The following is a 230,686-nucleotide window of genomic DNA, read 5'->3' on the forward strand; positions in this document are numbered from 1 at the left end:
TTTTGTAAAAATCTATTTTTTTTATATTGAATTATTATAAAATGCGTGTATGTATTCAAGGCTGAATACGTTATGAAGCAGATTGAAAATGGAGATACGAATATGTTCGCAAAGGAAGGATTTGCAATAGTTGCGCGTTCTACTATTGCTTATGCTATGCCAATGTCAGCTTATGCTCAGATGAGTGGTTCTGTAGTTGGAATAGACAGAGAAAATATACGAAGTTGTAGGTAAGTAGTCTAGTTATTAAGTGGTGAGATATGCAAGAATCATATACGTGCTCAGATGTGCAACTTGTTAATGTGAATTTTTCGTATGGGAAAAAACAAATTTTGCATAATCTTTCTATAGATTTATCTTTTGGCATATGTGGTCTTTTGGGGCCAAATGGTGCTGGGAAAACTACTCTGCTTAACGTTATAGCGACGATTTATGCTCCCTCTAGTGGGAAACTTTTTGTTCATGGCTTTGACGTAACTGATCGTGCGGAAAGGGCTAAAGCTCGGTCAAATATTGGTTATTTGCCACAATCATTTGAACTTATGAATGCATCGAGTGTGTTAAAAAATGTTCAATATGCCGCATGGGCGCGAGGTTTATCGTGGAACGCTGCGTATCAGGCTGCTTGGAATGCTCTCAAACAGGTTGGCTTGGAAAAACAAGCACATCGCATAGTTGCTAAAATATCAGGAGGTCAGCGTCAGCGTGCTGGTATTGCTTGTGTGATTGCTAGTCAGCCTGCAGTACTAATACTTGATGAGCCTACTGTTGGTTTAGATCCTGAGCAGCGTATTGATATTCGTAATTTTCTTAAGTCTTATTCGCAAAAGCATACTATTATTGTCAGTACACATTTAGTAGAAGATTTAGCAGTAATTGCGGATCGGGTTATAGTTCTTAATGAAGGAATTATATTGCTTGATGGGAAAATGGATAATCTTCTTCAATATGCTAATCGTGAAGATCTTATGGTAACTCCATGGGAATCAGGGTATAGGCATTTGCTATCTAAATTTCATAAAAATTAGTAGTAGCAGTAACTAGATATGTATAGTTTCTTATTTCGTTAATGTGGTAGCAAGTAGGGATGTGATTAAATATGCGTCAATATTCTAACTTTTTAACTGAATTCAGATTTTTTACGAAAAGTCATAAGAAGTGCACAATTATTTCACGTATTATGTACCCATTATCTCTAATAAGCAGTTGTATTTTTAGCTTATTTTTGATTGCATATCCTATTTTTTTGGGTGTGGCAAATTTTTTAGCGCATAATAATAATTATGCGCTTTGGTTAAGAATTGATGTCACGTGGATGCATTGTTTGTCTGATATTGTTGCTTGCATTTTTGGCGCATGGTGTTCATGTAAAGCTTGCTCGCCTAGATGTTTGGTTAATTCTGCGTGGTGTGCAGGAAAATCAGCCAGTCGTTACGCTATTCCTATACTAAAAGGCGCTATACTGTGCAGTTTGTTATATTGCGTAAGTATATTGCCAACAGTAATTCAGAGTGATGTAAATATTACAAATTTTCCGTATTTTCCACTATTATGTGGAGGCGTGACGCCAAGTGCATTTTTTGCAATTGGTTTTGCTTTAGGAGTAATTATTGGCAATCGTTGGGCAATTGTATTCTCAGCTTTATTATCTTTTGCAATAATTTGGTGCTGTATTTATGGTGTCATTATAATGCATAATGGCACCATACCTCAGGGAGATATTTTTCCTAGATATTGGGGTAGTAGTTTATATGCAATACTTCCAGTGTCGGATGCTGGTATTGGTGCTGAGCCTGGTTTGCGTATGAACCCATGGTTGGTGACTTTGCGCATATTCTTTGTGTGTGTTGTTATCGTTTCATGCATTCTTTGTTGCGCGCATATTAGATATTTTTGGCAAAAGGGATCTTATTGGTGCATAAAAGCAATAAGTATTTCTTTAATTATGCCAATAGTATGTGCTTGTTGTATAGCTATGTGGGGTCCAAAACCTTGGATTCGCTCTGGACCTTTTGTGCCTCAGTGTACGACGTTTAAAGATACTGCTTTTTCTGTTTGTGTACATCCTGAAGAAGCTTATATTCGTAAACTTCGTGCTGTTAAACATCTGAAAACTGTTGCTTCTTGGTTTCCTAAGAATCAGAGAGATTCGCAAGGCAAAGGAATTGTGCTTGTGCTTGGAAATGCGTTTACTCCAACAAATACTGAAAAATCTTGGAATCTTACTAATAGTGGTTTAATAAAGTTACGTAATCTTAAAGCTACTGTTATTCAACAACAAACAGATACATTTGTTAGGCGTTCTGAGAAATATGGTGATATGACTGGTATCGCTCAAGAAGTGTTACAAAAATTTGTGCCTGCAAAATGTGCATCAAGTGCTATGAAAGAAGTATATGTAAAAAAGAATCTTGATTCAAACGCTTCTGTTACAGCATTTTTGCTTGCTCAGCTTCCTTCTCGTATAAGTAATGATGTGTATGGGTCATATGGATTTATTCCAGGTGAAGCAAACGATAAAGTGGCTATGAGTATTAATAATGCTGATGATGCTAAGCTGAAGCAATTTGTAAAAAATCATGTTAAAGAACTTAATCAATGCCGCATAACTCCACAACAAGTCTTATCGGAACTTGGTGATAAGCATGAAAAATAATTTTCGCGCTTGGCTTGAAGGTAGGCATTATATTTTTGCAATTATTGCAATTTTATTGTCCGTAGTCCTTCCTTCTTTAATGCTTATTATATTCAGATCATTTGTAACGCAGTTGCCAGTTTATGTTGGTAATATTTGTTTGCCGGATTCTGCTAATGTGCATAATGCGGTAGAAGGTATAACGTTTCAATGTCAATCTGGTAGTAGTGTTGTTAATTTTGTTGTTCCTCTGTATGAAGTTATTGTAGTTGGGTTTATTGCCGCGGCATTCGTTTGTCTTGCTCCGATTATGGTATCGTGGGAACGTTTCGTGATGAAAAGGTTGCGAATATATGCATTGAGTGCTGCTTTATTGTGTTTGTTTGTTTCATTTGGCGCTTCAGTGTTAATTGTTCGTATAATTGACTTGCAGTTATTTAGTACATTGCAGATGATTTTAGGTAATGCGTGGATTGATATTGTGCTCATAATGATTGGATTAGCCTGTTTTGGAAGGTTTTACGGTCTTGCATTTGGTGTCTTTTTAGTGGTGATGAATATTGCTACACAAGGTTTGCAAAGTAAAATTGGATTGATTTTGCGATGGTATCCTTCTGGAACTTTGCCTGTAATCCCTGGACAATCCATATTGTTATATGTCGTTGTTGTGCTTACTGTAATTGCAGTTTGCCTATGGAGTGGCACATGTGGACGTGGATTGCTTTATTTTGAACGTGCTTAAAAGACGTGTTTAATTATATTTCAAAAGTCAACTCAATAGTGTTTAATAGAACGTATGTTCGATAATATTGTGATGTTTGTTTTAATGGTGGTTGCTGTTGTAATAACCGCCATTGTTGTGCTGGCTATTGTTAAGCACAACTCTGGAACGCAAGGCGCTAATGGCGTAAACCAGCGCGAATTTAACGAATTGCGCTCGCAGTATGAACAAGCGCGCGCTCAAGCTCAAGAAAATGGCAATCAGGCTATACGCTATCGCACGCAAGCAGAGCAGCTTGCTGAGCGATTAAAGTTTGTTGAAGCAGAACTTGCTAAAGCGCAGCAGGCAGAGCAATTGCGAGTGAATCGCGAAGAACAATTGCGCGCAGAGCGAGAAGAACGCGAACGGTTAAATCGTGAAAAAACTTTGAAAGAGCAAGGTAAAGTTTTGGAAGCGCTTGCTCCAGTAAAAGACAATCTCGAAGCATTGAAGAATAAAGTTTCGCAGATTGAAGAAGGGCGTAAGCAAGAAATGGGCGTGCTAAGCACTCAGCTTAAAGGGTTAAGTGAGCAGCAAACAAGGCTTGACCGCGAAACAAGTTCGCTTTCTGCAGCATTGCGAAATAATAAGGTTCGCGGAGCTTGGGGTGAGGCTCAACTAAAGAATATTGTTGAATCTGCAGGCTTGCTTGAGCATGTTGATTTTGATACGCAGGTTGTTGTAACTGGAGTAAATGGCGAACAGCAGAGGCCAGATATGGTTGTGCATCTGCCAGGAGGCAAAACAATTCCAGTTGATGCAAAAGTTCCGTATGCGGATTATCAGCGCGCTTGCGAAATACCAGATAATGCAAGTGACGAAGAATTAGCTAGAAGAAGCGAGCTTCTAAAAGCGCACGCTAAGGCTTTGCGAGAGCACGTTAGAGCATTAGGAGCTAAAGCATATTGGCAGGCTTTTGAAACAGCACCAGACTTTGTAGTTGCATTTATTCCAAACGAAGCATTGCTTCAGGCAGCTCTTGAGGCAGATCCAACGCTTATGGATGATGCTTTTGCGCAAAAAGTAGCACTCACTTCCCCAGTTACTTTGTGGGCCGTGCTTAAGTCTGTTGCGTACGCATGGCAGCAGCAAAGTCTTACAGATGATGCGAAAGAACTTTTCGATTTATCTCGAGAATTGTATGATCGCTTTGCAGTTCTTGGAGAAAATGCTTCAAAACTTGGCGTATCTTTGGCAAGAACAGTTGCAGCTTACAATAAGTTTGCTTCTTCGCTTGAGTCGCGAGTGTTGGTAACAGCGCGTAAACTTCAGAAGTTAGATCAAAGTAAAGTTATTGCTTCAATAGATCTTATTGACTCTGACAAAGCTGATGTTAAAGAGTTGAGCGCTCCGGAAGTATCAGTAGAAGATCGTTAAGCAAAAAACATCAAAGCGTCAAAAATTGAACAACTCTAAACGCTAAGGAGTGCAAAATGACAGAATTACAAAAGGAACGAGCTGAACTTAAGCGCATGCTTTATGCGGATATGCGTGCGAAACCATTTAGTGAACTGTTTTCTGTTACATTTGCTCAGCGCGGCTCCAAGTTGGTTGGTGATGTTCTTTTTGATGCAATTGAGAAAGCTGGGTATTCGTTAGAACGCGATGTTGACGCTATTGGTGCGTTAACTGCTGCTGCAGTGCCGATGGTTTTTGCACTTATTCATGCTGCAGAACGTAAAGGAATTACACTCGACGGCTTTGTTATGGATTTTGTTTTCCCTGCAACAAAAGGTTCGTTTGTTAAAGGCAAGCGAGTATTGTTGCTTGATTCTTGGCTTTCTGAAAAATCGTATGTTCAAACTTCTTCACTAGTAACTTTGCGACACGGCAATGAATTAAGTCTCGATTTTGGCATAGTACAGAAGCAAGGCGCGCAAATTCTTGCTATAGTTGCATTAATTGGTGGCGTTGATGCTGACTTACAAGGCAAGAGATACCTCCAAGTAATAAATCCAATAAATGAGGAGAGTACTAAAATGGCATTTGTACAAGCTTTTGACGAAGGAGAATTGCGTGCAAATGAATCGCACAAAGACTGCTGTGAAGACAACTGCTGTGGCGGTGATTGCAAAGTTGAATGCACCGGTGATTGCAAGCATGATGGTTGCACTGAGTCTTGCTGCGAGGATAACTGCTGTGGCGGTCATTGCAAGTCAGGTTGCACAGGAGATTGCGCAACAGACGGCTGCCAAGACTAGTTGCAAATACTAGCTGCCAATACTAAGCAAAAGTATTAAACGGAGCAAAACTCACACATGCACGAACCGAATCCAATTACTTTGGCTGCAAAAGCTTCCGATGAGCCAGAATTTCGACCTATAGGAGTTGGCCCGTGGGAAGAAGAGCATCCAGGTGAGCCTCGTCCAGATAATCCAGAATCGCCAAATTATGATGCGCGGTTTAGCACTGAATTACTAGACGAAGGTGACCAGCGTAACGTTCTAGACCGCTACCGATACTGGAAAGTAGAAGCCATAAAAGCGGATCTCGATTCTAAAGGTCGTCATGAGTTTGAAGTAGCTGTAGAAAATTGGACTCACGATTTTAATATAGGCTCTATGGTTCGCACTGCAAACGCGTTTACAGCGAAAAAAGTGTATATTGTAGGGCCTCATAAATGGAATCGTAAAGGCTCGTTAATGACTGAGCTTTACCAATACGTTGAGTGCTGCCCAACTATTGAAACTCTAGTAACTAATTGGCGCGAAAATATAGCACGAGAAGCAGAAGAAGCGCATCAACTTTTGCTTAAAGCGCAGGCAGAAGGCAATAAAGAAGCCGAAAAAATCGCAAATATCAAGGAACAAGATGCTAAAAACGCTCGCGTTATAGCGCTCGATATTATTCCAGGTGCTGTTGCTATGGAAACCTACAAGTTCCCTAAACGTTGCCTTATGCTTTTTGGTGCAGAAGGTCCGGGTCTTTCTAAAAAAGCGTTACAAATGGCGGATGACGTTGTTTATATTTCGCAATTCGGCTCTGTTCGCTCACTAAACGCGGGAGCAGCTGCAGCTGTTTCCATGCACGCGTGGATTGCGCAACATGCAGTGCCAAATTGCTGAATCTTAATAAAATATTAATTAGAATTTCGGTAGCAGAATTTCGGTAGCAGAATTTTGTCAGCAGAATCTCATCAGCAGTATTAGTTAAAACGCAGTAGCTTGTACTCATAAACGCTTACATTTAATGTGTATTTTTTTTTATTTGTGATATTGTTAATTTATGTTAGAATTTCAACATATTACAAAGCGTTTCGGCGCAAAAACAGTGCTTAACGACGTTTCTTTCGTCGCCGAAGACGGTAAAGTCACGGGCTTTTTAGGTCCTAATGGCGCTGGTAAATCTACCACCATGCGTTGCGCGTTAAATCTTATTCATGCCAATAGTGGCACTTCTCTTATTGACGGAAAACCTTACGCAAAAATCACATCCCCAATGACGGAAGTGGGAGCAGTTCTTGATGCAAAGTCTGCCCACAGAGGTCGAACGGCTTACAATCACCTGTATTCACTGGCTTTAACTCACGGAATATCAAAGAAACGTGTCGATGAAGTCATTGATATTACTGGTTTGACTAGTGTAAAAAATCGCAAGGCAGGTTCCTTCTCGCTTGGTATGGGTCAGCGTCTTTCCATTGCTGCAGCTCTTTTAGCAGATCCGCACAATCTCATACTTGACGAACCGGTTAACGGCTTGGATCCAGAAGGCGTTAAGTGGGTTCGAGAATTATGCAAGTATTACGCAAGTCAAGGTCGTGCAATACTACTTAGTTCTCACTTAATGAGCGAAGTCGCGCTTACTGCAGATAATCTTGTGATTATTGCGCATGGCGAAATTTTGGAGCGCACAACAGTACAAGATTTTGTTAATGCACATTCTCAGCATGCTATACGTTTAGTGACTCCTGAAGGCGAAAAACTAAAGTCGGTGCTCGCTCAAAATCGTCCGGAATGCAAGATTTTGCCTGATAAGCGCACGTCTCAAGACGCTCAAGAAGGCGAACTTTTTAAGGTAACAGGTTGCGAGCTTAATCAACTTGCTCGCGAAATTGCAGATAATCAAATTATGGTTTACCAGCTAAATCAAGAGCACGCATCGCTTGAGGAAGCATATTTGGCTCTTACGCACGGTCAAGAGCAGTACGTAACAAAAGCATTGCCAAATGCTACTGCTGCGACTGGAACGCAATATGCAGATGGAGGAAGCGCAAAATGAGTGAGCAAATTAATCAATCTGTTAATCAATCTGTTGATCAAGCAACAAGCAACTCTTACAAAACCGGCAGAAGCATGAACGCTCAGCACCTACGTCTTACATTTATGCACTCTCTTAAATCTGAGATGGTTAAGTTGCGTGGGCTTGCATCCACTTGGTGGTGCATGGCATTGGCCATTGTTTTGCCTGTAGTTTTCAGCTTTATTATCGCGATTGTGCAAAAAGCAATATCTAAAGTTGACTTTACTAAACAGGGTGCGTCTGCTAGCAAATCAAGCGGTGCAGTCACCATGGGGCCGAGCGATAAAAGCAGCCTTATTTCTTCTCAAGAAGGTATTTTCAACTTAGTTATTAGTTTTGCCTCTATATCTTTGATTGTTATTGCGATTTTTGCAGTGCTTGCTATAACAGCTGAGCATTCCACAACTTCAATTCAAGCTTCGCTTACTTCTGTACCTCGAAGGGGTATGTTCTTTACCGCTAAGTTTGTTGCAATCGCAATCTACGTTTTTGTGGTACAACTTATTGCAATGGCAGTTTCATTAGTTGCTGCAGAATTAGCATTTATGGGTGAGAATATCTCAGGCTTGTCTGGAAGTAGAACATGGCAATTACCTCTTATGCTGTTCCTTGGATCTCCTGTAATTATGGTTGTTGTGGCAGCAATGGCGTACGGCTTCGGCATGATTTGCAAGTCAACTGCTGGCGGAATTATGTGCGTTATTGGAGCTGTGATGATTTTGCCTACTGTTCTTAGCATTATTGTGATTTCAAGTGGTTTTGCAAAATGGACTTTAGTGCTTACTCAGCTTTTGCCAGCCACAGCTGTAAGTCAGTTCTTGGGTGATTCTTCTAGCTCTAACGGAAAATTCGCATCAAATGTAAATGTTGCTTTCGAATGGTGGCAGTCCGGTTTGGTAGTTCTCGCTTGGGCTGTAGTCATGTACGCAATTGGCTACGTTATTGAAAAGCATCGCGATATTTAAACATAGTAAGTATAAATAAAATAAGCCCTGTTCAATTGCAATCATTACTGAGCAAGTGAGCGGGGCTTATTTGTTGCAACTATTTGCCGATACTAATTTCTAATTCTTCTTCTTGCTAGAAATAGAGCACCCAGCTGCAAATAACGCGATAGCCCAAGCAGCCATAGTAATAATAGATGGCACTAATTCTGGCACTAAGCTCATTGTGTATTTTCTTGAGAATCCTAATCATCTTGTTTCTTTTTAGCAAATTGAGGATGAGCCAATATATGAAGTATCAGGCAATGGTAGCTCGGTAGTAGGCTTAGCATGTTGTGGTTGCGCATGCCGGTTGATATTTCTTTAATTTTCATATTTTGTATAGAGCTGATTCCGGCAATATCCATAATCTCCGATACGCGCGTTTTTGGAATTTTGCAATACTTCGCGACGAATGTGAGCTTTTTTATAGCACTAGTATTTCTATAATTAGCTTTTAAATCTAATACTGTGCCGACTGTTTCTATTGGGGAATTAAATTTTTTGTATGGGACGCCGTCGAATAATGCTTCACCTCCATTGGCTTTTATGAGTCCCAATGCGCAATATAGTGCAGTTGATTTTCCGGAACCGTTAGGTCCAACAAAACCTGTAACTTTACCATCTTCTGCTACAAAAGAAATATTATTTAGTACTTGCTGTTTTTTATAGTACTTAGATATATTTTGTATCTCTAACATAACTAAATCCTACTGCTAAAAATGTAATAAAAAAATCCTATTTGTGTAAAAAATTAAGGACTTCATCTCATAACTGGCTATAAGATAAAGTCCTTAATTTTTCAGTTTTATTTATTTATGCTCAATTGCAATATGAGTTCAGTCATTCTTTACAGTTTCAGCAACGCGAGGCCACAAGGTTGTGCCCCAGTTCTTGATTGTGCGCTGGCGAACCAACGGCAAATCAGTACGGTTGTACACTGTACGCCATGGTTCCCATACTAAGCCGGTCTTTTCTTCCAACTTAATGCGAAGATTGCGCACATTGCCCTTGAACTGAATCGTTGTGCTGAAGTGAGCGGTACGATACTTGCCGTTTCCTTCCCAAGCGCGAGAACGTACGTATGGAGTTCCGTCGATATCAGTGCCGTACTCATCCCAGTAGACGTAGTAGCGAGCTACATAAGCTCCACGGTGATCCAAGGTCAAATAACCGTCACGGTAAGCAGAAACCTTAGTCTCAACATAATCGCTGTTGCTCTGGAGAGTTGCTACTTCGTTATCTTTTACGAAGGAAGTAGTGTAAGCGATTGGAACAGCTGGGCTAGAGGTGCTCAAATTTGCACCTTCCTGAATCAAAGCCTTTAGCGTATCGATATTGCCGGTAATAACCTTTGCTGCACCGTTAGCGCTGCCGCCGAGAATCACTGCAGTAACAGAAGTATTCTGGAGAATGCGATGGAATTCGGTGTTTGGCTTGATTTCTACGCCCTTAATTGCTGCTTCTACTGCAGCCTGGAAATCAGTGCTCTTGCTGGTGGTATCGAACTTTACGTACATTGAGCGACCATAAGCTACGTTTGACACGTAAACTGGTGGGCGTTTGCTGTCAACGCCACGGTTCTTCAAGCTTTCTGGCGTGGTGCATGGAGCAAAGAAATCTGCTGGGCTATCTGGAGCGTCGACGCTTACTGTGTAGTAAGTTTGCTTGAAGTTCACAATTTGAGTCTGCTTCTCACCCTTGTGTACCGCATCGAAATCAATCTTCAGCGGTACGCCAATCTTTGCAAAATCAGCACCAAACTTAGCCTTGAGCTGGTTCATGCTTTGTGCGCTTGCGGAATCATACTGCATACGAGCTGCTACATGATGGCTTGCTGCATATTGTGCATTCCATTTAGAAACTAAACCGTTAACTGCTGAAGTAACGGAGCTCTTGGTTGGATGTTGCACAGTTACAGCACTCTCGCCGCCGTGGAAGCCTGGCAAATCAATGCTCAAAGTTAATGGTGCGCGATTTGCTGAAATCAAGCTTGGCATGTTATCCATCAAATTCTGGTCAGCGCGGAATAATGCACCAGGATACACGCGATCATTGTTGGCCGAAGTTACCGACAAGTTTGACGTTGTATTGGTGATGTTCTTCTTCTGATGCTCAACAACAACGAATTCGCCGTTCTTGTTGAAGCTGTCGCTGGAGAATTTATTGTTAATTGTTTCGCCGTGACGTGCGAGAATATTTGTTTTATCGTAATGCAAATCCCACAAGTAGTTGTTCAGCGAGTCCTTGCTAGCTGCGCAAGATGCAGCTGGTGCAGAAGGCTTTGTGGAAGAATCTGCCATTGCTGGAACTGCTAAGCATTGTGGAATAATAGTCGCGCCCGCGAGCAACAACATTGCTGCATTACGGTAGAACTTTGTGCTCTTCATATGTATCCTTCGATTTTTATTAGATTTTATTTCAAATTATTTTTCAGTGAGATGCCGCAAAATACGTGCTTCAGTGCATATATATGCTTCAGTGCATCAGCTTCAGCTTCTCACATCACATGATTATTACACACTTTTTATTTATGCGATAATTGTTTAAAATAATTTTTTTAAGTTTCAAACAAAAGTTTAAATAATGCTGAAATACCAACACTTTTTGGTTACGTCAGTTTTGTTGTTTCGGCGTGTTGACAGATAAAACGAGCGGATTTTACGTATTTTGATTCGTGATAATTTTGTGAAAATATATGCAAAATATTTGTGCAAGTATTATTTAGTGTTACGCATGCGCAATTTTTAATTGCTTCAGTCTTAAAAAATTAATTTGTAGTACTTTCTCAATAAAACAAAAATAATCAACAAATAACTCTCGTAAAGCTTTTATCCACATTGCTTTTTTCTACTAACGAAGGTCACGTATCACACATATAGTTGAGGTTATGCCTACATTCACACGCGAAGAAATTGAGCATTTGGGCGTTTTGTCCCAGATTGCTTTAAGCGACGAAGAAATCAGTCGCTTGCAAGGCGAATTAAACGTCATTGCAGAATCTATTAATAAAGTGCAGGAAGTTGCTGGCGAAGATGTGCCACCTACTGCAAATCCAGTGCCTTTGGAAGCTTATTTGCGTCCAGATGAGCCTGCTACACCTTTGACTCAAGAAGAAGCTCTTTCGGATGCTCCTAGAAGTGAGTCTGGCATGTTTGTAGCGCCTCGAATTTTGGGGGAGGAATAAAACATGACTAATACTCAAGATTTGGTAAAACTTTCTGCTGCCGATATGGCAAAGGCTGTAAAAGCTAAAGAAGTTTCTAGCCGTGAACTTGTTGAAGCTCACTTGGCAGTCATTGAATCTGCAGAGCCAGAAATTAAGGCATTCTTGCATGTTTCTGCAGATATTGCTCTCGAGCAGGCAGATGCTTTTGATGCTAAGAACGCTAAGGGTGAGACTGAAGGATTGCCTGAGTTGGCTGGTGTGCCAATTGCCATTAAAGACATGATTGTCACTAAGGGCATTCCTACTACTGCAGCATCGAAGATCCTCGAAGGCTGGGTTCCACCTTACGATGCTACTGTTATTGAAAAGCTCAAAGCAGCTGGCATGCCAATTCTCGGCAAGACTAATTTGGATGAGTTTGCTCAAGGTTCTTCTACAGAACATTCTGCTTATCAAACTACTTGCAATCCTTGGGATACTGAGCGTGTTCCTGGTGGTTCCGGCGGCGGTTCAGCTGCAGCTGTTGCTGCATTCGAAGCTCCTATTGCTTTGGGTACAGATACTGGTGGTTCTATTCGCCAGCCAGGTGCTTTAACTGGTACAGTCGGCGCAAAGCCAACTTACGGTGGTGTTAGCCGTTTTGGTGCAATCGCTATGGCAAGCTCTCTCGACCAGATTGGACCTGTTTCTCGTACCGTTCTTGATTCTGCGCTTTTGCAGGAAATTATCGGCGGTAACGATAGGCGCGATTCTACTTCTATTCCAGCTCCTGTTCCTCCAATGGCTCAAGCTGCTCGTGAGGGCGCTCGCCGTGATTTGAAGGGCTTGAAGGTTGGTTTAGTTAAGGAGCTTAGCGGTGAAGGCTTCCAGCCAGGCGTTGAAGCACGCTTTAATGAAGCTGTGCAATTGCTTAAGGATATGGGCGCAGAGGTTACGGAAGTTTCTTGCCCTCACTTCCCTTACTCTTTGGCTGCTTATTACATTATTATGCCTTCAGAAGTTAGCTCTAATTTGGCTCGCTACGACGGTATGCGCTACGGTTTGCGCGTCATGCCACCAGCAGACAAGCCTCAGACTGCTGCAAATATGATGGCTGCAACTCGTGAAGCTGGCTTTGGCGACGAAGTAAAGCGTCGTATTATTCTCGGCACTTACGCACTTTCCGCTGGCTACTACGATGCTTGGTATGGCTCTGCACAAAAAGTTCGTACGCTTATTATTCGCGATTTTGAAGAAGCGTTTAAGAAAGTAGATGTTCTTGTTTCTCCAACAAGCCCTACAACGGCATTTAAGTTTGGCGAGAAGATGGATGATCCACTTTCTATGTACATGAACGATATTGCTACAATTCCTGCAAACATGGCTGGAGTTCCTGCTTTGAGCCTCCCAGCTGGCTTAAGCGACGACGGTTTGCCTGTTGGCATTCAGATTATTGCTCCGCAATGCCACGATGAAAAGATGTACAAGCCTGCAGCAGCGTTGGAAGCAGCGCTCGAAGAGCAGTGGGGCGGTCCAATTTGGAAGTCGCTTAAAGCTGGTTGGCTCGATTCATTGGCTAAGTAAAGTGAAGTAAAGCTTAAGTAAGAAGGATATCTAATGGCTGAAAAACTTATGAAATATGCCGATGCTGTTGAGCAATTCGATCCAGTATTCGGTTTGGAAACTCACGTTGAGCTTTGCACTCGTACGAAGCTGTTCTGCCCAGCAGAAGTATCTTTTGGCGGTGAGCCAAATACTCAGCTAACTCCTGTAAGCCTTGGTTTGCCAGGCTCTTTGCCAGTTGTAAACAAGACTGCAGTTGATTATGCAATTAAGCTTGGTTTGGCTTTACATTGCGAAATTGCTGAGTGGAGCCAGTTCGCTCGTAAGAACTACTTCTACCCAGATATGCCTCGCGATTATCAGATCTCCCAGTACGATAAGCCTACTAATGGCAACGGTTACTTGGATGTTGAGCTGGAAGACGGCACCGTGTTCCGTGTGCCGATTGAACGTGCTCACATTGAGGATGATGCTGGTAAGAATACTCACGTTGGCGGCGCTGACGGCCGTATTGAAGGCGCAAATCACTCTTTGGTTGATTACAATCGTGCAGGTGTGCCTTTAATCGAGATTGTAACTAAGCCAATCGAAGGTGCAGGTAGCCGCGCTCCAGAAATTGCTGGTGCTTATATGCGTGCTATTCGCGATATTGTTCGCGCTCTCAACATCTCTCACGCTCGTATGGAGCAGGGCAATATGCGTGCTGACGTGAACGTTTCGCTCCGTCGCAAGCCAACCGATCCATTTGGTACGCGTTCAGAAACTAAGAATGTGAACACATTCCGCGGAATCGAAAAGACGCTCCAATATGAGATTCGTCGTCAGGCTGCTATTTTGAGCGAAGGCGGCGAGATTTTGCAGGAAACTCGTCACTGGGATGAGGCAACTCAGACCACTGCTGGTGGTCGTGTGAAGTCGGATGCTGACGATTATCGCTACTTCCCAGATCCTGATTTGGTTATGCTTCACATTACTAAAGAGCATATTGAGCGCATGAAGGCGCAAATGCCTGAAATGCCTCGCGAGCGCCGTAACCGTTTGCAAAGCGAATGGGGTATTAGTGATCTTGAAATGCGCGATATTTTGAACGCAGATGCTCTTGATTTGGTTGAAGAAACCGTTAAGGCTGGCGCAAGTGCGGCAGGTGCTAAGAAGTGGTGGCTTGGTGAGCTTGCTCGTGAAGCAAACACTCGTGGCGTGACTTTGGAAGAATTGCCTATTACTCCGCAAGATGTGGCTGAAGTTGAAAAGCTAATTGCAGACGGCAATCTTAACGATAAGCTCGCTAAGCAAACTGTTGCATGCGTTTTGGCTGGCGAGGGTAAGCCTGATGAAGTTGTTAAGAAGCACGGATTTAAGGTTATGAACGACGACGGTGCTTTGGAAGCTGCTGTTGACGCTGCTCTTGCTGCTGATCCTGAAGTTGCAGAAAAGCTTAAGGCTGGAAATATGAAGCCGATGGGTGCAATTATTGGCGCTGTTATGCGTGCAACTAAAGGTCAGGCTGATGCTAAGGCTGTTACTAAGATTGTGATGGCAAAAATCAAAGGCTGAAAAGTGCCGTAAAGGCTGAAAAATTTAATATTTGATAACGCTAATGTATAAACGTAAAAGCGTAATCAATATTCAAAAGTAAGTGCTGCGTACTTGCTGCATACTCAAATCAGATTTGTTTGTGTAGCAGGTGCGCAGAATTTACTATTTATCAACATTGCGAGGCATTTTTCGTCTTCTGGATTATCATATATTATGCGACGTGAGAATTATGCGAAGGGCTTAATTTTCAAAGGCACAATACAAGTAGGTGACTATGCAACAAACCAATGATGGTGTTATTAACTCTCGCGAGTTACCAAAATCTATAGTAATTCCTCAAATTCGTGGAGAGATGGCGCACCTTCGTCCAGCTACGTGCGATGATTTTCAAAGAATGGATGATTTGTGCGCATTTGATGGTGCTGCAGTTATTACTGGAAAGGATGCTAATTCAGAGCGTTCTATGGTTCATTCGTGGGTTGAAAGCTCTATGCAATGGACTAAAGATAGTCTTATTGGCGAAAATCCTTCTGAATCTTGTCGTTTTGCTGGCGATGTTCAATTGCGTCACACTATTGCGTGGGCGATTGTTCCTGATGTTTTGGATGATTCAAATAACGCTTCCGGCGACATTATTGGCATGATTTTCCTTATAGATATTGACGGATGGTCTCGCAGTGCTCGAATTCAAGTTGTTTTAGGCAAAAATTATCGAGGAAGAGGCTATTCGCGCGATGCGATGCCTAGAGTTATGACTTATGCTTTTGCATCAGAGCCGACTGGTCTAGGGTTGCATAGAATTTGGGTGGGAGTTCCGGCAACTAATACTCGTTCGCTTTCGGTGTATCAATCGCTTGGCTTTGTAAAAACAGGCACTGCGCGCGATGCATTATGGGATGCCCAGAATCAAAAATATCAAGATTTTGTTGTAATGGACACTCTTGTAGATGAATATGATGCTATTCGCTCGCTGGATGCTTTTGGGTTACACGTTATTGAAGAAAATCCTGGTGTAGTTGAAGCTTTGAGTGCGCATGAGCATTCTGTGGCTATACCTGTGCATCGTGATAATCTTGATGAAGCATGGCCGTACAATGTAAACGTCTCTGAAGGAAGTTCATCAAAAAAAGCTTGGTGGCGCATTATAGGTCGTGGACGCAAACGTAATACGGAAGGTAAGTAATGAGCGCCGAAGATCTCGACAACTATGAAACCGATGCAGAACTTGCGTTATACAAAGAATACCGTGATGTTATTAAGCTTTTTACTTATGTTGTAGAAACAGAGCGACGATTTTATTTAGCCAATAAAGTCGATTTTAATGTGCGTTCAGCAGGTCAGGATGTTTATTTTGATGTTCAACTTACGGACGCTTGGGTATGGGATGTTTACCGCCCTTCGCGTTTTGTTAAAAATGTACGAATAGTAACTTTTAAAGATGTAAATGTTGAAGAAGTACAAAAAACAGACATTGACATTCCTGAATCTATCGCGTGATGCGCGTATGCTCAATAAGGATGTATAGGAATTGCTTACCTAGCACGCAAAGTGTTTTCGTAAAAATTTGATGTATTAAGATGGAGGACAAGTGACGGATACACAATCCCCAAAGGAATCTGTGGTAATTATTGGTGGTGGTCCGGCAGGGTTGACGGCAGCCTGGGAACTCGTTAAGGATGGCGGATCTAGCCGCTACGACGTAACAGTGCTCGAAGCCACGCGTGAGTTTGGTGGCATTTCGCGTACTGTGAAGTATAACGGCAATCGTATGGATATTGGCGGTCATCGTTTCTTCTCAAAAGATGACCGTATTATGCAGTGGTGGCGTGAAATGCTGCCTCTCCAGGGTGCGCCTTCATATGATGATAAAAAGCTTGGTCGTCATCATGATTTGGAAGCAGGTGGACCTGATCCTGAAGTTGAAGATGAAGTGATGTTGAAGCGTCATCGCGTTTCTCGTATTTTCTGGAATCATCATTTCTTTGATTATCCAATTTCTCTTTCTGCAGCAACCTTGCGTTCTATGGGCTTTATCTTGACTATGAAGGTTGGCTTCAGCTATTTGTGGTCTATGATTCACAAGTTGCCAGAAACTAATCTTGAGAATTTCTACATTAATCGTTTCGGCAAGAAACTTTATTCCATGTTCTTTGAGGGCTATACAGAGAAGCTTTGGGGTAGGCATCCAAGCCAGATTTCTGCCGATTGGGGTGCTCAGCGCGTTAAGGGCTTGAGCATTGTGGAAGTGTTGAAGAACGCTTTTTCCAAGCTTTTCCCTAAGAAAAAAGGCAAGGAAAAGGAAGTAGAAACCTCATTAATTGAGGAATTCTGGTATCCAAAGCTTGGTCCTGGTCAGTTGTGGGAAACGGTTGAGCGTCGTTGCCGCGAAAACGGTGCTACTGTGCGCACAGACGCAAAGGTAGTTGCTATTAAGCAAGCAGACGGAAAGATTTCCAGTGTTGTAGTTGAAGATGCAAATGGAGAGCGTTCAGAATTGCACGCCGACCAGTTTATATCTTCTATGCCAATTAAGGATTTGGTAGCTGCTCTTGAGCAGGGTGCAAATGGTGACGAGAAGGCTGAAGTTCCAGCAGAAATGCAACGCGTTGCCAAAGGTTTGCCTTATCGCGATTTTGTGACTGTAGGCTTGCTTGTTAAGCGCGTGCGTCTGCGTAATACTACCACTATTCCAACGCTTGGTAATCCTCCTATTGTTCCTGATTGCTGGATTTACGTGCAGGATCCTGGATATAAAGTCGGACGTTTGCAAATCTTCAACAACTGGAGCCCATATCTCGTTAAGGATGTTGATAACACTGTTTGGATTGGTCTTGAGTACTTCTGCGACGAAGGTGACGACTTCTGGAATATGAGTGATGATGATGCTCGCAAGATGGCTATTGACGAGTTGACTCGTATGCAGGTTATCAATGGTGAGGAAGACGTTCTTGATTCTCACCGTGAGCAAGTTCCAAAGGCATATCCTGCTTACTTTGACACATACGCTCAGATGCCTGAATTGATTGATTATCTTGATGGCTTTGGTAATTTGTATTGCGTTGGTCGTAATGGACAGCATCGTTATAATAACCAAGATCATTCAATGGCAACTGCTATTGAGGCTGTAGAAGATATCCGAACTGGAGAAACTTCTAAGAAGAACGTGTGGTCTGTTAATACTGAAAAGTCGTATCACGAAAAGAAGTAGTAATTAATTCTCGTATAAATTTGAGCGTTTGATTTTAAAGCGCAAATAATTTAGCGATATAGCGTCAATAATACTGGGTGTTACCCAGGTTATTGGCGCTTTTTGTTTATGTGCGTAGCTCTTTAAAAGCTTTATAGAAATTGCAATAAAATACTAAATACTATGGCGCGTCGCATTGTACAGCGTCGTATAGCTGTAGTAGCATACATAATGTTCGTTGTTATGTACATATGAATTGTTATGAAATAGCAGCGAGTTCGTGACGGATTTTTCCGTAATCTTCCATGTAAAGACTTGCCGGGTCTCTATTCCGTGCGAGTTAAGGAAAGGTAAAATTGTGGCAACAGGCCAGAATCTTGAAAAAATGAAGCTTTCAGAATTGAAAGATCTTGCGAAACAAATGGGTTTGCGTGGTACATCTACAATGCGTAAGCCTGAGTTGGTGGCTACACTGACGGCTGCTCGTAATGGGGGAGAAGCGCCTGCAGGTGTAAGTGTTCGTGTTCCTCGTGATGTTGTGAATGCTAATAAAACTGCAGATACTAGTACGGATATAGAAGATGTTAGGTCATCGAAAGACAATAGTGATTTAGAAGCGTTAGAAGTTTTGGTTCCCAATGCTGCTTCAGATCGTCGATATAGAGACGAAGAAGATTTTGGGAATAAAAATTATCGACGCGATGCGAATCGTAATAATACATTCCAGCGTCGTCGTTCCTCAGAAGATCGTAATGATAATCGCGATCGTAGAGAAGATGGGATGGATTCGCATGAGTTGGATCAAATTTTGGCAACATTACCTGGTGAAGATTCTCACGCAGAGGGTGAGCAGCGTCGTCAGCGTGTAGCTTCTCGTGACTTTGATAGAGAAGAACAGCAAAATCGTGCTGATCGTTTCCAGCGTCGTATGCGCGGTCGTGCGCGTGATTACGATGAGTCTCGTTCAGATTATTCAGATCGGCAGAATCGTTCAGAACGCATGGATCGAATAGAACGTGAAGATCGTGATGAACGTCGTGCTGAGCGTGGAGAACGTCAAGATCGTAACGATCGCAATGTTCGTCTTGATCGCGATGCACGTGATGCGCGCGATGCTCGCGAAGAGCATGATTTACGCGAGCCTCGTCGTGAAGAGCCTCAGGAAGAGCTCGTGCCAGTAGCTGGAATTGTTGATGTCTTAGAATCTTACGCATTCGTGCGCACTTCTGGTTATTTGCCTGGTCCTAACGATGTTTATGTTTCAATGAGCCAAATTAAAAAATATGGCTTACGTAAGGGTGATGCAGTTCAAGGCTCCATTCGTGCTCCTCGCGAAGGCGATCGTCGAAATCAGCGTCAAAAGTTTGTTCCTTTGCAAACAATCGATAGCATTAATGGAATGAGCGTTGAAGAAGCTCAGTCCCGCCCGCAATTTGCTAAGTTGACGCCGTTATATCCGCAGGAGCGTTTGAAGCAAGAAACTACTCCGAATCGCATGTTGGGACGTGTTATTGATTTAGTTGCCCCAATTGGTAAAGGCCAGCGCGGTTTGATTGTGTCGCCACCAAAGGCTGGTAAAACCATTACTCTTCAGAATATTGCAAATGCAATTACTACAAATAATCCTGAAGTGCATCTTATGGTTGTGCTTGTAGATGAGCGTCCAGAAGAAGTTACCGACATGGAACGTACTGTGCAAGGCGAAGTGATTTCTTCTACATTCGATCGTCCTGCAACAGATCACACTACTGTTGCTGAGCTTGCTATTGAGCGCGCTAAGCGTTTGGTTGAGCTTGGCCAGGATGTTGTGGTTTTGCTTGATTCTATGACTCGTTTGGCTAGAGCCTACAATATTGCAGCTCCTGCTTCTGGTCGTATTCTTTCCGGTGGTGTTGATGCTCAAGCGTTGTACCCACCAAAGAAGTTCTTCGGTGCTGCTCGAAATATTGAAGACGGCGGCTCTTTGACGATTATTTCTTCTGCATTGGTTGAAACCGGCTCTAAGATGGATGAAGTAATCTTCGAAGAGTTTAAGGGCACTGGAAATATGGAATTGCGCTTGAGTAGAGATTTGGCTGATAAGCGTCTCTTCCCAGCGGTAGATATTAATGCTTCTGGAACTCGTCGCGAGGAGTTAATTACTCCAGCTGCAGATTTGCCAGTTATTTATCGTTTGCGCCGTCTCTTTGGTGGTCTTGAGGCAGAGCAAGCGTATCAGACTTTGATTCCTCGATTGAAGAAAACTGCTTCAAACCGTGATTTCTTAGCTGCTATAACTCAACAAACTGGCACTGCTACGAATAATTCTTCTTCTACGACTATTGCGTAGTTCTTATTTCGTAAGGAATTAAAATTATTGCCCTTTGGATTATCTACCAAGGGGCAATAATTTTATTTATATTTATATTTATTAATAACTAATATTTTATGCAGCATGTAAAGCTTGTTGCGCAAGTGCAAATTTGCTTATGCGCGCTACGCCTTCTTTAAGTTCTTCTGCTTTCCCAGCGTAAGAGAGTCGCACGAATCCGCTTCCTTCTGCGCCAAAGGCTTCTCCTGGTACAACAGCAACTTTTTCTTCATCTAAAAGTTTTTTGCTAAATTCTTCTGAACTTAAACCAGTTGGTTGAACGTCAACAAAAACGTAGAATGCACCTTGAGGCTCTATAAGACGCAATGCATTGCAATTTGCCAATCCGTCTATAACAAGCTGACGTTTTGCGCGATATTCTTCTCTCATTTCACGCACGTGATCTTGCGGACCTGTTAATGCAGCTACGCCGCCATATTGTGCGGTAGAATTTACAGAAGAATGCATCATTTCTGCAATTTTGCTGGTTTGCTCAATAACTTGACTTGGTGCAAGAATATATCCAATTCTCCAGCCTGTCATTGCGTAAGTTTTTGATAAACTTTCTACAATAATGGTTCGTTCGTGCATTCCTTCAGCTGCTGCAATAGATGGTGCTACAGCATTTCCGCAAGGTTCAGTTTCTGGATTGCTTGCGAATACGAATGGATGGTAGACTTCGTCAGAAATTACCCAAAGATCAAATTCTTGGCATAATTTTGCAATTTTTTCGAGTTCTTCTGCGGTTGTTACTGCACCGGTTGGGTTGCATGGAGAATTGATAATGATGGCTTTAGTGCGTGGCGATATAGCTTTGCGTATTTCTGCTGCATTAATATGCATTCCATGTTCTGGCTTAAGGGCTACAGTTACTGGAATTCCTTCGCACATTAGCACTTCTGCATCGTATGATGTGAAGTATGGAGATGGAATAATAACCTCATCTCCCGGATCTATTACTGATTTAATAGCTAAATATAATCCAATAGTAGCGCCGTCAACGGCTTGAATTTCTGTGTCTGCGTTGTAGTTTAAACCTTTTACTCTATTCGTATAATTTGCAGCTGCCTCGCGGAATTCTGGTATGCCTAAAACGTCTGTGTATTTTGTTTTTCCCTCTCGTAATGAGTTGCACGCGGCTTCAACAATGTGTGAGGAAGCAGTTTCGCCTGGTTCTCCTAGGCATAGTGAAATAGCGTCTGGTATTTGTTCTACACGGTCAAATACATCTCTAATACCTGAACGAGGTATTGAAATTGCATGTTTCGCTACTTTTGCCATGCTGTGCTCCTTTTTGATTGTTGGTTTTGATTTTATAAGAATAATCTTTAAAGGTTATAGGCTTCGTTTATACGCTTATTATGCGAATTGTACAACACTATTACGGCTGATGTTAAAAGAAAAAATTATTTTTAACGTAATAATTTGTATTTTTTATTATTTTTTGAATAAATTTGTTCTTTTTCTGTAAAAAATACTGTACCATGAAAGAGACTGCAATGTGGCGCTACATAGATTCGTTTTAGATTCTCAATTCAGCGTCGACTGGAGAATGGAGGACGTATGGCTGGAAATCCTCATAAAGCTGAAACTAGTATAGCTATGGATTCAACTGATGCAATCATTGTTGATATTCTCGAACATGATGGTCGAGCGACGTTAACTCGTTTGGCGAAGGCTTCGGGTTTGTCTGTTTCTGCAGTTCAATCTCGAGTGCAAAAGCTTGAGCGTAAAGGTGTTATTACTGGTTATCGCGCGTTAATTGATTATGAGCGTCGTGGTTTACCTGTAAGCGCATTTGTGTCTGTTACGCCACTTGATTTTGGGCAGGAAGCTACAATACCTAACAAATTGCGTGATATTTCTGGTATTGAAGCTTGCTATTCGATTACTGGTAGTCCAAGTTTTATGCTGGTAGTGCGTGTTGCTACGCCAAGCAAATTGGAAGAACTTATTAATACCATTCATCGCATAGTCCCTGTCAGTACAGAAACAACTATGGTTCTGCAAACATATTTCGATTAAATAATATGTGTGATTTTTCTGAAACAACGGTTGACGCGCGCGATACATCTCTTACGACATGTTGCAAAGTTGCTGCCGAAGAGATTATTGTGTTGCGTCAATCTGTTGATAATTTTGATAATGCAATAATTGCGCTGCTTGCTGAGCGGTTTAAAACTACGAAACGAATTGGTGAGTTGAAGGCTGAAGCTGGATTTGCTCCTGAGGATTCTAAAAGAGAGCAGCAGCAAATAGAAAGTTTGCTAAATATTGCGGAAAATGCCGGATTAGATTCTTCGATTGCGTTGAAATATCACGAGTTTGTTGTTACTGAGGCTAAGAAACGTCATCAGCAAATGCAGTCTTGAGATTAGATATTTCTGTTATTTTAATTGCGTTGAACTATGAATCACAATCAGTTTGTAGATTTTGAAAATAGATTTTCGCATATCGGTATGTAATGTTTTTGTGCATATGCGTGGCTATCTGAGTAATAAAGGCGGATAATACAAGTATGACTATTGCAACTGTTGAACGTTATGCGCATATGCTTGATGCTGCAAGTCGAGGTGGCTACGCATACCCTGCTATCAATGTTACTAGTACGCAAACTCTTAATGCAGCTTTGCAGGGATTTGCTCAAGCTGAATCTGATGGCATTATCCAAGTTTCTGTCGGTGGCTCTGCTTATTTTTCGGGTCAATCTCTCAATAATCGTGTTGTTGGTTCAATAGCATTTGCAAAATTTGCGCACGAAGTAGCAGCTCAATATCCTAATATCACTATTGCGCTTCATACAGATCATTGTGCTGAGCAATATTTAGATGATTGGATTCAACCACTAATTTCTTATGAAACAGAACAAGTCAAAAAAGGCGAAGAACCATTATTTCAGTCGCATATGTGGGATGGCTCAACGGTGCCTTTGCAACATAATCTAGACGTTGCAGAACAGTTGCTGGATGCTTCGCAAAAATCTCGCACAATTCTTGAAATTGAGATTGGTGCTGTTGGTGGAGAAGAAGACGGGCATCGTGCTGATATTGACGAGAGATTGTATTCTACGCCTGAAGATGCTTTGCGTGTTGTAGATAAACTTGGCTTGGGTGAACGTGGCAGGTATATGGCAGCGTTTACTTTTGGCAACGTTCATGGAGCCTATAAGCCTGGCGTTGTAAAACTGCATCCTAAATTATTGCAAGAAATCCAAAAAACTGTATATCAGAACTATCAAAATATTTGTGATACTCGCACCTTTGGCGCTTCTAAAAAGCCGTTCCTGCTGGTATTTCATGGCGGATCTGGCTCTACTGCTCAAGAGATTGCTGAAGCTGTGCGTTACGGCGTAATTAAAATGAATATAGATACCGACACTCAATACGCTTTTACTCGTGCAATCGCTGGTCACATGTTCAGCAATTATGACTCTGTTCTTAAAATAGACGGAGAAGTTGGCGAAAAGAAGTTGTATGATCCTCGATCTTGGGGTCGTGAAGCCGAAAAAGCCATGGCTCAGCGTGTAGCAGAAGCTTGTGTGCAGTTAGGTTCTGCTGGTAAAGCACTGAAATAGTAAATTTTAATTTTATATATTTCATTTTCTTATTCGGTAGGGGCATAGAGATAGTCTTAACAGGTAAGGATTGTGCTTATTTGAGCAGCGTTAGCTCAAAAATGGAGGTGCGGCATGCCTGGTATTGTGCTTATTGGAGCTCAATGGGGTGACGAAGGTAAAGGCAAAGCAACAGATTTAATTGGTTCAAAGGTTGATATTGTCGCACGTTTTAATGGCGGTAATAATGCTGGGCACACTGTCGTTGTTGGCGATAAATCTTATGCATTACATTTACTTCCAAGCGGAATTATCAGCCCTAATGTTACGCCTGTAATTGGTAATGGTGTTGTTGTTGATCCAGAGGTATTGCTTGAAGAAATTGACGCTTTGGAATCTCGCGGTGTAGATTGTTCGCGCTTGCTTGTGAGCGAAGCTGCGCATGTTATTACTCCGTATCATCGAGTTATTGATAAAGTAACTGAGCGTTTTCTTGGCAAACACAAGATCGGCACGACTGGTCGTGGTATTGGACCTACTTACGCAGATAAAATTAATCGTGTTGGTATTCGAGTGCATGATTTATTTAATGCTGATCATTTGCGCGACAAAGTTGAAGCAAGTTTGCATCAAAAGAATCAAATGCTTGTAAAACTTTATAATCAACATCCTATTGATATTGATGCAGTTACTGCTCAACTTGTGGAGCTTGGCAAACGCTTGAAGAAATATGTTGCTGATACTTCATTAGTATTGAATGAAGCAATGGATGAAGGCAAAACTGTGCTGTTTGAAGGTGGACAAGCCACAATGCTTGACGTCGATCATGGCACTTATCCGTTTGTAACTTCTTCAAACCCTACTGCTGGTGGCGCTTGCACGGGTACTGGTGTTGGTCCTACTCGTATTACGCGCGTAATTGGAGTAGCGAAAGCGTATATTACTCGTGTTGGTGAAGGTCCATTCCCAACTGAACTTTTGGATGAGCAGGGTGACTGGTTGCGTGAGCAAGGCCATGAATATGGTGTTACAACTGGTCGTCCTCGTCGTTGTGGATGGTTTGATTCTGTAGTAAGCCGTTATGCAACTCGCGTAAATGGTTTGACGGATATTGTTCTTACTAAGCTTGACGTTTTGACTGGTTTGAAGGAAATCCCAGTTTGCGTAGCTTATGATGTGACTTTGTCTGATGGAACAGTTCAGCGTATGGAAGAAATGCCTGTAGATCAATCACTGTTTGCTTCTGCGAAACCAGTATACGAGATGCTTCCAGGCTGGAATGAGGATATTTCTCAAATTCATAAGTTTGAAGATTTGCCTCAAAATACGCAAAGTTATGTAAAGCGTTTGGAAGAGCTTTCTCATTGCCGTATTTCTGCTATTGGAACTGGTCCGCAGCGTGATCATATCATTAGTGTTCACTCACTAACTGACTGAAATTGTTTATTATTTTATGATCAACTTAGCAAAACGGCACTTCTCGATTGGGAGTGTCGTTTTGGTTTATGACGATAATTTCAAAAAGAGTGAAAATGAGTAAAATAAGCGGAAAAAATAAAAAAAATAATTGTCGATTATATTTTTTAGTTTTTATTGGTGGTACATGTGGAGCTTTCGTGCGTGCAGTAATTTCTTCTTATGCGCACACGATTCACCAAGTAGACGGACAATCATTTATATTTGGTCAGCTTACTTTAGGGACTTTTTTGTCGAATATGATTGCATGCTTTATTTTTGCTCTTGTTACTGCAATATCTGTTAAAGCTTTAACGCAAGAAAAGCAAACTTTGTATAAATATGCGCTAGGAACAGGCTTTTGTGGCGGATTGTCGACTATGTCTACTTTCGCGTTTGAAAGTGCAATGTCTTTTATGTCTCCACGCATGACGCTTGTTGTTTTGGGCATGCTTTTTTCGCTGCTTTTTGGCGTTTTTATGGCTTTTGTTGGTAATTGGGTTGGAACAGGAATTGCGAATTGCATGAACAAAAAGCAAAGTCAATCTGTTGCAGAAGCTAATACTAAGGTGATGAAGTGATGAATTCTTTATACGTTTTTATTATGTTTATTTTGCCTTGCTTTTTTGGCGGTTTAGGTGCTGTTTTAAGATGCGCAATGACTAAAAAAATTTCAGCTGCTCATAAAAGCGAAGTTCCAGTTGCAACGCTATTTATCAATTGCGTTGCTTCATTTGCTATAGGTGTTATGTCTAATGTTTTCATGGTTGCAGCTGCAATATGTGGAGTACGTTTTGCTTATTTGATGATTTTGGGATTTTTGGGTGGATTTTCCACGTTTTCTACTGCAATTTTTGAAGGTGTGGATCTTATTCAAAGAAAGCGCATAAAAGATGGAGTGTTCTTGCTTTTTGCAGAACTTATTGTTCCATTCTTTGCTGCTTCTGTTGGGTATATTGTTTCGCAAATATTGTTACTGTACGTAATTTAGTATTTAGAAGTTAAGTGTTGTGCGCAGAATCGAGTTGTAGTGAAGTTTAAGAATGCATTGAGCTTTTTGAGTAATAACTTAAAGCAAATATCAAAAACTTTTTGCCAGCTTCGTTGGAAAGTAATATTAGCTGGGATATTTGTCGGCGTTGTTTCTGGTTCATTAGTAGCTTCTTACAGGCTTGGTATTGAATACGGTACGGATTTTGCGCGTTGGATGTATTTACAAATCCGGCATAACGCATGGTGGATTTTGCCATGCTTAATTTTTGCTGTAATTGCAGGTTTAATTATTGGCTGGATGAGTCGTAAAGAAAGTATGGCTTCTGGAAGTGGTATTCCTCAAGTCGTGGGATATGTTAATCGCGGTTTGAATATGCGATGGCACACGATTCTGCCAGTGCGTTTTGTTGGCGGTTTACTTGGTTCTTTATTTGGATTGTCTCTTGGGCGTGAAGGTCCATCTATTCAAATAGGTGCATGTGGTGCTCAAATGTTGTCTCGAATTTTCCGTAAAGGTAGGCGTGACGATATTAAAGAGCATTATGTAGTAACTGCTGGAGCTGCAGCCGGTTTATCTGCTGCGTTTTCTGCGCCACTTTCTGGAGTTATGTTTGCTATGGAGGAGATTCAGCACGGCTTAACTTCAATTGTTCTTATAGGAGCTGCTGCAGCTGCTTTATGTGCTGATTTTGTTTCGCAAACTTGTTTCGGGTTGCGTCCAGTTCTTGATTTTGGTCAGATTCCAGATTTGCCAATGAACTTGCATATTTGGATTATTCCTCTTGGTATTTTTGCAGGTTTTGTAGGCTCGATAATGAATCGTTCGTTACTTGGTTTGCAAACATTATACGGATATTTGCCAAAGTGGATGCCTGTTGCTATTGCTTGCTTAATTGCAATACCAGTTGGCTTGTTCCTGCCTGAAGTTCTTGGTGGCGGATCTAATTTAGTGCGACTTTCTGAATATGGAAAAGCAAGTCTTGCAATGCTTTGTTTGCTATTTGTGGCAAAAATGTTGTTTACTTCTACGAGTTTTGGTTGTGGCGCTCCCGGTGGTATTTTTATGCCTATTCTTGCAGTAGGTGCGCTCGCAGGTGGTGTTGCTGCGCGCTGGATTACTAGCGTTTCAGCATTTGGCATTGATACAAAATTTGTATCTGTGTTTGCAGTTTGCGTTATGGCTGGTACGTTGTCTGCATCTGTAAAAGCTCCACTCACTTCGATTTTGCTTACTGTTGAAATGTCTGGAACTATGATTCATACGCTTCCAGTTGCAGCTTCTGCATTTATCGCATTGCTTATTTCGGATATTCTAAAAACTAAGCCAATTTATGGTGAGTTACTTGAACGCTATATGAAAGTTAATAAAGATTTAGTATTGCCATCTGTAAATTCTGTAAAATAGATGTTTTTATAGATAATTTTTGTGCAATATTTGCTTATTCTTAATATTTCCTGAGCTTTTAACCACATTGCATGAATATTGTTGAAAACTCATTGCTGTATGCGTTTCAATAGGCGCATGAGTATGAATATGAGTGTAAGCAACAAATCAATTGGCGTTAAGCAGATTGATAAAAATTATAACAATGGCGAAGCTGTAGGCGCATTTAGAGATGTTAAACGTTATGTTTATCCTCCTCAAGTTGCAGATAAATCTATATACGAATCTGCGTCTAATGGTGTAAAAAGCACGCCTTGTATAGCTGACGATCATACTGTTATGACTTTTTTGCCTAAGAGTTCTCAAGATGTGGAGAGTTTTCAACACACTGAACGCTCACAAGATATTTCTATTAAGCATAAGTCTTGCATGTTTAATAATTCTGAAGAAGATAATCTTATTGCGCGTGATTCTTTAGATCCGTTGCCTAAAAATATTTTAGTTGGAATGTCTGCTGCAGATGGCATTGGGCTAAGCACTTCGCTATCTATTCTTTCGCGCTATATAAGTGAACAAGGTCATAGTGTTGCTCTTGTAGATGCTGATTTGACTCATGGTGGTTTAGACGTTCTGCTTGGTTTGGAATCAGATGAAGGCCGCAGGTTGCAAGAAGTTGATGCTTCTTTAGGTAAATGCGATGGCTATGTGTTACGCAATGAGCTATTGCATTGGGACAATGTGGATGTTTTAGCATTTTCTCCATGGCATGGTAAGTATCCTGAACCTTGGGTTTTAGAGGCTGCTATTAGAGGTTTAGCTGATGCTGTTGATGTAGTTATTGTAGATATAGGTTCTGGCGAGACTGCTATGAAGTCTTACCATAATATTCCGCAATTTATTGACAGTGCGACTCTTGCTGCTGTTGAGCTATCTGTGCTTGATTTAGCAAGGTTTAGAGCGTTGCTACAAAAATTAGATACTTTGTGTGATTCTGAAGTAAAGTTTAATAAATTTGCTGTTGTTGGATTGTCTCCTCGTGGTTTAACGCAAAAATCTTATGTTTTAAGTATCGATGAAGCTTCTGAATATCTATCAACTACATTTCTTGGTTCTTTGCAACACGATGCTCGCATGTACACCGACATTATAGGGGGATATGGTATTCGAAATGTGCCATCTTCAATGAAGGAAACCATGAAACGCATAAATAATTGGCTTATCGGAGATGTTATATCAAATACAAAAAATGCTGTAACTAAATATCGTCGTTCGCAATATCGTCGTTCGAAATACTCAAGAGGTAAATATGATCGTAAATAATATTCGTGATATCGATTTTGGAATTCTGCAGGAATTTGCCAATGATGTAAGAGTTACAGACATGGTTGTAAGTGAGTCCGGTCGTGTGTGGGTAGATTGTGGGCAAGGTCTCAAGGAACGCGCAACTCGAGTTCCGCTTAACAACCCTGCTTTGTTAAGAGAATATGCTGTATGGCTTTGTGCACAATTAGGCAAAAGACTGGATGATGCGTGTCCTATTGCTGATGCTTCAAGTACTTCTGGCATTCGCATACATGCTGTTTTAGCACCACTTGTATCTCAAGGAGCAGCATTGTCAATTCGTTTTCCTTCAGTTAATCGTTATGATCTTGTTTCTTTAAGCGATCAAGGCATGTTTCCAAAAGAATTGTCTTGTATTCTAAGCGTTTTAGTTAAAAAGCGAGCAAATATAATGATCACTGGAAGTACTGGATCTGGGAAAACCACACTTATGAAGGCTTTGTTGGCTGCTGCTGATTGCGAAGATCGTATTGTATCTGTTGAAGAAATTAGAGAGCTCGGCGAGTTGACACAAAATCATGTTTCGTTAAGTGCGCGAGAAGCTAATGTAGAAGGTGTAGGAGAAATTGGCTTATCTCAATTAGTAAAAGCAACATTAAGAATGCGCCCGGATCGCATTATTCTTGGTGAATGTCGTGGGGAAGAAATTGCTGATTTGTTGAGAGTGTTTACTTCCGGGCATAAGGGTGGAATGACAACTCTTCATGCAGATGAAATAGAAAAAGTTCCCGCTCGTCTTATGGCATTAGGGTTATTGGCTGGGTTGGAGCCTGCAGCTTTATGTGCTTTAGCTGCTGGAGCATTCGATGTTGTTATTCATGTAGAGAGATCCTCTAACGGGCGTCGAATGATCAAAGAACTCGGTATTTTGCAATACGCTTCTAGCGCTTCGTTGCTGTGTGGCATTCCAGTTTTGCAATTATCTTGTGGAATTGACGGCAGTATTGTCATGAAATTTTTGCCTGCATGGGTTAAGTTTTCAAATTATTGGAATCTTCCCGAAAATATGGCCAACATATGTGTTGACAGTTCAAATAATTAGTAGTCGATTGTGTTGCTTGGAGCGTAAAAATGGATATTGAAGAAGTTCTTGCTGGAATGATTGCTGCATTACGTTCTGGTTCTACTTTTGCAATGATTGTTCACAGTGACTCTAAGTCTCAACAATGTATTTGCAGTAGTGCAGTTAATACAAAAATTATTTATAAATGGCTTTATGAACGTTGTTTTCCAAAGAATCGCAATATGAATAAGAATCAACGTCGTCAGCTTGAAAAACATATGCATACTGTTTCTGAAAGTCTTATGGCTTCATATGAATTGAGTAATACTCTTGGTTGTGCTATGGCAGAATGTGTGGAAGCTACGGCAGCGTCATATCATGCTCAGAAGCGTGCAGAAGATTTACGTGCTGACGTAGCTGCAATGCCAAAAGCAACAATAAAACTACTTACTGCTCTACCTATTTTGGCTCTTTTTGCTGGTGAATTATTAGGTGGGCACCCTATTTTGATGTTAATTACAACAGTAAATGGATGGATTTTATTAACAATAGGTGGAATATGTTATGGATTGGGTTTGGCATGGGTTAGTTCTATGTTGCAAATATCTCAGCATGCAATGGATGCTGCCTCGCTGGAAGGCTGATTTATGGAATCCACAAAGCAGCTTTTGTTTATCATCCCATTGTTTGTTGTAATTGTTTGGCAATGGGTGAGTTTGAAATTAGAGTGCGATTCATTAGATAATCGTATGCGTTTTAACAGTAAAATTATGCTAGTTAAGTACGAATGGCGTAACTCCAAAGTTTCATATGTAGATCCTCTTCTTGGTTTACATATGATTATTGTTTCACTTCGTAGTGGTGTTGCTATTACTAGGGCTCTTAGTGCTGTTGGAGAAGTGTTTCCTTGTGGTCAAGGCATGTGGCTTTGCTCTGTTTCCAATGCTTTACTTGCAGGAGATACGTGGCATGAAGCATGGTCTTCTACTTATACTAAACAAGATAATTTTGAATTAGAAAATAAATCAAAATTTACTAATCGTAAAAACTTAGATTCTTCAGAAATATTAGCTAGATGGTTAATGACATCTTTAAAAGAATCATGGTGTTATGGTTCATCTCCAGTTCCTGTATTGTCTGCACTTGCTCAACATTATGAGATAAATATGGCCAATATTGCTAGACAAGAAAGTTCTAAGTTGTCTGTGCGATTGCTGCTTCCTGTTGGATTATGTTTTTTGCCGTCTTTTATATGCATAGGAATTTTGCCAACAGTTATGTCGCTTATGCGCTAGCTTTTTAAAAATAAATTTTTAGAAAAATAAATTAGCTTTTATCCACAATGCAATTTTTTTATTTTCATTCGCAAAACAAGTTGTAATAATATTTCTATCCGAAAATTTCGGATAGTTTGAAGTGAAAGGTACAAGATGATGGTTGGGATAATGCAAAAACTTGTTGCACGATACGCTGTGTCTATGCTTCAAGTAAATGAACAATTAGTGAATATTGAGTCACGTTTGTGTCAAAAAAGAAAACTGTACGCTGAAGGTCTTAAAAATAAGGATTCTGGAGCTGTAACAGCTGAGTATGCAGTAGTTATTATTGCTGCTACTGGTTTTGCTGCACTGCTAGTTGCTATTTTGAAATCAGATACGGTTCGCACAACGTTGACAGATTTAGTGAAAAAAGCATTGAAAATCGGCTAACGGCATGTTTTAGCAGATGAAATGAGCTTATGATGCGGAAAGTTATTGTGTGCAAAAGATTGTTGCGCAGAATTAGTGATTATGACAGAGGGACGGTAACTGCTGAATTTTCTATTGTTTTGCCTTGTGCATTAATACTGTTATTTGTATTAATTGGCATAGGTAGAGCAGTTGTATGTACTATGAATTGTCATGATGCTGCTGCGCAAGTTGCGTATTATCTTGTGACTCATAAGGACGATAAAGCTGCCGCAAGTATTGTGCAGTCGGTCGCAGGTCAAGGAGCGTCGGTGAAAATAAGTCGTAGCAATAATATGGCGAATATTGTTGTTAAATGTCCTCTTATTCCCGATCCTCTTCATATTTTGCCGCCTCTAGTGGAAAGTCATGTAAGCCAGGTTTTAGTATGAGTAGGCGCAAGAATTTTGTGAAGCATTCAATAAATTTCATTCATAAGCGATGTAAGGGCATTGACTGCGGTTCTGGCACTATGCTTGGCATTATGCTAGTGATCGCAGTCTGCTCAATAGTAGTGCTTTCTGCTATTTTATGTAATGTTCTCGGAGCTAAACATCAAGCTTATGCTGTTGCAACTTCTGCTGCTTTATCTGGTGCTTCTGCGTTGCAAAGGATGGAGGATAATGCGTGTGAGGTTGTTGCGCGTACTGTTGCTTCAAGCAATGCTTTTTTGAAATCTTGCAACTCTACTAGTAATGATGTAACTGTTCGTGTTTCTGTTGGGCTAAATATTCCATTTGCTTCTAACGTGGAAGTTTCTGCTAGAGCAGGACTAGAAGATTGCAATAAGTAGTAAGTAGCAAAAACGAATATAAATATCAGCAGTCGGGTGGCGGCTGCTGATAGTCTTAACTAAGATATATCGGGGAAATAGTTAGGTCGCAGTAGGTTAGGAAACATGGCACTTGCACTGTATCGTAGATATCGTCCTGACACGTTTGATGGTGTTATTGGGCAGGATCAGGTTACCATACCTTTGTCTAGAGCATTAGACCAAGGAAAAATAACGCATGCATATTTATTTTCTGGGCCGCGTGGATGCGGTAAAACAAGTTCTGCGCGAATTTTAGCTCGCTGCATTAATTGCGAAAAAGGACCAACTTCGCACCCATGTGGAGAGTGCCAAAGCTGTAAAGATTTAGCTACTGGCGGTGCCGGTTCTATCGACGTTGTAGAGATTGATGCTGCAAGCCATAACGGTGTCGATGATGCTAGAGAGTTGCGTGAGCGTGCTGGCTTCGCTCCTGCTCGTGACCGTTATAAGATTTTCATTCTCGATGAAGCTCATATGGTTACGCAGCAAGGTTTTAATGCTTTGCTTAAGATTGTAGAAGAGCCGCCTGAACATGTAATGTTTATTTTTGCTACCACTGAGCCGGATAAAGTTATTGGCACTATTCGCTCGCGTACACACCATTATCCTTTCAGACTTGTGCCTCCAGAGGTAATGTCTCCATATCTTGAAGATATTTGCAAAAAGGAAGGTATTCTGCCACAGCCGGGAGTTCTTCGTCTTGTTATGCGCGCTGGTGCAGGATCAATGCGAGATACGTTATCTGTGCTCGATCAGCTTATGGTGGGTGCTGTTGATGGTTCAATTTCTTTGGATTCTGCGGTTGCTTTATTAGGTTTTACGCCTAATTCATTGATTAGCGAATTCATTGACAATCTTATTAATCATGATGGTGCTTCGATATACGATGTAGTTCGTCGCGTTATTGTTGGAGGCTACGATACTCGTAAGTTTGTAGAAGATTTATTAGGTAGAGTTCGTGATTTGTTGCTTATGGTATCTGCAGGTCCTAAAGCGGCTTCAAGCTTACTTAATGATGTTTCTCCAGAAGATTTGGAAATATTGAATAAGCAATCTGCAAGCATGACATTGCATGATTTAGCACGTATGGCTCAAACAATTAATGATGCTTTAAGTGCAATGGCTAGTGCAATTTCTCCTCGAATGAATTTGGAAATTTTAGTTGCTCGTTTGCTTGCAGACAGTGAAACTTCAAATACTGTTGCAACTAATTTGCGCATCAATAACGTGCAGCAACAAAATATTTCCACTTCTAAGCAGAATATCCAAAATAAAGTATCTTCTGGTGCTCATTTCGTAGGTTCTACACGCAATAAGAAATATGTTTCTGCAGATAGTGAGAATAATAGTACTTCAAATTCTTCACTACCTTCTGAAACTACAGCATCTCCTATTGCTAAAGCAGAAACGCAATCTGCTACAAACACAAAAGAAACGGAATCTAAAAAAGCGTTTTTGAACGATGCGCATAATGCTAATTCAAAGAATGATTCCATGGATACTGATGCAATGTGGGATAAAGTAGTTTCAAAATTGCCTGATGACGTACGTGAGTATGTAACTCGTGAGTATGTTCCTACAGTGCAACTTACTTCAGCACAATCAGGTCGACAGCGTCTTATTTTGACTTTTAATGAGCCTATGAGTCAACATGCGTTTGCGCTCGCAGTATGCACCACTTCTCCATATGATGGACAAAAAGTGCCAAAAGTAGTAATGAATGAAGTGCATGAGATATTTGGCACGCAAGTAATGATTGCTCCTGCACCAGTTGCTGCTAATGGTGAACAAGTAGAATCTGTTGCTCGAATGGATCCGCAGAAGCTTGCAAAAGTTAAGCGCGATATTTTATTACGCAAAACTGGCCTATCTGCTGGTTTTAGTAATAAAACTGATTCTGATAGCAGCGGAATAAATAAAAATCCTACTAAAAAAGAATCTTCGGGTTTTAGTGGCGCTGATGGCTCCGCAGCATCAGTAGCTTCTGAAAATACTGCGGATGAGTTAAGTGATGTTGCGAATGCGGATGATGATGTTTGGGCAGACATGTCGTCTATGCCTATGTCGGATGTGATTGCAATGCCAGAAAACTCTTCTTCTGAAGAGTCTTCTTCCAAAGGCTCTTCTATTGAAGATGAGCATATGAATCATGATGACGAGATTACAATACAGAAGAGTTCGCATTCTCATAACCAAGATGAAGCTATTTCTGGTGTCTTGGATCAAGCTAAACTACAGTCTCAAGTTCAGAATGCAACTAATACTTCAGAATTGTCTGCTGAATCAATTCAGACTACTGTTTCTCCTACGAATGGAGCTACTGCTGACGAATGTTCAATGGATGATGCTTCATTAGAATCAGCAACATCTGTAAGCACTGATGAGCTTAAACAAATTTTTGAAGTTAAATCTGTTGAAGAATTTGCTTCCACTGATCCTAAAAATCCTAAAAATGCGATTATGAGCGTTAAGAAAAAGCAAGAGGAGTAGTTTACAGTGCATAATTCATCGTCATATGATGGAGCAATTGGTCGCTTAATTGAAGCATTTTCAAAGCTTCCAGGGATTGGACCTAAAGGCGCTCAGCGTATTGCGTTTTACTTACTTTCTTCCTCGGATAAAGATGTTCAAGAGCTAATAGACGCAATTAATAACATGAAAGAAAGTGTGCGTTTTTGTGATGTATGCGGAAACGTATGTGAGCAGAGTCCTTGCATAGTATGCGCAGATCCTCGGCGTGATCATAGCAAAATTTGCGTAGTTGAAGAACCTAAAGACATTATGAGTATTGAGCGAACTCATGAGTATTCAGGTGTTTATCATGTTCTTGGTGGTGCAATTAACCCAATGGCAAATGTTGGGCCGGGGGACTTAGCAATTACGCAATTACTTGAACGTCTTAAAGATGCAAAAGTTCAAGAAATTATTCTCGCGCTTGATCCTGATATAGAAGGTGAAGCGACTGTTACGTATTTGGCTCGGTTGCTCAATCCTCTAGGAATTAAAGTTACTCGTTTGGCAAGTGGATTGCCTGTTGGTGGAGATTTAGAGTATGCGGATGAGATCACTTTAGGTCGTGCATTTTCTGGTCGTCAATCTGTGTAATTTTGAATATTGTTTTTATGAGCACAAATCATTATTAGTAAATAGGGCATAGTTGGTAGTCTGATATTGAAGCCATTATTTGGCATATCCTGTGCGTTTATCAATATTGACATGAGCAAGGGGTAAAAATTGTCGCTTATCGTACAGAAATACGGTGGTTCTTCTGTAGCGGATACGGATTCCATACAACGTGTTGCCAAACGCATTCTTTCTACAAAAGCAGCAGGCAATGATGTTGCTGTTGTAGTTTCAGCGATGGGAGATACGACTGACGATTTAATTGATCAAGCAATGAGTGTAAACACTCATCCTCCTGCTCGCGAAATGGATATGCTTATGACAGCAGGCGAACGAATTTCTATGAGTTTGCTTGCAATGGCTATTCATGCTCAAGGATCTCATGCTTATTCTTTTACTGGTTCTCAAGCTGGATTTATGACAGATACTCAGTTTGGAGCTGCGCATATTCGTGCGGTTAAGCCTGATCGTGTCAGAAGAGCTCTTAGCAAAGGCAGTGTTGCAATTGTTGCCGGGTTCCAAGGAATTAACGAAGTTGGAGATGACACGACTCTCGGTAGAGGCGGTTCGGATACTTCCGCTGTAGCGCTTGCGGTTGCTTTAGGTGCTGATGTATGTGAGATTTACACGGATGTAGATGGAGTATTTACTGCGGACCCACGTATTGTGCCAACTGCAAAACGTATTCCTGTAATTGATTATGATTCAATGCTTGAAATGTCATCTTGCGGCTCGCGCGTGCTTGCGTTGCGTTGTGTTGAGTACGCTCAGCGTTTTGGTATGCCTCTTCATGTTAGAAGTTCATTCTCACATAGGAACGGAACGCTTATAGTTCCAAATAATATTAATCCGAACGATTTGCCTAATCTGAGTTAGGAAATACAAAACTAAATATTAATAGATAATGTCAAATAATCTTCGAGCTTAAAGGCGGTAACAATGGTAAACCACGATATTCTTTCGACTATGGGCGATTTATTTCCTGATTTAGGTCCGGAAACTCCTGTTATCTCTGGCGTTGCTCATGATCGCAGTGAGGCAATGATTACGGTTCGCGGTATTCCAGATATTCCTGGTATGGCTGCGAAAGTATTTACAACTCTTGCAAAAGCAAATGTAAATATTGACATGATTGCGCAAGCAAGTGCTTCTACTGGTACAGCAGATATTTCTATTACTGCTCCAGGAGCATCAATGGAAGCAGTCCGTAAAGTTCTAGAAGAAGCGCATGATGAATTGAAATTTACTTCTATGGATGTCGTTCCAGTAGTAGGAAAAGTAGCTGTTGTTGGCGTTGGTATGAAAACACATTCAGGCCTAGCTGCTACCTTCTTCACTGCGCTAAGTGAACATGGTATAAATACTTTGATGATTTCTACTTCGGAAATTCGTATTGCTGCCATGGTTCCTGTTGAACAAATTGATGAAGCTGTTCGCGCTTTGCATACTGCTTACGGTTTGGACGCAAGTCAGGTTGAAGCAGTAGTGTACGGCGGAAGCGGGCGTTGAAGCAATTTAAATTATTGAATTAATAAATTAACTAAATTATTTAAATTGTAGAATTGTAAAAACTGTAGAAATTATACGTGCTTACTTTTAAGGGAGTCTCGATGACAATTATCAACGAAAAAGGCGTGAACGTGGCAGTACTTGGCGCAACTGGCCAAGTTGGTATGGTAATGCGTCGAGTGCTTGACGAGCGCGATTTTCCAATAAAAGATTTACGTTTTATGGCTTCCGCTCATTCTGCTGGTACAGTTTTGCAATATCGTGGCAAAGACGTAGTCGTAGAAGATGTAGAAAAAGCAGATTTGCACGGGATTGACATAGCTATTTTTTCTGCAGGCGGCGGAACTTCAAAAATTTGGGCTCCGAAATTCGCTGAAGCTGGCGCAATTGTAGTAGATAATTCTTCGCAATGGCGTATGCATAACGATGTGCCTTTGGTAGTTGCGGAAGTAAACCCTGAAGATTTAGATACTATTCCAAGAGGAATAGTAGCAAATCCAAATTGCACAACTATGGCTTGCATGCCTGTATTAAAGCCGCTTGCTGATGCTTTTGGATTAAAACGTTTAATAGTTTCGTCTTATCAAGCTGTTTCTGGCGCTGGTCGAGCCGGTGCTTTGCAACTCATGAATGAGGCTCAAGCTGCATTAAACCAAGGAGCAGATAAACTCGTTTTCGACGGTAGTGCAATAGATTTCCCTGAACCTACAAAAGTTGCTCGTACTATTGCTTTTAATGTAGTGCCTTTTATCGGTTCAATAGTTGATGACGGATCTGAAGAAACTGACGAAGAACAAAAATTGCGCAATGAAAGCCGTAAGATTTTGCATTTGCCAAATCTTGCAGCCTCATGCACTTGTGTGCGCGTAGGTGTTTTCACTGGTCACGGCATGAGCGTAAACGCTGAGTTTGAGCACGATGTAACTCCAGACATGGCTCGCGAAGTATTGAGCAAGGCTGCGGGAGTCGAGCTTAACGATATTCCTACTCCTCAGCTAGCAGCCGGAAAATCTGCAAGTTATGTTGGTAGAATTAGGCAAGACCAAGCGGTCGATGGAAATAAGGGATTGGCACTTTTTATCACTAACGATAATTTGCGAAAAGGTGCTGCATTAAATGCTGTGCAATTGGCGGAAATTATTGCTAAAAAGCGTAATTTCCTAAACTAATTATGGTTATATTGCGCTCGCGATTATGTAAGATTTTGCGTAAACTGGAATTATGTCAATAGCATCTGAAGAAATACAGCAGCAACTCGATCGTATAGTGGCACTTGGGTATCCAGATGTGGCTGATATGAGTGCCAATGCTTTTCGTAAGTTGGCAAATCCTATATTATGTGCGCTTGAAAATAGTAGTTTAGGTGCGAATATTTTATTGATTCCTACGCGTGAATTAGTTTCGCCTGAATCGTTGATTTCTCGTACGAGTATTAATCGCATGGCTGGATTCACTACTATGCCTCCGCGAGATATCATAAGTTTTCTTCCTAAAGACGGGTATGAGTTTCCTGAAGGTCCGTTCTATATAGTTGTCGATCCGCATACTGGCTCATCGTATTTGAATCGAGAGCCTGATGTTGCTCGTAAACTTATTGATTCTGATGAGCGTTTGCCTCTTACGCTGGAAGAAGGGCTTGCTATTGCAACACAGCATCCAGATTGGCTTGAAAGCAAGAATGGATTTAATTTGCTTGGTTCGCAAAGCGCAGATGGGCGTGTGCCAAGTATATGGATGAGTCAATGTGCTCCGCGTTTAGGTGCTGTCTGGCCAAATTCTCGTCATACTTGGCTTGGTAATGCGTATTGCATGGAAAGATGTGGAGTGTCATCGCTGAAGTAAGTTAGCGAATTTTGTGCTCATTTAGTAAAATGGTACAAAATATAACGGTAGATAATACAAATAAATAGAAGTTGAATTTTTATAGTTTCTCATATTGTGAAGGTGCGTTGTGGCATATATAACTTTTGATCATGTAGTGAAAGAATACCCATCAGGTTCTGGTGCTGTGCGAGCTTTAGATGATGCCAGTTTTACTGCACAGAGCGGTGAGCTTACAGTAATTTTAGGTGCATCTGGCGCGGGAAAAACTACAGCATTAAATATTTTGGGCGGTATGGATACTGCAACAAGCGGTCGTGTTGTTGTTGGCGATTGCGATGTTACTAAGCTAAAAGGTCGTAATTTGGTTCGCTACCGCAGAGAAGACATTGGTTTTGTTTTTCAATTTTATAATTTAGTTCCAAATTTAACTGCTCTTGAAAATGTAGAGTTAGCTTCGCAAATTTGTGCAGATCATTTTGACCCTGCTCAAACGCTTATTGATGTTGGCTTGAAAGAAAGGCTACATAATTTCCCAGCGCAACTTTCTGGTGGTGAGCAGCAACGCGTATCTATTGCGCGCGCTCTTGCTAAAAAACCTAAATTATTGTTATGTGACGAGCCTACTGGTGCCTTGGATTATGAAACAGGTAAGGCAGTATTGCAATTATTGCAAGATATTTGCCGAACTGAAGGCATGACAGTGCTGATTATTACTCATAATGCTGCCATTGCTCCGATGGCTCACAAAGTTGTTCGTTTCCGTTCTGGAAAAGTTGTAGACGAAACTGTGCAAGAACATCCTATGGCTATAGCCGATATTGAGTGGTGATTAGGTGGTTGTTATGCGGAAAGTAGCAGCAGTTTCAAAGCAATCTGATAATAAAAACGCCGATAATGGCAGTGAAGGTAAGCGCACGCACTCATTGCTGCCAATAGTATTTATTAGCGCAATTAGAATGTGGGTTCGCGAATGGCGTCGCTTCTGTGTTCTTGCGGTTATTGCAATGCTTGGTGTTGCTGTTATGACTGGTATTTATGCAGGCTGCAACGACATGTTTCTCGCTACTAACGATATGTATGCGAAATTGCATGCTTATGATTTGCAAATCGTATCTACTCTTGGTTTAACTAAAGACGATGTTGCAGCGTTACGCGCGTTGCCAAGTGTGAGTGAAGTTGAAGCAGAGCGTTCTTGGAAAGCAACAGCGCACGCAACAGATGATGCAAAGTCTTCATACGCAATGAATTTCGTGCATTATGTAGAATCGCAAAAAAATCTTAATCGTTTGCATTTGCTTAAGGGCAATATGCCTAAAAATAATAGTGAAGCTGTTGTAACTCAGCGATTTTTACACGATAGTGGCTTGAGCATTGGCAATGTGATAATAGTCAACATGCAGCAAAATGTGGGCGTTGGAAGTCTTGATTCTTCTAATTCAAAGTCTAAAACTTATCGTTTGCGCATAACTGGTAGCGTGCTAGATAGCAACGATTTAAACAATCCTGATGGCTATCAATCTAAAGCATTTCGTAACTCTGTGACGTCTAGATACCCAATATTTACTTCTGCTGCTCCTGATAACGTGACTAGCTTGCCGTATACAGCAATATCGGTGCGTTTGAATGATGCTCAACGTGTCAATGTTTTTTCTAAAGATTATCGTGGCATCGTCGACGATGCGTCTGAACAGATTCAAGAACGCGTGCAATCTAAACGCGAAACAGCTCGACGTAATCAAATTATCGACAAACAAGTTAATTTAAAATTAAAAAATATTATTGCAAACGATCCCAGACTTCAGCGTGCTCCAAATTTTGTTAAAGAGCAAGCAAAAAAGCAAATTCGTAAACAAATTAAGTCAGAGATTCAAAAACGTGTTCCTCAAGCTCAATGGCATATATCTACTCGCATAGCTAACGATAGTTATGCGAGTTTGCGTTCTGACGTTGCTTCAATACAGTCACTTGGATACGCTTTCCCAGCAGTATTTCTTGTTGTAGCAATGATGATGAGTTTAACTGCTATGGCTCGTATGGTTGAAGAAGAGCGAGGGCTTATTGGCACATACTTAAGTTTGGGATACGGTCGTTCTACTGCAGTAACAAGACATGCTTTCTTCGCAATATTTGCGTGCTTTGTTGGCGGCGGAATTGGCGATATTATGGGTTTTCTTGCAATTCCTTCACTTTTACTAAAAATCTTGCGTGGTTTATACGCCGTTCCAGACGTTAGGTTGAAGTATGACTGGCTATATGGTTCTTTGTGTGTGCTAGCATTTGTGATTCCTGTTGCAATATGCACAATCGTTGTTAGTTGGCGAGAAACAAAGCAAGTTCCTGCAGCTTTGTTAAGACCAAAAGCTCCAAAAGCTGGTTCTCACGTTCTTCTTGAAAGGTTGCCTTGGATTTGGAAGCGAATGAGTTTCTTGAATAAGGTTACTGTCCGCAATTTGGCGCGATTTAAAGGCAGATTGTGCATGACTATTGGTGGAGTTGCCGGTTGTACTGCGCTTATTGTTTGCGGTCTTGCTTTGAACGATACTGTTGCGACCTTGGGTATTCGCCAATACGAGGGAATTTATCGATACGATATGATTTCTATCTCGGCTCCAGGATCTTTCCAAAATATGAAGAAAAGCGTTGAGCAAGACAAGTCAAATAATAAAGTAGAAACTATACTTCCGGCTTATGTGGGCTCTGGAGAAATAGCTAAAAATCAATCAAATAAGTCGAATAGTCGTCATGTTGAGGATGCAGAAAGTGTGCAGTTGGTTGTTGTAAAAGACACAAAAGCTTTGTCTTATCTTGTAAATTTGCAGGATGTGAACAATAATTTGCAAACTATTAAACTTACGGATGAAGGTCCGTTGCTTTCTCAAAGTGCTGCTGCATCTCTGGACATTACTCGTGGTAGCGAAATTAATGTGACGAATACTAGTTTTAAACGTGCGAAGGTTAAAGTTAAAGCTGTTGTTCGTAATCTTATCGGTTCTAATATTTACATGACTGAACATTGCTACGAACGCTTATTTAATGGAGAAAACAGTAAGCTTTTGAAACATAATGCGTTAATTTTGCGTTTGCGAGGTAGCGATAATAATAAAATTAAATATGCCGACAAGGTTTCTGAACGTGACGGTGTGCTTGCTGTTATGAATATTACGCGTATGAAGCATGCTTTTAGTTTTGATCTTATGAATGCTGTTGTTGCTTTAATCGTAACTTTGGCTGCTGGCTTAGCTTTAGCTGTGCTTTTTACTCTTGCAAGTACTAATATTTCGGAGCGTACTCGCGAAATGGCTACGCTGAAAGTTCTTGGTTTTTATCGTAGAGAAGTTCATTCCTATGTGCATAAAGAAATGCTTACCTTAACGGTTATCGGCATTGCAGTTGGATTGCCATTAGGAAGGCTTATTGCAGGATTGTTGACTAGCGCGCTTCGTATGCCGTCTTTGTATTTTGAAGTTGAAGTAGCTCCTTTAAGCTATTGCATTGCTGGCGTTGCAACACTAATTTTTGCGTTAATTGTGCAATGGGCTACCAACCCAGCTTTGGATCGCATAGATCCAGTAAGCTCACTTAAAAGTGTGGAATAGTTGCGCGAATTGTGGAATGCGTAATGAATAGTTAAGGGTTCCTATAAAATTAGAAATTCGTGGCTATTAAGGAACGGAGTTGTAATAATGAGTGAGACTGTGAATAGTGACATTAATGTAGGTTCTAAACAAACAGAATCTACAGAGACGCACAATAGCACATCTTCTCATAATCAATCTTCAAACCAATCTTCTCGCGTATCTGCGCAAGAAAATGCAAGTAGCAATACAAATCAAATGGAGCGTAGTCTTACCAAGCGTCACGTGCAATTTATTGCTATTGGTGGCACTATTGGCACAGGCTTATTCCTTGGTTCCGGAAAATCTATTAGCTTAACAGGTCCGAGTATTGTATTCGTTTACATTATTGTGGGCTTGATTATGTTCCTGCTGATGCGTGGCATTGGCGAACTTATGTATAAGGATCCGAACCAGCATACTTTTATTAGTTTTATTACGCGTTATCTTGGCAGAGGTTGGGGTAATTTTGCTGGATGGTCGTATTGGTTTGTGCTTGTACTTATTGGTATGAGCGAAATTACGGCAGTTAGTACGTATTGTGTCACATTCTTCCAAACTTTCGATATTGACGTAAGTCATTGGAAATGGCTGATAGAAGTAGTATTTTTAGCGGCTTTAGTGTGCATAAATTTGGTAGCTGTAAAGCTATTTGGGGAAACTGAGTTTTGGTTCTCAATGATTAAAATTACGCTAATTGTTGCTCTTATTGTCACAGCCGTAGTTATGGCTTTAATTGGTTACCATTACTCTGCAACTCCTTTGCATGGTGGTGTAATGAGTCCTGCTGGTCACGCTGGATTAGATAATATTTTCAACAATTTCTCGCTTATGCCAAATGGCTGGCTTTCCTTCTTAATGAGCTTCCAAATGGTGTTTTACGCGTACCAGCTTATTGAGTTTGTTGGTGTGACTGTTTCGGAAACTAAGAATCCTCGCCAGGTTTTGCCAAAGGCTGTTAACGAGATTATTGTACGCGTTCTGGTTTTCTATGTTGGTGCTCTCATAGCGATTATGCTTATTGTGCCGTGGCAACAGTTTAGGGCTACGAATGCGGAAGGCGTATTTATGTCACCATTCATTATGGTGTTCCAATACGCGGGATTGCATTGGGCTTCTGCGCTTGTGTTCTTTGTGGTTATTACAGCTGCTTCTTCTGCGCTTAATTCTTTGCTGTATTCTGCTGGTCGCCACATGTATCAAATCGCGCTTGAGTCACCTTCGCCTCTTTTGGGTAAGTTGCGTAAGGTTTCACGCACGAAGGTTCCTGCTCGCGCGATTTTGTTCTCGTCTGCTTTGATTCTTCTTTCACCAATTATTAATTCGATCCCTGGTATTCATGGTGCGTTTATTTTGTTTGCTTCGGCTTCTTCGGCAGTGATAATCATGATTTATATTTTGATTATGGTTACGCATCGTAAATACCGTGAATCTGCTGATTTTATGCCAGACGGCTTCGTTATGCCGCATTATAAGCTTTTGAATTCTCTTACTATAGCGTTCTTTGCTTTTGTGTATGTGACTTTGTTTATTAGCGACGATACGCGAGCTTCTGCAATTGGCGGACTAGTGTGGCTCGTATTGTTCGGCGGATACTGCGCCTTACATCAACATTGGCAGAATCGCGATTTAGCTGAAGCTTTGGGGAAGTAAGGTACTTCTTTACTTGATTTCTGTTATGCTTGCTGTGTGCGAATTATTGTTGCAGATTGCAGTGCAGAGTATACAGGTAGGTTAAATGCCACGCTTCCTTTAGCTAAGCGAGTGTTGCTTATTAAAGCAGATGGCAGCGTACTTATTTTTTCTGAGCTTGGTGCATATAAACCTCTTAATTGGATGGTAGCTCCTTGTAGTATGCGTGTTTTACGTAAAGAAGATAGCGGCGAATCCGATGCTGGCGTTGTTGTAGATGGCTGTATTTTGCGTGTTGCTGCCGCTAAAAGCGATGATTTGCTTATGGTTTCGCTCGAGCATGTTTATAGCGATAATACTTACGATTTGGGTGAGGATCCTGGCTTAATTAAAGATGGTGTTGAGGATCATTTGCAACGTTACTTGGCTGAGCAGATTGAACGAATCGGCGATGGTGCAACGTTGGTGCGCCGTGAGTATCCTACGGCTATCGGCCCAGTGGATATTATGGCTCAGGACGCGGATGGTGTACATGTCGCTATTGAGATTAAGCGGCATGGCGGTATCGACGGCGTTGAGCAACTTACGCGTTATTGTGAGTTGCTGAATAGAGATCCGTTACTTAAGCCGGTTAGAGGTATTTTTGCTGCGCAAACTATTAGTCCGCAAGCTCGCGTTTTGGCTGAGGATCGTGGATTTACTTGCTTAATATTGGATTACGATGAAATGCGTGGAGTCGAGTCCAACGATCTTCGTCTGTTCTAAATATGTGTTCTAAATATGTAAAAACCCCTCGGGAAGGAGGGGTTTATTATTTATGAATCGCTAGTTAATTTTGCAACAGTTTGCAAAATTACAAATCTCACGAAGCATAGAGAATATCGACTACAAAGTACAGCGTGGCATTTGCAGGAATAGTTACGTTTCCGCGCGCGTCCTTCTTTTCTTCTTTACCATAGCCATCTTCTGGTGGGATTACCAAAAGAACTTGGGAGCCAACTTTCTTTCCAGTTAAGCCTTTAGTCCAACCAGGGATTACTCCTCCAGCAAGTTGGAAGTCTGCAGGTATGCCACGAAGCCAAGAAGAATCAAATTGATGCAATTTGCCGTCTTTATCAGTAGTCCAGCCAGTGTAATGAGCAGAAACTGTGTCTTTTGCAGTTACTTTTTTGCCGGTTCCTTCAATCAAAGTCTGAGAAACAAGCTTTCCGTCTGGAACGTAGTTATTTTTATCTAAGGTTGGTGCTCCAGATTTATCAAGAGTTACCTTCGGCAAATTTGCGGGAATATTCGTAACAGCCTTGCCCGTTGCTCTAGTTATAGCCTTTGATCGCGAAACCATTGTAAGAACCATAACATATGAAGGATTTTTATATCCTTCACTTACGCCAAAAGCAATAGTTGTATTAATTTTCTTGCCTTTAATCAAAGCGTAATATGGGCGGCTTGTAGAATTTTTATTAATGTAAATCGAGCAATCAACTTTGCCTTTTTCCCAAGTATTCATAAGCTCTTTGCCGGTTTTGGAGTCGAACACAATGCCCTGAGAGCATACGCGATCGCCTTCTTTAATTGTTTCTCCGTTGCCTCGTTGCAAAACAGCATAAGTATTTTGCTTTACTTTTACAGGCGTTTTCAGTGTTATTTTAGGCTTTTTCCCAAGTGCTCCAGATGCGCTTACGCCTTCCAGCAACTGCATTCCAGCTTTTTGAGCGTTCTCATCAGTTAAATTGTTTTTGTTGTTGGAACTTTCTCCGCATGAAGCGAGTACTACACACATTGCCACTGCACTAATAGTTGCAAAAGTGCGAAGCAAAAAGGATTTTTGTTCTAATGTTTTGATTTTTTTCATAGCCTCACATTACCGCTTGACACTGATTTTTACATCAAAACATGCAAGTAATATTAAAAGACTGTAGAATGGTATCGTTATGACAAATATAGAAGATGCTTCTGATATAGAAGGACGACCAATGCGACGACCAATGCGACGGCTCACTTTGCGCAGTAAAATCATGCGCGGCGTTGTAGCTCCATTTTTTGCTTTGCTTGCAGTATTAAGCGTTGTTCTTGGAGTTGCTAACGCAACATTTTGGAAGCCTAGCAACGTTGTTATTGCGTACGCTAACGTATCTGGAACTCGTTATATTGTCACTGATCCTGGTGTTTTGAATCTTGTAGATAACAGGGTTCGTATTAGTGTTGCTGCTTTGCATACGCGTAAGCCTATTTGTGTTGCTGTAGGTTTAACGAAAGACGTAAGAGGCTGGGTGGCAGGTTCTCCAGTACAAAGAATTACTGGTTTGCGTGATTGGAATAATCTTTCAGTTTCTGAAGTGTCTGGTAAAACCTCTGTGCAAGCGGGTGACTCTGTGGACATTAAGGATCCTGACGTAAAATTCCAAGAATCTAATTTATGGCCTATAGTTACATGCCAGCTTGGTTTAGCGAAATTGGCAATAAATACTGCAGATTATGTTCAATCTTCTGGTTCTGCGTCGTATGATCATGCTGTTGCAAGCGGCACAATGCCTAAATCGGGCACTCGCGCTAGTAAGTCAAATAGTCATGATGCGTCTTCTTCTTCACTGCGCTCGCAGGCTGCTAGACGTGTTTTGCTAATTGATTTGGGGGATAATGTGCCGGAAGCTTCCGTAGAATTGCGGTGGCGTCGTAATCAAATTCCAGATTTTGCAACGCCTTTATATTTTGTAGGAGTGCTTTTTGCGGTATTAGCTATACTTTCTGCAACTATTTTTGCAATGGCTCCGCATCGTCGTCGTAATAAGCAATTAATAGCTAGCCGTTCAGGAGTGTTGGCAGTAAAGTCTGCACAGCGTGACGAAGTCACCTTTGCTGAGGCGATTTCTGGAACCATGTCTGGTATTTTTGGTCACAAACGACACAAGAAGGATTCTGGAAGCCACGCAAGGCATGGAGATCATGCGCGTCGTCGCAAAGATTCAATGCAAAGCGGCGACTCAAATGGTATGCAAACTCGAATTGCGTCTGCTTCTACAGCGGTTGCATCTACTGATTCTTTGGCTGAAACTACTGTTATTGCGCAAGATGAAATGCTTGCGTTTGCCACGCGCTTTATGCAGCAACATGACGATAATTCTTATTTAGATGATTTAGACAATGCTGATGATGAATTTAATGATTTGCACAATCAGGATGCTGCGGCAAACGGAGAAGATTTAGCAAATGCGGAAGATATAGGAAATGCGAAATATTCTGGAAATTCAGCAGAATCAGCAAATTCAGAAAATAAGCAATATAAGCGGAATTCTCAGAATATTAAGACTCCGCGAAATAAGAAAAAATCTTACGCAAGCGCGTCGGATGGCAATAGTCTGAACGATTATAAGAATAAGCGTCAGCAGCAAAATAAGTATGCACAGCAGAATAACAAGAGGCGTAATCGTCAGAACGATAGAAATAATGCTAATAATTCTGAAAAGTTTGCAAAGAAACGTTTAGAAACGGTCAAGCCTTCAGATAGTAATAGCAAGATTTCACATGAATCTAGTAAGAAAAAGCTTAATGAGCACGAAAACTATCGCAACTCAGAATCAAACAAACGTCAAAATTCGTCTAAAAATAGCAACGATAAGCAATCTCGCATAAAACGAAATGGGTTTAGAGGAGACGGCGGTAACGGTCGCTACAGAAAAAATGGGAAAGGCTACCGCGGTAATTCTTCAAGTGAGCGAGGAAATGAGTAAAATGCGTAATAGTAATGTCGATATTCACCGAGTAAAAAGTAAAAATAGAGGCGTATTGCGCAACAACGTAGTCACATTAATAGCATGTGTTGTATCAACGGTTATGGTAACCGGATTATCTGCTTGCGATGGGCAGGTGCCGAAACCTGCTGAAGCGCGTAGTAATCAAGAGTTACCTAATGTGACTATGCTGCAAGAAAAAGATATCCGCTTGGGGTTGCTTCGCACTCTAGAAAAGGCAAACGACGAAAAAGATGTGGATTCATTATCTCAAGCAGTTTCTGGACCTGCTCTCGATATTCGTACGAGCGAGCTTACGATTGCAAACAAAACTGGAAACTTAGATTCTAAGGCCACTATTCCGCGTGAAGCCGCGCAAACTATTGTGCCAACTAATTCTGGTTGGCCAAGAGATTTAATGACTATTACAACTACTACTAAAGATCAGCAGTCAAAACGTTTGCTGGTTTTACGTCAACAGAGAGCGCGTTCGAATTATAAACTTTGGGCTGTTGCGCGCTTATTCCCTGGAGTGCATCTTCCTAAATTTGCTGTGCCAAGTATTGGTTCTTCAATGGGTAAATCTAACGATACTGGTTTGGTGATGACTCCAGATGAAGCGGTAGCTGCGTACGCTGACGTTTTACAAAATGGTGAAAACAGCAAGTACGCAAAGCATTTTGCTGACGATTATTTGCGTAAAAAGTTAGTTGAACTTTCTAAAGCAGTGCAAGCTGGAATGGAGCGAAATAAAGGCTCTCAAGAACAAGTCTTTACACCAAATCTCAAACAAATAAGCATTATGCGTTCAAGCGATGGAAGTGATTTGGTTGTTGCGCGCATAGATTCTGTGTGGACTCGTAAAGCTGGTGAAGGGCGTGAATCTCGTCCTGCTTCTGATGAAGAAAAAGCATTATTTGGCGACGGTAAAGCAAAAGGTACTATGCGAGTAACTTACGTAAATGTTATTGCTCTAGTAGTTCCTCCAGCTAGTTCTCATATGAAGATTATTCCTGTTGGTGCTGAGCGTCAGCCTATTAAGGTAGAAGCTTTATAAATTTTGTAAGTGCAATGTAGTGTGCTTGGAAAAGAGGAAAAATGGTGAGTAGCAAAGCGCAAGGCATGAATCCTGGCGGATTTTCGCTTGCTGGGGCTGTAGATTTAGAAGGCGTAAAGCGTCGTGTAGAAGCTCAAGCTAAGCAAGCTGCTAAAGCTGCGTCGGGTTCTACTGGTTCTTCTGCTCCAAAAGCTGGCGGCTATGTAATCGATGTTAATGAGCAGTCTTTTCAGGCGATGGTGCAAACGTCTGTAAGTTTCCCAATTGTTATTTTGCTTTGGCAAGCTAATGACGAGGCCTATTATGATGTGGCGCAGAAATTAGCGGATGCTGTTAACGCGCTTGACGGTCGTATGCAGTTAGCTCGTATCGACTCTGATGAAAGCCCAAGTATTGCTCAAGCATTGCAAGCGCAGCAGCTTCCTGCAATTTACGGTTTAATTGGCGGACGCCCTATGCCTATTGCGCAAGGTTTACCTAGCGATGAGGAATTACAGCAGATTTGTGGCACTATTTTGCCGCAATTGGTTCAGGTTGCTGAACGCTCTGGTGTTGCTGGAACTGCTCCTTTTGTGGAATCCTCGGTTGAGAAAAAGTCTGAAACGTCTAAAGATGCAGATCAAGATAGTTCCGAGAATAATTCTGTTGAGAGTGTTCCACCTGCTCATGAGCAAGCTCATTCGCTTGCTATGAAGGGTGATTATGAAGGTGCTGCACGTGAGTATGCAAAAGTAATGGAAGCGGATCCTCATGATGTGCTCGCATCGCGTGAACATGCAAAAGCTTTGTTGCTTTCGCGTAATACTAATACTGATGTTGCTGCGGTTAGAAAGGCTGCTGGCGATAATAAGGATGATTTAGATTCGCAGCTTGCAGTAGCAGATGTAGATATGATTGACGGTCATATTGATGACGCTTTTGGGCGACTGCTTGACTTCCTTGCATCTGGTCATAAGAGTGATGCGGATGCTATTCGTTCTCGTATGCTTGAGTATTTTGCCATACTTCCTGCAGATGATGCTCGATTAGCGCGCGCTCGCCGTCGCCTTGCAATACTTCTTTATTGATTCTTATGAAGATGACTTGTATTTTGGCGATTGCAGATTGACTGACTTATGCGTTATTAAATAAAAAAGCCAAGAACCACAACAATCGTGAGAAATTCGTGTGATTCTTGGCTTCAGTAGCGGGGCATGGATTTGAACCATGGACCTCTGGGTTTCCTAACTAATCTCTTACAAAGCCACAAATTTTAATATCTTTCCTTTCCTAAAAATTAAGATAGCTCAGAGCAATACCTCTGAGCTATCGAATAAGCCTTTTCATCAAGAAACAATGCGGAGTCTTTTGATGAAAGTACTTAATATTTTAACCAACCCAGATGATAACGTCAACGATCTTGTAACGTTTAATGCTCCTTCCGCAGCTCTCCAGTTTGACGAGGAAAAACGGGAAGAGATTCGCTCTCTTAATCCTGATGCTCAAATGAATTGGGCACATACTACTACGCAACAGTTGCGCGAAAAACTTGTCACAACGATTGATAGCGTAGAGCTTGCTAACAATAATGTTGCAGACTTCTGCATTGCATTAAATACGGCGCTTTCTGGTGAAGCATGGGCTATTCTTGGAATAAGGCGGGCTCTAGTTGGGAGACATAGTCTTTATCGAGTGTCCAGTTGTGGATGAAGCGTAGGTCGCACGAGTTTTCGTATGTGTTTTCAAGCTCGCTTATGGGGTGGATGGTGTATCCGGTTTTTTTGCGCGTCTTGCTCATCTTGTGTGTTTTCGCAGATGTAGATTTTGTGGCATCCGTCGTATGCGAAGCTTGTGCCGGTGACTGGCTTGCTGTTAATTTTCATTCTTGTTTTCCTTTCTACTTGTATATGATTTTTCTTATGGTTTGGTTTTATATAAAAACCCTGGTGTGATTATTTTTCGTTCGTGTTGTTGAACACTGGAAGGGACAAAAACGGAATGCGCTGGAGCCAACCCCTTGCGGGCCCTAGCTTCGCGCGTGTCCGTAACGCGAGTGGAGGACGCGGGGAAGTTGGCGGAAGTGACCCGTTTTTTAGAGTGGGAAGTGTCAAGAACACGTCATAAAAAGCAAAAAATGAGAGTACACCGCAGGTGTTCCATGCGATGATAATGGGTCTGCCGCCATGATAGTGGTGGCAGATTCTTTGTTCTGCTGGTGGCGGCTGGTTCACACATCTTTGTGTGAACTTATGGAAGCATAGTAGCCACCCTTCTCGCGTGGTAATAGCGCGGCTTGCTCCTGGGGGTAATGCCCTAAAATTTATGGAATTTTGTTCAGGGCATGCCCTAGGGGTAAGACGCGCCCCGCGCGGGAGGGTGGCTGCGATAAGCCACCAGGGGCTGGCAGAAAAAGTTGCGCTTCTTTTTCTGCCAGCAAACCCTCTGCTTACTTCTGGCACCAGTGGGGTGTGATGTGGTGAAGGAGCGCTGTAGTAGTGATGCGTGCAAGCCAGTACTTCTCGTCTATCGTGAGTGCTTTCTGGGCTGTGATACGAGCGTTTGTCGTGTCATTTTTCAGCCAATACAAGTATGACAGTGTGCCATAGACTGTGACAGTTTCCCTCTGACTTAATCCTTTAAGTTCCAGCATGGTGGTCAGCAGTGCTATTGCACGATGGATGCGCCGTGTGTCGAGGGTGAAATTGTCATCTCTAAAAACCAGGTCGAGGCTTGAACGCACATAGTGGACAGTTTTCTCAGCGAATGGGTGCTCAACGTTATCGAGGAAGTCTTGCATGGTGCAGCCATGGAAACTATCAATAAGGAACATGTCACGCACGATGAGGAGACTGCTTAATGCTTGGATACCGTAGCGTAGTGTGTTCTCGTCCAATCCTTTCGTGGTAAAGCCTGCTAGGTAGTTGTGGAATGCTACGAGAGCTTCTACCTCTCCTATTAGGAGTGTGACCGTGTGGTCGCTGTTGATGGTAACCATTTTTTTTATCCTTTCCTTGTGTGTTGGTAGTTCCAGGGCAGGCACACCCGTAAACCCACAAGAACACTCCCAGTCCTTGTGCGACGCTCCAGGCTCGACTCCGGTCAGCCCGTGGAACATGTTGTGGAATGGGCTGGCAGGGGTGAGCTTGTTGGGTGGCGTGACAAGGCTGGCGTGTGGTCTTTGGACTGGGTGTGCTAGCCTCTGGGCTACCAACACGAGAAAGTGGGGGCGGCGACCGGTGGCAGCATTCTTGCTGCGCCACAACAGTACAGTCTCCACGAGTGAAACTCGTGGAGACAATAGCCGCCCAGACTTTTTAGTGGATCCGGGTATGGTGCTGATATTTCTTTTAATTCTCATGATGTTAGTCAAAAGAATTTACAGACGGGACATCAGTTATAAATATCCTAGATATAGATGTTGGTGCTATTTGCTCACGGCACAAATGAACACTCTATGACAGATAAAGTATGGTTCACTCGGTTAACTTAGATGTCTGAATTGAAAGCGTTCTAATTTAAAAATAAGCTGCGCTGTGAAACTTCTGTAGTGAACTTTCACAGCGCAGCTTGTAGTTGTGCTCGTATTTACAATATTTATTGCATCTTATTCTGCTTTAATTGAACGCAATCGCTTATCGAATATGCAGATAAGCACCAGTATAAAGTGGATAAGAGCAGCTATGACAATTATTCCTGACTCTGCATGTAGAGATGGAATGGTCATGTGGGAATAAGCGTAATCCCATAGCGGATAGCTTACTGCTCCTATAGCGGCAACAACTGAGATGAATACAGACATTACCTGTCCAACGAGATTATCATCTACTGCATGAATAAATACTGTTTGGAATGGTGGATTTACTACTCCTTGGAAGAAAGCAAAAAGGAAACCAAACACGGCTGCTGCTATAGCGTTAGGCGCTAATGCCAGTCCTATTATAGAAAGAGTCACTAGTATATGTGAAAGAGTGAGTAGCATAGAGAAGGACATTTTGCTGGACACTTTTGGCGCGATGAGATAGCTGAGGGCATACCCAAGTGACATTGCGCTTAAATACCAGCCATATCCTTCTGCACTATGTAGAACCATTGAGAATAAGAGGACTCCAGCAAAGCTTATGCCAGTAGATGCGATAGCTTCGAGTATTGCAAATGGAGCTAAAGTCCTGTACGTTTGGTTTTTTACAAATGTTGCCATTCCCCTAGCCCAAGTTGCCAAAAAGCCTTGAGAATATTCTGGATTTTCATCTGCGACGTCTGAAGTATAAATTCCGGTTCTAACTGCATGCTTGTAAATAAAATAAATAAAAATTATTATTCCTGCTAATGCGATAGTTTCTGTAAATAGAATTGGAATGTATAAATATTTACTACTCGCAAAACCTGCAACTGCTGGTCCTACTAATGTACCCATGAGGCTTGTAAAGCGAAGAAGTGAAAGAACATTAATAAGATCATCATTTTTTGTTACACGATTAACAAAGGAAGTAATAGCAGGAAAATAGAAAGTATCACATGCTGTCGTAACCATTACAAGTATACAAACACACCAAAATAGGAGCAACTTGTTAGCAGATGGGGTTGAGAAGGATACCGATACAATTGCGATAATACATAATCCCGCAATCATTCTTGCTAAGCATGCAGCAACTGTTGTCCTGAAAATTCCTACATGCTCAGCTAGTGCTCCTGAGAAAAGGCCTGCTACTAATTCACTTATTGCAGTGAGGGTGAGGTAAAGCGATAAATAATGGCTTGACTGCTGAAAACCGATAAAAAGTGAGTTCAATAGCCATAATTGAATAGTAGTTGAGGCTAGTGTAGTTGCATAGTTAGAAAGAAAATCACTAGCTGCTAAACGCAGATATCCGCGGTAAGGTTTAAATAGATTCGTCAAGGTTTGCTCGTTTCGCGAAATTACATTGCCAAATTATTGCTTGAGAGATGCTATCGGCACTAGTAGTGAAGTATGTTGTAAAGTCGTCGTTATCCCAAATCTGTTGCTGTAGGTTCTTGTCATCACGCACTGTGCTAAAGAGTTGAATAATCTGCTCGACGCAAGATAATGTTTTCTTTATATAGAAGTATTGTTGTGCGAAATCGACTTCTACTTGCTCTCCAGGGATAGTCGTATGTATTTCTTGGAATGTCCGTAGCAAATCAATTGTTTTAATAAGCGATATTTTACATGTCTCGAAATATTCTTGTATTGAATGGATGGTGGATGTTTTCGCTGTGTTTGTACTGACGATAGTGGCTTCAAGTGCAGCATTTGCTTTGAAAAAATATTCTGTTGCTTCAAATAGAGAAGCGCAATATGCTGCACTTGATTTCACATACTCATCAAACATTTCTTCGTACGAAGTCATGTTCATTATTAACCTTTGGTGTGAATATGTGCGGATAAATTATGCCTAAATCATATGAGGATATGGTCGAGGTCGTGGGTTGATTCCGCCGCGCTTGCTATTCTTGTTCATCTTTGTCTCCTTTCATAAGAACAATGCTGTATCTTATTTGCATCTTCATCTATGAAGATGCAAATAATCCTAATACAGGATTCGCATTCTTTCCAAGTGTGTCTCTTATTGTGGAATAATTTTATATAAAAATTAGTAGTACATTATTAGACCTTAACTATTTACCAGTCTCAGCTCGTAGTACGTGTTTTCTGATATCCCTACTGTTTGGCAGAGTCCGGCTATTCGTATGTCAGGATTCTTTCTGTGGAATTGGTGGATAAGGTGTAACGCTTGGCTTCAATCAAAACCCTCAACTCTGCTCGCCATCTGGTCGAGGAATATGCTGACTTGCTTGTGTACTTGTTCTGGCATGCCGGACTGTGTGTAGTCGGTGTTTTCCCGCCTGTTGATGCAGCGTTCAATCCTTTTGCGCCCGATGAGGGTGGACGGCATTCCAGCCTGTGCAAAAATAACAGACGGTCTGACACCGTTATCGTATTGCTGGACAGCGTCTTTGTGGAATTGGCTTGTGTAGTAGATTCGTGTGGCTGTCGCGTGTTTGATAGCTGGAAGACTGTTGAGATAAGCACGTTGACTAGGGGTAAAGGCTGTGTCTTTTCTACTCATGAGTATGAACCGTTACGTGTGAAAGATTAATAAGAAATCAATAGAGGAAGAAGAAAATATAGAGTGAGGGGCCACACCATTGCACGGAGATAGTCCCGTGTGCATGTGCGACCCCTCGCCAGTTAATACTAAGCGTGTTTACGGGTTAATGCTTACGAGCATTTTCCTTGTTACGCTTAGTGATCATGATGCTTGCTCCTGCGCCCAGGGCTGCAAGAGCAGCGATAGCGATAGACACGACCGCGCTACCAGTCTGAGCCAATGGTGCAGCAGTAACACCGTTCCAATCATCAGAATCTTCGACTGGAGTGTCATAGCACACACCCGTATTACCACCATTACCATTATCTCCACCGTTTGGGTCGAATGGGTGATCGTTATGGGATGCGCATGGCACGATAGGTGTACCAGTCGTGTGACCACGGTCGGTATGATTCATCGTGTTCATACCAGTCAACGTGCCCTTGACTTCTACGTATTCGCCAGGCTTTAATACCAGGTTAGACCAGTTTGCTGGATACTCCAGATTAGTTACCGTACCGGAGCCTGCGATAGTCTTATCATCTAACGTGATCTTGGTCAGGTTGACTTTACCGGTGTTGATGATACGGAACACAATCTTGGTGCCGTTCTTGGTAGACTTCAAGGCTTCGCTTGGTGTGTTACGGTCTCCCGCTTCAAGACCAGATGCTGCGTCGTACTTGATGAGTTTAATAGCAGGGGTCTGGTCTGGGGTCTTGGTCCACACCATATTGGATTCGCGTTCAACATCATTCATGGTTTCCACGAACGTGTTTTCTACGCGATCGCTTACGCCCAAACGGGTCATTTGCACGTACGCTGTCCAGGACAAGTCACTATCCATAGCAGATGCAATATCAAGGAACTGTTGTGTTGCCTCTACAGTAAACGCACCATTAGCCTCGGTGAAAGTGAAATATCCGGCATCAACACCGCTACCGTCGATACGGCTACCCTTGGAGATCACAGTGCCGTCAGCGAGCTTAATGTCGTTGTTGACATAGACTGCCCACTGGCCGGTTAGCTTGTCAAACTTTTCATCATAATCATCCACGATGCGCCAATTCTTGATCTGCTTGTAGGCACGGTTACCAGCGATCTTGGAGCTATCGAGACGATACAAGAACTGATGATCCTTATAAATACTCTTACCATTCGCACTTTCGCCATTAACCTTAACAGTCACATCCTTCTTCGGGTTAATAACCTTTAACGGGTTAGTTACCGTGTTCGTTACATCCTTGCGATCGTTTGTAATCTGGGTGGCAGTGTTCTTCACTACATACCCGTCCTTGACCTGCTTGACTGTCATAGGAAGCACGATGGTGTAATCCTGACCAAGGAGAGACTGGTCGATTGCAGGATCCTTTGTCACATCCAATACCTTGCCAGCGTAGGCCTTTAAATCTGTTGGTTGTGGATCCCCTGGAAGAATATCTCCGAGATACTCCGTGTCTACGGTCTTAGCGAACACGTAGACGACACCATCCTTAACCTGGATATTGAACTTGTTGGTGACGTCCTTACCGGCTGCGTCTAGGATTTCGATATTCTTGTCATTGAGCTGCAAGTACTCATCATCATAGTCATCGATCATGCCGAGACGGTGAACCTTATACGCAGTGTCCTTCAACGTGGCTGCGCTTAAAGTGAGACGGTAGTAAATATCGTCTCCTACGTATGCGGTCTTGCCATCAATATTGATACCAGTCTTGGTTTCATCCTTCTTTTCAGGCTTTGGCTCTACCGGCTTATTCGATACCACGTTAGACGAGGTCAAACTATTGTTGAGTTTCAAACCCCACTGATTATCCACACTATGGTCTGTTGGAGCGTTCTTGGATACCGTGCCTTCGAAACGAACCTGGAAACGATGCTTAGATCCCGCGGTCATATTCGCTGTCACGTAATCCTTGTTGAGTTCGATAGTAAACTCATGCTTCTCGGTATCTGCAGTAAGCGTGTAGTTCTTCTTACTGATGGTGTGACCGGTTTCAAGGTCACGCAGCTCGATAGTCTGCTTGTCAAGCTCAAGATACTGGTCATACGTGTCAGTGAATGCAACAGACTCGATAGCATAACTCAGGTTGTTTGGAATGGTTGGTTCGCTAGTGAGTTCGTATTCCAGCTTCTGTCCTGGCATGACACTCTTACCATTAATATCGTCCTGGTCACCACCCTGAGAGGCCTCAGATATGACTGCCTTTGCTACTGGTGGAACGTAACCACACACGTATGGTTCGTTCGTAGTCTTTGTCTTGCCCGCGGCAGACTCTGAGCCTTTATTCTTCAAACCATGAGAATTGAGGGCTGCGCCTGTGGTTGGATCAGCACAAAACTCGACTTCATCCGTAGCTTTTTTGCCTGCGTCAGCGCGTACCTGGGCTGCACCCTTACCATTTGCATAATTCGCCTTGCCTCCGATAAGCAGCGTGTATTGCATAGGGGTAGCAAGACTACGTGCAGCAGCAAGAGCTTGACTGGTCATGGTAGCAGTAATGGTCGTGCCAGCCTGTTGGATAGTGAACTGGCTTGTCACGTCAGTACCCTTAGTGATGATGTCATCGACTGAGGAGACGGTAGTTGATGCCTCAGGGATTGGAGCAGCATACACATGCACATCACTCATATCTGGATCCCACAAATAGTCAGCAGCCGTGTAATCATCAGACAGGGTGAATGTGTCGAGGCTATCTCCCAGGTTCTCGCCCAAGCTACCGTTAACCACAGAGCCGAGCTTGTCACCATCAAGGATGGTTTGGGTGTCTGCACCGGTGGTGTTGGTATGCTTCGCATCAATAACGGTTGCCCATTTGCCGTTAGAGTATTTTACCCAGGACTTATCAGGGGTAAAGTCCCACAGTTTAGGCTGGTCTTTTGCAAGAACGATAACAATCAAATCAGTATTTGGCGTACTCATACCCTGAGCAGCGAATGAAGCGAGTGTATTAGCTGAATCAATATCATCAAACACTGTGTATTCGCTACCGCCGTGATTATATTTTCTGGTACCGTTCTGTGTTTCGTTGTTCCATGCTGATAACCATTGAGCGCCAGTTGCTTGCGCGCTAGAAGTATTGTTATATTCCGGTTTTGTGATTCCTGGTCCTGCTGTTGTTGCGGTGAAGCCTACACCCCAGATGCGGCAGTCTGCCGAACCAGTGCCACCTCGCGCAGTATACTCTGTTTCACAATCACCGCGAGCCTTGGATAATGCAGCGTTAATTTGCGCTCTAGCTGCTGCTTCGCGGGTAGCAGAGCTACCGATGGCTACACCTTCTGATTGGATAGCGCGCACCACTGCTTCATTATCTGATGCGGAACCTAGGTTATCATCGGTAACCCAGAATGTATTCGATTTATATGTGCCAGATCCGCCAGTGTTTCCACCTGTCCATCCGGCACCGCCAGCGGCAAATGCGGATCCTGTCAACATTGTTGATGCGACAACGATACCAGCAAGAGCGCGATGTGAACCTTGTCGGATCTTGTCTCTCATACTTTTATGCTTAGCGAAAAGCGACATAAAAGTCTCCCTTTTTCAAATTGCTTATTATGAAATGCGAAACCAAAAAGTTTCACATTCAGTAATGAGAAAATGAAAAAATTTTATTTTATATCAATAAAAATTTGGTATTGATAAAAATGGTTGGTTTTAGAAGTCGTCTAAAACCAACCACTATGTAAAGGGAAAATGAGTAAAGATGGAAACTATTTGCTATTAGTTACATCACCGTCACCATCTGGTGTTCCATCGGTATTCCATCCAGTGCCACAGCGATAGATATATCGACATTGATTAGGTGTTCTATGTAATTCATTATATGCTTTCCCGTCAGCAAGGTATTTATCCCAGTCGACCGCACCCGAATTCTTATTCTGTGCTGGCGCACTATAAGAAGACCCACCACGAGTACTTGAACGAGGAGCTCCCGAGCTAGTACGAGCCGCAGACTGGGAACGAGCCTGCGGAGCTGCTTGCGCCGCAGCCGCTGCGGCAGCGTCTGCCTGCTGCTTCGCTTGTATACTTGCGTTTACACTGTCGATTGCGCCTTGGACTGGCTCAAGAGCCTTAGTCAAAGACTCGACGGTTGCTTTCTTATCATTCAACGCTGCGGTAAGCGTGTTTATCTGGTTTTGCAGGTTATCACGAGTAGCATTATCAGCCACTTGACCGTCTGATGAGGAGAGCAGATTATTCATCTCATCAAGCTTCGCCTTCACCATATTCTTAGCATTTTCAAGATCCTTCACATTCTTCGACTTTGTGACCTGAACGACTGAGTTTTTCAGAGCCTTAGTGGTCTTATTAAGCTGTGCTGTAGTCTTATCAAGACTAGACATGGTCGCGTTGAAAGCCTGAGTGTAGGAGATAGCACAATTCAAAGACTGCGCCTTACTTACCTTTTTACTCTTAGCATGCTGGGCTGTGAATGTGGTGTAGGTTTTAGCGTTTGCAACCTGCTCCACACTAGTCACAGTCTTAGCAGTTTCATCAGCATCCTGGCGTGTCTTCTCGTACTGTGCCCACGCTTTGGCGTACGCACTGTTTGCCTGGATGCACGCTTGAGTCTTGGAATCTCTTAAAGACTTCACACCCAGCATACTCGCAACCAGCAAAGCTATAACTACAACAACCGCAGTAGCAATGATGATAAGCTTACGCTTCTTCTTGCTCCCTGGCTTCTGGTCACCGCGACCAGAAATAGCATCTAGTCTCGTAATCTCGGTTTCTTGTTTAATAATCTGATTTTTATCCATATTAGCCATAATTATCCTTCGTCTTTCTATCTATGTTTTTACTATACGTAAATATTCAGGTGAAAGATATATACATACTTAGTGTCGTTCTAATTTTTCTTTCCTAATCTCGATAACTTTTGCTTTATACATAGTAGTGAGAATACGATTGGCAACTTTTTGATATAAAGTCAATATGCTCGTGTGCTCCCCTCATATTGTCTTGTTTTAGAGGCGAACAGCTTCTGTAATGGCACTGCTATCAGGGAATGTGAGACTGATATATATTTGAGTGGTTTCTACACTAGCGTGGCCAAGGAGTTTAGATACTAAGAGAAGGTCGTGTGTACTTTCATATGCCTTAGTGGCATATCGATGTCTGAGACTATGTGTGGAGTATCCGTTACCAAGAAGCTGAGAGATGTGATGCGCAATATAGGATGCTTCGACGTGACCGGTCCATCTGCTAGGAAACATGTATCCATGCTTGTTGGCGATGATTTGTGCGAGATCTGGCGCGATGGGGACAGTGCGTTCTTTGCGTCCTTTACCGTGTACAAGAAGCTGGGGATGAGTATTAAGCATCATAATATCGGATGAAGATACTTGTGCTATCTCACTACGTCGTAATCCACATTCTGCCCCGAGCCTGAGCATGGCTTCATACTCCTTGTTACCTCTAACTCGGGCTAAAGCACCACGAATGATGTAATCAGGACATGGATGAGGTATTGCGTATTCTTTACGAATTTTAGGTAACTTTACTGTTGGATTGACATCAATAATTTCTTCTTCAATCATGTATGAGTAAAACGAGCGTATTGTTGAAGAATAACCTTTGCGCGTTTCTCGTTTCCAGTCTTGGTGTGCAAAAAGCTCAACAAGTTGTTGTCCTGTAATATCTTCTGGTGGCTGATTAAGTAGGCGTGCAAGCCGACTGATTTTGTAGTAGCGGCATCTAATCGTATCTTCTGTATATCCACTTGCTTCAAGATATTCCAGCCAATGTGTAACATATGTTTCCCAACTATTAGGGAGTAGTTTTCTTTTGATTTTTAACATAAAAACATAGACTAGAATACGTAGAGAAAAGATTTTACGTATTGTTTCGTTACACGGTTTCAAGTCCGTTTTTTTTTACAAATACATAATATGTGATATACTATATATGTAACTAACCGATAGGATGAAAAGGCTAGTTGGTTTTAGGAAAGAAAGATGAATGATAATGGATTTGACATTGAATCAGATTGTGACAATGAATATTCGTATGCTTTTGGCGGGTCAAAGACGTACGCAAAATGAATTGGCGGAAGTATTAGATATGACACGACCGTCGGTCAATATGAGATTAAATGAAGCCACTCCATGGCGTGTTCCGGAAATAGAAAAGGCCGCAGAATTCTTAAAAGTAGAACCTACGACCTTATTCGTAGCGGGGCATGGATTTGAACCATGGACCTCTGGGTTATGAGCCCAGCGAGCTACCGAGCTGCTCCACCCCGCGTCGGCTACTTTTAGCAGCTCTATCTACGATAGGTGCAAATTTAAATTTGTCAACTTTCGGGCGTGTCTCGCTGTATTTGGTTAGAATTTTACGATTCGTGCACATGAGTGACATAGGCACAATAAACATAAACAAGTGTGGAGTATAATAAACACATGCCTATTAAGATTCCTGAAGGATTGCCAGCGCGAAGCATATTAGATGCTGAGCGAATTTTTGCATTGGAACGCCCAGAAGCAGAACAGCAGGATGTTCGACCACTTCGTTTGTTGATTTTGAATCTTATGCCCAAAAAAATCGAGACAGAAACTCAGCTTTTGAGACTCATCTCTAAATCTCCTTTGCAAGTCGACGTCGATTTTATGAAAACTTCTACGCATGTATCAACGCATGTTAGCGCTGATCATTTAGTAAAATTCTATGAAAATCTTGACGCACTTCGTAACAACTATTACGACGGATTTGTTGTGACGGGCGCTCCTGTTGAGCATATGGAATTTGAAGATGTCGACTACTGGCACGAATTTACGCAAATTCTTGACTGGGCATCAACACACGTTTTCTCAACAATGTATTTGTGCTGGGGTGCAATGGGTGCGCTTTACTATCGATATGGCGTAAAAAAGCATGTTCTCAGCAAAAAAGTTTTTGGTGTGTTCCCGCAATATTTGCAGGATGAGTACTGTTTTCTTACAAATGGTTTTGATGAAATCGCTTTACAACCGCATTCTAGAATAGCGAGTGTTGATGTTGACAGCATTTCTGCAGATCAGCGTTTACAAATTCTTACGTATGGTCCCGAATCTGGTCCGGGCTTAGTTGCTACGCGTGATTTTTCTGAAGTTTTTGCGCTAGGACACTGGGAATATGGCAAAATGACTCTTGCGCAGGAATATGAGCGTGACATGTTAAAAGGTTTGAGCAACGTTCCATTTCCTTACAACTATTTCCCTCATGACGATCCAAAATTAGAGCCATTATTTTCTTGGCGCGCGCACGCGAATTTGCTTTGGCGCAACTGGCTTAATTGGGTGTACGAAACTACGCCTTACAATCTTTCTGATATTCCTCATTTAAGAACTGCTGGAAGGCTTGGAACTGAACGTTCTATAAGACATGAGCCAGCTTCTCCGCGCTCCGATAATTTTTATCCATTTGACGGAGTTAAGTACGGTATGAATAAATAAATTTTGACGTTGCGTAATTTTATGTACAAGCAAAGAGTACAATCAGCAATTAGATATATTTTTCGTTTCGTGCCCCGCGCCTTACGAAATATGAAACATATGATCTAGTTGATATATATGCCGCAAGAATGAATGAATTGAGTATGTGAGTGAGCGGCACTGAATTGAGGCGTGTGAACGAATTGCTATAAGGAGGCACTTATGGATGTAATGGTTGATGTTTTACAGAAGACCACAACTGTAGCTTCTACTGTAGCTTCGAATAAACCAGAGCTACCTAATATTAGTGAGTTTTTGCCTCCAGAAATTTTGTTCCAAGGCACTCCATTTGCCATGAATCGCATTATTTTAGTGCGCTTACTTATGGCAGTAGTAGTAATGATTATTTTTGGAATTGGTGCTATGCGAGCAAAGGTTGTTCCTGGCAGATTCCAAAGCGTGCTTGAAATTTTGATGGATTTTGTGCGCTACAACATTGTTTACGAAATGATTGGCGAGGAACGCGGCAAGCGCTATGTGCCAATGATGTCCACATTATTCCTCACTATTTTCTTCTTTAATCTTTGTTCTGTGATTCCAGGATTAAATATGGCTGCAACCGCAACCATTGCTTGTCCGTTGGTATTTGCTTTGTGGGTTGTTTGCCAATATCTTATTGCTGGCATTCGCGAAAAAGGTTTTTTGCGATTCTTCCGCGAAGCATTGTTCCCAGCGGGTGTGCCATGGCCGATTTACTTTATTCTTTCGCCATTGCAGCTCATAGAATTAATAATTGTGCGACCACTTTCGCTTACAATTCGTTTGTTTGCGAATATGATTGCTGGCCATTTGCTGGTGGCCACTTGTTTAGTATTCACCAATTTCTTCGTGGTGGATTCCAGCAATAAACTCCTTGCCTTAGGCGGTGCTTTGTGGCTGCTTGGTGGCATTCTGTTTACCCTATTCGAAATTATGGTAGCTGGCTTGCAGGCATTTATTTTTACAGTGCTTGCTTCAGTCTACATTTCGGAAAGTTATCCGGAAGAGGAAGAAAAGTCTGCTGTTGTAGCTGCTTAATAAAAGTAGTTTAGATTTTCAGATTTTACATATCTTACGGGTTTATACTGGTTACTGTTTCAACAGAAAGGAAACCAATGAATAGTATCATCGCTCTTGCAGGTTTGACCGGCAACCTGAGCATTCTTGGCTTTGCTGTAGCAACTATTTCCCCTGCACTCGGCATGGCAATAGTAGTGTCTAAGGCTATGGAATCTACTGCACGTCAACCAGAGGTTGGCAACCGCATTCAGCTGTTTATGTTCGTCGGCTTGGCATTTATTGAGGTTTTGGGCTTGCTTGGCTTCGTTTCCTACATTATGGGAGCCTGAACAAAACTTACAATGCACAACACGAATAGTGTTGAAAGAATAGAAAGGACAAGCCATGGCATATGCAGCCGGAAGTAATAAGTTGGCGTTGTTCTTGCCTGAGCCTTATGACGTACTGTGGTCATTAGTAGTTTTGGTAGTTCTTGCAGCGTTTTTCTACAAGTTTGTTATGCCTAAATTCCAGGCAATTCTCGACGAGCGTGCAGAAAAAATTGAAGGCGGAATGGCTAAGGCTGCTAATGTGCAGCGTGAAGCAGACGAGTTGAAGAGCCAGATTGAAAACGAACTTTCTCAAGCTCAAACTGATGCTGCAAAGACTCGTGAAGAGGCTCGATCGGAAGCTTCAAAAATTATTGGCGAAGCTAGACAACGCGCTGAAAAGGATGCTGCGAAGATTATCAGTGAAGCGCAGCATTCCATTGAGGCTCAGCATAAGCATGCCATGTCCAGCCTCCAAGGAGAGGTGTCGGTTCTTGCAGCAGCTTTAGCTGGCAAGATTCTTGCATCCAAATTGGATGACGATACCGTCAGCTCCAAGATTATTGATCATGTGATCGATGAAGTTGGAGACACTAAAAATTCGGATCAAAGCAAGTAAAGTAATGTACAAAACTGAATAATCGCAAAATAAAATTACGGTTATTTCATTTTGTATTATTTGCATTACTTCGTTTTTTACAGAAACGAGGAGGTAAGAATGCCAGAAAAGGCATCGCGAGTAAACGATAGTTTGTCGCGTTCTTCGCTTGCTCAGGCCATCTCAGATGCGCACGATGAAGCGCAGCGCATTTCAGACGAGCTTTCGTCAATGATGGACATGATTGATAAGTATCCTGAGCTTTCTGATGCGATTACTGATCCGAATAGGTCTTCGGAAGATAAGTCTCGCCTGATTGACGAGCTTATTGGAGGTAAGGCGCACCCTGTTGTATTGCGCATTATGCATTATCTAGTAGGAACTTGGCACGGAGGTGCCGAAAGCGGTAAAACCGGTAGCTTCGGTGGTGCTTGGTCAGGATTTGAGCGTGAAGCTGGCGAAACATTGGTTACAGTCACTACTGCTCAGCCGCTTACAGATAAGCAAATTAAGCGTTTGATTGAAATCTACAGCAATAAGTTGGGTCATCGTGCATACATTAACCCAATTGTGGATCCAAACGTACTTGGTGGTATGCGTATACAAATCGGTGATCAAATAACCGATCGCACCATGTTGATGCAGCTTAAGCAGTTGCAGCGTTCTGCGCGAAATGGTGCTTGGACACAGGCAGTGAAGTAGTAAATTAAGGAGAATTATGGCGGAACTATCTATTGATCCCGCCCTGATACGCAAGGCGCTCGACGGGTTTGTTGACTCGTATAAGCCTACCGACATGCCAACGCAAGAAGTTGGCTATGTTGTTACGGCTGGTGACGGCATTGCGCACGTAGCTGGATTGTCCGGCTGCATGGCAAACGAGCTGCTCACATTCGAGAACGATACCTTGGGTCTTGCGTTCAACCTTGATGCACACGAAATCGGCGTCGTTATTCTCGGCGATTTTACAGGCATTGAGGAAGGGCAGGAAGTATACCGCACAGGCGAGGTGTTGTCTGTGCCGGTTGGTGACGCTTATCTTGGTCGTACTGTGGATCCGTTGGGTAATCCAATCGATGGTTTGGGTGCGATTGAGTGCAGTGAGCGTCGTATTCTTGAAGCCCAGGCTCCAGACGTTATTCACCGTCATCCAGTCGATGAACCATTGTCTACTGGTTTGAAGGCTATTGACGCAATGACGCCAATAGGTCGTGGTCAGCGCCAGTTGATTATTGGTGACCGTCAAACAGGTAAGACTGCAATCGCAATAGATACGATTATTAACCAGCGTGCTAACTGGGAAACTGGAGATCCAAAGAAACAGGTTCGCTGCATTTATGTAGCAATCGGTCAAAAGGGTTCTACTATTGCTTCAGTGCGTCAAAGCCTTGAAGAAGCAGGAGCTATGAAGTACACCACAATCGTGGCAAGCCCAGCTTCTGATTCTGCAGGTTTTAAATACATTGCACCTTACACTGGTTCTGCAATCGGTCAGCACTGGATGTATAACGGCAAGCACGTTTTGATTGTTTTCGATGATCTGTCGAAACAAGCAGAAGCATACCGTTCAATTTCCTTGCTTTTGCGTCGTCCACCTGGGCGTGAAGCTTACCCAGGCGACGTGTTCTACTTGCACTCTCGTCTGCTTGAACGTTGTGCTAAGCTTTCTGACGATTTGGGTGGCGGTTCTATGACCGGTCTTCCAATTATCGAAACCAAGGCAAACGATGTTTCTGCATACATTCCAACCAACGTGATTTCTATCACCGATGGTCAGATCTTCTTGCAGTCTGATTTGTTCAACGCCGGTCAGCGTCCAGCAGTAGACGTTGGTATTTCCGTGTCTCGTGTTGGTGGTGCAGCTCAGGCTAAGGCTTTGAAGAAAGTCTCCGGCATGTTGAAGATTTCCTTGGCTCGTTACAAGTCTTTGGAATCCTTCGCAATGTTCGCTTCTGATTTGGATGCAGCCTCAAAGGCGCAGCTTACTCGCGGTGCTCGTTTGACTGAGCTACTTAAGCAGAAGCAGTTCTCTCCTCGAGCAATGGAGCAAGAAGTTGTTTCTGTGTGGGCTGGTACTCATGGCAAGCTTGACGATATTCCTGTGAAGGATGTGTTGCGTTTCGAAAGCGAATTGTTGGATTACTTGGATAAGGGAACCGACATTTTGCAAGTAATTCGCGATACTGAAGACTTCACTAAGGAAACTGAAGCTAAGCTTGATGCAGCCATTGATGATTTCCGTAGGACGTTTAAGACATCTGCTGGCAAGCCTTTGATTGTAAAGGATTCTTTGCCGCCGGCTGAAAACCCTGCTCCTGTTGAGAAGGAACAGCTCGTAGCTAAGCCGAAAGCAGACAGTCGCGAGCCTGAGGGGAAGTAGCGTATGTCCTCCCAACTTGCATTGAAATCGAGAATTATTTCCACACAGTCTTTGGGTAAAATCTTTAAGGCTCAGGAAATGATTGCGTCTTCTCATATCGCTAAAGCGCGAGATATTGCGCTTAATGCTAAGCCTTATAGTGACGCAATTTTCGATGCCGTGCAGGCGTTGGTAGCTCATCACGAAGCAAATATTAAGCATCCTATTTTTGGTAAAGAGCATGCTGGCAATCGTGTAGCAGTTTTAGCTCTTACTTCTGATCGTGGTATGGCAGGTGCGTTTACGTCTTCGATTATTCGTGAGACTGAAGCACTTCTTGCAAAACTCGATGCAGAAGGTAAGCATGCAGAACTGTACGTGTACGGTCGACGCGGTGCAACTTACTACAAGTATCGCAATCGCGATGTGGCAGGTACTTGGGAAGGTTCTACTGACCACCCAGACGTTACTATTGCTGAAAAGATTTCCGATACTTTAATGGACGCTTATATGACGCCGGAAGCAGAAGGCGGAGTTTCGGAACTGTATATTGTGTTCACTGAATTTATAAATATGGTGAGGCAAAAAGTTCGTACGTTGCGCATGCTGCCAGTTGAGCTGGTTCCTTTGAAGGACGGTGAAGAGTTTTCTATGCATCGTCCTGACTATGAAGCAGCTTCTGGTCCTTCAGCAGCATTGTCGTCTACGAGCGCAGTTTCGGCTCGTGAAGAAGCAGTGAGCCGCAGCAATCCAGAAGCTGTGGAGTATTGCTTCGAACCAAGCCCGGATGAAGTATTGGATGCTGTTTTGCCGAAGTATATTCAGTCTCGTATTCACGAGTGCTTACTTACTTCTGCTGCTTCCGAAACGGCAAGCAGACAGAACGCTATGCATACGGCTACAGATAACGCCCGCAATTTGGTGGATGATTTGACAAGAAAGCTTAATGCTTCTCGTCAGGCATCCATTACTCAAGAACTTACCGAAATTATCGGCAGCGCTGATGCGCTGAATAATGAGGAGGATTAGGAGCATATGGCTGAAAATCAGACCACAGCGCCTCCAGAAGCTGAGCAGGAGGTCGATCCAACAGCTGGTCGCGTAACCCGCGTTCAGGGTTCCGTGATTGACGTTGAATTCCCGGTCGGCTATCTGCCGGATATTTACAATGCTCTCAAAGTCGATATCAACACCGTTGGAAACACCGAGGGAGATACCGTCCACGAGATTACGCTGGAAGTTGAGCAGCACCTTGGTGATTCGACTGTGCGTGCAGTTGCTTTAAAGCCTACTGACGGTTTGGTTCGTGGTGCTTTAGTGCGAGATACTGGCGGCCCAATCTCTGTACCTGTTGGTGATGTTACTAAGGGTCACGTGTTCGATGTTACAGGCAACATTTTGAATGCTAAGCCTGGCGAGCACATTGAAATAACTGAGCGTTGGCCAATTCACCGTAACCCACCTGCTTTTGATCAGCTTGAGTCTAAGACTCAGATGTTCGAAACTGGTATTAAGGTTATCGATTTGCTTACCCCTTACGTTCAGGGCGGTAAAATTGGTCTGTTCGGTGGTGCAGGCGTTGGTAAAACTGTGTTGATTCAGGAAATGATTCAGCGCGTTGCACAGAATCACGGTGGTGTGTCTGTGTTTGCTGGCGTTGGCGAACGTACCCGTGAAGGTAACGATTTGATTGGCGAAATGGCTGATGCTGGCGTTTTGGAGAAAACAGCGCTTGTCTTTGGTCAGATGGATGAGCCTCCTGGGACTCGTCTTCGCGTGCCTCTTACCGCTTTGACTATGGCTGAGTACTTCCGCGATGTGCAGAATCAGGATGTGTTGCTGTTCATCGATAACATATTCCGCTTTACTCAGGCTGGTTCTGAGGTTTCCACGCTGCTTGGTCGTATGCCTTCCGCAGTTGGTTACCAGCCAAACTTGGCAGATGAAATGGGTGCATTACAGGAGCGTATTACTTCTACGCGCGGCCATTCCATTACGTCACTTCAGGCTATTTACGTTCCTGCAGATGATTACACTGATCCTGCACCTGCAACAACCTTTACGCACTTGGATGCAACTACTGAGCTTTCGCGTGATATTGCAGCTAAGGGTATTTACCCAGCTGTGGATCCTTTGACTTCTACTTCTAGAATTTTGGATCCGCGTTACGTTGGTCAGGCTCATTATGATTGCGCGAACCGCGTTAAGGCTATTTTGCAGCGTAACAAGGAGCTTCAGGACATCATCGCTTTGATTGGTATCGATGAGCTTGGTGAGGAAGATAAGACTACTGTCAGCCGCGCTCGTAAGATTGAGCAGTTCCTTGGTCAGAACTTCTATGTGGCTGAAAAGTTCACTGGTCGTCCAGGTTCTTATGTGCCAGCAGACGAAACCATTGAGGCATTCACTCGCATTTGCGATGGTGTTTACGATGAGATTCCTGAGCAGGCATTCTCTGGTATCGGTGGCATTGATGATCTTGAGCGTCGTTGGCACGATATGCAGCAAGAGTTTGGTGCGTGATTATGTCGGAGAAGCAAGTAAAATCGCTGCACGTTAGTGTGGTGGCAGCCAGGCATCCTGTTTGGGAAGGTGACGCCAAGTTTGTGGTTATTCCTTCTGTGAATGGCGCAATGGGCGTGCTTCCTGGACATGAGGCTGTGCTTGCGTTGATTGATCACGGTTTTGTGAAGGTTGACGATTTGAAAGGCGTGCGTCACGTTTTTAAGGTGACGGATGGCTTCTACTCGGTTGACTCTGACAATATTACGATTGCTGTTGAGCATAGTTGTAACGTTGATAAAGACGGCAACGTGCTGCCTAACGCTAAGGTGATTTAAGGTTGCTTTTGTTGCTTATGTAAGTTTGTTGCTTTTGTAAGTTTATGAACTTGTGTAAGCAAGGTAATCTCTTCTAAGGCAGGAGTTTGGGATATTCTCAAGCTCCTGCCTTTTTGTTTTTATAGCGCGTTTGTAAAGAAAATAGATCTCAGAGGCGAAGCACTGTTACTAACTCAGCTAACGAACTGAGAAAGTAACGGTGATTGGCAAAACACTGTTAAAAACTCAGTTAGCCGACTGAGAAAGTAACGCTCACAAACGAAACGACGTGTTTGTTTCGAGCAGCCATTGCGCTATGTCTATTACGCGGATTCCTTCAATGTCGTAAGAATCGTGGCGAGTGTTTGCAAGCAGATTCGCACTTTCACTTTCAAAACTGTAAAATTTTTTCACTTTTGAAAGTGAGTGCCTATTTGCGTTCGTGTGCGAAGGCTCTTTCTTTTTGCTTAAGTTTTGCGAATCTTTACTTTTGAATATGCAAAATCGCAAAATATGCTGTAATCAAAATGCATTGCGAATAGTAAAATAGTACGTAGTTATTTTTGATTTTTGAGCGGGTTCTGGCAGGGAGAAGAAATGATTGATAAAGAAACGCAACGTAGGCGTCAAGAAAATTTGGGTCTTGCAATAGCTTCAGGCAAACTTGAAGGCAATTCGCCTTCAAAAGAGTTTCTTTATGACGCAAATCAATATGCTAATGGTCTTATAAGTAGCAATGAATTTGTTGCTAGAATGCGTTCTAGATATGGCGTGATGGATTAAGTTATTGGGTTGTGTGTCGTGGAAACAGTTTTTGATCCTTATCTTATTCCTCACATAAGGGTATTGAAGAACAAATCTAATATAAATAATCAGATTGAATTAGATAAATATGAGAACGATGCTGTTCTCACAAGATGTTCTATTTTGTACGAAAACTTGCCACATGCTGAAGGAACTGTTAAGCAATTGCAGTGGATTCATCATTATCTTTTTCAGGATGTTTATGATTGGGCTGGTCAGATTCGTACTATAGACATGACTAAAGGCGGCGGCGAGCCGTTTCATCCGCTTGAATACATGGGCGTTGGGATTTGTTACTGCGAGCAAACGCTTAAAAATGATAATTTATTGCAGGGTTTATCTATTGATGCGTTTATTAGTAAACTAAGCGTAAATTATAATAATTTTAATGTTTTACATCCATTTCGTGAGGGCAATGGTAGAACACAGCGCGTTTTTTGGGATATAGTTGCGCGAGATGCTGGGTACCATTTTGATTGGGGATTAATAACTCAGCGCGTTAACGACGAAGCTTCAATCCAGGCTAAAGATGCTAACGATACGAAGCTTCTTGAGGATATGTTCCACATTATTACAAAGCCTTTGAATGTTGAGCTTTTAGCTCAGCAGCAGTTTGCACATCTTGTTGAAGAAGAATACGAATACGCTCCGAATGTGGCTAGTGTTTTGCAAGATAAGGATTACGCTGCGTATAAAACGCGTTACGGCATAGATTGAATTTAGCGTTTGAGTATTGCGAACGCCGAAACGAGTGACGTGATGTTGCTGATGTTGCCAATGCTTCCGATGTTTCTATAGCGCGTTTTTGCCAAAATGTCGGTATAGACGAATGTTTTTTGCTCTCTATGCCTTCATTTTGCCAAAATGTAGGTATAGAATAGACTTTTATATTAGTTATGCAATCATTTTGTGATAAATGCATTATTTGCGTATAGGCAAAGATATCGCAAGCAAGATATAGCAAGCAAAATATTGCAAGACATTACTACAAAATCTTCAATAACGTAAACGCAATAATGTAAATGCAATAACATAAATGGAGTCGCATTATGGATTACAAAACAATACGCAAAATAGTTGCAATGTCTAAAAGTAATGCAAAACCTTGTGATATTGCGGAAGAAGAGTATCGTTTGCGCATCGATAATCCAGTGACGTATCGTTCTGGAATCGTATTTGATGCGCATGAGATTTTTGCAATGTGTGTAACGGATCTTGTAACGTGCATGAATTATATTGCGAATACTGAAAAAGCGGTTGAAAAAGCGTGGAGCAGGTTACCGCGGTTTGCTCAGCGCGAGTATTTAATGCAACTTATTGCAAAAGAAGTGCAAAATACCAACATTATTGAAGGTGTTCACAGCACTAGAAAAGAGCTTTCCAAAGCACTTGATGCTGCAAACGAGCAGAATAAGCATACTCGTTTTAGTGAATTTACTAAACTTTTTCTTGAGCTTGTAGATTCAAATGAATGTGACACTTCAATTCCACAAACCTTGCAAGATATACGAAAAATCTACGACAGTATTATGCAGGGCGAATTAGAATCAGGCGATATTCCAGATGGTGAGATTTTTAGGAAGAAAAAAGTAAGCATTCGTGATGGTGCAAATAATGTAGTGTACGATGGCGATGCAACGGAAGCGGAAATTCAAGATCATTTAACGCAGATGTTGAGTTTGATGAATAGCAACGAAGTTCCAACGCTTATTAAGGCGTGCATGTGCCACTATGCTTTTGAGAGCGTGCATCCGTTTTACGATGGAAACGGCAGAACTGGGCGGTTTTTGCTTGCTTTGCAATTGCATGAGCAGCTTTCGATGCCAACAATTTTGAGCTTAAGCTCTATAATTTATGCAGAAAAATCTGGATACTATGCTGCTTTTTCTAAAGCTCAGGAGCTGTTTAATTGCAATGATTTAACTATGTTTTGTTGCACAATGTTGGAATATATTGTAAAAGCACAGGGTGAAGTGTTTGAGAATATTAATTTGCAATTAAAACACATTATTTACTGTATGGGTAAGCTGCGTGAGCTTTTCCCAGAGGAAGAAATTTCTAAAGTGCAGCGTGAAGTTCTGTCTATTTTGTTGCAAAATAAGCTTTTTTCGTATAATCCAACTCCGATGACTCGCAAGCAACTAAGCGAATACGTTGGCAATGCAATTGATGAGAAGATTGGTGAGAGAAAGATTGTGAGCGCGCTTAACAGTTTGATTGAGCTTGAGCTGGTTGATTCTATTGGCGAACGCCCTCTTCGGTATGAGCTTTCTAAAAAAGCGAATGAAATGTTTGCGTGAGGCAAGCGATGTTTTTGTGTGAGGAAAGTGATGTTTGGGAATGTAATGGCGATTGAGCGCGCGCTTGGCACGGGGATTATTATCTCTAGCAGCGTGCCGATTCCGCAGTGTGTGCAGAAGAAGATTCGTGCTTTTATTGAAGAGTATGAGCGTACACTTTCTAGGTTTCGTGCGGATTCGCTTGTTTCGCACATGGCTCGTGCGGAGCATGGCGGCGAGTTTGAGTTTCCAGCATGGGCTCAGCCTCTTTTTGCTCTTTATAGCGAGTTTTACGCTGCTACGCACGGTGCTTTCGACGCGTGCATTGGCGCAGATTTGCTTGCGCTTGGCTACAGCAATTCTGTTCACTTTATTCCGCAATCGGCAGCTGGCTCAGGTAAGAATGAGAATAGTAGCAGTGACAGTTGGTCTAACTATCGCCGCGCTTTGCAAGTTACGTGGTCAGATATTTCGCAAGGTGGCGGCGGCACAACGCTTTGCACAAATCAACCAGTGCAGCTTGATTTTGGTGCAGCTGGAAAAGGCTATTTTGTAGATCTTGTAACACAGATTATTAAAGAGGAGTTTAGCGGCGATTCGCTTTCGAATAGCGATTCGCATACGGATTTTGATTTTTTGGTTAACGCTGGCGGAGATATGCGCGCTTGTTTTAGCGAAGAGAATGATCAAATAAAAGTGGCTCTGGAAAATCCGTTTGACACAACTCAAGCAGTTGCAGTTGCATCAATCGCAAGCGGAGCATTGTGTGCGTCGTCTAGTGCAAGAAGGCGTTGGAAAGTAAAAGAAGCAAGTTGCTTAGGTAAAGATGCAAGTGGCTTTGAGTCTAATTTAATTGCGACTCACTTGATTAATGCGCTTGATGGCATTCCTGCTTGCGATTTATGCGCAAGCTGGGCGTATGTGCCTAGCAAAACTTGCGATTTTCCAACAGCTTACGCCGATGCGCTCGCAACTGCGTTGTTTGTATCGCAAGAAAGCGATTTGCAAAAAATCGTGCAAACTACCAGTGCTGAGTTTGCTGTAATCTCGCCAAATCATGCGCTTCGCAAAACGCGCGCATTCCCAGCGCACTTTTTTGCCGAATGATGCTGAATAATGCTGAATAATGCCAACTAATGCCCAATAATGACTATGCGAGCTAATTTGCCTGCAAGAATCGAAGCTAGGCTAAGCGATGCGAGTGGCGTTGCTGCTGATTGTGCGCGTTTACAGTAGAATATTAAAGAACGCTTATTTAATTATTGCGTAATATTGCGCTTGTTTAATTAGCTTATATATTGCGCATACGCTTGCACGAATTGCACGAATAGGGAGCAGCAAAATGGACACTCGCAAAGAAGAAGAACGCGCGGAATTACATCGCACGATTTGGAAGATTGCCGACGATTTGCGAGGTTCCGTTGATGGTTGGGACTTCAAAGCATACGTATTGTGCACAATGTTTTATCGCTATATTTCCGAGAATTTATGCGAGTTTATTAATAAGAACGAGCATGAATCTGAAGGCGGAGATCCAAACTTTGATTATGCAAAAATAAGCGATGAAGATGCAGAGCCTCTTCGCAGTGAGATGATTTCGGCTAAAGGCTTCTTTATACTTCCTAGCGAACTGTTTTGCAATGTGCTTAAGAACGCTCCTCAAGATAGCAATCTAAACGAAACATTAAGTCGTGTGTTCCGCAATATTGAAGCTTCTTCTCAAGGAACTGATTCGTCTGACGATTTTAAGGGATTATTCTCCGATTACGATGTGAATAACATTAAGCTTGCAGATACTGTTGAAGGCAGAAATAAGCGTTTTGTTAGGTTATTGCAAGTGATTAGTGAGATGAAGCTTGGCAGTGTAAACAACAACGTGATTGAGGCTTTTGGTGATGCTTACGAGTATTTGATGGGCTTGTATGCGTCGAACGCTGGCAAGTCTGGTGGCGAATACTTTACGCCTGCAGAAGTCTCAATGCTGCTCACGCGCCTTGGAACTGTTGGAAAATCAAGCATTTCAGACGTATACGATCCCGCGTGCGGCTCTGGGTCGCTTCTGCTAAAGGCCAAAAAAGTGCTTGGTATTGAAAATATTAATGGCGGTTTTTACGGTCAAGAAAAGAACGTTACTAGCTACAATTTGTGCCGCATGAACATGTTTTTGCACGATGTGAATTTTGATAAGTTTACTATTACGTGCGGCGATACCCTTATAAAACCGCTAATCGAGGATAATAAAAAGTTTGAGCTGGTTGTTTCTAATCCTCCTTATTCCACGAGTTGGGAGGGTGATTCTAATCCGTGTATGATTAACGATCCTCGTTTTGCTCCAGCTGGTGTGCTTGCTCCAAAAAGCAAGGCAGACATGGCGTTTGTGTTGCACTGTTTAGCGCATCTGGCGGAAGATGGTGCTGCTGCTATTGTTTGCTTCCCTGGAATCATGTACCGCGGCGGAGCTGAGCAAAAGATTCGCCAATATTTAGTTGAGCATAATGCTGTTGATTGCGTGATTCAACTTCCGAGCAACTTGTTCTTTGGTACTTCTATTGCTACGTGCATTATGGTTTTGCGCAAAAATAAGCGGAATGATACTTCTATATTGTTTGTTGATGCTAGTCGAGAGTTTGTAAAGTCAACGAATAGCAACAAGCTTTCGGACGAGAACATTGAGCAGATTGTTAAGTGGTACACTTCTAGGAAAGATGTGGAGCACATTGCACACGTTGCGTCTTTGGAAGAAGTGGAATCCAATAAATACAATCTTTCAGTTTCCACATATGTTGAAGCAGAAGATACTCGCGAGAAGATTAATATTACGGAGCTTAACGCGCAGATTGCGTCGGTTTGCGCTCGCGAGCAAGAGTTACGCGAACAGATTGAGAAGATTGTAAGCGAGATTGAAGCTGGCAGCGTTAACTTTGATAATAGCGAGGTGGCTCAATGACTAGTAGGCTTGAGGATTTAATCGCTGAGCTTTGCCCGAATGGTGTGGAGTATAAGAAAATTGGCGATATTAAAAAAGATAAAGCAATTAGGCTTATATCTCCGAGTCTGAAAATTAAATCGAACGATTACAAAAATGAGGGTTCTGTTCCAATAATCTCGCAGGAATTAGAGTTTATTTCTGGATATTCAGATGTGTCTGATCCAAATATTCCTAATTCAGAATATGTATGTTTCGGCGACCATAGTGAGCATATAAAATACGTTAATTTTGCTTTTGTGCAAGGCGCAGATGGACTTAAAATTATTTCCGTTAATAATGAAGTTATGCTAGCTAAGTATTTTTATTATGCTATATCAAATTATTATGTTAAGCATAATAATTATGAACGTCACTTCAAATATTTGATAGATACTGAAATCCCAGTGCCGCCGCTTGAGGTTCAATCGGAGATTGTGCGGATTTTAGACACATTTACAGAGCTTACAGCAGAGCTTACAGCAGAGCTTACAGCTCGTAAAAAGCAGTACGAGTACTATCGAGATACCTTGCTTACATTTGACGATAATAATCCTCTACACTCGCTTATCTCACGCTACTGCCCAAACGGCGTGGAGTATAAAGCTTTAGAGTATGTTGCATCATATTCTAAAAATCGCATTGATTCGCAGATTCTTGATGAACGTAATTATGTTGGTGTTGAAAATCTATTACAAAACAAGCAGGGAAAAACGCTAGCTAATTCTATACCTAAAGAAAGTAAAGCTATTTGTTTTTCTATAGGTGATGTACTTATTGGTAATATAAGACCATATCTTAAGAAAATATGGTTTGCTGATTGTGTTGGTGGAACTAACGGTGATGTTTTAGTTATTCATATTCACGATAAAAACGTTATTAGTCCTAGATTTTTATATCATATTTTAAGCTCTGAGCGGTTTTTCTTATATGATGTTCGCAATTCGAAAGGCGCGAAGATGCCTAGAGGCGATAAGAAAGCTGTAATGCAATTTGAAATCCCTGTTCCACCTCTTGAAGTACAGCATCAAATCGTACAAATTCTGGATCGTTTTGACGCACTTTGCAATGATTTAACTCAAGGATTGCCTGCAGAAATCGAAGCTCGTCGCAAGCAATACGAGTACTATCGCGATCAACTCCTAACCTTCAAACGTGCATAATAGAAAAATGTGAGTAAGAGTAAGAAAGAAGGAAGCAAAATGAAAATTGTGTTAGAGAATCAAGATAGCACTGTAATGTCTACGTTCACGCCGAGTGAGCGAAACGACGGAAGCTATCAAAGCGAAGCACAACTCGAAGAAGAGTTCATTAACATTTTGCAATCCCAAGGCTACGAGTACGCTCACATTCACAACGAGAAAGATCTTATAGCAAATCTTCGAGTGCAAATCGAAAAGCTCAACGACTACCATTTTTCAGATGGCGAGTGGGAAAGATTTTTCAAAGAAAATATTGCAAACAGCACTGACGATATAGTTAAGAAAACAGATACTATTCAGCGAGATAACGTTAAAATACTCAAAAAAGATGACGGCGTAGATAAGAACATTACTATTATTGACAAAGAAAATATTCACAAGAATATTGTGCAAGTAATCAACCAATATGCTGTTAACGCAAACGATAATGCAAACAATAATGATGCAAATGGCCCTGCGCGTAGCAATCGTTACGATGTGACTGTTCTAGTAAACGGCTTGCCGATGGTTCATATTGAGCTAAAGCGCAGAGGTGTGCCTATTAGAGAAGCGTTCAATCAGATTAACCGTTATGCTCGCGACTCATTTTGGGCTGGAAGCGGACTATTTGGATACGTGCAAATTTTCGTAATCTCAAACGGCACTGAAACAAAGTATTACTCCAACTCAACTCGCAATAATGCGTACAACGAGCAGAAAAGTAAAGGATCTAGCAAAAGCACAACAAGTAACAGTTTTGAATTTACAAACTATTGGTCCGATGCTCAAAACACTATAATCTCCGACTTATGCGATTTTGCTAAAACCTTCTTTGCAAAGCACGTAATTCTTAACATTCTCACAAAATATTGCGTTTTTAATGCAGAAGATTGCTTGATGGTTATGCGTCCATACCAGATTACTGCAGCAGAAAACATAGTGAATCGCGTAAAATACATGTTTGCTAATGCGAGCAAAATGCCGGCAGCAGAGCGTCAAAAGGGCGGATATATTTGGCATACTACTGGATCTGGTAAAACGCTAACTAGCTTCAAAACATCGCAGCTAGTAAAAGCTTTGAAAGACGCAGAAGGCAATAATCTTGTTGACAAAGTTTTGTTTGTTGTAGACCGTAAAGATCTTGACTATCAAACAATGAGAGAATACGACAGGTTTGAAAAAGGAGCCGCAAATAGTAACACTTCAACAGCTGTGCTTACAAAACAGCTAGAAGACAATACGGAAGAATGCAGGCTTATTATAACCACTATTCAAAAGCTTAGTAAATTTATAAGCAACAACCCAAGTCATGAAATTTACAAAAAGCGCATAGTGTTTATTTTTGACGAATGCCACAGAAGCCAGTTTGGAGGCATGCATGCAGATATTGTAAAACACTTTAAAAATGCTCTGCTTTTTGGGTTTACTGGCACGCCAATTTTTGAAGCGAACGCTGCTGGCTCCGACGCTGCGCATCTTTCCACAACCGAGCAAACCTTTGGACCGTGCTTGCATACGTACACAATCATTAACGCGATTAACGATAAAAACGTGTTGCCATTCCGCGTGGAATACGTTGCTACTGTAAAAACGTCGAGCGAGCTGGAAAAAGCAACCGACGAATTGGTTAAAGATATTAATCGACCAGATGTAATTAGGCATAAAGATCGCGTGCATAATGTTGTTCAATACATTATTGAGCATTTTACTCAAAAAACGTATCGCAACGAGAAGACTTACAAATACAAGCGCATTATTAACGTTAAAGAACTTGCTGCAGATAAGCATAATACTTTAGAGACTAAAAAATCTTCTGAAGAAGTTGACATAAACGGCTTTAATTCAATCTTTGCTGTTGCAGACATTCCTCTTGCAAAAGCGTATTACAACGAGTTCAAAAAGCAGCAGCAAAATCTGCCTCCAAGCGAACGCTTAAAAGTAGCAACTATTTTCAGCTATGCAGTAAACGAGGGTGAGTCAGATTCTTCGGCGTACGCCAACGGCATGGGTTCTCTTGGAGAAGAAAATTCCGAAAGTACTGCAAAGTTAGACGCAAATTCGCAAGAATTCTTGGAAAGCGCAATAAAAGACTATAACGAAATGTTTAATACTACTTACGATGCGTCAAATAACAAATTCCAAAACTATTACAAAGATGTTTCAATTCGCATGAAAAATAAGGAAATTGACGTTTTGATTGTAGTCAACATGTTTCTAACTGGTTTTGATGCAACAACTTTGAACACGCTTTGGGTAGATAAAAATCTTCGCATGCACGGGCTTATTCAAGCGTTTTCGCGCACAAATCGAATCTTAAACTCCGTTAAAACATTCGGAAACATTGTGTGCTTTAGGGATTTGAGTTATAGAGTTGACGAAGCGGTAGCTCTTTTTGGAGATAAAGATGCGCAAGGTATTGTGCTTTGCCCTACGTTTGAGCAGATTTACAACGGTTATATTGACGCTAAAGGAATTGAGCGCTGTGGATACAGTGATCTAGTAAATGAGCTTATGGAAAAGTATCCGCTACAAGGATTCAACATTGTTGGAGAAGAGAATCAGAAAAAGTTTATATCGCTTTTTAGCAATATTTTGCGCTTGCGTAACATGCTGAAAGCTTTTGATCAATTCAAAGGCAAAGAGATAATCAAAGAGCGCGATATGCAAGATTACTTGGGGCATTACCAGGATTTGCATGAAGAGTGGAAGCGCAAAGAGCAAAAAGGCGAGATTGCAGACATTACAGATGACGTTGTGTTTGAGATGGAGCTTGTGCGCCAAGTAGAAGTAAATATTGACTACATTTTGATGCTAGTAGAACATTATCATAGCAAGCATTGTAAAGATAAAAATGTTCTTGCCTCTATTAGGGTTGCGGTTGACTCTAGCCCGCAGTTGCGTAGTAAAAAGAAGCTTATTGAAGGGTTTATTGCGCAGCTTAACGAGAATGAGCTTGATAAGCTTGTGGATTCTGAAGGTAACATTACCGTTTACGATTCTAACGGCAACAAGTTGAGCATTGTAGATTGCTGGAGCGAGTATGTTGAGAAAAAGTATAATCATGATTTGGAGCAACTCGTGCAAAGCGAAGGATTAAACGATGCTTTGACTCGCAAGTTTATGGAGAAATCTTTTAGTGCTGGCGAAGTAAGTGAGCTTGGTACAGACATTAATGATTTAATGCCTAGAATGAGCAGATTTGGCGCTGCGGCTAAGGCGCGCGCTGAGAAGAAAAGTCGCATTGTAGAAAGTATGAGAAACATGTTTAATGAGTTTGTTGGGCTTATTGGCTTTTCTCAATACGATTCGCAAAAAGATTGATAATTATCGTTATCAATATCATTTTTGTAATATTTGCGAGTTTTTTGCGCCGAACTATATCAATCTACATGATATGTCGATATTATGTACCTGTGGGGCCTTTGTAATGGCAAGTTTTAGTTGGGTGCGCTCAATTTGGGGTAGAGCGCGTAGATATGCAGGAAATGCGTTAACGCAAAAGGCGTAAAACGCGTGAGAAGTGCGGAATCGCAAGAAGACGCGGAAGAACGCGAGGAGATGTTATGCGCGCGTATGTAAAAGTGCGCCGAATTATTCGTGACTCGGCTGCACTGATTCTGGCTGTGTGCATGTTGGTGGGTTGCATAGTGAGCTCGTTTGCTACAACTATTCCAGCTTTTGCAACAGATGCAGATCGTTCGTATACTAGCTGGACAGAAGTTTCTAAAGCAATCGACAAAGAATTGCTACAAGGTCAATCAGAATACAATAGTGGCAACAATTCTGGAGCTGCAACTCGATTTGAAGCAGCATACAATTCCGTTTATGTTGCTTCTAACATGATTACGGTTGTGCGAGATGCAATTGGGCAGAATAAAGTTCAGGCACAAACTGATCAATTCCAGCAGCTGCAAACGCTTGTATACCAGCAAAATCAAGGTTCACAAATAAGTGCTGTTTCAACGGCTCTTTCAGTGGATGTTGCACAAACTGCATCTAGTCTCGATGCCAACTTAAAAGTGGATAAGCCAAATGTTTATGCACAAAAGTTGCGTGCGCAAATTAAAGCAGAGCGCAAAAAGCTAGATGCTGCAAAAAAGAAAAACCTTGGACGTAATGGTCGTACGTGGGGTCAAGTTGCTCGAGAAATGAACGTTATTCTCGACAAATCTGTTGCAAAATACAAGTCTGCAAAAGGTAATAAAACTCAAGTAGCAACAGCAGTTGATTTAATTAACGAAGCCTATTACCAGTATTACGAAAAGCTCGGTTTTGAAAAGAACGTAATGAACGCAATAAGTGGTAGTCGCGTTTCGACTGTCGAATATCAATTCAAAGAGTGCCGCCAAACAATGAACAACGGTGCAACTGTTGAGCAAGCTAAAAAGTTCGTAACGGATCTTAAAGCGATGCTTATTGAAGACGCAGCAAAATTAGACAAAGGTGCATCTTCAAGCGCAAATCCATTTATGCAATTCATAACTAGCTCATTTGGTCAAGCTTTCGTGATTTTGCTTCGTGAAGGTTTGGAAGCGCTGCTAGTTGTTGCAGCAATTATTGCATACCTTGTTAAATCCGGTCACAAGAATATGGTGAAGTATATTTACCTAGGTATTGCGGCTGGAATTGTGGCATCTCTTGCTGTAGCTGCACTATTCGGCTTGCTATTTAATGGCTCTGGTCCGCAGCAGGAGATTACAGAAGGCGTTGTTGCATTGTTCGCAATGCTTATGCTGCTTTACACGAGTAACTGGATGATTTCTAGATCTTCAGTGCAAGCATGGAATAAGTATATTAGTGAGCAAACAACGGCAGCAGTTTCTAAGGGAAGCTTGGTTTCTTTAGCGTTATTGAGTTTCCTTGCGGTGTTCCGCGAAGGTGCTGAAACTGTAATCTTCTATCAAGCAATCTTTGCAGTTTCAAACGGAGCTGACTCTATGATTTGGGGAGGCTTCATTTCCGCTGCTGCAGTTCTTGTAGTGATATTCTTGCTGATTCGTTTCGCATCTGTGCACATACCAATTCGCCCATTCTTTACTGGAACAAGTGCTCTTATGTCTGTTCTCGTAGTGATTTTTGCAGGCGGTGGTGTGCACGCGTTAATCGAGGGCGATGCTCTCGAAGGAATGTATATTCAAGGCTTGCCAACTAACGATTGGCTTGGGTTCTATCCGTATGTTGAGACGATTGTTGCTCAAATTGTGGCAGCAATTGTTGTGATTTCATTGCTTTGCGTATCTATTGCGCGAAGTCGTGAGAAACGCGCGATAGAAAATAAATAAGCAAAACAACAAATAACCAACTAATAAATAATTAATAAACAACCAATAACAACAATTAAATAAAAATAACTAACAACAAACACAGAAGGTTAGATATGAAGAATAATAAAATGACAGCAATTGCAGCTTTAGCTCTTGCTGGACTGCTTGCGCTCGCTGGATGCGGTTCCAATGGCAATTCAGCTAAAACTGATGCTAAGTCACAAGCAACCGAGCAGAAGGCTGATAACAAGTCTGATGACAAGGGCGGCGATAAGGGCTTTGAGGAGGTTCCAGTTGGTCCTCACCAAGATCAGAACATTGGACCTCTTACTATTGGTGCCGTGTACTTCCAGCCAGTGGACATGGTTCCAGCTGGTATGGGCTTGAAGGCAAGCGAAGCAAGCTTCCACCTTGAAGCCGATATCCACGCTAACCAAAAAGGTACAAAGCTTGGCTACGGTAAGGGCGAGTTCATTCCAGATTTGACTGTGAATTATGAGATTGTCGATAAGGCAAGCGGCGAATCCGTTGGTAAGGGCACGTTTATGCAGATGAACGCTTCCGATGGTCCTCACTACGGTGCAAACGTTAAGCTTGACAAAGCTGGAAATTACAAGCTCGTGCTTTCTATTGAATCCCCAGAAAAGAAGGGTTGGATGCTTCACGTCGATCCTGCTACCGGCGTAACCGGTCGCTTCTGGACTGAGCCAATTAAGGCAACCTTCGACGATTGGAAGTACACTCCTCGTCAATGGTAGTGATAGCTAGTTAATAATTAGCGATTAATTAATAATTTTAGTAAATAATAAGTAATAGCAAAGGAGGGAGTTATGCTCAGACTGTTTGTGGCAGTTATGCCTGGGCTGCTCCCTCTTGCGCTACTCACAATGGGATTAAGCACATCGCTTACTGTTGGCGAGGGGCGAGATAAGCCTCTGAGTGCACGTTGGAGATTGTATGGGCTGTCTGCAGGCACAGTCGCAGCTCTTATTTTTGCTATACTCCGCGCATCTGTGGTAATTAATCAGCGAAACTTTATTAATATGCCGGCGTTGTGCATTGCAGTTCCGCTTGATATTGCTGCAATTATTGTGGTTATTTTTTCACACAAAATAATAAAAAATTGGCGTAATTGCCCGCTTTTAATGCACGTAAGTAACGCGATTGGTGCATGTTGCTTAGCGTTTACTGTGTTTTATGCTTTACCAGATGTTATTTTGCAGCTTACTATTTTCGTAGATTCAAGCACTCCGCCTTTTACATCAGACATGTTACTTCGCGCGCTTGGTTTTGTGCTTGGTGTTATTGCTGCTATCTGCTTAAGTCTTATGGTGCGTTCTTTGCGCACTGCATCTAACGCGATTTGCTTCAAAATTGCTGTAGTTTTAAGCATGATTATTCTGCTAGTGCAACACATAACTTCACTTTTGCAGATTATGCAAGGAAGCATTCTGCTTTATATGGATGACTTTTCTTTCAGCGTGCTTGTTTGGCTAATTAATAATGCTCCGTTAATGATTATGGCGCAAATTAGCGTGTTCATGATTCCTGCTGCTGCGTCCGTAATAATCGGCTTTAAAACGGCTGTAGTTGGTGAAAATGCAGCAGAAATTCGCACGAAGCGAGCGTTTAAAAGGAAATCTCGGAAGTCTGCGCTCGCAGCTCTTTTGGCTGCTATCACAGTAATACTTACGCTTACTGTAGGCGTATCTATTATGAATATTAAACCAACTCTTACTCCTCCAGAACCGTATGAATTGCACGATGGTGTTGCAACTATTAATTACGTTCAAGTTTCAGATGGTCATTTGCATCGTTTCCAATACAAAGCAAAAGACGGCACTGTTATGCGTTTTATAATCATTAAAAAGAATGGTGGAGCGTATGGCGTTGGATTGGATGCTTGCGAAAACTGCGGCGATGCAGGCTACTATGAAAAAGACGGTAAGATTATTTGCCGTAAGTGCGATGTGGCAATTAATTTGGCAACTATCGGTTTTAAAGGTGGTTGCAATCCGATTCCGTTCCCGTATAAGGCTGGGCATGGCAAAATCACAATTCATACTGCTGATTTAGACGTGCTCAGTTCGCATTTTAAGTAAGGGAGAGTTGCTATGTTTATGATGCGCATGGTTGCTCGATCTCTTGTGCGGCAATTGAAAAAGCGTGTGTTGATTGCGCTCGTAGTGTGCTTAAGTGCGTGCGTTAGCGTGTCAATGCTTAGCGTTGTGTATGACGTTGGAGACAAAATTAACGCAGAGCTGAGTTCATATGGTTCAAATATTGTGGTTCAGCCAAAATCTAGCGCTGTTGTAAATGATTTGTATGCTTCTCGAGAGCAGATTGATACTAATGGTTCTGAGAGTTTAAAGGCTGCGGAAAGCCACGAGTCTACTGCTTCGCTAAAAGAATCTGATGCTGCAAAAATAAAAATGATTTTCTGGGCGTTTAATATCACTAATTTTGCGCCGAAAATAACTGTTCATGCAAATCTTGAAGCGAAATCTTCTGGCGATTTGGTAGTGCCTATTGTTGGAACTTGGTTTAATCGCAAGCTTGCGCTGGCTTCTGGTGAAACAACGGTTGTTGGTGTTAGAGGTTTGCGCTCTTGGTGGAAGATTAATGCAGGTCGTTGGGCAAAAGATAATAAATCTGAAGCAATGGTAGGTGTGCAGCTAGCTGATCGTTTGCACTTAAAACTTGGCCAGCGTTTGCGTTTGATTCGTGACGGACGCGAGGTTTCGTTGCGCTTGGTTGGCGTATACGATTCTGGCGACGACGACAATAACGCAATTTACGCAAGTTCTAGTGACGCTCAAAACCTTGCAAATAAGCCGAATAAGGTTGATTCGATTGAAGTAAAGGCGCTTACTACTCCTGAAAATGATTTAGCGCGAAAGGCTGCTAAAAATCCGGCAGCACTCAGCCAGGAAGAGTGGGAAACTTGGTATTGCACTGCTTACCCGAGTTCGATTACTTACCAAATTGAGGAGGTAATTCCTGGAGCTGTTGCAAAGCAGGTTCGTCAAGTTGCGGCGTTGCAGGGTAACGTATTAAATAAGACGCGTGCTGTTATGGTTTTGATGACTGCGTTGAGTTTAATTGCTGCGGCTGTTGCTGTGGCGAATCTTATGGCTGCTTCAATTTCTGAGCGTTCTGGCGAGCTTGCATTGCTTAAGGCTTTGGGTGCGCGTGATGGTGCTGTTGCTCGTCTTATGCTTATGGAAACTGCGGTTATTGCGTTTGGTGGAGCGTTACTTGGCATGGCTTTAGGATTTGCTGTTGCGCAGATTATTGGTTTCACAGTGTTTGGCTCTTCGATTTTGTTCCGACCAATGGTATTTGTTCTGGTGTTCGTGCTGCTTGCGTTGACTGTGCTTGCGGCTGCAGGCTCGTCGATTCGTTCGATTTTGAGTGTGCGTCCTGCGGAGGTGCTTCATGGCAGGTAAATCTTATATGACTTCCAACAATTCTATGTTTATTACCATGCTATTTAGCGCGGTATTTCGTAGAAAATCGCGTGCTTTGATGGCTGTTATTGCAACGCTTGTTGGTGCTGCTACGCTGTTTTGTTTAGCTGCAATCTGCCTGGTTGTGCCTCAGCAAATGAGCGATGAAATGCGTGCTTATGGAGCGAATATTATCGTAACTCCAATTGAGGGCGAGTGGAAAAACGGTATTGATCGCGCGATGGTTTTGCACACAAACGATATGGTTCTTGCAAAAGGTGCTATGCGATCTGCTACATATCGTTACGAAAACGTGCGTATTAACGCAGCTCCGTATGTTTTAGCAGGAATAGACGTTCGTTCAGTAAAGTCGCTTAATAAGCATTGGAATGTAGACGGCTCTTGGCCTAGCAGTGGAAATGTTATGGTTGGGCGGGATGTAGCTCTTGCGATGGGTTTAAAAATAGGCTCTCGTATTGCGATTGCGTATAGATCTTCGGATAATACTGCCGGCTCGCATAAGCCAGCAGAGAAGTCTGCAAATAAGTCTGCAAGTGAATCTGCAAATAAGTCTACAAATCAGTCTGTAGAGAAGCCAGCAGAGAATCAAGCGCAAAATTCTGCTGCAAATTCTTCAGATCAGTCTGCGCAAAATTCATCTCAACAAAAGCTCGTTGAAGGCAGAGTCTCAACGGATATTATGGATACTCACGGCACAACTTTCCGCGTTTGTGGCATTTTGGATACAGGCGGTGCAGAGGATTCTATGCTATATGCGCTAAACGCAGATGTAAATTCTCTTACGGGAGTTAAGCGTGGAGCAGATGTAATTGCTTACTCGTCTTCTTCACCTAGCGTTGATGCGGTTGTGAGAAGTATTAACGACATGACTTCTATGCGCGTGCGCGCTCAGCAAGTTACTAAAGTTACTGCTGCTGACACTGGTATTATCACTATGCTTCGCAGCCTGTTCTGCATTGTATCGCTAGTTGTTCTAGTATTGATGATGGTTGGCGTGAGCACTACGATTTCTTCGATTGTGCAGCAGCGTCGAAATGAAATTGGTTTGCGCAAAGCTTTGGGTGCGAGCGCACGGAGTATTGGCGTGGAGTTTACTGCTGAAGCTGGATTATATGGCTTCGTTGGCGGTATTGCTGGTACGGCAGTAGGGTATGTGTTTGCGCGTTTACTTGCGGCAATGGTGTTCTCGAGAGATTTGGGCGTGAATTGGTGGCTAGTCGTGTTCTCTATTGTATTTAGCGTTGCTGCGTCTTGCGTTGCTGCGTTGCCGCCTGTTTTGCGTGCTTCAAAAATTGACCCTGCGATTGTACTTCGGGAAGAATAGTTTTAAGCGTAAATTTAGAGATTGTTTAAGATTTGAGTTAAGGATTTAATATGACAGAGAATATAGAAAATAAGTTAGATAGCGCGGAGTCTAAGTCAAAAATGCTGTTGACTTTGGATCATATTTCCAAGATTTACGGCTCTCTTCGTGCGGTTGACGATTTGTCGCTTACTGTGCCAGAAGGTGAGTGGCTTTCTATTGTTGGCTCCAGTGGCTCTGGCAAAACAACACTCATGAACATTATTGGCTGCATGGATTCGCCGTCCAAGGGTTCCGTGTCTTTGCAAGGCCGCAAACTTGAGGATTTGAACGCAGGTCAGCTTGCAGACGTTCGTAAAAACGTAATCGGCTTAGTTTTTCAAAAGTTTTATCTTGTGCCGCATTTAACGGCAGTTGAAAACGTGATGGTTGCGCAATACTATCATTCGGTTGTTGACGAAGCTCAAGCAATGGATGCTTTGGATCGCGTGGGTTTAAAGGATCGCGCTCACCATTTGCCAAGCCAGCTTTCTGGTGGCGAGCAGCAGCGTGTTTGCGTTGCTCGTGCGCTTATTAACTGCCCTAAGTTGCTTCTTGCGGATGAGCCGACTGGCAATTTGGATGAAAAAAATGAGCAGATTGTGCTCGACTTGTTTAAGCAGCTACACAAGCAAGGCACGACGATTATTGTTGTAACTCACGATTCTTTGGTAGCTCAATGCGCGGATCGCGAAATTATGCTTAATCACGGTGTGCTTGTTGGTGAGCGCTGGAATAATGAGGATGCGCGTAAAGTATACGAGGCGATTGGCGGCAAGCCTGCGTTTACGAGTGCTCACGTTGATGAAAGCGTTGCGGAAGCTTTGCAAGACCATGAGCCTACTAAGTCGCCTAAATTAGCGAATTTAGATGATTAGTTGCGCAAGGTTTTAAAATATACAAGATTTAAAGGCGATGATTTTATGGTTTCAGATAATATGTTTCACGATGTTTCACGCGACGATTTGAAATCCAAAAAAGTTACGAAAACCGTTGCTGCGCTTGCGATTGTAGCTGCATCGTCCGCTATGTTTTCTGCTTGCGGCGAGCCGAGCGCTGTGCCGATGAACGATGAGTTTGCTGGCAATTCTGGTCAAAGCGCGGATGATGGTGGTAATCCTTCTGGAAAGTACGATGCTGGTGCTCAGCAATCTAAATCTTCTGCGCAAAGTGAGGATTCTCAGAACCAGCAGAATCAGCCTAAAACAGACACTGGCAATTACAAAGATGGCGACTATAAAGTCAAAGCTACGTATGGTCCGGTTGCAGAAGACAGTTTTGATGTGCGCTTAAGTGTTGCAAATGGAAATGTTAGCGATGTGCAAATGACGCTTCATCCGTTTACGCCGATTTCAAGAGGCCATATGGATGCATTCTCAAAGGCTATTCCAGGAAAAATCGTTGGAAAACCGTTGAAAGATTTGCATATTTCGGTTGTTGCTGGAGCAAGTTGGACTAGCGATGCCTTCAACAAAGCACTTGACGTTGCTCGCCAAGAGGCTTCAATTCAATCCGCAAAATAATCTACAACCACCTTAATCTTTGACTTCAAGAATAGTGCCTTCGTCGCGAATCATTGTTGCTGCCATGGCTCCGGTTGCTGCCATAAATGGAATAATAGCATCACTGTATTCGTCCATGAACTGTGCAAAATCATGATTCCAAGAAATAATTGCAACATACAAAAGAAGGAACTCAACTGCTGTAAATAATGCCCACTTAAGAATCCAAATAAGCGTTTTTTTAATAACTTTTATAGAGTCCTTGCTCATGAGTTGCCTTCTTTCCAATTTGCTGTTTTGTTCGTGAGCATTGTAGTTAATTCATGTACATTGCTTCTCGTTCGTATGTATTTTGTATTTCTAGTATAAATATTGCAATTCTTTGCAGCAATATGATGTACTCAAAACTTAATACTCAACGTAATGGTAGATTGCCAATAAGTCTTAAATCTTTACAAATCGCTTTCATCAATAGGGTGACCTTGTGGACGCTTTATTACTCGCCACAAAATCACCAATGTTAAGACGCCATTTGCAATTCCGTAGTAATAAATCCAAGGAACGTGAATAAGCCCACAAATAAAGCATGAAATAATATTTGTTAAATTATTTAGATAATTACTAAGTATTTGCTTATTTTGTGATTCGACTTTTTTGCGTTTTTGCTCAAGAGTTGTTATGTAATCTTTGTTGTTTTCTATATTCTCAACATCACTACTTATGCTGTTAGCGCCTGCGCCGTTAAGATTAGATATATTATTTCCTATATACGCATTTTTTGCTTTAATAACGCTTTTGCGCAAGAAAAAATATGCATAAGAATACAATGCAACAGAAAGAAGTCCTAAAACAAGCCACAAAACGAAAAAGCCAAAGCTACGCATAAAAGCAGCTGTTGAGGCAAGTGCCATCGCAGCTACTTCTGCGGAGTGCAATACTACTAATCGTTTTGTCATATAATCCTGCTGCAATCAATATTGAAAATGAATTTTCAACGCAACTAAAAGCTGCATATTGTTACTTATTATAATCACATTTGACTTACATGCATTACTTGTAATCATTTATTACTACACGATTTGCCCTACTTTGCGCATGCTTATAAAGTAGAATATAAGAAAAGTAGCATAAGATTGCAAGAAAGCCATTATGCAAAAAACGTATGCAATAGTAGATAACGACCCACTAGTTTTAGCGGTTATGCGAAACGTGCTCAGCAAGCTTTTGCCAAGCGAGTACGTGTGCAAATGGTGCGTAAAATCAGGCGTGCAAGCTTTGAAATATTGCCAAGTAACAAAAACGACTCCGGATTATATTTTGATTGATATGTCAATGAAAGACATGTCTGGAGTAGAGGTAATACGCGCAATTCGCGAGAAAAACAATAACATTATTTTAATTGGTATGACTTCGTATGACTGTAGATCCTACGCTTCGTCAGTAGCGCAAGTTGGTGGGCAGGCAATGGTTGCTAAAGACAATTTCAAAGGACTAGCAGAAGCTTTGCAATATTGCGATAATCAGAAGGTGTATGGCTGCCGATGTGTTAGAGATGTTGCTTACGATTTTGCTACTCCGCAAGAATCTTTTATTAGGCTTTCTAAATCAAGGTCGCGTAGCGTTTTGCCGCCTCAAGAACTAAAAATCATGGATCTGCTCTCTAAAGGTTGCACAACAAATCAGATTGCGGCTCAACTTGGTCTTATGCCAAACACTATTAACACGCATATTCATAGGATTTACAAAAAATTGCATGTTTCTAACCGAGTGCAAGCAATATCCGCGTTTGCTGCAATGCAAAATCGTGAGCAAACTAGCAATCTGCAATATTTTAATAATTCGCTTCAGAATCATCCGAATCCTTCTCAAGAAACGGATAACGCATGTTAATGAAAACATTTTCGCGCGTTATTGAGTTGGTTAAAAGCTGGAAAATTCAGCGAACTTTATTCATAATATTGGCGATTCTTGTAGTGTCAATGGATGTGCAATCGTGCAATACAGCTGGGCTGTGGCATAACCCGCAGCAATCTGCGTGTCAATACGTTTGGATGTTTGCAATATTTCTTTTGATTGCTTTTCCGCGTCAAGTATCACTCGTAACTCCGATTTTGTATTGCGTAACGTTAGCAGTACCAGGTGTAAATGCAACTTGCGTGCTTTTTGCGCTGATTGCTAGCATGTTTGTTGCAGGCTTTTATGATTCGTGGAAGTATTTGCTTTGTGCGTACATAGTTTCGCTGAATATTATCTACTTTGCAAAAATTGCGTACATTTCGCTTACTTTTCCTTGTTTTATTCTTATTTCCATGATTTGTGGTTACGTTTTGCGCAAATATTTGAACATGTTGGAAGAAAATAATCGCGCAAAAATGGATATTGTACGAAGTAAGTTCCAGTCTTATATTGCGTCGGTTGCGTTGCAATTGCATGACGATGTGAACAATGAGATTACGGATATTACACTGCTTGCAACGGATGCTTTATATGCTAAGAACAATGAACATACAAAAGAATCGTTAGAGCAGATTATTGAACATTCGCGTAATGCACTTTCCAAAGCGAGACTTGTTATCAGCCTGCTTGAGCAAACTGAACAAAAGTATGATGATTCTTTAGATTCAAATATTGCTAGTACGCAGTTTGTTTATAGTTCTAATAGCAATGATTGCATGAATTTGGCTGATTTCTTATGCAATATTCGTGCGCGTTTACAGGCTGAACGGCAAATTTGTGAGCAGCTTGGGTACTATGGTTCTCTAACAGTGGTTGATAAAAGTTCGGGGAGTGGTGATTTTGCTGCATCTGCAACTGTTAGTACTGAAAAAGCTCAATGTGCTATTCGCATGTGCAGTGAGTTGCTTACTAATATTCGTAAGCATTGCAGTACTAGCGTTGACTTTTCTATGAACGTTACTGTTGATGAGCGAGAATGCAAAATAATGTGTATGAATTCGTTGTCGAATAAGTTTGGTGGAAGACTTGTTTTTGGCAAAGGACTACTATTCCACAAAAAATCCGTGGAACGTTTAGGTGGATCTTTAAACGCGCAAAAAGATGATGATGCATGGTTGGTCAATGTTGTTATTCCGCTAAACTAGTATCAATCAGACTCTCGCTTTATCGTGGTTAATTTACGCTACCTGTCCTCTTCAAGACCAGCAGTGAATTTTTCTGCTAAGATGTGAAAGCCTTCTAAATATTCTTCATAACCATCGGCAATAATCGCATCGTCATGAACTACAAACTTATTATTTTCTAACACTACATACTTGGTAAAGAATTGCTCAAGCTCTGCAGCCAATTTATCAAAATCTTCTTCAGAAAGATTATCGTCATCGTTACTAATATTTGCTGCAGCAGATGGATTCCAATTTTTTACTCCAAAATCTTGACTCATGACATTCCTTCTTCTTAATGTAATCTATGAATATTGCATATTAGCATCTTAGACAGCAACCGAAAAGTTACTGATAAATAAAAACAACCAAATAGGATTAAAATCTACCGTAATATAACTTAGAAAATATGAAATAGAAGATTAGCGAAGTGCTGTGTGCATTTCGCTAATCTTCATGAAATAAATTGTTCAATAACGATCATCAGGTATAAAGGCACGTGCAAAAGCAACAATAAGTGTAAAAACAAATGTTTCAATCCACCTATTTGGAGATGAAAGGTAAGCAATTGTATTGCCACTAAATATTGCAAAAATTCCAAGCAAGCCAATAAATGTTAACGGCATATAAGTAGCTTCTCGTTTGATAAGTCGCTTAAAATAAGCCAAGATTTGCTTTTTCATAATGATTTACCTACCACTGGTTGCGACACATTGTCACTGTTGTAACTACTGCAGCTACTGTCTTTGCTAAGCACTTCACCGCATAACTCCTTTACTTAAAACGCTATTTTGCTGCACAAATAAATTGTGCAATGGGTCTCAGTGTAATAAAAAAATACTGTCATGTAATCAGCTGTAACTATTTTTAGCGACACAGTAAAATTGGCAATACTTGTAATTGTTATTTTTGGCTCAGTAGAAATTTTATGCTGCAAAAATCAACCCAAACACATACGTTATAGTGGCAGAAATTGCAAAATTAGCAAAAACTGTCACGATAACTGATATGATTGTTTACTTATATTGCAAAACTGTATCCTACAGGATAAAATACTTTTATGGAGATACTTAAAACAGATGAGTATCGCAATTGGATGAAAAACTTCGCGATACTCAATCTAAAGCTCGAATTAACGCGAGACTGAGATTATGTGAAATTGCAGGTAAGCCAGTAGGTGATTTACATCCAGTTTGCAATGGTATTAGTGAACTGCGTTTCACTTTTGGACCAGGGTATCGTGTGTATTTTGCACAAAAAGGCTTAAAACTAATGCTATTACTTGCTGGTGGAGATAAAAGTAGTCAAAGTAAAGATATTAAGCAAGCGAAGATACTTCTCGCACAATTAATTGAGGAGAAAAAATGGTAAATATAAGTAAATGGGATGCGAGTGAGTATCTTGAGGACGATGATGATGTTATTGCGTATCTCAATGCTGCAGCAGAACTTAACGATCCTCGCTTGTTGCAAGCTGCTATAGGCGATATTGCAAAAGCTCGAGGCATGAAAGAGATTGCTCAAAAAGCTGAGGTCGGAAGGGAAAGCCTTTACAAAAGCCTAAGACGAGATGGCAATCCTAGCTTTCAAACTATTGCGAAAGTTGTTCAAGCGTTAGGTGGACGCATTGCAATAGAACCAGCAAATGCGTGACATACCAAGTTATCGTGACAGTTTTTGCTAATTTTGCAATTTTTGCCACGATAACTCGTATACCATAGCGACTATGCAATTAAAGTTGCGCGATATAATCGCGTAATTAGTTAAAAAATATTGCCTGTTCATCAACCTCGTCGATACACAGGCAATATTTTCAAGACAACAAAATTTGGAAACTAATCTAAGTTATATTGCTAAATCGTTTACTATTTTGCTACATCAAGAACTACTAAACGTTGTCCGCCATAAGTTCTGGCATCGAGACAAGTTTGAATAAAGTAAGCAGATTTAGGGAATTGCTCAACGTACTCTTTGAATACTTTTAGCAACTTATCCGAGCTTCCGCCACCCTCAAAGTCTTTATAATCCGCCACTTTGTAATCTTTGCCGTTTAATTTAACTGGCATGCCTTTTTGGAGTTTCTTTAATAAGATGCCTGAACTGTTCAAACGGTCTACAACCATATAATGGCCAGTGTTAACCTGGAACCAGTCGTCTTGAAGAGTCCAGTGATAGAAAGCATCTTTAACGTAAGCCAACTGATCAGGATAAGCGTCCCAAATAACGCGTTTAGTTTCACCTAGGGCTTCCAAAGTCCCTTCTTGTCCCTTTACAAAAGCTTCGGCGATTTTCTTTTTTGAGGCTTTTTTGATTGGTTTTGAATGTTTTTTGGTAGAATGACGGCTTATTTTTGTTGGTACTGGTTTGTTGGCTTCGGAGTTACCGCAGGCTGCTAGCCCCACTAGCGAGCTGAAGAGCACTACAACACAAAGTAATTTTTTATAAGTCATTTTCCCCATAAATGGATTTCTTTCTTTCTTCTTGTAGATGCGTCTAACGGATGTTAGTCATCTTTATAAATTTGAACTCCAACTTTAGTGCCTGCTCAGTTCAGTTCAAAAATCTTGGTTTGAGCATGAGTAGGAAGTGATAATCGCTGCCGATTTTTGCATAAACGAATCAACAAGACCAGTTCCTTTTCACATAGTGTACCATAGAGGCTGAGTGACCTGTGTTGCTTTCTGACTTTTTAGCTTTTTATATAGACTCTATTTAGCTGCAATAATTAACCTAACTAAATTAAAATTGGTTAACTAATTAAATTAATTAGTTAACCAATCAGTTAGTTATTCAGTTATTCAGCAAATCAGTTAGTAAATCAACTATTTGATTAGAAGTCCCAATCATCGTCGTCGGTTTCAACTGATTTGCCCATAATGTAGCTGGAACCAGAGCCGGAGAAGAAGTCGTGATTTTCGTCGGCTGCAGGAGAAAGAGCAGCGAGAATTTCTGGGCTTACGTGAGTTTCTTCTTCGCTGTACTTAGCAGGGTAGCCAAGGTTCATTAAAGCTTTGTTAGCGTTGTAACGCACGAAGTCAAAAACGTCATCGTGGAAGTCAAATCCTTCATAAATCTGACCAGAATACTCAACTTCCAGATCATACAAAGTGTCGAGCAAGTTCATAGTGAACTTTTCAAGATTCTTCTTATCGTTCTCGCTTCTAAGCTCCAAACCGCGCTGGAACTTGTAGCCCGAATAATAGCCGTGAATTGCCTTATCGCGCAAAATCAAGCGAATCATATCGGCAGTGTTCATCATCTTGCCGCGAGAAGCAAAGTAAAGCGGAAGATAGAATCCCGCGTAAAGAAGCAACGAAGAAAGCATAGTTGCAGCAATCTTGCGCTTAAGTGGATCTTCGCTCTCGTACTCGCAAAGCACAGTGGTGACGCGCTGCTGCAAAACATCGTTGCCAACAGCCCAACGGTAAGCTTCGTCAATTTCCTCGCTAGAGCAAAGAGTAGAGAAAATAGAGGAGTAGGAGCGAGCGTGAATCGACTGCATAAAAGCAATATTCGTGTAAATAGCCTGCTCGTGCTCCGTGCGAGCGTGCTCAATCTGGCAAAGCTCGCCAATAGTTGCCTGGCTGGTATCAAGCAAAGTCAAGCCTGTAAAAACGCGAGTAGTGGTCTTGCGCTCAAGATCGGTGAGGGAACGCCAAGAAGGAATATCGTTGCTCAGCGGAACCTTTTCTGGAAGCCAGAAGTTAGCAATAAGGCGATTCCAAACGTCCAAATCCTTGTCGTCAACAATATTATTCCAATTAACTGGGCGTACGCGCGATCCGTGATGGCAGCGGTACTGAGATGGTGTGATAGAAGCTGCCATCATAGCGTCATCTGCGATTACGCGATTTGTGCCGAAAGGCTTATCGAGGCTACTTCTAAGCTCGGTTGGGCTGAGTTCTGTCATTATTACTCCTGATTCTGTGTTTACGTTTTATAAAATTTTTAAGTTTTTGATTTGGCGTGCGAAAAATTCACAGCGTTACGACTTACAGCGTGCAGCTTACGCAACCTTCGATTTCCGTACCTTCCAAAGCCTTCTGGCGAATACGAATGTAGTAAAGAGTCTTAATGCCCTTACGCCATGCGTAAATCTGAGCCTTGTTCAAATCGCGAGTAGTCGTAGTGTCTGGGAAGAACAAAGTAAGCGACAATCCTTGATCCACATGCTGAGTTGCTTCGGCATAAGTGTCAATAATTGCCTTCCAGCCAATCTCATAGGCGTCCTTAAAGTACTGCATATTGTCGTTCGTCATGTATGCGGCAGGGTAGTAGACGCGTCCAACCTTGCCTTCTTTGCGAATCTCAATGCGAGAAGCAATCGGGTGGATTGAACTTGTGGAATGGTTGATGTACGAGATTGAGCCAGTTGGAGGAACAGCTTGCAAATACTCGTTGTAAATGCCATCGCTCAAAATCTCGTCGCGCAACTGCTCCCAATCGCTGACGGTTGGAATCGCAACGTTAAAACGGGCAAACAAATCGCGAACTTTTTGAGTTTTAGGCTCAAGCGAGCGGCTGCCATCTGTGTACTTATCGAAGTAGTTGCCTTTTCCTGCAGGCTTAGCGTAAGCGCTCGTCTTAAAGTTTGCAAAAGCGTGGCCGCGCTCTACAGCCAAAGCGTGAGAAGCCTTATAAGCGTGGTAAGCAACCGTCATAAAGTACATGTCTGTAAAGTCAAGAGCTTCCTCGCTTCCGTACTGCATGTGTTCACGCGCAAGGAAACCGTGCAAATTCATTTGACCCAAGCCAATAGCGTGACCTTCCGCGTTACCGCGACGAATCGAAGGCACAGAATCAATAGAAGTATGCTCCGAAACAGAAGTGAGCGCACGCACAGCCAAATCAACGCTTGTGCCCAAGTCGCCATCCATTGTCTTAGCAATATTAAGAGAGCCAAGATTGCAAGAAATATCGCGACCGACGTGGCTATAAGACAAGTCGGCGTTATAAGTGCTTGCTTCCTGAGTTTGCAAAATCTCTGAGCACAAGTTGCTCATAGTAATGCGACCCTCAATAGGATTCGTGCGATTCACAGTATCCTCAAACAAAATGTAAGGATAGCCAGACTCGAACTGAATTTCTGCAATCGTCATAAAGAATTCGCGAGCGTCGATGTACTTCTTGTGAATACGAGGATTTGCAACCATCTCATCGTAATGCTCGGTAACAGAAATATCTGCAAAAGGCTTGCCATATTCGCGCTCAACATCGTAAGGACTAAACAAAGCCATCTTTTCCTTACGCTTAGCAAGCTCGAAAGTAATATCTGGAATCACAACACCCAAAGAAAGCGACTTAATGCGAATCTTCTCGTCTGCGTTCTCGCGCTTAGTATCGAGGAAACGCATAATATCTGGGTGATGCGCGCTAATATACACTGCACCTGCACCCTGTCGAGCGCCAAGCTGATTAGCGTAAGAGAATGAATCTTCCAAAAGCTTCATAACAGGCACAACGCCACTCGACTGATTCTCGATTCGCTTAATAGGAGCGCCAAGTTCGCGCAAATTCGTAAGAAGCAGAGCCACGCCGCCGCCACGCTTAGAAAGCTGCAAAGCAGAATTAATTCCGCGCGCAATAGACTCCATGTTATCTTCCAAACGCACGAGGAAGCAGCTCACAGCTTCGCCGCGCTGAGCTTTACCAAGATTCAAGAATGTTGGGGTGGCTGGCTGGAAGCGGCCTGCAAGCATTTCGTCTAAGTAGTTGGTCGCTGCTTTTTTGTCACCATCTGCAAGTTCCAATGCAACAGCAGCTGCGCGCTGAGCGAAGTTTTCCAAATACTGCTTGCCGTCGAAAGTCTTCAAGGCGTAAGAAGTGTAGAACTTAAAAGCACCCAAGAATGTGCCAAAAGTGTGGTGAGCGGCTTGCGCATGCTCGTAGAACTTATCGAGGAACTCGTCGCTATATTTGTGGAAAACGTTGCCGTTGTAGTAGTAATTGTTAATCAAATAAGTCAAGCGCTCGCGAGTGGAAGCAAACTTCATGCTATGTTCTTGCACGTAACCCGAAACGTAAAGCTTTTCTGCTTCTTGATCTTTATCAAACTGAATGCCTTTTTCTGGGTCAAAAAGACCGAGCATAGCGTTAAGAACGTGGTAGTCGCGGCTGTTGCGGATGCGCTCTGCTGTTGTACTGGCAGTTGCGCTTGCAGAATCAGTGTGATCAAGATTAAGCGAAGTAGATTCGCTCATCGGATCCGTGCTATTCATGGGGTTTGTTCCTTTCTTCATGCGTTATTTTTGCTTTTTTAAACGCTTTTTGTTTTGTTTCTTTTACTTATTTCGTTTGTTTTGTTTATTTTGTTTCTTCTGTTTCTTTGAGTTGTTTTAAAAATCTCGGTATGCCCTGCGCTACTTTTTCTATATCTTCTGCAGTTCCCGTAAGTTCAAACGAGTACATATTTGGGATTCCACACTTTCCTGCAATTTGATCACCTGCAGCGCAATATGCTTCTCCAAAATTCGTATTTCCGGAAGAAATTACTCCGCGAATAAACGAACGATTTTCGCGATTATTTAAGAATTTGCGAACTTGCATCGGTATTGCTTTCGCAATATTTCCACCGCCGTAAGTTGGAACAATCAAAACATACGGTTCGCGCACGTTTAATTCCGGTTCTTTAGGACGAAGCGGTATGCGATATACGTTCACGTTATTGCTTGGAAAATCGCAATTTTGCACAAATCTTAACGTATTTTCGGAAACTGAGGAAAAGTAGACTACAGCTCCGATTGATTCACCTTGTGCGCTAGATTCTGGTTCGCTTTGTTGTGTTATATTTTCTTGCTCACACATTTCTTATGCTTCTTTTGCTGCCTCTGCGGAAGTTCCAAGTTTATCCGCAATTTGCGCAATTAAATCTGGACGGTACCCACTCCAGGATGCGTCGGGAGCAATGACTACTGGAGCTTGACGGTATCCTGCATTTTTTAACTGTTCGAGTGATTCGGGGCTTTTTGACAAGTCTACAGTTTCGAAGTTCACGCCAAGTTTTGTGAACTGTCGCTTAGTTGCATCACACTGTGGGCAATGAGGTTTAGTAAACACTGTGATAGTCATTTCAATCTCCTCTGGTGATGGGGAATTTTGCAATTCCGTGTTGTATCGACAAAAGCCAAGTAGTTAGCTTACTCTGAATAAGCACTATTTATAGTGGTGTGTCGACTGTGTAAACACTATATATAGTTATTATTAAAATAGCTAAAAATAGCGTGTTTGTAAGCGTGTCGTGTTTTATGAAGTAAATATGAGCTTAGTTTTAACGATTAAAAATGTAATTTATTTCACAAAATTTATATTTAAAACTACTTAACTTGCACATTGTTAAGCCTTGTGCATATCCGCCTATAAAATTATTAAGTGCGTTTCTTGAAGGGGCGTAACGCAAAATAAAAAATTGTGTATTTTGTAGATAATGCAGATTGCTTGGGTGCGCAAAGCATGCGTGCAAATAACAAAACAAGTACAAGATAAGAGGTGTCATTATGACTCAAGCTCAGGCAAATATTGGTGTTGTTGGTTTGGCTGCCATGGGTTCGAATTTAGCGCGTAATCTTGCGCATCATGGAAATACAGTAGCTGTTTACAATCGTCATTATTCGCGCACTGAAACTTTAATGAATGAGCATGGCAGTGAAGGTGCTTTTGTGCCTTCAAAAACTGTTGAAGAATTTGTGGCTTCTCTCAAGCGTCCGCGCACCGCAATCATTATGGTAAAAGCTGGTGCTCCTACGGATGCTGTTATTGAAGAACTTGCAAATGCTATGGAGCCTGGAGATATTATCGTCGACGGCGGAAACTCTTATTTTGAAGATACGATTCGCAGAGAGCGTGACATTCGCGCGCGTGGTCTTCATTACGTTGGTTGCGGTGTTTCTGGTGGCGAAGAAGGTGCTTTGCGTGGTCCTTCGATGATGCCTGGTGGCACTGAGGAATCTTGGAAGACTCTTGGTCCTATTTTGAAGTCTATTGCTGCTGTTGCTGAAGGTGAGCCTTGCGTAACGCATATTGGTACCGATGGTGCTGGTCATTTTGTGAAGATGGTTCACAATGGCATCGAGTACTCGGATATGCAGCTTATTGCCGAAAGCTACGATTTAATGCTTCGCGGTTTGGGCATGAAGTCCGACGAAATCGCGGATGTGTTTAGCGAGTGGAATAAGGGCGAGCTTGATTCTTATTTGATTGAGATTACTGCGGATGTGCTTCGCCAGAAGGATGCTAAGACTGGTAAGCCTTTGGTTGAGATGATGGTGGATCATGCTGGCATGAAGGGCACTGGTACTTGGACTGTACAATCTGCGCTTTCGCTTGGCATACCAGTTACGGGTATCGCTGAAGCCGTGTTTGCTCGCGGACTTTCCAGTCAGGTTGCTTTGCGAGAAGCTGCCGAAAGTCAAGGTTTGACTGGTCCGGATGTGCATTTTGATTTGAACGATGCTGAGCGTAAGGCGTTTATTGAGGATATTCGCCAAGCTTTGTACGCTTCTAAGATTGTTTCTTATGCTCAGGGCTTCGATGAGATTGCGGCTGCTGCAATTGAGCATGATTGGAAGATTGACCAGGCTGCAGTTGCTCGTATTTGGCGAGGCGGCTGCATTATTCGCGCTCAGTTCTTGAACCGCGTTTCCGAGGCTTTTGAGTCCGGTGAAGCAAGCGTTTCTTTGCTTTTTGCACCGTACTTTAAGGCTGCAATTGAAAAGTCTCAAGCTGCTTGGCGTAGGGTTATTGCGCGTGCGGTGGAGCATGGTGTGCCTGTGCCAGCATTCTCTAGCTTGCTTGCATACTACGATGGTTTGCGTTCTAAGCGTTTGCCGGCTTCGCTTATTCAGGCTCAGCGTGATTTCTTCGGTGCTCATACTTACGGTCGTATTGACGAGCCAGGCGTATTCCACACTTTGTGGGCAGATCCTAATCGCCCAGAAGTAAAGCAAGATTAGTGCATGTAAAAGTGTATATATAAAATTTAAAATGTCAATTATGTAAAAAGCGTCACATGCGTTGTTATTCTGCATGCGACGCTTTCTTTTTACAATACAGAAGCCATGTAGTACGGTAGGTAAAGCAGTTTGCCTTCGCGCTTAATTTCTCCGTGGTGAAGCACGATTCCTTCGCTGCTGGTTTTACTAAAAGCTTCCATAAAGTTTGTAATTGACTTTACATTTTTACTGCTGCCAGATTTTACTTCTATCGGAATAATCTTGTTATTTTTTCTTAAGAGAAAATCTATTTCCATTACTGTCTTTTTGGTATTGGTATTTGTTTTTTTGTAAAAATACGCGTTGTGTCCATTTGCTTTTAGGCACTGTGAGACAATATTTTCTATTATCATTCCTTCATTAATGTGTAATTTGTCTAGCAGAATTGCCTTATAAAGTTCGTTTTCTAGGTAAGGCTTATCTTTGTATGCTAACGAAGTTAAGAGTCCTGTATCCATCATGTAGCATTTGAAAGAAGGATTGATAGTAGATAGATTCAAAGCTACACTCGGATCTTCAACGCTGTTTGCAATGTTTACTATCATCGCTTCTTCAAGCCAGCGTATTGGATCCCTATACTCTTTAATGCGCGCGTTGGAATCTACGTGAGATAGCATGTAACGTTTGTCATGTTTGGAAAGCTCTGCTGGAATTCTATCGAAAAAATTAGTTACGTAACTAGGGTTTTCTTCTTCCTGGTCTTGCATATCTTGCTTATAAAGATTGATTATTTGTTGTTTAGCAAAGTCAACCTTCGCAAAATCTTTTGTATCAACATATGCTTGAACAGCTTGTGGCATTCCTCCAACCAACATGTACTCTCTAAAAGACTTCATTATGCTCTGGTGCATACTGCCCATAGGTTTAAGTGATTCAAAGTGATCTTTAATAGTAGGGAAAATCATGTTGTTATTGTTCGCTAATAAATACTCTTCATAGTCAAGTGGAAGTACTTCTAGCGTGTACTCTTCTGAGGGTATGAGAATATCCTTGCTTTTCTTTGTAATAGAAGCAAGTGAGCCTGTTTCAATGTAATCATAGCGAGCGTCTTCAAGCAGAGTTTTTATTGCTTGCCGAGCTTGCGGAAATAGTTGTATTTCGTCAAGTATTATAAGAGATTCTCGCTTATAAAGTCTGGTATTATAAGCTAACTGTATTGTGTTAAATAGAGTATCTAAATCTCTTAGACTGTTTATAAAAAGTTGCTTAATGTCTTCTTCGGTTTGATCGAAACGAATAAGAATATAAGACTTATACTCTTCTTTGCCAAGTTTTTCAGCTAATGTTGTTTTGCCAACTCGTCTTGCTCCTTTAAGAAAAAGCGCATAATTTGGCGCATATTCATGCTTCCATTTCAGCATTTCTTTGTATATTTTTCTATCAAACATGCGATTTTTGTGCTCTTTCTTTTATTACAAATTTGTGCTTGATTTGTTCAAGTGTTGCCTAGTGCGGTTTTCCTTGTAATTTCAACGGTTTTATAAAGATTTTCCCAAATGCGACATATTTTGTCAAGCAGATTTTCCCAAATGCGCCATGTTTTTAGGGGTCGATTTTCCCAAATGCGCCATGTTTTGAACACGCTATTTTCGCATTTGCGCCAATTTGTGTAGCGCATTTAATCTTTGACTTGCTGAATATTATGCATATTGCTAGAAAACTATGCAGTTATTCAATAGCAGCTTGCAAAGTTTCTGCGGTGGTTAGCCAAGAGATTTCGTCTGTTCCGTTTGCAAAAGACGCAGGATATTCAGGATTATTAGCTCCCGAAAGTGAATTCATTAAAGCAGCGCCCTTTTCTGCTCCGGCAGTCAAAAACCAAGTGCAGTGACTGTGAGCTAATACAGGAACAGTAAGAGTTAAGCGCATAGGCGGCAACTTAGGGGAGTGATTTACTCCAACAACAATGCGATCGCGATTATTAACCTGCGGTAATCCTGGGAAAAGTGAAGCCATATGCGCATCCGGTCCCATACCGAGAATTGCTAAATCAAACACTGGCTCTTTGCCAAGTATGCTCACAATTTCTTCCTCATAGTCGCGCGCTGCAGCATCTAAAATAGCGTCATTTTCAGCGTCGCTGGCTGCTGCAATTTCCTCCGCATTACGCTCATCTGCAGGCATTTCGTGAATATGAGATTCTGCCAAAGCTTTGTTAGAAGTAAGTAAGTTAAGAAACATTTCGCGAGCCTTGCGTGCATTGCGATCCTCGCTATCATAAGCTACGAAACGCTCATCTGCCCACCAAATATGCACTAAATTCCAATTAATTGCTGGTAAAAGTGGATTGCTAGCAAGCATTTGGAACATGCGTATTGAATCTGTGCCACCAGTAAGAAGTAAATGGAATGGTTTATTGAGATTTTGCACATCATTCTGTGATTCCATAATAAGAGTCACCAAGCGTTGGGCTGCAACAGCTGCAAGCACATCGCGATTATCGTATCCGTAAATACTTGCGTTATGCGCAAAAGTAACTTCATTATTTGTCATAGTTGTTCCTTTTATGCCATTGAAAATGTTTCACGAATTGTTTCACGTAATGATTCACGCATTTTCTGCAGGATTATCTCGCACCAACTGCGCGTAAATTTCGTCAGGATCAATGCGTCGCAATTCTTCGCTTAAGCAATCATCCAGAGTGCGAATAGGAAGCGCAATAGGTTGTGCAGCCTGTCCAGGCAGACTAATCAAAGCTTGATCTCCGCCAGCAGGGCGAGTGAGTGACAATGTGCCATCCTCGCGTTCTAAAGTTACGGAAGTAATAGCTTGAGCTTCAGGATTTTCAACTATTTCTACAGGAACATGCAAGCTACTCTTAAGCCAAGCTGCCAGTAAGTGCAAAGATACGTAATGAGTAGGACCCACAATCTTCGCGCTAAGAATAGGCAAATGTGGAGGTTGATCGAGCATAGAAGCAAGTAACGCGCGCCAAGGAGTTAAACGCGTCCAAGACAAATCTGCATCTTGCGGAGACCAGTTTTTGCGCAAGTTTTGCACAGTTTTAAGAGTATCGTCTGCTCGCTGTGCGTCAGTAATTCTGCTACTTGCCATAGCTCCAAGCAAATCGTGAGCAGGATCTTCAGGAGCGTTTGTTGGCCACCATGCAACAATCGGCGCATCTGGCACGAGTAGTGGAATAACAAGCGTATCCGGATGACGAACTAAACCGTTGTGCGGATACAAAATAATAATTTCACCAGCTCCAGCATCTGCGCCAAAACGCACTTGAGCATCAAGATTTGGCACAACTTCACCGCGCTCAGCAGCGTGTTCGCTAGACCAATCTCGAACCATTGCAATAACTCGGCAAGGATGCTCGCGACTAGCTGCGTTTGCTGCATCAAGTGCATGCTCTAATTCTTTAAGAGTTGTATCAATAAGCAAAGTGAGCACTCGACCAGTAGCGGATTCGCCGCGCTCTTCGTGCAATTCGTCGATTTTTGCTGCAATTTTGCTTGTATTGGTATCAGGAAGGTTGATAATCATGGCAATCTCCAATGGCGATTATCTCGAGCAAGCATAGCATCAGCTTCTGCTGGACCCCACGTTCCAGCGCGATACGGTTGCGGTTGTGTGCCAAGCGAACTCCAGAATTCCTCAATAGGGTCAAGAATTTTCCAACTTAAATCTACTTCTTGCGTAGTTGGGAATAGCGGTGGTTCGCCAAGAAGTACGTCAAGAATTAATCGCTCGTAAGCTTCAGGGGAACTTTCAGTAAAAGAGCGTCCGTAACTAAAGTCCATAGAAACGTCTCGAACTTCCATAGCTGTGCCGCCAGGAACTTTTGCGCCGAAACGCATAGTAACGCCCTCATCCGGCTGAACTCGAATCACAATAGCGTTACTGCCAAGTTCGCGCACAGCAGTAGACTCAAACGGCAAATGCGGAGCGCGCTTAAAAATAACAGCAATTTCCGTAACGCGCTTGCCTAAACGTTTTCCGGTTCGCAAGTAGAACGGAACTCCAGCCCAACGGCGAGTATCAACGTCAAGTCGCACTGCAGCGTACGTTTCAGTAGTGCTTTGAGGATCAATGCCTTGTTCTTCCAAGTATCCAACAGCTTTGTAAGAGCCCTGCCATCCTGCTGCATACTGTCCTCGAGCAGTGTTGGCAGCCAAGTCTTGAGGTAGTCGGATTGCAGATAATACTTTTGTTTTTTCAGCAGTCAAATCGCTAGCGCGGAAGCTTACAGGCTCTTCCATAGCAGTAAGAGCCATAAGTTGAAGCAAATGGTTCTGAATCACGTCACGAGCAGCACCGATTCCGTCGTAGTATCCGGCTCTTCCGCCAATGCCAATATCTTCAGCCATCGTAATTTGCACGTGATCGACGTAATTTGCGTTCCAGATCGGCTCGTACATTGCGTTAGCAAAGCGGAAAGCCAGCAAGTTTTGCACAGTTTCCTTGCCTAAATAATGGTCAATTCGGAATACAGAATTAGGATCAAAAACTTCAGAAACGACGCGATCCAATTCTCGTGCGCTTGCTAAATCGTGGCCAAAAGGTTTTTCAATAATTACGCGTCGCCAAGCATGCTCAGAAGAGTGCGAAAGACCTGATGCTGCAAGCTGTTGGGCAACAACTGGGAAGCTGGAAGGCGGAATAGACATGTAAAAAGCGTGATTTCCGCGAGTACCTCTGTCTCGATCAAGTTCGTTCACTGTTTTGCTTAAACGCTCAAACGCGGACGCATCGTCAAAGGTGCCGCGTACGAAACGTATGCCTTTAGCGAGATTAATCCAAGTTGACTCACGAAATGGCGTTCTGCAATGCTGCTCAATATTTTCGCGCACAAAGTTTACGAAATGTTCATCCGTCCAATCGCGTCTCGCAAAACCAGTTAAACCAAATCCTGGAGGCAAAAGCCCGCGATTAGCTAAATCATATACTGCTGGCATAAGTTTTTTGCGTGCTAAATCGCCAGTAATGCCAAAAATTACTAGGCTGCACGGACCCGCAATGCGAGCTAAACGCAAATCACGCGGATCGCGCAAAGGATTCGTCCAAGTAGATACGCTTTCCCCAGCGTCTTGCGAATCACGTAGTGTCCTCAACTCAGTCATAGATACTATCGTAATATTTCGTAGCTATTTTCACCACGCAAAACGCAATTTATTATGCTTAATAACAGTATTAAAAAGTTTTAGCGCGTTATAACTCTAATTTTCAGCCGCCGCATACAGCTAAACGAATCATCTTCGCGTATTGTGGACCGCCGATTGGAGTTAAGTGAACTCCATCGTCAGTCAAATATTCCGAGTGACCATTACTCAAACCATGCCAGTCTATAATGCCAACATTATGATGAGTTGCTGCGAACTTGCGTAAGCTATCGTTCGTTGCATCCTGCCAAGGTTGCGGAACTCGTGTGGTAACGAAATAAACAGGTCTACCTTTTGCGACATCAACCATGTGTTGAAGCACGCTATCGTCATGAGGAGGACCGTTGGTTCCAAGAGCGAAAATCACCACATCTCCAGCGTGTTTTACCGAAATATCTTTCTCGTATTCATCAGCTCCGTGGAAAATTTGTCTACTCACTTTTCCATCTATATAAGCGTTAGGCATAACTTGCATCAAATATGGTTTAGCGCCTTCAGTAATAGAATCTCCAACCATAGTTAAGTTTACGGAACAAGTATTGCGTCGTTTGTCGATCCGCGTATGAGTAGTAACAAGATTTCGTGGAACTTTTTCCGCAATAGGGAAGAGAATGCGATACTTCGATGGTGTAGGTGGAAGAGACTGTTTTACTACATTCTTTTGCACACCTTTTGGAACTGCTTTTTCTTTTGTTTCTTGCTTAGAATTAGTTTTGTCAAAAGCAGTAGGTTTTTTATTTGACGATGAAGATTGCTCTACTTGTGCTGTCAATTCTGGGCGAAGCTGCATTGACCTATGCTTAGCTATATCTTGCCAATTTACTGGCAAGATAATTAACGACACAATAATTATGCAGCACAAAGTTAGTGAGACAGAGCGAATAAGCTTAAATAATTGTTGATCTTGTATTGGCTTTTCAAATAATTGATACAAGCATTCTGCAAGTGCAACTATTACTAGTGCTTGCAAGACTTGCTCTCCTGTAGATACAGCAGTTGTTCTATTTGCTGGGTTGAATAATTCAAGAACAGGGAAGTGAACTAAATAAATTGCAAAAGAGCGTCTGCCGATATAAGCGAGCGGAGCCCATGCAAATATTCTCGAGCAAATATTATCAGTTTGCGTGCACGACCACAGTATTAGTGTGCAAGCGGCTGCTGTTATTGTGTATCCGCCAAAAACAAATACTGAAGATGTGCCTTCTGCATACACGAAGCAGCAGCACAACACAATTGTTGCCAACAGTCCAATGCAAGATCTCTGCCATGCATGGAGTGGATTATAAAAAACAGTTTTTGGCTTATTGAATGCGTTATTTGGAAGTTCTTGTATATCTGGAGCTACGCTATTATCTGATAAATCAATTTGTAATCCTTCGCGCAAGTCAGCAGGTATTCCATCTTCAGCAAATACTTTTTCGTTATTTGCGTAGGCTTTATCTGATTTTTTCGTTAGTGCTGAATTATCTACACTACTATCTGCATTACTATCTAACTTAACTGATGAAGCTAAGCTGACCGATATGTTCTTTTTGCCCATCAGCAAATGTAATGCATGAATAAGCCACGCGTGGAATGAATGTTTGGCAAACCAAGCACCGTACATTGCTAGCATTGCACCCATTAAGAATTCTGATGCTCTCGTATCTAGAGAATAGTAGACGCGAGCTGGAGTTGTGTAATTGTTAAATAAGTAGGCAAAAGTAAAAGTAAGAATAGAAGAAAGTATGGCTAAGCCTGCTGTGATATACATGCGTATTAGCTTGCTACGCACGAATTTAATAAGTGCAGCAAGGATAATAGGCCATATAACAAAAGCCTGCATTAAAAGTCCGAGATACCAAAGATGTTTGATAGGAGAAGGTAGTCCGGACTGTTCAAAATATGAAAGCTTACGAGCAACATACATTATATTGCTAAAGAATCCGGAGCCTGAAAGAGCATCCGCTTGTAACTTTGGTAGTAGACTTGGCGAAAAAAGCCACATAATTGGTGCTGTTATAGCGATAATTCCAAGTGTTGGCGGCCAAATTCTTTTTACGCGCTTTAGTAAATACTCCCAGTAATGCCTGATTCCTTGAGTATTTTTATTATTATCTTCGATATTTTTTGCATTTTTTGCGTTTTCATCTGCGTTTAAATAGCGCAGAACTGATCTCGTGCAAAAATATCCTGCCAATACCAAAAACAGTGTTACTCCAAGGAATCCTCCCATAAGAAGGCTTGGACGCATATGAAAGCATACAATACCAATAATTGCTAGAGCTCTTAAACCGTCTATTGCTTTATTTCGCTTCGAAACAGTATTTGTAGGTAAAGTAGATGATTGTTTATTTTCAGCTTTTGCGCTATTAATAGTTTTTTCTACGGTATTATTTGCGTTTGCTGAAAGATTAGTTGAGGTCGTTTTACTAGCATTTTTTTCTGCAGGAACCTTCTTTGTTTTGAAGGATTGACCTGCTTGTGAAGCAGTGGAAGTGTTCACGCATCTTTTTTTTGTCATCTTGCCTACGCTTCGGTAACCATACTGGTATGTATGCAACATATCGTGTGTAAAACGTAGCAATAGTAACTGTGTATTGAGACACTTTTATAGCTTAAAGCGTGTCTTGTTGCTATGCCTAGGATGTGTTAGAAATATGTGATTTTATGCTACTTCTGTAAGTGATACAAAACGTTTATTATTTAACGAAATTTGTTAACAAAATTTTGTTTTATATGCTCTATTGCTGTCGTTCGTCGGTGCGCGCTAAAGTGAGATAGAACAGTTATATGAATTGTTATTAAAGTTATCAAAGGAGCCAATATGGCAGAAACTTTTAACGTTGTGGTAGAGATTCCACGCGGTTCTAAGAACAAGTATGAAGTGGATCACGAAACTGGTCGCGTATTCTTGGATCGCACCCTTTTCACAGCTATGGGTTATCCAGATGATTACGGTTATATTGATGGCACTTTGGGCGAAGATGGCGATCCACTCGACGCTCTTGTTATGATTCCAAATTCTGTGTTCCCAGGATGCGTTGTTGAGTGCCGCGCTGTTGGCTTGTATCACATGGTTGACGAAGCCGGTGGAGACGACAAGGTTTTGTGTGTTCCAGCGGACGTTCGTTTCGACGACATCAAGGATATCGATGACGTGAACGAGTATCACAAGGCTGAAATCAAGCACTTCTTCGAGCAGTACAAGGCTTTGGAACCAGGTAAGGAAGTTCTTCCTGGTGACTTCTGGGCTGGCGTTGAGCAGGCTGAGAAGGAAATCGTCGCAGCTCGCAAGCGCTTGGAAGAAAGCGAAAAATAAGTTTCGCTTTTAATGAGTAAAACAATAAAAATTAAAAGCTAATAAATAAAACGTCGAAGACACATACTGTGTTTTCGACGTTTTTATGTAAGTGCGTGCTGCTTTCAGAAGTAAATTAAAACGTAACGTTGCATACGCTTTTAATAATTTTAAGCAGCTACTAGCATTCCAAGGCCTGCAATATACACGAGCATTCCTGAAAGCATTATTGGCAATATAGAAATGGCGATATCGTGCGAAACTATTCCAGTTTCGTATTCTTCATAATTGTTGCGAACCCATAAATATGAAAGTCCTGATAGCGCGATTAGCATAAATATGCACAGTACTATAACGAGTATTCCACCGTCTAAATTGCGAAGCGATGGCATAAAACTAATAATTGACGGCAAAAATAGCCAACCCGGAAGTGCTGCACAAGCAATACTTGCAGTTAACGTGTGCGAAAGATTTCGTACTAAATTTGTGCGATTCTCGCGCAGCATTTGCCTCAAGAATGTTACAAATGTTGCTGCTACAAGAATTAGAGCAAAAGATACAGCCCAACGTTCGTAAGGGTGAATTGCAGCAATGAACTTACTCATTGACACAGTTTCGTTATCGATAATGACGCTTTTTGGTGGCCATCCCTTTAATACTCCGGTTGCAAACCATGTAGAAGCAATTCCTGCGCATAATGCAATAGCTCGGTCAATTACATTTCCGTGCAGTGGCCACAACGCTATAAATGTAAGCATTATGATAAGGCATAATATAAGTGTTATTTTTGCTGTTGCGATTGGCAATATTGCTGCAATTGCGAGAAGTACTACAACAAAAATTTGGCTTACAAACATCGCTAATGCGTTCATGCTAGGTATACGGGTATGTTTTTGAACATTTACGCAAGAATTATCATTTTTCTGCATCTTGTCATTGCAGATACGTGTTTCATTGCTCATACACACTCCCTAGTGCCGTAATTTTATATTTATAAAGCGTAATATGTCCGTAAAACATTAACAAATTACTTTGTTTATTTACTAATGTAGCCTATAACCTGCACTGCGCTTTATTGTGTTGATATTTTTATCTTTGGAAAATGCAAGTGTTGCGCTTATCGCTATTTTTCGCAGTATGGTTTACAATTCCTGTAAAGGCTGAATTTGCTACTACATCAATTGTTTGTTGGAGGCATCATATGACTGATATCACATTGATGACTTCGTGTGCTTCTCCCTCTTCAGTTTTACCTTCACTTACTTTGTTATCTCATAAAGTGCGTTTACTTTCTTTGGATACGTCAAGTTTGGCAAAACTGCCCGCACAAACCATTCTTTTGCTTGATGCGCGTGAGGATTTAGCTCTCGCTAAATCAATGTGTTCTTCTCTGCGTGTTGCAAATATCACGGTTCCTGTCATATTAGTTATAACTGAGGGTGGTTTTACTGTAGTAAATCCTTCGTGGAACATTTCTGATGTTGTGCTTACTAATGCTTCTCCGGCAGAAGTAGAAGGTCGTTTGCGTTTGGCTTCTTTGCAACACGGATCTTCTGATGATTTATTTGTGCATTCGCAAGGCTCTGAAATTGATGATTCTTTCAATTCAGACAATGGAACTATGCGTTCTGGAGATCTTGTTGTAGATATGCGTAGCTACACAGTGAGTTTGCATGGTCATCCTGTTGATTTAGCTTATAAAGAGTTTGAATTGCTGAAATACTTTGTGCAGCATCCGCGCAGGGTGTTTACTCGCACTCATTTGTTGCAAGAAGTATGGGGCTACGACTACTACGGTGGCACTCGTACTGTAGATGTCCATATTCGTAGGCTTCGCGCAAAACTTGGTGTTGAATATGAACATTTGATTGGCACAGTGCGTAATGTTGGCTATCGCTTCGATCCTTCGGAATCAGATGAGAATAGCGAGATTTCCGAAAGCAGCATTGAAGATGATTCTGAAAATGATGCAGATAAGCAGTCTGCGCAATAATGATTTATCAAAGTTCTAATATGCGAGAATCAAAACAAGCGAAATTAGCTCGTATTTATGCAGAGTACGATTTATTGTGCAAAGAAATACCGGAACCTAAGTGTGCATTAAATTTCAAAAATCCATTTGAGCTACTAATTGCTACTGTATTAAGCGCGCAAACTACAGATAAGCGTGTGAATATCGTGACGCCTGAACTCTTTTCTATTTTCCCCAACGCGAGTTCTTTAGCTGCTGCTCCTGTATCTCAAGTTGAGTCAATTATTTACCCTCTCGGATTTTATAGAGTAAAAGCACAGAACATTATTTCATTATCTGCATGTTTGCTTAATAATTTTTCTGGTATAGTGCCATCAAATATGGAAGCTTTAATATCGTTGCCAGGTGTTGGTCGTAAAACTGCCAATGTCGTTCTTGGCAACGCATTTGGATTACCGGGGTTTCCTGTAGATACTCACGTAATACGTGTTACAGGTCGTCTTGGTTGGCGTAAGGTTCAGAATCGTCCAAATCCTGTTGCTATTGAGCGCGAAATAACTGCTTATTTTGCTCCTAAAGAGTGGACTAATCTCTCTCATAGACTTATTTTGCATGGCAGAAAAATTTGCACTGCTCGGAATCCAAAATGTGTTTCATGCCCTTTAAATACAACATGTCCGTCGGCAATTATTTAAAGCGTGTTGTTCCCAATTCAGATATTGATATAGACTGTAGGTTATGTCAAGAACAGGCAAATATGCGTGTCACGCTTCCAGGTCATATCATACTCGTACTAGTGCAGACTGGATACCATGGGTTGTGTTTGTGGTTGTGTCTGTAATAATGAGCGGCATTTTGTGGTGTGGATGGCAAATGTACCAGGGTCATTCGCCTTTTGCTGCAATAATGCATCCAGCTAGTAACTCAGTGCTAAAAGTTGGTCTACGTATTGCTCCTGAATCTCTTGATATTAGAAACGACGACAGTGACGCTTTACAGCAAGCTTTAATTGGTAATGTTTACGAAACTCTTGTTAAACGTGGCGATGATAATAGTTTGCAACCAGGTCTCGCGAAGTCATGGGATATTTCGAAAGACGGCTTAACATATCGTTTTAATTTGCGTCAAGGTGTGCATTTCTCTAACGGTAGTGAGATGACTTCAAATTCCGTATTACAATCTTTGAAACAAGGCATCACAAATAATTATCCTGGTTATAGCGCACTTACAAATATTAAAACTGTTAATAATCCGGATGATTACACTTTAGTAATTACACTTAATAATCCAGATGCTTTACTTCTACGTCGTCTTGCTGGACGTGTTGGCATTGTCTATGACACAAAATCGATGATCGACTATGCAAGTGCTGCTCTTGGCACAGGTCCTTTCACTGTAAGTGACTACAATAAAGGCAATTCTTTAGTATTACTTCGCAACGATAAATATTGGGGAACCCCTGCTTCTTGTGCAAGTATTACTTTGCAATATTTCAATAGCGATACTGCTCTAGCTGAGGCAATGGAAAAGGGCAATATTCAAATGGCAGTTCCGCTTGAAGGTAACGAAAATAAGCGTCTTGCTGCTGTTGCTAATACGCAAATGGTAGAGGGTCAGAGCACAAGAGTGCGATTTATTGCAATAAATACAACAGTTTCGTCGATTTTCTGCGATGAGCAGGCTCGTAAAGCTGCGAGATACGCTTTGAATGCGCAAACTGTACTTGCAGCTGATGGCAATGGTGGTGTTCCAGTAGGAGGACCTATTGATCCTCTTTCAACTGGTTATGAAGATTTAAATGGATTGTATCCTTATAATCCAGGCAAAGCTGCTCCTTTGTTCCATTACTTTAGCGCAAGCTATTTAGGAACTATTAATTTTCTTGTTCCACAGGGCGAAGGTGGAGTTGGGGGCGAGCTTTCAAAACAGATTAGTTCCGTGAGCGGTTTTAAGGTCAATCTTGAAGAAGTTGATCAACAAACTATGCGTAAGCGTATTAGTGAAGGTAAGTATGATCTTGCGCTTACTACGAGCAATCGTACTTTAGATGAAGGCATGTTTGCAGAAAGTGGTTCTCCGTTCGTTTTGCAAGACGCGCGTGCTCAACAAGCTTGGACCGATGCGGTTCATTCTAAGAATGCAAACGAATATGAGGCAAATGCTCGTGCATATGCGCGCGAAGTAAGCAATAATGCTGCAGCTCACTGGTTATATGCTCGAAAGAGCATTATGGCTGTAAAGTCTAATGTAAGCGGCTATACGAAAAATATGACGGATCAGCTTCTGCCATTGCAGAGCATAGTGGTGAAATAGAAAAGCGTAAGATTTGCGTTGTCGCGCTGAGTTTCTAATATTCAGTTCATGAGTGAACAGGATAATAACGCAGTAAAACACGCACATTTAACACCATTGCCTAACAAGGTTGGTGTTGATGGTCTTGAAGACAAGTGGCGTAGCAATTGGGACGAAGCTAAGACTTACGCATTCCATAATTCTCGCGACCGTAAGGTCGTATATTCTATCGATACTCCACCTCCAACCGTTAGTGGTCACTTGCACGTAGGTCACGTATTCTCTTACACGCATACGGATGTCATTGCGCGATATAAGCGCATGCAAGGCTTTGACGTGTTCTACCCAATGGGTTGGGACGATAACGGCTTGCCAACAGAGCGCCGAGTGCAAAACTATTACGGCGTGCGCGTAGACACTTCGCTTAAATATGATCCTGATTTTAAGCCTCCTTTTGAAGGTACTGAAGGTAAGAAGATTGAGGCAAAAGATCAGGTTCCTGTAAGCCGACAGAACTTTATTGAGCTTTGCGAACGCTTAACTTCTCAGGATGAGAAGCTTTTTGAAGCTTTGTGGCGTAGGCTTGGTCTTTCTGTGGACTGGTCGCAAACTTACCACACTATTGGTGAGCAGCCTCGCCGAGTTGCACAAAAAGCGTTCTTGCGCAATCTTGCTCGCGGAGAGGCTTATCAGAAGGATGCTCCTGGCTTGTGGGATGTGACTTTCCAGACTGCAGTTGCACAAGCAGAGCTTGAATCGCGCGAATATCCTGGTTTCTACCATAAGATCGCGTTCCGTTTTGAAGATGGCACGCCAATTTATATTGAAACTACGCGCCCAGAATTGCTTGCTGCATGCACTTCTTTGATTGCAAATCCAGAAGATGAGCGTTACAAGAAGTACTTTGGTCAGGAAGTTTATTCGCCACTGTTTAAGGTGAAAGTTCCAATTTTGGCGCATTCTGCTGCCCAAATGGACAAGGGTGCAGGCATTGCAATGTGCTGCACTTTCGGTGATGTAACCGACGTTGAGTGGTGGCGTGACTTGAATCTCCCAACTCGACCAATCATTCAGCGAAACGGCCGCATTGTGATGACCACTCCTGATTGGATTACGGATGAGTCTGGCCGCGAAATGTTCGAGAAAATTGCCGGTAAAACCACGTTCTCCGCTCGCAAGGAAGTTGTTGAAGCTTTGCAAGCAGCTGGAGATATGGAAGGTGATCCAAAGCCAACAAAGCGTATGACGAACTTCTACGAAAAGGGCGATAAGCCTTTGGAAATCGTCACTTCTCGCCAGTGGTATTTAAAGAACGGCGGTACGGACGAAAAGTTGAACGCTGAGCTTATTGAGCGCGGTAAGGAACTTAACTTCCATCCAGACTTTATGCGCGTGCGCTATGAGAATTGGGTTCACGGCTTGAACGGTGACTGGCTTATTTCTCGCCAGCGCTTCTTCGGCGTGCCATTCCCATTATGGTATCCAGTAAATGAAAATGGGGAAGTTGACTACGAGCATCCTTTGACGCCTAGCGAAGATCGTTTGCCAATCGACCCAACTATTGACGTTCCAGAAGGCTTCGACGAGTCTCAGCGAGACCAGCCAAATGGCTTTACTGCTGAGCAGGATATTATGGACACTTGGGCCACATCTTCCTTAACTCCACAAATTGTGACTCGTTGGGAAGAGCCAGGTGAGGAAAATCAAGCTTTGTTTAAGGCTACTTTCCCAATGGATTTGCGTCCACAAGGCCAGGATATTATTCGTACTTGGCTGTTTAGTACGGTTGATCGCGCGCATCTTGAAAACGGCTGCTTGCCTTGGAAGCATGCTGCGCTTTCTGGCTGGATTCTAGACCCAGACCACAAGAAGATGTCTAAATCTAAGGGCAACGTTGTTGTGCCAAATAAGCCAATCGAAGAGTTTGGTGCGGATGCTGTGCGCTACTGGGCAACTTCTGCAAAACTTGGCTTGGATGCAACTTACGACGAAGGTCAAATGAAGATTGGTCGACGTTTAGCGATTAAGCTTTTGAATGCTACGAAGTTTGCGCTCGCAATTGGTCGCGAAGATGATGAGCATCAGGTTCTTGAGTCTGCTAGCGCGGATTGGGATTTTGCAGACGTTACGGAAGTTTTGGATCGCTCTGTTATGGCAAAGCTTGCATCCGTTATTCGTACTGCGACTGATGCGCTTGAATCTTACGAGCATTCTAAGGCTTTGGAAGCAATCGAAACATTCTTCTGGGAGTTCTGTGACGATTACATTGAGCTTGCAAAGAATCGTGCTTACGGTACTGCAGAATCCACTGGATGCACTCCAAGTGAAGCTGCTGTGAAGTCTGCTCGCACAACTCTTGGTCTTGCACTCGACGCTTTGGCTCGCTTGCTTGCTCCTTACTTGCCTTACGCTACTGAAGAAGTGTGGAGCTGGATGCATGACGGCGAAGGATCCGTGCATCGTGCTAGCTGGCCATGCGCTAAGGCGTATGAGGCTGCTGCAAACGGAGTTTCTGCAGACACTTTGGCTTACGCGGGTGAAGCTTTGGCTGCTTTGCGCAAGATTAAGTCTGAAGCAAAAGTTTCTATGAAGACTCCTATTTTGCAAGTAACTTTGAACGTTGCAGAAAACGCTTACAAGGCTGTTGAGGAGACTTTGGATGACGTTGCTGAAGCTGGTCGCGTTACTGGAGAAGTAAAGCTTAACGCTGTTAAGGCTGCAGTTGCTGGAGATTCTTCTGCTTCTGAATCTGAATCTGCTTCTGATTCTGCAGAATCTGATGCAGCTAACGTAAACGTTTCAGTTGCTCAAAGCGAACTCGGCGAAGCTCCTGCAAAAAAGAAGTAGTTGCAAGTAACCGAAAATAATTAATCGCAAAACAAAAGCGCTGGAAGTCAATCTTCGACTCCAGCGCTTTTTGTGTATTTAAAAACTAAGCATAATCACTTATTATAAATCCTGCTGCGATGGTCAATATCCACAACAAAAACGGTCAGTACATTATTTTCAATTGCACAAATTATTCTGTAATCCCTTACTCTATATCTCCAAAATCCCGAATAGTTGCCAGTTAGTGCCTTGCCTCTGATTCGAGGATTGTCGAGATTGCTAATTTCGCGAAGCTCCTTAACGATTTGCTTAGCAATCGTTTTGTCAATTTTCCCTAGCTGTTTTTCAGCTCTTTTAGATAAATTAATCTTCCAAATCAAGGCGCTTCACCACGTCGTCGAGTGGGGATGTTTCTAATTCTCCACGTTTGTATGCTTCAATATCTGCCATTAGACCATATTCATGTTCAAGTTCATCAATTTGAGCTTCTAGTGCTTGATTCATGTAAAATGAACGGGTGCGGTGAGTGGTTTTAGCGAGCCGATCATAACGATCTAAAACGTTAGAGGGTACTCTTAATCCTGTAATTGTTGCGACCATTTTTAATCTCCAATGTAAAACATGTAAAACATATATTACCTTACACTCAGAATAATGCAATCCAATGAGTTGTAATCGCGAAGCATCGCGCGGTAACGCTAGACTGTAAACCATGAATCCAGAAAGCTTAAGTGAATTAATTGAAAAAATTGCTAAAGATTTAGTAGCAAGTGGTAAAGCTGGCAATCTAACAGAAGATTTGATTCCTGCTGCCGAAAAACTTGCAGTTATGCGACCAAAAGATCGTGCACACGGCGATTGGGCTACGAACGTTGCTATGCAACTCGCTAAAAAAGCTGGTATGAAGCCTCGCGATTTAGCAGAACTTTTTGCTGAGCGTTTGCAAGAAGCGGAAGGTATTGCGCGCGTAGAAGTGGCAGGTCCTGGTTTTATTAACATAACGCTTGATTCTGCTTCTGCGGCGGCGGTCGTAGACGAAGTCTTAAAGCAGGGTGCGGCTTTTGGCAAGAATACGCATTTGAGCGGCAAAACTTTGAATCTTGAGTTTGTATCCGCAAACCCAACTGGTCCAATCCACATTGGTGGAACTCGCTGGGCTGCAGTTGGCGATTCTATGGCTCGAGTTTTGGAAGCGAACGGCGCAAAAGTTGTGCGCGAATACTACTTCAACGATCACGGTGAGCAAATCAACCGTTTTGCAAAGTCTTTAGTTGCTGCAGCTCATGGCGAAGAAACGCCTGCAGACGGCTACAAAGGCGCGTATATTAACGAAATTGCGGACTCTGTTATAAAAGAAGCGAATGCGGACGGCGTTGATGTTCTTTCATTGCCGCGAATTGATCTTGGAAAAGACGAGGAAGGATTGCCGCTTGGCGAAGGCGATTCCGAGCAGCGCGAAGAGTTCCGCAAGCGCGCAGTTCCAATGATGTTTGCGGAAATTCGCAAGTCGATGCACGATTTTCGTGTGAAATTCGACGTGTGGTTTCATGAAAACAGCTTGTACGAGGATGGAGAAGTTGAGCGCGCTATTGCGGAATTGCGTTCTCGTGGAGATATTTTCGAAAAAGACGGCGCAACTTGGTTTGAGTCCACTAAGCATGGTGACGATAAAGACCGTGTGATTATTAAGTCCGACGGCAATTACGCCTACTTTGCCGCAGATATTGCGTACTATCGCAACAAGCGTCACCGCGAGCAGAATCCTGCAGACGTAGCAATCTACATGCTCGGCGCGGATCATCACGGATATATTGGCCGAATGATGGCAATGTGCGCGGCTTTTGGCGACAAGCCGGGCGAAAACATGCAGATTCTTATTGGTCAGCTTGTAAACGTTATGAAAGATGGTAAGCCTGTACGTATGAGTAAGCGTGCTGGAAACGTTATTACGATCGACGATTTAGTTGATGCAATTGGTGTTGACGCTTCGCGCTACTCGCTTGCTCGCACCGACTACAACACAAGTGTTGATATTGATTTGGATTTGCTCGCTTCTCACAGCAACGATAATCCTGTGTATTACGTGCAATACGCTCACGCACGCAGCTGCAATGTGGCTCGCAATGCGGCTGACGCTGGAATTACGCAAGATGGCGCTGATTTAAGCTTGCTTAATACCGAGGCTGACGGCGAAGTGTTGGCTGCTTTGGCTCAATGGCCTGCTGCTTTGGCTCAAGCTGGCGATTTGCGCGCTCCTCACAGAGTTGCGCATTATCTTGAGGATTTGGCAGCAAGTTACCACAAGTGGTACAACCTTGAGCGTGTTGTACCAATGGAGTTAACTGACCCTGAAAATCGTTTGCCAGAAGCCGAGCGTGAAGCTCAGCGCATTGCAAAGTGCCCAGAGCCAGCTCGTGCTGCAGCTCGCTTAAAGCTTAACGCTGCTGTGCGCACAGTTATTGCAACTGGTCTTGATTTGCTTGGAGTTTCTGCTCCAGAAAAGATGTGATTTTGCTTATTTTATATAAGATTTAGAGCAAAGCTATAGAGCATTTTTGATTACATAGGACGTTGGTAGCTTGCCAGCGTCCTTTTTTATTTTTTATTAGAGACACGCACGAATTATAAGTTTCTATCGATTAAGTACATGCAATTTATTAATATACCCTCTAATATTATTTTTGCTTTAAATCCACAAAATTACAAAGTAAGAGATTTAGCTGAATAGTATGTAAATACAAATTTATCCTTATGGGAGGTGTAAGCATGAGCGTCACAACACAAAGTGTCAGCACAGATAGTGCCCCGAAAAAAAGGAACTTGACCATTATTGAATCCGCGTACGTGGCGGTCATGTTGTTTGGTATGTTCTTTGGCGCAGGAAACCTGATTTTCCCTGTGTTCCTTGGAGCTAATGCAGGAACTAATTTCGTGCCTGCAACAATTGGCTTTATTGTTACTGGCGTTGGTTTGCCATTGCTTGGTGTTACGGCTCTTGCAATGAGTCGTGCAAACGGTCTTTTTGAACTTTCTAGTAAGCCGAGCAGAAAATACGGCATGTTCTTTACTTGTGTGCTGTATTTAACAATCGGACCATTCTTTGCAATTCCTCGTTGCGCAACAACTTCGTACACTGTTGGTTTGGAGCGCGTTATTCCACAAGACGGAAACGGTCAATTGTATTTGTTCTTGTTCTCTGTGGTTTTCTTCGCGTTAGCATTCTTCTTTGCTATGAAGCCTAGCGGAATACTTACATGGGTTGGTAAAGTTCTTACGCCGATATTCCTGGTTTTCTTAGGTATTCTGGTATTTACTGCACTGTTTTCTCCTGTAAGCGGCGCTTCTGCGGATGCTGCTCCTATAGGGAAATATGTTAATGAATCATTCTTTACAGGATTCTTAGATGGCTACAATACAATGGATGCTTTAGCTAGCTTGGCTTTTGGCATTATAGTTGTTAGTACTATTCGATCCTTTGGCGTAAAAGACCCTAAAGATGTGGCAGTGAATACTGTGCGATCTGGATTCTTTAGCTGCTTGCTTATGGCGTTGATTTACGTCGCAATTGTTGTTGTCGGTGTGCGTAGCCGTGCACTGTTTAAGCCTGCTGAAAACGGTGGCGTAACTTTGGCGCAAGTTGCACGCTACCATCTTGGAAACGTTGGTTTGCTTGTTCTTGCTGCAACTGTTACTCTTGCATGCTTAAAGACGGCAGTTGGTTTAATTGTAAGCTGCTCGGAAACCTTCTCTAAGTTATTCCCTAAGGGTCCTAGCTATCGCGTTTGGTCTGTGTTGATTACGCTTGTTTCGTTTGGCCTTGCAAACTTTGGTTTGAGCACAATCATCGAATATGCAGTTCCAGTATTGATGTTCTTGTATCCACTGTCAATCGTATTGATTCTTTTGGCTTTGTGCGGTCGACTTTTTGGAAATTCCAAAGTCGTGTACGCTTGGACGCTTGGTTTTACTGGTGTTGCAGCGGTATATGATTTTTTGAATAGTTTGCCACAAGCTTTACGCAGTGCATTGCATATGAACGATATGTTGGTGGTTGTTCAAAACTGGCTACCGTTCTCAGAATTTGGCATGGCGTGGGTTTGCCCTGCTGTTGTTGGATTTGTTGTTGGTTATGTCCGCATGGTTTTATTTGAAAACAAGGACATGGAAGAGGTGGCTCGTCTAGCTGCTGGTCCAGATCTTGAAGGCAGTGTTGCTAGCGACGATTATTATTCTTCAAGCGATGCTGAGTTTAACGAGCCTGCTGACTTCGCTGTATCCGCTAAATCTACTGTTGACGAACCTAATTTTAGTGAGCAATCCTAAAGTTTTGTAGCGTCGCGTAGACGTCATAATAATCGCCATATTTTGATGCGTATTTTACGTAACAAGATATGGCGATTTTATGCGACTTGCTAATTGAGGCTTGCGACTTGCGCCTAGAAGTTGCCGCCGTTCCAACCCCAGTCAGTAGTTGCAGTGTAACGAATATAAGTGCGATCCTGTGGAATCCCAAGCTCTCGCTCTAAAGCTGCCATAATCTGCTCAGTTAACTTTTCCCAAGCAGACCCTGGCACGCTGGAACCAAACACGTTCACCTCAACGTAAGCTGCAGGCTTAGTATTGTCTCCTGCAAAATAAATCGGCATATTGTCCTCGAATGGGCACATGAGCCAATGCTCGCTTTTTCCTGGAACTGCGCTAATTGCTTTGCCATAAGCAGCTTTTAATGCGTCGCGCTGGGCAGGTGTTGTGCTTACAGAAACATGAGTATGAATAACTGGCATAATCGCTCCTTTGCTAAATTTGGTAAGCTTTATTACGTAACAATTATATGTTATTTGTTAGCAGCCGCGTGTTTAATGGATATTATGAAAAAGCTTATTGAACAGGTTGTAAAGTTTGGAATTGTTGGCATTATTGCCCTTATTATTGACGTTGCGTTACTCAATTTATTAATGCTTGCGCACTTAAATAATGTGGTTGCGGGTACGATTTCTTTCGTAATCTCACTTATCTTCAACTATATTGCCAGTATGAAATACGTCTTTAAACATCGTGAAGATATGGCAAAGTGGATGGAGCTTCTGATTTTTGTTATTTCCGCAGTTATAGGTTTGCTTATAAATGATTTGATTATTTGGGCTAGTACGTTAGGAATGGCTGAAACTTTACGCGGATCTGCAGTATACGTTTTGCGCACAAATATAGGAAAACTTGTAGCTACTGTTGTTGTTGCTGTGTGGAATTTTGTTATACGAAAGTGGCTGCTCGATGATACTAAATCTCAACAGCCTGGGTATGTTGCGCAAGAAGATACGAGTTTTGCTCACCGCTTGGGAATGTGGTCGCTTAATCATACAAAAAATCGCAAGTAATTGATTTAATCTTTTAAACAGAAAGTAGAACGCAATGCCAGCTACGACAATTCATTTTGTGCGTCATGGAGAAGTTGATAATCCAAATCACGTGTTGTATGAGCGTCTTTCTGGATTTCATCTTTCTGCTCGCGGAGTGAGAATGGCGCAAGCTACAGCAAAATATATTGCCACTGTTCCGCAAATGCGCGGAATTACTGCAATTTATTCGTCTCCTCTTGAGCGAACACGTGAAACAGCGCGTGAAATCGAAAATGCTTTGCGCAATATTGCAGATTCTGCCTATGTAAAAGCGCACTGTGACGAAGATTCTGCGCAATCTCAAGAAAGCGACATTATTTTAGATAAACGCTTAATTGAAGCTGGAAATAATTTCCGCGGGAAACGCATAGGTTACGGTGAAGGCGCACTGTGGAAAAACAACAATTGGAAGCTTGTTGCGAATTTGTGGAAGCCAAGTTGGGGAGAAAGCTACAGAAGTATTGCCACTAGAGTTGGCGATTTTGTGCGCGAGCAGGTTCGTAAGCATCCGGGTGAGCAAATCGTTGCAGTTACTCATGAGTCGCCAATCTGGTCTTATAGACACCTACTGGAAACCGGCCACGCTGAACATAATATGCTTCTTCGTCACACGGCTTTAGCTTCGATTACTTCTATTACTTACGATTGCGAGACTTTGCGTGTGCTTTCAATTACGTATGTTGATCCTGCTGGGCGAGTGAAGTAAGTAACATATAATGCGAAGGAGCATTGAAATGGTTAGTTCTGTTGATTCTGTCAAAGATTCTGAAGATATTAAAAATAATGAAAAAAGTATGCTAATGCTGAATGATGCAGCGCAATCTGCCGCAAAACTAACGGAATTATGGCCATTGACGGAAGCGCGACACTTAGATAACGACGCAAAATATGCGGAAAATCTTGAGGTGCGCTCAATGCGAGCAATAGCACGAATACTCACGAATCTTGATGTTACTGTGCCGGATGCTGAATTTGTGTATGAAGGTGCGGATGAAATTCCTGGACGTCCGCAAGAAATAGTAGACGCGCTACTTGCTGCCGCCGATGCTTACGACAATATGGATTCATGCTATGAGCCTAACTATGATGAAGCAGAAGAAGAAATACTAGAAAATAGTAATAATATAAATTCTATTTTTAGTAAGATTGCATCTCATTCTACCGAAGATTCTAATGCAATAAATGCAGCAGCCGATACGTTAAATGTTGAAGGTAATTGGAGTATTAGCGATATTGACTTTGCAATTAATTATGCGAAACAAATGGTTTCTTGTTATGAAAATAAATCATTGGAAACGCAAAAAATTATTGTAGTTTTAAGCTTATTAACAAATCTAATTAAAAAAACTAACGAGATTTGCGAAACTTTACCAATCTTCTTATATATTAACGAAATATGTGAGTGTGCTGGTTTGCCGCGAATGATGTTCAAGGATGCTCAATGGCGTGAGATTGTTGATTGTGTGCGCAATTCTAGTGATAAGTGTAATTGTGATATAAGTGCGTTGGTCAATTTTATTTCGCCGCTGCTTATTTCAGAGTGGGAAAAGCATCGTGAAGACGTGCTGTGGGATCCTGAAGTTGCGAAGAAGCTCGCAAAAGAAGAGGATGATAGAAAGTCCCGCGAGGCTCTTGCTGCGAAGTTTGCGCACGTTGAGGGTAATAAAGAATCTACGCAGGCGCTTGATTAGTTTTTAGGTTGACTTATGTTTGATGCGAATGCTGCACGTCCGTAACGCGCGGCACAATGGAACCTATGACTGATATCGAGGAAACTCAAGAAGTTGCTAATAATGCAACAAAATCCGCAAAGCCTGAACTTCCAAAGAATGTTCGCGTGCGTTTTTGCCCTTCGCCAACCGGTACACCTCACGTAGGTATGGTTCGTACCGCGCTATTTAACTGGGCGGAGGCTCGCCATACTCACGGCAAATTGCTGTTCCGTATTGAAGATACCGATAATGAGCGCGATAGTGAGGAAAGCTACCAGCAGATTATTGAGGCTCTTCGTTGGCTCAATATTGATTGGGACGAGGGCATTGATGTTGGCGGAGATAACGGACCGTATCGCCAGTCCCAGCGCATGGAAATTTATAAAGACGTAGCACAAAAGCTTTTTGAAGCAGGATACGCTTATGAATCCTTCTCTACTCCTGAAGAAATTAAGGAGCGTAATATTGCTGCTGGCCGTCCTGCTGAATTTGGTTACGATGGCTACGATCGTAATCTTACGGAAGAACAGAAGCAAGCTTTCCGCGACGAAGGTCGCAAACCTGCACTTCGCTTGAAGATGCCAAATGAAGACATTACTTTTAACGATTTAATTCGTGGTGAAATTACTTTTAAAGCCGGATCTGTTCCAGATTATGTGATTGTGCGTCCGAATGGCGATCCACTTTATACGCTTACGAACCCTGTTGATGATGCGTTAATGGATGTGAATGTGGTTTTGCGCGGTGAGGATATTTTGAGCTCCACACCTCGTCAGATTGTGCTGTACCGTTACCTTATGGAAATGGGTATTGCTAAGGAAACTCCACTTTACGGCCATATGCCTTACGTTATGGGCGAAGGTAAGAAGAAGCTTTCTAAGCGAGATCCAGAGTCCAACTTGTTCTTGCATAGGGATAACGGCTTTATTCCAGAAGGCTTGCTGAATTACTTGGCTTTGCTTGGATGGTCTATTGCGCCTGATCGTGACGTGTTCACTATGGACGAGATGGTTGAAAAGTTCGATGTGCGCGACGTTAAGGCAAATCCTGCACACTTTGACTTGGATAAAGCAATTTCGATTAACGCTGAGCATATTCGTATGCTCGATCCGCAAGATTTCTTGAACCGTTCTGTGCCTTACTTGCATAAGGATGGCGTAGTTAGTGCGGATAATTGGGATGCGTTAACTGACCGCGAGCGTGAAGTACTCACCGCTGCTGCGCCTCTTGTACAGCCTCGCGTGCGTTTGCTTGGCGAGGTCGCTGGAATGGTTGGCAGCCTGTTAAGTGAAGATGGCTACATTGCTCCAGATGACGACGCTCGTAAGCAGTTGAAGGAATCTGCAGGAGAGGTTCTTGACGCTGCGCTCGCTGCCTTGAAGGACGTTGATGCTGCTGATTGGCATACTGATTCCTTGCACGAGCTTTTGAACAAGAAGCTTGTTGAGGAAGCTGGCTACAAGCCGCGCTTGGCATTTGGCCCTGTGCGAGTTGCACTTTCTGGTCGTCGCGTTTCGCCTCCACTGTTTGAGTCCATGGAAATCGTGGGCAAAGACGTGACTTTGGCGCGTTTGGCTGGTTTACGCGAGCATTTGTAAATTACAAATAATTTATAAGCGCAAATAAAATTTGAATAAGGCGGGAGTGTGGCACTATTGCTGCATTTCCGCCTTTTTATTTGTTTTATGCTTAATATATTTTCGACACGCCGCGGTTGCAAGTATTTGCTTTATGTTGTAAAGTCGCTATTTGTTGCGTCAAGAGGCGTAGCTGATAAATGAAAGCCCCCGTCGTCTAGCGGTCTAGGACTACGCCCTCTCACGGCGCCAACACCGGTTCAAATCCGGTCGGGGGTACGAAGACGGAACGGTTCCAAGAGCCGCGAAGCTTGTCAATTGGGGTATGGTGTAATTGGCAACACAGGTGATTCTGGTTCATCCATTCTTGGTTCGAGTCCAGGTACCCCAGCGAATAGCTCTCGTAGAACGAGGGCTTTTTTGTTATCTATCTGTATTACTGCGATTTGTCTCAGCGCGCGACCTTTTCTTTACACGGCTGTAAAGTTTCTGCCGCTTGTTGGCGTGAAAGCGGCAGTTTCTTTACATACATGCTCAGTTTTTGCCGTTTACTCCCGTTTACCACGCTTGCCGCACGCTTCTTATGTAGCCTTAAAATCAAAAACCCCGGTGCGTGACCGGGGTTAGAGAAAGAAGAGAAGAAGAGAGGTTTAAGTTATTAAAGTCAAATTCAACTACTTGCTTGTAGTTTATTTCCCTTTGATGTATATATAATAACCACCTTATGCTGAGTGCAGTAATGCGATTACCTGTGAATTGTCTGTGAATTTGTAACTATTTTACTGAAATTGCACGTTTTTATCGCTTTTAGGTTATTTATTATCAGTATTTGCTTAATTTAGTATTTTTGAATGTAAATAATTTATGTAAACTTGCGCACAAAATTGAGTGAGTCGCGGCATATCTGCCGTATGCTTAAAGTATGACTGATTCTGCACAATCTGAAGCTCATGCATCTGCGGCACTTCCTTTATCTATTTCGGCTCGTTTAGGACGTTTGCAGTTCCATCTTTCTGGTAAATTCCGGGTGCTTCAGTGTGCAGATGTTCAAGATGGGTTACGTATTTCACAAGATACTATTCGACTTATTGCTTCTGCTTGCGATGCTGTGCGACCAGATCTTGTAGTTTTTACTGGAAACCAGATTGCAGGTTATGAAAGAGTATTTGCAAAAACTTTTCAGCGTAGACTCTGGCAGGAATCTTCCAATATTTCAGCTTCTGATAAGAAGCAATTGGTTGATAAGGTGCACGAATTTGTTGCTAAGTTAATGAAGCCACTAGAAGATCGCAGTATTCCGTGGGTTGTTACTTATGGGAATCATGATTTCCAGTGCGGTCTGAGTAATGAAGAGCTTGATAAGATATATCAAGATTTTCCATGTTGCATGAATCGCAGTGCTTCTAATGTATCTTCTGCAAGTGCTATGCAATCGACAAAATGTGTGTTGCCAAAGCAGATTATTTTTACATGTGAGCCTGGTACTTTTGCCTTGCCTGTTATGGATGAAAAGCATGAAAAGGTTGTTTTTTCAATAGTTTTAGTTGATTCTGGAGATTATGCTAAATCCGGCGGATATGGTAGCCCTTCTAAAAAAACTATCGAGTTTATTTCTGGTCTTTCTTCTTATTTGCCTGAGCATATTTGTGTTTTTCAGCATTTTCCATTGCCGCAATATTATCGTGTTCTTCGTGAAGTTCCGCAAGAACTTGCTGCGCGCGAACATGCTATTGAAGGGTATCGTACTTTTGCTGGTCGCTATTATGCTCTTGACGAAAAACATGTTCTGCCCGATGGGTATTTAGGTGAAGGAATCAGCTGCCCTGACGCCGATAGTGGTGAATACGCTGCTTTGCTTGATGCAGGAGCTTTTGCGCTAATTGCCGGTCACGATCACCGCAATTCTTTCGCAGCTAAAGATCCCGAGAGTAATATGCTATTTGTTGCCACTCCTACATGTGGTTTTGGATCTTACGGTCCTGAACCTGCTAAAAGAGGCGTGCGCTTGCTTGAATTTGATATTCGTCACCCGTTTGAACCGCGTACGCAAATGCTTGAATTTGGGAATCTTGTTGGCAAACCTTCTTCCAAAAAAGCCTATACTTATGCTCTTACAGCTGAGTCTGAGCATGAATTGCCAGAAGTGGATTTATTACGTAAACCATCATTACTTACTAGATTGATTCGTCGATGGCGTCAACGATCTACGCGCTAATTTAATCAGTTTTAATAGATTGCATGAGCGCGTTGGCAAATATGCCGGTATTATAGTGAATAGTGTTTTAGCGCGAACGAAAGAGGTAAATGTGTCCGCACACAATACGGCTGAACAGAACAACAATAGTGGCATTGACGCTGCAGATGTGTTGCATGTAGAAGGTGGTAAGCCGCTTAATGGCACTATTAAAGTGCGTGGCGCAAAAAACTTTGTTAGCAAGGCTATGGTTGCAGCTTTGTTGGCACCTGGCAAGTCTGTTCTAAAAAACGTTCCTGAAATTCGCGATGTTCATGTAGTTTCTGATTTGTTGCGTTTGCATGGTGTTGACGTTGAAGTTAATGGACCTGAAGGCATTGTGACAATTGATGCCACAAAAGTGCAGCTCGCAGATGTAGCTGACGTCGACACTCTTTCTGGTTCGTCTCGTATTCCAATTCTTTTCTCTGGTCCTCTTCTTCATCGTCTTGGAGAAGCGTTTATTCCTGCGCTTGGAGGATGCAATATTGGTGGCCGTCCAATTGATTTTCATCTTGAGACGTTGCGTAAACTTGGTGCAAATGTAGATAAAGATCACGAGGATGGTATTCATATTACTGCACCTAATGGCTTACATGGCACTAAAATTCATTTGCCTTATCCTTCTGTCGGCGCAACCGAACAGACTTTGCTTGCAGCGGTTCTTGCAGAAGGTCGTACAGAGCTTTCCGGAGCTGCAATTGAGCCAGAAATTATGGATTTGGTAGCCGTTTTGCAAAAGATGGGTGCGATTATTTCTGTAGATGTTGACCGTACTTTCCGTATTGAGGGAGTAAAAGAGCTTCAAGGATACACTCATACGTCATTAACTGATCGCATCGAAGCAGCTTCTTGGGCTTCTGCTGCTCTTGCAACACACGGAGATGTGTTTATTAAGGGCGCAACTCAGCCAGAAATGATGACTTTCTTAAATGTGTTCCGTAAAGTTGGCGGACAATTTGATGTTACAGATAAAGGAATTCGTTTCTGGCATCCGGGTGGGGATTTGCATCCGGTTGCTATTGAAACCGATGTACATCCTGGTTTTATGACTGATTGGCAGCAGCCTCTTGTCGTTGCGCTTACTCAAGCGAAGGGCTTGAGTATTGTGCATGAAACTGTTTATGAAAATCGTTTTGGTTTCACGAAGCCACTTGTGCAAATGGGAGCTATGATTCAGCTTTATCGTGAATGCTTAGGTTCGCTTCCTTGCAGATTCCAGCAGCGCAATTACAAGCATTCTGCAGTGATTTTCGGACCTACTCCGTTGACAGGTCAAGATATTGATGTACCTGATTTGCGCGGAGGCTTTAGCCATTTGATTGCAGCTCTTACTGCTCAAGGTCCGTCGAATGTGCGTGGAATTTCGCTAATTGATCGAGGATATGCAGATTTTAGAGGCAAACTTTTAGCATTGGGTGCTAATATCGACTGATATATTCCTCTACTTCTTCTACAAAACGTGAGTTTTGTAGGTTTATAAGCTTTTATCCACAATGCTAGAAAAAGCTTTTTTACGCATAAATTTATCGGTACAGTAGTCGCAACTGTAATTCAATTACTCAAAAAATTAACTGAAATATTTGATGAGTAGTTGGAGTTTTCAATATTGCGGAGGCGTAACGATGGTTTGTGTAGGCGGACGCTATCAGCTGCTTGGTGAGCTGGGGCGTGGTGGCACTTCAACAGTGTTTCTTGCTGTTGACACCGTTTTACACAAGCAATGGGCTGTTAAAGAAACGCTTCTGTACGGAAACGAAGAGTATCAACAGCATATTATTCAATCCTTACGCGCTGAAGCGAATGTTTTAAAGGAATGCGATCATCCAGCTATTCCGCGAATTGTTGATTTTTTTGAAGAAAATGGTAGAGCTTATGCTGTTCGCGATTATGTAAAGGGACGTTCTTTAAAATCTATTGTAGAAGAATCTGGATTGCAAAATGTTGAAACTGTTCTTGATTTAGGTATGCAACTTTGCTCAATACTTTCTTATTTACATTCGCATTATCCGCCAATTATATACGGTGATCTTAAGCCTTCTCAGGTTATGATTTCAGAAGATGGCACAGTCCGTTTGATTGATTTTGGTGCTGCAACGCAATTATATGCAAACGGGGGAGTGCTTGATTTGCGCACAATAGACCAGTGCGACGCGCGATTTGCTACTAATATTTTTACCGCTCCTGAAATTTTGAACGAAAACTCTGCAGCAACTACTTCAAGCGATGTGTATTCGATTGGAATGACATTGCGTTACGCATTATTACCAACTGAAGTGCCTAAAACAAACGTGCAATCTGCTGTACTATTGCCTCATGAGAATCGTGAAGTAGTAGAACAATTAGTGTCTGTGCTCGCAATAGCTACAGCTACTAAACCATCTCATAGATATAAAGATTGCGACGAAATGTTTTCTGCACTGGAAGCGTGTGAGCATACAGAAAAGCATTCGCAACAATGCGACACTTCTACGAATGTATTGCGACGCAAACAATGCAAAAATAGTTCTAAGCCTAGAAAAAAGCGCTATGCAATTACGGCATTAATTGTTGTAGTGCTAGTTTTTATAGTAATTTTATTCAACTGCTTAGGTTTATTTGTTGGGAATGCTTTTGTAAATCGAAATAAGCAATCTTTTGATGGTGAGCCAAGTAGTAAAAGAATTGAGGAAATACGCAAAAATAATAAAAGCTACGATTTTTACATGCAATTAGCTGAGCGCGAAAGCAATTCGGATATTGCGTGTCGCTATATTTCTCATGCAATGCAAGTGCAAAATAGTATGATCAAGAAGAAATATATAAGCAAAATATCATTTAAACCTCTCCAAATTTTATTGCAAATTCAACTTGCAGATCAGCAATGGAGTGCCAACGAAGAGCAATGTTTTGTTGGTTTGATTAATAAATACGAGCAAAACTTGCGTCCTGTAAATAAAGATTGGTTGCCTATTTCTATAGAAATAGGCAAAGCGTATTGGTACTATTTTGCAGGATTTTCTGGAAAAGTTTCACAAACAGAACGATTATCTCGTATGCGAGTAGCAAAAGTATGGTTCCAAGAGGCTCAAAAATATGAAAAAGATGCGAATAAAGCGTCTTCGCAAGCTGTAGAAACTAATTCTGATGGCATATCGCATACTGCTTCAAATCAAAAAATGTTAAGCGCGTACATCGCTATTTCTGACGCTTATGCGCAACTTGTTGATGTTTCTAAAGATTGTGCAAGCGTAGAAACGTATAAAAATTATGTGAATCAATTACAGCAGCTAATGCAAATTGTTGAGAAAGATCACGGAGACGTTTTATTTGTGGATACTGGAGAACTAGTTTTGCAATCAATTCATTCGTGGTTGCCGATGTTCCTAGAAAGCGGAGCCAGTAAACAAGAGATTCAGCAAATGTGCGACAAGGCAGAATATCTTCTTAAACAAGCGCATGCGTCAAATGATGAGGCTGTAAGTAGAAAGAAAAACGCAATCGATAGCGTCAAAAAAGTTCAAGACGAAATTAATCTAGCTTTTTTGCAAAAGAAATAAAAGGAATAATAAAAAGGAGGGAATAAATGTGTAAACAAAGAATTTTGGGGGATATGTGGTTTTTCAAGCGATTTAAATGCGGCTGCGCTCGCATTGGCGTTTATATTGGGATTATTGTATTTATTGGTGCTGCTATAGTTGTTGCATTATTGCCACTTAATTCTATTGCGTATGCAAAAAGCAGCTATAACGCAGCCAAAGGATTGCATATAGCAAATGTTTCTGTTATGACAAAACAGAAAACTGTTCGCACTCAAGGCGAGTACATGTTTACTAAACGTGCTGCTTCGCTACTTATAACTTTTGATGGATTGGACGCTTCGGAAATTAGGAACGCGCATAAAGCTACTGTTAGCGTTGGAAGATATCAAATAGTGAGTGCCAAAGTTGATTTAGCTAAGATTGAGGCGGTGTCGTCGCTAGTTAATATTCGTTATAAGATCCGACCTCGAGTATTAGGAATAGTAAGAGTTGAATTGCAAAAAGAAGGAATATACGATTTGCAAGATATCTCTATAAGACTTGCTGCTGTAACAATGCATCCTAAACGCATATGGGGAGGAGTTGACTCTAATTCTCATGTTTCAAAGCAAACTAACTATATTTCTAATGAAAGTAAACTTTCTGGCAACAAATTGCGCTCTCGTAAGCCAATATTAAGTATTCCTGATTCAGTTTTGAATGCTTCAGATTTAACAAAAGATAATTCTTATAGCAAGCGTCCAAGATATATTGTTATTGACAAAACTGCTCCTCGCTTGAGTGTTAGTTATGACAACAACGCATCGTATGAAGGCAAATATTTTCGTAATAATCGAGCTTCAAGAATATTAATACAGGATGATTCGTTCGTTTTCTCGTATTTGCTTCACGATTCTTATCCTATTGCGAAAGTTTTTGCTGATGGTAAGCAGGTTATGGTACTTACAGCTAAAAGCTTTAAAAACGATGGTGTGCATACAAACGTGTGGTATGCTGATGTTTCTTTTTCGGGGGATGCTTCTTGGGATGTTCGCTATTGTGTTGAAGATTTATCAGGTAATGTGAGTTCTTCTATCAGTAATAAATTCATTATTGATACGCTTGTGCCAACTGTTTCTATTACTGGAGTGCAACAAGGCGGAGCATATTCTCATGCTGTAGTTCCAACATTAGTTATAAAAGATCGTTGGCTAAAACCTGCAAGCGTAACGTATTCGCTGAGAAGAATGCGATATGCTAAGGAATTGCGTTCTTTTGTGTCTAGAAAAGCTGATTCGCAAAGCGTAAGTGTGCTATACGCAGGTTTTTATAATGGAATTCAAGACGATGACGTGTATCAGCTTCAGTGGAGTGCTAAAGATTTAGTAGATCATGTTATTTCTGGTAAGTTGCAATTTTCTATAAATAGAAGCGGTTCCTCATTTAGTATAGATAGTTCCACTAAAGCAATGAATCGTAAACAATTGCAAAATGCTAAAGATATTCATATTGAAGAACTCAATCCTAGCGGACTGGCAAGTCCTGCAAAAATTAGTGTTATGCAAGACGGTGTAGAGAAGATTTTGTCAAAACAGGATTTTTCTGTAAACAGTCGCACAGATCGTGGCTGGCAACGATTGACTTACACTATTTTTAAACGGAATTTTGCAGATAATGCCCATTATCGTGTGCGCATTATGTCAGTAGACAAGGCAGGAAATCATTCTTGTAGCGAAAATGCAGTTAGCAAAAAGGAAGGAATGTTGCAATTTGCACCAGCTTCCGTGCAATTTACAGTAGATAATCTTGCTCCAATCACAACGGTGTTTGATATGCAAAATAATTCTACTTATCGTACTAATAAAGAAGGAAAAACTTTACGTATTAGTGCAAAAGATAACATAGCATTGCAATATGTAACAATCGATGTTGATGGTAAAACAAATCGTATTTGGAGCGGTAAAGATGTGAATAAATCAGTTTTATCTACAAAACTAAAACCAGACGGTTTTACTCACGACGTATTAGTAAAAGCTGCAGATTATGCGGGAAATATAACAACTTTGCAATATAAAAATGTAAAAATTGTTTCTATTGCAAATAAGCTTGTAAAAAAATCTGAAGCAGATAAAAAATCTAAAAATAGCGAGAGTAAAGATGCTGATAGTTCTGATGATGGTTTAGATGATGATTCCGACAATAGCTCCGATAACGATGATTGGATAGCTCGTTCGCAAGTGAAAAAATCGGAAAAATCTTTTGAAAATGCTGATTCCTTTAAGCGAAAATCGGTAAATTATATAGAAATTGTGGCTTATATTGGCACTGGAATTATAGCAATTCTTTGTGCTGCATTAGGAATTAGCATTATTTTTAAAAAGAAAATTAGCAATCAGTAAACTATTCTAATTAGTTTTGCTAGATTTGACAGGCATTGTGCGAGAAAAATAAAAAGCCCACTGCGGTGGAATGAATGCAGTGGGCTCAGTGGAGCTAATGGTAATCGAAACCACGACCTCTTCGATGCGAACGAAGCGCTCTACCAACTGAGCTATAGCCCCAATGTCTAAGACAAATCATCTTACGACAACTCTGCACACTGTACTACAAAGCTTGTATAAAAACAACATTTCTTGTAGTGCAGCGTGCTTGAGTGTCGTAAGTTAAAATACTAGTTTATTTGTTTTCTTTATTAAGTTTTGCTGCTTTCTTTGCTTTGTGCGCTTTGTATAAACCAATAAAAGTTGGAACAAGCGAGATAAGCAAAATTGCAACAATTACTAATTCAAAATTCTTCTGTACGAAATCAATCTTGCCGAAGAAATATCCAAGAAATGTGAAAAGCGACGACCAAACGAGACCGCCTAGTACAGAAAATGGTGTGAAGCGTATCCAGCGCATTCCAGAAATTCCGGAGATGAACGGCATAAAAGTGCGTATGAATGGGAAGAATCTACCCAAGAATACTGCCAGCGGACCCCATTTATCAATCATTTTTTCGGTTTTTGCAACTCGTTCTGGAGTGAGCGCTTTTACTTTCCCGGATTCTACAATCTTTCGTCCGAAGAAATGACCAATAAAGTAATTGCACTGATCGCCAATGATTGGGGCTAGCCACACTACGGCAAGTAATAGTGGAAGTGGAAGCGCGCTATGACCTGTTTGAGCGTCAGGAGCTGCAAAAAACCCTGCTGCGAAAAGAAGTGAATCTCCTGGAAGGAATGGGAAGAATACTACGCCTGTTTCAATAAAAACAATGAGAAAAATAAGGCCTAATGCTGGAGCTGTGCCCATTGCAATCCAACTTGCAATAGCTGAGCGTGGATCCTTGAGTAGGTTAACAATAAAATGAATAAATCCCATAATGTCCTGTCATAAATTTTGCGTATTTAGTGACGCTTGTTAATTAAAAATCAAGCGAAACAACTGTTATTTTGAGCCTAGCAGTCGCCATAAACGGTTGACACTTTTTGTGCACACGCTATCAGTTAATTGCGTTATAACATACAATAATAGTTAGTAATGTAATGTTGCATGGTTAAAACTTGAGAAATTGCTTGGCAATTAAAGATTGGCAGGAGAAGTAACGTATGAAGTTAAATGATGAGCATGATGGTGAATATCCACAAAGTTTTGCTCCGCTAAAGCCTAGGAAACGTTCTGCTCGTGTAATCAATGCTAATGAAGTTTTAAAAAAGAATGATGATTCGAAAAGCAAAATTCCTGACGAATATGTAAACATTGGTTTGCCGGAAACAGACTTATCGATTGCTGATTTTTCTCGTAAGCATTCTAATCCAAAGAATTGGTGGATTTATTTTGGCGTTCTGCTTGTCGCTATTGTTATTCCGTATTGGATTGGTCGCACTATGGCCGCTCGTCATACTTCATGGGTTATTTCGCATTGCTCTGGATTATCTTCGCAAGGTGTTGTTTTTATTTCGTGGGTAATCACAGTGTCTGCTTTTACAAGTCTTGCTATGGCGTTAATTGACACTCATCGTTGGATTTGGCGGATAATGTTTGCTGTTTTCCTGGCTTTAGAACAACTTATTGCCGGATTATGCATGCTAAACATGAGCTTCTGGTATTCGACGTATGTGGTCTATGGTCATGCTTCAGGTTTAGCGAATGCGGCAAATCTTGGCATTATTTCTGCAGGTATTGGAGTAGCTGTATTTGCTGTCATTTTTGTTGGTTTGCTTGTCATTGTTCCTAAAACCTCGGCTTTGAATGTTCTTACGCGTAGTTGGGCGTCGTTCATAATGTTTTATGCAATTGAGGTTTTGGCAATTCTAGTTGTGTTATTTGGTGGCTTTATGACCGCAATGTAATATTTGGATTTTGCGAAAATAAGTTGTTTGCAAGTGGTTGTATGATAGAGACTTGGCGTGTAACGCCCGCGGATTGAGAGCGCTACAGCAGAAGGTTGTGGCACCGCGCAGTGATATTAAGGAGGACGCCGTGGCATTAACGGCTGAAGATAAGAAGAACATTATCAACGAATACGCGACGCACGAGGGTGACACGGGTTCCCCAGAAGTGCAGGTCGCTTTGCTTAGCAAGCGTATTGCTGACCTTACTGAGCACTTGAAGGAGCACAAGCACGATCATCATTCTCGTCGTGGCTTGTTGCTCATGGTTGGTGATCGTCGTCGTCTTCTCGATTACTTGAAGCGTGTTGACATCAACCGTTATCGTTCTTTGATTGAACGACTTGGCTTGCGTCGATAGTCTTGTAGCCCGGGCTTAGCTCGGGCTTTTGTATTCTTTGTGCTGTACGCAGGTACGTGTACGCATAAAAATTGTTCACATATTCACAGATTTGGGGTAAGTGTTGTGAACAATATTTAAAATTTATAACTAAAAAGAATTAACGAATAATTCAAAAAATAATTAAAGATTGATGTATAACTGAATACGGATGATTGAAGTAACCGAAACAAAAAACACTACGAAATATTGACGTAACGCAAGTGTTGCAAAGAGTGCAAATATTCGCATATAAGTAATAATGCGAAGTCGTCAATGTTATTACGCATGTTGGTTGATTAGGTAAGTTAAGAAAAGGAGGAACCCGTGGAGGGTCCCGAAATTAAGGCTGTAGAAGCCGTTATTGATAATGGTTCATTTGGTAAGCGTACGCTACGCTTTGAAACTGGTCGACTTGCTCAGCAAGCAGATGGTGCTGTTGCCGCATATTTGGATGACGATTCCATGATTTTGTCGACGACGACTGCAGGATCTAGTCCGAAGGAAAATTACGACTTCTTCCCATTAACTGTTGATGTGGAAGAAAAAATGTATGCTGCTGGAAAGATTCCAGGTTCGTTCTTCCGTCGTGAAGGTCGTCCTTCTAACGAAGCAACGTTGGCATGCCGTATTATTGATCGCCCGTTGCGCCCGTTGTTCCCACACACTTTACGTAACGAAGTGCAAGTTGTTGAAACAATTTTGGCAATTAATCCAGATGATGCTTACGATGTTATTGCTTTGAATGCGGCGTCTGCATCTACTATGATTTCTGGTTTGCCATTTGAGGGCCCAGTTTCTGGCGTTCGTTTGGCTTTGATTGATGGCCAGTGGGTTGCTTTCCCACGTTGGAGTGAGCGCGAGCGTGCAGTATTTGAGATTGTTGTGGCTGGTCGTGTGATTGAAAACGGCGATGTTGCTATTGCAATGATTGAGGCTGGTGCTGGTAAGAATGCTTGGAATTTGATTTACAATGATGGTCAAACCAAGCCAGATGAGCAAGTCGTAGCCGGAGGTTTGGAAGCTGCAAAGCCATTTATTAAGGTTATTTGCGATGCTCAAAATGAGTTGAAGCGTATTGCAGCTAAGGAAACTAAGGAATTCCAACTCTTCCCAGAATATACTGACGAACTTTATGCTCGTATTGACGAGATTGCTCATGCTGATTTGAATGAAGCTCTTTCTATTGCTGAAAAGCTTCCTCGTCAAGATCGCATCGCTGAAATTAAGGAAGGCGTGCGTGCTGCAATCGCTGAAGAATTCACTGATATGGACGAAGCCGAAAAGGAAAAGGAACTCGGCAATGCGTTTAAAGAATTGCAGCGTCAAATTGTTCGTCGTCGTATTTTGACTGAAGATTATCGTATTGATGGTCGCGGTTTGCGTGATATTCGTACGCTTTCTGCAGAAGTTGATGTTGTGCCTCGCGTACACGGTTCTGCACTCTTCCAGCGTGGTGAAACCCAGATTTTGGGTGTGACTACTTTGAATATGCTTAAGATGGAGCAGCAAGTTGATGCACTTTCTGGCCCACAAACCAAGCGTTATATGCACAACTACGAAATGCCTCCATACTCCACTGGTGAAACTGGTCGCGTTGGTTCTCCAAAGCGTCGTGAAATTGGTCACGGTGCTTTAGCTGAGAAGGCTTTGGTTCCAGTTTTGCCAGGTCGCGAAGAGTTCCCATACGCTATTCGTCAGGTGTCTGAAGCTATTGGTTCTAACGGTTCTACTTCTATGGGTTCCGTTTGTGCTTCTACGCTTTCTTTGCTTGCTGCTGGCGTGCCTTTGAAGGCTCCAGTTGCTGGTATTGCTATGGGCTTAGTTTCTGGTGATGTTGATGGAAAGCATATCTTCAAGACTTTGACTGATATTCTCGGTGCAGAAGATGCATTTGGTGATATGGACTTCAAGGTTGCTGGTACTTCTGAATTCATCACTGCTTTGCAGCTCGATACGAAGCTTGATGGTATTCCAGCTGATATTTTGGCTGCCGCTTTGCAGCAGGCACATGAAGCTCGTGCAACGATTCTTGAAGTTATTAACGAATGCATTGATTGTCCAGCTGAGATGAGTCCATTCGCTCCACGCATTATTACAACCACAATTCCTGTAGACAAGATTGGTGAGGTAATTGGGCCTAAGGGCAAGATGATTAACCAAATTCAGGAAGAAACTGGTGCTGAAATCGCTATTGAAGATGACGGTACTGTTTACATTTCTTCTGAAGGCGGAGAAGCTGCTGAGAAGGCTAAGGGAATCATCGATTCTATTGCAAATCCTCGTGTGCCAAAAGCTGGTGAAACTTTCACAGGCAAGGTTGTTAAGACCACAAGCTTTGGAGCTTTTGTGAATTTGACTCCTGGAACTGACGGTTTGCTTCACATTTCACAGATTCGCAATTTAGCAAATGGTGAGCGCATTGACACTGTTGAAGATGTGCTGAAGGAAGGCGATAATGTTGAAGTTATCGTACAAAGCGTAGATGAGCGTGGCAAAATTTCTTTGGCTATTCCAGGTTTTGAAGATCAAGAATCTTCTGCTCCAGCAGTGCGTGAAAATCGTTCCCGCAGTTCTCGCGACGATCGCGATTCTCGTGACTCTCGTGGCGATTACCGTCGTTCTCGCCGTGACGATCGCGATAATCATGACCGTGCGGATCGTGCAGATCGCGATGAGCGTCCTCGTCGCCGCATGCGCGATGACCGTGACGATCGAGATCGCATGGATCGAAATGACCGATACATGGATCGCGATAACCGTTATGATGACCGCAACACTCGTCGAGACGACCGTCGTGCAGATCGTGCAGATCGCGATAACCGTTACAGCGATAACGATTTTGATGAGCGTCCTCGTCGCCGCGTGCGCGATGACCGTGACGATCGTTACGAAAATCGCGATGACCGTGACGATCGTGCAGATCGTGACGACCGTGAAGATCGCTCAAATCGTCGAGATTCAGAAAATCGTCGCGTATCTGATAGAAAGCCGCGTTATGCAGCTGATGACGATCACTATGACGAGTATCGTTCGGCTCGCGAAGAGCGCGCAGAGCGTCCTCGTCGCCGCGTGCGTCGCGATTTTGATCCATTTGAGGAAGATTAATTGCGCAAATAGTATTAAAGCAAAATTATTGCTAGATACTAAATAAAAATAAATATTCGTAGAAGTGCCTTCAAGCTGCGTTTGCGTTTGGAGGCATTTCTTTTAGATAGCTATTTAAATGTTTTATGCAATCTGTGCAATAAAATAAAATATAAAAAGTAGTAAAATATTGTGACCGCGTAAAGTAGCGTAATGCAATAATAAATACTCACGAAAAATATAAAACTTACAAAATAGGGGTGAAATATGGTTATGCATCGCGCATTAGGTTCGTTTGATACAACCGCTATTGGTTTTGGCGAAATGCCATTGACAATAGAAAACAATCTTGGTCACGATATGGGAATTGAAACAATCCACGCAGCTCTTGATGCAGGTTGTACGCATATTGACACAGCTTGGGCATATTACTGCTCTGGTGGTGAAGAACAAACTGGCGAAAAGCTTGTTCGTGAGGCTTTAGAAAGCTGGAAAGGCGACAAATCTTCTATTTTGGTTGCTACTAAAGTCGGTCACTTCCGTAACTTTACTGACGGGCGACCAACGTGGGGTAAGGATGGTAAGCCAGAGCATTTGATTGCGCATGCCAAAGAGTCTGCAATGACTCTAGGCGTTGACACTATTGACTTGCTTTACTTCCACAGGCCAGATCCAGAAGTTCCATACAATGAGTCTATTGAAGCAATGCAGGAGTTGCTTGATGAAGGTGTGGCTCGAGAAATCGGTATTTCTAACGCTTCTGTGGAGCAAATCGATATTGCGCGCAACATTTTAGGAGAAAAGCTAGTAGCAGTACAAAATCAATATTCTCCAGTTCATTTAGAGAATGAAGATACGTTGCAATATTGCGAAAAGCTTGGAATTGCTTTTGTTTGCTGGAGTCCATTAGGTGGATTCCGTCATCCTTATGACGAGCATCTTTTCGATCCATTCCGCAAAGTTGCTGAAGATCATAACGTAAGTTATCAGCAAGTAGTTTTGGCTTGGGAGCTCGCTAAAGGCGATCACATATTTGTCATTCCTGGAGCTCACAGACCAGCTACAATTTTAGATAGTTTGAAAGCTTCTGATTTGCAATTAAGCAATGAAGAATTGGCTTATTTAGGCTGAAAGAAAACAATAAAATGCAAGAAACAAGCGTAACTGGTATGCCATTGCCGCACGAAGATGAGGACGGTACGCCAATTCCTGTAACCATTCCAGTGCCGTTAGGGTCTCGCACTCATGCAGTTTTTACTACTAGATTGGGTGGAATTTCTGAAGGCTTATTTGCTTCACTTAATTTAGGCGGACGCGCAGGAGATAGTGAGGAGGCTGTAGCAAGCAATCGCGCAGCTTTGCAGAAAGCTTTGCAAGCAGATTTGTCGCTTGTTGCTCAAGTTCATAGCAGAGAAGTATTTGACGCAGATAGTGTAGTAGATTCATGGAATACTTCTTACGGCTTTGATGCAACAGGTTTTGCAGATTCGCAATTGAGAATTGAGGCGGATGCGCAAGTTTCAACTGCGTGCTCGCTTGCTTTAGGAATGTTTGCGGCAGATTGTTTGCCAGTTTTACTTGCGGACGACGAAGCTGGAGTAATCGCTGCAGCGCATTGTGGGCGAAAAGGATTGATGGCTGGCGTACTCGATGCTGTCATCGAAGCAATGTGCGAAAAGGGAGCTGAGCGTTCTCGTATAGAAGCAGTGCTCGGTCCGTGTATTTGTGGAGATTGCTACGAAGTTGGTGAGAGTATTGCGCGCGATTTTGAAAAACGTTATCCGCAAACTGTAACAAAAACGCGTTTCGGTGGAATTGGTATTGATATTGCTGAAGCTGCACGCATTGATTTAGCGCTCGCAGGAGTTGCGAATATTGTTGACGCTTTGCCAAGAGTTACTGCAGCTACGCAATATTTGCAGGAAGATGAGGAATTGCGCACGATTTGCGAAGTAGATGGGGAAGGCGAGTCTTTGCCGGAACGTTTGCAAAATTTGCAAAACCCAATGTGCACTTTGGAAAATCCGCTATGGTATTCTCATCGACGTGCTAGTTTAGCTGGAAAATCGCATGAAGGTAGACTTCTTGCTTTAGTAATTCGCGACAAATAATCGCATATGCTATATAAACATTACTGTATTTGAGCTAGGTAGTAAGTGCAGTTGTGTGAGCTTAGCAAAAACGTGCGCAACACACGAGTGTTTTTTGCTTGTAAGTGATAGCGTTGATTCTGATGGTGTAGCACAGCGTTTTGTGCAGCTGTGTGGGGGCTTGTGAAAGGAATATTATGGTGGCTGATTTATTTCCAACCGCGTTGCGTGGGTACGATAAAGACAAGGTAAATGAAGCATTTGCAAACTATGAGCGTACTATTTCTCGTCTGCGTGAACAAGTGCGTTCAAGCGATGAATCAATTTTGCAATTACAAGCGCAATTGCAAGAAGAAAAAAATAATGTAAAACGTGCAAAAAGCGGAAATACTTTTGCATCCTTAGGTGCAAATGCGCAACAATTGCTGGCATCTGCAGAGCAGACTAGTTCTCAATTGCTTGAGCGCGCTAAGCAAGATGCTGCATCAATTAAAAAGAATGCACAAGCACAAGCTGGAACTTTGCTGAACAATGCAAAACTGGATGCTGCACATTTAATGCAAGAAGCACAAACTAAAGCAGACACAATGCTTTCCAATGCCACGCAAAAGTCGACACAACTTATGCAAGCTGCACAAGAAGATTCTGCACGTTTGCGCGATACTACTGCTAAAGATGTGCAAGCTCAAAAAGACGCTGCAGAATTAGCTTTACAAAACACTCAAGAAGAACATACGAAGCGCATGGCTTCTGAGCGCGCTCAGCAAGAAAGCAGCATTTCGCAACTTAAGTCGGAAGCTGCGCAAAAAATTGCTGAGCAGCGTGCGGCTGCAAACGAAGAGATTGCACGTGCTAAAGCTGAAACAAACGATCAGATTGAATCTGCTCTTGCAGAAGCAAATAAAAAGCTTGCTGATATGCGCGAACACGCTTCGAAGATGATGGCTGACGCACAGCGCAAAGCTGGCGAAATTACGGATGCTGCTGCTGCTAAAGCTCAAGAAATTGCAGATGATGCTCAAGTTGAACGCACGCGTACGTTAAGCCAAGTTAGTGCAGAAGTTGAGCAGATTCGAGCAGATATTGCTGCTCAACAGGAGGAAGCTACAAAGAAAGTCAATGCCTTGCTTTCTGGTTTGAAAGAGAAAGAAAGAGCAGCTCAGGAAGAAGCAGATGCTTTGGTTGCTCGCGCAAAAACTGTTCATCAAGAAGCTGACGAATATGCAGCGCAAACGCATCAGGCTGCGGATAGTCAGGCTGCTGATATTGTGCGCAAAGCTATGCAGGAAGCAACTGCTCAGGTTGAAGAGCGTAGAGCTGCAGCGCAGCAAGAGCTTGATGGCATGACGACTCGATTAACCCAATTGCAGCATCGTGAGGCAACTATTACGCAGCGCGTTACGGAATTGCGTTCGCTGTTTGCGAATGCTTTCTCTGGATTTGATTTTGGGGATGCTCAACAAAACCAACAAGTTGCGCAAGCTTCTGACGATAATGAGGATTCGTCGGATGCTCAATCTTCTGCAGATGCGAAGCAGGCTCAGCGAGATGTTCAAGCTGCGTTGGCTGAATCTGAAGAAGCTAACGAGTCTCAAGAAGACCAAGACACAGATAATCAATAAAGAAAATATTGTAAAATTTGTAGATTGGCTTAAACATCGTACGCTAGAATGTGCTGGTATTTGAATAAATATTTGAAATAAATATTGATAATTAACAGGAAAGGTAGCATTGTGACTGAAATCACTGCTCTAACTGATGAAAAATTACAAGGTTTGCGTGAGGATTTTGACGCAAATCCTTTAAACCGTTTAGCTATGAATGGTGTGACTGCTGCTGGTATTGATAAAGTCGCGCGTAATTATGATCGTGCGCGCTTATTGCAGCGTCGTTTTTCTACCATTGTTGACAACGGAGATGCAACACATCAGGATCGTTCTGGCCGTTGCTGGCTGTTTAGCTCGTTGAACGTGGCTCGTTTCATTGCGAAGAAATCTCTTGGATTGAAGGAATTTGAGTTTTCTCAAAACTACGCAATGTACTACGACAAGCTTGAGCGAATTAACTACTTCTTGAAGGATGTTGCTGCTTTGGTGCGTGCAGGTGAGCCTTCAGATTCTCGTTTGATTCAGCATTTGTTGCATGACGTTATGGGCGATGGCGGTCAGTGGACCATGGCTATGAATGTTTACAAGAAGTATGGTGCTGTTCCTAAGGATTTGTTCCCAGAAACTGCTTCTTCTAAGAATACTGGTGCTATGAATACGCAGTTGCGTGCGCTTTTGCATACTGCTGTTGCTCATATGTATGCGAATGCCACTGAAATTGATGAGATTATTGCGGATGCTACTGCTGCAGGTCACAGGATTTTGACAATTCACTTGGGTGAGCCACCTAAGAGCTTCGATTGGGAGTGGACTGATAGCGACGGCAAGTTCCATCGCGATGGTGAGATTACGCCAGTTGAGTTCTGGAAGAAGTATGTGAATGCTGGTCTTGAGGATTATGTGTGCTTGGTTGACGATCCTCGCGCTGAACATCCTAAGGGCAAGAAGATTGCTATTGAGCACTTGGGTAATGTTGCTGGCGGAGACGCAACCGAGTATTTGAACGTGCCAAACCAGTTTATGAAGGATTGCGTGCGTAAGATTTTGGTTGAGAAGGGCATTCCAGTGTGGTTTGGTGCCGATTGCCATCCTATGATGGATCGCGAGAATGGCGCTTGGGCTACTGATTTGTTCGAGTATGGTCGCGTTTATGGCGTTGATTTTGATTTGGATAAGGAAGCGCGTGTGCGTTTTGCTGATTCTGCAATGAATCACGCTATGGCTTTTGCTGGTGTGGATGTTGCTGATGATGGTACGACTACTCGTCGTTGGCGCGTAGAGAACTCTTGGGGCACTGATATTGCAGATAAGGGTTACTTTACGATGAGTGACGATTGGTTCACTGAGTACGTGTATGAAGTTGCAGTGCCGAAGAATCTGCTTCCGGAAGAATATCGCAAAGCCCTAGAAGAACCAGCAATCGTATTACCGGCGTGGGATCCAATGGGCGCTTTGGCTTAGCTTAAGCGCATTGGGCGCTTAAGCTACTCCAAAGCGCCGCGCTCACTATTGCGAAAAGCACAGTGTGCTTTTCGCGTGAGCGCGGCGGTGCTTGCATCTTTATTCAAGATGCAAGCACCGACCACATCAAATGTGGTTGTGCTTTCAACGCAAGCTCGGCGGTGTACGCATCTTTATTTCAAGATGCGTACACCGACCCCACCAAGTTAGGTTGATTCTCTCCTCGCACCCACCGATCACACCAAGCACAGTTTTTATAGGATGGTGAACAAATGGCTTCTACAGCTGAGCAGCGTACTTCTCGCGCGGTAAAGAAGGAAGTTGAGGAGGGGCGTAACCCTCTTAATTCTGCGAAGTTTCAGCGCTGGGAAGACCAGGTTGGTGTGGATCGCATAATAAACCGCCGCGTGCTTGAGCTGGAGCCTTTGCCAACTCCTGCTCAGGTGCTTGGTGAGTTACCATTGTCGCCGTATGCGCAGGATATTGTTGCGCAGTCGCGCGATGAGATTCGTAGCTGTTTGAATGGCGAAGATGATCGCTTGTTGGTTATTGTTGGCCCATGTTCTGTGCATGATCCTAAGGCTGCTCTTGATTACGCGAGTCGTTTAGCTAAGTTGCGTTCGGAGCTTGAAGATGAGCTTCTTATTGTTATGCGCGTGTATTTTGAAAAGCCGCGCACAGCTCTTGGCTGGAAGGGTTTGATTAACGACCCGGATATTGACGGAACGCATGATATTCATAAGGGTTTGTTGCTTGCGCGTAAGACTTTGCTCGGCGTGTTGGATGCTGGTTTGGCTGCTGCTACTGAATTTTTGGAGCCGACCAGCCCTCAGTTTATTGCGGATGCTGTGAGCTGGGGTGCGATTGGTGCGCGTAATACTGAGTCTCAGATTCATCGTCAGCTTGCTAGTGGTCTTTCTATGCCGGTTGGTTTTAAGAATGCTACGGATGGTTCTGTTTCTGCGGCTGTAAATGGCTGCTTAGCTGCGAGCCAACATCATACGTTCTTTGGTATTGATCATCTTGGTCGCGCTTGTGCTGTGCAGACTCTTGGCAACCCTGATTGTCACGTGGTTTTGCGCGGATCTAGTAAGGGGCCGAATTATGATGCTGCGTCGGTTGCTTCTGCTGTGGCTTCAATTCGTTTGCGTTTGGGCACTGGTTGTATGGCTTCGCACGGCGTGGTTGTGGATTGCTCGCATGGTAATTCTGGCAAGGATGAGCGTCGCCAGATTGAGGTTGTGCGTGAGATTGCGGATCGTTTGGCTGCGGGTGAGCAGGGTATTAAGGGCGTGATGATGGAGAGCTTCTTACAGGGTGGTAATCAGGATCCTGCTCCTCTTAGCGAACTTGAATATGGGAAGTCTATTACGGATCGTTGTATTTCTTGGGAAGATACTGCCAATTTGCTAAGAATTTTAGATAAATCTGTAGCAACTCGCCGTAGAGCTTAGAGCTTAGAGATTGTAGTAAGATAATCTCAATTAATTTCTACTTGGCTTATGTTCCTTACTGTATTTGCCGCCTATTTTTGCATTATATTTTGCGTACAAGGGAGTGTGTTGAAATGTATAACGAAGACTTGAATAAAGCGAATAATGGGAATAATGCGAATAAAGGTTTTATGTGTAAAGCACTACCGGTGGTGCGTTATATATTGTTAGCTTTGATTGCAACTGGTGTTATTTTGTTGGCTTTTGCATGGTATCGTGGCACGCATAGTGCTGGTTATACGCTTGTTACGTTTTCTGCATTGTGGTTTAGTGTTTTTATGCCGTTTGTAACTGGAATTGCTTTGCTTGTTTTTGCTAACGGATGGCGTCGCATTGTTGGCACTTTAGTTTGTGTATTGCTTATAGCCGGATTTTTCGCTTTTCTTGCCCTGCAGAATCAAATTATTGCGTTTTTCAATGTTCCTGTTGTGAATCCTTGGTTTGATTTTACGTGCGAAGCATTGCTGAAGATTGCGACTTTAACTTTTGTTATTATGACTTTATTATGTGTGTTTTTGGTTAATTGTAATGACAAATACATAAGTAGCGAAGTAAAAAAGGATGATTCTACTCATGTCTAATATTGAAAAACTTACAGAAGCTGATATTACTAAAGTCGCTGTTGTTGGTGCTTTAGAGGAAGAAGTTGCGCATATTGCTAGCGCGCTTGAAAACGTGACTCACGATAAGTCTGCAAGTCTTGATGTATCTTGCGGCACTCTTGACTCGGCGAATGGCAGTAAAATCGAAGTCGCGGCTACTGTTGGCGGAATGGGTCTGGTAAATGCTGCTGCAACTGTGCAATATCTTATTGACGCATACAATCCTCAAGCCGTAATTTTTTCTGGTATTGCAGGAAATCTTAATAAAAATTTGCATACGAACGATGTTGTTCTTGGAAAAACTGTAAAATATCTCGATACCGATATGCGCTTAATCGGTCAATGGAAGCCGTTTGCAAGCGAGTTTCATTCGGATGATTATCTTCTTAAAGTAGCTAGCAAAGTGCTTACCGATATGAAAATCACGCATATCGCTGGCACTATTGCATCTGGCGGATATTTTGTTGATTCGCCAGAAAAAGTAGCGGAGGTAATTGCAGCTACTCAAGCGGATGCTGTGGAAATGGAAGGCGCAGCAGTCTTGCATGTGGCTGCTCGTAACGACGTTCCTGCACTTGTTGTGCGCGCAATGAGCGATAATGCGGATACAAAATACGAGGATTTTCACACTTTTGATATTTCCGAGTATGCGGACACTGCTGCAAAAATTACGGTAAATATTCTTCGCAATTTGTAGCATTTCGACACGCTGATGTGGTCGCCGACCTTCATTTTGCTTAAGTCGCGTTAAATATAGCGCCAAATACCGCCATTTTTGGTACCCACTTTATTTTTGCCGGTGAGGTTTTACCCACCTGTTTACGATGGTTGCGTTAATAAAAAAAGATAGGGATTAATTAAGAAAATGCGCCCAATTCGCAATACGGCTATAGGAACGCGAAAATGTGGTGGGGCGCAAGGCAATTCTTCGCGAAAGGAAAGAAGAATATGCGTAACGATATGAATAAGTCAAATATGAATAAATTTAATACGACTAAAAGCGCACTTAAGTTCCGCAGTATTGCTGCGGCGGCGCTAACTTTCGGCTTGTGTGCAACCTGCGCTGCTTGCGGAGACAATGTTCCTGCTGATAATTCCAATGCGTCAGGTTCGCAAAACACTAAGATCTCCGGCAATTTCCAAGGCTCGGGTGCTTCTTCCCAGCAGGTTGCAATGGAAGCGTGGATTGCAGGATTCCAATCTAAAAATCCGGGTGCAAAAATTGCTTACAATCCTACTGGTTCTGGTGCTGGCGTTACCACTTTTATGACTGGTGCCACGGCTTGGGCTGGTTCAGACAAAGCGTTGAGTAACGACGAAGTTGAAAAGTCTAAGTCGGTTTGTGCTCATGGAACTACGGCTTTCGATGTGCCCGTGTATGTTTCACCAATTGCGATTATTTTCAACCTTAAAGGTGTTTCGGATGCTGGCAAGCATATTAATTTGGACGCTTCGACGATTGCTAAAATTTTCGACGGAAAAATTACGCGCTGGAATGATGACGATATCAAGAAGCAGAATCCTAAGCTAAAGCTTCCAGACACCCCGATTACTGTTGTTCACCGCTCCGATAAGTCCGGTACAACGCAGAATTTCTTAAGCTATGTGAAAGACGCTGCTCCGGACGATTGGAAATATGATCTTTCTGAAAACTGGCCAAATAGTGTCGGTCAAGGTGCAAAGGGCACTTCGGGCGTTGTATCTACTATTCGCATGGCAAATGGTGCGATTGGTTACGCTGATTTTTCACAGGTCGGTAAGCTCGGTACTGTTGCAGTGAAGGTGGGGGATACTTACAATGAGATTTCTCCGGAAGCTGCTTCGCAAACTTTAGCTGATTCTGAAATTGACGCAGACGCTTCTGCAAAATATCCTAATCGTGTTGTTATGAAAATTAATCACAATACGCAATCTAAGGGTGCTTATCCAATTGTGTTAGTTTCTTACGATATTGCTTGCCCGGTTTATAAAGATGCTGGAACTGCTCGATTTGTGAAGTCTTGGCTTAGCTACGTAACTAGCGTGGAAGGGCAGAATGCTGCTTCTTCTGCTGCTGGAACGGCTCCACTTCCACAAAATTTGGTAAGCAAAATTAACGCATCGATTAAGTCTGTTAAAACAGGAAAGTAAAAACTTTACAAACTGATATTATGAACGTATCGGTTATAAAGGAGAATGATTGAGTTCTACGAAAAATGCGAAAGCAGTTGCGAATAGTGCAAACGAAACTGCTCAAATTTCTGAGAGCAATAGCAAAAATTATGTTGGCACTCATCTTGCAGACCGTCTTTTTAAAGGCGTGGCTGCAGGCTGTGGCATGCTAATTTTGCTTGTTCTTACAGCAGTTGCAGTATTTCTGCTGTTTCGTGCTTTGCCGTTATTAAGTGGAAATCACAATCAAGTAAGTCATGTGTTTGCTGATTTTACTGGTGGTAAAGCGCATGATTTTATAAGCTATGTGGCTCCGCTTATTTTTGGCACAGTGCTTATGTCTGCGCTCGCGCTGCTGTTCGCATTTTTTGTGGCAATTGGTATTGCTCTGTTTATTTCGTATTATGCGCCTAAAAAAATTGTTCCGCTTTTGAGTGGAGTAATTGATTTGCTTGCTGCGATTCCGTCCGTAATCTATGGTTTGTGGGGCGGATTGGTTTTGGTTCCAGCTATGTATCCTTTCTGGGATTGGGTTTCTAAACTTTTTGGCTGGATTCCGCTATTTTCTGGTCCGGCGGCTAATCCTTCTCGTTCTGCTGCTACGGTTGCATTAGTTTTGGCTGTGATGATTTTGCCGATTATTACTTCTATGGCTCGCGATATTTTCCAGCAGGCTCCTCGCTTGCAGCAGGAAGGTGCGCTTGCGCTCGGCGCTACGAAGTGGGAGATGATTAAGTTAGCTGTTTTGCCGTTTGCAAAGTCTGGTATTGTGTCGGCTTCTATGCTTGGGCTGGGCCGTGCTTTGGGTGAAACGATGGCAGTTTTGATGATTTTGTCTCCTGGATTTACTTTTGGTATCAATATTTTCAAGGCTTCTCAAAATCAAACTATTGCCGCAAATATTGCAGCGCAGTATCCGGAAGCGAACGGACTTGGCGTAAGTGCGCTTATTGCAACCGGCTTAGTTTTGTTCGTTATTTCTTTTGCAGTCAACTTTATTGCTCGCAAAATTACCGGAAAGGCGGGCGCATAAATGGAGCATCAAATTAATAAATCTAACGAAGGTGCTGAAGTCTTCGCAGAAAATTGCGTAGAAAATCGCGCAGAAAATTCTGCGGCTCCGGTTATTGACTTCAACAAATTCCGCCCAACTCGCTCACACATAGCTGCGCGCAAACGTAAAGACATGCTTATGCGCGTGCTGATTTTCTTGTCTTTTGTTGTGGCACTTATTCCGCTTATTTCTTTGCTTTTAACAACCATTATCAATGGTATTAAGCGTTTAAATTTTGATTTTCTCACTCATAACATGACTTACGTTGTGGGCGGAAATGCTACTGGAACTGGCGGTTACGGCGGAATTTTGCACGCGATTATTGGAACTCTTGAAATAACGCTAGGAGCTATGGTTATTTCAATTCCGATTGGTTTAATGTGTGCTGTTTATTTGGTTGAGTATGCTCGCGGAAACAAAATTTCGCGCATAATTAATCTGCTTGTTGACGTTATGAGTGGTATTCCGTCTATTGTTGCTGGATTGTTTGCATTTTCTATGTTTGCTCTTCTTGCTGGTCCTGGCACAATCAATGGTTTTGAAGGATCTGTGGCTCTTTCACTTCTTATGATTCCAACAGTTGTGAAGTCTTCTCAAGAAATGCTAAAAATCGTGCCTAACGATTTGCGCGAGGCGTCTCTTGCTTTGGGAGTTACTCAGCAGCGCACAATTACAAAAATCGTTTTGCGCACTGCTCTTCCGGGAATTGTGTCTGGCTGTATTCTTGCGGTTGCGCGCGTTATTGGCGAAACTGCGCCACTTCTTATGGCTTCAGGCTTTATTGCTTCCACGAATCTCAATTTATTTGATGGGCAAATGACGACTTTGCCGGTGTACGTTTACCAAGAATATTCCAAACTTTCTGCGAATTGTCCAGCTAATGCGCCGGCTTCTTGTGTAACGTCAATTCCGATGGAGCGCTCGTGGGCTGCAGCTTTAACGCTTATTGTGTTGGTGTTGTTGCTAAATATTTTGGGGCGAGTTGTGGCTCGAGTGTTTTCTGTAAAGACGAAATAAAGCGAAGTAAATCTTAAATAAAGTGAGTTAAAGCAAAGCAAAATAAAACAAAGCAAAGCGAATTAAATTTTTAGAAAGTGAGCATAAAATGGGTCAGCGAATTGATGTGAAGCACTTAAATATTTACTATGGTGATTTTCTTGCTGTAGAAGATGTAAATATTAATATTGAGCCAAATAAAGTGACGGCTTTTATCGGACCTTCCGGATGCGGAAAATCAACAGTTTTGCGCACTTTAGACCGCATGCACGAAATCACTCCTGGCGCGCGAGTAGAAGGTCAAGTGCTTCTTGAAGGCCGCGATTTATACGGTAAAGACGTGGATCCTGTGGCTGTCCGCCGCGATGTTGGCATGGTTTTCCAGCGTCCAAATCCTTTCCCAACAATGTCTATTCGAGAAAACGTGCTCGCTGGAGTTCGTTTGAATAATCGCAAAATTGCTAAGAGTGATGCTGACGATTTAGTTGAGTGGGCTTTACGAGGCGCGAACTTGTGGAATGAAGTTAAGGATCGCTTAGATAAGCCGGGTATTGGTCTTTCTGGCGGTCAGCAGCAGCGACTTTGCATTGCTAGGGCTGTGGCTGTGCATCCGCAAGTTTTACTTATGGATGAGCCTTGCTCAGCTCTTGACCCTATTTCTACATTGGCTGTAGAAGATTTGATTAATGAGCTTAAGCGTGACTACACGATTGTGATTGTGACTCACAACATGCAGCAGGCTGCGCGTGTTGCGGATTACACGGCATTCTTTAATTTGAAAGCTGTAGGTCAGCCGGGGCATTTGGAATACTTTGCAGACACAACTACTATGTTCAACAATCCGCGCAACGCTGAAGCTGAGCGTTATATTTCCGGTCGTTTTGGCTGAGTTGTTATATACTTCTTTGATTTCGGTGTATTTCCTTGGTCAGCACGTGCGCGTAAGGTCAGAGCTGTTCGGTTGTTCAAAGGTTTCGCAATTTTCATAATTTTATGTGAGATTTTGTGATGCTTTCGTTCATTCGACGAGTCGCAGTAACCTCTGCGTGAATGCCCAAATGTAATTGCGTACGCGATTGCTCAAGTGCTTTCGCCGCGCTTTTCTGGTCTTTTGCGCTTGTAAACCAAGGAACAGAGAGTATATGGAAAAGTTCTTCCATCTCAAAGAAAACGGCACGAATGTATCAACGGAGATCACTGCAGGTCTCACTACATTCTTCGCAATGTCGTATATTATCGTCGTAAATCCAATGATTTTAAGCCAAACTGGCATGCCTAAAGGTGGCGTTTTCCTCGCTACAATCATCGCAGCAATCATTGGTACCCTTGTTATGGGCTTGTTTGCTAACGTACCTTACGCACAGGCTGCTGGCATGGGTCTTAACGCATTCTTTACTTACACAGTTTGCTTCGGCCTGCATTTTACTTGGCAAGAGGCCATGTGCATGGTGTTCTTGTGCGGTTTAATTAACATTATTATTACCGTTACTAAAATTCGTAAAATGATTATTCGTGCCATCCCGACTTCGCTTCAACAAGCAATCGGCGGTGGCATTGGTTTATTTGTGGCCTATGTGGGCATGATGAGTGTTGGCTTGATTACTTTTACTTCCAAGGATCCTGCCGCCGCTGCAAAGAGTAAACCAACTGCTGCTATTCCAGGTCTTGCTGTTATGAATAACCCTGTGCTTTGGTTATTCCTTATTGGACTTCTTTTTGCTATTGTTCTTACAGTTCTTAAAGTTCGCGCAAGCTTGCTTATTACAATTATTGCAACTTCTTTAATTGGTATTCCTTTGGGATTGACTTCTTTGAACAATGCAGTGTCTGTTACTGATGCTTTTGCTCAGCTTCCAACTACTTTCGGTGCTATTTTTAGCGATAAGGGTTTTGCATCTTTGTTTGCTGATCCTGCTCGTTTGCCGCTTGTGTTGGTAACTATTTTCGCATTCTCAATGTCGGATACTTTTGACACTCTCGGCACCTTTATTGGTACTGGCCGTCGTACAGGTATCTTCTCTGAGGCTGACGAAAAGGCTCTTGAAAACGGCTCCGGATTTAGCTCCAAGATGGATCGCGCATTGTTTGCTGATTCTATTGCTACTTCTGTTGGCGCAATTTGCGGTACTTCTAACACCACTACTTATGTAGAATCTGCTGCTGGTATTGGTGCCGGTGGTCGCACTGGTTTGACTTCCGTAGTTGTATCTATTTGCTTCGCGCTTTCTATTGTTCTTGCGCCTTTTGCTTCTGCAGTTCCTGCTGCAGCAACTGCAGGCGTGCTTGTTGTTGTTGGTTGCATGATGGCAAGCTCCTTGAAGGAAATTGCTTGGGACGATATTTCCGAAGCAATTCCTGCATTCTTTGCTGCCGTATTTATGGCGTTCTCTTACTCCATTTCTTACGGCATCGCTGCAGGCTTCATCATGTACTGCTTAGTTATGACTTGCAAGAAGCGTGCTAAGGAAGTTCATCCAATGCTTTGGATTGTTTCCTTGCTGTTCTTGCTTGATTTCGTTGCTAATGCAGTGCTGTAAAATGTGCATTTAATGTAAGGCGCATTTTGCAAGTAGTGAACTTGTGAAACATAAAATATAAAAGTAAAAATTAAAAAATTCGAGGGTATGTAAATTACATGCCCTCTTTTTTATTTCTATAGTATTTCTCTTGACATTGTCCTAACGGCGTATTAGACTTACCCAACGTAAACCACAGACCGTTGGCGGAATTAAAAATTCCTGAAATTGATGTGTCAGGCCAGCACAGGTTGAGCGATGATTTATAGCGAATTTCGTTATGAGTCGAAAATTTAAGCACATTTTAGTGTTTCTTATGTTGCTCTGCCAGTGCGCAGGGCTTTTTTTATTGCCCTGTTTATTACGCTTGATGCATTTCTTTCACCTACGGCCAATTTAGGAAGGAACGCCATGAAGAGGCCCGAAAAGGAAGCGGTAGTTGCCGAGCTTACGAAACTTTTCCGTAATGCAGACGCTATCTACCTCACCGAGTACCGCGGGCTTACCGTTCCGCAGATTTCTACTCTGCGCGAAAAGCTAGGCCGCGATACTTCCTACTCTGTGGCTAAGAACACGCTTGCTCGTATTGCTGCTAAGGAAGCGGGCATTGAAGGTCTCGACGAGCTTCTCGCCGGTCCAACTGCAGTCACCTTCGTTAAGGGTGATTTCATTGAGGCTGCTAAGACCTTGCGTGATTTTGCCAAAGAGAATAAAGCCCTCGTCATTAAGGGCGGTTTCGCAGATGGAACCGTTTACGATGCCGAAGGTGCAAAGCAGCTCGCCGACTTGAAGTCGCGCCCACAGTTGCTTTCCGAAATGGCCGGCGCGCTCAAGGGCACCATGTCCAAGGCCGCTTACCTGTTCAACGCATTGCCAACCAAGGCAGTTCGTACAATCGACGCTTTGCGCGAGAAGCAGGAAAAGGCCGCTTGATTCCCTTGCAGCTTGCTGCATGAGACCAACCAAATATAAAAATGTTATGGTCGTAAGGCATAAGGTATGCCCGGCCAAGTAAGAAAGGAAGCCAATTATGGCTAAGCTCACTAACGAAGAGCTTCTTGAAGCTTTCGGTGAAATGACCCTTGTTGAGCTCTCTGAGTTCGTCAAGGCATTCGAAGATAAGTTTGATGTCGAAGCTGCTGCTCCTGTAGCCGCTGTTGCCGCTGCTCCAGCTGCTGCTGGTGCTGCTGAGGAAGAGAAGGACGAGTTTGACGTCGTTCTCACCGCTGCTGGCGATAAGAAGATTGCAGTCATCAAGGCTGTGCGTGCTTTGACCAGCCTCGGCTTGGCTGAAGCTAAGGCTCTTGTGGATGGCGCTCCAAAGGCTGTTCTCGAGAAGGCTAAGAAGGAAGACGCTGAGAAGGCTAAGGCTGCCCTCGAAGAGGCTGGCGCTTCCGTTGAACTTAAGTAGTTCTAACTTTTTGTTGCTTTGCGCGTAACGCAGTTTTATGCGTGTGTGCATAGTAAAAATTAGGCGGTAGGATTATTCCTGCCGCCTTTTTTGTTGCGTCCCAACCTTTTCTTTACTCGCGCGTAAAGTTTTTGCCGCTATTTCGCACGCAAACGACCTTTTATTTACACCGCTGTAAAGTTTTTGCCGCGTGCGACACGCGAGAAGCAGGTTGTTGGCGTGTCGCACAAGAGTGGCTATATTGCAACGGTTTTGCGGCTGGTTGGGGGAGTATTCAAGAGTTTCCTGAGAGTTTTCTGGGAAAAATCTTTAAAAACCTTGAAATTGACATTTTTACGAAAAATAATGCGTAATACTGTATTTTTTACTTTTAAAAATAGTTTGACTGAAATATTTTCATAAAAATATGAATGTTTTTTATTAATGAGTTGTGTGTCTGCTCTTGACTTTTTCGAACGGGGGGGGGGTATGTTAATAGCAAACGTCGGTCAATCCTAGTTTGACAGGCGTGTGTGGCTCCGGTTGGGGTTACACAGCAAATTTTTCTTCGTGTACCTAGCATGAAGGAGAAGAAGAAAGGAAAATATTATGTTGAATAAGAAGGCTATCGCCGCATTCGCTGCTGGCGCAACTTTGCTTTCCGGTCTCGCTTTCGCGGCTCCAGCTTTCGCTGAGGGTACCGGTGATCAGACTACTCCAAAGACTGATCAGGGTAAGAAGGCTGATCAGGGTAAGAAGGCTGATCAGGGTAAGAAGGCTGATCAGGGTAAGAAGGATGATCAGAGTAAGAAGGATGATAATTGGCTCTATGAGACTGAGGACTCTCAAGCTCTTGCTGATCGTTTGAATGCTGAGAAGGCTGCTAAGATTGCGGCTGACGAGAAAGATAAGTCTGAGCATACTCCATTTGGCAATATGGACACGGATTACAAGAAGTGTGTGAAGCTTTACGGTGAAGATTCTCTCGAGTGCAAGGCTGTCGCTGACTACCTCAAGCGTCATGGTCAGAAGGTTGATGACAAGGCTAACGACAAGAAGTCTGACAAGAAGTCTGATAAGAAGGCTGCTCCATTGGCTAAGACCGGTGCTGCTGTAGCTTTGGCTGCTGTTGCTGCTTCTGTGCTTGCTGGTATGGGTGCTGCTCTTCGCAAGATCCGTCACTAAGCTGAAATCTGATTCAGTGATGAATCATTTGGGCTTTAGCTTATTGGTTGATCGTTGAGTCGGTTTTTCTGTGAATTACTTAGTCTAGTGTGCTGAAAGGTGCGCTAGACTAAGTGCTTTTGTAAAAAATTTTGTGCTCTGCACGCTGTGTAGATCTTTTAGTTTTATACAGCAATTAATTGGTTTGCGTTTGCTTGTTGATATGGTTTGCCAAATTTCCTTTTTTACTATTGATTCAGGCTTCGTTAACCGATTAATGCTGAGCACTTTGCGTTGTTGCTTTCCGCTAGGGACGGTTGGTAATATCGCAAGTTTCGAGGCTCGGAAGTTTCTTCCGAGCCTTTTGTTATTTCCATTTGCATAAAGATTTTAAAAATTATTGCAAATAAAATTCTTTGCAAAAGTTCTAGTAAAATTCCTTATAAATTTTCTTGTAAAATCTTCAAATATGAATATGTGATATTTTTATGCTTAAAATCAACAAATACTAGCGCAATATACACAAAGCATGACACAATAGTAAGTAGTGTGTTTTTTGAAGGGAGCAGATCACGTGAGTGAGCGACAAACCGTGCAGCGCTGGATGATTACAGTTGGTGGTGTCGAGCAGGCACGTGTGGGTGCAGGTCAGTCTGTAGAGATTGGTCGAAAGCCTATACGCCCGTTGCGTGAAGATGGTTTCGCGCGCGTCGACATAGTGGATAATAAACGTTCTATGTCAAAGAGGCATGCGCTGCTAATTGTAGACATGCGAGGCGTGGCAACAATACGAGATTTGCATTCAACTAACGGTACATATTTAGTCAGCGCAAATGGTGATTTGCTGCGTCTAGAGCCTGATGTTGATTTTCAGCTTCCAGATAACTTAATGCGCATGCAATTCGGTGATGTTCCTGTTGATTTTGTGCGTGTAGAAGAAGAATCTGCTGAAGTTGAAAAAGATAACGCAGTGCGTAATCTGTTCTCTTATGCTACAGATGAATCGCATGATGAGCCTGCAGCTTCAGATTTATCAGTAGATCAAATTCTTGATTTGCGCGCTGGTGAGCCAACAGGTGTTTTCCATGCTCAATCAGTTTCGCATCCTGGATTGTCTTGGAAACAAGGCATGCAGAATCATACTCAGCTCAATGATGATTCGCAAACAGATGTTGCTCCAATCAATCATGATGTAACTTTGCCTGTTATGCGAGAACAGCAGGAGGCTCCTGTAGAGCCGCGTAATTTATTTGCAGATGCGCAAGCGATTCAGCAAGAAAGTTCAACTAAAGAAGAACCTTCGCAACAAGATTCTGTGATTTCTTCGGTTTCTGCAGTTGATCAAGCTGATTCAGTTGCTCAGGTTTCTCCGGTTGCTCAAGCTTCTCCGGTTACGCCAGTTAATCCGGAAACAAATGTATTGCAAAACGAAAGTTCTCAAGAATTTCTAATATCTCCATTAAATTCAACTGAAACTTTTGCTGAAAATATTGCCAATACTTCAGCTTTTAATGGTGCAAATACAGGTTCTAATAATCTCGATATTAACAGTTTTGGCTCTACGAATCTCGGTACTACAAATCTCGACTCTAATAATCTCGATATTAACAATTCTGATGCGGAGTACACACCTGCATTTGAGCCAGGCTCCGTATTTGAAAAAGTATCAAAAGGCGAATTTGACTCTCAAGAAAATGTAGTGGAAGCCGGCGGATTTACGTCAAAAGAAGCTGAAGAAAGTAGTGATTTTTCAAAGCAATTTGAGATGGCGCAATATTCGCAGTTGCTTCCGTTTTTGGCTGCAAACACTGGGTTATATGATGACTTATACGCGTGGCTCGCAGCTCAAGGTAATTCTGAAGTAGATGCTGCACTAGCTAGAAACAGCGGTTATAGTGCATATCGCAAAGCTATTGAACAGTAAGCAAGTAGGGTGGGAATATGAGTGATACAAACAACGTGGAGCAGGATTCGTCAGAGCAAGTTTTTACTGATACAGTAGTTGAAAATACTACGTCAGAAGATGATTCTTTAGAAAAATCTGGCTCTAACAATACCAACAGCGCTCGTACTAACGCTTTACAACATATAGTTGGGTGGAAGCAGCAATATCAGGCTCAGCTATCTCCTTCTCCACTAGAAGATATAACGCAACTTGCTGCACAATTAGAGTTGACGCATGCTCATCCTTCCGGAATTGCGCAACTTTTTGCAAGCGGAAAAGTAACATTAAAATCTTTATTCCGAGACGCTGGAATGTTGCGGGCTGCTGGGCGAAGGCTAGATCGAGTTTTTGAAGATAGAGACGCAAAAGCACACGAAAGTGGCGTTTCCGAACTTTCTTTAATAGTTGGTGTTGCATCGTGGAATGGCAACCATGTGCCTGTTCTTACGTATCCTGTGAAAGTTGTTCGTGACACTAATCAAGATGAGACCTCCGCCACTATTTATTTCTCTGGAAGTGTTGGGCTGAACAATTCGCTTGTGTCGCGTTTAAGTGAGCGTGGTGTTCAACTTAGGGAAGATGTTTTATTCGACGGATCTCAATATGAAAGTGGAACGCCAGAAACTTCTGTAGTGTTTGATGCTATTTGTAAGCAAGCTCGCTCAGCTTTTACAGATTTTGATATTGAGCGCGATATTATACTTGGCTGCTTTACAGATGCTGGTTCGCGTTTTGTAGCAGAAAGTGAACAAATTATTAACGCTTTGCAATCTGGCAATGTTGGAAATGCGATGATTGACGCTATGGCTGGCGATGATCGAGCTATTCATAAGCTTCAGTCTGCAAATAAGCTAGAATATAGTCCTTTCGACGCAGATCCTCATAGCGAATGCGAAGTTGGTGAAGTAGATAACGTTGTGCGTTATGCAGCGGAGCTTGTTGCTTCTGGAAATTCTCTGTTCGTGGATATTGATTCGGGCTCAGATTCAGCTGCGATTGCTGCTGCGATTGCTTCTCGTTCTGTGATTGCAGGACATTCTGTGTTGTATGTGCCTAATGTTGTTGAGCAGCAGAGGCGTTTCCGTTACACGTTGAATACGCATGAAATTTCCTCATTAGCATTAGACGTTGCGGATGGTCATATTGCTAAGCATGTCGATGCGCAGTTGATTGCAGCAGTTGGTGCTAGACATAGTATTGCGACTTCACGATTTGAGCAGGTTGCAGATGAGTTGGTTGGAGTGCGTTCTCGCCTTACTCGTTATTTAGGCGATCTTCATGGTATCAACGAAACTTGGGGAGTATCTGCATATCAAACAATCCAGAATCTTGCAGCAATTGCAATGTTTCCAACCCATCCGTCTACGCATGTGCGTTTAGATGTTTCTGCAGCGCACGCCATGACCGGTCATATTGAAGAGTGGTCGAAAAAATTCCACCAAGCCGATGAGCTTGGAGAGTTTAGGATAAATCCTGAAGATACTCCTTGGTTTGGCGCGTCGATATTTGACGAAAATGAAGCTATATCTGTATATCAGCGTGTTGTAGACGTGCTTCTTAAGCTTCTTCCAGCAACTCGAGAACAAGTTAAAAGCACTGTGCAAAGCTGTGGTTTCCCTGTGCCAACAACAGCTCGTGAGTGGAGTCGTCAAGTTACAGTTCTCAAAAATTTGCGACGTGTACTTGACGTATTCCAGCCTGAAATTTTTGAGCGCGATTTAGATGCAATGATTGAAGCGAGTAAGCCGAAAGTTCAGCGTAAAGCCGAAGGCACAATTATGGGCTTCTGGGAACGTAGACATCATGTTCGAGAAGCGCGCAGCTTGCTAAGAGTTGGAGCTAAAGTCGATGATTTGCATGAGGCATTAAAGATTGTTGCGCAGCAAGCAGCTCAGTGGCGTACTTTCGTGCCTCACGGCGGATGGCCTGTTTTGCCGCCAAAATTGGATGATATTGTAAATACTCAAGAATTATTAGCAAGGCATTTAGTTGCTCTTGATGCAGTGTTAGCAACAACTCTTAAGGGCGCAGATCTTGAAAATATTGAATTTGCGCAGCTTGAAGCTCGTTTGCAAGATTTGCATGACGACAGAGCATCTCTAGATACTCTCCCTGGTCGTTGCAATTTGGAGCGTGAGTTCAGCAAAGCGGGCTTATCTGATTTAGTTAGCGATTTGCGTCGTCGCAACGTTACAGGTAATGCAATTGACGGTGAGTTGCAATTGGCTTGGTGGACTACTGTTTTTGAAGATATCGTTAATTCTTCTGCAATTATTTCTCACCAAGATGGCTCCGCAATGCAAGATGTCTCTGATCGATTCGTGCAAGTTGATACAGAACATGTGCGTTCAATCGGTCCAATGGTTCAGCAAGAAGCTATGAGGCATTTGTGCGATTTATTGTTCTCGCACACGCAAGAAGCTAATCAGTTACATACTATGCTTGCAGGAAACCGTTCTGGAATTACTTTTAATAAATTATTGCGCAATTATGCGGAACTTGTGTTGGCTGCGAAACCAATACTTGTAGCTATGCCATCTACTCTTACTATGATGACTCCGTTGAGACCTATTGCAGATACTGTAATAATTGATTCAGCATCTCATATATCAAATATTGAGTTGCTATCTATTTTGTCTCGTGCTCGTCAAGTAGTAGTTTTAGCGCATAAGCAAACAGTAAGTTCTGAAAGTTTGCGTTCGCTTATTTCATTACTACCATCTGTAACAGTAGTTTCTAGAGCAACAAGGCGCTCGCTTCGTTTAGCGCGATTCTTGGAAGAACATGGTTACGGAAAGTTGCGTCATGACGTTCCTGTTGAACGTTTGCAAGGTAAAGTTCGTTTGCATCAAATTGAAGCAACTGGAGTTCCAGTAATGTCTTCTGGGCTTATTGAAAGCAGCCAGCGTGAAATTGATGAAGTAGTTGAGCTTATTCGTCAGCGTGCGAATACGTTTACGGTTGTTCCTTCAAGCTATGTGCTTGTCGTAGTTACGTTGACAAACGTGTTCCGCAGTCGTTTAGGAGCAGAATTGAAGTCTTTGTCTATTAAAGACGAAAACATGGCTAGATTCTTGCGACATGTGAGACTTTTGGGCGTTAATGAAGCTTCTGGAGCAATAGCAACAGATGTAATTATGTCGCTTTGCTATGCAAAAACATCTCATGGCAGACTTCTTCAGCAGTTTGGATTGCTTGAAGAAGAAGGTGGAAGCAGTATGCTTCTTGATGCTTTGGCTCTAGCTCGTCGTCATCTAGATATTGTTAGTGCGTTTACATCTAAAGATATGGAAGATGAGCGTTTGCACCAAGATGGTCCAAAGCTTTTGAAGAACCTTTTGCAATGGGCTGAGAAGTTAAGTGATAAGCCGCTTCGTCCAGAAGATGCCAACGATGTTGAAGCGCAAATTGCTGCAGAAGCTGCACAAAGAAATGTGCTATTTACTGATTTAGCTGAGCGTATTCGCTCGCGTGGATTAAAAGTTGCAGTCAACTATGGCTTCGATAATGGCGTTAGAATTCCTCTAGTAGTTGGACTTGCGGACAAGTCATTTGCTGTTGCTGTGCTTACGGATGATGCGCAATTTATGAGCGTGCAATCAACTCGTGAACGTCATCGCATGATTATTCAGGATTTGGAATCCTTGGGCTGGTCAGTTATGACAGTGTGGAGCGTTGGAGCTTTTGTCAATCCTGAAAAAGAGGTTGACCGTGTTGTTTCTCGTCTCGGGGAATTGTATGGTGACAACGAATGAGTAAATACGATCCCAATAGAAGATCTCCCCGCAGGTCAGTTAGGGTTGTTCGTGAAGGCTCGGAGCTTTTTGATGCAGATGGCGTTAAACTCGAGCCTTCTGACGAGCTTACTTTGCAACAGCGTAATCAAGACGACGATAATCGTATTTTAAGCGAATTGCCGCCTCACTGGGCGGTGTTTTCCGAGCGTATTAGTTGAGCTTGAAATACGCGAGAAGTAGCAGAATGATTTATTCTTGTTGCTGCTTGTTGCTGACTGGTCATTATCGCTAATTGCTAATAATTACCGCTGATTTCTACTAATCGTGTACGTATTCCATGACGGCAATCTCATTGTGACAATTTCATGGCAACAATTGCCAAAGAGGGGTTTGCAGACTGAGCTTGTAATAATCGCAACGCATCTGCAGCAGGCATAGCAAGAGTGGTAGTATTTTGCTGATTTTGTGAAACTTGGGTGCTTTGAGTTATTTGCATTACCGTAACATTATGAACTACGCTAACATAGCGTTCGTCAATTTCTGCAATATTGTTTTCTTCAATATCGTGGTTTTTGTTTTTATCGTTATTTTCTATAGTGCTGCTTTTAGATTTTTCGTTGTTGTGACTTTCTGCATTTTTAGAGTTAGAAATTTCTTCATCTTGTACCGGCTTGCTAAAAGCTAGATCAATTTTTTCGCCAGGAAGCAGTGTGTGATCTGCACTAGCTAAATGAATGGTAATAGAAGTGAATCCTTCTGGAATGCGCGGAATTTTACTCAATAGTGTTTGCAAAATTGGCATGCCTTTACGTATTTCGCATGTTGCAATAATAGAAGCATTCGCGCTTATATTATTAGATAGCGCTTGATTAAATACTTTATGTTTAGGCACTCGAACGTATGCAATATCGTTTACGCTAACGCGTGAACCTTGCTGAATATTGTGTTTAGCTACTGCTATAACTTGAGTTTCTTGTGAGTCAATAATAGTTGACACAACGAGTAAAGCCATCATTCCAGCACATAGCACAATAATGATTTTCCGCACGAAAGCGCGTTGCCTTCGCTGCAATAACGCACTATTTTTTGCGTTATTTTGAGATTTAAATAAAGAAAAATTTATGCTCATACCTGCATTTTGAAATATAAAAAATGCAAGAGCAAGAAAAATTGCGCGCTGTGGATAAAACCTATTAGCGCGCAATATTTAAACAATAATTAATATTTATAATTTTACAAAATCATTTATCGGTTCGATAAAAGCCTTTGCCTTTAAAGTTGATTGGAGGAGCAGAGTACACTTTGTGCACTGCATCTTTTCCGCACTGAGGGCAAATGGTAATAGGGTCATCTGAAAATGATTGATGTTCTGAAAAATCGTATCCGCATTGCTTGCAACGATAATGATAAGTAGGCAAAAGTCCCTCCGAAGTTACACGAGCACATAAGTAGCAGCTTACTGTTCCTTCACATATCCTAGTACATACTATGACAGTTATTATAGGTGTTAAATTTGCTTAGTGAATGATTGCGGCACAGCATATTGTGTGATGTCGCGCGCAATAATCCCACATTTTGGCGACACGCCGAAATGTTTATGTTGCTACACATCCTATGACTTCTTTATATTAATACTTATGGGTTATGAATCGGTGAGTGCGGTACTCGTATTAGTCATCCTCGTAGCCTTATGGTTCGGGTGGTTGCCTAAACGCACGGTTAACGGCATGAAGTCTATGCTTGAACATCGCGAGGATAGGTTTTCACCAACACTTCATCTTGTAGGTGAGTGGAGTACTGCGCGCATTTGCGACGGTACTAGTATGTTGGCAAAAGGGGCTTGTATGCAACCGACACAACAAAAACGAACATTAACTCCTGAATATATTGCGCGCATTCGCGCTGCTAGGCGTGCTGCAATACGCCGTCGTTGTGTGTTGGTAGTTGCGCTTGCTGCCTTGACTTTTGTCGTATTCTTAGCAGGATGCTCTGGTATATTTTCTCCAGTTTTTGCTCTTATTCCTGGAGCTATATTGGCAGTAGTGCTTTATTTTGGAGCTCGTGCTTCTAAGCATGCTCGTGCTTGGGAGGCGCGTATTGCAACAATGCGCGCTGCTTCGAAATGCAAAGCTGAGGATGAGCTGTGCGAACGCCACAATAGTGCTGTTATACGCCAGTTGAAAGATTATTCTTCTGCATCTGATTCTGATTTTAATGGAGAAATCAACAGTAGTGATGCGATTTCTCAAAACGACAGTGCTGAATATTCTGTATCTCAGACTGTAGTGCCTGTTCGAAATGATGCGTCTCGTGACAATACTGAAACTTCGGTTATGGAGCAGAGCGAAATTCGTGTTGCGTTACATCGTGCGGAGCAAGAGCGCAATGCAGCGTTGCGTGAGCGTTTGTATAAAGAAGAATCTGAATCTAAAGAGTCTAATATCGTTGAGACGGAAAAGAAAGACGCATACGATTCTTCTAACGCTTTTGTGGCTTCGGAGCAAAACTATCAGTCTAATCAAGATTTAATTTCGTTCTCGCTTGATTCACAAACTAAGTCTGATTCAGGTAATGCTAATTTAGCATCTCGTACTCCAGAAAGTTTGGAAATTAAGTCAACTAAGCAAGTAGTTAAAGCTGTACCAGTTGCTAATGTTGATAATGCCGATGACGCTGCTAATTTTGCTGCTACAAACTCTTCTCAGTTCCACGAAAAAGAAAAAGTAAGCGAAGTGGATGCTCCAGAGAGTTCTGAAGACTCACTCGGCGTGGCAAATTTGCATGATGTTCTTGCTCGTCGAAATGCATGATTTAAGAGTTTTATAAAAATTTTCTTAAAAGATTAGCACTCGAGTTGTTAGAGTGCTAAATTCGCGGTATTATGAGGCATAGAACGTAAGTGCGGTTGCGGACGTGATCGTCAGCCTCGTCGGATTGTTTCTTGCGTACGAAATAGTATCTCTTATGAAAGGGGTGGCAACAGTGTCGATTAAGCTCACACCGTTGGAGGATAAGATTATTGTTAAGCAAGCTCAAGCGGAAACTCAGACTGCTTCTGGCTTGTATATTCCAGATAATGCCAAGGAGAAGCCACAGCAGGGTGAAGTTCTTGCCGTAGGTCCTGGTCGTCGCGACGATAAGGGCGAGCGCATTCCTATGGATGTTAAGGTTGGAGACAAGGTTCTTTATTCCAAGTACGGCGGAACTGAAGTGCATTATGAAGGTGAGGACTACTTAATCGTGTCTTCTCGCGATGTGCTTGCAATTCTTGGCTAGTATTTAGCCGGTTGAAACAATAAAACTTACGCTGGAAATGACGGAAACGTTGTTCCCAGCGTTTTTTATTGCGGTACGTAAGAATGTCTGTGGAATATTTAGATAGGCGGCAGAAACTTTACGCGGTTGTAAGGTTTTGGTCGGATTTTTGCTATTGCACAGTTAAGGCATGTGTGGAGTATGATGGAGAAGTATGACATACAAACACCGCAATATTGTAGATACAATTCCTAGCTACAAGCAGGGTAAGCCAGCTCCTAAATTAGACGGCATTCGTGCGTATAAGATTTCTAGTAACGAAAATCCTTATGAGCCTTTGCAAAGCGTAAAAGAAGCGATCTCAAATCGCGCTCTTAATGTAATAAACCGTTATCCTAATATGCGTGGCACAGAAGTTGTTGAAGAACTTGCTAAGCGTTTTGGTGTGACTGCAGACGAAGTCGTGCTTGGTTGCGGCTCTACGGAAGTTATTACGCAGCTTGTTGACTTGGTTGCAGGTCCGGGAGATGAGGTCATATACCCTTGGAGAAGCTTTGAAGCTTATCCGATTATTGTGACTGGAGCTGGTGCTACAAGCGTTCAGATTCCTAACCGTGCTGATGGTTCCCATGATGTTGACGCTATGATTGCAGCTATTAGCGATCGCACGCGTTTGGTTATTTTGAATAATCCTAATAATCCAACTTCTGCTTCACTTAGCGAGGAGGAAGCTCGCAAGGTATTAGATGCTGTGCCAAGCGACGTTCTTGTACTTATTGACGAAGCTTATGTGCAGTTTAACACAGCAAAAGGCACTGCAAATGGTATAAAACTGTACCATGAGTATCCAAATGTAGTTGTTGCTCAAACGTTCTCCAAGGCTTATGGATTGGCAGGTTTGCGCATTGGTTATGGTATTGCTCCGGCTGAAGTCGTAGACGGTATGCGTAAAGTTGCTGTGCCATTTGGAGTGTCTCAAATAGCGCAGGTCGCAGCTTTGGCTTCTTTGGAAGATGACGCAAGCAAGGAGATGAGTACTCGTGTTGCATCTCTTGTTGCTGAGCGTGAGCGCATTCTTGAAGCTTTGCGCGAGCAAGGTTGGAATATTGAAGATGCGTATGCAAACTTCTTCTGGATGCCATTTGGGGCAGATACCGAGCGGGCAACAGAACATTTTATTGCTGCAGGATTGTCTGTTCGCGCTTTTGCTGGTGAAGGTATTCGCATTAGTATCGGCGAGCGCGAGGCTAATGACAGGGTTTTGACAGTTTGCGAAAATTTAAAAAAAGAAGGTTTTTCGCTAAATAACTAGCTTTTTGCATAAAAGTTTTGCTTTCGGCGTGTCTTAATCTTGCATTAGTCGCGATTTCGTGGCAAAATAACAAAGTTGCCGTTTGAAGTTCACTTCTTACGGAGACTGCTGGCGGGTTTCCCAAGTGGTCAAAGGGAGCTGACTGTAAATCAGCCGCTTCGTGCTTCAGTGGTTCGAATCCACTACCCGCCACGCCTCGATAGCTCAGTGGTAGAGCACTTCCTTGGTAAGGAAGAGGTCGTGAGTCCGATTCTCACTCGAGGCTCTCTGGCGGGGTAGCTCAGCTGGCTAGAGCGTACGACTCATAATCGTAAGGTCAAGAGTTCGAGTCTCTTCCTCGCTACAACGGCCAGTAGGAGACTGGCTGGCCAATAATGAATTGTAGAGGTGAACGAAATGGCAAGCAAGAGCGCCGACATCCGTCCGGGCATTACGATGGCATGCACGGAGTGCAAAGAGCGTAATTACATCACGACGAAGAATCGTCGCAATACGCCTGATCGTCTTGAGTTGAACAAGTTCTGCCCACGCTGTGGCAAGCATACGCTTCATCGCGAGACTCGCTGAATCTTCAGCTTACTGCGCTCACGATTTTGGCTTGTTTAAGCTTATTGCTAGTTGCGCAGATTTTATGCTTATTACCCCGCTTAATGCGGGGTTTTTGTTATTTATTGCTGTTAATATTTAAACCATGAGTATGCAAGCATCTTTAGTAAATAATCCATCCTTTGCAGATATAACAACTGTTGGCGTAGGTGGCAAAATTGCGCGTTTTATAGAGCCAAAAAGTCGCGTTGCTGTTATTGAAGCGGTAGAAGATGCTGATGAGCTTGGTCTGCCTTTATGCGTTATCGGTGGCGGCTCTAATATGCTTGTTAGCGATGAGAACTTCAATGGCGTTGTTGTGCGAGATGCTAGACGTGATATTCATGTGCTTGATGAAGCAGCACCTTCAGAAGATGGCATTGATTTGCAAAGTGGTGCTCATTTAGTGCATATCAATGCTGAAGCTGGTTGTAATTGGGATGATTTTGTTTCCCATACAATTTCTCTTGGCTTAGAGGGTGTAGAAGGTCTTTCTGGCATACCTGGCACTGTTGGGGCTTCTGTTGTGCAAAATATTGGCGCTTATGGTCAAGAAGTATCTCAAAGTGTTACTTCCGTAGAAGTCTGGGACCGCAAAACAAAATCAACTATGGAGTTGCAGAAGGATGCTTTAAATTTTGGGTATCGCACTTCATTGCTTAAAAAAAGCATGTACTCTTCAGTAGGAGTTCCTGCGGACTCGTATTTTCCTACTCCTCGTTACGTTGTGCTGTCTGTTACTTTTTGTTTGAAACATAATTCAACCGGCATTGTCTCTCATTCGCAATTAGCTAATGCTTTGCACGTAGAATTGGGTGAGCGCATGCAAACAGCAGCAATACGTCGTGAAGTTTTGCGCGTTCGTGCCTCTAAAGGCATGCTTGAGGATGCTTCTCGTTACGATAAGCTGTGGATGCGTGGTACAAAGTGTGCTGAAGGTGTTGAATTTGCTTTGCGATTGCAAAGTGAAGACTATGTTACTGGCGAATTTTTAGAGAGCGATAATATTTACAGTGATCGTCATAGTTGCGGTAGTTTCTTTATGAATCCAATACTTAGTACTAGTGAAGCCGATACTTTGCCAGAAGATGCTCCTAAATTTGATGCAATTATGCAAGATGGATCGCATGGTATAAAAACTTCTGCAGCTTGGCTTATTGACCATGCTGGATTCCATAAGGGTTTTAGGCTTATAGAAAATGGGAAACCTTCGCCTGCGGGGCTTTCTTCATTGCATACTTTGGCACTTACCAATCGTAATAATGCTTCTTGTGACGATATTGCAAATTTGGCAAAAACTATTATCCGTGGTGTGCAAAGTAAGTTTGGTGTAACGCTTATTCCTGAACCTGTTGTAATAAATATTTCTATAAACTGAAAATTTTACGAATATGATGCGTTTTATGCAGTAATATATAAGTTTATTATTTAAATTTTCACAAATAATAAAGGAACACACGGTAAAACTACCATGTAAGCAATGTTTTGTGTAATATTTACCTACATTATCTATATAAATTTTTTATTTAATTACATTTACAGGAATAAATAAAGAAAATTAAGTAGAAATTTTATATAGGTGAAGTCGCAACTGTTTCGCAAATTTGTCGATGCGCTTCTGATTGCGGCATACCTTTATACCTATACCTCAACGAAAGTGCGTTTATTATGCAAATATGGAGAAAAAAGTCTGTTGAACAGACTATCGCTGAGACTATGGATGGTGAACGCCATCTTAAACGTACATTAAATGCTTGGGATTTGGCAGTTATGGGTGTTGCTGTCGCTGTTGGTGCCGGTATTTTCTCTGTTGGTGCTCAGGCTGCAGCATTTCATGCTGGTCCTGCTGTAATTATTAGCTTTATTATTGCAGGCATTGTATGCGGTTCTGCTGCAATGTGTTACGCAGAATTTGCTTCTATGATTCCAGTTGCTGGATCTGCTTATACGTTTACATATACTACAGTTGGTGAGCTTATTGCTTGGATTATTGGCTGGGATATGATCCTAGAAATGCTGATGGCTGGCTCAGTAATTTCAAAGTATTGGGGCGTTTATCTTAATGATTTAATGAAGCTTTTCGGTTTGAATATGACCACAAGTTTTAACTTAGGTGGTTTCACTATTGATGTTGCTCCGATTATAATCGTTGCATTCTTTACAACTATGCTTGTCCTTGGAACTAAGCTTTCTGCACGCTTCGACGGCGCTTTAACAATCTTGAAGATTGGTATCGTTCTATTCGTGGTTGTTGTGGGCTTCTTCTACATCAAAGCTTCCAACTTTACGCCATTTGTGCCACCTGCAACCGACGCTGCAAGTGTAAAGGGAATAGAAGTCTCTGGGGTTATGGCACAGCCTTTGTGGCAGTGGGTAACAGGCATGCAGCCAGCTGTTTATGGCGTTCCAGGTATTCTTTCCGGCGCGGCTCTCGTGTTCTTCGCATTCATCGGTTTTGATGTTGTTGCAACAACAGCAGAAGAAACTAAGGATCCGCACAAGAACATTCCACGAGGTATTGGTCTTGGATTGTTTATTGTTACTGTTCTTTACATCCTCGTCGCAGTTGTAACAACTGGTATGGTTTCCTACAAGGATTTGGCAAAGCAAGCCGCTCCTTCGCTTTCTACAAGTTTCGAACTTGTGGGTGCTACTTGGGCTGCAAAGATTATTTCCCTCGGTATTGTTATTGGTTTAACAACCGTTGTGATGGTGCTTTTGCTCGGTCTTACGCGCATTATCTTCGCTGTGAGCCGCGATGGCTTGCTTCCACGTAGCTTCTCTAAGGTAAGCAAGCGTGGTATTCCTGCAAGACTTCAGATTGTTGCTGGTATTGTTGTGGCAGTCGTTGCTTCCACTCTCGATATTGGCATTCTTTCCGACATGGTGAACATTGGTACGCTTTCTGCATTCCTGCTTGTTTCTGCTGGTGTGCCGATTATGCGTATGCGCAGACCAGATTTGCACCGTTCATTTAGCGTTCCTGGCAATCCATGGCTTCCGCTGTTTGCAGCGCTTTCTACATTCTGGCTCATGCTTAACTTGTCTGTATTGACTTGGATTCGTTTTGCAGTGTGGCTGGCAATAGGCTTTGCGGTGTACTTCGGCTACTCTTACCGCAATTCTTTGCTTGGCAGGCAGTTGCGTAAAGCTAAGCAGCTCGGTGTTCCGGTTGAAACTTTGTTTGCTCAAGATGCTGCTGCTGCAGAGAAGGTAGCTGAAGGAGAAACAGAGGAGCAGGCTCGTGCAGAAGCTCAAGCTGAGGCGACTGCTGCAGCCTCGCAAGATAGTTATAATTAATAAATTATTTATTTAGCAAGAAGTCGGCATACGGTTATATCGCATGCCGACTTTTTGTGTCATAGACTTTTCAAAAATGTTCTATAATAGAAAAGTTGCATAAAAGCAGAAAGGAGGGCGTTATGCCATATGTAATCGCAGAGCCTTGCGTTGATGTAAAAGATAAAGCGTGTGTAGATGAATGCCCTGTAGACTGCATTTATGAAGGCGATCGAACGCTTTATATTAACCCAAACGAGTGTGTGGATTGTGGAGCTTGTGAACCGGCTTGCCCAGTAGAAGCTATTTTTTATGAAGATGATTTGCCAGAAGACTGGGAGTGGTATCGCGATGCTGCGGTTGATTATTTCGACAAGCTCGGAGATTTGGGAGGAGCTACAGATGCTGGAGCTTCCGGATGGGATGAAGCTCGCGTTGCAGCCTTGCCTCCGCGTTCAGATAAAGCAAGTAATTAATTATTTGCAAAGTATTATTTAATGTGGCGCGAGTTTACAATCCAATGTGGGCAGCGTTGTTGCCGTATTTTTTGCGAACGGCATCTAAAGCGTGTTCTGCGTGACGCAATCTAGTATTTTTATTCATTGTGGACATGATGTTTTGTGTAGGATTTTTAGATTCGCGAGTATTTTCCTCCAGAATATCGTTTAGAGAAGGCTGAAGTGAAACTTTGTTTGCTGGCACAAGATTATTCGCTGTAACACCAGCTAAACGAACTGGGCTTAAAAGCTTTGTGTTATTGCCTCCAAGAATGTAATTATGCACAGTTGGATTAGCTTTAGAAAGCAAAACAACGACATGTTCGTAAAACTCGTGTGTTGAATCAGTTGCGTTTTGCAAAGTAGAAGATCTAGTAACATAATGCAAGTCGCCAAAGCGTAGTTTTAACGTTATAGTGCGTGCCATAAGTTTTCTGTTTCGCAACTGTTGAGTTACTTCGCTGCAGCATTGCTGTAGTAATTGTTTAACAGCATTCTCGTTCGTGGTATCTGTATCAAGAGTTCGCTCAGTTCCAATGGATTTTTCAGGGGCATGTGCAGTCACAGTGCGCTCGTCTATGCCCCTAACTGATTGATATATCATTCTTGCTAAGATTTGCGAACCCGTTATGCGAGTAAGCGTTGCTTCGTCAACATTTTTAAGCGACGCAACAGTAGATAAGCCCCAATCCTCAAGCTTATGTATTAAAGATGAGCCAATTCCTGGTATTGCGCGCAATGGCATTATTGACACAAAATCTTCATTACATTTTTGCGGAATAAGAAGCATTCCATTAGGTTTTGCATTAGTTGAAGCCATCTTTGCAATAAGTTTATTGCTGGCAATGCCAACCGAGCATGTAATATGATACTTTTCAAATACTTCTTTTCGTACCCAAGTTCCAATATTTACAGGCGATTTCCACTGTAATAAAGCCGATTTAACATTCATATAGCATTCGTCAACAGAAACTTTTTCAACTTGATTAGTAATATGCAAAAAAATATTTTCAAAAATACTTTTGGAAACGCTTGAATAGTAAGGAATGTCAACTGGCAAGAAAACTCCTTGTGGACAAAGATTTCTAGCTTTAACAACGGGCATAGCGGAATTAACGCCGTAAGCGCGCGCTTCGTAGCTTGCTGCAGAAACAACAGCGCGATTGCCTGTGCCGATAATAAGCGGCTTTCCTTTAAGCTCCGGGTGTCTTGCAACTTCTAAAGAAGCATAAAATGCATCCATGTCGACGTGAAGTATGTTACAACCTGAGGTGTCGTGTCCCCAATCACGTTTCGCTGCTTGTACTCTCGGTGCTGTACTCATAAGTTTATAATAGAACAAACGTTCGATTTTATGGAAAAAATTTGTGGATTAAACTAATGTTTTTGTAAAAAAGCGTATGTCGGATCAATATTCATGTAGGGTTGTTGCTATGAAGCAATTTGTCGTCAATCTTTTACATCGCATGCCTGTGCTGCTTATTATCGTCATTGAGGCTTCAATGGTGTATACAGCAACTTCTGTTGCAAAAGTAGCTTTTAGCCAATTGGATCCTCTGTATGCAGTGTGGTATCGCGTAGGATTTATGACATTGTTGCTTTTGGCTTGGAGAAGACCATTTTCTCGCAGCAAACGTAGTCTTTTGCCAAAAACGCTACGAGAATGGGGGATTGTTGCAGCTGTTGGCGTGTCGTTAGTTGCTATGAACACTATGTTCTATGTTGCTATTAGTTGCATGGCTGTTGGTGTTGCAGTGACTATAGAATTCATAGGTCCTTTGCTTGTGGCTGTTATTGCAGGTCATGAATGGCGAGAGCGTGTGGGAATTGTGATTGCTGTTTGTGGCATTATGCTGTTGGCTAGCGCTTCTATACATAGTTCAGTAAGCCCGCATTTTCTAATTGGGTTATTCGCCATTCTTGTTGGCGGTTCAATGTGGGGCCTATATATTGTTTCAGGTCGCATGTTGGCAAAAAGTTCACACGCTATTGATCGTGTAAGTGTTGCAGCTCTTATTGGTTGGCTGCTGCAGTCTGTTGTTCTTGCTGTTCCTGCAGTGCAGCATGTTATTTCGCCTAAACCAGAAGCTACTTGGGCTGCTCGCCCTGGTGGTTCTTTTGCTTTACTTGCGTTAATGTTGGTTATTGCAATATGTGCTTCTTTCTTCCCAACTTTGCTTGATCAGGTTTTATTGAAACGTGTTACTTCTGCAAAATACTCTGTTATACAAGCGTTGTATCCTGCAATCGCAGTTATTATTGGAATGGGATTTGGTGAAATTCCAACATTGACTGATATTGCAGGAATAATTCTTGTTATGTTTGCTGTAGTTGTAACGTTTTCTGGAGATCACAATCCTGTGTAGCACTGGATATTGTTATATTAAATGTTATCTTAAAGTGTGTCGTCAAGCTTGTTTACAGTCCTTAAGAGGTGCTATAGTGTCAATCTGTTGCTGTTATGTACAGTAAACAAGTGGAGTCATGCCTGAGTGGCCGATAGGGGCACCCTGCTAAGGTGTTAGTCGCGTAAGCGGCTCGAGAGTTCGAATCTCTCTGACTCCGCGAATCACTCCGGATTGCTTTTTGCAGTCCGGAGTTTTTGTTTTTTAAAAATCTCCACATGAAAAAATTGGGTAAGCGGCGGGTAAGCGGCGGGTAAACGACAAAAATTTAGGCAAGAGATTTAAGCAAAATTGTGGATTTGTGCATAACTTTTATCCAAATACTACCTTTTAACCACAATACTAAAAAAATATTTACGCAAATCTTTTCTAAAGTCATAGTTGATGCCATGAGCGCTTACTCTAGTGCTCAATGCAAATAGAAAATTATTCTCATAATTCGCTATTGCATTAAGGGTTGGGTTAAAGGAGATTTTTATGGAAACATATTTGGGGAAGCATACTAATTTTAGTTGTGCGAATAAATTGCGAAACCTCATGAAACAAAAAAATATTCGCAAAATGTTGGCATTGTTTACTTCCGCAGTACTAGTTCCTTCGGTGCTTTGTTCGCAAATTGCTATGGGATCTGTCGATAAATTAACGGGTTATTATTACAAAAAGTCGAATACTGTTGAATGGCTAAGCGAAAAGATTGCAAGGCTAAGGCTCGGTCCTGTTACGGATAAGTGGGAGGGTAGAAAGAATTCTATTTTTTGCATGGAATCTTCCGTGTTTATAGATTACAAAGGCAATATTAAGCAGATGAATGGTGAAGATTATCGTATTGCTGCAAATATTATTAAAACGCACAACAACAATGACGATGATTTAACTCAGGCTGCTTTGGCGTTTATGATTCATAATCATTTTGATATTAATCAAGATAGATGGAAGGAGGCTGTTGAAAACGGATTTGTAGACGTTGAAACAGAAACTTTAAGGAATAAGGCAGATAAGTTGTGGCAGCAGGGTGTTAAAGAAACTCCGGTTAAGGCTGTGCTAAAAAATGATTACACTAAGGGCAAGCGCATTGGCGTAATGCATATTAGTCTGCAAAATTCTAATGGAGATTCTTTAGGAGGAGTACCTATTAAAGTAAAATCCTCAAATAATCTTATTAAATTTGCTAACGGATCTGAGTCTTTTGAAGGAAAATCTAAAAAAGAAGGTTTAGATATTACTTGGAACGCACTTGATGCTGGAAACGCTCGAATTGAAGTTTCTTTTAACGCTCCAAAAGCTGAACGTTTATTCTCTCCAGATGGTCAAGATGTGATTAGATCTTTTGAAAATACATGGTATCCGCAAGATTTTTCTTTTGGTGTAGAAAAAACTTTCCAGCCGTTACTTAAGTCGAAAATATCAAAGCATGAGCTGCGTGCAGGAGAGCAGGTAGATAGTACTGTAACTAGCAGTGTTGCAGGAAATGATTCTTGGCCAGAAAATGTTCGTCTTCGCGCGCAAGGCTACTATTTTGTAGGTTCAGCTGAAGATATTTTGCATATTCAACAGCGAAATAGTGGTGAATCTGCTAAAGAGTACTTGAATCGCATGCGTTCTATGCCTAATTTGCGCCAAGTTGCTGCGGCTAAAGCTAATTTCTCTAATTCTGGCGAAACTATAACTGCAGTAGCAAAACGCGCTAATGGCGATATTACAGCATCTGATCTTGATAAAGCAGAAGCTTATAAAGTAAATGATTTAGAAGCAGGTTTGTTTGGCACATGGGTTTGGATTATTTCTCGCGATTCTCAGAATAAATCTGACCGAGAGTTTCTGAAAGATGATGTTGTGCAGCTATTTGGTTCTACAGACACTACGGCTGTTCATCAAGCAACTGTGAGCTCAGATATTGTTGCTAAGCAGCAAACTGTTGGGCTTAATACGGAAATTGTTAATGAGATTACTGTAAGAGGTCTTCCTGAAACTTACGGATCTTTTAAGGGAAATAACAGTTACGGCTTTAATGAAGATAAAAAAGCGCATATTCGCGTTTGGTGGGCTGGTGCAGGTAGCGAAAATCCTACTAAAAAAGACAACGAAAATTATATGCCGGGATCTAAAGGCGAGCCGTCTTATCAAGAGCCAAAAGAAGATAGTCATCATCGTTTGATTGCTAAGTGGGATGTTCCTGCAGTTAATGGCGTGTACAAGATTGGCAACGGAAATATTACGCTTAGACCTATTGCTGGAACTGATAGGTCTACTACTGAGCCGAAAGTTTTGGAAAATAATGTGCATATTCGCGCTAATAAAAATAGTGAGTCAGGATGGTATGTGTTTGTTTATGATTTTCCTGGTTCTTCACGCGCTTTAGCTCATAAATCCGCGTATGACGGATTGTGGAGCCGTGCCTTAGTTGAACCGGATGTTTTAACTACCCCTGTATCTGTTACAACTAGAGTAAGCGATGAAAAAGTTAAGGCTGGTGAAAAGTTTCACGATAATGCTCGTATTACTGGCACGTTGCCAAAAGGAAGTTACGTAGTGTTTAGTGCATACGAGTATGAAGATGGTAAGGGGAATAAGAGTGATTCTAGTGGAGCTAAATGTAGCGATGCTAAGAATGGTGACGCTAAGAAGGGCAGTGATTCTGAAACTAAGGAGATTAAGGAAGCTAAGGAAACTAAAGAGACTAAAGAGACTAAGGAAACTGTAATATCTGCTGGAATTGAGAAAAAAATGCCTCAATCTCGCGTAAATATTACAAATAAACAAGCTGAAGAAAGTAAAAAGTCTTCTATTTCTGTAAGTTCTGCAGATATTACATTAGATCATGAAGGAACTGTTTATTGGAAAGCTGAAGTTTACGATGCTCGGGGTAATCCTTTAGCAACTCACGCATTGGGTGTAGAAGGAGAGACTGTGCAAGTTTCCGGCGGCGAGGATCGTTCTAAGAATGATGAAAATGAGGAGAATAATAAAGAAAACAAAGAAAATGTAGAAGAAAATCATAGTAAAACTGGCAGTGATGAAACGGCTGGCAGTGATGATTCAACTGATTCGAAAAATGATGTGAATGATAATGCTTCCAATCAACACGACAGCACAAATAGCAACGAAAATGCTAATAAGAATTATGTTAATCGAAGTAATACAATTCCAACATCGCTTGCTGTTACTGGTGCTTCTTCAGTAACTGTGATACTTCTGGCTGTTATTACGTTAACCTTTGCTTCAGGTTTATCGTTAGGTCGTTTTTCATCTATAGTTCCTAAGCATGGGAGAATGTCTGGTGGAGCTCGACATGGCGGGATTCCTCCAATGAGGCGTCGGTTAGTGAAATAGCGCATTTTTAATGTAGAATATTTGGCGCGTTAGTCTATTGAGATTTTTTGAAGTAGATTAACGCGTCATTTTGCAATAAATAATACGATGATGCATAATATAGATACAACGATTTATTGTATTAATTTATATATGATGTTATAACCTTTATGTGGTTGTGTAATTGATAAATCGGAGTAACGATGAAAAATTATGATATTGATAAAGAAAAACTGATAGTACGCATGCATCGAGTACAAGGTCAGCTTGCAGCAGTCAATACTATGATTGAAAACGATGCGAAGTGTCAAGATGTTCTTATGCAGCTTTCCGCTGCAACTGCTGCTTTACATTCTTTAGCAGTGATAGTGGCAAGGGAACATGTCAATAAAGAAATACATGAATCTGTAAAAATTGGTACCGAAGAAGGTGCCGATGCAGCAATGGAAGATATTTCTGGTATCATTGACAGGTTATTGCGTTACGAAAAAGCGTAGTATTGGGTAGTATCTAGTGACTAATTCGCATAATATTCTGCACACTGTTCGTCAATTGCAATCGCAGCCTTTCGAGGCTTCTTTCGTAGAGAAAAAATCAGAGTTTATTGGATGCATTTGTCATATTGATAATCTTGACGATGCTGCGGAATTTATGCAATCAGTGCGTTTTAAGAATCCTAAAGCTCGCCATGTTGCGTATGCTGCAATTTGTGGCTCGTCGAAAGCTCAATTGCATGAGCGCATGAGTGACGATGGTGAGCCAACTGGAACAGCAGGAAAACCAATATTAGATGTACTTAGATCGTCAAATTTAACAGATTGTGTAGTAACAGTAACGCGATATTTTGGTGGTATTTTGCTTGGAGCTGGTGGCCTAACCAGAGCTTATGCGCGTGCAGCAAGTATGGCAGTAGAATCTGCGCAAATAGTTGATATTATTACGTGCACTCGTTTTACTTGCAAGTTGCAATATCAACAATTGCGAATGTTGCAGCATATTGTAAGCCAAATGGAAGGCATAATTGACAACGAAATTTATGGTGCTGAAATTTCCCTTAATATTGCTATTCCAACTTTAAAATCACAAGAATTTCTTGATATGGTTCAGAATGCTTTTTCTGGAAACGTTGTGCCGAAAGCAGATGGTACTCTAAGTAATAAGCTGATAGATACTAAGCGTTAAAGGTGATTTCATGGAAAAGACTAATGAAAAAACAAACACTATTGACGATTCATCTTATGAACCTTTAACTGCTGTATATGAGCATTTACGACATAGCGAAGATTCAGCTGAGCTTCATGAATTTGCTAGGAGAGAATTACCGGATCGATCAGACCAAGCGGCATTTTCTAGAGCCACCTCCTTGCTTGAAGCAGTTGCAGGTAATATCAATACTCCAGAAGAAGACCGTATTTATTTAGCTACAGAAATGCCTTTCCCAAACATATTAGTGAAACTTTCTGAAGATTCTGCTGATAAAGTACGTTTGGCTGTTGCTGAAAATAAAAATGCTAAAAATTGGTTAGTTGGAAGACTTACTAAAGATTCATGTAACGCAGTTCGAAATGCTGCATTATGCAATCCAAAAGCTTCTTGGAAAATGCGTTTAGAGGGTGCGCAATCGGATGGCATAAGTGCTGAAACATTGAAATATCTCGCCTCCCTTGGTGTTAGTGCAGAAGAAAACGCTCCAATTGTATTAGCTTCCATGGTACGAAGAGCTGTTGCGCTAAATCCTGGTGTTCCACAAAATGTGCTGCAAGAACTATGCAACGATAAATCTGAAGATGTATCATCAGCGGCGCGCAGTCGTTGCTAACGCGAATAATGGAGCGTATGGATAATACAACAGATGAAGAAGTAGCAATGAAGCCATTACACCGTCTTGCTGAATTAATGGGCGTTGGCGTGAGTTTTATTGGTTCGGATAATCAAAAACACGAGATTCAAGATAACGTATTAGTTTCTGTCTTAAGCGCATTAGGCGTAGATGCTTCCACAAATGAGACAATAGAAAAATCTACAAACGACGTTTTAGCGTATCGACACGGTCGTATTGTTGCTCCAACAGTTTTGCACACTGTTGGCAAATGTGATGAAGTTACAGTTAATACGGGAATATTAGAATACCCAGTTGCAACATTGACATTGGAAAATGGTGAACAATATAAAGGCGATTTAACTATTGTTCCTAACGAAAATGATGTTGCATACCCTGTAAATGGAAAATTTGTTGCAACATCTCTTATAAAAATTCCTGAAGATGTGCCAATGGGTTATCACACATTGCGTGTGACAGTTGGTGAGAGACAAGAAGAAGCAACACTTATTAGTGCTCCAGAAAGCATTGATACGCTGAATTCCTTAGAGCCCAATGGAGAACAGCTTTGGGGATGGATGGCACAACTTTACTCAATCCGTTCTTCAAAGTCTTGGGGTGTTGGTGATTTTGCTGATTTGGCGACTCTTCTTACTGAAGCTAAGCAAAAAACTGGCGCTGACTTTGTGTTAATAAACCCAATGCATGCAGGTGAGCCTATAACTCCGCTTACTCCATCCCCATACCTGCCGGTTGCTCGAGGAATGGTAAACGTAACGTATATTAGCCCAGAAAGTATTCCTGAGTACGAAACGTTAAACGATAAAACTCGCAAAGAAATTGAAAAGCTTCATGGACAGGTTGAGCCGCTTAACAATGACGCGCAAATAATAGACCGTGATTCCATGTGGCGTGTAAAAATGCGTGCATTGTGGCTGATTTTCAAGGCTGGTATGTCTGAAGATCGCGCTCGCATTTTTAATGAGTTTAAGCATGAGATGGGTGACAGGCTTGAATCTTATGCCACTTGGTGCTTGTGCTACGACAAGTGGGGTGCTCCAAAGGGTGACGATTGCTGGGAGAAAACTCTTACTAAGGATTCTGATCAAGTTCGCGAATTAGCTAATCGTTTCCCAGATACTCTTGAGTTTTATCGTTGGCTTGAGTGGGTTGCTTTTACGCAATTGCATGATGCTCAAGTTGCTGCACGTAAAGCTGGTATGAAAATCGGCATTATGTCTGATATGGCTGTTGGCGTGCATCCTGCAGGATCTGAAGTTTGGTGGAATCCGGAGAGATTTGCTAACGGAGCTACTGTTGGCGCTCCACCTGATTACTTCAATCAGCAAGGTCAAGATTGGTCTCAGCCACCTTTGCACCCATTTGAGCTTGAGCGGACTGGTTTTAAAACATACCGAGATATGGTTCATGGAATGTTTGCTTCGGCAGGTGCTGTTCGCATTGACCATATTCTTGGACTTTTCCGCTTATGGTGGATTCCAGAAGGTTCAGCTCCAAGTGGCGGTGCTTATGTTTACTACGATGCTGATATTATGCTTGGCATTTTGGCAATTGAAGCCGCTCGTGCTCACGGTGTAGTTGTTGGCGAAGATTTGGGTGTTTTGCCCGCAAATGCTTTGGAAGTGTTGCGCAAGAAGGCTGTGCTTGGTTGCACGGTTGAATGGTTCGAAGAGCGTGACGGCGAATTCCGTACTCCAGACAAGTGGCGCGAAATGACGCTTGCATCTGTAAATACGCATGATTTGCCTCCTGCTGCCGGCTATTTGCGCTATGAGCAAGTTAATATTCGTGAGCGCTTGCACTTGCTTACTGGTTCTGTTGAAGAATTCCGCGCTGGAGCTGAGGCAGAGCATCGCGCTATGATGCGAATGTTGGTCAAAGGTGGTTATTTGGATGCTCAGTTGCTTGAGGATGAGGATGCTCATACTCAGGAGATTGTTGAAGCATTGTACCGCGCTTTGAAGGCTGCTCCTTCCAGATTGTTGGCTGCTTCTTTGGTCGATGCAGTTGGAGAGTGTCGTGTGCAAAATCAGCCTGGAACGAATGACGAGTATCCGAATTGGCGTATTCCATTAGCTGATGGTGAAGGCAATCCTGTGTCCTTGGATAATATGTTTGATTTGCCTCGAGTGCAGTCGCTTTCTGCGATTATGAATGCATAACATTTTGTGATTTATTTTGTTTGACAATTTGTTTAGCAATTTGTTTTGTATTCGTCTCAGCCTTATATAAAATAGACACTTGCAAGTAGTCGCCACTTGGCGATATACTTGCAGATTGTTGTGTTTCCCTAAGGGGTCCTTCAAAGCGCTTTTCCCACTCGCCATCGAGGACTTTCAGGGAGCCCACGGATTATGAGTAAAATATTTTCTATAAACCAAGAAGATATACGCTCGAAACACAATAGAGAAAAGGTACGATTGTGAAGACTTTCACACCGAAACCAGCAGATTTAACTCATGACTGGTACATCATCGATGCCACTGACGTGGTACTTGGTCGTTTGGCCTCTCAGGTAGCAATCTTGCTGCGTGGTAAGAATAAGCCAACGTTTGCTCCTCATGCTGATTCTGGCAATCACGTTATTATTATTAACGCTGAAAAGATTGCTTTGACTGGCAATAAGTTGAGCAAGGAACTGTATTCCCACTCTGGTCGTCCGGGCGGCCTTCGTCGTGATAGCTATGCAGAGCTTTTGGAAAGGAATCCAAAGCGTATTATCATGGCTGCCGTTAAGGGTATGCTTCCAAAGAATCGTCTTGCTAAGGTGCAGCTTGACCGTCTTCGTGTGTTCACCGGAGCTGAGCATCCGCACACTTCGCAGAAGCCACAGGTCTTCGAGATCGCTCAGGTCTCTCAGCAGGCTAAGTGAGATCAAGGAGAATAGATATGGCAGAAAATAACAACTCCGCGGTTCTTGAGAACGAAGAAGAACTGACTAGCTACACCACTGAAACCAATGCTGGTGCAGGCACTGGTACTTCCGCCATCGAGCCAGGCTACGGCACTGGTCGTCGTAAGGAAGCTGTTGCTCGCGTGCGTTTGGTTCCTGGCTCCGGTAAGTGGACTATCAATGGTCGCACTTTGGAGGAGTACTTCCCATCTCGTTTGTTGCAACGCGAAGTGAATTCACCAATCGTGTTGCTCAAGCTTGAAGGCAAGTTTGATGTTGTAGTCCTCGTTGACGGTGGTGGTACCACTGGTCAAGCTGGTGCTATTCGTTTGGGTGTTGCTCGTGCATTGAATGCTATCGATCGCGATGCAAACCGTGTTGCTTTGAAGAAGGCTGGCTTCTTGACTCGTGACGCTCGCGTTGTGGAACGCAAGAAGGCTGGTTTGCACAAGGCACGTCGTGCACCTCAGTTCTCGAAGCGTTAAGTTTCGCGAATTTATATTTACAAATGGCTCCTGGTTTTGCTGGGAGCCATTTTTGTATTTTTTATTATTTATTAAATTTGTTGAGTAAATGTTATAAATAGTGTGTAATTATCTGTCAAAATTGACATTCTAGAAAAATTTATCTATTAATCGAACATAAATCATTACAAAAAAGAACAAATAACGAACAATAGAGGATAAAGCTCGCTCATAAATAGCGCAACTCGCTTCAAAGATGCGAAAGTACAGCAAAGAGACTAAATTGTGACTTGTATCACATATTTAGCGGTGAATACTAAATTAGTTTGTTCATAAGTCTATTGATACCGCTGGTGGAACTATCGAGGAGGATACTCATGGTTGAGGCACAACACCAAGCCGAAACTGGCAAAACTGCTAGTGCTGATGACATTGCGTTAGCTGCTCAAAATGAAGTTGATAAACTTGTTGAAAAAGCAACTGTCGCTTTGAATGAGTTTGAGAAGCTTAATCAGCAGCAAATTGATCATATTGTTGCTAAAGCTTCAGTGGCAGCGTTGAATAAACATTTGGTTCTTGCAAAGATGGCTGTTGATGAAACAGGTCGTGGTTTAGTAGAAGATAAAGCTACAAAAAATATCTTTGCATGCGAACATATTACGCATTATCTAGCAGGTCAAAAAACAGTTGGTATTATTCGCGAGGACGATGTTCTCGGAATTGACGAAATAGCTGAACCGGTTGGTATTGTTGCAGGCGTCACTCCAGTTACAAACCCAACTTCTACAGCTATTTTTAAGTCGCTTATTGCACTTAAGACTCGTTGCCCAATTATTTTTGGATTCCATCCTTTCGCGCAAAAGTGCTCTTCTGAAGCAGCTCGAATTGTTCGCGATGCTGCTGTGGCTGCAGGCGCGCCAAAAGATTGCATTCAGTGGATTGAGCATCCTTCAATTGAAGCTACTGGTGCATTGATGAAACATCCAAAGATCGCAACTATTCTTGCAACAGGCGGTCCTGGAATGGTTAAGGCGGCGTATTCTTCAGGAAAACCTGCTCTTGGTGTTGGTGCTGGAAATGCTCCTGCATATGTCGATAGTGATGTTGATATTGTGCGTGCTGCAAACGATTTGATTCTTTCAAAGCATTTTGATTACGGAATGATTTGTGCAACAGAGCAAGCAATTATTGCGCATAAGGATGTATATGAGCCATTGCTTCGCGAATTGAAGCACAGGAAAGCATATTTTGTTAACGCTGACGAAAAAGCTAAGCTTGAACAATATATGTTTGGATGCACTGCATATTCTGGAAATACGCCAAAACTTAATTCTGTTGTTCCTGGTAAGTCTCCGCAATATATTGCGCACGAAGCTGGATTTGAAATTCCAGAAGATGCTGTGATTTTGGTTGCAGAGTGCAAAGAAGTTGGCGAAATGGAGCCGCTTACTATGGAAAAGCTCGCTCCTGTACACGCAATGCTTCGCGCAGAAAATAAGGAACAAGGCTTCAAGATGTGTGAACAGATGCTTGTGCATGGAGCTGGTCACACTGCTGTAATTCACACAAATAATCAAGATCTTGTGCGCGAATATGGTGTTCGTATGCATGCTTGCAGAATTGTTTGGAATTCTCCTGGATCTCTTGGTGGCGTTGGAGACATTTACAACGCGATTGCTCCTTCGCTTACTCTTGGATGCGGATCTTATGGTGGAAATTCCGTTTCTGGCAACGTACAAGCTATAAATCTTCTTAATATTAAGCGTATTGCACGAAGGAATAATAATATGCAATGGTTCAAGATTCCGGCTAAAACTTATTTTGAGCCGAATGCTATTCGTTATTTGAGGGATATGTATGGCGTTGAGCGCGCAGTTATTGTGTGCGATAAGGTTATGGAGCAACTTGGCGTAGTCGATAAGATTGTTGATCAGCTTCGTGCTCGAGATAATCGCGTTAGCTTCCGTATTATTGATTACGTTGAGCCTGAGCCAAGCGTTGAAACAGTTGAGCGTGGCGCCGCAATGATGCGTGACGAATTCCAGCCAGACACAATTATTGCTGTTGGTGGCGGTTCTCCAATGGATGCTTCTAAGATTATGTGGCTTATGTATGAGCATCCGGAGATTTCTTTCGCTGATTTGCGAGAAAAGTTCTTCGATATTCGTAAGCGCGCATTTAAGATTCCGCCTCTTGGTAGCAAAGCTAAGCTTATTTGCATACCAACTTCTTCCGGAACTGGTTCTGAAGTTACGCCTTACGCTGTTATTACAGATCACAAGACTGGATACAAGTATCCTATTACGGATTACGCTTTGACTCCAACGGTCGCAATAGTCGATCCTGTTTTGGCTCGTACTCAGCCGCGTCGATTGGCGTGCGATTCTGGTTTTGATGCTTTAACTCATGCTATGGAAGCTTATGTTTCTGTTTACGCAAATGATTTTACGGATGCTATGGCTTTGCACGCTTCGAAACTTATTTGGGAAAATCTCAACGATTCTGTGAATTGTGAAGATTCTCAGCGCAAGATTGAAGCAAAAGAAAAAATGCATAATGCAGCTACTATGGCTGGAATGGCGTTTGGTTCTGCATTCTTAGGAATGTGCCACGCTATGGCTCATACTATTGGTGCTTTGTGCCACGTTGTACACGGTCATACGAACGCAATTTTGCTGCCTTACGTTATTCGCTATAACGGTCAAATTCCGCAAGAGCCAACTAGCTGGCCAAAGTACAACCGCTATATTGCTCTTGAGAGGTATCAGGAGATCGCTAAGAATCTTGGTGTAGATCCTGGTAAAACTCCTGAAGAAGGCGTTGAAAATCTTGCTCGTGCTGTTGAAGAGTATCGAAATGAAAAGCTTGGCATGGACGCTTCGTTTAAGGCTTGTGGCGTAGACGAAGCGTACTACTGGTCGATACTTGACAATATTGGCATGCGTGCTTACGAAGATCAGTGTGCGCCTGCAAATCCTCGTATTCCGCAAATTGAGGATATGAAGGATATTGCTATTGCCGCATATTATGGTGTTTCTCAAGAAGAAGGTCATCGCATGCGTTTGGAGCGTGAAGCGGCGTAATTTATTTGCATATCTAGTTAATAATGGCAGAAGCTCAACTAATTGTAGTTTCTGCCATTTTTTGTTGGAAAATAGCCGACACGCCCGGTTTTTAATAATCGAAGGTTGATGGTTTAATTACTTAGTTGCCTGTTTTAAGGCTCGCATATTGTAATTAAAAAAAGCGAGCGCGGAAGCAAAAACTTTGAATCGAAATTTTTTTTGTATGAATAGGTTTCTGATGCCGCGCACTGATGTGGAATTACCCTAGGGGTTTATTCTCGCCGGTGCCCTTGAATTCAGGTTGGTAAACAGTAAACGAATCGCTAGAAAGGGCGGACGGCAATGGCGGGACAGAAAATCCGCATCAGGCTTAAGTCCTATGACCATGAGGTCATCGACCAATCGGCGAAGAAAATCGTCGAGACGGTGACGAACGCGGGCGCCACAGTGGTGGGTCCGGTTCCTCTGCCGACCGAGAAGAACGTGTTTGTTGTTATCCGTTCTCCTCATAAATACAAGGATTCTCGCGAGCATTTCGAGATGCGCACTCATAAGCGTCTCATTGACATCGTAGATCCAACGCCAAAGGCTGTGGATTCTTTGATGCACATTGACCTGCCTGCGGATGTAAACATCGAGATCAAGCTGTAGGAAGGGGGAGAAAGTAATGTCGCAGAATAAGAATCGCACTGCATTGCTCGGCCGCAAGCTGGGTATGTCGCAGGTTTGGGATGAAAACGGCTTCTTCGTCCCCGTAACTCTGGTTGAAGTTGCTACTAACGTAGTTACCGCTGTAAAGACTGTAGAGTCTGACGGTTATTGCGCAGTACAGCTCGGTTACGGCCAGATTGATCCTACCAAGGTGACTAAGCCATTGGCTGGTCATTTTGCAAAGGCTGGTGTAACTCCTCGTCGTCACCTCGCTGAGGTGCGCACCGAGAACGCGGCAGATTATCAGCCAGGTCAGGAATTGACTGCTGAATTGTTCGCTGAGGGTTCTGAAGTAGATGTCACTGGCACTACCAAGGGTAAGGGTTTTGCTGGCACTATCAAGCGTTGGGGCTTCAAGTCCTATCGTCGTACTCACGGCTCGCACAAGAACGAACGTCGCCCAGGTTCTGTGGGCGCTTGCGCAACTCCAAGCCGCATTTTGAAGGGCAAGCGTATGGCTGGTCGCATGGGTCATGTGACTTCCACCGCGCTTAACCTCACCATCGTTTCTTCGGATGTCGAGAACGGCATTCTCGCTATTAAGGGCGCTGTTCCAGGTCCTAAGGGCGCAATCGTTCTCGTCCGTTCGGCAGTGAAGGGAGCCTGATAATTATGGCAAACGTAACTCTGAACGTCACTGATACTAAGGGCAATGCAAACGGAACCGTTGAAGCTCCTGCTGAAATTTTCGGCATCTCCAACGAAGACGTTTTAGCTCACGGTCCACTGGTTCATCAGGTCGTAATCGCTCAGCTTGCTGCTGCTCGTCAGGGCACCCATGCTGTGAAGAATCGTGCTAATGTTTCCGGCGGCGGTAAGAAGCCATGGAAGCAGAAGGGCACCGGTCGTGCTCGCCAGGGTTCCATTCGTGCTCCTCAGTGGGTACATGGTGGCGTTGTTCACGGTCCAGTTCCTCGTAAGTACGATCAGCGTACCCCGAAGAAGATGAAGGCAGCTGCTCTTCGCTACGTTCTTTCGGATCGTGCAAATGCTGGACGTATTGCTGTAGTTGACTTTGGTATTAAGGATGTTCCATCCACCAAGACAGCTGTTGCAGCACTTACTCCTGTGACCAATAACCAATTCACTACTGTTGTTCTTTCTCGTGAGAACATCAATGAGTGGATGTCTGTACGCAACATTCCAACTGTTCACGTGATCTTCGCTGATCAGCTCAACACTTACGATGTTGTTACAGCTCAGTACGTCGTCTTCTCCAAGGAAGGCTTCGAAGCCTTCGTTGCTGCTAAGACCGAGCCTGTCGTTAAGGAGGCCTGATTTAAATGGTCGCAGTCCATAACCCAGCACATGACGTAATTCTTAAGCCAGTTGTTTCTGAAAAAAGTTACGCAGCTTCTGATCGTGGTCAGTACACTTTCGTAGTGGCTCCAGATGCTAACAAGGTTCAGATCAAGCAGGCTATCGAAGAAATCTTCAAGGTCAAGGTGACAAACGTTAACACTTTGAACCGCGCTGGCAAGTTGAAGCGCTCTCGCACCGGTTTCGGCCGTCGTGTGAACCAGAAGCGTGCTATTGTCACCGTGGCTGAAGGTCAAACGATTGACATCTTTGGTAACTGAAGGCTAGCCGAGAAAAGTAAAGGAATACTATATTATGGCTATCCGCGTTTATAAGCCGACGACTGCAGGCCGTCGCAACGCTTCGGTTTCGGATTTTGCCGAGATCACGCGTTCTACGCCTGAAAAGTCGCTGGTACGCAAACTCAGCAAGACTGGTGGTCGTAACTCTTACGGCCGCATGACTTCTCGCCATCGCGGCGGTGGTCACAAGCGTCAGTATCGTCTCATCGACTTCAAGCGTTGGGACAAGGATGGCGTGCCAGCAAAGGTCGCTCATATTGAGTATGACCCTAACCGTTCCGCTCGCATCGCTTTGTTGCATTACGCAGACGGTGAGAAGCGTTACATTATCGCTCCTGAAGGCGTTGCCCAGGGTGATGTTATTGAGACCGGCGCTCAGGCTGATATTAAGCCAGGCAACAACCTGCCTCTGAAGAATATCCCAACTGGTACCGTGGTTCACGCAATTGAGCTTCGTCCACTTGGTGGTGCGAAGATTGCTCGTTCCGCTGGTGCTGCTGTTCAGCTCGTCGCTAAGGATGGTGCTTATGCGCAGTTGCGTATGCCATCTGGCGAAATTCGTAACGTGGACGCTCGTTGCCGCGCTACTGTTGGCGAAGTAGGTAATTCCGATCACGCCAATATCGAGCTTGGTAAGGCAGGTCGCGCACGTTGGCTTGGTCGTAGACCAATCACCCGAGGCGAATCCATGAACCCTGTGGACCATCCACATGGTGGTCGCACCCGTGGTGGTAAGCCACCAGTTTCTCCATGGGGCAAGGGCGAGGTTCGTACACGTCGTCCAAAGAAGGCTTCGAACAAGATGATTGTTCGTCGTCGCCCGAATGGTAAGAACCGCAAGTAAGGGAGTGTCGAATAGATGACTCGTAGCATCAAGAAGGGCCCTTTCGTCGACGCCCACTTGCAGAAGAAAGTCGACGAGCAAAACGACAAGGGTACGCACAATGTCATTAAGACTTGGTCGCGTCGTTCGATGATCACTCCTGATTTCATTGGACACACCTTTGCCGTACATGATGGCCGCAAGCATGTGCCGGTATTCGTTACCGAAGCCATGGTTGGTCATAAGCTCGGTGAGTTCGCCCCGACCAAGACCTTTAAGGGTCATGTGAAGGACGACAAAAAGGCACGCCGCTAAAGGAGAGTTAGGACACATGGAAGCTAAAGCAATCGCTCGTCACGTTCGCGTGACGCCGCGCAAGGCTCGCCGCATGGTCGACCTCATCCGAGGCAAGCGTGCAAGCGAAGCTATTACCATTTTGAAGTTTGCTCCTCAGGACGCATCATTGCCGGTGCGCAAGGTTCTTGAAAGCGCGATTGCTAACGCTCGCGTTAAGGCTGAAAAAGCCGGTGAACCATTCCGTGAGCAGGACTTGGTCATCAAGGAAACCTATGTGGACGAGGGTGTAACGCTTAAGCGTTTCCGTGCTCGTGCACAGGGTCGCGCTGCGCGCATTAACAAGCGCACAAGCCATATCACTGTTATCGTCTCGCTTAAGGAAGGAGCCCGCTAAAGATGGGTCAGAAGATCAATCCTTTCGGCTATCGCCTGGGCATCACCGAGAATCATCGCTCTAAGTGGTTCTCTGACTCCAACAAAGCTGGCGAGCGTTATCGTGACTTCGTCCTTGAGGATGACAAGATTCGCAAGGAAATGAGCCATGACCTCGAGCGTGCTGGCGTATCTCGTATCGTTATCGAGCGCACTCGTGATCGCGTTCGTGTAGATATTCACACTGCTCGTCCGGGTATTATCATCGGTCGTCGTGGCGCTGAAGCTGAGCGTGTTCGCGCAAAGCTCGAGAAGCTCACAGGCAAGCAAGTACAGCTCAACATCTTCGAAGTGAAGAACGCTGCACTTGACGCTCAGTTGGTTGCTCAGGGAATTGCGGAGCAGTTGACAAACCGTGTTACATTCCGTCGTGCTATGCGTAAGGCACAGCAAGATGCAATGCGTGCAGGTGCCAAGGGTATCCGTATCAAGCTCTCCGGTCGCCTTGGTGGTGCCGAAATGAGCCGCTCTGAGTTCTATCGCGAGGGTCGCGTTCCACTGCAGACCCTTCGTGCCTTGATTGATTACGGCTTCTTTGAAGCTAAGACCACATACGGTCGTATCGGCGTAAAGGTCTGGATCTACAAGGGTGATATGACCGAGCGTGAGTTCGAAGAGCAGCAGGCTCAGCAGGGTAAGCGTGAAGGTCGTCGTGGTGGCGATCGTCGTCCACGTCGTGGCGCACGTCCTGCTAACCAGCAGAAGGCTGCTGAAGCACAGGCTGAAAAGCCAGCTGAAGCTGCAGCTGCTGAAGCTCCTGCCGCAACGGAAACGAAGGAGTGAGCAGATGCTTATCCCAAAGAGGACTAAATATCGTAAGCAGCACCGTCCTACCCGTAGCGGCATGTCTAAGGGTGGCACCGAGATCGCTTTCGGCGATTTTGGTATTCAGGCGCTGGCTCCGGCTTACATCACTAACCGACAGATCGAGGCAGCTCGTATCGCAATGACTCGCTACATTAAGCGTGGCGGTCGTGTGTGGATTACGATCTTCCCAGATCGTCCATTAACCAAGCACCCGCTTGGTGCGCGAATGGGTTCCGGTAAGGGTGCTCCAGAATTCTGGATTGCCAACATCCACCCAGGACGCGTAATGTTCGAGATCGGTGGTGTTTCTGAGGACATCGCTCGCGAGGCTTTGCGCCGCGCTATCGATAAGCTCCCAATGAAATGCCGTGTTATTGCGCGTGAAGGCGGTGACATCTGATGCCAGTCGGAACTGCAGACTACACCATCAAGAATTTGAACGAGAAGACAAATGCTGAGATTGAAGGCTTCTTGAAGAAGTCTAAGGAAGAGCTATTTAACTTGCGCTTCCAGGCAGCAACTGGTCAACTCGAAAACAGCGCTCGCCTCAAGGCGGTCAAGCACGACATTGCCAGGATGTATACTATCCTGCGTGAGCGTGAACTCGGCATCAGCCAAGAGCCTGGCGCCACTGAGGTCAAGGAGAAGTAAGCATGGCTGAGAACCAAGAGCGCAACTTCCGCAAGGTTCGTCGCGGCTACGTCGTGTCCGAGGCCATGGACAAGACAATCGCCGTTGAGCTGGAGCAGCGTTCGACACACCCGCTTTACGGTAAAGTCGTTCGCTCCACCCGCAAGGTCAAAGCCCATGATGAACACAATGAGGCACATATTGGCGACCTCGTGAGTATTATGGAAACTCGGCCACTGAGCAAGACCAAGCGTTGGCGTCTCGACTCGATTATCGAGCGCGCCAAGTAAACAAGTTCGGCAAGGCTCCGCGCTTCACCTGTGTCTGCTAATGTGTAGACACAGGTGAGTGGGGAGAACCAGCTCGGCTAAGGAGAATCAATGATTCAGCAGGAAACGCGGCTTCATGTCGCCGACAACACGGGTGCTAAGGAGTTACTTGCCATCCGCGTGCTCGGTGGATCGAAGCGACGCTATGCCGGCATCGGCGACATCATCGTCGCCTCCGTCAAGGACGCGATCCCTGGCGGGTCGGTCAAGAAAGGCGACGTAGTTAAGGCTGTCGTCGTCCGTACTGTCAAGGAGCATCGCCGTGTCGATGGTTCCTATATTAAGTTCGATGAGAACGCCGCCGTAATTCTCGGCTCCGGTCGTGAACCAAAAGGCACTCGTATCTTCGGACCAGTCGGTCGTGAATTGCGTGATCAGCGCTTCATGAAGATTGTGTCCCTTGCTCCGGAGGTGATCTGATATGGTAGCCAAGATTAAGTCCGGCGACCAGGTGAAGGTCATTCGCGGCAAGGATCGCGGTAAGGAAGGCAAAGTAGTTCGTGTACTAGCCGATGACCGTTTGATTGTAGAAGGCGTTCAGATCGTTAAGAAGCACGTTCGCGCCACCCAGCAGGGTCAGCAGGCGGGCATTGTTTCGGTTGAGGCTCCAATCCATCGCTCTAATGTGATGGTTATTGATCCAGAGACCAAGCAGCCTACACGCGTTGGCGTGATTGTTAAGCAAGAGGCTCGTGACGGCAAGGTTAAGACCGTGCGCGTGCGTGTCGCCAAGAAGTCCGGAAAGGAGCTGGCATGACCGATACTACAGTTGAGTTGCCGGCAACTCCGCGCTTAAAGCAACAATACAAGGATGAAATCGTACCAGCCTTGGAGAAAGAATTCGGCCACACTAATCCTATGCAGGTGGCTCGCGTGCAGAAGGTTGTCGTCTCTATGGGTGTCGGCGCTGCAGCTCGTGATTCTAAGCTCATTGAAGGTGCGATTAAGGATCTCACTTTGATTGCCGGCCAGAAGCCAAAGGTAACTAAGGCAAAGAAGTCTGTCGCTCAGTTCCATTTGCGCGAAGGTCAGGCTATCGGTGCTTACGTAACTCTTCGTGGCGATCGTATGTGGGAATTCTTGGATCGTTTGCTCACTCTGGCTTTGCCTCGTATCCGCGATTTCCGTGGTATCAATGGCAACCAGTTTGACGGTCAGGGTAATTACAACTTTGGTCTTACGGAACAGTCTATGTTCCATGAGATTGATCCTGACTCGATTGATCATCAGCGTGGTATGGACATCACCGTGGTGACTACCACCAAGGACGATGTGGAGGCCAAGTCTTTGCTTAAGCACCTCGGTTTCCCATTCAAGGAGAACTGAAATGGCAAAAACCGCTCTGAAAAACAAGGCGGCCGCCAAGCCGAAGTTCAAGGTACGCGCTTATACGCGTTGCCAGGTTTGTGGTCGTCCTCACTCCGTGTATCGCAAGTTCGGTCTGTGCCGCATCTGCCTTCGTGAGAAGGCTCATCGCGGTGAGTTGCCGGGTGTTACGAAGTCCAGTTGGTAAATATCGACGCTGAAGGTCCACTGCTTGAAGACAAAGTTCTCATATAGAGGCGGTGGAAACCACGGCGAGAAAGGGCGTTAGCCCACATGACAATGACAGATCCAATCGCAGACATGTTGACACGTCTGCGTAATGCGAGCGCGGCAAAGCACGATACCGTGGAAATGCCGTACTCCAAATTCAAGGCGAATATCGCCGAGATTCTGAAGCACGAAGGCTATATTAAGGACTTCGCTGCTAAGGAAGCTAAGGTTGGACAGACGTTGGAAATTACGTTGAAGTATGGCTCCAATGGCCAGCGTTCTATCCAAGGCATCAAGCGCATTTCTAAGCCAGGCTTGCGTCGTTACGCAAAGTCTGATGCTTTGCCAATGCCTCTTGGTGGCCTCGGTATTGCTATTATCTCGACCAGCTCGGGATTGTTGACTCAGAAGGAATGCCTCGATCGAGGCATTGGCGGCGAAATCGTCGCCTACGTATGGTGAGAAAGGAGAGCTGAAGATGGCATCGCATATTGGTAAGCTCCCCGTCGACATTCCTGCAGGCGTGGAAGTAAAGATTGAAGGTCAGTCCTTCAGCGTCAAAGGCGCTAAGGGTTCTGATTCTTATGAAATTCCAGAGGGAATCACCGCAGCAGTCGCTGACAATCAGATTGTTCTGACTCCAGTTGACGATTTGCGTCCAACTCGTGCAAAGCATGGTTTGGCTCGCGCAATTGTTGCTTCTATGGTGAAGGGTGTACATGAAGGCTACACCAAGACTTTGGATATTGTCGGTACCGGTTATCGTGCAGTGATGAAGGGCAAGGGCATTGAGTTCTCGCTCGGTTATTCTCACACTATTACCGTTCAACCACCGGCAGGTATTGAGTTCGAGTTGCCAAATCCTAACCAGGTAATCGTAAAGGGCACCGATAAGCAGACTGTTGGTCAGGTTGCTGCTAACATTCGTAAGCTTCGTGCTCCAGAACCTTACAAGGGTAAGGGTATTAAGTACACCGATGAACGTATCCTGCGCAAGGCTGGAAAGGCTGGTAAGTGATATGAGCGTTAAGATTTTCGGTAAGGGTACCAAAGTCGCACGTTTGCGTCGTCACGCCCGTCTTCGTAAGCACATTGCCGGCACATCTGAACGTCCTCGTTTAGTTGTTTCCCGTTCTAACCGTCATATGGTTGCTCAGATTGTGGATGATACCAAGGGAATTACTTTGGTAAGTGCTTCCACTTTGACTGCTGACTTCGCTGGTTTCACTGGCACGAAGACTGAAGCTGCAACCAAGGTTGGCGAATTAGTAGCGGCTAAGGCGAAGGAAGCGGGTATCACCGCTGTAGTCTTCGACCGTGGCGGTAACAAATATCATGGTCGCGTCGCAGCAGTGGCTGAAGGCGCCCGTCAGGGAGGTCTGGCACTGTGAGCGACAACGAAAAGGAAACCCAAGTGGCTGAAGAAACTCAGAACACTCAGGCATCCGCTGAGGAGCGTAACGATGATCGTCGTTCTCGCCGTAACAAGGGCGAGGGTAAACGCGGCGAACGTCGTAATCGTCGTGAAGAAAACCGTGGCGAAGAGCTTCTGGATCGCGTAGTTACTATTAACCGTGTTTCCAAGACCCACAAGGGTGGTCGTACCTTTAGCTTTGCAGCACTTGTTGTTGTTGGCGACGGTAAGGGCACTGTTGGTGTTGGTTACGGCAAGTCTCGCGAAGTTCCAGCTGCTATTGCTAAGGGTCAGCTTGACGCTAAGAAGCATATGTTCACTGTTCCACGCATTCGTGGCACCGTCACTCATCCAGTGCTCGGTCACGATGCTGCTGGTACTGTGTTGCTCCGTCCAGCTGCTCCAGGTACTGGTGTAATTGCTGGTGGTGCTGTACGCGCTGTTATGGAATGCGCCGGCATTACGGACATCCTCACCAAGTCCATGGGCTCTGCAACTGCTGTAAACGTAGTGCGTGCTACTGTGGACGCTTTGAAGAAGCTCGAAGAGCCAGAAGAGATTTCTGCTCGTCGTGGTCTTTCTCTTGAGGAAGTCGCTCCTGATGCTTTGCTCCGTGAGCGTGCTGCCGGCATTGCCGAAGCTCGCAAGGCTCGCGAAGAAGCTCAGGCCGCCAAGGCATCTGAAGCAAAGGATGGTGAGTGATGTCAAATTTGAAGATCACTCTGGTGCATGGTTTAGTTCATACAACTGAGCGCCAGCGCGCGAATGTTCATACGCTCGGCCTTCATAAGATTGGTCACAGCGTAGTTCGCGAGGACACCCCCGTCAATCGTGGCTTGGTTATGGCCGTTCGCCACTTGGTGAGCGTCGAGGAGGTCGACTGATTATGGCTAACGAAGAACCAATGCTGCATATGCACACGTTGCGCCCAGCTCCAGGAGCTAAGAAGGATCGCATCCGTGTAGGTCGTGGTGAAGGCTCTAAGGGTAAGACCTCAGGTCGTGGTGATAAGGGCACAAAGAAGCGTTATCAGGTTCGTCCTGGCTTCGAAGGTGGTCAGCTCCCACTGTACATGCGCTTGCCTAAGTTGCGTGGCTTCAAGAGTCCTTTCAAGAAGGAATTCCAAGTCGTCAACGTTGCAGATCTTGCTGAACTTTTCCCAAAGGGTGGCGAGGTTACTGTAGCTGACCTTATTACTAAGGGCGCTGTACGTGATGGCTATCCTGTAAAAGTTCTTGGTGATGGTGAATTGACTGTTGCCTTGACTCTTAAGGGTATGAAGGCTTCTGCTTCTGCTAAGGCAAAGGTTGAGGCTGCCGGCGGCTCCATCAGCGAAGAGTAGTTAAAGGCTACTTAAAGCTTGATGCAGTTATAAATCTGTGATAGTCCCTCTAGCATTGTCTAGAGGGACTATTTTTATCACCAAAACTCACCAATAACCTATTTCAGTAGGTACCGTGGGTTAAACTATCGTCTCAGAGTTTGTTTTTTGCACTGTTGCGCCTAGGAGTGCGCGAAAAAAGGGAGGAAGACCCAGGTGAAAACGTTAATCCAGGCCTTCAGGACGAAGGAGTTGAGGAACAAGATCCTCTTCGTCTTCGCTATGATAATTATTTATCGTATTGGTTCATTTATTCCGATTCCGGGTGTGGACTATAAAGTTGTGCACGCTTGCACTGTTAAATTAGCTTCATCGAGCGAGAACTTTATTGGGTTAGTTAACTTGTTCTCAGGTGGCTCGCTGTTGCAGCTTTCTATTTTTGCTTTGGGTGTTATGCCTTACATCACTGCTTCCATTGTGATTCAGCTTTTGCGCGTGGTTATTCCTCGCTTCGAAGCTCTTCATAAGGAAGGTCAGTCTGGAGAAACAAAGCTTACGCAGTACACGCGTTACCTAACTATTGGATTGGCAATTTTGCAATCTACTACGATTTTGGTAACAGCACGTACGGGTGCTTTGTTTAATTATCAGTGCGGAAATAATATTATTCCAGACGGAAGCATGTGGAGCCTTATTGTCATGGTTTTGATCATGACTGGCGGCACTGGTCTTATTATGTGGATGGCAGAACTCATTACCGATAAGGGTATCGGTCAAGGCATGTCTGTCTTAATCTTTATGTCTATTTGCTCTGGCTTCTTGCCAAAGCTTTGGGAGATTGGTTGGGGAACCAACGGTTCTAATGGCGATTGGAATAAGTTCGCTATTGTTGGTGGCGTTTTGATTGTTATCCTCATATTTGTTGACTTTGTTGAGCTTGCTCAGCGTCGTATTCCTGTGCAGTATACGCGTCGCATGATTGGCCGAAAAATGTATGGCGGCTCTTCGACTTATTTGCCATTAAAGGTAAATATGAGTGGTGTTATTCCACCAATCTTTGCTTCGTCAATTCTTGCTGTTCCTACTCTTATTGCTCAGTTTGGAGATAAGAGCAAGGCTTGGGTGAATTGGATTGAAGCTAATTTGGCTAATTCCACTTCTGCTTGGTATATTGCGTTTTACACAGTAATGATTGTGTTCTTCTGCTTCTTCTACACAGAGATTACTTTTAATCCTGATGAGACTGCAGATAACATGAAAGAGTATGGTGGCTTCATACCAGGCATTCGCGCTGGTAGTGCTACAAGTCATTATCTTAGCTATGTTATGAATAGGTTGAATACTGTCGGTGCTATTTATTTGCTCTTTGTTGCATTGATTCCTACCGTTTTGATTATGGCTTTGCATTTGAATACAAAATTGCCATTTGGTGGTACAACAATTTTGATTATTGCTGGCGTTGGTTTGGATACGTTGCGTCAAGCAAAGGCTCAGACTGAACAATTCCAGTATGCTGGTTTCTTGTTCAAGCATGATGAGCAAAAGCAAGTATCTAAGTAACTACAGTTAGCGAGCTAAGGAGATGAATATGCGATTACTAATTATGGGTCCACAGGGCGTTGGAAAAGGCACTCAGGCCGCTTTGTTAAGTGAGCATTATGGCATTCCAGCGATTTCTACTGGTGATATTTTCCGCTATAACCTTAAGAATCATACTGAGCTTGGAAAACAGGTTCAGGGATATCTTGACAAGGGCGAGTTGGTTCCAGATGAGCTGACTAACAGCATTGTTAAGGATCGTCTTGCTCAGGACGATGCAAAGAGCGGCTGGATTCTCGACGGTTATCCTCGCAACGCTTCTCAGGTTCAAGCTTTGGATCGTATGTTGGAAGAGCTTGGCACTCCTCTCGATCACGTTGTGGCTCTCGAGGCTGAGCGCGATGTTTTGCTCGAACGCATGCAAAAGCGTGCAGTGGAGCAAGGTCGTTCTGACGATACTCCAGAAGTAATTGCTAAGCGTTTAGAAACGTATGAGAAGGAAACAGCTCCATTGCTTGATATCTATGATAGCCGCGGTCAGTTGGTTGAAGTAGATGGCGTTGGAGATATTAAGGAAATCAATAATCGCATTGTTGAATCACTTAATTAAGTAGTGCGTTTTTAAATTTAAAAAGTAAAATGCGTTCTGTTCGACACGCCGAGTGTTGAATGGGACGCATTTACTGTATTATAAAAGATTGGCGTGTCTTCGGATGCGCAAAGTAGTATGCCCAAGGAACGGAACGAGGCTCATGGCAAAAGACGGTGTGATTGAAGTCGAAGGCACGGTAGTAGAAGCACTACCAAATGCGATGTTTCGCGTTCAGCTTGAGAATGAGCACATTGTTTTAGCTACGATCTCTGGTAAGATGCGTAAAAATTATATTCGCATTCTTCCTCAGGATCGTGTAGTGCTAGAGATGAGCCCTTACGATCTGAATCGTGGGCGTATTACGTACCGTTATAAGTAAGGTACAAGCAAAGGAAAACCATGAAGGTCAGCCCTAGCGTGAAGAGGATCTGCGAAAACTGCCGCGTGATCCGCCGTCACGGCCGCGTCATGGTGATCTGCATTAACCCACGTCATAAGCAGCGTCAGGGCTGAGCAGATTTCCATCGCGGAATACAAAGAATAAGGCGCTAAGTCACAGCAGAAGCTGAACCCTGGGTGCGCAGGCCCAGGCCGCATTTAATTTCTATTAATGCGGAAGACTTGGTGCACGACCTGCGTAACAGTAAAGGAATTACAATGGCACGTCTTGCCGGAGTAGATATTCCCAATGAGAAGCGCATTGAGATTGCCCTCACCTACATTTTTGGTGTTGGTCGTACTCGCGCTAAGGAAACGCTTGCCGCGACCGGTGTTAATCCGGACACTCGCGTCAAGGATCTTACGGATGAACAGCTGATCACCTTGCGTGATTATCTTGAGGCCAATTACAAGATTGAAGGCGATTTGCGTCGTGAGATTGACGCTGACATCCGTCGTAAGATTCAGATCAACTGCTATCAAGGCCAGCGTCATCGCAAGGGTCTTCCTGTGCGTGGTCAGCGTACTAAGACTAATGCTCGTACTCGCAAGGGTCCGAAGCGTACTGTCGCCGGGAAGAAGAAGGCCACCCGATAGTAGTCGGTGGTCGGCTCTAGGCCACGGATATATTTCCATCGTCTAGACATACCAACTCATTCGTCATTAGGAAACGAGGGTCAATGGCAGCTGCAAAGCAAGCCTCGCGCAAGCCGCGTCGCCGGGACCGCAAGTCGGTGCCGGTTGGGCAGGCGCATATTAAATCAACATTCAATAACACGATTATCTCCATTACCGATCCATCCGGTGCAGTCCTTTCTTGGGCTTCCGGCGGTGATGTCGGCTTTAAGGGTTCCCGTAAGTCGACTCCTTACGCTGCAGGTTTGGCTGCTGAGTCTGCTGCACGCAAGGCAATGGAGCATGGCCTCAAGAAGGTCGACGTGTTTGTTAAGGGTCCAGGTTCCGGTCGTGAAACCGCTATCCGTTCCCTCCAGTCCGCGGGTCTCGAAGTTGGTTCTATTACCGACGTTACCCCACAAGCGCATAACGGCGTACGCCCACCAAAGCGTCGCCGCGTCTGAGCACTCTTACGAATCCATCCATCCAACCCGCTTATGGGCGGCGAGTGCACCACCGACCAGAAGCTGAAAGGATACCAAAGTGCTTATCGCACAGCGTCCGACACTTACCGAGGAATCACTGAATCCCCAGCGTTCTCGCTTTACTATTGAGCCGCTGGAACCAGGTTTTGGCTACACTCTCGGCAATTCGCTGCGTCGTACCTTGTTAAGCTCTATTCCAGGTGCTGCCGTTACTTCGGTTCGCATCTCTGGAGCTTTGCATGAGTTTACGACTCTGCCAGGTGTTGAAGAAGATGTCACTGAAATTCTGCTGAACATCAAGGGCATCGTGCTCACGAGTGAGTACGACGAGCCTGTAGTGATGTATTTGCGCAAGAATGGTAAAGGTGAGGCCACTGCTGGAGATATTACTCCTCCAGCCGGTGTTACTATTGCTAATCCTGACTTGCATATTGCTACACTCGCAGAAGATGGTGAACTTGAAATTGAGTTTACTGTTGAACGCGGTCGCGGCTACGTGCCAGCTCAGATGAACAAGCAGGAGAACAGCGAAATCGGCCGCATTCCTGTGGATTCGATCTACTCACCAGTTTTGAAGGTGAGCTATAAGGTCGAAGCTACCCGCGTGGAACAGCGCACGGACTTCGATAAGCTCATCCTGGATGTGGAAACCAAGCCAGCTATTACACCGCGTGATGCAGTTGCATCTGCAGGCTCGACTTTAGTTGAGCTTTTCGGTCTTTGCCGTGAGCTTAACGTTGATGCTGAAGGTGTTGAAGTTGGTCCAGCGCCAACTCATGATGAAGCTGATTCTCAGTTGGCTATACCGATTGAAGATATGAATTTTACTCAGCGTAGCTATAATTGCTTGAAACGTGAGGGTATTCATACAGTCGGCGAACTGGTAGTTCACACTGAGCAGGATTTGCTCGATATTCGTAATTTCGGCATGAAATCCATCGATGAAGTTAAAGAGAAGTTGCAGGCAATGGGTCTGTCTTTGAAGGCTTCACCGATTGGCTTCGACGCCAATAATCTCGAAGGTGGCACTTTCTTCTCGCCTGAAGACGAGTAAGTTCCGCCTGCAATCGTCGTAACGTTCGGATGTTCGGGTTGATGCCCACCTGAACGATGCGACAATAAGGAGTAATAATGCCTACACCGAAACAAGGCCCTCGTCTGGCTTCTAGCCCGGCTCATGAGCGCCTGATGCTGGCCAATATGGCGACCAGCCTCTTCCAGCACGGTCGTATCGTAACGACGTTGCCAAAGGCAAAGCGTCTTCGTCCGCTTGCTGAGCGTTTGATTTCGTTCGCTAAGCGTGGCGATTTGCATTCGCGTCGTCGTGTGTTGCGTGTAATTCGCAACAAGTCCGTGGTTCACGTGCTTTTCACTCAGATTGCTGAGCAGATGAAGCAGCGTGAAGGTGGTTACACACGTATCGTGAAGATTGCTCCACGTCGTGGTGATACCGCTCCTCAGGCAATTATTGAGCTCGTAACTGAGCCAGTAAGCCCAAAGAAGGCTGTTGTGAAGGAAGCTGAAGCAGCTACCAAGGTTGCAGCTAAAGAAGAAGCTGCCGAGTAGTTTGCATTCCAGCTTTACGCATCGGTAAAGTGAATCTTAAAGCAAGCGTTTAATCGCTTCTTGAAGAATTGCTAAAACGAGTCGAGGATTTCCTCGGCTCGTTTTTTGTTTGTATTATTATTAAGTTATGCCGAATATTTTGGATCAAGTAAGAAGCGATTTTCGTACTTTTGCTCAAAGAAGTTTTAATTCTGTTGATGCTTTGATTTTGTGTGAGCTTTCATACATAAATATGCCAAAATCTATTCCGCTATATAACAGTGAGTCAAAAGTTATTTCGACTACGCCTATTTACGATCTGCTACGTTTTGAAGATTTTTCGTCGATGTTTTCTTCTGGAGTAGCTAAGGTTGATAAGTTTCGTCAAGAGTTACTTTTTGCAGTTGCAGCTAATCCGCGCTACAGAGGTATTAAAGTAGGGGAAATTCTTGAACGATTTGATAAATCGAATGCTCATGAATCTTGTGAACAGCAGTTTGCTGGTGTTACTTTTGACCTTAGTTCTTGTGAAGGAATTGATAATCCGAATACTATTGTTGTTGCTTTTAGAGGAACTGATAATACGCTTGTTGGGTGGAAAGAAGATTTTAATATGGCCTTTCGCTGCCCAATTCCAGCTCAGGAGTCAGCAGCAGAATATTTAATTTCTGTAACACAAAGATATAGTAAATATATTGCAAAAAAAGCTAGTTTATTACAAAAAATTTCCTCGTTTTTCGCAAAATCAACTAATTCGAAGCGTGACAATTGCGATAACAATAATAAGCGCGATAATAATAACAAGCGCAATAACAGCCCGAATATTATTGTCACAGGTCATTCAAAAGGTGGGAATATGGCGTCCTATGCTACTATGCGATTGGATGCGGAAAATGAAAAACTTGGCAATCTTGTATCTAAAATTTATTCAATGGATGGGCCGGGTTTTGCAAATGATGTAGTAGATACTAGCGTTTTTTCGTGCGTGGCAAGTCGAATAGAGAAAGTTGTGCCGCAATCTTCGATTATTGGGCTTCTTATGGATAATGGATTGCCATATAAAGTAGCTAGGGCTGATTCTGTTGGTTTAATGCAACATTTTGGCATGTATTGGCATGTTGAGGATGGTGATTTTGACTATCGAGATGAAGTTACTGCTCGCGCTGCTGCAATCGCAAAAGCTATGAATTCTTGGATGTTTGATTTGCCTGTTGAGGAACGAAAACGCAGGATTGATAGTGTGTATAACGTTTTGTCGAGTTTAGGTTATCCTACTTTTGATTTATTGGGTTCTCATTGGTCTGAGCTTGTGCCAAAATTACTTGGAATGGCAACGCACTTGGATGCGAAGTCTTATGAGCTTATACGCGGAATTATTGCTGCTGTTGCTGGCGTAGGCGTGAAGTAACTGTGGTGAAGCAAGCTTTATGAGTAACTGTAGATGGAAAGTAATACTAAGCGGAAGCAACTGTAAACGGAATTTAATTGCGGAATTATTTAGTTATGACGAATGGAAGGTTTTTTAAATGCGACTTCGCTTAGATTTAGCGTATGATGGCGGCGGATTTTACGGTTGGGCTAAGCAGCCTACTTTGCGCACCGTGCAGGGTGAAATTGAGGGGGCTTTGCATACAGTATTGCGCGTTCCAGAAGGGGATTCTGCTGAGCCGTTGCGCCTTACTGTGGCTGGACGTACGGATACGGGCGTGCATGCATCGCATCAGGTTTGTCATCTTGATGTTTGTGAAGAAACTTTATTGCGATGCGTAGGTCATACCGGATTGGACGGTGTTTGCGCGCTCGAGTACAGGCTTAAGCATGTTTTGCCACAAGATATTTCGTTGCATAAGGTTAGCGTTGCGCCCATTGGTTTTGATGCACGCTTTTCTGGGTTAGAGCGCACGTATGTGTATCGTATTTGCGACGCTTCTGATTATTGTGATTATGACCCTCGTATGCGCGGTTTTGTTTTGAAACTTGATGATGTTTTGGATGTTGATGCAATGAACCAGGCTGCGAGGCTTATGATTGGCCTTCACGATTTTGGATCTTTTGCGCGCCCTAATCCTGGAGGCACTACTATTCGCGATGTAAAAAGTGCCTGTTGGGAACGCGTGGGAACGCGTGCTAATGACGTGCGCGTTAAGCTTAAAACTGGATGCGTGCCGCCTGTTGAGCAGGGTTTGCTTGAGTTTACTATTGTTGCTGATGCTTTCGCTCACAATATGGTGCGCTCTCTTGTGCAAGCTTGTGTGCAGATTGGGTGTGGTAAGCGCACGCTTGATTGGTTTGTTGAGAAGATTAATACGCCGCTTCGAGAAGGTTCTACTGGTCCTATTGCGCCGCAAGGTTTGACTTTAGAATATGTGGCGTATCCGCCAGATAATGAGCTTGCAGAGCGTGCAGAAAAGATTCGCGCTCGCCGTGATTCTGCTGAGTTATAGCGTTTCAACTCGCCATAAATTTATATTCGCGCCATGGTTTACAATTGAAAAGTTGCGTTTGCGCGCGATTTTGTTGCGCGAATCGTAAGTGGATGAATGTCCGAGCGGTCTAAGGAGCACGCCTCGAAAGCGTGTGAGGGTAAAATCCTCCGCGAGTTCGAATCTCGCTTCATCCGCAGAATAATAAGCTTCAAGCGTATTTCGCGCTTGAAGCTTTTTTATTCTGCCGAGCTTGCTCAGGTTGGAAGCACAGTGTGCTTCCAACGCAAGCGAGGTCTTTCTGCGTCAATAAAGACGCAGAAAGTGTGGGCTAGTGTGTTTAACGTAGTGTGTTAGGTTTGTGTTGCCGTATTTCGCGCTTGAAGCTTTTTAGGGTTATAGGCCAAAAAGTGTGTAAAGCTAAGCTGATGAGTATTCTGTGGCATAAACTAGCCTCAGCACTGTTAAAAACTCAGTCAAGTATCTTAAGAAAGTAACGGTCATATGTTACTCGCGCAGTACGTAATCTGCGTTAGTAACAGCCTTTGACGATTTATTGTTAAATACTCAGCTAATACATGCTTCGAACGCCGCTTAACATAAGAAATAACCTACATTCGATATACTGCGAGCCTTACTGCTATAAGGGTTATGAGCTTATTTTTTACACACTTTTTGTCCAGGTGGCGAATGTGCAGAAAACAGATTCGATTACCGCAAAACCCTTGTATTGCAAGGTCTAAGACATGATTTCTTACACACTTTTTGGCCTATAACCCTAATCCGCGCGAACTTTCTCTCGCGTTTGGAGTGTTTGAGGTTGTGTGACCCTCCATCTGTGAGAGAGTCTCCTCGTGTTTGGAGCGTTTTGTTTTGGAAATTGCTCCAAACGTGCGCAACTTATCTCGCGTTTGTGGTTAAGTCCTATTTTGTGTGTAAAAGGGAATGCCCTATAGGCTAAAAGCCCCAAGGTTAAGTTTTACTTCAAAATAAGCTTTGTATCAGTAGGATACCCAAGTTCATAAGCTCTTAACAGTCTAGATGTGATTAATTGCACAATTGCATTTTTAAGAGTTTGTTGGGCGCGCATTACAGAATCGTTATCATCGCTTTTTGCAGTAACGTTATTCTCGGATGCATTATTATTTTTTGACGTAATCGTTATTATTTGATTAAAAGCAGCTAGTTCTTCTCTAGCGCAATCCATGTAAGCTATAGCGGTAATCGGCAGATCTTTTCCGCTTACTGAATCATGTGTTTTTCCGCTTTCTAACGTCTCTTGAGGAATATCGTAAACTTTTTTGCGCAAGTCTGTTCCTTCTCCTGCAGCTCGCATAAGAGTTTGAGCATTTGTCGACGCCATATCGCTGTATTCCAATGCAATATTTTGCTCTTTTCGCGCTGCTAGTGTCTGTAAAATAAAAGCAAGTTTGTCTTCAGCTTCTGCAGCTTGAGCCAAGGGCTGATGTGTCCATTTGAAGTTTTTGTAATGATTTATTACTTCTATAAGATTCGCGTATGAATCATGCTCCATTTGTTGCGCTGTTGTAGTTTTTGTATTTTCTGAGCTTTCGTTTCCGCTTTTATTGCTTACATTATTTGAATTTTCGTCACTATTTTTCTTTGAAAGCATTTCCCATTGAGCTTGCGTGCTGTATACAATACTTTCGCTTAATCTTCCTGGGCATTGCTGAGCGACAGTTTTCCAATATTTCGCTGCAGTTTCAAAATCCTTAAGGGATGTGTTATTCTGGTTCTTTTTGATTTCGCGCTGCCTTTTTTGCGCAAGCCTGTATGCTTTAGCACATGCATTTTCTGGAGCTGCTGTGTGAACTGTATGCTCGACATGAATGTTTTGCAATGTTCCGCAAGCTGTTAGCAGTGGAGATATTAAAACGCATATAAGAAGCACGAGTGCTCTGGCAATACTGCGTTTTACTTGTTTGTATATATCATTTAACAAAACATAAAGTGTCTGCATAATCTACTAAAATAGCCACTGACTGTGACCAATATCGATTTATTAATTTGGTATTTGTTCTAAGTCTGTAACAATTAAAGCTAGCTGTTATTAGAAGAAAAAGATAAGTGTGCTCTAATAGTTACAATTGATAATCATAAATTAATGCGTTATAACGAGAGGACGTGCGCGATGGAATTGGATTTGGCGGGAATGCATCAGCTTGCGGCACAGCAGGGGATTAATGCCGAGGAGCTGGACGAGGCGCTCGCCGAGGCCTTGCGTCTTGCGTATATGAAAACCGCTCATCCTGCAAAGCATGTGCGAGTTGAATTGGACGAACGTGCAGGTTCGTTCACTGTGTGGGCTAGGGATGAAATTCCTGGTAAACCTACTGAAGATAACCCGTATCCAGCTCCAACGCTGGGAGAGGAGTATGACGATACTCCGCGTGATTTTGGTCGTTTAGCTGCTGCGACGGCTCGTCAAGTTATTAGTCAAATTTTCCGTAAAGCTGAAGATGATCGCGTATTTGGTGCGTTTTCTGGTCAAAAAGGCAAACTTATCAACGGCATCATTCAACAAGACGCAAAAGATAACACTAACATCCACGTTGCTGTTGGAGATGTTGAAGCTATTTTGCCGCGTCGCGAGCAGGTTCCAGGTGAACGTTACCGCCATGGTGAGCGTATTCGCGTATATGTCGTAAATGTTGCGCGTGGTCTGCGTGGTCCAGAAATTGTTGTTTCACGTTCACATCCTGAATTAGTTCGTCGTCTTTTTGAGCGAGAAGTGCCGGAACTTGTTTCTGGAGCAGTTTCTATTATGTCGATTGCACGTGAAGCCGGAGCTCGCACAAAGATTGCTGTTAGAGCTAATACTGAAGGTGTGAATCCAAAGGGTGCTTTAATTGGTCCTGGCGGTTCACGCGTGCGTGCTGTAATGGAAAACTTGGGTCAAGAGAAAATTGATATTGTCGATTGGTCGTCTGATCCAGCAAAGTTTGTTGCTGCTGCTCTTTCGCCTGCTACTGCTACACAAGTGCAAGTAGTGAGTGAAAAGAATCAAACTGCAGTTGCTTTTATTCATGATGCTCAGCTTTCTCTTGCTATTGGTAAAGAAGGTCAGAACGCTCGTTTGGCTGCAAAGTTGACTGGTTGGAAGATTGGTATTGAGTCTGCGGAAGAGCATGCTAAGAAGGTTGCTGCAGCTCAAGCACAAAATGCTCAGCCTGCTTCAGCTGATTTGAATAATAACGCATCTGCTGCTGAATAGATTGTTAATTGAGAAGTGCTAAATATTTTTAGATTGATATTTCCGCAATGTTTAGCACTTCTTGATTGTTTATTTTGTTAGTGGTGTGCAAATAAAGTAGTCTCTCGCGTGGCATTTAGCGACACTCGAGTCAATCCAACGTTTCGAGTATGCTAAAAGCTGGAATCTGGGCGAAAGGCAATCGCCATCGTCCGGCGGGAGACGAGGTATAAGATCATGGTCGCACGATGATATATCGCACGATAATAAATAATAAGCTCGCAATAATGTAAAGTGGTCGCGTGTACTAGCGCTGCCACAGACAGAGGAGAACACTGAGTGGTTAAAAAGCGCGTGTATGAACTGGCCAAAGAATTTGGTGTAGACAGTAAAACCGTGTTGGAGCGTTTGAAGAGCATGGGCGAATTTGTTAAGTCTGCTTCTTCAACAGTTGAGGCTCCAGTAGTTCGTCGTTTGCAAACAGCGTTAGCATCTGACGGAAATAAGTCCGAAAAGGCATCTAGTGCAAGTAAGCCTGCTGCGCCAAAAGCTAAGCCTCAAGCTAAGCCGCAGGCTAAACCTCAAGCTAAAGATTCGTCACACAGTGATTCTGTAGCTGGCTCTTCTGCTAACCAGCCTGTGCACAACACAGCTTCTCATTTTGTTCCAAAGCCGGGTGCAAATCATACTCGTTCAAACAATCCTTCGCGTTCTAATGCTGCTGCCGGCGAAAATAGAAAAAATGATCGTCGCAATGATAATCGTGATAATCGCGGCGAATCGCGACAGCAAGCTCAAGGTCAATCTCACTCAGATCGTTCACAGATGCCTCCTCGCCCTCGTCCGCACCAGAATGCACAAGGTGCAGGCGCATCTGCTCCACGTCCTGGTAATAATCCGTTTAGCCGTAAGCAAGGTATGCGTGCTCCTACACCTGGAGATATTCCACGTCCTCATCCGATGTCTCGTCCTGGTGCTGAAAATGGCCGCGGTGGTCGTCCAGGTCAAGCTGGCTCTGGACCTCAAGGTTCGCGTGGTGAACGTGCAGAACGCGGTGGCCGCTCGCGTGGTGGCCGCTCTGGTCAAGGCGGCGCACGCTCATCGCAGTGGTCGGGTCAGCGTCGTGGTCAAGGTGGCGCAGGTGCTGGCTCTGGTGCATCTTCTCGCCCATCTGCAGAATCTCGTTTTGCATCTCAAGGAGCTAGCTTCCAGGCTGCTGCAGCAGGCGCACCTAATGGTGGTCCATCGCGTGGCGGCGGTCGCGGTCGTGCAGGAGCTGCAGGCGCATTCGGTCGTCAAGGTGGTAAATCTTCTAAGGCTCGTAAGAATCGTTTAGCGAAACGTCGTGAATACGAAGAGCTTAAAGCACCAGTGATTGGCGGCGTGCGTATTCCTTCTGGTAACGGCGCTACGATTCGCTTGCGTCAAGGCGCAACTCTTTCTGATTTGGCAGAAAAGATCGATGTAAATCCAGCAGCTTTGGTAACTGTTCTCTTCCACTTGGGTGAGATGGCAACAGCTACACAATCTTTGGATGAGTCGACATTCCAAATTTTGGGTGAAGAAATCGGTTGGAATATCATCATTGTTTCTGCTGAAGAAGAAGATAAAGAGCTTTTGCAGCAGTTTGACATCGATTTGGACGAAGAAGAGCTGCAAGAAGATGACGATTTGCAATCTCGTCCGCCTGTTGTTACTGTTATGGGTCACGTCGATCACGGTAAAACTCGCTTGCTTGATACCATCCGTAAGTCGAATGTTATCGATCGCGAAGCAGGTGGCATTACTCAGCGTATCGGTGCTTATCAAGTAACTGTAAATCTTGAAGGAAAACCTCGTAAGATTACGTTCCTCGATACTCCAGGTCACGAAGCGTTTACTGCTATGCGTGCTCGCGGTGCTGAGCTTACAGACGTTGCAATTCTTGTTGTTGCAGCAGACGACGGCGTAATGCCTCAGACTGTTGAAGCTATTAACCACGCTCAAGCTGCTCATGTGCCAATTGTTGTGGCTGTGAACAAGATTGATGTTGAAGGTGCTAATCCTGAAAAGGTTCGCGGTCAGCTTACAGAATACGGTTTAGTTGCTGAAGAATACGGCGGCGACACCATGTTTGTGGATATTTCTGCAAAGCAGGGCACTAACGTCAATAAGCTTCTTGAAGCTGTGTTGTTGACTGCTGACGCTGAGCTTGATCCTAAGGCAAATCCAAATATGGATGCTCGCGGTGCAACTATCGAAGCTCGACTCGATAAGGGTCGTGGTGCTGTTGCTACTGTTCTTGTGCAGCAAGGTACTCTTCACGTTGGTGATTCTATCGTTGCTGGCACTTCTTATGGTCGTGTGCGCGCTATGCTTGACGAGAACGGCAAGCATTTGCAGGATGCGGCTCCTTCCACTCCTGTTCAGGTGCTTGGTTTGACTTCTGTTCCAACCGCTGGCGACTTGTTCTTGGTTACTTCGGACGACCGTTCTGCTCGTCAAATTGCTGAAAAGCGTGCAGCTACAGAGCGTGCAGCTCAGCTTGCTAAGCGCCGCAAGGTTGTGTCTCTTGAAAGCCTTAAGGAACAGTTCGCTAAGTCTGAAGTTGACATGCTGAACATCGTTATTAAGGGCGATTCTTCTGGTTCTGTTGAAGCTTTGGAAGATTCCTTGATGAAGATTGAGGTCTCTGAGGAAGTTGGCATCCAGGTTATTCACCGCGGTGTTGGTGCAATTACTCAGAATGATGTGAACTTGGCAACTGTCGATAAGGCTGTGATTATTGGCTTCAACGTGCGTCCAAACCGTCAGGTTGCTGATTTGGCTGAACGCGAAGGTGTGGAGGTTAAGTACTACTCGGTTATTTACAAGGCAATCGAAGATATCGAAGCTGCTTTGAAGGGTATGCTTAAGCCAGAATTTGAAGAGGTTGTCACTTCTCACTCTGAGATTCGCGAAATCTTCCGTTCTTCCAAGTTCGGCAATATTGCTGGTGTTATGGTTCAAGATGGCGAAGTCAAGCGCGGTACGAAGTGCCGTATTTTGCGCGACGGCGTTGCTACAGTCAACGACCTGGAGATTTCCAGCTTGCGTAGGTTTAAGGATGACGTGCAATCCGTTAGCGAAGGTTACGAAGCTGGTATTAATCTCGGCAGCTTCAATGACATTGAGCTTGGCGATATAATCGAAACCTTTGAAATGAAGCAGATTGAGCGCAAGTAATTATGGCAGGAACGAATCCTAGAGCTGCACGTATTGCAGCATTAATTCAGCGCGTAATCGCTTCTAATATGGAATCGCATTTGCATGATAAGCGTTTGGCGAGTGTGACTATTACGGAAGTGCGCGTTACGAACGATTTGCAAATTGCAAAGGTTTACTGGACGCAACTTGGTCACGAAGGTAAAGAGCAGGGTGAGCGTCAGCGTGCAGCACAAGCTTTGCAGCAGGCTCACGGTCGACTGCGCTCTTTGGTCGGTGCAAAAGCTGGATTGCGTTTGACTCCCCAATTGCAATTTATTTATGACGAAGTGCCATCTGAAGCGCACGAAATTGAGGATATTCTTGTTGCAGCTCGTCATCGTGATGAAGAATTAGCTAAATTGCGTGAAAATGCTAAGTATGCTGGCGATGTCGATCCATATAAGAAGCCGCGCGAAGTTGAAGAATCTGACGATGACTTTGACGATGATAATTTCGACGACGACGATTTTGACGACGACGATGACTTTGAAAGCGACGACTTTGAAGGCACGTCTGAATCGTCTGACAACAATTAAATCTCAAAGCAAACTCAATGTGAATCGTATAGTAGCTAGATTTAACTTATGTGCATACCAGATTCAGGATTACTGCTTGTAGATAAGCCTCAGGGCGTTACAAGTCACGATATTGTTGCATGCGCTCGTCATTTGTTGCATACAAAGCGAGTTGGGCACGCAGGAACGCTTGATCCTATGGCAACAGGATTGCTAATCATAGGTTTTGGCAACGCAACGCGACTTTTAAATTACATGTTGGGGCACAATAAAACCTATGAAGCAGTAATCCGCTTAGGAGAAGCAACTACTACTGATGACGCAGAAGGTGAGATTCTTCCGGATACTGCATTAAATATAGGTCCGGGGGTTCATGTCGATAATGACGACACGTCTTTTGAAAAGTCACTGTCTTTTGAGCGAATTAAGCAAGTTGTTAGCGAAAATTTAGTAGGCAAAATTATGCAAGCTCCTACTGCTTTTTCTGCTATTAAAATTAATGGTCAACGAGCTTATGATTTAGCGCGCGAAGGAAAATCAGTAGAGATTGCTCCTCGAGAGATATTTGTTAGTGATTTTTCAGTAAGTAATCCTCGAATTACTAGGGGAGTGAGTGGGAAACTCGTATGCGATATATCTGCAAAAGTTTCTTGCAATAGTGGAACATATATTCGCGCTTTAGCTCGTGATTTAGGTCGCTTACTAGGAGTTGGTGGACATCTTACTCAGCTTCGTCGCACTAGCATTGGTGATTTTTCGGTTGCTGATTCGCGAGTTCTTAAACTTCGCGCTCAAATGCGAGAATTTACTGATCGCAATGGAGTATTGCAGCATCGCTCAAAAGCAGTTCCTAGTGACGATTTTGACGCAAATAATATGCTTCCTAAAATTTGCTTAAATATGATGGATGCAGCTTCGCATTCTCTTCCAACTTTAAGCATTGATGAGAATCAAGCTAAAGACTTACGTTTTGGGCGCTGGATTGAGCTTAAATCTGGCATAAATTACGAAAATTATCCTGCAATAGCGTACGTTCCAAACGCAAATACTGAGGAATGTGACGTTGTTGCAGTAGTTGAATTGACAAAAAATATAAAAAGTAATCAAATCAAACCAATTGTGGTATTTCCGGCAAGCGAGAAGACTGGTAAACTAGATAAGTATTTAAAATAACGAATTGCGTATTTTGCGTAGTTTGCTTGAGTAATGCTTGAACGCGGATAGTAAGGATATCATGAAGGTCATCGACATTCGACCAGATGCCAACGGCATGATTAATTGGCCAACGTTAAGTGCGGAGCGTAAAGCGGTTGTTACCATTGGCGTATTCGACGGTATGCACAAAGGTCATCGCGAGGTTATTCGTCGTACTGTGGATCTTGCGCATCGTCATGGAGCGTTTTCAGTAGTGATTATGTTTGATCCGCGTCCAAGCGTAGTGCATGCTAATCCTGATTTATACGATGATTTTGGCGACGTTAATTCTAAACTCCCGGACGATCCGGATGCTCTTACAAGCGTGCGTCAACGTTTGCGTGTGATGTCACAGTTGGATGTTGATCATGTTGTGATTGTGCGCTACAGCCTTGCTTTTGCTGCAAAATCGTACCGTTTCTTCTTAGGTCAGCTCGTTGGAAAGCTTGGTATGCGAGCATTAGTTCTTGGCTCTGATGCTGCGCTTGGTGCTCGTCGTGCTGGTGATATTAAAGCAATTCGTGAGTTGTCTCAAGCAACTGGAGTTTTTGAGCTTATTGAAGTAGAGGATTTGGGTCCAGATGACGTTCGCGTGCCTGATCCTATTGTTCGTGAAGTTCCACAGGAACCTGGAGATCCTAAAGATCCTTCTGAGGGCATGAATAAAGCTGAATATCGTGCTTGGAGCAAGAGCATGCCAAATAAGAAAGTGCGTGCTTGGAGTTCTACAAATGTGCGCTGGATGTTGGCTACTGGTCGAGTCAAAGAAGCGCGTGAAATTTTGGATCAGCCGCATCGCGTTGAAGGAACAGTAGTTCATGGAGACGAGCGTGGGCGCGAGATTGGATTCCCAACAGTAAATCTTGGCGAAAAAATTGAAGGCTATGTGCCAGTTGATGGCGTGTATGCAGGCTGGGTTGTTGATTTAGATGCTGACAATAAGAACGATGTCAGACCATCGAAAAATGCTGTTCCAGATGTGAGTGTTTTGCGTCGTGATGAGCTTCATTTAGGCGTTCATTCTCCGTGGCGTTGGCCTGCTGCGATTTCTATTGGAACTAAGCCAACATTTAATAAAGATGGCGAAGAAGATGCAGAGCGCACTGTTGAAGCTTACGGATTGTTCGACGATTGGAAAGACTTGTACGGGCATCGTGTTTGCATTGAGTTTGCTAGTTTCTTGCGTCCGCAACAGGCTTTTGACTCAGTTGACGCGCTAAAAGATATGCTCAAAGCTAATGTTGAGCAAGTGCGCGAGATTACAGATGCTGAAGCTGAAGTCTGATTTTGATATTTGTGTTTAGTTGTGCTTAGTTGCTTTTAGTTGCGATTATTTGTGCTAGTTGCTTTTAGTTTATAGCCCAAGTGCTTTTAAAATTGTGTTTGCTAAAGCATAAAATATACTTATGATAAACGCATCAATCAATCTTGAGCAAAGTGAAACATATAATCGCGCGTTTGGAGCTATTGTTGGTCTTGCTATAGGCGATGCGCTTGGAATGCCAACTCAAAGTATGAGCGCTCAAAGCATACGCCGTTTTTATGGCGGTCCAATTACAAGGTTAATGGATGCTGTAAGTCAGCAGCCAATCGCGCCAAATATGAAAGCAGGTTCCGTAACTGATGATACGGAGCAAGCTTTTTTACTTGCTGAACGCATAATCGCAGATAATGGCAATATTGACAACAACAAGTATGCGCAAAATCTTTTAGATTGGGAAGATGCAATGCGCGAAAAAGGTTCCTTGGATTTGCTAGGACCGTCAACTAAGTCAGCTTTAAAAGCGCTTGTAAATGGAGTAAGTCCTGAAGAAACAGGCAAATTTGGCACAACTAATGGTGGTGCAATGCGTGCGACGCCAATTGGCATTGCTTTCAAACCAGGTGAATCTCTCGCTAATGCAGCCAGAAAATCATGCTTAATTACTCACAATACGACTCAAGGAATTGAATCTACAACTCTTATTGCTGCGGCAGTAAGTTTAGGTATTGAAGGTTGTGAGAATCCGCTTAAAGAAGCAATAAAATTCGTAAAATCGCTTCCAAAGTATGGCAATTGGAGCGCAAAAGCAAGCGTTATAAGTAGGGTCGAATTTTTCACTAAAAAAGCTGAAGAGTTGAGTTTCGCATCTGTTAGTGACGAAGAATTTGCGGAAATACTCCAAAATGATTGTGGTACAAGTGTTGAAGCTAATGAATCCGTAGCTGCAGCTTTCGCAATTGCAACTCGCTTTGCGAATGAACCAACCAAAGCTGCGTGTTTTGCAGCATCGATTGGCGGAGATACTGATACGATTGCTGCAATGTGCTCTGCGATGTTGGGCTCACAGTATGGGTTGCAAGTATTCGATGAAAAAATACGAGAACGCGTTTTAGAGAATTTGCGAATTGAACACTGCTATGACGTAGAAAAGACAGTGTATGATTTGTGCTTAATTAGAAAAAATTAGAAGATTGAGAAAAGTGGAGAATATGCTGCATAGTAGCTTTCAGAGGCGATTGCAATGTACGAATCAAACATAAGCTTGAATGAAAAAGCAAGTTTGGTAGTGCCGCAGGTAATCTCACTTGGCCAAATTATCGTAGATGTAACTATGAAAGTTAGCTCTGTTCCTAAGCCTGGTGAAGACATATTTGCAAACTCTTATAGTATGAGCGCTGGTGCAAGTTACAACATGCTATTTGCTGCAAGTCAAATGGGAGCTAAAGCGCAATGGGCTGGCGTTTTGGGTGAAGGCTATTTTGCAAATATTATTTCTAAAGCTTTAAACGAAGCGCATATTTCGCATATTGGCACAAAAAATTCCATGCTTGATTCAGGATTTTGCATAGCTCTTACGGATAAAAGCGCAGAGCGAACTTTTATATCTACTAAAGGTGCAGAAACTAGTGGTGACGAGCATGCTTTTGACTTAGTAAACCCAAATCCGCAAGATGTTGTGTACATTAGTGGATACACATTTGTGAGTCCTATAAAGCGCGCGCTTTTGCGGTTTATGTTAAGAACATGCGGTTCAATTAGTAGTGCTTCAAGTAGTGCTTTAGAGAGTTCTTTTGATAAACACAAGCGCCGGTTTACAGCGATTTTTGATGCGTCTCCAATGATTGCAAATATTTTAGATGAAGATTTAAAAGCTTTGATTGACTACGCGCCAATTTGGTTGTGTAATGCTAGAGAAGCTGAGATTTTAGCAAAAAGGCTTAACGCTTGGGGAAATGACGAAATCGAAGATGATTGCAGCGAAGATGCTGACGAAAGCAAAGTTGCTGATAGCAAAAACTTTAATGACAAAATAAATAATCAACTTACAAAACGAAAGATTGAGCGTTTACAGCGTGCGTTAAAAGCTCCGCTCATCGTTCATGCAGGATCTCACGGAGCTTGGGTGTGTGATTTAGGTAAAGAAGCCGAGCATATTAAAGGATTTCAAGTAAAAGCAGTAGATACGAATGGAGCTGGCGATGCTCATACTGGCGTACTTGCGGCTTGTATAGGCTACAAAATGACACTTAAGCAGGCTGTTTTATGCGCGAATGCTGCAGCTGCTATTGCTGTCACAAAATATGGGCCTGCAACGTGTCCTACAAAAAAGGAGATAGAAGATTTTATTAAAACAAATGTTTATTAACACCAACATTTAATGGATTTTCTTAAATTATCCACAAATCTATAAAACAAAATCAATATAAAAAGAAGCTAGGTGAAAAATGAGTAAATCTCAAGTAGGAGAATCTAAAACTCAACAAGCCACAGACTCGTCGAGTCAACATTCCTTAAGCATTGAGGAACAAGGCATAGACACAATAAGTGAAAGTGAGCGTAAAGGAACGCCATCAAGCCTATTCTGGCCGTGGTTTGCATCAAATATTTCTGTATTTGCAATGTCGTACGGAGCGTGGGCGCTTGGTTTTGCAATATCCTTCTGGCAGGCAACGCTGATGACAATAATCGGCGTAATTGTGTCATTCCTGCTGGTTGGAGTGATTTCAATAGCCGGCAAACGTGGAAACGCGCCAACAATGGTATTGACTCGCGCAACGTTCGGTGTACGTGGAGCAAACATTCCAGCAGCACTAAGTTGGATTGCAACGCTCGGATGGGAGATTTCTCTAGCAATAACTGCCGTTCTTGCAATGGCAACAGCCGCAGAAAAGATCGGCTGGGGTAGTGGTATGAGTGTTAAAATCGTGAGCACAATCATCGTAGTTGGATTAATTGTAATTGTTGGAATTTACGGCTACGACTTAATTATGAAGTGCCAGCAAGTTATAACAATTGTAACGGGAATAATCACTCTTGGATTCTTCGTACTAGGCTGGGGACACATAAACTTTGCTGCGATTGGTCAAATTCCAAACGGATCTCTTCCTGCAATGCTCGGTTGCTGCTTCTTCGTTATGACTGGCTTCGGCATAGGATGGGTTAATGTTGCTGCTGATTACTCAAGATACTTGCCTAGAAAATCTTCAAATAGCGGAATCGTTTTTTGGACTACTTTTGGAGCGTCAATTGCAAACGTGTTCCTAATTTTCTACGGTCTTCTACTCGCAGCTTCTAATATGAAATTAGCTCAAAACGTTGGAAACGACCCGATTGGAGCAATTGCGGCAATCTTGCCAGCGTGGTATTTGATTCCGTACACGATTGTAGCGGTTCTAGGACTTATGTCTGGAGCAATTATGGACAATTATTCAAACGGTCTTGCGTTGCTATCTTTTGGAATACGTATTCCTAGAACTGTTGCAGCAATTATTACTGCAATTCTAACTACTCTTGGTGTTGTTTATGTCACGTTCTTCTCCGACACATTTATTGGACCATTCCAAGGCTTCTTAACAACTTTGGGAGTGCCAATGGCTGTTTGGGCTGGAATGTTTACTACGGATGTGCTTGTTCGCAAAAAAGATTATTGCACTGAGGACTTGTATAAGCCGGAAGGTCGCTATGGCGCTTGGAATGTTAAAGCTTTTACAATTCTTTGCGTTGGAACGATTGTTGGATGGGGTTTGGTCGTAAACTCTGCAGCGAAATGGCTTACATGGCAAGGTTATTTGCTTTGGCTTGTTGGCGGAAAATCAAGTAGCTGGGCTGGTGCAAACTTGGGCGTAATAGTTGCGCTACTAATCGGCTTAATTGGCTCTTTAATTTTCCAGCGTAAAGATATTGCTAAGCAAGAAGCGGATTTGCCAACAAGCGAAGTAGGTTTGCAGACAAGCGAAATTGCAGAATAAAAATAAAAATGAAAAAGGATATTCGTATGAAAGGATATTCAAATGATTAAAGAAGACGAATGGTTAGTGGTAATCGACAGACAGCGCGTTTTTTGCGAAAGTGAGTGGTCGACTTGGGCGTGCGCAGATCACACTTACGATTCAACAACCGAAGCTTTTACAAAACTTGCAAAAGCCTATGGTAATCGAGTAATTTACACGCGCTATGTAGCACCGCTTAAGCCAGAAAACGCTTGGGTTGACTATTTTAAAGATTGGCCACAATTCCTCGTAAAACCTGACGACCCAATGTATGACTTCACTCCAGAAACAGCAGAACTTGCGGAAGGTCACACTGTAGTTACTTGCGAAACTTTTGGAAAGTGGGGTACGAAGCTTAAAGCTGCATTAGGCGAATGTCACAAAATAACAATTTGCGGAGTCGCAACAGATTGTTGCGTACTAACAACCGCTTTAGCTGCAGCAGATAATGGCGTTGCTGTGCGTATCGCAGAAGATGCTTGTGCAGGAAGCACGCCAGAAAATCATAAGCTAGCTCTTAAAACTATGGAGCTTTTTACGCCGCTTATAACAGTGTGCAGCACAAGCGAAATCCTTTAAAGTAGTAGCACTTGGGCATTTGCTTAGCTTATAGCCCAAGTGCTTTCAACGCTTCTCGCACTGTGCTAACTTCAATAATTTCTAATCCTGGAATATTAACGTTTTTCCGCATATGGCAAACTATTGCGCGCTTATATCCTATTCGCGCAGCCTCACGCAATCGCGGCTCTATTCTTGGCACTGGGCGAACTTGACCAGTTAAGCTCATTTCGCCAATTGCGCAAGTTTTAGGAGTTACTGCTTTCCCGGCAGCAGCGCTAGCTAAAGCTGCTACGATTGCTAAGTCGCAAGACGGCTCTTTTGCCAACGCTCCTGCAATAGTAGATACGTACAAATCTTTTGCAAGCAAATTAACGCGTCCGTGACGATACAAAACTGCTGTAAGCATTGCAAGACGGTTAGAATCAACACCAGAAACTGCACGGCGAGGAGTGGGCAGGGCTGATTGCGTTACAAGTGCTTGTATTTCAATCGGCAGGCTTCTGTGTCCTTCAAGTGTAAAAGTGACGCAAGTTCCGTCGTTTGTGCCATCTTGCGCATTTTTACCTTGATTATCGTTTTCTGTAGAAGACAAAAACAGTCCGGAAGGATCTGGCACTTCCTCAATTCCTTCACCGCTCATATCGAAGCAGCCAACTTCGTCTGTAGGTCCAAAGCGATTCTTTACGGCTCTTAGCATGCGTAGCGCTGTTTGTGTATCGCCTTCAAATTGACATACTGTGTCAACTAAATGCTCAAGCGTCCGCGGTCCTGCTATTGAACCATCTTTTGTAACGTGCCCAACTAAAAGTATCGGAATATTGTTAGCTTTAGCAACGTCGATAAGTGCGCTCGCAACTTCTCTAACTTGTGTAGAACCGCCTGTAATACCATCTACTTCTTGTGCGGAAATCGTTTGCGCAGAATCGACAATGGCAAGCGTAGGGTGATGCGTTTCAATAAGATCCAGCACAGTGTCAAGATCGCCTGTTGTTGCAAGTAATAAATAATCGTTTACAGCGTTAATTCTAGACGCGCGCAATTTAACTTGCGCTGCTGATTCCTCGCCGGAAATATACAATACCGGGGGAGTGTTGCTTTCTTTTGATTGCTTAGATACGTAAGCTGCTGTTTTTAGAAGTAGTGTTGATTTTCCGATACCTGGCTCTCCTGCTATAAGAGTTACGGAGCCTGGCACAAGTCCTCCGCCTAATACGCGATCGAATTCGCTAAAACCAGTGTGGATGCGCATTGTGTCGTCTGCTTGAATTTCGCTAATTGGTTGCGCGGATGTTGCTGAATCGAGAGTTGAATGTGCGCTATTGCGATTAGAAGTAGTTATGCTATCTGGTGAATATGCGCGCGGTGTACGTGTTGTACGAGATAATCCGCTAACTCGCGCTTCTCTAAACTCGTTCACTGTGCCCCATTCGCCACATTCAGGGCAGCGACCGTACCATTTTGAGCCGCTCCAACCGCATTCAGAGCATAAATAGTGAAGAGTAGATTTACTAGCCATATCTCGACGCTATACGCTTTATTAGACAATCATATTTTGTATTTGTTTTTGATTGTAAAGCGCTTTTGCGTACTAAAAGCGTCATCGCGATGTGACATAATGCAAGTATGTCGAAATCGAATGCTTCAAGTATGAATGCTTCAAAGATGGGTGCGTTGAATATGAATTCCTCAAGTGTCAATAATTCATCACACAGCAAGTTATTAGTTGTGTTGACTTCAGCTGCAGTAATTGTGGTTTTGGCTCTAATTTCAGCATTTATGTGGCCAGGTTGGGCATTAAATCACGAAAACGTTGCGAGCAAAAATCATATGGTAATGCCTAAAACGCCTTCTATACCATCGAAACCTTTGCCAGCATCTTCTACGGCATTGCTTAAGGCTATGCCAGATAGCGTACTTGATTTCGCTCGTGTTGACGCTATACCTAGTGCAACTTGGACTGAATCGTCGCCTTTGGAGGAATATTCTGTTAAGTACTCAACTGGTCAGCCAGATGGGGAAGTGTCTGTAACTGTTGCTCAATGGTCGAATCGCGATTCTGCAAACAAACAGTATGAGGCGTTAGTTGATGGACTTAAGGGTTCTGATATCGCAAGTGGAAAAATTCAAGTTTCTGGCAAGACTTCCGGTAGCTATGTGTTGCGAAATGATGAAAATGATAAATCACAGGCTAGTGCATTGTGGCAGAACGATACCGCTGTTTTTGAAGTGAACGGCGCAAAGCAAGCAGTAGAGCGTTTTTATCACAGATTCCCAATGTAAATTGTTGTAAAAAATGATGTTCTTTGTAATATCACTCCACAAAGTCGTTAAAACGGTGTAACATTAGGCAAGTTGCACACTTTACATAGGAATGGAGGCTTCAGATGGGTTCTGTCATCAAGAAGCGCCGCAAGCGGATGAGCAAGAAGAAGCACCGCAAACTGCTGCGTAAGACTCGTCACCAGCGCAAGTAATTTTCTTGCTATGCGTTGATGCGTGTCTGAACGTTTAGGCACGTAAGACTTTTTTTGAAGCGTCGGTTTTCCCGGCGCTTTTTATTTATTTATATATTTCGCGGATTGTCTTGCAAATATTCGTGTGGTAGAGATTTGAGATTTTTCGCACTGAGCGCGGCGAACGTCAGAGCCGCAGGCTGCTGATTCGCCAAGCGAAGAAGAAAAATCGAAAAATCTCTGCGATAAGGCACGGTTATTAACGATTAAACACGCAGAGTTTGGGGGATTTCTTTACGAGCACTAAAAGAGGACTGCGCATTGACTTGCCGGAGCGCTTAAAGCGTAGTGCGCGGAGGCACTTCAATGCGGAAACTCGCTTAAGTTGGAAGTCCAGTGGACTTCCAACGCGAGTTTCGCAAGCGAGCGTAATAAAACGCGAGCTTATCGTTAAAAAAGTTTAAGAATAGAGCGACGAAGGAACGCTCGCGCGGTCTAGGTGCGCTCGCTACTGAGCTTGCGTTGAAAGCACACCGTGCTTTCAACTTGAGCAAGCTCACGCTCCGAGTTGCTTTCGCGCGCACAATGCTGCGCTCAAGCAGGTCGTAGCGCATGCGAGGAGAGAAATCCCCCAAAACTCGCGCCACACCAAACAAAAACTCGCGCAACAGTAATAAAAAAGTAGAGCCCGTGTTTACGGACTCTACTTTCGTTTTATTTAGTTGCGATTAGTTTCGCTACTTATTTGGGTTGGTAAGCGTGCGAGGGCCGTTAGGATCGCCGACGATCACGGTGTCAACCATGTTCAAGAACAAGCCGTGTTCCACAACGCCAACAGTTTCAATCAAATCCTTCGCCAACTCCTGTGGATGCTCAATGCGCTCCATATGCAAATCAACCACGAAGTTGTTCTCGTCGGTACGAACTTCTTTGCCGTCTGCATCAAGACGTAAAACTGGCTTATATCCGCGCTTTTCGAACTTACGAATCACTTGCGCGGAGCCGAATGGAATCACCTCAACAGGAAGTGGGAACTTGCCAATCGTGTCGACTACCTTGCTTGCGTCAACAATCCACACAATGCGGTCAGAGTTAATAGCCACAATCTTTTCCCAAAGAAGAGCTGCGCCGCCGCCTTTAATTCCGTTGAAATTCTTGTCAACTTCGTCGGAGCCGTCGATTGTAACGTCAATGTGATCCACTTCGTTAATGTCGAGAATCTTAATGCCGTAGCCTTCTGCTTGCTCTTGTGTGCGACGAGAAGTGGTAACTCCCGTAAAGCTCAAGCCTTCTTCCTGAACTCTGCGGCCAAGCTCGTCAACCAAGAAGCGCACTGTAGAGCCGGTGCCAAGGCCAACCATCATTCCATTCTTTACAATCTTTGCGGCTTCAATGCCTGCTGCTTTTTTAAGCGCATCTTGTTGTGCTTTATCCATTATCCCTGCTTTCTTGTTTTTGTTATTCCCGAGTTCGCCGATGAACTTCCATCGCTATTTGCGGGAGAGGCTTTGTGTTTTTATGCGTGCCTCATTTTCGTACATTTCCATATTAGTCTGCGTGCAGATTTTTAGGGCTATGTGCATTTTAATTGTGCCTTCATTCATTCACGGGATATTCGTGTGGTAGAGATTTGAGATTTTTTGCACTGATTGGATGCTTGCACGTTCATGAAGTTTTGCAGTTGCGCTCTGCAGACGTTGAGTATTTATTGCTTAGAGAACACTAGCGTCATTGCTACTGCATGGTGCCACACCAGGCACTCATACCACACCACAGAACGCTAGCGGTTTTATTAGTAGTGGGAGATAGGAATTGCTTGGTCGAGCAATATAAAAGCGGAACGATAGTAATAATCTTGTTGATGAATACTATTTTTGCAGAAAAAGTAAGTAAAAAACTAAACTTAACTATGCAACCGCTAAGCTCAAATAAGGTATAAGAGCGGAGCGCTGCGAGACAAGTAATTCCTATCTCACACAGCCACTTCAGAAATCCGCCAGCCAAACACCACACTAAACGAATTGCAAAAAATAGCTATGAAAGGTAGAAGGCGGTTGGAGATAAATGCAAGGTGCCGTCTGGTTCTACGTAGCCGTTTACGTTGATTGTGCCGGAAATAAAGCGCGCCTCGCCGTTAAAACTTGGGCTTGTGTTTGGTGGTGGAGTAAATTGCAGCACGCCAGAAACACTTAATCCTTGAACTGGTTTAGATGCAGTTTGCGTAACATTTTGCTTTGTTTTTGGAACTTCTTGAACAATAGTTATAGCGTCTTGCTGGTGTGCATCTTGCTGGTGTACATTTTGTTTATTTTCTATTGATAGTGCATCTTTTTCGCTATTTTCTAACGTTTCACGCTTTGTTTCACGCGCTTGTTCGCGCGCTGATTCATTTGCAGATTCAGTTAGATCACTAGTGTTTTTACTATTTTGTGCAGAAAAATCAGGATTAATATCTTCGCCAACTGTGCGTTCAAGATGGTATTTTGCATGAGAAATTTTGCCGTCTAAAAGCATTTTCGCATCACTTGGCACATTCGTACCTTTTGCATATTCAGAAGCAAGAAGCGACTTCCAGCCTTCTAAAGGCAAGTATCCGTCCTTCAAACCATTTCGGCAATCTTCCGCATATCCGCGCGCTAATGTATCAACTTTTTCGTTTCCTTCGTTTCCTGCGTGACCCTTAACCCACACGAATTTTACGGCGCCTTCGCGCTTAGTAATTTCCGCGTCGATTGCTCGAATCAGCTCGGCATTTTTAACAGGTTCATTTTTAGAGTTTTTCCAACCGTTCTTTTTCCATCCGTGAATCCACGTAGTTGCGCAGTTAATAGCGTATTGTGAATCACTTTCGATTGTGAGCGGCTCTCTTCCAGGATGTGCTCGTAAAGCTTCCAAAACCGCGCATAATTCGCCAATTTGATTTGTGCCATTAGTTGCGCCTCCAGCATCTGCATTGCCTGTGTGATGATGTTCGTTAGAGCTACCAGACTCGTCAATGTGATCTGCCCACGCCCAACCCATTGAACCATTCGGGTTTCCGAGCGCGGAACCGTCTGTTGAAACAACAATCATGACAAAACCTTTCAAAAATGCGCCGACTGCAGATTGCAACCAGCGCAATTAGTAGATTTCTTTATTTACGCAAGATTATTACGTTACGCTAAAGCCTTGTCGACTACAGCAGTAGCTTCCTCAAGCACCTTGTCAAGTGCTTCTGGAGAAACGAAGGATTCTGCGTAAACCTTGTAAATATTCTCGGTACCAGATGGGCGAGCAGCGAACCAGTTGTTCTTAGTCGTCACCTTCAAGCCACCAATCTTTGCGCCGTTTCCAGGAGCTTCCGTAAGCTTTGCGGTAATATCCTCACCAGCAAGCTTGGTTGCTTCAACGTCGTCGCCGCTCAAAGCTGCAAACTTCTGCTTTTGCTCAAGTGTTGTTGGGGTATCGACGCGCTTATACCAGCTTTCGCCAAAACGAGCTACCTGATCCTGGTGAAGCTGAGCTGGGTTCTTGCCAGTCTTTGCAGTAATTTCCGCAGCGAGTAAATCAGGAATCAAGCCATCCTTATCGGTGGTCCACACGCGACCATCTTTGCGCAAGAAGCTCATGCCGGAGCTTTCCTCGCCGCCGAAAGCAACTTCGCCGCTAAAGAGTGGGTCAACGAACCACTTGAATCCAACTGGAACTTCCACAAGCTTTGCGTTAATAGAAGCAGCTACGCGGTCGATCAAGGAAGAAGACACAAGCGTCTTGCCGATAGCAGTATTCTTTGGCCAATCCGGGCGAGCGCCGCCGAACAAGTACTCCACGCACACCGCGATGTAATGGTTCGGGTTCATAACGCCCCAGTTCGGGCACACAATACCGTGACGGTCAGCATCTGGATCGGTGCCGCCAACCAAATCGTACTTATCCCAAGCGCCAGCGTTAAGCTGATCAACTAAGCCCTTCATTGCGTAAGGGGAGCTTGGATCCATACGAATCTTGCCATCGTGGTCAATAGTCATGAATCTCCAAGTTGGGTCAACTTCTGGACGCACAACGCCAATGTTCAGGCCATACTTTTCGTTCATAAGTGGCCAGTAGTTTACGCTTGCGCCGCCGAGTGGGTCAATTCCCAAACGCACGCCGCTGGAACGAATCACGTCGAAGTCGATTACGTTTGCCAAATCGCTAACGTAGTGTTCGCGGTAATCGAATCCTTCAACCAAATCAGACTTGATTGCTTCCTCGAAAGGTACGCGCTTTACAGACTTGTAGTTGTCGAGCAATTCATTTGCTCGAGCTGCAATTGCGTTAGTTACTTCTGCAGGGGCAGGACCGCCTGTTACAGGATCGTACTTAAAACCGCCGTCGGTTGGTGGGTTGTGCGAAGGAGTGACGACAATGCCGTCAGCCAAGCCGTCGCCGCTAAAACGCTGAGTGCCGTCGGCTGCGCGATTATGCGTCAAAATAGCTTGGGATACAACAGGAGTTGGCACGAAATCGCCGCGAGAATCCACGCGAACGTGAACTCCGTTAGCAACCAAAACCTCAATAGCGGTCTTTTGAGCAGGCTCAGAAAGAGCATGCGTATCGCGACCAATATAAAGAGGGCCAGTTACGCCAGCTTTTTTGCGATATTCAGCAATAGCTTGTGTAATTGCCACAATATGAGCTTCGTTAAACGAAGTTTTTAAAGCAGAACCACGGTGACCGGACGTGCCGAAAATCACGCGCTGTTCTGGAATGTTGGAATTTGGAACTTCATCATAGTAAGCGCCAACCAAAGCGTCGACGTCGACTAGATCTTCTGGGGTGGCGGGCATTCCCGCATTTTTTGCTACCATAATTTTTTATTTTGCCACGGCGCTTGTATTTTATATTTTTTCTGAAGCAACGCTAGTTTTTACGCTTGCTGGCACGCGCACGCACAGGGCTTGTTTGTCAACAGTGAAGCGCAAATGCTTTGTGTAACCCAAAATGTCGCCGTCCACCTGCACTGGCGCCGCTTTTTCCAACTGCACTTCCGCGCTAAATCCTTGCGTTTGGTCAATTCTGGAGCCTGCGGATAGCGACTCCTGCTGCAGAGCGTGACCGGTTACGGTTTGGTGTACTACTCCGCGGAATAAATTAGCCCAGCCGATTAATCCGCCCGAAGTGTCAATAATTTCAAAGTCGAGCACGCCGTCGTCGTAAGCGGCTTCTGGCATTAGCGAGAACATAGGAATTTGCCCGCAGTTTCCTGCCATAAGGGTTCGGAAGGTGAGTCCTTTTAGTACGCTTTCGTCGCCGTTTGATCTTTGTAAGGTAACGGTTGCACGATACTTCGGCATAAACAAATGTTTAACTCCGGCCACAAAATAAGCAAGCCAACTAATGTTTTTCTTTAGCTTCGGGTCTGTGTCGTCAATCATAAGCGCATCAAAGCCAATTCCGGCAATAATCAAAAACGCATGGCCGTGGTCCTCTTTCGGATTGTCCAGAATCGTTACTCGCCCAACATCAACCTGCCTAGATCCATGCGAAGTAGCCACGCGCAATGCAGCTTCCACATCGTTTACAGGTATGCCCATGTTTCTTGCAAAAAGATTTCCGGTGCCAATAGGAATAATTCCCATAGCGTGTCCTTTGCCGCTTACTGCGCTCGCAACTGTTCTAACTGTGCCGTCTCCGCCAACTGCCACAACAACGTTCGCTCCGTTGGAAAGTGCTTCTTGTGCGCATTCACGTCCGTCTTTATCTAACTGAGTGTCTATTATTTCGTAAGTTAGTTTGCGCTTGTCGCAATAATTTTGAATACTTTCGCGGTAAGATTCTGCCTGCGGCTTTGAAGGATTTAGAATAAACGCGTAATGTACAGAGTCGCCGTGTCGTTTTGCGAGTTTTTTCGCTAAATGATGCCGTTTCATGGCGCGCGTAACAATCATGATGACGAATGGAGCGAGTACAAGCGCGAATACAATCATCATAAGAGCAATAGTCGCTTGAATAGGCATAATTGGCATACCCTCTATTCTTGCACATTATTTCTATTGCTACGATAAATTTTGCTTAATACTGTGAATATTTACGTTTTTTACACATTTGTATAGTATGTATTGTTTTTATAAATATCGTTTATTGCTTGTATTAGATGTTTATTAGTTACTCATCAGGTGTCGGCTAGTTGCTAGTTAATTGTGCATTTTGCTGCTTTTGCTTGTTCTTTGCTCGTTTTTCACGTGTATTATTCGCATTAATTCTGTACTAAATATTTAGTTAGTTATATAGCTAGTTATGTAACCAGTTATGCTCTCCTGCTTCGCTAATACTAATTTCGTGCGTCGCTAGTGGTAAACTGTGCAAGCGTGTCTGTCGCATATAATTATTAAGCAGAGGTTTTGAATATGGCTGAATTACAGCAAAATTTTGAGGGAGATGAATCCCTCAATATTACACCTAGTAATATGCCTGATGATGCTAGTGACGATACTGTTGCTTTTATGCAGGTTCCTCAAAGTCATGTAGAAGATCAAATAGCTGATAATTCTGTTAATTATGAGGGAACTCTTGCTGATAATTTAGGCGAAGTCGCCGATGAAGAAGATACTTCTGGAGACATTGTTGACGATATCGTTGAAGATATTGCGGGTAATAAGAAGAATGTGTTTGGTAATAATGCTGCATCTTATGGCATGTATGCAAATGCAACTCCTGCCGATTCAACTGCAACCGATTCATTTAGAGTAGTAGAGCCGAAAGCAAAGAAACATCGTACGAATCGTTCCGCACTGGCGTTGATGTATTCGCTTCTTATCTTTGTTATTTTGTTAGCAGCAGCATTTTTTGCACTTCATTTGTATTTCAACAATCGAGTTGCTCCAGGTGTTGATTTTGGTGATGCTTCTATTACGCGCAATCTCACTGGCTATCAGGAAGATTCTGTAAGCAAGACTGTTCAGAATGCTGTGGATCATAGCGAATTAGAAATTAGTGACGATCAAGGAAATAGTATTGATGCAGATTTGAGTCAGCTTGGTGTCAAGATTGATAAGAACGCAACTGTAAAAGCTATTATGAATGCTAAGCGAGATAATTTATTTACTCGTATTATGCCTTGGGTTCATCAAACTGTGAGCTTGAAAGCTGTACGTGATGATTCTGCTTTGGATTCGTACTTATTGCATAAGTTTATTCGTGAGAAGGATCGTGCTGTACCTTATAGTGCAGTTTTCGACAAGGATTCTGAATCTTACAAGGTAGAGGATGGCATACCTGGTCGCACTATAGAAACTATGTCTGTTCGTGAAGCAGTAAAAAAGTTAATTGCTTACCCTGGTAAAACAGTAAAAGTTTCTGTTACATCTCGACGCACTGACGCTCCTATTAAGCTTGATGCAGCGCAGAAACTTGTAAATGATTTAAATAAACTTCTTGAGAAAAAAATCACGTTTAATAACGGTGACGGTAAAGATTTTACGGTTCCAAAAGAAGCGATTGCGTCTTGGATCAGTATAAAAGCAGATACGACTCGCCGTAAGCTTTCTTACACAATTGATGCAGATAAAGCAGATTATTATTTGTCTCAAGTTCTTCCAAAAGAACTTAATCAGCAAAAAATTAATCAAGAAGATGCAATTGATAAAGAAGGTAGGTTTATTTTCACAACGCTTAAAGGTTCTAATGGTGTTGAAATTAACTATTCCAATAGTGTTGCGAAAAAGGCTGTAGAATCTTTGCGCAATGGCAATGATTTCAAGATGGCTGTTCCTGCGAAAATCACTAAGTTTACCGTTGAAAAGAAGCTTGTTGAAATGCGCATTGTTGTTGACAAAACAACCCAAACGGCTTCTGTTTATAAGAATGATGAACTTGTAAAAACATTCCCTGTTTGCACAGGTAAGCGCGGTGCTGATGATTCAGCTTCCGGCACATTCTTTATTTACTTGCGTTATGCTTCACAAGATATGCGCGGTAGGAACGGCGATGGCTCTCCTTACTTCTCTCCTGGAGTGCGTTGGGTTAGCTATTACCATGGTGGAGAAGGCTTCCACACTGCTTCTTGGAATTATAAGGGTATTGCAACTGGCGATGCTGCAAATCACGGCTCTCATGGTTGCATAAACATGTATGAGCAGGATGCTCGCTGGATTTTTGAAAATTGCCCACGTGGCACTATTGTACAAATTGTTGGCACGACTCCAGATGGTCCGGTACGCGAATGAGCGAATCTGTGGGTAACTCACTTAACAAAGATGAACGCGCCGAAGAACTTTTGCTTTCTGCGCGTTCTAATCTTGAGTGTGTGCAAAGTCCACAATCTACTCCGAAGTTAGCTGCGTCTAGACGAATTAGCAGCGCGCCAATTCCTGTGCATGTTACTGCAACATTGTTTGACACTCCGTCTAAAGCTGAGTGTATTGACAATAAGCCATTGCTTGTGCGTTTTGGTCGCAGGCTCGTTACGTCTATTGTCGGCATGTGGATGCGTCTTGCTGGTCGTGTTGCTCGTCGTCTTGGCTGGTTTCCAAGTGTTGAGCCATATATTGGGTATGGAACGCATAGATATGCTCGCTTGATTTGCAGAACTGTGTATGCTCCAAAGCTTGGTCATCATTCTGCTCTAAAACGCGGAATTTACGCGATGCTTGTTGTTCCTGCTGTGCGTGTGCGCGTGGCTTTGTCTATTGACGGTATTCCTGTAGAAACAGCTCAAATTGGCGATTCTGAAATATACGATAAGCCTGAAGGTTCGCGCGATGGTAGTGCAGAGTATTGTATTTCTGACCGTGCAGGGTATTTAGATTTAATTACTGAGCGCGCTTTAGAGCCTGGTCGTCACGTTGTTTCGTATTCTGTTAGTGACCGTGAGCCTGTAAAAGCGAGCTTGTTTGCTATTGACGCAAATGTTCCTGTTGGTGTTATTTCGGACGTTGACGACACTATTATGGTAACTCAAGCGCCTTCGCCAATTCGTGCTGCTTATAACTTGCTTATTATGAATCCTGCTCATCGTTCGCCAGTTACTGGAATGTCTGAGTTTTTCCAGTCTTTAGAGCGTTTACGTGACGATATTCCATTTTTCTATCTTTCTACTTCTCCGTGGAATGTTGAGGCTTCAATTCGTCACTTTATTGATCGCGAAAAGTTTCCTGAGGGTCCTCTTCTTCTTCGTGATTTGGATCCACGTCCTAAAACTTTTATTCCAAACGGACCGCAACATAAATTAGAATTTGCAACTCAGCTTATGGATGATTTTCCTGGCATGCGTTTTGTGCTTATTGGCGATGATGGTCAAAAGGATCCTTTAACGTATGCGAATATTATTCGTAAGCATCCAGGTCGTGTGCTTGCAGTAGGTATTAGGCAATTGCGTAAGCGTGCTACTGTTGAGGATTTTCGTCGTAAATTATCTCGTGATTTTGCGGTTGCTTTAAGTGCATCTAAGCGTGCGTATGTTTTTTCGGATGCTCTTGATACTACGTGTGAAGCTGCGCAAGAAATTCCTACTATGGCGATCGAAAAATTACATAATGCCAATGAGTTTTCTGGTGATATTGATGATTTTGATGATGCTCAAATGCGCATAATTGAAGCAGAAGGTGCTGTTGGTACTTTGCAAGGCGTGCCATTTTTTGCAGCTCCTCAAGGCAAAGATTTAGCCAAAGTAATGCTTCCGTTTATAGAGGAAGCGATTGCGAAATAGTATAAAATAATTGCAAAATAATTTTGTAATATTAAAGAATTGCAGAAAATATTTCGTTACTAATATATAAAAGCTGAAGAAAATACTTAATGAAAATTAAAAGAGGTGTAGCTATGAATAATCAAGATTTTGCGAAGCCAAAAGCGGCAGAACGCATACCGTCGACGCGTGAATTCCATGGCGACACTTATATAGACGAATATGCTTGGATGAAAGATCGCAATAATCCTAAGCTTATGGAATACATCAATAGTCAAAATGCTTATACTGAACAGCGTGTAAAGCACTTAGAAAACTTGCGTTCTACATTATTTGACGAGTTGCGCTCAAGAGTTCAAGAAACAGACATGTCTGTTCCTGTGCGCATGAATAATTACTGGTATTACGTGCGCACTGAAAAAGGCAAACAATACGCTGTGCAATGCCGTATGAAAGTCAAAAATAGTGACGATTGGAATCCGCCAACTATCGACAATTCTGCAAAACCTGGCACAACTGATGGTGAAGAAATTTTATTTGATGCAAACCTTGAATCTGAGCACTCTGGTGGCAAGTTCTTTAGAGTCGGTGGAATGGATTTGAGTACCGACGGTTTGAGAATGCTGTACGGTGTCGACACTCAAGGCGATGAACGCTTTAACTATTTTATTCGTGACTTTTCTACAAAAACATGTTCTTGGTTGCAGTTAGAAGAATCGTGGGAAAATCTTGCTTCTGCTTCACTTTCTCCAGATGGAAAATGGGTGTTTTATGTAAAGCTTGATGATGCTTGGCGTCCTTATCAAGTTTGGAGGCATAAGGTTGGCACTAGCGTTTCTAATGATGTAAAAGTTTTTGAAGAAACTGACGAGCGATTTTTTGTTGACGTGTATGAAAGTTTTGACGAACGATACATGATGATCAGCAGTAGTTCAAAGACTACGTCGCGCGTGCTTATGCTTCCTTTGAGCAATCCTGAAGGCGAATTCCGTATGGTTATTGAGCCGGTTGAGGGGGTGGAATACGATATTTCTTTCGCTTGCTTTGAGAATGCTGGCGAAAATGGTGAAGATATTCCAATTGCGATTGTGTGCCATAACGCTAAAAATCCTAATTTTGAAATTGACATTATTGATATGAGAGGAAATTCCGGCAAGTTTGATGAGCATATAACGTATAAGCTTTCGGATGGAGTATGTGTTGCGTCGGGTTCTCCTTATGGTTGCGAGCAGGGAGATGCTTGGCAACAAGGTGCTGGAAGTGAGCCTATTACAAAGCCTTATAATTCGCCTCAAAATCCTGAAATATTGCAAAATGCAGTTGGATTGAGCATAAGCGGATTGTCAATGTACAAAAATTATGTGGCACTAGCTTATCGTTCTCAAGGTTTGCCGCATTTGGCTGTAATGAGCAAGAAGCGCGCTGTTGAAGATTTTTTGCAAGCAAAACCGTGGCGTTTTTGCGAAGTGCGACCGCTTTCTTCCCAGCTTGCGAATCAATTTACGGATCAACTTTCTTCTCAACTTGTGGATCAAGCGCAAGCCGAATCACGTGCTGCGCTCGCAAATATTTCACAAGAAGAAATCAACAATAATCGCCTATTGAGTATTTCTATGACTGGAAATCCTTCGTACGAAGCTCCGCGTATGCGTTACGCTTTTGGTAGTTATGCGACTTTAGGTCAACTTCGCGAGTTGGATCCTTTAACAGGCGAAGATGTGTTGCTCAAGCAAGGTAAAATTTTAGGTGAATTTAATGAGCGCAATTATGCTGAAAAGCGCGTTTGGATTACTGCTCGAGATGGTGAGCGTGTGCCAGTGTCTCTTGTGTGGCGTCCGGATAAAATTTCTCAAACTGACTCAATGTTTATTACTGGTTATGGAGCGTATGAAGTTAGTTCAGACCCTACTTTTTCTGTCGGTCGCTTGAGTTTGCTGGATCGCGGCGTGTTATATGCGCAAGTGCATGTGCGAGGCGGCGGCGAAATGGGTCGTGCGTGGTATGAACAGGGTAGGCGCGTCAATAAAAAGCATACTTTTGAAGATTTTGCTGATGCCACGCGTGCTTTGCAAAATGCTGGTTTTGCTTCCGCTTGTCATACTGTTGCAAACGGTGGTTCAGCAGGAGGCTTGCTTATGGGTGCTATAGCAAATATGGCTCCGGAATGTTATGCAGGAATTGAAGCAGACGTGCCTTTTGTAGATGCCCTTACGTCTATGCTCGACTCTTCTTTGCCGCTTACTGTAACAGAGTGGGATGAGTGGGGCAATCCACTCGATGATCCTGAAGCTTATGCTTATATGAAATCGTATACTCCTTACGAAAATGTGCCTTGCGTAAAAATGGAAGATGGTTGCAAAAAGTTAGCTGATTTTCCGAAAATCTTAATCACGTCCTCTATTCACGACACGCGCGTGCTTGTTACGGAACCTTTAAAATGGCTCGCTAAATTGCAAGCTTCTGGAGTTGACGCAATTGCTCGTATTGAAACTGACGGTGGTCACGGTGGCACTTCTGGCAGGTACAGGCAATGGCAGGAGTTAGCTTATGAAAACGCATGGTGCCTGCATGTTATGGGTATAAACAGTTAGTTGGAAGCGGCAGAAACTTTACTGCGTTGTAAAGTAAATGTCGTTTCCACGCCTTTCGTGATATCATGGGTCAAGTGATGTGCGTTTTTCGCTTGCGTTTGCGCTCATTTACATACAGGTAGTTCAATGGAGATATCTACTTATTGCTTAATGAAGGGGTAGAGCAGCAATGGCAACACTCAACGTTGACAGCGATGAATTTTCACTGCAACATACCGCATTGTTTAAGCAAGTTCCAGCTGATCAAGTAAAAGAATTGATGCAGTATTTACAAGAATCAACATTTAAAAAAGGTTCTGCAATTTTTAATGAAGGCGATACTGACCATCGAATGTACTTGCTTGAGCGAGGAAGAGTAAAATTAGTTCGTCATTCAAACGACAATCGTGTGCAATTGTTAAGTATTCACACTCCTGGCGAAATTCTAGGCGAAATTCCCGTTTTTGACCCTAGCGGCGGTCCTCGTACAGCTTCAGCAATATCTATTACCAACAATACTAGAGTTTTATGGCTAGAAAATGACGTGTTATTCCATTGGTTAAACAATCACCCTAGTGTTGCAGTAGATATGCTTCAGGTGCTTGCAGCGCGCATGCGAGCAAATAATGAGCGAATTTCCGATTTAGTTTTTATGGATGTTCCTGCTCGTTTAGCAAAGACTTTGCTGAATTTAGCTTCAAGATTTGGTGAGCCTATGAGCGATGGCTTGCTTGTGCCGCATGATTTAACGCAAGAAGAGCTTGCGCAACTTGTTGGCTCGTCACGCGAAACAGTTAACAAAGCGCTTATGGATTTTGCAAACAGGGGTTGGATTATGCGCCAAGGCAGGTCAATTATTATCTACAAGCCTGGCATGCTTATTCGTCGAGCTGAACGTTAAAATGCGAATGTTTATGATGCTAGTTTTCAAGTAGAGGCAAACCTTTAAAATAGTAC

General features: G+C 43.0%; 210 protein-coding genes, 9 tRNA genes and 2 pseudogenes. 181 read left to right on the forward strand and 40 right to left on the reverse strand.

Annotated features, from left to right (window positions below):
- Nucleotides 1–72: 72 nt before the first annotated feature.
- From HXT44_RS00240 to HXT44_RS00280, 9 genes are all read left to right on the forward strand, one after another.
- Nucleotides 73–234 (forward strand): hypothetical protein, encoded by a 162-nt coding sequence (locus HXT44_RS00240; RefSeq protein WP_004136515.1) that lies wholly within the window; start codon nt 73–75, stop codon nt 232–234.
- A gap of 26 nt (nt 235–260) precedes the next feature.
- The gene (locus HXT44_RS00245) at nt 261–1,028 is read left to right on the forward strand and encodes an ABC transporter ATP-binding protein (RefSeq protein WP_421782907.1); all 768 of its coding nucleotides are present in this window, start codon (nt 261–263) and stop codon (nt 1,026–1,028) included.
- A 533-nt stretch (nt 1,029–1,561) separates the two neighbouring features.
- Nucleotides 1,562–2,656 carry a hypothetical protein gene (locus tag HXT44_RS00250; protein WP_102155790.1) on the forward strand — a complete coding sequence of 365 codons (1,095 nt, stop codon included), beginning with the start codon at nt 1,562–1,564 and terminating at the stop codon, nt 2,654–2,656.
- Nucleotides 2,646–3,377: a hypothetical protein gene (locus HXT44_RS00255; protein ID WP_102155539.1), complete on the forward strand. Its 732-nt coding sequence runs from the start codon at nt 2,646–2,648 to the stop codon at nt 3,375–3,377. Before HXT44_RS00250 ends, HXT44_RS00255 begins: the two co-directional genes overlap by 11 nt.
- Before the next feature lie 54 nt (nt 3,378–3,431).
- Nucleotides 3,432–4,772, forward strand: a complete 1,341-nt coding sequence (gene rmuC, locus HXT44_RS00260) for a DNA recombination protein RmuC (protein ID WP_410311965.1) — start codon at nt 3,432–3,434, stop codon at nt 4,770–4,772.
- Nucleotides 4,773–4,828: 56 nt separating this feature from the next.
- A complete protein-coding gene (locus tag HXT44_RS00265; RefSeq protein WP_421782910.1) occupies nt 4,829–5,596 on the forward strand; it encodes a hypothetical protein in 768 nt (255 codons plus the stop codon).
- 57 nt (nt 5,597–5,653) lie between these two features.
- Entirely contained in the window at nt 5,654–6,460 is an 807-nt protein-coding gene (locus HXT44_RS00270) for a TrmH family RNA methyltransferase (protein ID WP_288231412.1), read from the forward strand.
- A gap of 160 nt (nt 6,461–6,620) precedes the next feature.
- Nucleotides 6,621–7,613: an ATP-binding cassette domain-containing protein gene (locus HXT44_RS00275; protein WP_288231411.1), complete on the forward strand. Its 993-nt coding sequence runs from the start codon at nt 6,621–6,623 to the stop codon at nt 7,611–7,613.
- Complete coding sequence (locus HXT44_RS00280) at nt 7,610–8,599, forward strand: ABC transporter permease subunit (RefSeq protein WP_076002565.1); 990 nt, start codon at nt 7,610–7,612, stop codon at nt 8,597–8,599. Before HXT44_RS00275 ends, HXT44_RS00280 begins: the two co-directional genes overlap by 4 nt.
- 224 nt (nt 8,600–8,823) lie before the next feature.
- On the opposite strand, the gene HXT44_RS00285 is transcribed toward HXT44_RS00280, so the two are convergent.
- Together HXT44_RS00285 and vly are read right to left on the reverse strand one after the other, a co-directional pair.
- On the reverse strand, nt 8,824–9,318 hold the full coding sequence (locus tag HXT44_RS00285) for an ATP-binding cassette domain-containing protein (protein ID WP_421782913.1): 495 nt from the start codon (nt 9,316–9,318) through the stop codon (nt 8,824–8,826).
- 138 nt (nt 9,319–9,456) lie between these two features.
- A complete protein-coding gene (gene vly / locus HXT44_RS00290; protein WP_004574203.1) occupies nt 9,457–11,007 on the reverse strand; it encodes a cholesterol-dependent cytolysin vaginolysin in 1,551 nt (516 codons plus the stop codon).
- A 500-nt stretch (nt 11,008–11,507) separates the two neighbouring features.
- Here vly and gatC point away from each other — a divergent pair, with 500 nt between their 5' ends.
- From gatC to rho, 7 genes are all read left to right on the forward strand, one after another.
- Nucleotides 11,508–11,804, forward strand: coding sequence for an Asp-tRNA(Asn)/Glu-tRNA(Gln) amidotransferase subunit GatC (gatC, locus tag HXT44_RS00295; protein WP_004105888.1), 297 nt, complete (start codon nt 11,508–11,510; stop codon nt 11,802–11,804).
- Between the two features lie 3 nt (nt 11,805–11,807).
- Nucleotides 11,808–13,349, forward strand: a complete 1,542-nt coding sequence (gene gatA, locus HXT44_RS00300; protein WP_004105890.1) for an Asp-tRNA(Asn)/Glu-tRNA(Gln) amidotransferase subunit GatA — start codon at nt 11,808–11,810, stop codon at nt 13,347–13,349.
- Nucleotides 13,350–13,382: 33 nt separating this feature from the next.
- The gene (gene gatB, locus HXT44_RS00305; protein WP_064340578.1) at nt 13,383–14,882 is read left to right on the forward strand and encodes an Asp-tRNA(Asn)/Glu-tRNA(Gln) amidotransferase subunit GatB; all 1,500 of its coding nucleotides are present in this window, start codon (nt 13,383–13,385) and stop codon (nt 14,880–14,882) included.
- 256 nt (nt 14,883–15,138) lie between these two features.
- Nucleotides 15,139–16,047, forward strand: a complete 909-nt coding sequence (locus HXT44_RS00310) for a GNAT family N-acetyltransferase (RefSeq protein WP_421782915.1) — start codon at nt 15,139–15,141, stop codon at nt 16,045–16,047.
- Entirely contained in the window at nt 16,047–16,361 is a 315-nt protein-coding gene (locus HXT44_RS00315; protein WP_004105898.1) for a DUF2469 domain-containing protein, read from the forward strand. Before HXT44_RS00310 ends, HXT44_RS00315 begins: the two co-directional genes overlap by 1 nt.
- Nucleotides 16,362–16,452: 91 nt before the next feature.
- Nucleotides 16,453–18,072, forward strand: coding sequence for an NAD(P)/FAD-dependent oxidoreductase (locus tag HXT44_RS00320; protein WP_421782917.1), 1,620 nt, complete (start codon nt 16,453–16,455; stop codon nt 18,070–18,072).
- A 337-nt stretch (nt 18,073–18,409) separates the two neighbouring features.
- Nucleotides 18,410–20,380, forward strand: coding sequence for a transcription termination factor Rho (gene rho / locus HXT44_RS00325; RefSeq protein ID WP_421782919.1), 1,971 nt, complete (start codon nt 18,410–18,412; stop codon nt 20,378–20,380).
- A gap of 96 nt (nt 20,381–20,476) precedes the next feature.
- Here rho and HXT44_RS00330 read toward each other — a convergent pair whose 3' ends face one another.
- On the reverse strand, nt 20,477–21,682 hold the full coding sequence (locus HXT44_RS00330) for a pyridoxal phosphate-dependent aminotransferase (RefSeq protein WP_421782920.1): 1,206 nt from the start codon (nt 21,680–21,682) through the stop codon (nt 20,477–20,479).
- A 282-nt stretch (nt 21,683–21,964) separates the two neighbouring features.
- Between HXT44_RS00330 and HXT44_RS00335 the strand changes: the two genes are divergently transcribed.
- The 24 genes from HXT44_RS00335 to nucS all read left to right on the forward strand — a co-directional run bounded on the left by HXT44_RS00335 (nt 21,965) and on the right by nucS (nt 45,138).
- Nucleotides 21,965–22,426 carry an Lrp/AsnC family transcriptional regulator gene (locus tag HXT44_RS00335; RefSeq protein WP_004105907.1) on the forward strand — a complete coding sequence of 154 codons (462 nt, stop codon included), beginning with the start codon at nt 21,965–21,967 and terminating at the stop codon, nt 22,424–22,426.
- 5 nt (nt 22,427–22,431) lie between these two features.
- Nucleotides 22,432–22,773 (forward strand): chorismate mutase, encoded by a 342-nt coding sequence (locus HXT44_RS00340; protein WP_004110050.1) that lies wholly within the window; start codon nt 22,432–22,434, stop codon nt 22,771–22,773.
- A 146-nt stretch (nt 22,774–22,919) separates the two neighbouring features.
- Nucleotides 22,920–23,975 (forward strand): class II fructose-bisphosphate aldolase, encoded by a 1,056-nt coding sequence (gene fbaA, locus HXT44_RS00345; protein ID WP_012913738.1) that lies wholly within the window; start codon nt 22,920–22,922, stop codon nt 23,973–23,975.
- 114 nt (nt 23,976–24,089) lie between these two features.
- The gene (locus HXT44_RS00350) at nt 24,090–25,391 is read left to right on the forward strand and encodes an adenylosuccinate synthase (protein ID WP_004110044.1); all 1,302 of its coding nucleotides are present in this window, start codon (nt 24,090–24,092) and stop codon (nt 25,389–25,391) included.
- A 95-nt stretch (nt 25,392–25,486) separates the two neighbouring features.
- Complete coding sequence (locus HXT44_RS00355; RefSeq protein ID WP_102155526.1) at nt 25,487–25,990, forward strand: fluoride efflux transporter FluC; 504 nt, start codon at nt 25,487–25,489, stop codon at nt 25,988–25,990.
- Nucleotides 25,990–26,400 carry a fluoride efflux transporter FluC gene (locus HXT44_RS00360; RefSeq protein WP_004110041.1) on the forward strand — a complete coding sequence of 137 codons (411 nt, stop codon included), beginning with the start codon at nt 25,990–25,992 and terminating at the stop codon, nt 26,398–26,400. Before HXT44_RS00355 ends, HXT44_RS00360 begins: the two co-directional genes overlap by 1 nt.
- A 39-nt stretch (nt 26,401–26,439) precedes the next feature.
- A complete protein-coding gene (locus tag HXT44_RS00365) occupies nt 26,440–27,807 on the forward strand; it encodes a ClC family H(+)/Cl(-) exchange transporter (protein WP_004110037.1) in 1,368 nt (455 codons plus the stop codon).
- Nucleotides 27,808–27,930: 123 nt separating this feature from the next.
- Complete coding sequence (locus HXT44_RS00370; RefSeq protein ID WP_064622109.1) at nt 27,931–29,106, forward strand: hypothetical protein; 1,176 nt, start codon at nt 27,931–27,933, stop codon at nt 29,104–29,106.
- A complete protein-coding gene (locus HXT44_RS00375; RefSeq protein ID WP_004110032.1) occupies nt 29,093–30,169 on the forward strand; it encodes a CpaF family protein in 1,077 nt (358 codons plus the stop codon). Before HXT44_RS00370 ends, HXT44_RS00375 begins: the two co-directional genes overlap by 14 nt.
- A gap of 29 nt (nt 30,170–30,198) precedes the next feature.
- Complete coding sequence (locus tag HXT44_RS00380; RefSeq protein ID WP_004110029.1) at nt 30,199–30,774, forward strand: type II secretion system F family protein; 576 nt, start codon at nt 30,199–30,201, stop codon at nt 30,772–30,774.
- Between the two features lie 3 nt (nt 30,775–30,777).
- Nucleotides 30,778–31,425, forward strand: a complete 648-nt coding sequence (locus tag HXT44_RS00385) for a type II secretion system F family protein (protein ID WP_004110027.1) — start codon at nt 30,778–30,780, stop codon at nt 31,423–31,425.
- A 138-nt stretch (nt 31,426–31,563) separates the two neighbouring features.
- Entirely contained in the window at nt 31,564–31,839 is a 276-nt protein-coding gene (locus HXT44_RS00390) for a DUF4244 domain-containing protein (RefSeq protein WP_033888546.1), read from the forward strand.
- A 29-nt stretch (nt 31,840–31,868) separates the two neighbouring features.
- Nucleotides 31,869–32,249, forward strand: a complete 381-nt coding sequence (locus tag HXT44_RS00395; protein ID WP_421782923.1) for a TadE/TadG family type IV pilus assembly protein — start codon at nt 31,869–31,871, stop codon at nt 32,247–32,249.
- Nucleotides 32,246–32,650, forward strand: a complete 405-nt coding sequence (locus HXT44_RS00400) for an Rv3654c family TadE-like protein (RefSeq protein ID WP_033888548.1) — start codon at nt 32,246–32,248, stop codon at nt 32,648–32,650. The genes HXT44_RS00395 and HXT44_RS00400 overlap by 4 nt, the downstream gene beginning before the upstream one ends.
- Before the next feature lie 105 nt (nt 32,651–32,755).
- Complete coding sequence (locus tag HXT44_RS00405; RefSeq protein WP_421782925.1) at nt 32,756–35,161, forward strand: DNA polymerase III subunit gamma and tau; 2,406 nt, start codon at nt 32,756–32,758, stop codon at nt 35,159–35,161.
- A 6-nt stretch (nt 35,162–35,167) separates the two neighbouring features.
- Nucleotides 35,168–35,776 (forward strand): recombination mediator RecR, encoded by a 609-nt coding sequence (gene recR, locus HXT44_RS00410; RefSeq protein WP_421782927.1) that lies wholly within the window; start codon nt 35,168–35,170, stop codon nt 35,774–35,776.
- A 129-nt stretch (nt 35,777–35,905) separates the two neighbouring features.
- Nucleotides 35,906–36,670, forward strand: a complete 765-nt coding sequence (locus tag HXT44_RS00415; RefSeq protein ID WP_004109991.1) for an aspartate kinase — start codon at nt 35,906–35,908, stop codon at nt 36,668–36,670.
- A gap of 63 nt (nt 36,671–36,733) precedes the next feature.
- A complete protein-coding gene (locus HXT44_RS00420; protein WP_004105778.1) occupies nt 36,734–37,303 on the forward strand; it encodes an ACT domain-containing protein in 570 nt (189 codons plus the stop codon).
- Nucleotides 37,304–37,404: 101 nt separating this feature from the next.
- Nucleotides 37,405–38,472 carry an aspartate-semialdehyde dehydrogenase gene (locus HXT44_RS00425; RefSeq protein ID WP_116431975.1) on the forward strand — a complete coding sequence of 356 codons (1,068 nt, stop codon included), beginning with the start codon at nt 37,405–37,407 and terminating at the stop codon, nt 38,470–38,472.
- Nucleotides 38,473–38,524: 52 nt separating this feature from the next.
- Nucleotides 38,525–39,145: a DUF5701 family protein gene (locus HXT44_RS00430; protein WP_004109989.1), complete on the forward strand. Its 621-nt coding sequence runs from the start codon at nt 38,525–38,527 to the stop codon at nt 39,143–39,145.
- A gap of 109 nt (nt 39,146–39,254) precedes the next feature.
- A complete protein-coding gene (locus HXT44_RS00435; protein ID WP_004105770.1) occupies nt 39,255–39,956 on the forward strand; it encodes an ABC transporter ATP-binding protein in 702 nt (233 codons plus the stop codon).
- 13 nt (nt 39,957–39,969) lie between these two features.
- Entirely contained in the window at nt 39,970–42,723 is a 2,754-nt protein-coding gene (locus HXT44_RS00440) for an ABC transporter permease (RefSeq protein WP_102155523.1), read from the forward strand.
- 237 nt (nt 42,724–42,960) lie between these two features.
- Complete coding sequence (locus HXT44_RS00445; RefSeq protein WP_100066729.1) at nt 42,961–44,394, forward strand: amino acid permease; 1,434 nt, start codon at nt 42,961–42,963, stop codon at nt 44,392–44,394.
- Between the two features lie 36 nt (nt 44,395–44,430).
- Nucleotides 44,431–45,138 (forward strand): endonuclease NucS, encoded by a 708-nt coding sequence (gene nucS, locus HXT44_RS00450; protein WP_064621458.1) that lies wholly within the window; start codon nt 44,431–44,433, stop codon nt 45,136–45,138.
- A gap of 97 nt (nt 45,139–45,235) precedes the next feature.
- Here nucS and HXT44_RS00455 read toward each other — a convergent pair whose 3' ends face one another.
- Nucleotides 45,236–46,225 carry an FKBP-type peptidyl-prolyl cis-trans isomerase gene (locus HXT44_RS00455; protein WP_012913749.1) on the reverse strand — a complete coding sequence of 330 codons (990 nt, stop codon included), beginning with the start codon at nt 46,223–46,225 and terminating at the stop codon, nt 45,236–45,238.
- A 79-nt stretch (nt 46,226–46,304) separates the two neighbouring features.
- On the opposite strand from HXT44_RS00455, the gene HXT44_RS00460 reads away from it, so the two are divergent.
- From HXT44_RS00460 to HXT44_RS00475, 4 genes are all read left to right on the forward strand, one after another.
- A complete protein-coding gene (locus tag HXT44_RS00460) occupies nt 46,305–48,101 on the forward strand; it encodes a hypothetical protein (RefSeq protein WP_064621457.1) in 1,797 nt (598 codons plus the stop codon).
- Complete coding sequence (locus HXT44_RS00465; RefSeq protein WP_421782930.1) at nt 48,094–49,158, forward strand: hypothetical protein; 1,065 nt, start codon at nt 48,094–48,096, stop codon at nt 49,156–49,158. The genes HXT44_RS00460 and HXT44_RS00465 overlap by 8 nt, the downstream gene beginning before the upstream one ends.
- Before the next feature lie 41 nt (nt 49,159–49,199).
- Nucleotides 49,200–50,225 (forward strand): tetratricopeptide repeat protein, encoded by a 1,026-nt coding sequence (locus HXT44_RS00470; protein ID WP_102703311.1) that lies wholly within the window; start codon nt 49,200–49,202, stop codon nt 50,223–50,225.
- Nucleotides 50,226–50,508: 283 nt separating this feature from the next.
- On the forward strand, nt 50,509–50,847 hold the full coding sequence (locus HXT44_RS00475) for a hypothetical protein (protein ID WP_004109968.1): 339 nt from the start codon (nt 50,509–50,511) through the stop codon (nt 50,845–50,847).
- A 736-nt stretch (nt 50,848–51,583) separates the two neighbouring features.
- Here the strand turns inward: HXT44_RS00475 and HXT44_RS00480 are convergent.
- Nucleotides 51,584–52,132 carry a hypothetical protein gene (locus HXT44_RS00480; protein ID WP_231130963.1) on the reverse strand — a complete coding sequence of 183 codons (549 nt, stop codon included), beginning with the start codon at nt 52,130–52,132 and terminating at the stop codon, nt 51,584–51,586.
- A 78-nt stretch (nt 52,133–52,210) separates the two neighbouring features.
- Between HXT44_RS00480 and HXT44_RS00485 the strand changes: the two genes are divergently transcribed.
- Nucleotides 52,211–52,333: a hypothetical protein gene (locus HXT44_RS00485; RefSeq protein ID WP_255358933.1), complete on the forward strand. Its 123-nt coding sequence runs from the start codon at nt 52,211–52,213 to the stop codon at nt 52,331–52,333.
- 408 nt (nt 52,334–52,741) lie between these two features.
- On the opposite strand, the gene HXT44_RS00490 is transcribed toward HXT44_RS00485, so the two are convergent.
- Complete coding sequence (locus HXT44_RS00490) at nt 52,742–54,034, reverse strand: MFS transporter (protein WP_076002578.1); 1,293 nt, start codon at nt 54,032–54,034, stop codon at nt 52,742–52,744.
- Entirely contained in the window at nt 54,018–54,506 is a 489-nt protein-coding gene (locus HXT44_RS00495; protein ID WP_226988337.1) for a hypothetical protein, read from the reverse strand. The genes HXT44_RS00490 and HXT44_RS00495 overlap by 17 nt, the downstream gene beginning before the upstream one ends.
- A 384-nt stretch (nt 54,507–54,890) precedes the next feature.
- Between HXT44_RS00495 and HXT44_RS00500 the strand changes: the two genes are divergently transcribed.
- Nucleotides 54,891–55,256 (forward strand): hypothetical protein, encoded by a 366-nt coding sequence (locus HXT44_RS00500; protein WP_162861110.1) that lies wholly within the window; start codon nt 54,891–54,893, stop codon nt 55,254–55,256.
- A gap of 115 nt (nt 55,257–55,371) precedes the next feature.
- Here HXT44_RS00500 and HXT44_RS00505 read toward each other — a convergent pair whose 3' ends face one another.
- From HXT44_RS00505 to HXT44_RS00515, 3 genes are all read right to left on the reverse strand, one after another.
- A complete protein-coding gene (locus HXT44_RS00505; RefSeq protein WP_415693361.1) occupies nt 55,372–58,773 on the reverse strand; it encodes an LPXTG cell wall anchor domain-containing protein in 3,402 nt (1,133 codons plus the stop codon).
- Nucleotides 58,774–58,958: 185 nt separating this feature from the next.
- Nucleotides 58,959–60,017 (reverse strand): hypothetical protein, encoded by a 1,059-nt coding sequence (locus HXT44_RS00510; RefSeq protein WP_004109958.1) that lies wholly within the window; start codon nt 60,015–60,017, stop codon nt 58,959–58,961.
- 198 nt (nt 60,018–60,215) lie between these two features.
- Nucleotides 60,216–61,049, reverse strand: a complete 834-nt coding sequence (locus HXT44_RS00515; protein ID WP_116431970.1) for a tyrosine-type recombinase/integrase — start codon at nt 61,047–61,049, stop codon at nt 60,216–60,218.
- Between the two features lie 208 nt (nt 61,050–61,257).
- Between HXT44_RS00515 and HXT44_RS00520 the strand changes: the two genes are divergently transcribed.
- Nucleotides 61,258–61,461 (forward strand): helix-turn-helix domain-containing protein, encoded by a 204-nt coding sequence (locus HXT44_RS00520; protein WP_408609799.1) that lies wholly within the window; start codon nt 61,258–61,260, stop codon nt 61,459–61,461.
- Here the strand turns inward: HXT44_RS00520 and HXT44_RS00525 are convergent.
- A tRNA-Met gene (locus tag HXT44_RS00525) sits at nt 61,421–61,494 on the reverse strand. The two genes, HXT44_RS00520 and HXT44_RS00525, sit on opposite strands and share 41 nt — an antisense overlap.
- Before the next feature lie 155 nt (nt 61,495–61,649).
- On the opposite strand from HXT44_RS00525, the gene HXT44_RS00530 reads away from it, so the two are divergent.
- The 23 genes from HXT44_RS00530 (at nt 61,650) to HXT44_RS00640 (ending at nt 88,631) form a co-directional block, all read left to right on the forward strand.
- On the forward strand, nt 61,650–62,681 hold the full coding sequence (locus HXT44_RS00530; protein ID WP_004109954.1) for a homoserine O-succinyltransferase: 1,032 nt from the start codon (nt 61,650–61,652) through the stop codon (nt 62,679–62,681).
- A gap of 201 nt (nt 62,682–62,882) precedes the next feature.
- On the forward strand, nt 62,883–63,737 hold the full coding sequence (gene atpB, locus HXT44_RS00535; protein ID WP_004109952.1) for a F0F1 ATP synthase subunit A: 855 nt from the start codon (nt 62,883–62,885) through the stop codon (nt 63,735–63,737).
- A 77-nt stretch (nt 63,738–63,814) separates the two neighbouring features.
- Nucleotides 63,815–64,048 carry an ATP synthase F0 subunit C gene (atpE, locus tag HXT44_RS00540; protein WP_004109950.1) on the forward strand — a complete coding sequence of 78 codons (234 nt, stop codon included), beginning with the start codon at nt 63,815–63,817 and terminating at the stop codon, nt 64,046–64,048.
- A 55-nt stretch (nt 64,049–64,103) separates the two neighbouring features.
- On the forward strand, nt 64,104–64,646 hold the full coding sequence (locus tag HXT44_RS00545; protein WP_004109948.1) for a F0F1 ATP synthase subunit B: 543 nt from the start codon (nt 64,104–64,106) through the stop codon (nt 64,644–64,646).
- A gap of 99 nt (nt 64,647–64,745) precedes the next feature.
- Nucleotides 64,746–65,327: a F0F1 ATP synthase subunit delta gene (locus HXT44_RS00550; RefSeq protein ID WP_064621453.1), complete on the forward strand. Its 582-nt coding sequence runs from the start codon at nt 64,746–64,748 to the stop codon at nt 65,325–65,327.
- A gap of 16 nt (nt 65,328–65,343) precedes the next feature.
- On the forward strand, nt 65,344–67,005 hold the full coding sequence (gene atpA, locus HXT44_RS00555) for a F0F1 ATP synthase subunit alpha (protein ID WP_012913755.1): 1,662 nt from the start codon (nt 65,344–65,346) through the stop codon (nt 67,003–67,005).
- Between the two features lie 3 nt (nt 67,006–67,008).
- A complete protein-coding gene (locus HXT44_RS00560) occupies nt 67,009–68,013 on the forward strand; it encodes a F0F1 ATP synthase subunit gamma (protein WP_004574170.1) in 1,005 nt (334 codons plus the stop codon).
- A 6-nt stretch (nt 68,014–68,019) separates the two neighbouring features.
- On the forward strand, nt 68,020–69,507 hold the full coding sequence (gene atpD / locus HXT44_RS00565; RefSeq protein WP_012913756.1) for a F0F1 ATP synthase subunit beta: 1,488 nt from the start codon (nt 68,020–68,022) through the stop codon (nt 69,505–69,507).
- Nucleotides 69,508–69,509: 2 nt separating this feature from the next.
- Complete coding sequence (locus HXT44_RS00570) at nt 69,510–69,824, forward strand: F0F1 ATP synthase subunit epsilon (RefSeq protein ID WP_033888552.1); 315 nt, start codon at nt 69,510–69,512, stop codon at nt 69,822–69,824.
- A gap of 576 nt (nt 69,825–70,400) precedes the next feature.
- Nucleotides 70,401–70,586, forward strand: a complete 186-nt coding sequence (locus HXT44_RS00575; protein ID WP_012913757.1) for an antitoxin VbhA family protein — start codon at nt 70,401–70,403, stop codon at nt 70,584–70,586.
- Between the two features lie 18 nt (nt 70,587–70,604).
- Complete coding sequence (locus HXT44_RS00580) at nt 70,605–71,324, forward strand: Fic/DOC family protein (protein WP_076002581.1); 720 nt, start codon at nt 70,605–70,607, stop codon at nt 71,322–71,324.
- A gap of 332 nt (nt 71,325–71,656) precedes the next feature.
- Complete coding sequence (locus tag HXT44_RS00585) at nt 71,657–72,907, forward strand: Fic family protein (RefSeq protein ID WP_421782933.1); 1,251 nt, start codon at nt 71,657–71,659, stop codon at nt 72,905–72,907.
- A 45-nt stretch (nt 72,908–72,952) separates the two neighbouring features.
- Nucleotides 72,953–73,993, forward strand: a complete 1,041-nt coding sequence (locus tag HXT44_RS00590; protein WP_421783233.1) for an FAD:protein FMN transferase — start codon at nt 72,953–72,955, stop codon at nt 73,991–73,993.
- A gap of 235 nt (nt 73,994–74,228) precedes the next feature.
- On the forward strand, nt 74,229–75,833 hold the full coding sequence (locus HXT44_RS00595) for a type I restriction-modification system subunit M (protein WP_421782935.1): 1,605 nt from the start codon (nt 74,229–74,231) through the stop codon (nt 75,831–75,833).
- Nucleotides 75,830–77,014, forward strand: a complete 1,185-nt coding sequence (locus tag HXT44_RS00600) for a restriction endonuclease subunit S (protein WP_421782937.1) — start codon at nt 75,830–75,832, stop codon at nt 77,012–77,014. The genes HXT44_RS00595 and HXT44_RS00600 overlap by 4 nt, the downstream gene beginning before the upstream one ends.
- A gap of 39 nt (nt 77,015–77,053) precedes the next feature.
- A complete protein-coding gene (locus HXT44_RS00605; RefSeq protein ID WP_421782939.1) occupies nt 77,054–80,353 on the forward strand; it encodes a type I restriction endonuclease subunit R in 3,300 nt (1,099 codons plus the stop codon).
- A gap of 242 nt (nt 80,354–80,595) precedes the next feature.
- Complete coding sequence (locus HXT44_RS00610; protein WP_119504612.1) at nt 80,596–82,314, forward strand: FTR1 family iron permease; 1,719 nt, start codon at nt 80,596–80,598, stop codon at nt 82,312–82,314.
- Between the two features lie 95 nt (nt 82,315–82,409).
- Nucleotides 82,410–83,054 carry an iron transporter gene (locus HXT44_RS00615; protein WP_119504611.1) on the forward strand — a complete coding sequence of 215 codons (645 nt, stop codon included), beginning with the start codon at nt 82,410–82,412 and terminating at the stop codon, nt 83,052–83,054.
- A 72-nt stretch (nt 83,055–83,126) separates the two neighbouring features.
- The gene (locus HXT44_RS00620; protein WP_119504610.1) at nt 83,127–84,398 is read left to right on the forward strand and encodes a DUF2318 domain-containing protein; all 1,272 of its coding nucleotides are present in this window, start codon (nt 83,127–83,129) and stop codon (nt 84,396–84,398) included.
- A gap of 12 nt (nt 84,399–84,410) precedes the next feature.
- On the forward strand, nt 84,411–85,745 hold the full coding sequence (locus HXT44_RS00625) for an ABC transporter permease (protein ID WP_119504609.1): 1,335 nt from the start codon (nt 84,411–84,413) through the stop codon (nt 85,743–85,745).
- Complete coding sequence (locus tag HXT44_RS00630) at nt 85,735–87,090, forward strand: FtsX-like permease family protein (RefSeq protein ID WP_174182688.1); 1,356 nt, start codon at nt 85,735–85,737, stop codon at nt 87,088–87,090. Before HXT44_RS00625 ends, HXT44_RS00630 begins: the two co-directional genes overlap by 11 nt.
- A 50-nt stretch (nt 87,091–87,140) precedes the next feature.
- Nucleotides 87,141–87,986, forward strand: a complete 846-nt coding sequence (locus HXT44_RS00635) for an ABC transporter ATP-binding protein (RefSeq protein ID WP_082915431.1) — start codon at nt 87,141–87,143, stop codon at nt 87,984–87,986.
- A 45-nt stretch (nt 87,987–88,031) separates the two neighbouring features.
- Nucleotides 88,032–88,631, forward strand: coding sequence for an FMN-binding protein (locus HXT44_RS00640; protein ID WP_064621414.1), 600 nt, complete (start codon nt 88,032–88,034; stop codon nt 88,629–88,631).
- Between the two features lie 12 nt (nt 88,632–88,643).
- On the opposite strand, the gene HXT44_RS00645 is transcribed toward HXT44_RS00640, so the two are convergent.
- Complete coding sequence (locus tag HXT44_RS00645; RefSeq protein ID WP_004109891.1) at nt 88,644–88,880, reverse strand: hypothetical protein; 237 nt, start codon at nt 88,878–88,880, stop codon at nt 88,644–88,646.
- A gap of 182 nt (nt 88,881–89,062) precedes the next feature.
- The gene (locus tag HXT44_RS00650; RefSeq protein WP_012913773.1) at nt 89,063–89,566 is read right to left on the reverse strand and encodes a hypothetical protein; all 504 of its coding nucleotides are present in this window, start codon (nt 89,564–89,566) and stop codon (nt 89,063–89,065) included.
- Nucleotides 89,567–89,759: 193 nt separating this feature from the next.
- Here HXT44_RS00650 and HXT44_RS00655 point away from each other — a divergent pair, with 193 nt between their 5' ends.
- Nucleotides 89,760–90,500, forward strand: a complete 741-nt coding sequence (locus tag HXT44_RS00655; protein WP_012913774.1) for a response regulator transcription factor — start codon at nt 89,760–89,762, stop codon at nt 90,498–90,500.
- Nucleotides 90,494–91,711 carry a histidine kinase dimerization/phosphoacceptor domain-containing protein gene (locus HXT44_RS00660; protein ID WP_064621676.1) on the forward strand — a complete coding sequence of 406 codons (1,218 nt, stop codon included), beginning with the start codon at nt 90,494–90,496 and terminating at the stop codon, nt 91,709–91,711. The genes HXT44_RS00655 and HXT44_RS00660 overlap by 7 nt, the downstream gene beginning before the upstream one ends.
- Before the next feature lie 38 nt (nt 91,712–91,749).
- Here HXT44_RS00660 and HXT44_RS00665 read toward each other — a convergent pair whose 3' ends face one another.
- Nucleotides 91,750–92,010: a hypothetical protein gene (locus HXT44_RS00665; protein ID WP_012913776.1), complete on the reverse strand. Its 261-nt coding sequence runs from the start codon at nt 92,008–92,010 to the stop codon at nt 91,750–91,752.
- Nucleotides 92,011–92,199: 189 nt separating this feature from the next.
- Nucleotides 92,200–92,412, reverse strand: coding sequence for a hypothetical protein (locus tag HXT44_RS00670; protein WP_076002593.1), 213 nt, complete (start codon nt 92,410–92,412; stop codon nt 92,200–92,202).
- A gap of 409 nt (nt 92,413–92,821) precedes the next feature.
- Here HXT44_RS00670 and HXT44_RS00675 point away from each other — a divergent pair, with 409 nt between their 5' ends.
- Both HXT44_RS00675 and HXT44_RS00680 read left to right on the forward strand, forming a co-directional pair.
- A complete protein-coding gene (locus tag HXT44_RS00675; RefSeq protein ID WP_004109878.1) occupies nt 92,822–93,100 on the forward strand; it encodes a type II toxin-antitoxin system RelE/ParE family toxin in 279 nt (92 codons plus the stop codon).
- Nucleotides 93,094–93,381, forward strand: a complete 288-nt coding sequence (locus tag HXT44_RS00680; protein WP_004109873.1) for an addiction module antidote protein — start codon at nt 93,094–93,096, stop codon at nt 93,379–93,381. The genes HXT44_RS00675 and HXT44_RS00680 overlap by 7 nt, the downstream gene beginning before the upstream one ends.
- A 212-nt stretch (nt 93,382–93,593) precedes the next feature.
- Here HXT44_RS00680 and HXT44_RS00685 read toward each other — a convergent pair whose 3' ends face one another.
- From HXT44_RS00685 to nrdH, 5 genes are all read right to left on the reverse strand, one after another.
- Nucleotides 93,594–94,187 carry a hypothetical protein gene (locus tag HXT44_RS00685; RefSeq protein ID WP_041160459.1) on the reverse strand — a complete coding sequence of 198 codons (594 nt, stop codon included), beginning with the start codon at nt 94,185–94,187 and terminating at the stop codon, nt 93,594–93,596.
- A 371-nt stretch (nt 94,188–94,558) separates the two neighbouring features.
- Nucleotides 94,559–95,638 (reverse strand): class 1b ribonucleoside-diphosphate reductase subunit beta, encoded by a 1,080-nt coding sequence (gene nrdF / locus HXT44_RS00690; protein WP_116440325.1) that lies wholly within the window; start codon nt 95,636–95,638, stop codon nt 94,559–94,561.
- Nucleotides 95,639–95,720: 82 nt separating this feature from the next.
- A complete protein-coding gene (gene nrdE / locus HXT44_RS00695) occupies nt 95,721–97,946 on the reverse strand; it encodes a class 1b ribonucleoside-diphosphate reductase subunit alpha (RefSeq protein WP_421782946.1) in 2,226 nt (741 codons plus the stop codon).
- 85 nt (nt 97,947–98,031) lie between these two features.
- Nucleotides 98,032–98,532 (reverse strand): class Ib ribonucleoside-diphosphate reductase assembly flavoprotein NrdI, encoded by a 501-nt coding sequence (gene nrdI / locus HXT44_RS00700; protein WP_004109846.1) that lies wholly within the window; start codon nt 98,530–98,532, stop codon nt 98,032–98,034.
- 3 nt (nt 98,533–98,535) lie between these two features.
- Nucleotides 98,536–98,796, reverse strand: a complete 261-nt coding sequence (nrdH, locus tag HXT44_RS00705; protein WP_012913782.1) for a glutaredoxin-like protein NrdH — start codon at nt 98,794–98,796, stop codon at nt 98,536–98,538.
- 425 nt (nt 98,797–99,221) lie between these two features.
- Between nrdH and gndA the strand changes: the two genes are divergently transcribed.
- A complete protein-coding gene (gndA, locus tag HXT44_RS00710; protein ID WP_004109841.1) occupies nt 99,222–100,676 on the forward strand; it encodes an NADP-dependent phosphogluconate dehydrogenase in 1,455 nt (484 codons plus the stop codon).
- 89 nt (nt 100,677–100,765) lie between these two features.
- Here the strand turns inward: gndA and HXT44_RS00715 are convergent, their stop codons facing one another.
- From HXT44_RS00715 to HXT44_RS00735, 5 genes are all read right to left on the reverse strand, one after another.
- Nucleotides 100,766–102,103, reverse strand: a complete 1,338-nt coding sequence (locus tag HXT44_RS00715) for an ATP-binding protein (protein ID WP_004109838.1) — start codon at nt 102,101–102,103, stop codon at nt 100,766–100,768.
- A gap of 280 nt (nt 102,104–102,383) precedes the next feature.
- Entirely contained in the window at nt 102,384–103,208 is an 825-nt protein-coding gene (gene pgl, locus HXT44_RS00720) for a 6-phosphogluconolactonase (protein WP_004109833.1), read from the reverse strand.
- Nucleotides 103,209–103,262: 54 nt separating this feature from the next.
- Entirely contained in the window at nt 103,263–104,204 is a 942-nt protein-coding gene (locus tag HXT44_RS00725) for a glucose-6-phosphate dehydrogenase assembly protein OpcA (protein ID WP_004109831.1), read from the reverse strand.
- A complete protein-coding gene (gene zwf, locus HXT44_RS00730; RefSeq protein ID WP_012913784.1) occupies nt 104,201–105,781 on the reverse strand; it encodes a glucose-6-phosphate dehydrogenase in 1,581 nt (526 codons plus the stop codon). Before zwf ends, HXT44_RS00725 begins: the two co-directional genes overlap by 4 nt.
- A 103-nt stretch (nt 105,782–105,884) precedes the next feature.
- Nucleotides 105,885–108,305: an acyltransferase family protein gene (locus HXT44_RS00735; protein WP_004109825.1), complete on the reverse strand. Its 2,421-nt coding sequence runs from the start codon at nt 108,303–108,305 to the stop codon at nt 105,885–105,887.
- Nucleotides 108,306–108,626: 321 nt separating this feature from the next.
- Between HXT44_RS00735 and HXT44_RS00740 the strand changes: the two genes are divergently transcribed.
- Complete coding sequence (locus HXT44_RS00740) at nt 108,627–109,121, forward strand: inorganic diphosphatase (protein WP_004105658.1); 495 nt, start codon at nt 108,627–108,629, stop codon at nt 109,119–109,121.
- A gap of 149 nt (nt 109,122–109,270) precedes the next feature.
- Here the strand turns inward: HXT44_RS00740 and HXT44_RS00745 are convergent, their stop codons facing one another.
- Nucleotides 109,271–110,062: a beta-carotene 15,15'-monooxygenase gene (locus HXT44_RS00745; protein ID WP_415707398.1), complete on the reverse strand. Its 792-nt coding sequence runs from the start codon at nt 110,060–110,062 to the stop codon at nt 109,271–109,273.
- A gap of 239 nt (nt 110,063–110,301) precedes the next feature.
- On the opposite strand from HXT44_RS00745, the gene HXT44_RS00750 reads away from it, so the two are divergent.
- From HXT44_RS00750 to valS, 4 genes are all read left to right on the forward strand, one after another.
- Nucleotides 110,302–111,093, forward strand: a complete 792-nt coding sequence (locus HXT44_RS00750) for a response regulator transcription factor (protein ID WP_033888627.1) — start codon at nt 110,302–110,304, stop codon at nt 111,091–111,093.
- The gene (gene nth, locus HXT44_RS00755; protein ID WP_004109815.1) at nt 111,093–111,767 is read left to right on the forward strand and encodes an endonuclease III; all 675 of its coding nucleotides are present in this window, start codon (nt 111,093–111,095) and stop codon (nt 111,765–111,767) included. Before HXT44_RS00750 ends, nth begins: the two co-directional genes overlap by 1 nt.
- Before the next feature lie 130 nt (nt 111,768–111,897).
- Nucleotides 111,898–113,385 carry an ABC transporter substrate-binding protein gene (locus tag HXT44_RS00760; RefSeq protein ID WP_421783235.1) on the forward strand — a complete coding sequence of 496 codons (1,488 nt, stop codon included), beginning with the start codon at nt 111,898–111,900 and terminating at the stop codon, nt 113,383–113,385.
- A gap of 48 nt (nt 113,386–113,433) precedes the next feature.
- The gene (gene valS / locus HXT44_RS00765) at nt 113,434–116,211 is read left to right on the forward strand and encodes a valine--tRNA ligase (protein WP_421782949.1); all 2,778 of its coding nucleotides are present in this window, start codon (nt 113,434–113,436) and stop codon (nt 116,209–116,211) included.
- Nucleotides 116,212–116,306: 95 nt separating this feature from the next.
- On the opposite strand, the gene HXT44_RS00770 is transcribed toward valS, so the two are convergent.
- Together HXT44_RS00770 and relB are read right to left on the reverse strand one after the other, a co-directional pair.
- Nucleotides 116,307–116,573, reverse strand: a complete 267-nt coding sequence (locus HXT44_RS00770) for a type II toxin-antitoxin system RelE family toxin (RefSeq protein WP_012913788.1) — start codon at nt 116,571–116,573, stop codon at nt 116,307–116,309.
- A complete protein-coding gene (relB, locus tag HXT44_RS00775; RefSeq protein ID WP_102703327.1) occupies nt 116,557–116,793 on the reverse strand; it encodes a type II toxin-antitoxin system RelB family antitoxin in 237 nt (78 codons plus the stop codon). Before relB ends, HXT44_RS00770 begins: the two co-directional genes overlap by 17 nt.
- 112 nt (nt 116,794–116,905) lie before the next feature.
- On the opposite strand from relB, the gene argS reads away from it, so the two are divergent.
- Nucleotides 116,906–118,702, forward strand: coding sequence for an arginine--tRNA ligase (argS, locus tag HXT44_RS00780; RefSeq protein WP_116440328.1), 1,797 nt, complete (start codon nt 116,906–116,908; stop codon nt 118,700–118,702).
- Nucleotides 118,703–118,959: 257 nt separating this feature from the next.
- Complete coding sequence (gene brnQ, locus HXT44_RS00785) at nt 118,960–120,516, forward strand: branched-chain amino acid transport system II carrier protein (protein ID WP_100066718.1); 1,557 nt, start codon at nt 118,960–118,962, stop codon at nt 120,514–120,516.
- Nucleotides 120,517–120,629: 113 nt separating this feature from the next.
- Here the strand turns inward: brnQ and HXT44_RS00790 are convergent, their stop codons facing one another.
- Nucleotides 120,630–120,977 (reverse strand): phenylpyruvate tautomerase MIF-related protein, encoded by a 348-nt coding sequence (locus tag HXT44_RS00790; RefSeq protein ID WP_004574134.1) that lies wholly within the window; start codon nt 120,975–120,977, stop codon nt 120,630–120,632.
- 84 nt (nt 120,978–121,061) lie between these two features.
- On the opposite strand from HXT44_RS00790, the gene HXT44_RS00795 reads away from it, so the two are divergent.
- From HXT44_RS00795 to HXT44_RS00840, 10 genes are all read left to right on the forward strand, one after another.
- Entirely contained in the window at nt 121,062–121,568 is a 507-nt protein-coding gene (locus tag HXT44_RS00795) for a GtrA family protein (protein ID WP_032835361.1), read from the forward strand.
- 34 nt (nt 121,569–121,602) lie between these two features.
- The gene (locus HXT44_RS00800; protein WP_004109791.1) at nt 121,603–122,295 is read left to right on the forward strand and encodes a histidine phosphatase family protein; all 693 of its coding nucleotides are present in this window, start codon (nt 121,603–121,605) and stop codon (nt 122,293–122,295) included.
- Nucleotides 122,296–122,323: 28 nt separating this feature from the next.
- Nucleotides 122,324–123,280 carry a hypothetical protein gene (locus HXT44_RS00805; protein WP_285089569.1) on the forward strand — a complete coding sequence of 319 codons (957 nt, stop codon included), beginning with the start codon at nt 122,324–122,326 and terminating at the stop codon, nt 123,278–123,280.
- A 56-nt stretch (nt 123,281–123,336) separates the two neighbouring features.
- The gene (gltX, locus tag HXT44_RS00810; RefSeq protein ID WP_100066719.1) at nt 123,337–124,899 is read left to right on the forward strand and encodes a glutamate--tRNA ligase; all 1,563 of its coding nucleotides are present in this window, start codon (nt 123,337–123,339) and stop codon (nt 124,897–124,899) included.
- Between the two features lie 185 nt (nt 124,900–125,084).
- Nucleotides 125,085–125,157 (forward strand) — tRNA-Glu (locus HXT44_RS00815).
- A 40-nt stretch (nt 125,158–125,197) separates the two neighbouring features.
- A tRNA-Gln gene (locus HXT44_RS00820) sits at nt 125,198–125,269 on the forward strand.
- Between the two features lie 531 nt (nt 125,270–125,800).
- Complete coding sequence (locus HXT44_RS00825; RefSeq protein ID WP_004109786.1) at nt 125,801–127,093, forward strand: metallophosphoesterase; 1,293 nt, start codon at nt 125,801–125,803, stop codon at nt 127,091–127,093.
- Between the two features lie 91 nt (nt 127,094–127,184).
- Nucleotides 127,185–128,546: a UDP-N-acetylglucosamine 1-carboxyvinyltransferase gene (gene murA / locus HXT44_RS00830; protein WP_004109784.1), complete on the forward strand. Its 1,362-nt coding sequence runs from the start codon at nt 127,185–127,187 to the stop codon at nt 128,544–128,546.
- A gap of 190 nt (nt 128,547–128,736) precedes the next feature.
- Nucleotides 128,737–130,650 (forward strand): serine/threonine protein kinase, encoded by a 1,914-nt coding sequence (locus tag HXT44_RS00835; protein WP_421782952.1) that lies wholly within the window; start codon nt 128,737–128,739, stop codon nt 130,648–130,650.
- 26 nt (nt 130,651–130,676) lie between these two features.
- A complete protein-coding gene (locus HXT44_RS00840; RefSeq protein ID WP_421782954.1) occupies nt 130,677–133,010 on the forward strand; it encodes a hypothetical protein in 2,334 nt (777 codons plus the stop codon).
- 89 nt (nt 133,011–133,099) lie between these two features.
- On the opposite strand, the gene HXT44_RS00845 is transcribed toward HXT44_RS00840, so the two are convergent.
- A tRNA-Ala gene (locus tag HXT44_RS00845) sits at nt 133,100–133,172 on the reverse strand.
- A gap of 115 nt (nt 133,173–133,287) precedes the next feature.
- Nucleotides 133,288–133,974 (reverse strand): DedA family protein, encoded by a 687-nt coding sequence (locus tag HXT44_RS00850; RefSeq protein WP_004109778.1) that lies wholly within the window; start codon nt 133,972–133,974, stop codon nt 133,288–133,290.
- 227 nt (nt 133,975–134,201) lie between these two features.
- On the opposite strand from HXT44_RS00850, the gene HXT44_RS00855 reads away from it, so the two are divergent.
- The 21 genes from HXT44_RS00855 (at nt 134,202) to HXT44_RS00955 (ending at nt 160,874) form a co-directional block, all read left to right on the forward strand.
- Nucleotides 134,202–134,945: a hypothetical protein gene (locus HXT44_RS00855; protein ID WP_004109776.1), complete on the forward strand. Its 744-nt coding sequence runs from the start codon at nt 134,202–134,204 to the stop codon at nt 134,943–134,945.
- 130 nt (nt 134,946–135,075) lie between these two features.
- Nucleotides 135,076–135,345 carry a 30S ribosomal protein S15 gene (rpsO, locus tag HXT44_RS00860; RefSeq protein ID WP_004109774.1) on the forward strand — a complete coding sequence of 90 codons (270 nt, stop codon included), beginning with the start codon at nt 135,076–135,078 and terminating at the stop codon, nt 135,343–135,345.
- Between the two features lie 345 nt (nt 135,346–135,690).
- Nucleotides 135,691–138,471, forward strand: coding sequence for a polyribonucleotide nucleotidyltransferase (locus HXT44_RS00865; protein ID WP_004109771.1), 2,781 nt, complete (start codon nt 135,691–135,693; stop codon nt 138,469–138,471).
- Between the two features lie 246 nt (nt 138,472–138,717).
- Entirely contained in the window at nt 138,718–139,581 is an 864-nt protein-coding gene (locus HXT44_RS00870; RefSeq protein WP_004109768.1) for an aldo/keto reductase, read from the forward strand.
- Nucleotides 139,582–139,595: 14 nt separating this feature from the next.
- Nucleotides 139,596–140,561, forward strand: a complete 966-nt coding sequence (locus tag HXT44_RS00875) for a polyphenol oxidase family protein (protein WP_004109766.1) — start codon at nt 139,596–139,598, stop codon at nt 140,559–140,561.
- A 176-nt stretch (nt 140,562–140,737) separates the two neighbouring features.
- Nucleotides 140,738–142,162 (forward strand): cell division protein, encoded by a 1,425-nt coding sequence (locus HXT44_RS00880; protein WP_033888563.1) that lies wholly within the window; start codon nt 140,738–140,740, stop codon nt 142,160–142,162.
- Between the two features lie 111 nt (nt 142,163–142,273).
- A complete protein-coding gene (locus HXT44_RS00885) occupies nt 142,274–143,608 on the forward strand; it encodes a C1 family peptidase (RefSeq protein WP_004105599.1) in 1,335 nt (444 codons plus the stop codon).
- Nucleotides 143,609–143,880: 272 nt separating this feature from the next.
- Entirely contained in the window at nt 143,881–145,062 is a 1,182-nt protein-coding gene (locus HXT44_RS00890) for a 3-deoxy-7-phosphoheptulonate synthase (protein ID WP_004109763.1), read from the forward strand.
- Nucleotides 145,063–145,175: 113 nt separating this feature from the next.
- Nucleotides 145,176–145,682 carry a hypothetical protein gene (locus HXT44_RS00895; protein WP_033888564.1) on the forward strand — a complete coding sequence of 169 codons (507 nt, stop codon included), beginning with the start codon at nt 145,176–145,178 and terminating at the stop codon, nt 145,680–145,682.
- Nucleotides 145,675–146,400: a 5'-methylthioadenosine/S-adenosylhomocysteine nucleosidase gene (gene mtnN, locus HXT44_RS00900; RefSeq protein WP_004109761.1), complete on the forward strand. Its 726-nt coding sequence runs from the start codon at nt 145,675–145,677 to the stop codon at nt 146,398–146,400. Before HXT44_RS00895 ends, mtnN begins: the two co-directional genes overlap by 8 nt.
- Before the next feature lie 206 nt (nt 146,401–146,606).
- The gene (gene pstS, locus HXT44_RS00905) at nt 146,607–147,833 is read left to right on the forward strand and encodes a phosphate ABC transporter substrate-binding protein PstS (RefSeq protein ID WP_421782958.1); all 1,227 of its coding nucleotides are present in this window, start codon (nt 146,607–146,609) and stop codon (nt 147,831–147,833) included.
- Nucleotides 147,834–147,939: 106 nt separating this feature from the next.
- A complete protein-coding gene (pstC, locus tag HXT44_RS00910) occupies nt 147,940–148,887 on the forward strand; it encodes a phosphate ABC transporter permease subunit PstC (RefSeq protein ID WP_100066732.1) in 948 nt (315 codons plus the stop codon).
- The gene (gene pstA, locus HXT44_RS00915) at nt 148,888–149,925 is read left to right on the forward strand and encodes a phosphate ABC transporter permease PstA (protein WP_004109758.1); all 1,038 of its coding nucleotides are present in this window, start codon (nt 148,888–148,890) and stop codon (nt 149,923–149,925) included.
- Between the two features lie 88 nt (nt 149,926–150,013).
- Nucleotides 150,014–150,793, forward strand: a complete 780-nt coding sequence (gene pstB / locus HXT44_RS00920; RefSeq protein ID WP_004109757.1) for a phosphate ABC transporter ATP-binding protein PstB — start codon at nt 150,014–150,016, stop codon at nt 150,791–150,793.
- A 253-nt stretch (nt 150,794–151,046) separates the two neighbouring features.
- A complete protein-coding gene (locus HXT44_RS00925) occupies nt 151,047–152,441 on the forward strand; it encodes an NCS2 family permease (protein WP_012913808.1) in 1,395 nt (464 codons plus the stop codon).
- Between the two features lie 390 nt (nt 152,442–152,831).
- Nucleotides 152,832–153,353 carry a 50S ribosomal protein L10 gene (gene rplJ, locus HXT44_RS00930; protein WP_004109752.1) on the forward strand — a complete coding sequence of 174 codons (522 nt, stop codon included), beginning with the start codon at nt 152,832–152,834 and terminating at the stop codon, nt 153,351–153,353.
- A 97-nt stretch (nt 153,354–153,450) separates the two neighbouring features.
- Nucleotides 153,451–153,831, forward strand: coding sequence for a 50S ribosomal protein L7/L12 (gene rplL / locus HXT44_RS00935; protein ID WP_004105575.1), 381 nt, complete (start codon nt 153,451–153,453; stop codon nt 153,829–153,831).
- A 588-nt stretch (nt 153,832–154,419) separates the two neighbouring features.
- On the forward strand, nt 154,420–154,995 hold the full coding sequence (locus HXT44_RS00940) for a peptidase (protein WP_421782960.1): 576 nt from the start codon (nt 154,420–154,422) through the stop codon (nt 154,993–154,995).
- 553 nt (nt 154,996–155,548) lie between these two features.
- Nucleotides 155,549–156,898: an FHA domain-containing protein gene (locus HXT44_RS00945; RefSeq protein ID WP_248893108.1), complete on the forward strand. Its 1,350-nt coding sequence runs from the start codon at nt 155,549–155,551 to the stop codon at nt 156,896–156,898.
- Between the two features lie 17 nt (nt 156,899–156,915).
- Complete coding sequence (locus tag HXT44_RS00950) at nt 156,916–160,674, forward strand: helicase (protein ID WP_116440338.1); 3,759 nt, start codon at nt 156,916–156,918, stop codon at nt 160,672–160,674.
- Nucleotides 160,671–160,874: a hypothetical protein gene (locus HXT44_RS00955; RefSeq protein ID WP_004109746.1), complete on the forward strand. Its 204-nt coding sequence runs from the start codon at nt 160,671–160,673 to the stop codon at nt 160,872–160,874. Before HXT44_RS00950 ends, HXT44_RS00955 begins: the two co-directional genes overlap by 4 nt.
- Nucleotides 160,875–161,005: 131 nt before the next feature.
- On the opposite strand, the gene HXT44_RS00960 is transcribed toward HXT44_RS00955, so the two are convergent.
- Together HXT44_RS00960 and HXT44_RS00965 are read right to left on the reverse strand one after the other, a co-directional pair.
- Nucleotides 161,006–161,785: a hypothetical protein gene (locus tag HXT44_RS00960; RefSeq protein ID WP_102703339.1), complete on the reverse strand. Its 780-nt coding sequence runs from the start codon at nt 161,783–161,785 to the stop codon at nt 161,006–161,008.
- A gap of 112 nt (nt 161,786–161,897) precedes the next feature.
- On the reverse strand, nt 161,898–162,074 hold the full coding sequence (locus tag HXT44_RS00965) for an FmdB family zinc ribbon protein (protein WP_004574103.1): 177 nt from the start codon (nt 162,072–162,074) through the stop codon (nt 161,898–161,900).
- A gap of 309 nt (nt 162,075–162,383) precedes the next feature.
- Here HXT44_RS00965 and HXT44_RS00970 point away from each other — a divergent pair, with 309 nt between their 5' ends.
- The 10 genes from HXT44_RS00970 (at nt 162,384) to fdxA (ending at nt 169,563) form a co-directional block, all read left to right on the forward strand.
- Complete coding sequence (locus HXT44_RS00970; protein ID WP_102703340.1) at nt 162,384–163,466, forward strand: hypothetical protein; 1,083 nt, start codon at nt 162,384–162,386, stop codon at nt 163,464–163,466.
- A gap of 172 nt (nt 163,467–163,638) precedes the next feature.
- A complete protein-coding gene (gene groES, locus HXT44_RS00975; RefSeq protein WP_004114319.1) occupies nt 163,639–163,932 on the forward strand; it encodes a co-chaperone GroES in 294 nt (97 codons plus the stop codon).
- Nucleotides 163,933–164,125: 193 nt separating this feature from the next.
- Nucleotides 164,126–165,223, forward strand: coding sequence for a histidinol-phosphate transaminase (gene hisC / locus HXT44_RS00980; RefSeq protein WP_076002616.1), 1,098 nt, complete (start codon nt 164,126–164,128; stop codon nt 165,221–165,223).
- 110 nt (nt 165,224–165,333) lie between these two features.
- Nucleotides 165,334–165,415: transfer RNA gene (locus HXT44_RS00985), tRNA-Tyr, on the forward strand.
- Nucleotide 165,416: 1 nt separating this feature from the next.
- Nucleotides 165,417–165,488, forward strand: a tRNA-Thr gene (locus tag HXT44_RS00990).
- 4 nt (nt 165,489–165,492) lie between these two features.
- Nucleotides 165,493–165,566, forward strand: a tRNA-Met gene (locus HXT44_RS00995).
- Nucleotides 165,567–165,619: 53 nt separating this feature from the next.
- Nucleotides 165,620–165,790, forward strand: a complete 171-nt coding sequence (rpmG, locus tag HXT44_RS01000; protein ID WP_004105548.1) for a 50S ribosomal protein L33 — start codon at nt 165,620–165,622, stop codon at nt 165,788–165,790.
- 124 nt (nt 165,791–165,914) lie between these two features.
- Complete coding sequence (locus tag HXT44_RS01005; protein ID WP_004109738.1) at nt 165,915–167,186, forward strand: FAD-binding protein; 1,272 nt, start codon at nt 165,915–165,917, stop codon at nt 167,184–167,186.
- A 290-nt stretch (nt 167,187–167,476) separates the two neighbouring features.
- A complete protein-coding gene (locus tag HXT44_RS01010) occupies nt 167,477–169,108 on the forward strand; it encodes an APC family permease (protein ID WP_119504594.1) in 1,632 nt (543 codons plus the stop codon).
- 122 nt (nt 169,109–169,230) lie between these two features.
- Nucleotides 169,231–169,563: a ferredoxin gene (fdxA, locus tag HXT44_RS01015; protein ID WP_004109733.1), complete on the forward strand. Its 333-nt coding sequence runs from the start codon at nt 169,231–169,233 to the stop codon at nt 169,561–169,563.
- A 34-nt stretch (nt 169,564–169,597) separates the two neighbouring features.
- Here the strand turns inward: fdxA and dinB are convergent, their stop codons facing one another.
- Nucleotides 169,598–170,908 (reverse strand): DNA polymerase IV, encoded by a 1,311-nt coding sequence (gene dinB, locus HXT44_RS01020; protein WP_064621618.1) that lies wholly within the window; start codon nt 170,906–170,908, stop codon nt 169,598–169,600.
- 109 nt (nt 170,909–171,017) lie between these two features.
- Here dinB and HXT44_RS01025 point away from each other — a divergent pair, with 109 nt between their 5' ends.
- From HXT44_RS01025 to HXT44_RS01230, 42 genes are all read left to right on the forward strand, one after another.
- Nucleotides 171,018–171,950 carry an EamA family transporter gene (locus tag HXT44_RS01025; RefSeq protein WP_119504593.1) on the forward strand — a complete coding sequence of 311 codons (933 nt, stop codon included), beginning with the start codon at nt 171,018–171,020 and terminating at the stop codon, nt 171,948–171,950.
- 112 nt (nt 171,951–172,062) lie between these two features.
- Nucleotides 172,063–172,149: transfer RNA gene (locus HXT44_RS01030), tRNA-Ser, on the forward strand.
- Between the two features lie 317 nt (nt 172,150–172,466).
- Nucleotides 172,467–175,319: a peptidase gene (locus tag HXT44_RS01035; RefSeq protein WP_421782964.1), complete on the forward strand. Its 2,853-nt coding sequence runs from the start codon at nt 172,467–172,469 to the stop codon at nt 175,317–175,319.
- A gap of 182 nt (nt 175,320–175,501) precedes the next feature.
- Nucleotides 175,502–175,795 (forward strand): metal-sensitive transcriptional regulator, encoded by a 294-nt coding sequence (locus tag HXT44_RS01040; RefSeq protein WP_004109707.1) that lies wholly within the window; start codon nt 175,502–175,504, stop codon nt 175,793–175,795.
- Between the two features lie 16 nt (nt 175,796–175,811).
- Complete coding sequence (locus tag HXT44_RS01045) at nt 175,812–176,480, forward strand: YigZ family protein (RefSeq protein WP_081378919.1); 669 nt, start codon at nt 175,812–175,814, stop codon at nt 176,478–176,480.
- Between the two features lie 10 nt (nt 176,481–176,490).
- Complete coding sequence (locus HXT44_RS01050; RefSeq protein ID WP_004109701.1) at nt 176,491–177,117, forward strand: hypothetical protein; 627 nt, start codon at nt 176,491–176,493, stop codon at nt 177,115–177,117.
- Between the two features lie 8 nt (nt 177,118–177,125).
- Complete coding sequence (malQ, locus tag HXT44_RS01055) at nt 177,126–179,300, forward strand: 4-alpha-glucanotransferase (RefSeq protein WP_102704514.1); 2,175 nt, start codon at nt 177,126–177,128, stop codon at nt 179,298–179,300.
- 260 nt (nt 179,301–179,560) lie between these two features.
- Nucleotides 179,561–180,010 carry a 50S ribosomal protein L13 gene (gene rplM / locus HXT44_RS01060; RefSeq protein WP_012913824.1) on the forward strand — a complete coding sequence of 150 codons (450 nt, stop codon included), beginning with the start codon at nt 179,561–179,563 and terminating at the stop codon, nt 180,008–180,010.
- Between the two features lie 17 nt (nt 180,011–180,027).
- Nucleotides 180,028–180,516: a 30S ribosomal protein S9 gene (gene rpsI, locus HXT44_RS01065; RefSeq protein WP_004105525.1), complete on the forward strand. Its 489-nt coding sequence runs from the start codon at nt 180,028–180,030 to the stop codon at nt 180,514–180,516.
- A gap of 356 nt (nt 180,517–180,872) precedes the next feature.
- Nucleotides 180,873–183,578 carry a bifunctional acetaldehyde-CoA/alcohol dehydrogenase gene (gene adhE / locus HXT44_RS01070; RefSeq protein ID WP_064621936.1) on the forward strand — a complete coding sequence of 902 codons (2,706 nt, stop codon included), beginning with the start codon at nt 180,873–180,875 and terminating at the stop codon, nt 183,576–183,578.
- Between the two features lie 324 nt (nt 183,579–183,902).
- A complete protein-coding gene (gene rpsJ, locus HXT44_RS01075; protein WP_003808013.1) occupies nt 183,903–184,211 on the forward strand; it encodes a 30S ribosomal protein S10 in 309 nt (102 codons plus the stop codon).
- A 16-nt stretch (nt 184,212–184,227) separates the two neighbouring features.
- On the forward strand, nt 184,228–184,878 hold the full coding sequence (gene rplC / locus HXT44_RS01080) for a 50S ribosomal protein L3 (RefSeq protein ID WP_004105519.1): 651 nt from the start codon (nt 184,228–184,230) through the stop codon (nt 184,876–184,878).
- Nucleotides 184,879–184,883: 5 nt separating this feature from the next.
- Nucleotides 184,884–185,549 carry a 50S ribosomal protein L4 gene (rplD, locus tag HXT44_RS01085; protein WP_012913826.1) on the forward strand — a complete coding sequence of 222 codons (666 nt, stop codon included), beginning with the start codon at nt 184,884–184,886 and terminating at the stop codon, nt 185,547–185,549.
- A 5-nt stretch (nt 185,550–185,554) separates the two neighbouring features.
- Nucleotides 185,555–185,851 (forward strand): 50S ribosomal protein L23, encoded by a 297-nt coding sequence (rplW, locus tag HXT44_RS01090; RefSeq protein ID WP_004105515.1) that lies wholly within the window; start codon nt 185,555–185,557, stop codon nt 185,849–185,851.
- Nucleotides 185,852–185,885: 34 nt separating this feature from the next.
- Complete coding sequence (rplB, locus tag HXT44_RS01095) at nt 185,886–186,716, forward strand: 50S ribosomal protein L2 (protein ID WP_004574091.1); 831 nt, start codon at nt 185,886–185,888, stop codon at nt 186,714–186,716.
- 15 nt (nt 186,717–186,731) lie between these two features.
- Nucleotides 186,732–187,010: a 30S ribosomal protein S19 gene (gene rpsS / locus HXT44_RS01100; RefSeq protein WP_004114357.1), complete on the forward strand. Its 279-nt coding sequence runs from the start codon at nt 186,732–186,734 to the stop codon at nt 187,008–187,010.
- 16 nt (nt 187,011–187,026) lie between these two features.
- Entirely contained in the window at nt 187,027–187,386 is a 360-nt protein-coding gene (gene rplV, locus HXT44_RS01105; RefSeq protein WP_004105510.1) for a 50S ribosomal protein L22, read from the forward strand.
- Nucleotides 187,387–187,388: 2 nt separating this feature from the next.
- On the forward strand, nt 187,389–188,207 hold the full coding sequence (gene rpsC, locus HXT44_RS01110) for a 30S ribosomal protein S3 (protein WP_004574090.1): 819 nt from the start codon (nt 187,389–187,391) through the stop codon (nt 188,205–188,207).
- 4 nt (nt 188,208–188,211) lie between these two features.
- The gene (rplP, locus tag HXT44_RS01115) at nt 188,212–188,631 is read left to right on the forward strand and encodes a 50S ribosomal protein L16 (protein ID WP_004109684.1); all 420 of its coding nucleotides are present in this window, start codon (nt 188,212–188,214) and stop codon (nt 188,629–188,631) included.
- Nucleotides 188,631–188,882 (forward strand): 50S ribosomal protein L29, encoded by a 252-nt coding sequence (gene rpmC / locus HXT44_RS01120; RefSeq protein ID WP_004105502.1) that lies wholly within the window; start codon nt 188,631–188,633, stop codon nt 188,880–188,882. The genes rplP and rpmC overlap by 1 nt, the downstream gene beginning before the upstream one ends.
- A 2-nt stretch (nt 188,883–188,884) precedes the next feature.
- A complete protein-coding gene (rpsQ, locus tag HXT44_RS01125; RefSeq protein ID WP_004114365.1) occupies nt 188,885–189,151 on the forward strand; it encodes a 30S ribosomal protein S17 in 267 nt (88 codons plus the stop codon).
- A 90-nt stretch (nt 189,152–189,241) separates the two neighbouring features.
- Complete coding sequence (gene rplN / locus HXT44_RS01130; protein WP_004574089.1) at nt 189,242–189,610, forward strand: 50S ribosomal protein L14; 369 nt, start codon at nt 189,242–189,244, stop codon at nt 189,608–189,610.
- 1 nt (nt 189,611) lies between these two features.
- Entirely contained in the window at nt 189,612–189,947 is a 336-nt protein-coding gene (gene rplX / locus HXT44_RS01135; RefSeq protein ID WP_012913827.1) for a 50S ribosomal protein L24, read from the forward strand.
- Complete coding sequence (gene rplE / locus HXT44_RS01140; protein WP_004109679.1) at nt 189,944–190,516, forward strand: 50S ribosomal protein L5; 573 nt, start codon at nt 189,944–189,946, stop codon at nt 190,514–190,516. The genes rplX and rplE overlap by 4 nt, the downstream gene beginning before the upstream one ends.
- A 1-nt stretch (nt 190,517) precedes the next feature.
- Nucleotides 190,518–190,703 carry a type Z 30S ribosomal protein S14 gene (locus HXT44_RS01145; protein ID WP_003808046.1) on the forward strand — a complete coding sequence of 62 codons (186 nt, stop codon included), beginning with the start codon at nt 190,518–190,520 and terminating at the stop codon, nt 190,701–190,703.
- A gap of 86 nt (nt 190,704–190,789) precedes the next feature.
- On the forward strand, nt 190,790–191,188 hold the full coding sequence (rpsH, locus tag HXT44_RS01150; protein WP_004105495.1) for a 30S ribosomal protein S8: 399 nt from the start codon (nt 190,790–190,792) through the stop codon (nt 191,186–191,188).
- A gap of 16 nt (nt 191,189–191,204) precedes the next feature.
- Nucleotides 191,205–191,744 (forward strand): 50S ribosomal protein L6, encoded by a 540-nt coding sequence (gene rplF, locus HXT44_RS01155; RefSeq protein WP_004109673.1) that lies wholly within the window; start codon nt 191,205–191,207, stop codon nt 191,742–191,744.
- A gap of 1 nt (nt 191,745) precedes the next feature.
- A complete protein-coding gene (gene rplR / locus HXT44_RS01160; RefSeq protein ID WP_004109670.1) occupies nt 191,746–192,117 on the forward strand; it encodes a 50S ribosomal protein L18 in 372 nt (123 codons plus the stop codon).
- On the forward strand, nt 192,114–192,842 hold the full coding sequence (gene rpsE, locus HXT44_RS01165; RefSeq protein WP_004574087.1) for a 30S ribosomal protein S5: 729 nt from the start codon (nt 192,114–192,116) through the stop codon (nt 192,840–192,842). Before rplR ends, rpsE begins: the two co-directional genes overlap by 4 nt.
- Nucleotides 192,842–193,024, forward strand: a complete 183-nt coding sequence (gene rpmD, locus HXT44_RS01170; protein WP_004105491.1) for a 50S ribosomal protein L30 — start codon at nt 192,842–192,844, stop codon at nt 193,022–193,024. The genes rpsE and rpmD overlap by 1 nt, the downstream gene beginning before the upstream one ends.
- Nucleotides 193,025–193,026: 2 nt before the next feature.
- Nucleotides 193,027–193,482: a 50S ribosomal protein L15 gene (gene rplO / locus HXT44_RS01175; protein WP_004105490.1), complete on the forward strand. Its 456-nt coding sequence runs from the start codon at nt 193,027–193,029 to the stop codon at nt 193,480–193,482.
- A gap of 195 nt (nt 193,483–193,677) precedes the next feature.
- Complete coding sequence (gene secY, locus HXT44_RS01180; RefSeq protein ID WP_004574086.1) at nt 193,678–195,021, forward strand: preprotein translocase subunit SecY; 1,344 nt, start codon at nt 193,678–193,680, stop codon at nt 195,019–195,021.
- A 28-nt stretch (nt 195,022–195,049) separates the two neighbouring features.
- Nucleotides 195,050–195,610 carry an adenylate kinase gene (locus HXT44_RS01185; RefSeq protein WP_012913828.1) on the forward strand — a complete coding sequence of 187 codons (561 nt, stop codon included), beginning with the start codon at nt 195,050–195,052 and terminating at the stop codon, nt 195,608–195,610.
- A gap of 142 nt (nt 195,611–195,752) precedes the next feature.
- Entirely contained in the window at nt 195,753–195,971 is a 219-nt protein-coding gene (gene infA, locus HXT44_RS01190; protein WP_004105485.1) for a translation initiation factor IF-1, read from the forward strand.
- Nucleotides 195,972–195,991: 20 nt separating this feature from the next.
- Complete coding sequence (rpmJ, locus tag HXT44_RS01195; RefSeq protein WP_003842636.1) at nt 195,992–196,105, forward strand: 50S ribosomal protein L36; 114 nt, start codon at nt 195,992–195,994, stop codon at nt 196,103–196,105.
- A gap of 144 nt (nt 196,106–196,249) precedes the next feature.
- Nucleotides 196,250–196,627, forward strand: a complete 378-nt coding sequence (gene rpsM, locus HXT44_RS01200) for a 30S ribosomal protein S13 (RefSeq protein WP_004105472.1) — start codon at nt 196,250–196,252, stop codon at nt 196,625–196,627.
- An 83-nt stretch (nt 196,628–196,710) separates the two neighbouring features.
- Complete coding sequence (rpsK, locus tag HXT44_RS01205) at nt 196,711–197,109, forward strand: 30S ribosomal protein S11 (protein ID WP_064621938.1); 399 nt, start codon at nt 196,711–196,713, stop codon at nt 197,107–197,109.
- 79 nt (nt 197,110–197,188) lie between these two features.
- Nucleotides 197,189–198,184: a DNA-directed RNA polymerase subunit alpha gene (locus HXT44_RS01210; RefSeq protein WP_004574084.1), complete on the forward strand. Its 996-nt coding sequence runs from the start codon at nt 197,189–197,191 to the stop codon at nt 198,182–198,184.
- 77 nt (nt 198,185–198,261) lie between these two features.
- Complete coding sequence (gene rplQ, locus HXT44_RS01215) at nt 198,262–198,696, forward strand: 50S ribosomal protein L17 (protein ID WP_004129014.1); 435 nt, start codon at nt 198,262–198,264, stop codon at nt 198,694–198,696.
- Between the two features lie 127 nt (nt 198,697–198,823).
- The gene (locus HXT44_RS01220; RefSeq protein WP_004109646.1) at nt 198,824–200,083 is read left to right on the forward strand and encodes an Mbeg1-like protein; all 1,260 of its coding nucleotides are present in this window, start codon (nt 198,824–198,826) and stop codon (nt 200,081–200,083) included.
- Nucleotides 200,084–200,201: 118 nt separating this feature from the next.
- Nucleotides 200,202–201,119: a tRNA pseudouridine synthase A gene (locus tag HXT44_RS01225; protein ID WP_421782967.1), complete on the forward strand. Its 918-nt coding sequence runs from the start codon at nt 200,202–200,204 to the stop codon at nt 201,117–201,119.
- A 90-nt stretch (nt 201,120–201,209) separates the two neighbouring features.
- Nucleotides 201,210–201,295, forward strand: a tRNA-Ser gene (locus HXT44_RS01230).
- Nucleotides 201,296–202,077: 782 nt separating this feature from the next.
- On the opposite strand, the gene HXT44_RS01235 is transcribed toward HXT44_RS01230, so the two are convergent.
- On the reverse strand, nt 202,078–203,079 hold the full coding sequence (locus HXT44_RS01235; protein WP_012913831.1) for a hypothetical protein: 1,002 nt from the start codon (nt 203,077–203,079) through the stop codon (nt 202,078–202,080).
- A gap of 171 nt (nt 203,080–203,250) precedes the next feature.
- Between HXT44_RS01235 and nusA the strand changes: the two genes are divergently transcribed.
- The 10 genes and pseudogenes from nusA to HXT44_RS01285 all read left to right on the forward strand — a co-directional run bounded on the left by nusA (nt 203,251) and on the right by HXT44_RS01285 (nt 215,078).
- On the forward strand, nt 203,251–204,333 hold the full coding sequence (gene nusA, locus HXT44_RS01240) for a transcription termination factor NusA (protein WP_012913832.1): 1,083 nt from the start codon (nt 203,251–203,253) through the stop codon (nt 204,331–204,333).
- Between the two features lie 318 nt (nt 204,334–204,651).
- A pseudogene (locus HXT44_RS01245) lies at nt 204,652–204,799 on the forward strand (translation initiation factor IF-2 N-terminal domain-containing protein); the annotation flags it as partial.
- Nucleotides 204,800–205,182: 383 nt separating this feature from the next.
- Nucleotides 205,183–207,516, forward strand: a pseudogene (infB, locus tag HXT44_RS01250) (translation initiation factor IF-2); the annotation flags it as partial.
- Nucleotides 207,517–207,518: 2 nt separating this feature from the next.
- The gene (gene rbfA / locus HXT44_RS01255) at nt 207,519–208,073 is read left to right on the forward strand and encodes a 30S ribosome-binding factor RbfA (protein WP_004109626.1); all 555 of its coding nucleotides are present in this window, start codon (nt 207,519–207,521) and stop codon (nt 208,071–208,073) included.
- Between the two features lie 48 nt (nt 208,074–208,121).
- On the forward strand, nt 208,122–209,225 hold the full coding sequence (truB, locus tag HXT44_RS01260; RefSeq protein WP_421782970.1) for a tRNA pseudouridine(55) synthase TruB: 1,104 nt from the start codon (nt 208,122–208,124) through the stop codon (nt 209,223–209,225).
- 61 nt (nt 209,226–209,286) lie between these two features.
- A complete protein-coding gene (gene ribF, locus HXT44_RS01265; RefSeq protein WP_004105442.1) occupies nt 209,287–210,531 on the forward strand; it encodes a bifunctional riboflavin kinase/FMN adenylyltransferase in 1,245 nt (414 codons plus the stop codon).
- A gap of 121 nt (nt 210,532–210,652) precedes the next feature.
- Nucleotides 210,653–211,696 (forward strand): ADP-ribosylglycohydrolase family protein, encoded by a 1,044-nt coding sequence (locus HXT44_RS01270; RefSeq protein WP_410310964.1) that lies wholly within the window; start codon nt 210,653–210,655, stop codon nt 211,694–211,696.
- 54 nt (nt 211,697–211,750) lie between these two features.
- Entirely contained in the window at nt 211,751–212,875 is a 1,125-nt protein-coding gene (locus HXT44_RS01275) for a PfkB family carbohydrate kinase (protein WP_076002624.1), read from the forward strand.
- 79 nt (nt 212,876–212,954) lie between these two features.
- Nucleotides 212,955–214,478 carry a purine-cytosine permease family protein gene (locus HXT44_RS01280; RefSeq protein ID WP_421782972.1) on the forward strand — a complete coding sequence of 508 codons (1,524 nt, stop codon included), beginning with the start codon at nt 212,955–212,957 and terminating at the stop codon, nt 214,476–214,478.
- A gap of 42 nt (nt 214,479–214,520) precedes the next feature.
- Entirely contained in the window at nt 214,521–215,078 is a 558-nt protein-coding gene (locus tag HXT44_RS01285) for a cysteine hydrolase (protein ID WP_064621690.1), read from the forward strand.
- 28 nt (nt 215,079–215,106) lie between these two features.
- Here HXT44_RS01285 and radA read toward each other — a convergent pair whose 3' ends face one another.
- The gene (gene radA, locus HXT44_RS01290) at nt 215,107–216,576 is read right to left on the reverse strand and encodes a DNA repair protein RadA (RefSeq protein ID WP_102703353.1); all 1,470 of its coding nucleotides are present in this window, start codon (nt 216,574–216,576) and stop codon (nt 215,107–215,109) included.
- A gap of 107 nt (nt 216,577–216,683) precedes the next feature.
- On the opposite strand from radA, the gene HXT44_RS01295 reads away from it, so the two are divergent.
- Both HXT44_RS01295 and HXT44_RS01300 read left to right on the forward strand, forming a co-directional pair.
- Nucleotides 216,684–217,340 carry a hypothetical protein gene (locus HXT44_RS01295; RefSeq protein WP_004109607.1) on the forward strand — a complete coding sequence of 219 codons (657 nt, stop codon included), beginning with the start codon at nt 216,684–216,686 and terminating at the stop codon, nt 217,338–217,340.
- A gap of 104 nt (nt 217,341–217,444) precedes the next feature.
- Nucleotides 217,445–217,534, forward strand: coding sequence for a 30S ribosomal protein bS22 (locus HXT44_RS01300; protein ID WP_004268639.1), 90 nt, complete (start codon nt 217,445–217,447; stop codon nt 217,532–217,534).
- Nucleotides 217,535–218,250: 716 nt separating this feature from the next.
- Here the strand turns inward: HXT44_RS01300 and rpiA are convergent.
- The 4 genes from rpiA to HXT44_RS01320 all read right to left on the reverse strand — a co-directional run bounded on the left by rpiA (nt 218,251) and on the right by HXT44_RS01320 (nt 223,500).
- The gene (rpiA, locus tag HXT44_RS01305) at nt 218,251–218,949 is read right to left on the reverse strand and encodes a ribose-5-phosphate isomerase RpiA (RefSeq protein ID WP_004110197.1); all 699 of its coding nucleotides are present in this window, start codon (nt 218,947–218,949) and stop codon (nt 218,251–218,253) included.
- A 598-nt stretch (nt 218,950–219,547) separates the two neighbouring features.
- The gene (locus tag HXT44_RS01310; RefSeq protein ID WP_004110200.1) at nt 219,548–220,633 is read right to left on the reverse strand and encodes a ribonuclease H family protein; all 1,086 of its coding nucleotides are present in this window, start codon (nt 220,631–220,633) and stop codon (nt 219,548–219,550) included.
- Between the two features lie 35 nt (nt 220,634–220,668).
- On the reverse strand, nt 220,669–222,342 hold the full coding sequence (gene pgm, locus HXT44_RS01315; RefSeq protein ID WP_004574076.1) for a phosphoglucomutase (alpha-D-glucose-1,6-bisphosphate-dependent): 1,674 nt from the start codon (nt 222,340–222,342) through the stop codon (nt 220,669–220,671).
- Nucleotides 222,343–222,372: 30 nt separating this feature from the next.
- On the reverse strand, nt 222,373–223,500 hold the full coding sequence (locus HXT44_RS01320; protein ID WP_421782975.1) for a diacylglycerol/lipid kinase family protein: 1,128 nt from the start codon (nt 223,498–223,500) through the stop codon (nt 222,373–222,375).
- A gap of 381 nt (nt 223,501–223,881) precedes the next feature.
- Here HXT44_RS01320 and HXT44_RS01325 point away from each other — a divergent pair, with 381 nt between their 5' ends.
- The 4 genes from HXT44_RS01325 to HXT44_RS01340 all read left to right on the forward strand — a co-directional run bounded on the left by HXT44_RS01325 (nt 223,882) and on the right by HXT44_RS01340 (nt 230,630).
- Nucleotides 223,882–225,699, forward strand: coding sequence for a L,D-transpeptidase (locus HXT44_RS01325; protein ID WP_004110203.1), 1,818 nt, complete (start codon nt 223,882–223,884; stop codon nt 225,697–225,699).
- Complete coding sequence (locus HXT44_RS01330; protein WP_004110204.1) at nt 225,696–227,180, forward strand: App1 family protein; 1,485 nt, start codon at nt 225,696–225,698, stop codon at nt 227,178–227,180. The genes HXT44_RS01325 and HXT44_RS01330 overlap by 4 nt, the downstream gene beginning before the upstream one ends.
- Before the next feature lie 89 nt (nt 227,181–227,269).
- Complete coding sequence (locus HXT44_RS01335; protein WP_004110205.1) at nt 227,270–229,750, forward strand: S9 family peptidase; 2,481 nt, start codon at nt 227,270–227,272, stop codon at nt 229,748–229,750.
- Between the two features lie 169 nt (nt 229,751–229,919).
- Nucleotides 229,920–230,630 (forward strand): Crp/Fnr family transcriptional regulator, encoded by a 711-nt coding sequence (locus HXT44_RS01340; protein WP_004110206.1) that lies wholly within the window; start codon nt 229,920–229,922, stop codon nt 230,628–230,630.
- Nucleotides 230,631–230,686: the final 56 nt, after the last annotated feature.

The organism is Gardnerella sp. DNF01198P (assembly GCF_049244165.1).
GTDB lineage: Bacteria > Actinomycetota > Actinomycetes > Actinomycetales > Bifidobacteriaceae > Bifidobacterium > Bifidobacterium swidsinskii.

Coding starts and splice junctions, on each gene's coding strand:
- rplE (WP_004109679.1), top strand. CDS start 189,944: ATGACCGATACTACAGTTGAGTTGCCGGCAACTCCGCGCTTAAAGCAA.
- HXT44_RS00725 (WP_004109831.1), bottom strand. CDS start 104,204: ATGATTATCAACCTTCCTGATACCAATACAAGCAAAATTGCAGCAAAA.
- zwf (WP_012913784.1), bottom strand. CDS start 105,781: ATGACTGAGTTGAGGACACTACGTGATTCGCAAGACGCTGGGGAAAGC.
- HXT44_RS00370 (WP_064622109.1), top strand. CDS start 27,931: ATGAATATGAGTGTAAGCAACAAATCAATTGGCGTTAAGCAGATTGAT.
- HXT44_RS00745 (WP_415707398.1), bottom strand. CDS start 110,062: ATGAGCAATGAAACACGTATCTGCAATGACAAGATGCAGAAAAATGAT.
- rplR (WP_004109670.1), top strand. CDS start 191,746: ATGAGCGTTAAGATTTTCGGTAAGGGTACCAAAGTCGCACGTTTGCGT.
- HXT44_RS01040 (WP_004109707.1), top strand. CDS start 175,502: ATGAAAAATTATGATATTGATAAAGAAAAACTGATAGTACGCATGCAT.
- HXT44_RS00650 (WP_012913773.1), bottom strand. CDS start 89,566: ATGACAAAACGATTAGTAGTATTGCACTCCGCAGAAGTAGCTGCGATG.
- HXT44_RS00750 (WP_033888627.1), top strand. CDS start 110,302: ATGACTGATATCACATTGATGACTTCGTGTGCTTCTCCCTCTTCAGTT.
- rbfA (WP_004109626.1), top strand. CDS start 207,519: ATGGCAGGAACGAATCCTAGAGCTGCACGTATTGCAGCATTAATTCAG.
- rplB (WP_004574091.1), top strand. CDS start 185,886: ATGGCTATCCGCGTTTATAAGCCGACGACTGCAGGCCGTCGCAACGCT.
- rpsM (WP_004105472.1), top strand. CDS start 196,250: ATGGCACGTCTTGCCGGAGTAGATATTCCCAATGAGAAGCGCATTGAG.
- HXT44_RS01010 (WP_119504594.1), top strand. CDS start 167,477: ATGCAAATATGGAGAAAAAAGTCTGTTGAACAGACTATCGCTGAGACT.
- HXT44_RS01025 (WP_119504593.1), top strand. CDS start 171,018: ATGAAGCAATTTGTCGTCAATCTTTTACATCGCATGCCTGTGCTGCTT.
- atpD (WP_012913756.1), top strand. CDS start 68,020: ATGGCTGAAAATCAGACCACAGCGCCTCCAGAAGCTGAGCAGGAGGTC.
- HXT44_RS00880 (WP_033888563.1), top strand. CDS start 140,738: ATGGTGGCTGATTTATTTCCAACCGCGTTGCGTGGGTACGATAAAGAC.
- HXT44_RS01050 (WP_004109701.1), top strand. CDS start 176,491: ATGGAAAAGACTAATGAAAAAACAAACACTATTGACGATTCATCTTAT.
- rplN (WP_004574089.1), top strand. CDS start 189,242: ATGATTCAGCAGGAAACGCGGCTTCATGTCGCCGACAACACGGGTGCT.
- HXT44_RS00805 (WP_285089569.1), top strand. CDS start 122,324: ATGGTTAGTTCTGTTGATTCTGTCAAAGATTCTGAAGATATTAAAAAT.
- malQ (WP_102704514.1), top strand. CDS start 177,126: ATGGAGCGTATGGATAATACAACAGATGAAGAAGTAGCAATGAAGCCA.
- HXT44_RS00270 (WP_288231412.1), top strand. CDS start 5,654: ATGCACGAACCGAATCCAATTACTTTGGCTGCAAAAGCTTCCGATGAG.
- HXT44_RS00625 (WP_119504609.1), top strand. CDS start 84,411: ATGTTTATGATGCGCATGGTTGCTCGATCTCTTGTGCGGCAATTGAAA.
- HXT44_RS00520 (WP_408609799.1), top strand. CDS start 61,258: ATGCTTTTGGCGGGTCAAAGACGTACGCAAAATGAATTGGCGGAAGTA.
- HXT44_RS00595 (WP_421782935.1), top strand. CDS start 74,229: ATGGACACTCGCAAAGAAGAAGAACGCGCGGAATTACATCGCACGATT.
- hisC (WP_076002616.1), top strand. CDS start 164,126: ATGACATACAAACACCGCAATATTGTAGATACAATTCCTAGCTACAAG.
- HXT44_RS00315 (WP_004105898.1), top strand. CDS start 16,047: ATGAGCGCCGAAGATCTCGACAACTATGAAACCGATGCAGAACTTGCG.
- rplC (WP_004105519.1), top strand. CDS start 184,228: ATGTCGCAGAATAAGAATCGCACTGCATTGCTCGGCCGCAAGCTGGGT.
- HXT44_RS01320 (WP_421782975.1), bottom strand. CDS start 223,500: ATGCCAATTATGCCTATTCAAGCGACTATTGCTCTTATGATGATTGTA.
- rplP (WP_004109684.1), top strand. CDS start 188,212: ATGCTTATCCCAAAGAGGACTAAATATCGTAAGCAGCACCGTCCTACC.
- HXT44_RS00545 (WP_004109948.1), top strand. CDS start 64,104: ATGGCATATGCAGCCGGAAGTAATAAGTTGGCGTTGTTCTTGCCTGAG.
- HXT44_RS00430 (WP_004109989.1), top strand. CDS start 38,525: ATGTCAATAGCATCTGAAGAAATACAGCAGCAACTCGATCGTATAGTG.
- HXT44_RS00585 (WP_421782933.1), top strand. CDS start 71,657: ATGGATTACAAAACAATACGCAAAATAGTTGCAATGTCTAAAAGTAAT.
- fbaA (WP_012913738.1), top strand. CDS start 22,920: ATGACTATTGCAACTGTTGAACGTTATGCGCATATGCTTGATGCTGCA.
- HXT44_RS00835 (WP_421782952.1), top strand. CDS start 128,737: ATGGTTTGTGTAGGCGGACGCTATCAGCTGCTTGGTGAGCTGGGGCGT.
- pstS (WP_421782958.1), top strand. CDS start 146,607: ATGTGGTGGGGCGCAAGGCAATTCTTCGCGAAAGGAAAGAAGAATATG.
- HXT44_RS01035 (WP_421782964.1), top strand. CDS start 172,467: ATGGAAACATATTTGGGGAAGCATACTAATTTTAGTTGTGCGAATAAA.
- rplO (WP_004105490.1), top strand. CDS start 193,027: ATGGCTAACGAAGAACCAATGCTGCATATGCACACGTTGCGCCCAGCT.
- HXT44_RS01325 (WP_004110203.1), top strand. CDS start 223,882: ATGGCTGAATTACAGCAAAATTTTGAGGGAGATGAATCCCTCAATATT.
- HXT44_RS00825 (WP_004109786.1), top strand. CDS start 125,801: ATGACTGATTCTGCACAATCTGAAGCTCATGCATCTGCGGCACTTCCT.
- HXT44_RS00420 (WP_004105778.1), top strand. CDS start 36,734: ATGGTAAACCACGATATTCTTTCGACTATGGGCGATTTATTTCCTGAT.
- HXT44_RS00355 (WP_102155526.1), top strand. CDS start 25,487: ATGAGTAAAATAAGCGGAAAAAATAAAAAAAATAATTGTCGATTATAT.
- pgm (WP_004574076.1), bottom strand. CDS start 222,342: ATGGTAGCAAAAAATGCGGGAATGCCCGCCACCCCAGAAGATCTAGTC.
- HXT44_RS01300 (WP_004268639.1), top strand. CDS start 217,445: ATGGGTTCTGTCATCAAGAAGCGCCGCAAGCGGATGAGCAAGAAGAAG.
- HXT44_RS00515 (WP_116431970.1), bottom strand. CDS start 61,049: ATGTTAAAAATCAAAAGAAAACTACTCCCTAATAGTTGGGAAACATAT.
- HXT44_RS00455 (WP_012913749.1), bottom strand. CDS start 46,225: ATGAAAAAAATCAAAACATTAGAACAAAAATCCTTTTTGCTTCGCACT.
- atpB (WP_004109952.1), top strand. CDS start 62,883: ATGGATGTAATGGTTGATGTTTTACAGAAGACCACAACTGTAGCTTCT.
- HXT44_RS00460 (WP_064621457.1), top strand. CDS start 46,305: ATGACAAATATAGAAGATGCTTCTGATATAGAAGGACGACCAATGCGA.
- HXT44_RS00875 (WP_004109766.1), top strand. CDS start 139,596: ATGCAAGAAACAAGCGTAACTGGTATGCCATTGCCGCACGAAGATGAG.
- HXT44_RS00280 (WP_076002565.1), top strand. CDS start 7,610: ATGAGTGAGCAAATTAATCAATCTGTTAATCAATCTGTTGATCAAGCA.
- infA (WP_004105485.1), top strand. CDS start 195,753: ATGGCAAAAGACGGTGTGATTGAAGTCGAAGGCACGGTAGTAGAAGCA.
- HXT44_RS00590 (WP_421783233.1), top strand. CDS start 72,953: ATGGCGATTGAGCGCGCGCTTGGCACGGGGATTATTATCTCTAGCAGC.
- rpsI (WP_004105525.1), top strand. CDS start 180,028: ATGGCAGAAAATAACAACTCCGCGGTTCTTGAGAACGAAGAAGAACTG.
- HXT44_RS00600 (WP_421782937.1), top strand. CDS start 75,830: ATGACTAGTAGGCTTGAGGATTTAATCGCTGAGCTTTGCCCGAATGGT.
- nth (WP_004109815.1), top strand. CDS start 111,093: ATGATTTATCAAAGTTCTAATATGCGAGAATCAAAACAAGCGAAATTA.
- HXT44_RS00605 (WP_421782939.1), top strand. CDS start 77,054: ATGAAAATTGTGTTAGAGAATCAAGATAGCACTGTAATGTCTACGTTC.
- HXT44_RS00855 (WP_004109776.1), top strand. CDS start 134,202: ATGAAGTTAAATGATGAGCATGATGGTGAATATCCACAAAGTTTTGCT.
- HXT44_RS00550 (WP_064621453.1), top strand. CDS start 64,746: ATGCCAGAAAAGGCATCGCGAGTAAACGATAGTTTGTCGCGTTCTTCG.
- mtnN (WP_004109761.1), top strand. CDS start 145,675: ATGTCTAATATTGAAAAACTTACAGAAGCTGATATTACTAAAGTCGCT.
- nrdH (WP_012913782.1), bottom strand. CDS start 98,796: ATGACTATCACAGTGTTTACTAAACCTCATTGCCCACAGTGTGATGCA.
- HXT44_RS00655 (WP_012913774.1), top strand. CDS start 89,760: ATGCAAAAAACGTATGCAATAGTAGATAACGACCCACTAGTTTTAGCG.
- nrdF (WP_116440325.1), bottom strand. CDS start 95,638: ATGACAGAACTCAGCCCAACCGAGCTTAGAAGTAGCCTCGATAAGCCT.
- dinB (WP_064621618.1), bottom strand. CDS start 170,908: ATGAGTACAGCACCGAGAGTACAAGCAGCGAAACGTGATTGGGGACAC.
- HXT44_RS00395 (WP_421782923.1), top strand. CDS start 31,869: ATGATGCGGAAAGTTATTGTGTGCAAAAGATTGTTGCGCAGAATTAGT.
- HXT44_RS01280 (WP_421782972.1), top strand. CDS start 212,955: ATGAGTAAATCTCAAGTAGGAGAATCTAAAACTCAACAAGCCACAGAC.
- HXT44_RS00610 (WP_119504612.1), top strand. CDS start 80,596: ATGCGCGCGTATGTAAAAGTGCGCCGAATTATTCGTGACTCGGCTGCA.
- HXT44_RS00360 (WP_004110041.1), top strand. CDS start 25,990: ATGAATTCTTTATACGTTTTTATTATGTTTATTTTGCCTTGCTTTTTT.
- rpsQ (WP_004114365.1), top strand. CDS start 188,885: ATGGCTGAGAACCAAGAGCGCAACTTCCGCAAGGTTCGTCGCGGCTAC.
- HXT44_RS00405 (WP_421782925.1), top strand. CDS start 32,756: ATGGCACTTGCACTGTATCGTAGATATCGTCCTGACACGTTTGATGGT.
- rplL (WP_004105575.1), top strand. CDS start 153,451: ATGGCTAAGCTCACTAACGAAGAGCTTCTTGAAGCTTTCGGTGAAATG.
- rpmJ (WP_003842636.1), top strand. CDS start 195,992: ATGAAGGTCAGCCCTAGCGTGAAGAGGATCTGCGAAAACTGCCGCGTG.
- HXT44_RS00615 (WP_119504611.1), top strand. CDS start 82,410: ATGAAGAATAATAAAATGACAGCAATTGCAGCTTTAGCTCTTGCTGGA.
- HXT44_RS00240 (WP_004136515.1), top strand. CDS start 73: ATGAAGCAGATTGAAAATGGAGATACGAATATGTTCGCAAAGGAAGGA.
- brnQ (WP_100066718.1), top strand. CDS start 118,960: ATGAGCGTCACAACACAAAGTGTCAGCACAGATAGTGCCCCGAAAAAA.
- atpE (WP_004109950.1), top strand. CDS start 63,815: ATGAATAGTATCATCGCTCTTGCAGGTTTGACCGGCAACCTGAGCATT.
- HXT44_RS00950 (WP_116440338.1), top strand. CDS start 156,916: ATGAGTGATACAAACAACGTGGAGCAGGATTCGTCAGAGCAAGTTTTT.
- HXT44_RS00800 (WP_004109791.1), top strand. CDS start 121,603: ATGCCAGCTACGACAATTCATTTTGTGCGTCATGGAGAAGTTGATAAT.
- HXT44_RS00255 (WP_102155539.1), top strand. CDS start 2,646: ATGAAAAATAATTTTCGCGCTTGGCTTGAAGGTAGGCATTATATTTTT.
- HXT44_RS01340 (WP_004110206.1), top strand. CDS start 229,920: ATGGCAACACTCAACGTTGACAGCGATGAATTTTCACTGCAACATACC.
- HXT44_RS00495 (WP_226988337.1), bottom strand. CDS start 54,506: ATGACTTCGTACGAAGAAATGTTTGATGAGTATGTGAAATCAAGTGCA.
- HXT44_RS00795 (WP_032835361.1), top strand. CDS start 121,062: ATGAAAAAGCTTATTGAACAGGTTGTAAAGTTTGGAATTGTTGGCATT.
- HXT44_RS01235 (WP_012913831.1), bottom strand. CDS start 203,079: ATGCAGACACTTTATGTTTTGTTAAATGATATATACAAACAAGTAAAA.
- rplV (WP_004105510.1), top strand. CDS start 187,027: ATGGAAGCTAAAGCAATCGCTCGTCACGTTCGCGTGACGCCGCGCAAG.
- HXT44_RS00670 (WP_076002593.1), bottom strand. CDS start 92,412: ATGAAAAAGCAAATCTTGGCTTATTTTAAGCGACTTATCAAACGAGAA.
- rplW (WP_004105515.1), top strand. CDS start 185,555: ATGGTCGCAGTCCATAACCCAGCACATGACGTAATTCTTAAGCCAGTT.
- ribF (WP_004105442.1), top strand. CDS start 209,287: ATGAAGGTCATCGACATTCGACCAGATGCCAACGGCATGATTAATTGG.
- HXT44_RS01220 (WP_004109646.1), top strand. CDS start 198,824: ATGCCGAATATTTTGGATCAAGTAAGAAGCGATTTTCGTACTTTTGCT.
- HXT44_RS00310 (WP_421782915.1), top strand. CDS start 15,139: ATGCAACAAACCAATGATGGTGTTATTAACTCTCGCGAGTTACCAAAA.
- HXT44_RS00380 (WP_004110029.1), top strand. CDS start 30,199: ATGGATATTGAAGAAGTTCTTGCTGGAATGATTGCTGCATTACGTTCT.
- HXT44_RS00375 (WP_004110032.1), top strand. CDS start 29,093: ATGATCGTAAATAATATTCGTGATATCGATTTTGGAATTCTGCAGGAA.
- HXT44_RS00925 (WP_012913808.1), top strand. CDS start 151,047: ATGGAAAAGTTCTTCCATCTCAAAGAAAACGGCACGAATGTATCAACG.
- HXT44_RS00960 (WP_102703339.1), bottom strand. CDS start 161,785: ATGAGCATAAATTTTTCTTTATTTAAATCTCAAAATAACGCAAAAAAT.
- HXT44_RS00335 (WP_004105907.1), top strand. CDS start 21,965: ATGGCTGGAAATCCTCATAAAGCTGAAACTAGTATAGCTATGGATTCA.
- fdxA (WP_004109733.1), top strand. CDS start 169,231: ATGCCATATGTAATCGCAGAGCCTTGCGTTGATGTAAAAGATAAAGCG.
- rpsJ (WP_003808013.1), top strand. CDS start 183,903: ATGGCGGGACAGAAAATCCGCATCAGGCTTAAGTCCTATGACCATGAG.
- HXT44_RS00530 (WP_004109954.1), top strand. CDS start 61,650: ATGCCTATTAAGATTCCTGAAGGATTGCCAGCGCGAAGCATATTAGAT.
- HXT44_RS00505 (WP_415693361.1), bottom strand. CDS start 58,773: ATGTCGCTTTTCGCTAAGCATAAAAGTATGAGAGACAAGATCCGACAA.
- gndA (WP_004109841.1), top strand. CDS start 99,222: ATGACTCAAGCTCAGGCAAATATTGGTGTTGTTGGTTTGGCTGCCATG.
- HXT44_RS00685 (WP_041160459.1), bottom strand. CDS start 94,187: ATGGGGAAAATGACTTATAAAAAATTACTTTGTGTTGTAGTGCTCTTC.
- HXT44_RS00510 (WP_004109958.1), bottom strand. CDS start 60,017: ATGGCTAATATGGATAAAAATCAGATTATTAAACAAGAAACCGAGATT.
- HXT44_RS00660 (WP_064621676.1), top strand. CDS start 90,494: ATGTTAATGAAAACATTTTCGCGCGTTATTGAGTTGGTTAAAAGCTGG.
- HXT44_RS00470 (WP_102703311.1), top strand. CDS start 49,200: ATGGTGAGTAGCAAAGCGCAAGGCATGAATCCTGGCGGATTTTCGCTT.
- HXT44_RS01005 (WP_004109738.1), top strand. CDS start 165,915: ATGAGTATGCAAGCATCTTTAGTAAATAATCCATCCTTTGCAGATATA.
- HXT44_RS00330 (WP_421782920.1), bottom strand. CDS start 21,682: ATGGCAAAAGTAGCGAAACATGCAATTTCAATACCTCGTTCAGGTATT.
- HXT44_RS00940 (WP_421782960.1), top strand. CDS start 154,420: ATGTTGAATAAGAAGGCTATCGCCGCATTCGCTGCTGGCGCAACTTTG.
- HXT44_RS00400 (WP_033888548.1), top strand. CDS start 32,246: ATGAGTAGGCGCAAGAATTTTGTGAAGCATTCAATAAATTTCATTCAT.
- argS (WP_116440328.1), top strand. CDS start 116,906: ATGAATCCAGAAAGCTTAAGTGAATTAATTGAAAAAATTGCTAAAGAT.
- HXT44_RS00285 (WP_421782913.1), bottom strand. CDS start 9,318: ATGTTAGAGATACAAAATATATCTAAGTACTATAAAAAACAGCAAGTA.
- HXT44_RS00475 (WP_004109968.1), top strand. CDS start 50,509: ATGAAAGTACTTAATATTTTAACCAACCCAGATGATAACGTCAACGAT.
- rpsS (WP_004114357.1), top strand. CDS start 186,732: ATGACTCGTAGCATCAAGAAGGGCCCTTTCGTCGACGCCCACTTGCAG.
- HXT44_RS00340 (WP_004110050.1), top strand. CDS start 22,432: ATGTGTGATTTTTCTGAAACAACGGTTGACGCGCGCGATACATCTCTT.
- rpmC (WP_004105502.1), top strand. CDS start 188,631: ATGCCAGTCGGAACTGCAGACTACACCATCAAGAATTTGAACGAGAAG.
- nrdI (WP_004109846.1), bottom strand. CDS start 98,532: ATGTGTGAGCAAGAAAATATAACACAACAAAGCGAACCAGAATCTAGC.
- rpiA (WP_004110197.1), bottom strand. CDS start 218,949: ATGGATAAAGCACAACAAGATGCGCTTAAAAAAGCAGCAGGCATTGAA.
- rpmG (WP_004105548.1), top strand. CDS start 165,620: ATGGCAAGCAAGAGCGCCGACATCCGTCCGGGCATTACGATGGCATGC.
- rpmD (WP_004105491.1), top strand. CDS start 192,842: ATGTCAAATTTGAAGATCACTCTGGTGCATGGTTTAGTTCATACAACT.
- HXT44_RS00890 (WP_004109763.1), top strand. CDS start 143,881: ATGGCTTCTACAGCTGAGCAGCGTACTTCTCGCGCGGTAAAGAAGGAA.
- pstB (WP_004109757.1), top strand. CDS start 150,014: ATGGGTCAGCGAATTGATGTGAAGCACTTAAATATTTACTATGGTGAT.
- rpsH (WP_004105495.1), top strand. CDS start 190,790: ATGACAATGACAGATCCAATCGCAGACATGTTGACACGTCTGCGTAAT.
- HXT44_RS00955 (WP_004109746.1), top strand. CDS start 160,671: ATGAGTAAATACGATCCCAATAGAAGATCTCCCCGCAGGTCAGTTAGG.
- vly (WP_004574203.1), bottom strand. CDS start 11,007: ATGAAGAGCACAAAGTTCTACCGTAATGCAGCAATGTTGTTGCTCGCG.
- HXT44_RS00425 (WP_116431975.1), top strand. CDS start 37,405: ATGACAATTATCAACGAAAAAGGCGTGAACGTGGCAGTACTTGGCGCA.
- HXT44_RS00970 (WP_102703340.1), top strand. CDS start 162,384: ATGAAGTCTATGCTTGAACATCGCGAGGATAGGTTTTCACCAACACTT.
- HXT44_RS01285 (WP_064621690.1), top strand. CDS start 214,521: ATGATTAAAGAAGACGAATGGTTAGTGGTAATCGACAGACAGCGCGTT.
- HXT44_RS00620 (WP_119504610.1), top strand. CDS start 83,127: ATGCTCAGACTGTTTGTGGCAGTTATGCCTGGGCTGCTCCCTCTTGCG.
- gatB (WP_064340578.1), top strand. CDS start 13,383: ATGGCTGAAAAACTTATGAAATATGCCGATGCTGTTGAGCAATTCGAT.
- rplF (WP_004109673.1), top strand. CDS start 191,205: ATGGCATCGCATATTGGTAAGCTCCCCGTCGACATTCCTGCAGGCGTG.
- HXT44_RS01145 (WP_003808046.1), top strand. CDS start 190,518: ATGGCAAAAACCGCTCTGAAAAACAAGGCGGCCGCCAAGCCGAAGTTC.
- HXT44_RS01335 (WP_004110205.1), top strand. CDS start 227,270: ATGAAAATTAAAAGAGGTGTAGCTATGAATAATCAAGATTTTGCGAAG.
- truB (WP_421782970.1), top strand. CDS start 208,122: ATGTGCATACCAGATTCAGGATTACTGCTTGTAGATAAGCCTCAGGGC.
- HXT44_RS00790 (WP_004574134.1), bottom strand. CDS start 120,977: ATGCCAGTTATTCATACTCATGTTTCTGTAAGCACAACACCTGCCCAG.
- pgl (WP_004109833.1), bottom strand. CDS start 103,208: ATGACAAATAATGAAGTTACTTTTGCGCATAACGCAAGTATTTACGGA.
- HXT44_RS01185 (WP_012913828.1), top strand. CDS start 195,050: ATGCGATTACTAATTATGGGTCCACAGGGCGTTGGAAAAGGCACTCAG.
- HXT44_RS01330 (WP_004110204.1), top strand. CDS start 225,696: ATGAGCGAATCTGTGGGTAACTCACTTAACAAAGATGAACGCGCCGAA.
- rplQ (WP_004129014.1), top strand. CDS start 198,262: ATGCCTACACCGAAACAAGGCCCTCGTCTGGCTTCTAGCCCGGCTCAT.
- HXT44_RS01270 (WP_410310964.1), top strand. CDS start 210,653: ATGATAAACGCATCAATCAATCTTGAGCAAAGTGAAACATATAATCGC.
- rplJ (WP_004109752.1), top strand. CDS start 152,832: ATGAAGAGGCCCGAAAAGGAAGCGGTAGTTGCCGAGCTTACGAAACTT.
- HXT44_RS00350 (WP_004110044.1), top strand. CDS start 24,090: ATGCCTGGTATTGTGCTTATTGGAGCTCAATGGGGTGACGAAGGTAAA.
- HXT44_RS00445 (WP_100066729.1), top strand. CDS start 42,961: ATGGAGCGTAGTCTTACCAAGCGTCACGTGCAATTTATTGCTATTGGT.
- HXT44_RS00740 (WP_004105658.1), top strand. CDS start 108,627: ATGGCAGAAACTTTTAACGTTGTGGTAGAGATTCCACGCGGTTCTAAG.
- HXT44_RS00245 (WP_421782907.1), top strand. CDS start 261: ATGCAAGAATCATATACGTGCTCAGATGTGCAACTTGTTAATGTGAAT.
- HXT44_RS00465 (WP_421782930.1), top strand. CDS start 48,094: ATGAGTAAAATGCGTAATAGTAATGTCGATATTCACCGAGTAAAAAGT.
- HXT44_RS00480 (WP_231130963.1), bottom strand. CDS start 52,132: ATGGTTACCATCAACAGCGACCACACGGTCACACTCCTAATAGGAGAG.
- HXT44_RS00895 (WP_033888564.1), top strand. CDS start 145,176: ATGTATAACGAAGACTTGAATAAAGCGAATAATGGGAATAATGCGAAT.
- HXT44_RS00680 (WP_004109873.1), top strand. CDS start 93,094: ATGGTAAATATAAGTAAATGGGATGCGAGTGAGTATCTTGAGGACGAT.
- adhE (WP_064621936.1), top strand. CDS start 180,873: ATGGTTGAGGCACAACACCAAGCCGAAACTGGCAAAACTGCTAGTGCT.
- valS (WP_421782949.1), top strand. CDS start 113,434: ATGAGTGAACAGGATAATAACGCAGTAAAACACGCACATTTAACACCA.
- HXT44_RS00640 (WP_064621414.1), top strand. CDS start 88,032: ATGGTTTCAGATAATATGTTTCACGATGTTTCACGCGACGATTTGAAA.
- HXT44_RS00630 (WP_174182688.1), top strand. CDS start 85,735: ATGGCAGGTAAATCTTATATGACTTCCAACAATTCTATGTTTATTACC.
- HXT44_RS00265 (WP_421782910.1), top strand. CDS start 4,829: ATGACAGAATTACAAAAGGAACGAGCTGAACTTAAGCGCATGCTTTAT.
- relB (WP_102703327.1), bottom strand. CDS start 116,793: ATGGTCGCAACAATTACAGGATTAAGAGTACCCTCTAACGTTTTAGAT.
- HXT44_RS00275 (WP_288231411.1), top strand. CDS start 6,621: ATGTTAGAATTTCAACATATTACAAAGCGTTTCGGCGCAAAAACAGTG.
- HXT44_RS00840 (WP_421782954.1), top strand. CDS start 130,677: ATGTGTAAACAAAGAATTTTGGGGGATATGTGGTTTTTCAAGCGATTT.
- radA (WP_102703353.1), bottom strand. CDS start 216,576: ATGGCTAGTAAATCTACTCTTCACTATTTATGCTCTGAATGCGGTTGG.
- HXT44_RS01295 (WP_004109607.1), top strand. CDS start 216,684: ATGTCGAAATCGAATGCTTCAAGTATGAATGCTTCAAAGATGGGTGCG.
- rplD (WP_012913826.1), top strand. CDS start 184,884: ATGGCAAACGTAACTCTGAACGTCACTGATACTAAGGGCAATGCAAAC.
- HXT44_RS00850 (WP_004109778.1), bottom strand. CDS start 133,974: ATGGGATTTATTCATTTTATTGTTAACCTACTCAAGGATCCACGCTCA.
- rpsC (WP_004574090.1), top strand. CDS start 187,389: ATGGGTCAGAAGATCAATCCTTTCGGCTATCGCCTGGGCATCACCGAG.
- HXT44_RS00645 (WP_004109891.1), bottom strand. CDS start 88,880: ATGAGCAAGGACTCTATAAAAGTTATTAAAAAAACGCTTATTTGGATT.
- HXT44_RS00440 (WP_102155523.1), top strand. CDS start 39,970: ATGCGGAAAGTAGCAGCAGTTTCAAAGCAATCTGATAATAAAAACGCC.
- gltX (WP_100066719.1), top strand. CDS start 123,337: ATGGAACCTATGACTGATATCGAGGAAACTCAAGAAGTTGCTAATAAT.
- HXT44_RS01275 (WP_076002624.1), top strand. CDS start 211,751: ATGTACGAATCAAACATAAGCTTGAATGAAAAAGCAAGTTTGGTAGTG.
- gatC (WP_004105888.1), top strand. CDS start 11,508: ATGCCTACATTCACACGCGAAGAAATTGAGCATTTGGGCGTTTTGTCC.
- HXT44_RS00575 (WP_012913757.1), top strand. CDS start 70,401: ATGATTGATAAAGAAACGCAACGTAGGCGTCAAGAAAATTTGGGTCTT.
- atpA (WP_012913755.1), top strand. CDS start 65,344: ATGGCGGAACTATCTATTGATCCCGCCCTGATACGCAAGGCGCTCGAC.
- nrdE (WP_421782946.1), bottom strand. CDS start 97,946: ATGAATAGCACGGATCCGATGAGCGAATCTACTTCGCTTAATCTTGAT.
- HXT44_RS00385 (WP_004110027.1), top strand. CDS start 30,778: ATGGAATCCACAAAGCAGCTTTTGTTTATCATCCCATTGTTTGTTGTA.
- HXT44_RS00665 (WP_012913776.1), bottom strand. CDS start 92,010: ATGAGTCAAGATTTTGGAGTAAAAAATTGGAATCCATCTGCTGCAGCA.
- HXT44_RS00570 (WP_033888552.1), top strand. CDS start 69,510: ATGTCGGAGAAGCAAGTAAAATCGCTGCACGTTAGTGTGGTGGCAGCC.
- pstA (WP_004109758.1), top strand. CDS start 148,888: ATGGAGCATCAAATTAATAAATCTAACGAAGGTGCTGAAGTCTTCGCA.
- HXT44_RS00635 (WP_082915431.1), top strand. CDS start 87,141: ATGACAGAGAATATAGAAAATAAGTTAGATAGCGCGGAGTCTAAGTCA.
- gatA (WP_004105890.1), top strand. CDS start 11,808: ATGACTAATACTCAAGATTTGGTAAAACTTTCTGCTGCCGATATGGCA.
- HXT44_RS00390 (WP_033888546.1), top strand. CDS start 31,564: ATGGTTGGGATAATGCAAAAACTTGTTGCACGATACGCTGTGTCTATG.
- HXT44_RS00870 (WP_004109768.1), top strand. CDS start 138,718: ATGGTTATGCATCGCGCATTAGGTTCGTTTGATACAACCGCTATTGGT.
- rmuC (WP_410311965.1), top strand. CDS start 3,432: ATGTTCGATAATATTGTGATGTTTGTTTTAATGGTGGTTGCTGTTGTA.
- nusA (WP_012913832.1), top strand. CDS start 203,251: ATGGAATTGGATTTGGCGGGAATGCATCAGCTTGCGGCACAGCAGGGG.
- rpsK (WP_064621938.1), top strand. CDS start 196,711: ATGGCAGCTGCAAAGCAAGCCTCGCGCAAGCCGCGTCGCCGGGACCGC.
- HXT44_RS00560 (WP_004574170.1), top strand. CDS start 67,009: ATGTCCTCCCAACTTGCATTGAAATCGAGAATTATTTCCACACAGTCT.
- HXT44_RS00715 (WP_004109838.1), bottom strand. CDS start 102,103: ATGTTTGATAGAAAAATATACAAAGAAATGCTGAAATGGAAGCATGAA.
- HXT44_RS01225 (WP_421782967.1), top strand. CDS start 200,202: ATGCGACTTCGCTTAGATTTAGCGTATGATGGCGGCGGATTTTACGGT.
- rplX (WP_012913827.1), top strand. CDS start 189,612: ATGGTAGCCAAGATTAAGTCCGGCGACCAGGTGAAGGTCATTCGCGGC.